Source organism: Bacillus sp. FSL M8-0049 (assembly GCF_038593355.1).
GTDB lineage: Bacteria > Bacillota > Bacilli > Bacillales > Bacillaceae > Bacillus > Bacillus safensis.
On sequence record NZ_CP151986.1, the window covers coordinates 2,182,887 to 2,413,572 of the forward strand.

Here is a 230,686-nt window from a genome sequence, read left to right on the forward strand (position 1 = left end):
ATTTGCTTTTCACTATTTACTGTAAACGGCCTGATCACTTGCTGAGCGGCATGGAGTGCTGACACCACCTCTTTGGTCACGCCGGCACCCTTTATATTCGGATGGTAGCCTCTTGCTGGTACAGTTTTTATATACATCTCCGGCTGATGGATCACATCCATTGTAAGAACAGCTAGTTCAACATGCGGCATCAGTTTGTGAAAAAGAGCTAAACTGCCGTGATGAAACGATGAAACAAGTACACGATCTTCTATTTGAAAATGCTCGATTTGCTTTTTTACTTTCTCTTCGATACCCGGATATCGATAAATGGAGTTTTTCAGTTCAATATTGATGATGAGTGATGATTGCTGCGTCACTAGCTCTAATACTTCCTCTAAAAGAGGAATGGATACAGCACCGGTTTCTTCGTAGAAAGAATGACTCGCATCTCCTGCTTTTAATTCTTCATATGTATGGTCTTTTACTAAACCTTTCATGTTCGTTGTTCTGTTCAGTTTCTCATCGTGAATGACAGCAAGTCTTCCGTCTTTCGTCAGCTGAACATCCAGCTCAATTCCGTCAGCTCCCGAAAGAAGTGCATGCTCGAAAGCTATCATGGTGTTTTCAGGATAAATGCCTTTAAAGCCTCTGTGTGCAAAAATTTTCGTCATAGGTCACCTCTAAATATGATGCTTCCTTTCATTATGACGTGTCTTTTTTCGTTTTTCCAGTTTTGAGCGCATAAAAAAACCTCTTCTGATTCATACGAAGAGGTTGACAGATAAATTCGATCACGTAATCGCTCTGATGGCTTGCTCTGTCGTCTCTGCGTCAAGAGCAAAAAGGGAAGAAACAACTGCGACTGCTGTAACAACGGTTACACCTAACAACAACTTTTTCATAAGATAACCTCCACTTTCTTTTGAAGTATTTGTGCATCGAATTTCTTTTCAAGAAAACGAATGGCATTTTGATAATCATTTCGTTCCTTGAAGTATTTCGATATTTGTTCAGACAAATCCTCAAGCTCCACATATAATCTATTTTTTTCTATGTAGTCTAATTTTTCTGAGAATACGTCTGCTGCCCCACTATTCTCGCACATCAAATCCAAAATTTCAAATTTTACTATATATTCATTATTTTGGATATCACAACTATACAAAATACCCTCTTTAATATATCCCCTCGCCTCTTGATCTCCTAAATGAACCAAGGCATTGGCCAGAACATATAAAGATTGGATGTAATAATGGCTATTGTCACGGTGAATTTGAATGCCCATCCCTTTTTTGGCATAATGTGCGCTTTTTTCATAATCATGCTTTGCATAATAAAGAACCGCTAAATTGTGATAGCATTTCCCAATGAGCACTTCATTGTTAATGCGCTTACTTTTCTCAAGTGCTTCTTTATACTTTTTCTCTGCTTCATCGAATTGGAACAAATCAATACAATTACTTGCATGTAAAATTAAGCTGTCAATCGCCTGCGCTGTGTACTCTTCATGCGCTTTGAATGTATCGATGGCTTTTTTAATATGATTAATGGATATGAAATTTTGTTTCAGTTCGTAATAGATCGAAGCAACCTTATGGTGAAAAGTTCCTACTTCCAGGTCTTCATTCACACGTTTTAGCCGCTGTTCTGCAATTTTGTAAAAGCTAATGGCTTCATCATACTTTTTCACATATGCAGCATATTGGCCTTTGTAAAAGTAAAAATAAAAATTAATAATGTCATCTGCCTTCTCATCGAGCGTTCCGACACTTTTCATAATTTGATTGGCTTTTTCAATATTTCCAAGTAACATTTCATGTCTGCCGTCAACAAGCTGATAATAAAGGAGAACTTCACGGTCTTCATCTGTATTTTTTAGCAAATTCTGAATTTTCTCTTTATAGACAGCAGATTTTTCTAAGTCATTCTGAGAAATGACCCTCGTCCACTTGCTAATTTCGTTCGCTACCTCAGCAGAGTGGATTTTCAGCTTTCCCATAACCTCACCCTCTTCTTTTCATTATTATAGCATAGTAAAAGAATGTGAAAATTATTAAATTCGACAATGGGAATATTCAGTTCAAATGGCACAATCTCTAAGGAGCCAGTGACTTTAAAACGCCAACCAATCAGGTCAATAGAAATAGAACTTTCGATCTCGTTTGCTTTAATTACCAAATCCATGAGACCTTTTCCTCTCATCCTTTTTCTTACGAATGAGCGTTTTCTTCTTCTATTTTGAAGACTTCATGATCAATTGGCGTAGCTGATTACCACTACTTTATGTCTTTTTTATTTTTTTCATGCTTTATTTTTCATTTTATTCTGAAAATAAAGCAGCCCGTTTGTCCAATTTAAACATTAAGATGATTTTATCAACCTAACCAATTTTTGACAACATCTTTCAAAATAAAAAAACGTCTCAATGAAGAAACGTTTTTTCATGAAAAAGATACTAGCTTGCTCTATGCTCTAATCGCAAACGATCAGCTACCATGGCAATAAATTCTGAATTGGTTGGTTTCGCTTTTGACATGCTGACAGTATAACCAAAGAGTGAGGAAATGGAATCGATGTTTCCTCTGCTCCAAGCGACCTCAATGGCATGACGAATCGCTCGTTCTACCCTGCTGGCAGTCGTGTTAAATTTCTTTGCAATGTCTGGGTACAACACTTTAGTAATGCTTCCGAGAAGCTCAATGTCATTGTACACCATAGAAATTGCTTCTCTTAAGTATAAATAGCCTTTAATATGAGCGGGCACGCCAATTTCATGAATAATGGTCGTAATGCTCGCATCTAAGTTTTTACGTTTCGGTTCAGGTTTGTTACGAAGAACACTGTTTTGGATTGATGAAGAGCGATGGGTAACTTGTGTGCCGTTTCCACTGACTTGACGAATATGACCTACTAGGTTTTCCATATCAAATGGCTTTAAAATGAAATAGGATGCGCCCAAATCAACTGCTTTTTTCGTGACATCTTCTTGTCCAAATGCCGTTAGCATAATCACACTTGGCTGTTTTGTCATTTCATTGTTTTCACGGAGGCGTTCTAGTACAGCAAGACCGTCTAAATGAGGCATAATAATGTCTAAGAGGAGAACGTCGGGCTCTTTATCTTTAAATAATGTCAGGCATTCCTGACCATTATACGCCACGCCAAGTACTTCCATATCTTCCTGTCCCTCAATGTACTCTGTCAAAAGGCCAACAAGCTCTCGATTGTCATCAGCTACACACACTTTAATTTTCTCCACGTTCTTTCCTCCCCAATGTCGATTCCTTTAGTCTTTTGCATTTCTCTTCTGAGTGTTCAATTCGACAAAACCATGCTATCACCTTTAAAAAACTTTAATTTTCCGAATAATAGAGGATTATCTAGCTTTTTCTACGTTTTTCTTAACGAATCGACGATTATTGCAATTTGACAACAAGCTTTTTTCCATTTTGTCGAAAAATCTCTTTTTCCTTATTTTATAACATGATGGAAGAGAAAGAAAGGGTAGAAAAAAACTGCCGGAAGATTCGCGGCAGTTTGATGATCAGCTTGCTTTTTTGTTTTTTTGATAAAGGTCGATTCCTGCTTCTGACAGCATCCATTCAATGTGTACGCCGTACCCGCTAGTCGGATCATTGACGAATACGTGTGTGACAGCTCCAATGACTTTGCCATTTTGGATGATGGGGCTTCCGCTCATTCCTTGGACGATTCCGCCCGTTTTGCTTAAGAGCCGCTCATCTGTTACCTTTAATACCATTCCTTTAGTTGCTGGGAATTTCTGAGGTGTTGTGCTGACAATTTTAATATTAAACTTCTCCACTTTATCATGATCCACAACGGTTAAAATTTCTGCTGGGCCTTCTTTTACTTCATTAGATAAAGCGACTGGAAGTGGTTTATCTGCTACATGATTTTCAAGCTTTTCGGTTAACGTACCAAAGATACCAAAAGGGCTGTTGCGGGAGATATCTCCTATTGTTTTTCTTTCGGAAGAGAATCTCGCCAATTTTTCTCCAGGATTTCCTCCTGTGCCTTTTTCAATCGATGTCACGGTTGATCTAACAATTTCACCATTGTCGACAACAATTGGTTTTTTTGTATCCATGTCAGAAATCACATGCCCAAGGGCACCATATTTTTTAGATGAAGGTTCAAAAAAGGTCATCGTGCCGATTCCTGCTGCAGAATCACGAATGTAAAGACCAATTCGATAGATGCCTTCACTTGCATCTTTTGCGGGTGTTAATGTTGTTTGAAAGGTTTTATGATCTCTCTTTATGAGCAAACGAAGCGTTTCACCCGTTTTCCCTGCTTTCTGAATAAATGGGGTGAGGTCATTCATTTTCTCCATTTTTTGACCATTGATTTCAATGATCATATCCCCTGATTGAATGCCTGCGGCTTCACCTGGTGATTTTTTGCCGTCTGCTGTTGTGATTTGATGAAAACCTACAACGAGAACTCCTACAGAGTGGAGCTTGACGCCAATGGATTGTCCCCCAGGAATGACTTTTAATTCAGGGAGAACGTCAACTTTTGTTTTCTTAATAGGAAATCCTTTAAAATCATAAACAATTTCGGCTTTTCCCGCCTTTTGTCCTGTAATATCCAGCTGATTCTTTTTCTCTGAAAGGCTAAAGGCTGGTGAAGAAGCATTGGCTGACGCTTCAATCGATGTGTCAATTGAGTGCTTTTGTTTTTCAAATACAGCAACATTTGTTGGAATGCTGATGTACTCCTTCACTATGCTCATAAACCCTGTACTTATTAAAGAAACAAGGAGAATCACACCAATGGCTTTTCTCATCTTTTCGGGCATTCATTTTTCACTCTCCTCGCTCCTTACCCACACCAGAACACTCATGTTTTGGCTACATCTTTACTTTTGCCTTCTTCGAGAGGATTTATAACCGGCAGCTTTAGAAAATGATTGGATAAATTGATAAAAGAAAAAGACGATTTTATGGGTATATACGCCGGCTTTTACACAACATAAAAAAAGGCAGCTGATGATTCAGCTACCCTGTTGTTTTGACATCATTTGCTTGGTGCAATAGTTCTTTTGCGTGCTGTTTTGTCAGCTCAGTCACTTCCACACCAGCAATCATCCGGCCAATTTCACTCACTTTTTCTTCATGACTTAATGGTTTGACACTCGTCAGTGTTCTGCCCGCTTTCAAGCGTTTAGAAATGAAGAGATGCGTGTCAGCCATTGCGGCTACTTGAGGCAGGTGTGTAATACAGAGCACTTGTGATCCAGACGCAACTTTGTAAATTTTCTCAGCAATGGCTTGTGCCACTCTGCCGCTGACACCTGTATCAACTTCATCGAAAATAATGGATGTGACGTCTTGTTTAGCTGAGAAAATACTCTTCACAGCGAGCATGACACGTGAAATTTCTCCACCTGAGGCTACTTTCGATAAAGATTTCATCGGTTCGCCTGTATTTGTAGAAATGACAAATTGTGCTTGGTCGATTCCATTTTTCCCGAGCTGGACAGGTTTTCCGTCTAATAGCGGACAATCAGTGCTGCCAAATGGCGCATATCGAACAGAAAAAGCTGTGTCAAATGATGACTTCTCCATATACAAATCCTTGAGCTCTGTTTGAATTTGCTTTGCTAGCTTTTTGGCCCATTTTTTACGCAGCTCCGAAACGTTAAGTGCTTCCAGCAGAGCATCACGGCTCATCGCATCTAATTTATTTTTGAGCGTCTGCAAATGGCTGTCTCGATTTTGGATTTGATCTATTTCTTCTTCAATCTTCGCCGCATACTCCAAAATTTCCTCAACGGTTGTGCCGTATTTTCGTTTTAACTGCTTCATTTCATTCAGCCTGGACTCAATAAAATCAAGACGAGCCGGATCAAATTCTAATTGATCCAGCATGCTTCGCATTTGGAAAGTTGAATCCTCTAATAAGTAGTAGGAGTTCGACACTTGTTCAGATAACTTTTTCAAATCATCGTTGATTTCAGACACCTGCTCAAGCTCGCTTGAGGACATACCAACCCAATCTAGTCCTCCTTGCTCATTACGCAAAGCGTTGTACGCGTTTTGGAGTGAAGAATAGATTTTTTCATAGTTGCTGATTTGATGTCGCTCTTCCTGAAGCCTCTCATCTTCCCCCGGCTCTAATTGTGCCGCCTCAATCTCCTCTAGCTGAAATTGCAGTAAATCTAAGCGGTGCACCATTTCCTGCTCATTCTCAGACAGCTGCCTGAGCTTTTGAGCCGTCTTCATATATTGATCATATGCTTCTTGATACTGCAAGAGAGCCGGTGCAATTTCTTCTGCTCCAAATTGATCGAGCAAATGCAGATGATTTTCATCTTCCATGAGCAGCTGGTTATCGTGCTGTCCATGTATATCAAGCAAAAGCCGTCCTACTTCCCGTAAAAGTGAGATGGTGACAAGCTTTCCATTAATCCGGCAAATGCTTTTCCCGCTGTTGTTAATATCACGGCGGAGGATCATCATTTCATCTGATGCGTCAATTCCCTGCTCTTCGCATAGAGCAAATACAGGATGATCGGCTGGTACAAGAAAAAGCCCTTCCAGCTCTGCTTTTTTTTCACCGTAGCGGACAAATTCAGAGGAACCTCTTCCTCCCACGAGAAGTGAGACAGCGTCAATCATGATGGATTTTCCGGCACCTGTTTCCCCCGTTAGAACCGTTAGTCCTTTTTCAAATGAAACCGTTAACTCTTCAATGATTGCAAAGTTTTTAATGGTTAGTTCTGCTAACACTCATTTGACACCTCTTTTAGTAAACCTGATTCTTTATAGAAGCTCTAAAATTTTGCTCGAAACTGTCTCTGTATCATCTGGGGTGCGGCAAATGATTAAAATGGTATCATCCCCGCAAATCGTTCCCATAATTTCTTCCCAATCTAAATTATCCATTAAAGCACCAATCGCCTGAGCATTACCCGGCATTGTTTTAAGAACAATTAAATGACTGGCAGCATCCATTTTAATAAATGCATCCATTAGGGACCGCTTCAGCTTTGACAGCGGATTAAACCGCTGATCCGCAGGAAGACTGTATTTATATGTTCCATTGTTTGTCGGAACTTTCACTAAATGTAATTCTTTAATATCTCTAGAAACGGTCGCTTGTGTGATGTTATATCCATCGGCTTTCAAAATATCGACCAATTCATCTTGTGTTTCGATTTCTTGGCTTGCAATGATTTCTCTAATTTTAATATGCCTTTGACCTTTATTCATATTTGACCCCCCTAGGCGTTTCATTCTCAGTTTGTCTTTACGTTCTATGTTATATGATGCACAGTTCAAAAAACAAGCATTACGTGAGATACGGCCAATTCTTGTCTTTTGACCATGTAAAAAGGAATAATAGCGAGCTATTATTCCTTTTGTTTCAATGATTTCATGTGTCAGCCGGCTCAGGGCTGTTTTTCTTTTCTTTCAAAACAGAATGGGCTTCCTTCACGACCTTCTCAAGTTGTGAAGCAGGAAGTGCCGCATTTTCTTCTTGATCAGGATGAAGCACTAAATGAAGCAGAAATTCAATATTTCCTTCTCCACCAGTGATAGGCGAAAATGATACATCCTTTACATCATAACCTTCTTTTGCAGCAAATTGATTCATCTCTTCTAGTACACCAAGGTGGACAGAGGGCTCACGCACGATGCCTTTTTTCCCAACAAGCTCTCTGCCTGCTTCAAATTGAGGCTTGACGAGCGCAATACAGTCACCACCCGGCACAAGAATATGCTTTAAAGCCGGCAGAATGAGTTTGAGTGAGATAAAAGATACATCAATCGATGCCACTTCTGGCAACCCTTCAGTAAAATCAGCTGGGACGGAATGGCGGAAATTGGTGCGCTCCATGACGATGACCCTGTCATCCTGCCTTAATTTCCACGCAAGCTGATTGTAGCCAACGTCTACAGCATATGATTTGACTGCTCCATTTTGAAGAGCACAATCTGTAAATCCGCCTGTTGATGAGCCAATATCAATCAGCAATTTCCCTTCAACTGTCAGATCAAATTCTTTTAGCGCTTTTTCAAGTTTTAACCCGCCGCGGCTTACGTATTTGAGAGGGTTCCCCTTCACTGTAAGCGGCGTATCACGAGCAATTTTCTCTCCTGGTTTATCCAAACGGTTTTCATTTGAGTAAACGATCCCTGCCATGATGGCACGCTTTGCTTTCTCTCTTGTTTCCATTAGTCCTTGTTCGACTAATAAAACGTCAAGTCGTTCTTTCTTTGATGTCATGATCCAATTCCTTTTCTTGGTGCTGCTGGAAGCAGGTCACGTAAAGTCTCAGCAACATGTGCTTTCGTCAGTCCAATTTCTTCAAGCAGGGCATCAACACTTCCATGCTCAATAAATTGATCTGGGATACCCATGCGTTCTACTTTGATATGTGATGCTTTCTTGTCGTGTAGATATTCTAATACGCTGCTGCCAAACCCGCCTTGGAGCACAGCTTCTTCAATCGTTAAAATCGGAATCCCTTCAGAAAGAATGTCGTTTAGCATCGCTTCATCAAGCGGTTTAATAAACCGAGCGTTGACGACACGAATTGATTTCCCTTCTTTTTGAAGTTCCTCAGCTGCTTGCAGCGCCATTTTAATCGTCGTACCGAATGTTAAGATGACGGCATCCTTCCCTGGGCGAAGAACCTCCCAAGATCCAATCGGAATGGTTTTGAGCTGTTCATCCATTTTCACACCAAGCCCATTTCCGCGCGGGAAACGCATGGCAATTGGACCGTCATCATACTGAATGGCTGTATTGACCATGTGCTGGCCTTCATTTTCATCCTTCGGCATCATGAGCACCATATTCGGCATATGACGCATGAAGGCAATATCAAACACACCTTGATGCGTTTCTCCATCAGCACCGACAAGACCCGCACGGTCAATTCCGATAAAAACATTGAGGTTTTGGCGGCAAATATCATGCAGCACTTGATCATAAGCTCTTTGCAGGAACGTTGAATAAATCGCTAAAAATGGCTTCATATCCTGCGTCGCAAGCCCAGCTGCCATTGTGGCTGCATGCTGCTCAGCGATCCCTACATCAAACATTCGCTCAGGAAATTCCTTTGCAAAGCCTTCAAGTTTTGAGCCAACAGGCATCGCAGGCGTGATGGCCACAATTCGCTCATCTTTCCGCGCCAGCTTTCTGACTGTTTCACTGACAAGACCACTCCATGACGGTGCAGCAGCTGCTGGTTTTACAAAATCACCTGTATCAATTTTGTATGGACCTGTGCCGTGCCATGTCCCAATTTTATCGGATTCTGCCGGCTGATAGCCTTTTCCTTTTTTCGTGATGACATGCAGCAGAACAGGACCTTTTGTTTTCTTTGCATATTCAAGGTTTTCAAAAAGATCTTCATAAGAATGTCCATCAACAGGACCTAAGTATGTGAATCCCATTTCCTCAAAAAACATGCCAGATACTAGTAAATACTTGAGGCTGTCTTTAATACGCTCTGCTGTAGCAGCAAGCTTTCCGCCAACAGCTGGGATCCGCTTGAATAAATATTCGAGCTCGTCCTTTACCCATTGGTACTTGCCTGCTGTTCGCAGTCTGCCAAGCATGGTGTGAATTGCACCGACGTTTGGTGCAATACTCATTTCATTATCGTTTAAGATGACGATCATATCTTTCTTTTCATCACCGATATGATTCAGAGCTTCAAGAGCCATACCTCCGGTTAATGCACCGTCTCCGATAATCGGCAGGATATATTCATCTGTCCCTTTAATATCCCGCGCGGCCGCCATTCCCATCGCGCCAGATAATGAGGTTGAGCTGTGGCCTGTTTCCCAAACATCATGCTCACTTTCATTTCGTTTAGGAAAACCGCAAAGTCCTTTATATTGACGAAGTGTATCAAACTCCGCCCCTCTTCCAGTTAACAGCTTGTGAACATAAGACTGATGTCCAACATCCCAAAGGAATTTGTCTTTCGGGCTGTCAAATACTTTATGAAGGGCAACCGTGAGTTCAACGACACCCAGGTTCGGACCGATATGCCCGCCAGAGTTAGCCAAGGACTCAATTAAAAACATGCGAATGTCAGCACTAAGCTCCTCTAATTCTGCATTTGACATTCCTTTTAGAAACGTTGGATTTTTTATTGATAAAAGATCCAATCAGGATCAACTCGCTTTCAACAAAATTTCTATCTACATATATAATGCCTTATTCCTATGAAAACCAAGCGGGAATAAGAGTTGTCTCATCATGATAAACTGTTTACAGTTTACCACAATTGCTCGAAGACCCTCAAATCTAGGCTGTTTTTAATGATCTCTTGAGGCGATCAGATCACATAACTCATGCAGCAATTGCTGCTCTAATTCAAGATTTGAGACAATTTCTTTTGCACGTGTGATGTGCTCGTGCAGCTTTTCTTTTGCTCCTGAAAGCGTTAATAAAGAAGGATATGTCGACTTTTCATTCGCTGTATCAGAGCCGACCCGTTTTCCTATTTTTTCTTCGCTACCTTCGAGGTCTAAAATGTCATCACGGATTTGAAAAGCAATGCCAATATGATAGCTGAACTCTCTTAGTTTTTCGATATCGTCATCTGATGCTCCTGCCAGCATTGCACCTGCTGTGACGCTGAATGTGAGAAGCTTTCCTGTTTTCCGGGCATGAATGGATTCTAGTTCAGCAAGCGGGACTTGTTTTTGCTCTGCTTCCATGTCATCAAATTGACCGCCTACCATTCCTAGTGCACCTGCTGACCGCACAAGCTCATCTACGATTCTGAGCTTTTGGTCAGGAGAGACGCTGCTAGATAGCTGCGATGTAATCAGGCGGAAGCTTTCCGTTAAAAGTGCATCACCAGCGAGAACCGCGGTTGCTTCCCCGTATACTTTATGGTTGGTCGGCTTTCCTCTGCGAAGGTCATCATCGTCCATGCAAGGCAGGTCGTCATGTATCAATGAATACGTATGAATCATTTCTACAGCACAGCCAACCGGTATGCCATCTTCTTCGTTTTTTCCGTAAGCATGTAATAAAGCAAGAACGAGAACAGGGCGAAGTCTTTTCCCTCCAGCTTCAAGAGAGTAAAGCATCGAAGATTTTAGTTCTTCTGGAATCTTCAATTCCTGAACATATGTAAATAAATACTCTTCAATGGCCTGTTTTCGTGTTGTTAAAAAATCCTGCAAATTACTTGTCACCAGCATCTGCCTCCTTCACCGAGAAAGGAGCCAGTTCACCGTCCTCTTTTAAAATGAAATCCATCTGCTTTTCAACGTGCTGTAATTTTTCATGACAAAGCTTTGAAAGTGTCATGCCTTCTTGGAAATAATGAATGGCTTGCTCAAGTGGTACATCTCCTTCTTCGAGCTTCCCAACGATCTCCTCAAGACCTTTCATCGCTTCTTCAAATGTCATTTGTTCTTCTTTTTGTTTATTTGATTCTGTCATGATGATTGCCCCTCCTTCTCAATAACCTCACAAATCAGACGTCCATCCTTCATGGTGATAGCCAATTGATCCTTCGTATCGACTTGGTTCACACTTTTAATCAGTTCATCGTCTTTATAAGCTAAACTGTAGCCTCTTTCCATCACTTGAAGTGGATTTAATGCATTTAGTTTACCAAGAACAGATTGGAACTGCGAATGAATTGTTTTCATTTGCACATTCATGCTGCGGATGAGCTGTTCTGTTTCATTGGCATGGCGTTTTTTCGCCTGAAGCAGCTGCTCTTTTGGATGAAGCGGCTTCAGCCTGTATGTCTGGCGGTCTAGTTGACTGCGTTTTTGTTCAATTTGTCTCGTCAGCTGTTTTTGAAAACGGTCAAATACCAAATCGAATTGTTGCTCTTTTTGCTCCTGCAATCGTTTTGGAAAACGGAAGGCATATGAGGATTGCAGCGCCACAAGACGGTCTTTCGCTTGTGATGTTCGATTCTTCACGGCCCTTGTAAGCCGAATGTCGATGGATTTGATTCGTTCTATTAAATCGGCTGTGCTTGGAACAGCGAGCTCAGCTGCTCCTGTTGGTGTGGGTGCTCTCATGTCTGCAGTGAAATCACTGATCGTAAAGTCCGTTTCATGCCCAACTGCAGAAATGATTGGAATGTCTGATGCGAAGATCGCTCTTGCGACAGCTTCTTCATTAAAGGCCCAAAGTTCTTCGATCGAACCGCCTCCTCTTCCGACAATCAAGACATCACAGATCTGTTTTTCATTTGCTTCTTTGATCCGCTCTACAATTGAACGGATGGCATTTTCACCTTGGACAAGCGCCGGAAGCACAATGATTTTCGCCTGCTGATAACGCCGGTTAATCGTTGTGATGACATCTCGAACAGCCGCTCCAGTTGGGGATGTAATGACACCAACAACCTCTGGATATTCAGGAATTGTTTTTTTATAGCGCGCATCAAATAAGCCTTCACTTGCCAGCTTTTTCTTCAGCTCTTCATAAGCGAGATGAAGAGCACCAACACCATCAGGCTGCATTTCTTTTGCATATAATTGATAGTTGCCGCTTGGTTCATATACTTGAATCCCGCCGCGTACAAACACTTTCATTCCGCTTTTTGGTGAAAAAGGCAGCTTTGCTGCGGAACGCTGGAACATGACGGCTTGCATGCGTGCGTTTTCGTCTTTTAAGGTGAAGTACACATGACCTCTTGAATGAATCTTCACATTGGATAACTCACCTTTGATCCAAATATCTTCTAAATGCGGATCAACATCAAATTTTCTTTTTATGTATTTTGTAAGGGCTGTGACCGTCACAAAGGCTTTTTCACTCATGACGTATTCCTCCTCTTCAAAAACGCACATTCATCCACCGGCAGCATGCAGGTGGATGAATGGATAAAGCTTATGCTAATGTACGTTTTGCTGATTTAACCGTATTGTGTGCAAGCATCGTAATCGTCATTGGACCGACTCCGCCAGGGACTGGCGTGATATAAGAAGCTTTTTCTTTGGCTTCTTCAAAATCAACATCCCCAACAAGCTTCCCAGTATCCAAACGATTGACTCCTACATCGATGACAATTGCGCCTTCTTTGATTTGGTCAGCTTTAATAAAGTTTGCTCGACCGACGGCAACAACTAAAATGTCCGCTTTTAACGTATGTTCTGAAATATTTGCCGTTCTTGAATGGCAGTAAGTAACCGTTGCATTTTCGTTTAACAGCAATTGTCCCACTGGTTTCCCGACAATATTGCTGCGCCCTACAACAACCACTTCTTTTCCAGAAAGACTGACACCCGTTTTGTTCAGTAATTCAACAATGCCTGCTGGTGTACAAGGTAAGAATGTATCTTCTCCAAGCAGCATTTTCCCGATATTTAATGGATGGAAACCATCTACATCTTTCTCAGGTGAAATACGTTCAATGACGGCTTTTTCAGAAATATGTTTTGGCAGTGGAAGTTGAACAAGAATCCCGTGGAATTGATCGTTCGCATTGTACTGATCAATCAGCTGAAGCAATTCTTCTTCTGTTAAAGAAGCATCTAAATGATCAAGCTGAAAGTGCATGCCCATTGCTTCTGCTGCTTTTTTCTTCCCGCGTACGTAAGAAAGTGAGGCCGGATCATCACCGATTAGAATAACGGCAAGACCAGGTGTGACTCCTTTTTGTTTTAGCTCTTCTACTTCTTTTGCTAATTGTTCACGTTTTTCTTTTGCTGTTTCTTTCCCATCGATGATTGTTGCTGTCATGTCGAATCCTCCTATTGCTGCTTTAGGTCGTTTTTAATGTTCGAAAGTACACCATTTACAAATTTCGGTGCTTTATCATCGCCGAATAATTTGGCGAGTTCAATCGCTTCATTCATTGAGACACTAACTGGGATGTCTTCTTGATACACCATCTCGTACACAGACAGCCTTAAAATGGCTCTGTCTACGTTTGCAATACGGTCGAGTTTCCAATTCACTAGATGCTGTGAGATCATGTCATCAAGCTTGTCCTTTTGTTCAAGCACACCGAAAACCAGTTCCTCGAAAAAAGGATCTGATTCTTGTTCATCCAGCGCATGTGTAATGGCCTCTTTCGGATCAATATTGCTCACATCAATTTGAAATAATGTTTGTAGCGCCTTTTCTCTTGCAGTTCTTCTTTTCATTATTTACTCCTTTAACCACTTTATCCGCTTGTCGTTAAGCCATACAGAGATCATAACATATTTTGACCGTGGTCGCACCAAGATCCATGCGAGCTGTGACGAAAAACGAATCAATCAACGTGTGACGTTATCAATATTCGGAAATTACTCAAAAATGGGCTTTAAAAAACCAAAGAGGCAATGCCTCCTTGGTTTCACTTGAACTCTTTTTTACATTTCTTGATCTACTTCAGCCTCAGGTGCTTTTGTATCAAATTGAATGCCAACGACATGAATGTTAATTTCATTAATTGTTAAGGCAGTCATGTTCAAAAGGGTTTGACGGATATTTTCTTGTACAGCAGTGGATACCTTTGGAATGGATAGGCCAAATTCAACCACACAATACACATCGATTGTGATGCCTTCATCAGAGACATCTACTTTTACACCTTTACGGTGATTTTTCTTACCAAAGCGTTCTGCTACATCAGCAGCGAAATTGCCGCGCATTTCGGCAATGCCTTCGACTTCTGAAGCGGCGATCCCAGCAATGACTTCAATCACTTCTGGTGCAATTTGCACTTTTCCCAATTGATCTTCATCAAGGTTCATTTCAAGCAAATTGTTTTCTGACACGATCATTCACCTCCGAAAGCTGTGATTATTTCATGATTTGGTATGTTTCTAAAAACTTCGTATTAAAGTTACCGCTCACAAATGTTTCATGCTCGAGCAATCTAAGGTGGAATGGAATCGTTGTGTAGACTCCTTCAATGACGAATTCTTGAAGCGCACGTTTCATTTTTGCAATCGCTTCTTCTCTTGTCTTACCATATGTGATCACTTTTGCAATCATGCTGTCATAATATGGCGGAATCACATAGCCCGGATAAGCGGCAGAATCAACTCGTACACCTAAACCGCCTGGCGGAAGATACATTTTAATTTCACCAGCTGAAGGCATGAAGTTTTTCTCTGGGTTCTCTGCATTGATGCGGCATTCGATCGCCCAGCCTTCATATACGACATCTTCTTGTGTAAGTGAAAGCTTCTCACCTGATGCAACCTTGATCTGTTCTTTGATCAAGTCTACACCTGTGACCATTTCTGTCACAGGATGCTCTACTTGAATACGAGTATTCATTTCCATGAAGTAGAACTTCTCTTCATTATAATCATAAATGAATTCGACTGTTCCAGCACCTGTATATTCAACAGCTTCTGCTGCTTTTACGGCTGCTTCACCCATTTGCTCACGGATGTCTGCATTTAGTGCTGGTGATGGCGTTTCTTCAAGAAGCTTTTGCATTCTTCTTTGGATCGAGCAATCACGCTCTCCTAAATGAATCGTATTGCCATGCTGATCTGCAAGCACTTGAATTTCCACATGTCTAAAGTCTTCAATGAACTTTTCTAAATAGACACCAGGGTTCCCAAAGTTTTGCGCCGCTTCCTGCTGCGTGATGGTGACTCCGTTAATAAGCTCTTCTTCTGTACGAGCCACGCGGATTCCTTTACCGCCTCCGCCTGCAGTTGCTTTAATAATCACAGGATACCCAATACTAGCTGCTGTTGAAACAGCATCATCAAGATCTTTTACAATTCCTTGAGAACCAGGGACGATCGGAACGCCTGCATTCTTCATTGTTTCTCGCGCGACATCTTTCGTTCCCATTTTGGAAATCGCTGACGCAGTTGGTCCAACAAAGATCACATTACATTCCTCGCAAAGCTCTGCAAAGTCTGCATTTTCTGCTAAAAAGCCGTATCCTGGATGGATGGCATCTGTTCCTGTTAATTTTGCTACGCTGACAATATTTGTGACATTTAAATAACTATCTTTAGAAGCAGTCGGTCCGATGCAATATGCTTCATCAGCCATTTGTACATGCAGCGCATCACGATCCGCTTCAGAAAATACCGCAACAGTTTCAATTCCAAGCTCTTTACAAGCGCGGATAATTCTAACTGCGATTTCTCCTCTGTTTGCAATTAATAGCTTTTTAATCATGATCGTACTCCTTACTCTGCTTTCACTAGAAAGAGGGGTTGTCCGAATTCTACAAGCTGACCGTTTTCAGCTAATACTTCGACGATTTCACCTTTTACTTCTGCTTCGATTTCATTAAACAGTTTCATCGCTTCCACGATACATACAACAGTGTTTTCCTTCACCTTGGAACCTGTTGTCACGTATGGATCTGCTTCTGGTGAAGAGGAAGCATAAAATGTGCCAACCATTGGGGATGTGATTTTATGCAGATTTTCAGACGCAGCTGCCTCTTGTGCAGGGGCTTCGGTCTGAGCTGGAGCTTGTGCTGTAGGAGCTTGTTGAGCTGGAGCTGCTTGGACAGGAGCCACTGGTGCTTGTGCCGCAACTTGCTGAACGACTTCTTTATTTTTCTTCAGTTTGATTTTTGCACCTTCGTTTTCGTACGTAAACTCATCGATAGTAGAGTCGTCAATTAATTTAATCAGTTCATGAATTTCTTCGATTTTTAACATGGATTTGCACCCCTATGTATGGATTTATCTTTTTATTATAGGCTAGTACTAAAAGTACATACTATAACCATCTTACAGGAGGATTTCAATGAATTCAACTACTATTGTGGCGAAGCGCCTCGCGAAAGCACCTTGGAGGGGGCGTCAAGCCGCATCAAAAAACGCCCTTTTCCGCAAAGGGCGCCAGTTCTTTTTTATTGATTAGTGGGCTCGAAAGTGACAGCTACGTTATCAAGACCTCTCATTTCTTTTGTGACCATATCAATAATATCGGCCGCTTGAGATTTTGATTTTTTATCAGAACGAACCGTGATACTCACTTTATCTCCTTCAGCACTTACGAGCGCATCTTTATAGCCTTTTGTTTTGATCAAGGTCTCAAGCTGACGCTCAGTTCCTTCTGCTTCACTGAGCGCTGTCATTTGATCGTATGCTTCACTTTTTTCTTGGGCTGTTGCATCGTCACTGGAGACAATTTCGTTGTATTCTTCGCGCTGCTTGCTTCGTTTATCTTCAAGCTCTAGTCTGTATGTTGTAAAAAGCTCATCGTCTGTTTGCTCTGACACAGCCTTTCCTTCTTCACCGCTTGTTTCGATATCCTCTTGTTTGCCGTTTGTTTCTTTGTCAGTGGATTTCTTATCAGCACCTTTTTCCGTTCCTTTATCCGTCCCTTTTTCTGTTTCAACCTTTTTCTCTTCAGTGCCTTTTGATTTCGTATCTTCTACTGTCACTGCATTTTCACCCTGTGGAGACATGATATAGTACACACTTAATACGACAACTAAACTTAGCATCGTTAATAGCCAAACCGTTTGTTTTTTTAACATCATTCCGAATCCTCCTTGATTTTTTTAGGGGCAACAGCCACTCTATGGCTCGGTACATCAAGCACTCGTGTAACCGCTTCAATGATGGTTTTCTTTATTTGAACGTTGTCTACTCCTTGAGCAACAACGAGGACACCTCGGATTTCTGGTTTTTTTGTTTGAACAACGACTGGTGTTTCTTCATTGCCATTTTTAATGATGACGACTTCTTCTTCCTTTGTTTGATCGGTGACACTTCGCACGCCGCCTTCTTTATCTGTTTCCTCGGTCGTTGTACTTTTATTGGATTTGTTTTTTTCAAACACTTTTAAAGAAGTTGCATCTACATTGACCACGATTGATACATCCTCAACGCCGATAATGGTCTCTAAAATTTCTTTCAGCTGATTTTCGTATTCTCGCTCCACGTCCTCAATTGAATTCTTTGGCTTACCTGAGGACGCCGGTTTGAATACCTCCTGCTCTTCTGAGGATGTTTTTTTAGAAGCAGGAACCGCAGCTTGTTGTTTGCTTGATGGCGGTGACAAGATCTGACTGACTAACATGAAAGATACGCCGATAATGAATACAAGCAGCAAGTAATGGTGCTTCGTTAATTTGGGTTTCCCTTCACCTTTTTCAGGCGGCTGGAAGAATGATTTCAGCTTTTGTTTCCAGTCCTTGTTATTCATGATCTGCTGCGTCACCTCCCTCAATGTTCAGCGCGATGTGCTCAGGACTCGTATTCCAAACATCAGCAAGTGTCTCTTTCACCCTCGTGATCTCTTTGCTAGAAGATCCAGCGCTTTCCTCCTTTTGCTTGGAGAGATCAATGTCCACCTTTGCCACCGTTTCTACAGCATCACCTGTGAGCGGGGAAAGAACTGCTTTGATGCGAAATTGATCCGCCTCCATATTCTGATCCAGATGCTCCTCATCAGCCAGCACTTCTACGTGTTTCATTTCATAGCTCTCCTTCTCCAGTGGCTCCTTTGCGCTTTTTTCTAGTTGGACAGCCATTTGCTTTAAAATATATGCACGCTGAGAGGCTTGTATTTCTTTTTTTTCTAAATTCATCTGATTTTTTATTTCTTCTGACTGCGCTTCTTCCTTCCCTTTCATCAATTCTGAAAAAATTTGATCAGGATCTGCTCGAAATAAAGCAAAAATCGGATTGAGCATGACCACGATGAGCAGCAGGCTGACGACCATTTTTGCATACTTTTGCATGCTCGAATTGGGAAGCAGAAGATCAATAACAATCGCAAATAAGATAAAGAGAATAATACTTGTGATCCATTCCGTGAGAAAACTCAAAAGGTGTCCCCTCCTTACTTCATCATCATGGTCAGGTTACCCGCAGTAATGATGACGGTAATGCTTAAAAAGAACATGAGCGACACAACAGCAAGTGCGGCAAATATATACAGCACACTTTTTGAAATGACATCAAGACAGCTGATGATGGGTCCGCCTCCTAACGGCTGAAGGATGGCAGCAGCAAGCTTATAGATAAGGGCTAACGAAAGCACTTTAATCGCCGGGAAAGCGGCAATTGAAATCAAAATGGCAACCCCAACTAGTCCGACTGTATTTTTGAGTAAAACAGAGGCGCTGATCACGGTATCGGTCGCATCTGTAAACATTCTGCCTAGGACAGGGATGAAGTTTCCGGTAATGAATTTGGCTGTACGAAGAGCGATTCCATCCGTAACGGCCGCAGATGCACCCTGAACGGAAATGACGCCGAGAAAAACGGTTAAAAAAACGGCAAGCCCGCCAATTGCCACATTTCTTAACAGCTGGGCAAGCTGGGTGACCTTGTATTGTTCGGTCAGCGTACTGATAATGCTCAATATTGCAGATAAAAAGATGAGCGGGAGAACGACATACTGAATGAAAACACCGCTCGTGTTCATTAAAAATAAAATAACGGGATGAAAGAATCCGGCTGAGACAAGCCCGCCTGATGAAGCAATAAGCGCTAGTAAAAGAGGAATAAGAGCAAGAATAAAACTGGTCATCGTTTGAATGGCTTCTGTGGCATAAGAAATCGCCACATGAAAGCTGTTAAGTGCAATAATAATCAGCACCATATAAACAAGAGCATATGCGACTTTGCTGACGGTGCTTTGTTCAAATGCATTTTGCAAAAGCTGCAAAAGCGAACAAAAGATGGTGAGTAAAATCAGAGTACCTAGGAGCTTTCCGTTTGCAATAACCTCGTGAAATAAGTAATGTACAAAAGCTTTCAGCCATGTTTGGGGAGACAGCTCTTTATCGCCGTCAATCATTTCCTTCACTGTGCCCTTTTGGCTTTCTGGCAAAAAGCCGCCATACTCGTCCAAAATGGTTTCCCAAAAGTCACTGATGGAATGAAGCTCAAGTGCATCAGCCTGTCCATTCGCCACTTCCTGTGCTGCTGGCTGTTCATTAGATAAAGGTTCTTTTTCTTCTGCTCCTGCATGCGGAGCAATCAGCCAAAAGAAAAACATCAATCCCATTACAGCGGTCACCTGCTTCATTGTCATCACCTCTTTTCATTTACGTCATGGACGGGATCATTCCTAAGATCGTCTCAATGATGACTGTTAAAATCGGGACTGCCATCACCAAGATGAGGATCTTGCCGCCTAGCTCTATTTTGGATGCAATGGCGCCTTGTCCAGCATCCTTTGTCAGCTGAGCGCCAAATTCCGCAATATAGGCAATGCCAATAATCTTCAATATGGTTTCAACATACTTCATATTGACGCCGGCACTTGCTGCAATTTTTTCAATCATCGAGATAATGGCATAGATTTGATCAATTAAATAAAGAAAAATGACACATCCGGTAAACACAACAAGCATAAAGGCGAAGGTTGGCTTTTGTTCTTTGACGATTAATGCTAAAAAAGTAGCGATTAAACCAAGTCCAACAATTTGTATGATTTCGATTTGTAAGCCCTCCCCTATCCTTGAAATAGAAATACGGCTTTAATCTTTTTAAACAAATCGTCTACAATGGTTGCCACCATAAACAAAATGTAGATAAACCCAAGCAGCGTCACCCACTGAGCGTACTCTTTCTTCCCCATTTGGTCTAAAATCGTATGGAGAAAGGCCACGACGATGCCTACTCCGGCAATTTGAAAAATGACGTTTACATCAACGCCCATGCTCTCGACTCCCTTCCTCTCACATCAATAAAAGAATCAGTAGTAATCCGCTTAAAAATCCAAGGCTTCTGACCATTTTTTCATTTTTCGCTTGGGCGATTTCAGCTTCTTTCTCCTCTGATTCCAAATGACCTAAAGCAAGCTTGATATACTTTTGCTGAGAAGTGACATCATGCTGGCCAAGTGTTTCTCCAAAGTGCTTCAACGCCTCATATTCGCCTTTTTTCAATACGGTTTTTTTCCAAACATCCTCAAGACTTTCGTTCCATGCATGACGTGCAGAAAAAGTCCCCACTTTCAGTTTTTCTGCAAATTGTTCAAACAGCTGATTGACAGGAGGACCTACCTGCGCTGCAATTTGCTCTGCCGCCCGTGCTAAAGGGGTTTGACCATACATAATTTCAGCTTCAAGAGACTGAAGAGCAAACCGCAGCTGCCGAATTTGTTTAGGTCTGTCGCTATATCGTTTGGCAAACTCGAATCCTCCCCAAGTCGTGGCCGCGACAATGAAAATAGCGCCAATGAGCTTTAACATACGTCCACTCCCCGCCTCCATTTCATCTCTTGGCCGTCCCCGCCGTACATCCGCCCGATCGTGCCAGGCCCATTGTTTCGATTTAATTCAACATATCGTTCAAACACACGAAGCTCCCATAACGGTTTAAATGAAGGTCGTTTATATATATCTTCAAGTGAATAGCCATGAGCTGAGACGATGATGCTGACTCCCGCATGAATCGCTTCTAAAAGTGCCTCTACATCCTCACTTTTTCCGATTTCATCGACAATCATGACCTCTGGGCTCATAGACCGAATCATCATCATCAACCCTTCAGCCTTTGGACATGCATCGAGTACATCAATCCGGTGGCCAAAATGGTGCTGCGGCACCCCTCTGATACATCCGGCGATTTCAGAACGCTCATCAATAATGCCTGTTTTTCTAGGAGGAATGGTTTTTGTGCCTGTACTAGCAAGACGTGCTATATCCCGGAGCAATGTGGTTTTTCCCGTTTGCGGGGGACCAATGATGAGTGTATTGTGCCAATGCTCTTCATATAAATAAGGAAGAAAAGGAAGCGCAATTCCGATTTTTTCTTTGGCAATGCGGATATTAAATGAAGAGATATCTCTTAACCCTTTGACAAATCCGTTTTCAACGATCACCTTTCCTGCAAGTCCCACCCGGTGTCCGCCAGATATGGTGATATAGCCCTGTTTTAGCTCTTCCTCAAGTGTGTACATGCTGTAATTGCTCAGCCTGCCTAATAGCTGAGACGCATCTTCCCAGGTGGTGTGATAAGAAAGGAAACGTGGTTTTCCTCCCTGCATTAATTCAATAGGACGATCCGTGCGAATGCGGATTTCTTCTATTTGCGCCCATTCTGCCTCTTTCAGCAGCCTGAGTTCTTGTCCAATCGAGTGCGGGAGAATATCCAACAAACTCCGCAACGAATTCCCCTCCTTTTTTTCTTCTCTAAAATGTATGATGTGAGCCGTTAATTATGCCAAGCTGTTTCACTTATAGATCCCAACAAGAATAAACACGACACCAATGAAAATGAACACGAGCTTTGCATAGGATAGCTGCCCGGCAATTTGATAGATTCCAATCGTCATCGTGATAATAAAAATGAGCGGCCCGATGATTGCCAATATACTATTGATGACTACCGCTTTCCGTACATCATTTGTGATTAAAATAAGGATGGCTGCCGTCAGTTCAATGGCGGCGGATAAGAATCTCATGCCTGCCATTGCAGCGACTGACGGGTGTAGACCTGGGAGAAATTGTTTCATATAGAACCTCCAGCTTTTTTTACACTATATGCTTGACCAGCTGGAAGTAGTCTTGTTTTTCAGGAAGGAAGAGAGATGAATGAGAGAATTGAGAGAAGGCCTGTCTTGAGGAGTCATTTTTCCAATAAAAAAAGACTGTAAACACGAGGTTTACAGTCTTTTTTCGTTCATTACGCTCTTGAAACGTATGAGCCGTCAGATGTATTAATCACTAGTTTATCTCCTTGGTTCACAAAGAAAGGAACGTTGACGATTAAACCAGTTTCAGTTTTTGCAGGTTTTGAGCCGCCTGATGTTGTGTCACCTTTAATACCAGGCTCTGTTTCTACTACTTCTAGTTCTACTGTGTTTGGAAGTTCTACTCCAAGTGTTTCAGCACCGTACATCACGATTTGAACAGACATATTTTCAAGCAAATATTTCAGCTCATCTTTAATTTGTGCTTCACTTAGTTCAAGCTGCTCATAGGAGCTTGTATCCATGAAAACATGCTGATCGCCATTTGCATACAAGTATTGCATTGTTTTTGTTTCGATTTGAGCTTTCGCTACTTTTTCGCCTGCGCGGAATGTTTTTTCTTGAATGGCACCTGTACGCAGGTTACGCAGTTTCGAACGAACAAACGCTGCGCCTTTCCCTGGTTTTACGTGCTGAAAATCCACTACTCTCCAAATACCGCCGTCCACTTCAATTGTCAGGCCAGTACGAAAATCGTTTACTGAAATCATTTTGTCATCCTCCTACATTTCACCATCATAATATGATAAGTTCTTTCGGTGAGTGGGTCAATCGTTTATTGCCGTCAGCTGTCAGGACAATATCATCCTCAATTCTCACGCCGCCGACATCTGGCAAGTAAATCCCCGGCTCAACTGTGACGACCATTCCCTCTTCTAAGACGACCTCTGATCGTGAGGAAAGGCCTGGCGCTTCATGTACTTCCATACCTAGCCCGTGCCCGGTTGAATGCCCGAAGTATTGACCATAGCCATACTTTTCAATGATGTCTCGTGTGATGCGATCAGCTTCTTTTCCTGTTAAGCCTGGCTTGATTCTATCCACACCAGCGTTTTCTGCTTCTAATACGATATGATAAATTTCCTTTAGCTTGTCGCTTGGTGTTCCGACAGCAATCGTTCTTGTCATATCAGAACAATAGCCTTTATAGTAAGCACCGAAATCGAGTGTCACTAAATCACCAGATTCAATCACCTTTTCACTCGCTCTTCCGTGAGGCAGGCTTGAACGAACACCTGAGGCCACTATCATATCGAATGAAGATCCTTCAGCACCTTCTTTTCTCATGAAAAATTCAAGCTCGTTCATGACAGCAATTTCCGTCAGGCCCGGCTTGATGTAAGTGAGAATATGATCAAAGGCGTGATCTGCAATCTTCGCAGCTTCCTCTAATATCTTAATCTCTTCACTAGACTTAATCAAGCGCAACTTTTCAACTGATTCAGAGACTGGAACAAGCTCTATACCGCCTGCTTTGGCTGCGTACTGCTGGTACGTGGCAAATGTCATATGGTTTTGTTCGAACCCAAGGCGTTTCACTCCAAATCCCTTTGCCGTTTGAGCAGCCGTTTCCACAATGTTTCCTTTATGTTCAATGATGTCATAGCCTTTGACTTGATCCTTCGCTTGCTCTGTATAGCGGAAGTCCGTGATAAAAGCTGCCCGGTCCTTTGAAACGACAGCAAGACCGGCTGATCCGGTAAAACTGGTCATATACTGTAAATTAAAACTGCTTGTAATGACAAGGCCATCGATCTCTAATTCACTTAAAAGTGTTCTTAGTTTTTCAAGTTTCATGATACTGCTCCCCCTTCACTGACTAAATAACGAATCGCCAATTTATACCCTTCTAAGCCAAGCCCAACGATTTGCCCTTGGCATACTGGAGCAAGTACAGAATGATGGCGGAATTCCTCTCTCTTATGAACATTTGAGATATGTACTTCAATGACTGATAAAGAAATACTTGCAATGGCATCTCTCAGCGCATAGCTGTAGTGAGTAAATGCACCCGGGTTAAACACGACACCATCGTACTGATCTTCTGCTTCATGGAGCGCATCAATCAAATCCCCTTCGTGATTTGATTGAAAGAACGTTAATTGGATGTTTGCTCGTTCTGCGAACTGGAACAAATCCGTCTCTAAATCTGTCAGCGTCTTACTTCCATAAACAGCAGGCTCTCTTTTGCCAAGCCTATTTAAATTGGGTCCATTTAGTACAAGAAAATGAGGCATATGACCACTCCTTCACCCTAATTCAATCTATATAGAGATCTGTTTCTTTTTCCTTAGAAACCTTTCGTTTCCAAAAATATTTTATCATATGAATAGGTGATTTACACTTTATTCTGTCTTTTTCCCGAGGGCCCTCGCAAGCTTCTGACTCGTCAATTCATTATATTCAAACGAAATGCTGTACCCGACAAACATGCCGTATAAAATATATAGGCAAAATGTCGTGACAATGGTGCTTTGCTGCAACTCTTGTACTTGCTTTACATCTGGGAAAATGGGATTAAATACGTAAAAAACGAGCAGCCATAAAAGCCCGCCATATACTAAACCCATCCAAAAGCCTTTGATCCTTTTTAAAAGCCCAAAATAAATAAAGGCGGCTCCAATCGATAAAATTCCTAACAGCACAATACTGATAAAAGTACCAAGTCCTCCCTTTTTCCATTCTCCAAGCACAAATGGCTGAAGCAGCATATTGGGACTCACCTCTGAAAAATGAAACACATGGGTCAGAAACCCGATAAAGCCCCAAAAAACACCGCCGACAAAGCCTGTAGCAGCCGCTCTTGCCACAAGTGATGTCGTTTGCACGGACTGATTTTTTTCTTCTTGGTTTTTCTTTTCATCACGTTTCATTTGTGAACACCTCCAGCAAGTAGTATGTCCAAAATGTCATGAAAAAAAAGGATTTCCATGCGTGAGTGTAAAATTTTTAAAACAGGGTATACTGGCTAAAAAGAGGTAGATAGAATTCTAGTAGATAATCGACCTGTGAGCTAGTGATTTCCCCTCATTTCCTGTACAATAAAGGTATAAGGAAATGCATGTAAATTACAGGAAACAGGCAGGTTGATGAAATATGTCCAATCAAACAAAACCTCCAGCTTATGGAGGGCAGGCAGTTGTCGAAGGTGTCATGTTCGGTGGTAAGAAGAACTATGTGACAGCGATTCGGCGAAAGGAACAGTCCATTGAGTTTTTGAAGCTTCCCCGGACCTCCAATAAACGAACCGCCTTTCTCAAGAAAATTCCCTTTGTCAGGGGTGTTGCTGCACTTGTTGAAGCAAGCGCAAACGGCAGTAAGCACTTAAACTTCTCCAGTGAGCGATATGACTTAGATCCTTCTGAAGATCATACTCTTGAAAAAGAACAAAAAGGCTCGAAATTATCCATGATCTTCGGCATTGCTGTGATCGGAGTTCTCTCTCTACTCTTTAGTAAATTTGTCTTTACCCTGGTACCTGTCTTTTTAGCAGAGCTTGTGCGCCCCATCTTTTCAGGGAATTTCGCACAAATCGCAGTGGAAACATTCTTCAAATTGGTCCTTTTATTAGGCTATATTTACTTTATTTCCATGACCCCTTTAATTAAAAGAGTATTTCAATATCATGGGGCAGAACATAAAGTCATAAACTGCTATGAACAGAACCTTGACATCACAGTGGAAAATGTCCAAAAGCAGTCCCGCCTGCATTATCGATGCGGCAGCAGCTTTATTTTATTCACTGTCATTGTCGGGATGTTCGTCTATTTACTCGTACCGACAGATCCTTTATGGGTGAGAGTTCTGAACCGCTTGGCACTTATTCCGGTTGTTCTGGGCATTTCATTTGAAGTGCTTCAGCTCACGAACAAACTCCGAGAAGTGCCTGTGCTTAAAGTGCTTGGCTATCCTGGCCTTTGGCTGCAATTGCTCACAACAAAAGAACCTTCTGACGATCAAGTCGAGGTAGCCATTGCAAGTTTTAATGAACTTCTTCGTTTAGAGGAAGCGTCACTGAAACAAGCGTCAGATTCTGCTCATCAAGTGATCTAACTTATAAATCCGGTAAATTCCTTCGGAGGTGGACAGTTATGAATCGCCGAGTACATCCTGCTTTTACCATTATTTTCGCTTTAGGTGTTTTGGGGTTTGTGTACTTACTCACAACGAACCCAGGCAGACTTTTTACCTTGCTGCTGTCTGTTGTGATCGTTGGAGCGGCTCTATTTTTCCTATTTAGATGGCTGATGAATCGAAGAACTGGAACAGAGGGTAATCTTTATCGTAAAGCAGTCAAACAATCAAAACGTCGCTACCAGCAGCCTAAGCCAAAAACGAAAAGCCAGATGAAAAATCGGGTCACTCATCTGCGAAGCGTGCCGACTGACCACAAGTCTAAGCCCGTCCTTCTCAAAAAGAAAAGCCAAACACATTTGACTGTGATTGAAGGCAAGAAAAACAAAAAGAAGAATCGCGCCTTATTTTAAAATGTCCAGCTTTTTAAAAATTGCTCGGCCTTCTGTCTGCCTAGATCGACGAGCGCCTTTTTCTTTTCTGTCATGAGTTGAAAATCAGTGGCAATGACGTGTTCTACAGGAATAAAAATAATATGACGTTCGTGTTTTGTGGCGATATGTCTTTCGTCATGAGCACCACGCATCGTTTCAAAAAGAGCGCCAAACAGTTCAAACGCATTGCGGATGGAGTGTTGAGGGCGTTCTTTTTCGTTTGGCGTTAATGTGACACCGACGAACGGTCTTTTTTTCTCTTCAGCAAACAGCCAAATTGGAAAATTGCTCAGCACTCCTCCATCTACAATGGTACAAATGCCTTTTGAAGACTTCAGTTTGACAGGTTCGAAAAAATACGGCAGGCTGCAGCTCATTCGAATAGCCCTCGCCACGGAAAACCGCTCTGGATTTAAGCCATATGAAGGAAGGTCGTCTGGCAGCACAAGGATTTTTCCATTCGTTAAATCGGACGCAACAATTTTCAACGAATCTTTTTTGAGATCTCCAAACACGGTGACCCCTTTTCGTTTTAGCACATCGGTCAGCCATTTTTCCAGCCGGTCTCCTTTATAAAGACCGAGACGCCAGTAAATGGATACCCACCTGAGCATTTTAAACGGGATGAATTGACATCTCCTATCAAGCAATTGATGCTCATCCATTTCATCTAAAAGCGTTCGAATTTCCTGGCTTGTAAAACCTGCTGCGATGAGTGAAGCAATGATTGCTCCAGCACTTGTACCAGCAAGACGGACAAATTGAAATCCTCTCGCTTCAAGCGCTTCATAGGCACCTGCAAGCGCTGCCCCCTTAATGCCTCCACCTGAGAACACACCATCTATCTTCATCAAGGAGCCCCCTTTGATTTCACGCTAATAATAGTGTAGGAGCTTTTGCTTTCAATTAGAACTTTAATCAAAAAGGACACCCATGCTGAGGGTGTCCTTTTTGATTAAGATTCTTGATTTGTTTGTTCGTTTTTCTTTTGAATCGCTTTCAGCTGAACAGATCGCTCATCGTTTTCTTCAAAAAATTGAACGAGATCGCCGATGCGGTCAATGCTGTTCCAGCTGAGATGATGTTCAATGCCTTCTACATCATCATAAATTTTCTCTTCATCTACACCAATGATTCTTAAAAATTGCTCTAGCAGTTCATGTCTGTATACGAGACGTTTTCCAATTTTTTTGCCTTTCGGGGTTAAAATTAGACCACGATACTTCTCATAAATGAGGTATTCATCTTTATCTAGCTTCTGAACCATTTTTGTTACAGAGGAGGGATGGACAGCGAGTGCTTCTGCAATATCAGAGACTCTGGCATATCCTTTATCTTCTATCAGCATATAAATTTGTTCAATGTAATCTTCCATACTAGGTGTAGTCATAAAACCCCTCCATAATGCACCTTTACTTAATAATCAACCCAATTCTACACCATCGTTCATTAAAAAACAAGGAGTGTCCATCGGCTTAACGCTTGTAATTCCAATCATCTGAGGCATATTTCGTTTTGGCGAGATGATGGACAAACGCTAATTCTTCATCTGTCAGCTCATAAGGTTCAAGCTCAATATTTAATCCTTTTTCAAACCCTCTTTTAAACGCAGCACGCGCATCGTCTATTGTACATGTTCGGTCTGAGATTTCATTGATGGCAACCGCTTTGTTTTTAAAGCTTCGCTGCATCCGCTCTCTCACCCGGTCGTTTGGATAAAGGAACAAATCGAACAATTTGTCCTCATCAAGGTCAATTAAAATAGATCCATGCTGGAGAATGACACCTTTTTGTCTCGTCTGAGCACTGCCCGCTACCTTTCTGCCTTCTACAACAAGCTCGTACCAAGAAGGGGCATCAAAGCATACAGATGATCTTGGGTTCTTTAAGCTTTCCTTTTCTTTATCTGTACGAGGAATGGCAAAATACGCATCGAGTCCCAGCTCTTTAAAGCCCTCTAAAATGCCTTCTGAAATAACGCGGTACGCCTCTGTCACCGTCGCTGGCATTTCTGGATGTTCCTCTGACACAATCACGCTGTAGGTCAGCTCCTGGTCATGAAGTACTCCCCGTCCTCCGGTTGGTCTGCGGACAAATCCAAGACCATATCGCTTGACGGCTTCTAGGTTGATTTCTTTTTCAACGTTCTGAAAATACCCAACAGATAATGTCGCCGGATCCCATCCATAAAAGCGGATAACAGGCGGGATGAGCTTCTCGCTATGCCAATAAAGCAAGGCTTCGTCCATTGCCATGTTAAAGGCAGGGTCTTGGTTTCCTGAATCAATGAAACACCATTTCTCTTTTTGCATATAAAATCCCTTCTCTTTTACGTAGTCAATGTTAGATGATGGTGGTGACCACCGGTTTTCTCTCTTCATCAGTCTATCAAATAGGGACGGAATTGAAAATAATTCTTACCATTTATGATGACAAGTTTCTTATGCTTTACTATAATAGTATTTGTCTAAAACGTACCATCAGACAGGCTACTGTGCTGATGCTCAAGAAGGAGTCGAGTTGTATTGTCAATATTCAACTATATCGTCCTCTCACTTTGTGGACTTTTCGTTCTTTATTCCATCGGCAGCTACATTTATCAGCAGCGCATTATGAAAACGCTGACGGAAGAAGAATTTATTAAAGGTTACCGCAAAGCCCAGCTCATTGATGTGAGAGAGCCAAATGAGTTTGAAGGCGGACATATTTTAGGGGCAAGAAATATCCCCCTTTCCCAGCTAAAGCAGCGCAAAAATGAAATACGTCCTGACAAGCCTGTTTATCTCTATTGTCAAAATAATTTTAGAAGCGGAAAAGCAGCTCAAACTTTACGTAAAAACGGCTGCCGTGAGATTTATAATTTAAAAGGCGGTTTTAAAAAATGGGGCGGCCGCATTAAAACGAAGAACTAACTAAAAAGACTCTGGGAGCATGATTCCCCCTGAGTCTTTTTTCTTTATTTTCTTTCAAAAACGAGAACTGGATTCCGTGCGGCCTTTGTTTCATCCATACGTTTGACAACCGTTGTATGAGGCGCTTCCTGCACCACTTCAGGATTCTCTTCTGCTTCTTTCGCTATCTGAATCATTGCTTCGATGAATGCATCAAGTGTTTCTTTTGATTCTGTTTCAGTCGGTTCAATCATGATACATTCCTCTACATTGAGCGGGAAGTAGATCGTTGGCGGATGGTAGCCGAAATCAAGTAATCGTTTGGCAATATCCAGTGTCCGCACACCTAATTTTTTCTGACGTTTACCTGAAAGGACAAATTCATGCTTACAGTGACGATCAAACGGCAAATCATAATGAGCACTTAAGCGGCGCATCATATAGTTCGCATTTAACACGGCATTATCGGTTACAGCCTTTAAACCGTCTGGCCCCATAGAGCGGATGTACGCATAAGCTCTGACGTTAATGCCAAAGTTGCCATAGAATGGCTTCACGCGCCCAATTGATTCTGGACGGTCATGATCAAAGTAAAAACGGCCTTCCTTCTTCACAAGCACTGGCTTTGGCAAATAAGGAATTAATTCCTTTTTAACGCCAACAGGACCTGAGCCAGGACCTCCGCCTCCGTGCGGGCCTGTAAAGGTTTTATGAAGATTTAAGTGGACAACATCAAATCCCATATCTCCTGGTCTTGCTCTGCTTAAAACAGCGTTCAAGTTGGCTCCGTCATAATAAAGCTTACCGCCAGCTCCGTGAACGATTTCAGCCATTTCTAAAATATTTTCTTCAAAGAGGCCTAGTGTATTCGGGTTTGTAAGCATTAAAGCAGCTGTTTCTTCATTAACAACGCGGCGTAAATCTTCTAAATCAACAAGCCCGTTTTCGTCAGATGCGACGGTAATGGTTTCAAATCCAGCGACTGTCGCAGATGCCGGGTTCGTTCCATGAGCAGAATCAGGCACAATGACTTTTGTACGCTGATGATCTCCCCTTGCTTCATGATACGCACGGATCATCATGAGTCCCGTCCACTCGCCATGTGCTCCTGCCGCAGGCTGTAATGTCACAGCGTCCATTCCCGTAATTTCTTCAAGATGTTCACCTAAATCGTATAGTAATTCTAATGCACCTTGCACAGTGTCTGCCTCTTGTAGCGGATGAACCTGTGAGAACCCTGCAAGCCGTGCAACCTTTTCATTAATCTTTGGATTATATTTCATCGTGCATGAGCCAAGAGGATAAAATCCGGAATCAACCCCATGATTGCGTCTTGATAATGCTGTATAATGACGCATAATATCAAGCTCAGATACTTCAGGAAGCTCAGCATCCTCATCACGGATGTACGTCTCATCAAATAAAGACGGGATCTCCTGTTCAGGTACATCTAAATCAGGCAGGCTGTACCCAATTCTTCCTTCTTTAGATAATTCAAAAATAAGCGGCTGATCTTGTTTATTCATGGCGATCCCCCAATTCCTTGATAAACGTATCAATTTCTTCTTTTGTTCTTAGCTCTGTCACGGCTACAAGCATGTGCTGCTGAAGCTCTGGGTAGTCTAGCCCCAAGTCGTAGCCGCCGATGATTCCTTTTTCAAGCAATCGTTTATTGGCTTCTTTCACAGGCTCCTGTAACTTGATCACAAATTCATTGAAATGAGCTCCTTCTACATCCGCCTGCAGTCCATATTTTTCTGCCTGCGTCTTGGCATAATGGGCTTTTTGCACGTTTTGATAGGCGATATCTTTTATGCCTGTTTTCCCTAGTGCCGTCATGGCAACAGAAGCAGCTAATGCATTTAATGCTTGGTTTGAGCAAATATTTGACGTCGCTTTATCTCTTCGAATGTGCTGCTCACGCGCTTGAAGGGTCAGGACAAATCCACGAACACCATTTTCATCTTCTGTCTGCCCGACTAAACGACCTGGCACTTTTCTCATCAACTTTTTCGTCACGGCGAAATATCCGCAGTGAGGTCCGCCAAATGCAGCCGGGATGCCGAACGGCTGCGCATCACCAACGACAATATCTGCCCCGAGTTTTCCAGGAGGCGTCAATAGTCCGAGTGCGAGGGGATTGCTAGAGACAATGAACAGGCTTTTTCCTTTATGCGCAATGGGTTCAATGTCTTTTAACGGCTCGACTACACCAAAAAAGTTTGGATATTGCACGAGAACTGCTGCTGTATCATCGCAGACCGTCTTTTCCAATGCAGCTAGATCTGTTTGCCCTTTTTTCGCAGGCACTTCAACAACTTCAATGTTTTGTCCTTTGGCGTATGTTTTCAGCACCGCTCTTGATTCAGGGTGAACCGTTTCAGAAACAACCACTTTTTTCTTCTTTGTATGTCCCGCAGCGAGCATTGCCGCTTCAGCAAGTGCCGTCCCGCCATCATACATCGAGGAGTTGGCAAGATCCATACCCGTCAGCTCAGCAATCATTGTTTGAAATTCAAAGATCGCTTGCAATTCACCTTGCGAAATCTCCGGCTGATACGGTGTATACGCTGTATAAAATTCAGAGCGTGAGATCACATGATCGACAATGACAGGCTGGTAATGATCATATACACCTGCACCAAGAAACGATGCATAGGAAACTGTATCCTTATTCTTTGCAGCTAGTCGGGATAATTCCCTGACAAGCGCTGTTTCAGATGCGGCTTCTTTGATGTTGTATGCTCCTTTGAATCTAACTTTCTCTGGGATATCTGAAAAAAGCTCATCAATCGACTGAACGCCGATGACATCCAGCATTTCTTTTTGATCTTGCTCTGTTTGCGGCAAATACCTGTGCTTCATCCTCTATTCCCCCTCGTTATTTGGCTCTTTTATAAAATGGTGTTGCGACGATTTTGGCTTTTAGACGTTTTTTGCGAACTTGTACTTCCACCTCTGCCCCAAGCTCTGCCACTGAGGTTTCGATTAAAGCAAGCCCGACATTTTTCTTTAATGTTGGGGATTGAGTGCCCGTTGTCACAATCCCAACCTGCTTTTCTCCTGAAAAGACTGGATAATCTGTACGCGGTATCCCTTTATCGATCATTTCAATGCCGACAAGCTTTCGTTTCAGTCCCTCTTCTTTTTGTTTTTTAAGTGCAGCTTTTCCGATAAAATCAGCTTCTTTATCCGTTTTGACAGCAAAACCAATGCCGCCTTCTAATGGAGAGATATCCTTAGTCAGCTCCTGGCCGTAAAGCGGAAGTCTTGCTTCAAATCTCAAGGTGTCACGTGCACCGAGTCCGCATGGAATGAGTCCTTTTGGCTGCCCCGCTTCTAATAAAGCTGACCAAAGGTGGACCGCATCTTCTGACTGGCAGTAGATTTCAAAGCCGTCTTCACCTGTGTAGCCTGTTCTGGAAACGAGCACTTCTTTATTTGCGACCTCAGCTTTTGATAAAAACGTAAATGGCTTAAGCGATGTCACTTCTTCACCCGCCACCTCTTTGATGATGTCAGCTGCAAGAGGTCCTTGAAGCGCTAGCAAGGCGGTTTGATCAGAAATATTTTTGATCAATACATCATCCTTCTCTTGGTGCTTCAATAGCCAATCCACGTCTTTATCGATATTTGATGCATTGATGACAAGTAAATAGTGATTCTTTTCTTTTTGGTAGACGAGCAGGTCATCTACCGTTCCGCCATCTTCATAACACATGGCTGTATATAGTGCCTTACCGTCTGTCAGCTTAGACACATCATTGGTTAATAACCTTTGTAAAAATCGAAGGGCATCTTGACCTTTGACGTCCACCTCACCCATGTGAGACACATCAAAAAGCCCTGCTTTTGTTCGAACAGCTTCATGTTCTTCTTTAATGGAAGAAAATTGGACAGGTAATTCCCAGCCCCCGAAGTCAATGGTTTTTGCGCCAAACGTTTCATACGCATGAAAAAGCGGTGTTCGTTTCAACATCAATCGTTTCCCCCTTTTTTCTTACAGTGCAAATGCAAGCTGAATTTTCAGAAAAAAAATCACAGCAAAAAAGGACAGAGCGCTCCCTTTTATCAAAAAGAAGTCTCTGTCCTTGCACCTGAAAGTTTACAGCACAATATCCTTGTGCGTTTTCCCCTTTGGTGGTTTGCTAAAACCCTTAAGCAAACACTCTCCAGAGTTGCGTCCGGTAAGAGTACTTTTGCCTGAGAGATTCACTGAATCATTCAGCTTGCTCCTTCGGCGCCTGCCAGTGCAAAATAACCGCCAAGTCTCTCCCCATACCATCATCCGCTCATATTTTTCACATTTATTGGACATACTATCAAAATGGGTGACTTATTTTCTAGATCACTTATCAACATCCTACCATTAGAAATGGATGAAGAGCAACAGAAAAATCATTAACATTTTTAAAACAACCTTTCGATATCGTTCGCTTTTATTCATATATCTAGTCTTTTAGAGACCTCTTAAAAAATGAAGCGTTTAAAAACAGAACAATTTTATCAGACCCTACTAGAAAGAAAGGCAGGCGACCACATTGAATATTCAAACGATTTTTGATCAGGAATGGGCAAATGAATTTCAGCAGCGGCTTTCAGCAGACGGCCCCTGGGCGAACTGGGATATGTATCGTTTAGCGACGCAGGTTCAAAAAGTCACAGCCATTGATTCATTCGAGGGGCTGCAAGCTCCCGCGCACCTGCCTGCATTCACACCTTTAAAGCACCAGCTCGAAGTAGCCAGAAGAGTCGTAGAAGAAATGAATGGGAAAGCCATTCTAGCAGATGAGGTGGGACTTGGAAAAACCGTAGAAGCAGGACTCATTATCAAAGAATACATGATTCGTGGACTTGCCAAAAAGATCCTCATTCTCGTCCCCGCCTCCCTTGTATCTCAGTGGGTACAGGAGCTGCGGACGAAATTTTATATTGATGCTGTTGAACAAAAAAAGAGCTATGTGTGGGAGCAGTGTGACGTTGTCGTTTCCTCCATTGACACCGCCAAAAGACAGCCGCATCGAGACACAATTTTATCGATTGCCTACGATATGGTCATTATCGATGAAGCACACAAACTGAAAAACAATAAAACGAAAAACTATGAATTTGTGAGAAACCTGAATAAGAAGTTCTGCCTGCTGCTGACAGCGACACCTATTCAAAACCGGATCGGAGAAATATTTAATCTCGTTTCCCTTCTGAAGCCAGGCCACCTAGGAAATGAACATCAATTTAAAGATCTCTTTGCCAAAAAGGACTTGCAGCTTGAAGACCATGACCGATTAAAACAGCTCGTCAATAAAGTGATGATTCGAAACCGAAGACAAGACACAGGCATCGAGTGGACAAAACGGCATGTCAAAACGATTTCCATTGATTTCTCTCCGACAGAACAAGCATTGTATGATGAAATCTGCAAGCTGAAAGAGAATCCGTCTTATACAAAGCATATGTTTTCCATTATGACCTTGGAACGAGAATGCTGTTCAAGCCGTGAAGCAGTTTATATGACGATTAAAAAAATGCAGGAAGAAGAAAAGCATATTCTCGGATCTTCTGCTATAACGCAAATCATGGAGAAAATCAATCAAGTGGAGCAAAACTCAAAGGCGCTTGAAGTGGTCAAACTCATTCAGCAGTTAAATGAGAAGGTCATTATTTTCACCGAATACCGCGCCACACAAATTTATTTACAATGGTTTCTACAGCAAAATGGCATCAGCTCTGTGCCATTTCGGGGCGGCTTTAAGCGGGGCAAAAAAGATTGGATGAAAGATTTATTCAGAGAACGGGCGCAAGTGTTAATTGCGACAGAAGCTGGCGGCGAAGGGATCAACCTTCAGTTTTGTAACCAAATCATCAACTACGACCTCCCGTGGAACCCGATGCGTTTAGAACAGAGAATTGGACGTATCCACCGCCTTGGCCAAGAGCGGGATGTGCACATTTACAATATGTCAACAAACGGAACAGTTGAAGAGCATATTTTAAAGCTTTTATATGAGAAAATTCAGCTGTTTGAAAACGTCATAGGCGATTTAGATGATATTTTAACGAGAATTGATATTGAAGATGTCGAAACAAAGTTGCATCAAATCCTCTTCCAGCATGAATCAGGCGGAGACATGAAAAAGAAATTAACCCAGTTTGCTTCTTATTTAACTGAAGCACAAACACCACTTTTAGAAAAAAGACAGCAGGGCTCATAAAGGAGAGTTGATCAATGGAGCAGCATGACATTCACACCTTTCTTCTCCGTTTTTTCAAGGCGAATCAATGCAGCATATTAGAAGAAAGTGCAGGACATATGACCGTACAGCTGACAATCGAAATGGATAAATTAATTATGAACCGTCCTTTTTATTGGCACTGGCTTGAAAAAACTGGCGGTGTACCTGAACCGCGGCAGTTGACATTCATCACAGATCAAAAAAAAGCGGGTGATACGACCAGTGGTGAATTTATCCATTTCGGCTCCCCACGGTTATTTCAAATATTTGAGGCGGTCAAAGAGCAGGGCCGTTTTATCCGGCTGTATGAACGAGTCAGCCCGCTCACGAACAACCAGATCGCCCTTGAGCCATGGCTTGGTCTCAATGTAAAAATCTCTTATCTGGCAGACCGGAAGAAGGATAAGCTTTTATCATTAGGCCTTCATCTCATTCGCGGAGAAGTCATTGAACAATTTCAAGAGAAGCTGGAAGCTCGTGAGCTGTCATCTCAAATTCCCGATTATTGCTTTACGATGAGTACAATGATTAAGCCAGAAAGCGGAATCAAACGGCTCTACAGCCTCATGGAGCGTTATGCCCATGAAGAGCCAGATGACTGGGCAGTGCGAGCCGTTCAAAAATGGAAGGAAGACTCCGAACTTTTAAACCAATTTTATGAAGGGACTTCAGACACATCTGTAGAATATGAAATAGAAAGACAAGCACTTAAAACTTTATATGAACCAAAAATCAGTCTTACGATTGAAAATGGCGGACTTTTTTACTTACAGCAAAAAAGAGGAGGTTGACTCATGGTCCCCCTCCCCTTTTATGTGACATACAATTTTCGATCAGTCTAAAGCAAAGTTTGTCTGTTTGTATTGGGCGGAAACATGACGCAAGCAAACTATGAGGTCTTACCACCTATGTCTTTCCATTTCATGCGTTAAGTGCCTGAAATACATGATTCAGTATTTTAGGAGGGTATTTGTATGGAAAAGAAAACGAACAAATTAGACAGTGAATGGATTCAATTATTACGCGAAGCTCGCAAGGCAGGACTAACAGTTGAAGAAGTCCGTCATTTCCTCAAATCAAATGAAAAGTCCTCTGAGTCTCCCCCTCTGGTAAGAAGTCATTCTATCAAACCTTTCTGAATGTGCTATAATATCGAAAGGAAGGTGATGACATTGATTGGCCAGCGTATTAAACAATACCGCAATGAAAAAGGCTACTCACTATCAGAACTGGCCGAAAAGGCTGGGGTAGCGAAGTCTTATTTAAGCTCAATAGAAAGAAACTTGCAAACAAACCCCTCCATTCAATTTCTTGAAAAAGTCTCCGCTGTTCTGGACGTCTCGGTTCATACACTTTTAAACGAAAAAGATGAAACCGAATACGATGGTCAATTAGATAGTGAATGGGAAAAACTAGTTCGAGATGCAATGACATCAGGGGTTTCGAAAAAGCAATTTCGTGAATTTTTAGATTATCAAATCTGGAGAAAAAAGCAAGAAGAGGAGTAAAGCGCACGTTTTAGCGCATACTCCTCCAATTGCTATGCAGACCTTGATATCAGCCTAAAGACTGGCTTTATTTTTTATCTTCGCTGTGTGCTTTTTCGTTTTCTTTCACGTAGCCTTTTTCATCCGTATGCTTTTTTGGATTGATCGTTAAACCATTCCACTGAGTCGCTTCGAAGGAAAGATCAATTTGAATCGCATCGCCTTGGTATTTATTTTGGATATAGTGACCAGCTTTATCCTTCGTCTGGTCATTGATAAATTCAATGATCATTTCCACTTTATCGTAATCAAACGGATTCTTTGGAATGCCGTCATACTCTGGAGCCACTGTTCCATCAACAGTTGCTACATTAATTTTCCCACTTTCATGTAAAAACTTCTCATCGACGGCATGACGAAGCTTTTCAAATGCGGTCTGATCCTGTTTTGACGTTAATTGATGCAAGTCAAGCAGGTTTGCATGGTCTAAAATAATATTTTTCGGATAACCATTTCCACCTTCGGCTCCAACCGTAAGAACACTCACCTGAAACTGGCTGAGAAATTCTTCAGCTGTATTTTTACCGCCATTCTTCGCGGAAGATCCATCTGTAAACTGGCTATAATCAAGACTCATCAGCACTTGGTTTATCGCTAATGATCCCTTATTATCAAAATGAAATTCTTTCTTGATCCGATCACCAGGTTTTAAGTTCGCAAGGTTGATGGCGCCGGAGTTCTCTTTAGCAGATAAATCCAGCTCTCCTGTTGAGTAGACCGCGTTTGCCTTTTCAATATCATTAAACGCCGCCCATGTTCCCCCGCCAATTAATGCAAGACCTAAAGCCCCTGATAATACACCTAAACGAATTGATTTCTTCATTGCCATGAATAATAAACCCCCTAATTTATTGTTTTATTGAAACCTGATTAGGTTACAAACGATTTAAGCTTGTTCCTCTTTCATATGTACATCAGCCGTGTGTCTACGATGTTTCGCTGCGCCCACAAAATGAATGGTTGAATAAACGAGCAGCATGACACCTGGTATGATAAGGAGTAAAGCAGTTCCAGCAGATGTCCCTGCATACGAAAGAAGCTTACCCGCATAAGGAATGTTCACTCCCATATACTGCGCAGTTACCTGATCCGCTTTTACCAGCGTGCCGTCCTGATACATATTGTTGTCACCCTTCGTCTCAAACGCTTTATATGCACCCTTTCCCTTCACCCCAACAATTCGGTGGGTCACAAAGGACTGATCCTGCTTTGTTTGAAACGTAATAATATCTCCTTTTTTGAGCGTCTCAGGTGAGGCGACCTGTTTTACGACAATCAGTGACCCAGCTGAAAATTCTGGTTCCATCGAACCTGATAATACTTGCTTCAATTGATAACCGAAGATCTGAGGTTCTCCTCCTGTTGTTCTTGATGACAACACGACAATAATAGAGGCTATCATCACCGTGAACACCATCACATAAAGAATACTCCCAGACATCTTCATCCATTTTTTCATAACCCCTTCTCCCCTTCGCCTATCATTTTTTCACTTTAAAAGACAGCTCCATTCAGGACGCCTTTTCTTGACACTTTGAGAGCACCATCGGTTTAGACCAAAAGTACGCCTGATCAGATGCGCCAAACCCTTTAGGATAATAGATTTTAAATGCATAGCTTCCATTTGTTTTTGCTTTTTCTGTCGTGACAGTCGCTGTTTCTTGCGACAACAGGGACTTTATGGACCCCTTTTCAAGAATATGACCATCTTGTAATGGCTTCTGATCATTTCCTATTTTATGTAATTCCCACTTCCATTCAGAGTGCGCAATAGGCTGTCCACTATTTTTTAGTGTCATGCTCAGTTTTTGAGGTGCGCAGACTGTTCCTTCGATCATCGTTTGATCGATAAGCTCCAATTGACTTTCATCCCATTTTTTAGGCTGACAATGCTGATCTGTCTGTTCAAAATTTTCACATGTTTTCATGACAAAGTTTTTGTGCTCGACATCGTTAAAAGAAGCATTCGTTGGTGTCATGATGGAAGACGTCAAAATCAAACAAATGGCACAAAAGAGTACAAAGAGCGACTGTTTCATTCATTCCTTCAACTCCTTGAACTTTTGTTCTTTAAAAAGAACGATTATATACAGTATAAGGAAATACCTATAAAACCCAAAACGTCAAATTAGTCCATTTTGTTCTTAAACAAGAACCATTACGAGAAAATTCTCCCATTTTCTCATTTTTTCACCATATTCAATATTTTTTTGTGTGACATTTGTACTTCTTAAAACTTACATAAAAATGTAGGATTTGGTCAGGATATGAAGAGGTGAGGTGATGTTAAGTGCAATATGGAAAAATCATAATCATGCTCAGTTTACTGCTGAGTCCTATGATGCTAGAGTTCAAACCCGTTGATGCGAGAGGTTTGACTGCCGCCGCAGATCAATGGGAAACGCGGGCAGTCAAAGAAGCAAAAAAAAGATACCCGCTAACGCAAGTATTATTTAAACAAAAAGTATGGGACCGCCACCGCGATAAGGAATCTGTGAAGCAGTATCATATTACCTTAAAAGACCATACAAAGGAATTTGGGGTGTTTGTCACCATTTCCTATAATCCTTACTCAAACAAGGTGAATAAAGTGATTGTTGTGGAGGAATACAGCTAAAGTGGCATAGAAAAACCGCCTGCTGGGCGGCTTTTTACTTTCGTTGATGGCGCTGGCGTTTTTTAAGCATCATGGATAAGCCAAACGGCAGAACCCCAAATAAACGCTGTGAAAACGGCGGTTTCGTTTCCATTTTTTCTTGTTTGTGTTCCTTCCGTTCGTCACGTGGTGTATTCATATATTTAATGATTTCCTGCGTCATATATTTTACATAGTCATTTGTTTTCAAGCACATTCACCTCTTCTTCCTTCAAGTCTTTCCAGGAAGAGGATGATTTTATACACTGGCTAATCAGGATTTGCCCATCTCATGATTTCACCGGTCTTCCAATCCAGCATCAGTTCACGCTCATCGGATAAACCATCTTTTGTTTTCACCTTCACCAAAACAAGGACAAGTTTTTTCTTAAGATCGCATTTCATCCGCTTCAATGTCACACGGCCTTCTTCAGTATCAATATGGGTTTTCTGTTTCGCACAAATACGTTCTACTGTGCTGGCAGCTTCACTCACACCCACCCTAAAAAGCTGCTGTTTTTTATAAAAAGAAATCGTCAGCTCTGCACTTTTCAGTTCTTTTTGAAACCCCATCGTTATCGACCCTAGGATCAAGAGAAAAAATAAAATCGCCGAAAGTACATGCGGATAGATAAACCCTTCCTCTCTTTTCACGATTTACGAACCACTCCTTTATATGTGAAAAAAACGGCTTCATACACTTTACCAGATCCATCTGTGACTTTAAGAATCGCTCTATGCTGACTCGTTCTCACGTGAAATTGTTTCACCTTGTGCAATAAAGGAAGATGTCCAGCCTGATCCGTTCGTTTTCGAAGCATTTCTTGGTATGGCTCAATTGTTACCACTCGCCCTTGATCGGAAATATACTCTAACACTTTTCCTCCTTTCACTGATTTCACAGCATCGGCACGACTTAATTCCTCTTCTAATTGCAGGACAGTCTGTTTCCACTCCATTTGGGAAAATCCGTTGATGTCTTCAAATGGACGAGCTTTCTCAGCTGCTGAAAAGATCAGCCCACAGCCAAAAGAAAGAAATAGAAATAGCTGCAGCTGCCACAAAGCTTGTAAAAGGGTAAAAGCTTTGTCATCGCTCCACATGCCGAAAGCATATGGTCTCTTTTTTTTGTACTTTGTATGAAACACATCCCTTCTGTTTACGCCAATTGAAAACATATATGATCTCGCCTCTCTTCTTTTTGATGGAAGATGTTGTCCCATTTATGAACGCTTCATTCATCTGTTCATGTAAAACCTGATATGCATCAAGCTTGGCTCTCACTTCCTTTTTCCCCATCATGAGTTTTTCATAGGCTGGCATGAGCACTAGGGCAGCAAATAGAAAGAGATGACAGGCAAACAGCGTCTCAAACGTACTAAATCCTCTATTGTTTTTGAACATGAATTCGCCCGCTTCCTAAATAAATCGTCAGTTTATACGATTGACTGCCAAATTCGACAATGAGAGATCCACCGCTCCTTGGATGTCCCTTTGCATTAAAATAGATACCTTGCGAGAATGTAGAAGTTTTGATGCTGCCCTTTTTATGCTGATAAGAAGCAATGACTTCGTTACTCTTTTGATCTATTACCTGATAAGATACATGCGGCGGATGGATCTCAACATGCACACGTGTTTTTTTGATAAATGCAGTATATGATGCCAATTGAAGATCTTGTTTCATGATGTTTACTTGTCTTTTGGCTTCAGCGTTTTCTATTATATTAGGGATTTTCCCTCCCATAATCGACAATACAATCGATAAAACAAGTAAGATCATCAGCTGTTCAATCAGGGTAAAACCCTTCTCATGTAAAAATAATTTATTCATGCTTCACGTTGCCGTTTTGAATGACAATCGCTTTTCCATTAGGACAAGTTAATCCTTTTTTGACATAACCTTCTTTTTCTAATTCAGCTAAAGATGGCGTCTTCCCATCATGCTCCAATTCATATGCCATCACTTGTGTGCTGACCATTGATTTAAGCCCTTCACAGCCCTTTGCCTGAATAGCTTGGTGATGACGTGTAATATTCGGTATGGTAATGAGTAAAAGAATGGATATTACAAGCATGACTATTAACATTTCTAACAGGGTAAATCCTTTATCATTCATGACTCTGTCCTCCTTCTTACACTTGCTCCATTAGTTGATACATTGGTAAAAGAATAGATAAATACACGATGAGTATAAGAAGTGCTGTCATCCCATAAATAACCGGCTGCAGCCAAGAAATCCATTTTTCAATTTTTAGCTCTGCATTCTCTAATAGATATTGGCTGTACGTGTACATTTCTCTCGCAAGCATTCCACTGGCTTCACCATGCTTGATGATGGCTGCAAAATGTTTTTCGAAAAAAGGAGACACGCTTACTTGATGGGCCATGCTTTCTCCTTTTCTTAACTCTTCCATCATTTGTTCACCTATTTCTTGAAGAAAAGGCAGGTAGCTTTGCTGTTTAAAAGCTTGCAAACCTTCGTACATCGATAACCCAGCCTGAAGCAGTCCGCTAAGCTGAAGAGAAAAAAGGTACGTATGCATCAGCTGCATCCCTTTATATAAAAAAGGCAGCTTACTCATCACCCTCAATTTCTCAAGGGTCGACTTTTTCCTAAAAAAAACAGCATAATATCCAATAAGACAGATACACAGACAACTAGTGATGAGCAGAAAAGCATGAAGGAATTGAAATAGTCCGAACATCCCTTGAATCAGCCAAGACATGCGGGTATCCATCGATGAGTACAAAACAGAAAATTGAGGAATGATCATTTGCTGAACGAGTACCAGCACGACCAAAACCGTGAAGATGAGGAAAAGCGGGTAACGTAACATACGTTTAAACGTGTCTAACTGTTTGATTTTTTTCTCTAAAAAACGGGCGCTTTGTTCTAAAGCACGGGCTAGACTGCCATGCTTCTCAGAAAAACATAGTATAGCGATGACTTCCCTCTGAAAATGGAGTCTCTCCAGCACTACATAAAAAGGCTCGCCTTCGTGCAGCCACTGAATACCTAGTTTTAATTGCTGCCGCTGTTGTTTTGATAACTGGATATTCACCATCACTAATGCCTCAATCAATGTATATCCAGCCTGAATTAATTGAGCCAGTTTTGATAGGCATTCAGCTTGATCCTTTTTAGACCATACTTTAGAGGCTCGCTTCTTCATAAACCCAGCGATGGTAAGTGTTTTTTGATAAATAGCCGAGTGCCACTCCTTTACGAATTAATCTTTGCAGTGTTTCATATGACGAGTGAGCATATTCTCCTTTAGCCTCCTTGATACACTCACCAAGCTCTTTTCCGAACAGCAGCTCAAATACATTTGTTCGTCTGATCGGTCGATTTAATTTACAGTAAAGCTGACATCTTTCTCCGCAAAAAGGACAGGTAAGCTCGATTAATCGCTGGGCAGCAATCGCAACCATTGTTTGTTCAAGTTCATTCATCGTCACACCAAATTCAAGCATGCGGTAAAGGGCTCCTTTTGCATTTTTTGCATGGAGCGTACTCAATACTAAATGGCCTGTCAGTGCTGCTCTAATCGCCGTTCTCGCCGTTTCAGCATCTCTTATTTCTCCTAGCACAATCACATCTGGATCATGTCTTAAAATAGCGCGTAATCCAGCGGCATACGTGATGCCGGCTTTTTCATTCACTTGAACCTGCAGCACTTCTTCATTCCTTGTTTCGACAGGATCTTCAAGGGTAATAATATTTCGGTTAAAATTCTTTTTTGCAAACTGAATCAATGAATATAGTGTTGTTGTTTTCCCTGAATTTGTTGGCCCAGTAAATAAAATGAGTCCATGCGAGTGGTTTAAAAAGGATAATAATCTGGCTGAGGCTTTCGGAAATAATGATAGATGTTTTATTTTCGGAACATGATCCTGCGGTAAAATTCTAATCACTAAGCTCTCATCATTCACTGTCGGCAAGGTAGACATCCGAATAAACACTTGACCGTTTCTTAGCATCACAGCTAGTGAGCCATTTTGCGGCCTCCTTTTTTCCCCGATATCCATAGAAGATAAAAACTTAAAATGTGCAATAAGCCTCTCTCCGCTTTTTTTATCAATGGTTCGCTGCTGGATTAAATCTGAATCAACACGAAATGACACCGAGGCTTCCTTTTCTTTTGGCACAATATGCACATCAGAAGCCCTCATGCGGCATGCTTCTTCTAGCAGCTCTTGCCTTAAATATTCAATCCCATACAAGTGGATCACTCCTTTCTCTGATCACATTGTAGAATGGCGGAACGTGAATGACAAAAGAGCAATTTATGATTTTCATGACTAAACAAAGATGAAAACCCTCAACTCACGATGCATTACATCATTTTTTAGAAAAGAGCATATAAAAAAACCTGACTTTTACAAGTACAGGTTTTTTGGTCATGATGTGGCTTCTTGCGGCTGCTCTTCAAAGATACGAAATCCTCTTTTTTCTAACGCTTTTGCAAGGCTATGCTCAGTATTTACTTTTGAGAAATCAATGCCCAATTTCACTACAGTTTGAGCGATCTCTGGGCGGATGCCTGAAATAATCGTCTCAATTCCTAGCAGCTTCGCACTATCGACCACTTTAAACAGCTGATAAGCCACCATCGTATCAACAACGGGAACACCAGAAATATCAATAAATAAGTGTGTTAGACGCAGTCTTGAAGCCTGTTCGAGTACGGACTCCAGAATGATTTTGGCCCGGTACGTATCGATTTCCCCAATCAGCGGCAAAATCCCAATTTCCTTTGATACTGGAATAACTGGGGCACTTAGCTCTTGAATCATTTCTCTTTGTGCATTCAGCTGACTAAGTGTCACGCGGTCATATTCTTCTGATAAACGCTCAATCATGTCATCAAATGTGGCGTGAAAGTGCTGATTCCACTGACACACATCTTGCAGCGTCACTTCAAGCTCTGTTTCTTGGGTGAATGTCTCAATTCTCGAACAGAAAATGTGGCGGAAAATCTTAAACTGTCCAATGATTTCATATAACGGCACCTCGTGCACTGCTCGATCACGTGCAATATCAACAGACCACTTTTTCAAATGGTTTTCTACTTTGTCAGACAGTGTCACAAGCGTGGCTGCAATGGTTTGAATAAACGCTGTGTTCTGTTCCTTCAGCTTCTTTTCCGTTTCCTCTGAAGCATGTTTAGAATATAATGAGCCTTCTTCTGTTCTTGTTTTTAGCCATTCTTCGGTCATGACAGGGGCTTCTTTTAGGATAAATTCGTATAATTGCTTTGATTTTTCATTTTTCATTTATTTCTTTCGCTCCTTTTTCACTAAAACTCGTGACATACAACTTTTATGTATAAATGACCGCAGATGGTGAACAATAACATTACACGTTTGATATTGGGCTATAGCCAAGTGGTAAGGCAATGGACTTTGACTCCGTGATCGTTGGTTCGAACCCAGCTAGCCCAGTTCAGCACAAAAACGAAGACGGCTGAAGCTTGTTTCAGCTGATCTTCGTTTTTTATTAGGATACCGATTGATGAATCGCTTTCTTCTTTGATATTTTCATAAGTTCTCCGGGATTATAGCCGACCACTAATTTATTCCCATCAATGATGATTGGTCTCCGGAGCAGCTTTGGTTTTTCAATGAGAAGCTGTAAGACCTCGTTTACTTTTAAGTCATTAATATTTAAATTTAAGCTTTTAAAAGCCTGACTTCGTGTGGCTAAAATTTCATCCATTCCCTCTGTTGTTAAAGAAAGAATCTTTTTTAATTCATCTAGTGTTGGCGTTTCTCTGAAAAGGTGACGCTCTTTAAAATCAATTTGATTCGCCTTTAACCAATGTTTTGTTTTGCGGCAAGACGTGCAGCTCGGGTATGAATAAAAAGTAATGTCACTCATTAGTCTTCCTCCTTAGGTCGTTAACCTTTTCTCTTATGGAGTAAGTACCCTCATGTTTTTCGGCATAAACACTTTTTCATCATTTTTTCAAAAAAATTTTTTCTGCATTCAAAATAAATTGTTCACATGATGTCAAAAATGTAAATGTTTACATAACAAGTGATGATCAGCTATAATATGAATCAAAGGGGTTTTTAAGGGGAGGGAAAGAAATGAATCGCATGTTCCGCGTGCTTGGCTTTTGGACGGGTATTTTTGCTGTCATGTTCTATTTAGGACATATGAAAGATGCATCGCTGCTATTCTTCGGTCAAACCGTTCTTTTTGTATTTTTATCCTACTTGAATTTATCCGAAAGAATGTATATTTACATTTTCGGAGCGTACTTGACGATTTTCTTTGCCGGATTTACATATTATTCGATTTTCATCATGGTTCCCGGTACCGGACATTAATTGAAAAAAAGCATCTCTATAAAAAGAGATGCTTTTTTTCATACGTTTAAAGAGAAAATCCATTAATAAACGGATTTTGCTCCTGCTCCGTCAGCACAGTGGTTTCTCCGCCATGTCCACTTAAAACAAGAGTTGATTCTGGCAATGACAATAATTTATGATGGATTGATTGAAGCAGCACTTCCTGACTGCCGCCTACTAAATCTGTTCTTCCGATACCGCCTTCAAATAGCGTGTCACCAGAAATAACAAATCCTTCTTCCGCCGAATAGTAAGACACACTGCCAGGTGAATGCCCTGGTGTATGGAACATTTCTAATGTAAACGACCCAATTTGAAGCGTTCCTTCTGACGTAATCAATTTTTCAGCTTCTTTGACCGTAATTCCATTCCCAATCAAACGAGCTGAACCATTTAATTCAGCGTTCGTGAGCCATTCTTTTTCATTTTCATGTACATACAGCGGCACTCCCCACTCTTCGCGCACCTCATCTGCCGCTCCAATATGATCAAAATGAGCATGTGTCAATAAGACAGCAAGCGGTGTGAGCTGTTTTTCTTTTACATAGGAAATCAGTTTTTGCGCTTCACCGCCTGGATCAAAAATTAAGCATTCTCCCTGTTCATTTTTCCAAATATATGCGTTCGCTTGTACATAGCCTAGTGGCATTCTTCTCCAATTCATTTTCATCACCTACTTTATTCATTCTTTTTTATTATGAAGGCTATTCAATAAAAATTCAAACAATCGTCAACTGGAATCTACTCGACAAGCTTTATGAAAACGGTTAAAATGAAAAGAAAGGAAATCAAGGGGATTGATGACAAAGGGGGACTTTCACATGATGCTCGTCATTATTTTTGGTCTAGTCACGATTTTAGCTGCGCTCGGCATCTATCGCTCACTAAAAAAAGTGAACGTACTTGCCATCGCTTTTGCAGGCGCTACATTTTTGGTTTTTGGATGGTTCACTGTCATGACCATCATCTATAGCGGTTATCCAACTGCACATTAAAAGCCTGCTTATAGCAGGCTTTTTTATTGATTTAAATGCTTATTCACGCTTTCTAATTTGCTTGTAAGTGTTGTGGTTTGATCCCGTCTGTCATCGATGCGAATATTGGTCGCTACTCGGTGCAATCCCTTTTCAAAAGGGGCTTCATGAATGCGCTGAATGACCTCAAATAAAACGGATAATTCGCCTTCAATTAACGTATTCATCGGTGTTAATTGATATTTGATTTTCCCTTCTTGTTGAAAGCCTTCTAAAATTCTTTGTACATCTGCTACATAAGCACTGACACTTGGTGTTTCAGTGCCTATCGGAATGATGGTGACGTCTGCTATAGCCATAATTTTTCCCCTTTCAATTAAATTCTCATGTTTTCTCGTCCTCATTGTAACCTATCCTCATTCAATCATGCCATGCTTACGTTGCGTTTACGGCAGGTTTGTCTCGTTCTATCGTCAAATCCGCTCTCTCTACCTTCCCGATCTTTGTAAACAGAAGCAGGCATATACCTGAAGCAGCTTCAATGATGCCGCCGGCCGCAATGACATACCCAGATCCAAATATTGTTGCCATATAGCCGCCAAGGAGGGCGCCTAACGGAATCATTAAGTAGGAAATCATGTTGATGATCGCATACACTTGCGGCTGATCCTCTGCCTTTACTGACAATTGAATCATCGTATGTTCGGGTACGTTAACTGCACTAATTGCTGCTCCTAAAGCAAAAGCTGATATAAACACAAGAGGCAACAATGCGTTCATACCTGTGATGAAGAAGGCGATTCCATCAACGATCCCAGCGCCTATAAACAGCAATCCATACCGATTCACTTTTATCTTTGTCAAAACAAACCCCATCAAAAATGCGCCTAGTGCAGTTGTGACTTTGATGAATGAATAGACGACCGGTCCACTATGTAAGTCTTCTGTTAAATAAATAACAGACAATGCTTCCCATGGTGCCGCAGCAAAGTTTGAGCAGACACAAAAAATCGCTAATGGAAACAAAATATGGTGGCTTCTAACAAGTGAAAAACCTCGAATTAATCTTTTGCCGTAAGATAATCCTTTTTTGGCTTTATCGATGATGACGTCTGTTTGATATGAAATCATGAACACCAATAAAGCGGACAAAAGGTAAAGAGGAATGATCACAAGCATTGTATAACCTACGCCTGCAAATGCAATCATGACACCACAAATCGTGACCGTCACAAGTCTTACTACATGACTTGCTGATTGGATGGTTGCATTCGCTTTTTGTATGAGGTCCTCATGGACAAGCTTTGGAATAATCGATACAGATGCCGGTTCATAGGAGCCTCCTGTCGCCGAATGCAACAGCATACAGCCAATGATGAGTGCTAATGGGGTGAAACCATAAAAGTAACTAACCACGATCACAAGGATAATCGCTCCTCGTGTTAAATCAGCAAAACACATCCAAAACTTCAATTGATGCGGCTTCATCATAGGCGTAATAAATGGCCCAACAATCGCTTGAGGAACAAAGCTGACTGCAATAAAAAAAGCTGTCCCTATGGCCCCTTTCCCTCCTAGTACTAAAAGCCACAAGATGGTGTTGAAAGATAAACTATCAGCCGTAATTTTGCACATTTTAGAAACAAATAAATAAGTAAAATTTCTTTTCCACAGGCTTTGAGCACTCAATAGTCGACATCTCCCTAAATCATATCCTTTTTTTTACATCCATATCTTTCACCATAGCTTACAAGGAGGCCTTCGTCAATTACTTCAACATTGTTTTTATTGACCATAAGCAATTGATTTTCTCAAAATATGAAAAAGCACCAGACAGGTGCTTTTAACACTTACACGCTTCCCACAAAAGCCGCTTTGTTTTTTCATAGATCGAATCAAATTGAACCATGGAAAGAGGATTTTTCCCTAGACCAAGCTCGACTGTATAGCCCTCATTATGAAATTGATAAATAAACCAATCGCGATAGCCTGCATAGCTGTCGAGATATTGGATCGGTTTGTAACCGCTCACTAGTTCGAATCGTTTGACCGTTTCTTTTGAGCTGGCTGGCTCATGGCCAAGAAACCCCCAATAGATCTCTTCTCCTTGTGTATGAAGGGCGATCAGCCGGTCAAATCGTTTTCGCAACGCAAGATTTGCCATCGCTTTCGCTTCTGGTTCTGTTAATGGCTCACGCCCAGGATAATCCCGGTAGGACGGTGCCTTCGACTGATGACGATAGTACTCGATCTCCCAATAAGCTGGGAATTGATTGTTTAAATCCACCCCTCGAATATTTGCTTTCCATTCCCGGTAATCGGAATATCCCTCGTTTAGCAGTGTGAATTCTTCACGATGAAGACCTAGTGACTCCGGTCCATTACGAACCAAATCGACTCCATCTGGATTGACCATTGGCACGATGGATAAAGCGGTGGTCTGCAGGATATGAACCGCTTCATAATGTCTTGCCTGAACCGGGTCAGACGCTGCTAAGCAAAGCGATTTCAACCATTTTAATAAAACAGACGTCGTAATCCATTCATTTGCATGAAATGAGGCATTGAGATGAATAGAATGTAAATGCTGAACAGGCTCTGTTCGGATCTCATAAATAGGTGTATCAAGCACTGAATGGCCAATAACGCTGATATGAAGAAAAGGAAATACGGCTTTCAAGCGGCTCAGCTCTTCTTCTAATCGAACGCTATCATATTCAAATGTTCCATTAATCCAATCATCGGATTGCTGCAGTCTGTAAGGTGCAATAAATCTCTGCACATCACCTATCGAATCAAATACATGGACTCCTTCTGGAAGTCTATATCCCGGTAAAAGAAGGTTATCAGTGCTTGATTGATTAGATAAATGAAAAGCAGCTTTGCCAATACCAAGCTGCTTTGCCACAGCATCCCTCCCTGCTTCATGCAGCTGCCATTCAATTTTTCCAAACGACGTTGTCTTCATTTACATCCCTCCTCTCATACTATATGAGCCGGAAGGCAAAAAAAGAAAACCCCTGCTTCTAAAATAGCAGAGGTTTTTTCATCTATTAGGACGCCTTTTTCAGCTCCGTTTCATCTTCTTTTTTGGATGGTGAATGGTCCGGGCTGTTTCGATCATAAAATCTAAGGAGATCCCCGTAGATGATTTGATCAGAGAACTGAAGCTCCTGCTTCGCCTTCTCTTCATAAGATTGACACACGTTTTTATCATCTGCTGGATCGCCTGTTTCTTTATTGTAGCAAACACCATCTGTAAAAATGCTGTCCTTCGTAATAAAGCTTCCATCACGGAGTACTGTAAAGTCATTCTTATCTTTCGATAAAAGGTCATGACCAAATTGAATTTGTTTACTTGTATCAATCCCTAGAAGATTGAGTACAGTTGGACGGATATCGACCTGACCGCCTACCGTATCAATTTCTTTTGGATGTTGATCCGTTACCCCTGGAATGTGTACAACAAACGGGACTTTTTGAAGCTGTACTTCTTCAAATGGCGTAATCTCTTTATTTAAGAATTGTCCCATGGCTTCGTTATGGTTTTCAGAAATTCCGTAGTGATCCCCATACAAAACAAAAATGGAGTTATCGTATAACCCAGCTTCCTTCATCTTTTTAAAGAAAAGCTTAAGGGCTTCATCTTGATAACGCACTGTAGGGAAGTACTTGTTCAGCGTTTTGCTCTTTGAATCATATTCATCAATGAGCTTATCTTCTTCATCTAAATCAAAAGGGAAATGGTTCGTTAATGTAATCAATCTCGTATAGAAAGGCTGCGGGATCGATTTCATTAATTCAGCGGACTGCTCAAAGAACGGACCATCTTTCAGTCCCCAGCCAACTGAGTTTTCTTCATTCACATCAAATGATTTAATATCAAAAAACTTATCGTAGCCAAAGCTATCGTAGATAAGGTCACGGTTCCAGAAGCTTTTGTTATTCGCATGAATAACAGAAGAGTGGTAGCCCTCATCCTTTAACAGCTCAGGTGTCGCTGTAAACTCATTGCTTGGATTTGTGAAGAACACAGCCCCTCTTCCAAGTGGATAAAGAGAATTATCTACAATAAACTCTGAATCAGATGTTTTCCCTTGACCTGTTTGGTGATAGAAATTAGTAAAGTTATAGCTCTTCTTGATCAATTTGTTTAAAAACGGAGTAATTTCTTTCCCGTTTAATTTTTCATTGATCACGAAACTCTGTGTAGATTCAAGTGATACAAGAATGACATTTCGTCCTTTTGCTTGACCAAATGTCTTTTCATTACGGTCCGTTTGATTTGCGCTTACATAGTTTTCAATTTCAGTTAAGCTATTACTGTCAGCAAGAGCTCGTTGGGCGGACTGCTTCGATTGCAATACCCCATCATAAATATGGAAGTTATATAAGCTGATATTTTTCACCAGCATCTCACGGTCAAATGAGCGAGTAAGAAGTTCTGGTCGTTCTGTTTCAGCTAAACCAAGGTTAAAGAAGAATGTAGCTGCCACAAATAAGTAATAGGCCGCTCGTTCTTTTCGTGAAATTGTGACATCTGTTCTAAAGGAAGGCTGTTTTTTATAGAGCCAAATTAAAATGATGATATCAACAAACATCAGTAAATCGACTGGTTCAATTAAAGAGGTAATACTTGACCCGAGGTCACCCATATTGTTTGTTTGAAATAGGACGGGGATGGTTAGAAAATCACTATAGAATCGATAAAACACAATGTTGGCTAACAAAACGAATGTTAGGATAAAGCTTGTCACGATGATATATCGATTGCGGTTTTTTTCTTTGAAAAATAAACCGATACCGAAGATAAACAAGAGAAAGCTAAGCGGATTAATAAACAGGATAAACTCCTGCATGAAATTTTCAATTTTAATATTGAAGCTAGATTTATAGATAACATAGGTTTTGACCCACATCAGCAATGTCGCAATCAGTAAAAATGAAATCGCCTTTAATCTATTCTTTCGCATTGTAACCTCCTTATGCTAAGCGCGCACCCAGGCTCTGGATATACCCTAATTATTGGTGCTTCTAGAAAAATAACTAAAGTATATCTTATCCTGTATATGATGGAAAATCAATGTCTTTTTCCTCATGACAAACTTATGAATATGCTAAACATCCAATTTCATGCCTATCTATCGCTTTTTTTAATAAAAATGACATCATTATGACTTTTTTGTTCAAGACAGCCATTTGGTTTTTGCCATCCATGCCCCGCCGATAACACCCGCATCGTTTCCGAGGGATGCAATTACCACTTCAACATCGTCAGCGCAAGGCGGGAAAGCATGTTGTTTCACAATGCGCTCTACTTTACTGCGAAGAAGCTCACCTGCTTTTGAAACACCGCCGCCAATCACAATTTTTGTTGGGTTTAAAGCACTAGCAAGATTCGCTAGGACAAGTCCAAGATGTGTCGTCACTTCTTCTACGACACGCATTGCAAGATCATCTCCGTTTTCTGCCGCCTCAAATACATTCTTTGCCGATAGCGAAGCGAGCTTGCCAAGTGAAGATGTATGCTGCTCGGTTTCTAATTTATCCTTTGCAATCCGGACGATGCCAGTTGCAGATGCGATCGTTTCAATACAGCCTGTTCTTCCACAGTTACACGGTGCACCTTGAAATGGAACAGCACAAATATGGCCAATTTCTCCGCCAGCTCCTGTTTCCCCTTGAACAACTTCACCGTTGACGATGATGCCGCCGCCAACCCCTGTTCCAAGTGTGACCATCAGGATATTTTTTGCGCCATCGCCTGCCCCCTTCCACATTTCACCGAGTGCAGCAATATTCGCATCATTTTCAATGACAGATGGAAGTCCCGTCTCTGCCTCTAGGTGATCTTTCAAGGGGTAGTTTGTCCAGCCCAGATTCGTTGTTTTATAGACGATGCCAGATACTTTATCTACAGGTCCAGGTGCACCCATTCCGATCCCAATAAGTGCTGATTTCGGCATACTGATCTCAACCAGTTTATGGTCAATTGATTTGGCAATATCGACTGTGATCGTCTGCCCGGATTTATCCGTAGGAATCTCCCACTTATGCTGAATTTCACCATATAGATTAATGAACGCAAGCTTAATTGTCGTACCGCCAAGATCAATACCTACAAACCAATCCCCTGTCATATGCCCTCCACCTTCACATTGTTTTTCGATTTAATTTGGCTAGCTCCATTTGAAGAATCGTCATTGCGTTTGACCATTCGGTCCGGTCAATGATGCCTGATGTATACATTTCCTTCAATTCGTCTGCCATAAATTCTAATTCTACTTCACGATCTCCGAAATACACATAATTTCCAAATCTCATGAGCAGCTGCTGTACATCATATAACGTTTTCATTGTTTCCACCATTTCTTTTCATCAACAGTTAGGATAAGCGTATTCATAAATGCGCTTTCAGTCAAGTCATTCAACGTGTTTGACTATTTTCGATATATTGTTTCAGCTTTAAAAATTGATCATTTTGAGGATCTTGTTTTAACGCTTTCGCTAATAGATCCTCTGCTTTCGCTGTCTCTCCTTTTTCTACGTATAAAAGCGATAAATGATACAGTTTATTTGGATCATCTGGATCTTTTTCAAGCGACTTTTGTAAAAATTGAATAGCCTTATCAAGTCGGCCCTGCTGCGCTTCCGATAGTGCATAGATATGAAGTGCCTCAGCTGATGCATCTTTATCGTGCACATATTCCTCTAGTCGTTCACTTGCTTCGCTGTACTTTTTCTCATCAAATAAACTCGCTGCCTCACTTGCTGCCGCTGCTTTCTTTTGATTGTCAGAATGAAACCCTGTATACAATCCAAAACCGCCAATAAAGAGCAAAGCAGCACTCGCAAGAAGCATTTTGACAGGCTGCACCTGTTTAGGCAGACGGACTGCTAATGCGGTGAAAAAACCGCCAACCAGGCCGCCAAGATGCCCTGCGTTATCAATACCTGATACAGTGAAGCCTATTCCTAGGTTAATGAGGATAATGACAATAATATTTGTCCCCATCGTCCGAAAGAAAAGCTTTCGATTTGAGATGGCTAAATATAACAGTGCGCCTAAGCAGCCAAAGATCGCGCCAGATGCGCCGGCTGCAATTGCCGTATTAAACACAAAGCTCGCTATGGAGCCAAAAATGCCGGAAATGAAATAGATGAGCAAAAATCTTCCCGACCCATAAATTCTCTCAACAGCCGCTCCAACGGACCAAAGAGCAAAAGTATTAAAGAGTAAGTGCGTCAAGCCAATATGCAAAAACATTGGTGTCATCAGGCGCCACCATTCACCCTCTAAGATCAGCACATTATTTTTAGCACCAAATGCTGTTAAAGTTGCGGTATTGGTACTTCCGCCTGACAGCTCAAGTAAAAGAAACATCACCACTTGGACAGCGATCAGCAAGTAGGTAAAAATGGGTCTGCCATTTTGAAACACGGCCCGTTCTCGTTCTCGCTGCTTTTCCTGATCATCAAATGCCTGAAGCACGTTCCTTTTCAGCTGCATGGCATCCTCAGCTGTGTCTTCCTTCGCTTCTTCTACATTTACTGCAAGCGATGTATTCAGCCATTTTTGCAGTTCGTTTACATCGTTTTGAAGCGTGTCTGCATTGAGTAATACAGGAGTAACTGTCACCTTATTCTCTTTTTGCGGCTGACCGTTTAGGTCTTCCCAATCATCTACTGGAACATCAGTTGTAAATTGCAGCTGCAGGAGATGAAGAGATCGTTTACGCATAGCTTCTCTCAGCTGATTGATCCGATATGTTTGCTCCTCGATATCTCGAACGATCTCCTGCTTGAAATTCACATCTTTTCTATATAGACGGATGAGATCATAACCTGAGTTTCGTGGTGCTTCAAAAAATATTTCATCTTCTGGGTACGGACTTTGAATCATCTCGTATCCTTTTTGTCTTAGTTCATCAACAACTCGCCAAAATAAACTATCTATGACATTCATACATTCGCGCTCCATTTTTTACATTATTATAGCAAGAATCGTTCTTATCCGCATTTCTAAACAAAAAAATCCCGGCTTTTGCGGGATTAGAATGCTTGGCGAATAAATTTCGTCCGAAAATATGGGATTTTCATCAGCCATTTAATCAAAAAGTGCCGGACTTGATTTTGCCCTAAAACCAAATTCATGAGCCGATAACGATTTTGCACGAGAACGAATGCAAATAGTGTGAACACAATGCTCCAAATCATTTTATTCATCCATATTCCCTCCTATGTTCGTATCGTGGCTTAAATAGTATTTGTTTATGCATGAACCATCGTTTTTATCGCTTAAAAGGTTCATTTCATAAGCAGGCCTTCACAATCTAATCCCTTGCTCTTTTGATTGAATATAATAGACCTCTCCGCACTCTGATTGATCATAAGAAACGTCAAATTGATGAAGGTCGATTAGTCCCCATGAAAGTATGAGGCAACTTACAATTCTGCTCTAACTCCTCCACCTTGTGCGGAAAGTAACTGTCGTATGGATTTGGTGTATAAACATATACAGCGTCTAAACAGGGTCATGTTCGTGAATACAAATCCAAGTTTGGTATGGCTTTTCAAAGCCTTCTAGCTGTTTTAGCAGCCTATAATATAAAGCGATATGAGCTTTGATATGCTCTCTTCTTATTTTTAAGCTATTTCCCCCGACTCCAAAAAAATCAAGGTGCGTATGCCAAAAATAAAACCATGAATCACGATCAAGTTTTAAGTCACAAGTATTTACTTCCTCCCACATATGACGGAAGTATCTTTTCTTTCCGCGAAATTTTTTCAAAACATATCCCCCGTCAGCTAAAATGCCTTTTAATGAAGTATGTTGATCACTATCGTTTTTGTGACTTTTGATCACAAACAAGACCTTCGCTCAACACAAAAAGCCCGTTCTTACGTATAAGCAGCGGACTTTTATTTTGGATATATGGTACCTTTCTCACTGACCATGATTGAGACCGGGATGTCGTGCGTTTCAGCCGGAATATGCTCAGTTTGCTGTACTGTCAAGCAAAGGGCAAGCGTTTCGCCGTGATAGTCAGCTAAGTAGCGGTCATAATAGCCGCCCCCATATCCGATACGGTAGCCTTGTCGATCGAAGCACACACCAGGCACAATGATCAAATCGATTGATTCTTTAGATGCAGCAGCCGACGCCAGAGGGTCTGGCTCTATTAGCCCAAAGTAGCGGGATATCATTTTCGTTTCCGGTGTATATTCATAAAACGTCATCTCTTTTGTTTCCGGAAAACAGGTGGGTACACATACTGTTTTCCCCTCCTGCCATGCTTTTTCAATTAGAGGCATTGTTGGTACCTCTTTTCCTCTAGACATGGTGAGTGCAATCGTATCCGCTTGTTTCCATGCTGACAGTTGAAACAAGTGCTCATGAAGTAAAGCGGTGCTTCGCTTGAATTCCTCGGCACTCATCTGGTCCAGCTTGGCTAATGTTTGAAGACGAAGCTCTTTTTTCATACAGATCATCTCCCATCATAAAAAAACAGCAGGAAAATTCCCTGCTGCTTACTTTGTTTCACGATGTAAAGTTTGTTTTTTATCACGTGAGCAATACTTTTTGAATTCAACGCGATCTGGATTGTTTCGCTTATTCTTTTTAGTAATATAGTTACGCTCACCGCATTCAGTGCAAGCTAGAGTAATATTTACGCGCATGTTTTTCCCTCCAAACTAAAATCAATTCACATTCAGACCTAACTATAATACCACTTCTAGCTTAGGAATGCTAGAATGTTTTTTCACCAATTTGAATTTCAGTCAATCCCGTCCGCGTTCTGATCCATATCGCACGGTCATTTCATGAAAAATGGCCTGCTCCCCTATAAAACCTTAATCTTTGTCGTACTGTATACATGAGGAACCCTCTTTTATTTTGACAGCGAGCAAGATTTTCATACTCGTTTTTCATATAAAAAGAAAAAAGATGAAAAAAAGGTGATTTTTTCAGCAATTCCTTTTGAAACTAGCTTTTTTATGGTATAAAAAAGAAGGGTCGAAAACTGTCTGAAACAATCATGAAAGCCTTTTATGGCTTTCAGCATTAAAATATGAATAAAAGGTGATGAAACATGGAAATTGCAATTATCGGATTGCTTGTTGTCAGTATCGTACTGATCGCATTCTCATATTTTCAAAGAGAGCCGATTAAAGAAGTCGAGCAGGAACTTGAAACACTTCAACTATCTGCAATGCAAGAAATCTATAAACTGAAAAAGAAAATGAAGGTTCTTGAAGAAGAATTGCTTGAAACAAACATTGTCGTCCGCAAACATTCAGAAATTGATCCATCTATCGCAAGACAAATCATTTCAAAGCATCAAAATGGCATGTCTCCTGAGGCCATTGCGCGCGCTGAGCATGTATCTGTAGATGAGGTCAACATGATCATTAAAGACAACGAGAAGGTGCTTGTATGACGAAAAAAAGCATCCAAACGTTTGCGGCAGGTATGATTCTTGCAACTGGTGTTCTGGCGATCGTTTTTTTCCTCACTGGAAAAGATGAAGCGGCGGCTGATACAACCACAAAAGAAACGCTCGCAGCGAAAGTAACAGACACTGATGTGAAAAACTATTTAGACTCTAAAAAAGAAGTCTCCGTCAGCCGTGAAACATATCAGCAGCTTCTTGATTATAAAGAAAAAGCACTGAAGGCAAATGAAGACGGCGATTCTAAAAATGATAAAGAAACATCAGACAAGCCTAAAGGCAAACCGGTCAAATTTGTTATTAAAAACGGGATGAGCACAAGTGATGTTTCAGACATGCTTGAAAAGGACGGAATCATCAATTCGTCTAAAGATTTTAATGATTACGTGATTGACGCCGGCTACCATAAAGAAATTCGTGCAGGCAAGTTCAATTTAAAAACAGGGATGACGTTTAAACAAATCGTCAAAGCCTTAACAAAATAACAGCAAAAACCCCCTGGCGGCGCTGACCTCCAGGGGGTTTTTGTTATCCAAATCGACCAGATATATAATCATTTGTTCTTTGATCATTTGGCTCAGAGAACATCACATTCGTATCATTGACCTCAACAAGCTCTCCCATTAAAAAGAAGGCTGTTCTATCTGATACCCTCGCCGCTTGCTGCATGTTATGCGTCACAATGGCAATCGTGTATTTCTCTTTTAATTTCATAATCAATTCTTCAATCTTTAATGTTGAGACAGGATCAAGCGCTGATGTTGGTTCATCCATTAGTAAAATGTCTGGGCTTGTGGCAATAGCTCTTGCGATACAAAGACGCTGCTGCTGACCGCCGGAAAGACCTAATGCAGGCGCACTTAAACGATCTTTCACTTCATCCCAAAGGGCAACATCACGAAGCGCTTTTTCAGCGATTTCTTTCAATTGCTGCTTGCTCTTCACGCCATGAATTCTTGGTCCGTAGACGACATTATCAAAGATTGACTGAGGGAATGGGTTCCCTTTTTGAAAGACCATCCCGACGTTTTTACGCAGTTCCACTAGATCAACGCGGCCTTTTAAAATATTGTCGCCGTTATACATCATATCTCCAGTGATTTTCACACCTGGCACTGTTTTGACCATAAGATTTAAGGTCTTGATAAACGTTGACTTCCCGCAGCCGGACGGACCGATAATTGCTGTGACTTCATGCTCTCTAATGTCTAAATCAATATGCTTCAGTGCGTGATGCTGTCCGTACCAAAGGTTCATATCATTCACACGAAACACTTCTTTTTTGGCTGTTTCAGTAGCTATTGCATTCATCAAAATCCACCCGCCTTATCCAAATCGACCATTGATATAGTCTTCTGTTTTTTGCTGCGCAGGACGTGTAAAGATACGTTCAGTGGCATCATATTCTACTAGATCACCGTTCAGGAAAAAGGCTGTATGATCAGATACACGTAACGCTTGCTGCATGTTGTGTGTCACAATGACGATCGAATAATCATTTTTCAACTCTGATAATAACTCTTCAATTTTTGCATTTGAAATCGGGTCTAGGGCAGATGCGGGTTCATCTAATAAAAGAACGCTGGGCTTCATCGCAAGTGTACGCGCAATACAAAGGCGCTGCTGCTGACCACCGGATAATGACAAAGCCGAGCGGTGCAGACGATCTTTGACCTCATCCCAAAGCGCTGCTTTTGTTAAGCTTTCCTCTACCGCATCATCAAGCACTGATTTTCTTTTTTCCCCCGCATACTTTAACGCATGGGTAATGTTATTGTAGATCGATTTAGGAAATGGGTTTGGTTTTTGGAAAACCATGCCGATTTCTCTTCGTAAATTCACCACATTAATGCGGTCATCCAAAATATTGAGCCCTTCGTACATGATCGCCCCTTCACTTCTCGCACCTGGGATCAAGTCGTTCATGCGGTTAATGCTGCGTAAAAAGGTTGATTTCCCGCAGCCAGATGGGCCGATTAATGCGGTAATTGCGTTCTTCTCAATTTCAAATGAAATGTGATTGACTGCTCTTTTTTCACCATAATAAATGCTTAAATCCTGCACCTGTAAAATCTGTTCCGCTTGAAGTGGAGCCTTTTTTGCTGCAATCTCTTTTTTTTCTGCTAGCATTTGAACCATATCCCCTTCACACCTCTCTCACATTATTTTGACGTAAGCTTTTTATGAATAAATGAACCAAGCCATCTAGCTGCTAAGTTGAATACTAAAACTGAAAGCACAAGTACGGCTGATGCACCATTTGCAATGGCCTCTGCATCTGGAATGATTCCTTGTGTATTGACGTTCCATATATGAACGGCTAATGTTTCTGCCGGTCTAAAAACATTCAGCGGTGACGTATCAGAAAATGGACTCCAGTTTGTAAAATCAAGACGCGGTGTGGTGAGGCCTGCTGTGAAAAGAAGCGCTGCTGCCTCCCCGAAGACTCTTCCTGATGCTAAAATCGCACCGGTAATAATAGAAGGAATCGCTCCTGGAATCAGGACCGTCTTCACTGTATGCCATTTCGTCACACCAAGCGCTAGTGATGCTTCCTTTTGATCCTTCGGTACAGAGCGAAGCGCGTCTTCTGTCACCCTCACCATCACTGGCAGGTTAAACACCGTGAGCGCAAGAGCTCCTCCGATGATCGTATAGCCCCAGCCTGTTAAATTGACAAACATGAGTAAACCAAACATACCAATGACAATAGAAGGAAGTGAAGACAGCACTTCAATACATGTGCGAATAAAATCAGTGACTTTGTTTTGAGGCGCATATTCAGCCATGTACACTCCGCCGCCGACACCAAGTGGTACTGTGATCAGCATTGTAATAAACAAAATGTAAAACGAGTTATACAGCTGATCCCTAATACCGCCGCCAGAGCCAATTGCACTTGAGCGGGTTGTCAAAAAGTCGAAATTTAATTCTTTTGCACCGTTGAAGATGATATAAGAAAACAAACCAACTAGGATCGCCGTAATAATGGCAGCACATAATCCAAAAACAAACGTGGCAAAACGATCGGTCATTTTGCTATTCATTAAATCTTCCTCCTAGACGACAAGTATCTGATAATGAGTATGAACATAAACGATACAACTAGAAGGACAAGCCCCATTGACCAAAGTGTATTGTTTTCAACACTTCCATACGTTGTGTGACCCATGTTTAACGTAATAATGGTTGTTAAAGTACCAGCTGTATCCATAATGCTCTCTGGTAAATTACGCGTGTTTCCAATGACCATCTGAACGGCAAGGGCTTCTCCAAATGCTCTTGCCATTCCAAGAACGACTGCTGTCATTAATGTTGGAAGAGCTGCTGGTACAAGCACACGTCTAATCGTTTGCCATCTTGTAGCGCCAAGTGCATACGATCCCTCACGTAAGCTTTTTGGAAGGGAAGCCATAGCATCAGTTGCAATGGATGTAACGGTTGGCAGAATCATAATAGACAGGACAATCGTTCCTGCTAACACGCTATGCCCTGAGCCGCTTGACTTGAAATGTCCGATAAACGGCACCAATACTGTAAGACCTATGAATCCGTAAACAACGGATGGAATCCCTACAAGCAATTCAATGACTGGCTGAAGAATTTTCCGGCCCCATGCAGGTGCAATTTCTGTCATAAAGATCGCTCCTGCGATGCCTAGCGGCGCTGCAATAAGTGCCGATAGAAGCGTGACGGCGATCGATCCAAAGATAAAAGGAAATGCGCCGTACTCCGGGTTTTCTGCTGTTGGGTTCCAATTGATACTGGTTAAGAACTCAATTGGGCTTACACCATTTACGATGAAAGATTGTAAACCCTTAATGCCAAGGAAGATGGTGATGGCGATGGATACTGCAATCATTAAGAATGCGCAGAATTTCACCAAAATACTTCCTCTTACTTCATCCATTTGCCTATTTTTCTTCGAGCTGATCAGCCGATCGCTCGCTTCTGTATGTTCTATCTGCTTCATCTTTTTCTACACTCCTATGAATGTCATAAAAGGAAAAGTGAAATGCTCCACTTTTCCTTCATCAGCAATTCAAGACCTCTTACTTATCTGATTGTTTGCCTGTTGCGTCTCTTTCTACTTTCATATTAGAGACTGAGATGTAGCCTTGGTCTTTGACGATTTCTTTTTGTACTTCGTCACTCATAAGGTAATCTAAGAATTGTTTTGCTAGACCTTCCGGCTCACCTTTTGTATAAGAGTGCTCGTATGCCCAAATTGTATATTTACCGCTTTCTACATTGCTTTCTTCTGGTTTCACACCATCAATGCTAAGCGGTGTAATTTTGTCATCTGTTAAATAAGAGAATGCTAGGTATCCAATCGCACCTGGTGTTTCTGCAATCAGCTTTTTCACTGTGTTTGAAGAATCTTCTGTGATTCCTTCTGCAGGTGTTGCACCATCAAGTGCATATTTCACAAATGTTGCACGAGTTCCTGAAGAATCAGGTCTGTTGACAAGCGTGATTTTTTGGTCTTTCCCGCCAAGCTCTTTCCAGTTTTTGATTTTACCAGTGAAGATTTTTTTCAATTCGTCCTTTGTGATGTCTTTGACACCCACTTCAGGGTTTACAGCTGCGGCCATTCCAACAACTGCTACTTTGTGGTCTTTTAAAGCTTTTGCGTCGATTCCGTCTTTCTCTTCAGCGAATACATCTGAGTTCCCAATTTGTACAGATCCTTCTGAAACTTGAGAAAGTCCTGTTCCTGAACCGCCGGCTTGTACTTGAATATCGGCTTTTGGATGTTTATCCATGAATTTTTCTGCTGCCGCAAGAACTAAAGGCTGCATCGCAGATGATCCTGAGATGGTAATGGAACCTGATGCCTCATCTTTGTTTGAAGCATTTCCTTTACTGTCTTTTGAATCTCCGCTTGAGCTGCTGTTTCCGCATGCTGTGACGAATGCTAACAATGCGATAGTAAGGAAAGTAAGCAGCCATAATTTGTTCTTTTTCATTTCAAGAATACCCCCTGAATAATTTGTCCTACGAGTAATACATTAAAGGTTCTTTATTAATTTCGTTTAAATGGAATGTTAAGGTTTTGTAAATGTCGAAGTTTTGTAGAGAAATTGCGGCGTTTTTTATGAATTTTGTCAATTTATATCAAAATTTTTGAAGAAAACGTAAAAAAACGCCCACAAAAAGTGAGCGTTTTTACCTATGAAATGTCTAGTTATTTGTTTCTGCTTCATTTTCAATTTTGTTTTTGTTTTTCGCCTGTGTATCATTGCTTTCCTGTTTTGATTTCAGTTCAAAGTACTTATCTAATACTTGTTCACCAATATCATTTGTAATTGGATAGCGCTGGTTGTAGTCTTGATACACCCATGGCACGACAACGGAAATGGCCACTTCTGGATTATCAGCAGGCGCATACGCTACAAGAGTTGTGTTATAGGTCGGTGTACCGCGCTTGCTTTTAATTGGGCCGTCATAGAATGATTGAGCGGTTCCTGTTTTGCCTGCTGGATTATACTTTTTGTTGCCAAAGTTTGAATAGGCTGTCCCTCTTGGGTTCTGCATCACAAGCTTGAAGCCTTGCTGGACACGCTTGATTTCATCACTTGTCATGTCTAGCTTATTCAATACATCTGGTTTGACGGATTCTGTCACAGCTCCAATGCCTCGCTGCGGATCTGGCTCTCTCACTTCTTTGACAAGCTGCGGACGTAATCGATACCCGCCATTTGCAATGGTTGAAACGTATTGCGCCATTTGCAGCGGTGTAAACGTATCATACTGTCCAATCGCATAGTCAAGTAAGAGCCCCGATTGTGTAGACGTTCCTCTGTAGCCCGTTGCTTCGTTTGGCAGGTCAATACCTGTTTTGACGCCAAGGCCAAATTTACTAAAATTGTAGCGGAACGTATCAAATGCTTTCGGATCAATTGGGAGCGGCTGATTCTTACGATATTCGCTTTTCCCAATGGCGATCGCTGTTTTGAACATATACACGTTTGATGAACGCTCTAGTGCTGTTAAATCATTAATGAGTCCCATATTTTGATAGGATTTCTTTGGCGGTGACTGGGCGATATAGAGAGGTTCATCGTATTGGGTACTTCCAATATGAATAGCGCCTGTTTTATATCCAGTCAGTACAGTGGCCCCTTTTACGGCTGATCCCATCGCATATGAGGATGTCATCGTTCCTAATGAGTAGTCATCGAATTTGTATTTTCCGTTTTTGTTAGAAATCTGCTTACCCGCAACAGAGAGAACCTCTCCATTTCTTGGGTCCATCATAACAACAAATGCGCGATCAAGAAGCTCAGTTCCCCCTCTTTGTTTCGCACTTCTCAAGTTCTTTTCAATAATTTTTTCAACTGCTTTTTGCAGCTGAATATCAATTGTAAGCACAAGGTCTTTCCCGCTCTTACCTTCTGTTAACACTTTAGAGCTTGTGACATTGCCCTGTTTATCAGTTGTACTCTGTTCTTTTTCCTTTTGGCCCTGCAGGACATCTTCATATTGATATTCGAGATAGCTTTTTCCTACACGGTCATTTCGGCTGTAGCCGAGTGATAGATAATGCTCAAGAAGTGACTGCGGAAGACCTTCATCACTCGAAGACACACTGCCGAGCATACTGCGGAGCAGTCCTTTATACGGGTAGCTGCGTGACCAGTCTGTCGTCACATCAACACCTGGCAGCTCGTCCAAATGCTCAGAGACGTAAGCAATTTCGCTTGGCTTTACATCTTCATTTTTAATAAATTGAGGTGTAAGTGCATAGCCTCCATCCATCTGCCTTTTAATGGCAAGCACTTGTAAATCTTTTTTCGTCAGTTGATTTAATTCCTTGTCTGTGATGCGTTTTAGCTGAAGCTCATATAGTTTATCATCAGAGACCTTATCGTCACCCTTTAATTCTGATTCTTTTTGAACAAGCTTTTTCGCTTCATTCGGATGCGTTAAGATCCAGAAATCTTTTTTGTCACGATCTGTGATTTTTTTCGTACTCACATGAATCATATCCGCTAATTTTGATGCCACTTTGAGCCGCTCTTCTTGTGAAGTCGTCGAGGTTCTCGTATATGTAATGGCATTCAGCGCTTTATTGCTGACAATCGTATTGTAGTTTCGATCATAAATTTTTCCGCGCGGAGCAGATGAGCTGACATTCACATCCTCTTGTTTTTCTGCCTGCTTTTTATAATCTTCTCCATTGACAATTTGCACAAACCCGAGTCTAACGACAACGCCGGTAAAAATAATAAAGGCAGCTAAAAATAATAAATTCAGCCGGATCGGAAGTGTTTTGCGCCCTTCCTTCGCGTCTTTTTTGTTTTTCTTGTTTCTCATCACATCACCTTTTCTATCAAGAAAGAAATGGCACCCCTTTTTGTGTATAAAAGGTGCCATCATCATTTTAGCGGTTTTTCTATCATTTATCTAGAAATTTGATGTTCCATTGGTAAGAAATTTTACCTTTCTCCCTTAATAAGGTTCGTTTGAGAAACTGGCTTTTGACCGTCAGCCTCTTTCATATCAGCTGTTTTTTCTTTCAAATGAATATCTTTTACAAAGTAATAAATGAGGGTGTGCCCCGCTCCGAGTACAACAAGTGATGCAGGGATTCCGAGCTCATCACCTAGTAAGGTGACAGACAGCAGGAACAAAACAATCGAACAAATACGGCCGGCATTTAAAAATAGCTCTCTGACCACAATATATTCAATTCGGGCCTTTCTGGCGTACCTTGCATGGCCGATGACATCATATGTTAAGGATACATAAGGAACAAGCAGGAGCGGATATCCTATTGCAATGGCTACCGCATACATCAGAAGTGATACATAGGACAAGTGGAAAACGATTAAAAACAAGGCGCCGTATAAAATCAGCCCGCCAAGCATGATGGCCTTCTTCCGCCACTTTTTCTTAATCAAACGTGTAGCGAAGAAATAAGTAAAAAAGGCAACACCTGAATTCACTAAACCAAACGTCCCGAGAGCAAGCTCACTGTTTGTTGCAATAAACACGAAGACACTGATTAAGAAGACAAAGACCCCTTCACGAAGCCCTTGAAAAAAGTGAGCTGTTGTAATCCTACGCCAATTCTCATCTGCATGACGTTCTTTCCAAATTTGTTTGATCATAAATTTGCCTTTTGACTGCCTTCTTTTGAGGAAAAAGCTCATCACAACCGCTAGTGAAAACAAAAAGAGCGATAATGTGAAAATGACGGTGTAGCCTGTATCATCCGTTAACTGAGAAATGACAATTCCCGCAATGAGCGGACCGATCATGCCGGCAGTTGAGGAAAGCACCCCAAGAAATCCATTGAAGAAATCTCTTGTTTCAGGCTCAGTGATCTCAAAGGTGAGTACGTTAAAAGCAAGCCAGTAAAAACCATAGCCGATCCCAAGGACACTTCCCAATAAAACTAGCCGTGCGGCCGCTTGTTCTCCTGCCATTAAGACAATTAAATAAAAAGCGGCTAAAAAGATGACACCGAAACGAAGGACAAACGCCCGGTCTATTTTTTTTGCGAGCCGGCCAGCGAATAAAAATGTAATGGGCTGAAGCACAACAATGGCCAAATTATAAATCGCAAGATCTGTGAATTTCCCGGACTGTTTCCATAAGTACACATTTACAAACGTATTCGAAAGCGCAATGGCAAGTGCGTATAACCCGCCAATCGTGAGGAGGAGCAATAAATCTTTTGTAACATCCATGTCCCCGAACATTTTCTTTAATCTGCTCATACCATTCATTCTCCTTTTCTACACAATAGTCTGTCTCATCAAAAGGCAGATATGTAAAAAAAGGAGGGAAAATATAAAAAGACCTGCTTCTCTAAAGAGCAGGTCTTTTCAAATCAAATGATTTATTTAGCTTCGCTGTAAAGGCGAGCTACTTCATCCCAGTTCACAACATTCCAGAATGCTGAAATGTAATCAGGACGACGGTTTTGGTAGTTTAGGTAGTAAGCATGCTCCCAAACGTCTAGTCCTAGAATTGGCGTTTTTCCTTCAGTTAAAGGAGAATCTTGGTTTGGCGTGCTTGTGATTTCAAGTTTTCCGTTGTTCACAACAAGCCATGCCCAACCAGAACCAAAGCGTCCTGCAGCTGCTGCAGCGAAATCAGATTTGAATTTTTCAAATCCGCCTAATTCTTTTTCGATTGCATCTGCAAGTTCACCAGTTGGTGCGCCGCCACCGTTTGGTGAAAGAAGCGTCCAGAATAATGAGTGGTTCGCATGTCCTCCGCCATTGTTACGTACAGCTGTACGAATGTTTTCAGGCACTGAGTTTAAGTTAGCCACTAGCTCTTCAATTGATTGATCTTCAAGAGCTGATACACCTTCGATTGCTTTGTTTAAGTTTGTTACGTATGTGTTGTGGTGTTTTGTGTGGTGAATCGTCATTGTTTCCTTGTCGATATGTGGTTCTAATGCATCGTAAGCATATGGTAATTCTGGAAGTTTAAAAGCCATGGTTAAATTCCTCCTTAAAATGTATGTACTGAAATGCTTCCTTTGTAAGTCAGCAATTCACCCTACTCAAAGAGTATCAAAAGAAACAGCTTGTTTCAACGTTATTGCTCATGTTCTGAAACATTTCAGTGTTTATTTTGTATTTAGCCCTTTTGAAAAAGTTTTAAACACCCTTTTTCAACTTAGCGAAGGACATAAAATAAAAAGATGCCAAGCATCAGCGCTTGAATCAATCCTTTTGCAAAAACACCTGATACAAATCCAATTAATGAGCCTAATCCGACTTTCACACTCGTCTTCAGATCTTTTTGATGAACAAGGAGCTCTGCAATGACACTCCCAAGAAATGGACCAATAATAATTCCTGCAATGGGTATCACAAAAGGACCAGCTAATAACCCAATGGTGCTTCCCCAAATAGCTGCTTTGCTGCCGCCAAAGCGCTTTACCCCAATCAGGTTTGAGACATAATCTGCCGCAAATAAGACGGCAGTAAACATGGCTTGAATAAGCCAGAACGTCAGGGTAAGCGGCTCGAAGCTAAAGAAGAAACCATATAGAATAAATCCGAGAACCATAAAGACCACACTCGGAATAATTGGATAAACCAGTCCTACAAACGCAATGATAAATGCACAGCCAATCAGTATCCAATACAAAATGTCCAAGACCCTGCCGCCTCCTTTTATATGCTGTATACATTATGCCTCATTCCTTCTATCTTAACCAGTGATGAAGGCCATACTTGTACTTGATGGATAGACATTGATACAATATGAGAAATAGAAAAGAATGTAGGAAGTGAATGGGTATTGAACGTATTTAATCTATTGTTAAAAGGAATTTATTCACCAAAAGATATTGCTAAAGCACGCTTTACAGGGATCGGTAAAGCAATTTTATTCATTTTTATCCTTTCAATCATCGCAGCAGTTCCTCAGGGGTATCATATGAGCCAAGAGATCTCGAATGCGATGTCAGGATTTCAGCATGTGATCAAAAAAGATTTACCCGACTTCTCTATCGAAAAAGGTAAACTTCAAGCGGATCAAAGTGCACCAATAGAAAAAGAAGAAAACGGCATCACGATCATCTTTGATCCTGCTGAAAAAATAAAAGCAAGTGAGCTTGAATCAAAGCAAACGGCCATCGCTTTATTAAAGGAAAAAGCAGTGATTGCCATTGATGGACAAATGACAGATATTCCATATCAGCTCCTTGGTGGAACGCTGACAAAAGATGAACTCGCCCGCGTCACAAATCAGAACCAAGCGATTATCATCCCTGTCATCTGTGTACTGCTATATTTATCAACTGCGGCTCTCATGTTTATCAGCGCAACATTCCTTGCGATGCTTGGTACATTTATTAAACGAATGCAGCAAAAAGAGCTGTCCTTTCAAATGCTTTGGAAGCTCTCCGCTTATTCACTCACATTAACAACGGTCTTTTTCGCCATTATGAGTGCATTAAACACGCCTGTTGCAAACTCATTTTTATTAAATTGGGTCATTAACTTTATCTTTTTATATCTTGTTGTGAAAGAAATTCCTGCCAAAAAAAGCAAATGATCCATCCAACAAGGATTTATCTACACAATGAAAGCTCCCCCGTCTTGGAGGAGCTTTTTATGTATGTTCATGCTAGGACTCATCTGGATGGATGATCGCAAATAAAAAGTGATCCTCCCACACTCCATTAATCTTTACTTTTTTACGATTTAGTCCCTCATGTTCAAAACCTGTCTTTTCAAGTACACGAATGGAACCCTTATTACTCGGCTTTACTCCAGCCTCAATACGATGGAGATTCAACTCAAAAAAGGCATAGTCAATGATTAAACGAATGGCTTCTGTCATATATCCATTTCCGCCCTGCCTTTGATCGAGTACATACCCGAGCCAAGCTCCTTCTATCGGACCTCTTACGACAGAACTTAATGAGATCGTCCCAATTAAAGCATCGGTTTCATTTAAGAAAATACCGTGCATGTAAGATTCATCTTGTGCACTTCTTTGCCTACTCCGCTGAATTCGCTCAATTTGGCGAGTTAACGTGAAGAAATCATCTTTGACCAAAGGTGTGAATTCCTGAAAATATGAGCGGTTCTCAAGCTCTAATGTTAACAGTGATTCTGCATCATTTTCTGTTAGTGTTCTCACATATATATGCTGACTAACCTTCTTCATAAAATCCCCCCATTATTATTTTATCATACTGGCCATATGAGGTTGCTCTCCTATTTACTACACCAACGACCCAAGAAGTTTTTATTACAAGACATACTAGGACTAACTAGAACCATCCTTTCCAGCTTTTCTCCTCTTTTTGGTTCTATCATTTCAGGACATGCATAGACTGAAGTAAACTCTTAAAAGCGGTGAGTAAAATGCGGCGAATTCTTTTTTTACTAATCAGTTTGTTTGTCCTCTTTATTATCTTTTTTGATTTAAAAAATGGAACCATTCCTGTTGAGGAAAACCCAGCCGTTCCAGCAAGTGCCCTTCAAACAACTGAGAAAAAGACATATAAGAACGTCACTGTAAAACAAGGTGAAACGGTCCTCTCCATCGTACATACAAGCAAGCCGCTTGATGACGTCATTAAAGATTTCGAGGAGCTGAATCAAGGTGTTAAAGCGAACGAAATCAGGGCAGGCAGCACATATAAGTTTCCTGTCTATAAGAGATAAAACGTTAATTCCTTGTCATTCATACAAAGAGACTGTTACAATATGAACTGTAAAACACGACGTACACGGCAAAGGATTGCTTGTACACTAAGGAGCGATTGACAAGTGAGTGAAGTCACACATCGTACTAAAACGCGTCCCGTCAAAGTGGGACCTTTAACTATAGGTGGAAATAATGAGGTTGTCATTCAAAGTATGGCAACAACCAAAACACATGATGTCGAAGCGACAGTCGCTGAAATTAAACGTTTAGAAGAGGCAGGCTGTCAAATCGTGCGTGTCGCATGTCCAGATGAGCGTGCAGCAAATGCAATTGCGGACATTAAAAAGCAAATTAACATCCCGCTTGTTGTGGATATTCATTTTGACTATAAGCTTGCCCTGAAAGCGATTGAAGCAGGCGCAGACAAAATCCGAATCAATCCAGGAAACATCGGAAGAAGAGAAAAAGTCGAAGCAGTTGTCAAAGCAGCAAAAGAAAAAGGCATTCCAATCCGTATTGGCGTAAACGCTGGTTCATTAGAGAAAAAAATTCTTGATAAATACGGCTACCCAACAGCAGATGGTATGGTCGAAAGTGCACTGCATCACATTAAAATTTTAGAAGACCTAGACTTTCATGACATCATCGTCAGTATGAAAGCATCTGATGTAAACCTTGCAATTGAAGCATACGAAAAAGCGGCTAAAGCCTTTGATTATCCTCTTCACCTTGGGATTACAGAATCAGGTACGTTATTTGCAGGTACAGTCAAAAGTGCAGCTGGACTTGGCGCTATTTTGAATATGGGAATTGGGAACACACTCCGCATTTCATTAAGTGCTGACCCAGTTGAAGAAGTAAAAGTAGCACGTGAATTGTTGAAATCATTTGGTCTTGCATCAAATGCAGCAACACTGATCTCCTGCCCAACTTGTGGACGAATTGAAATTGATCTCATCAGCATTGCAAATGAAGTCGAGGAATATATTTCTAAAATCAAAGCACCGATTAAAGTAGCAGTTCTCGGCTGCGCTGTTAACGGTCCAGGTGAAGCGCGTGAAGCGGACATCGGAATCGCAGGCGCTAGAGGCGAAGGCTTATTGTTCCGTAAAGGTGAAATTGTTCGTAAAGTACCGGAAGAAACAATGGTCGAAGAACTGAAAAAAGAAATTGATAAAATCGCTGAAGAACATTATGCGAAAATGGAAGCTGAAAAAGAAAAACAAGCGAATGCCTAACAAAAAACGCCTGACGTCATAGTCAGGCGTTTTTCTGTTCTTGTTAAAAGAACGGGGTGATAAATATGCCTAGGATGACGGAAACAATTCCGATCCCAATTGACCACGCGCCAAGCGCATGTGCTCCTTTTCTTCGTGCAATATAACCAACGACGATTGCCGCTACCCCTAATAGCACCGGCAAGACAAATAATGAGATAATCGCAATCGCGAGTGCTGTATAGCCTATCCCTTTACTGCCTGAATCGTCACCTGCTTGGTCACGTCCTCGTCTATCTTCTCGATCTCTTGAAGCTTGATATGGCTCTGCAATTTCAGCAGCTGTTTCCTCTAAATAGCCATCATCATTACTAAAGTGTGTGTCGATTTCACGATCATTTCTTCTGAAATCCTCGTCTCTTTCCATGATCAATTCCCCCTTTTGGTTAATAGAAAGGAGCTTTTTTAGTATGAGCAAAAATGTCCGTTTCATGATTGCTAAAACTTGCTGGAATTGTGAATTGATTATGTTACACTTTAAGAGTATAAAAATGAGGAGTGTGGGCATGTTACGTTTAGGAATTGATATTGATGGTACAGTGACGGCGCAGGACACCTTTGTCCCCTACTTAAATGAGTCGTTCCAATGTGCCATGACACTAGATGATATGACAGAGTATGATTTGACGAAGCTTTTAAAGATTTCTCAAGAAGAATTTTGGGGCTGGATGGATCAGCACGAGCCTCTTATTTATAAACAGGCAGAGCCTGCTGAGGGTGCAAAAGAGATCCTCGACGAAATGAAGCTGCAGCACAGACTGATTTATATTACCGCAAGAAGGCAGCAGCATTCAGATATCACCTACAAGTGGTTTCAAGAACATGACGTGCACTATGATGCTATTGAGCTGGTTGGCGGTCATCATAAGCTGGAAGCCGTTCAAAAGCACAAAATTGATGTATTTTTTGAAGACCATCATGGCAATGCCACAATGATTGCAAAAGAGGCTGACATCCCGGTTATCCTTTTTAACTCCCCTTATAACCAGATGCCAATCGACGACAGAATTATACGCGTAAACAACTGGCAGGAAGCATCTAAGTGGATCAAACAATACGAGCAGCGTCTGCAAACTGCTTATTAATGTAACTGAGCGAGCACCGAAGCGGAACAAACACGAGGATTTGTCTACACGCTGAAGCCGATACATTTAATGTATCGGCTTTTTTAATGGAGCAAGCTGCCCTTCTTTCATGAGGAAATGGTAAAGTGCCCCCTTCATGCCTGCCTGATTCAAGTAGCAGCAAGTTTCCAGCTTCACCTGAATGTTCTTCCATGCATGCAGTGTATGTAAATGTTTTTCAATGTTTTGTAATAAATCTGGTCTTGCACTTACGCCTCCGCCAATGAGGATTTTCTCCGGGTTAAGAACAGTCGCTACATTGTAAACGCCTATGGCTATTCGCTTGTACCATTGATCCACCAGCTTCTCAATGGCCGGATCATGCTTCGCCTTTTCAAAAATTTCTTGACCGTCTATTTGAGTACTTTGCGGTATTCCTTGCTTTTCTTTATAGCTCCGAATTAATCCAGCCGTTGAAGCGCTGCTGTTAAGAGTTGTAAACTGGCCATTTTCCGTCTCTGTCAGCATCATGCCGAATTCACCACCGCGGAAGGATGCACCGCGCACAAGCTGACCATTAGCAAAAATACCCCCGCCGACACCAGTGCCAATTGTCATACAAATAAAGCTGTCACAATCTTTCGCATGACCGCTGTATTTTTCTGCGAGAGCTGCACAGTTCGCATCATTTTCCACTTCTACACGAAGAGACGTTTTCTCTTCTAAAAGTGCTTTTACATTTTGACCATTTAAGGCGATGATGGCGCCTGCAAATTCTGTATAACCTGATTCACTGTCCACAAAGCCTGGTAGACTGATGGCGATACCACTGATATTCGTCATCCTTTGATATTCCTTGACCACATCTGCCATGGCTTCTAAAAACGGTTCAAGCTGCCGGCAGTTCGTCTGATAGTCACCGCTAGAGACCAGCTTTCCATCCTGATCCATTAATCCATGTTTCGTTCTCGTCCCGCCTACATCAAACACGACATAATAGGCCACCTTTACCCCTCCCTTTACTTCAAAATGTAGTACCTTGATCTCATTTTAATGAAACAGCCTCCCTTTGTAAAACGTTTTCAAAAGAGAAAACAAAAAAGCCAGCTCCAGGGCTGGCTTTCTCATGAGTGAACTTCCTTCGGTTCGCAGGAAGGACACGTTCCATATATTTCAAATTTATGTCCGCTAATATGATAATCCTCTAAATCGGCGTCGAGCTTGTCCATAGGGCAGGCATCGATCTCTTTTGTTTTCCCGCATGTAAGACAAATGAAGTGATGGTGATGATGGGAAAATGAACATTTAAAACGGAATAGTTTCTCCCCTGACAATTCTGTTGTTTCTAATATTCCAAGGTCTTCATATAGTGACAAGTTTCGATAAATCGTATCAAAGCTGAGACCAGGGTAGTCTTCACTTAGTGCCGTCAGCACATTTTTAGCCGTCAAGTATTTATCAGAATCAGAAAACAATTGAAGCATGTCTTCACGTTTGCTTGTATATTTGTAGCCTTTTTCCTTTAATAAATCAAGCGCTTCTTGTACGTTCATGTTGATTCCCCCTTCTGAATTTCCCAATACTAATACACCCGATTAAAATCAAGATAGACAGCATCACAATGGTTCCGCCTGGCGCTAAATCAAGATAATAGCTTAAAATCAATCCGGCCAATACAGACAATTCACCAAATAAGATCGAAAGGAAAATCGCCTGTTTGAATCCTTTGGCAATGCGGATACTTGCCGCAACAGGAAGCGTCATGAGCGCCGACACAAGCAGTGTACCGACGATACGCATCGATGCCGCAATGACAAGTGCAACGACTAAGATAAAAATAAAATGAATCCATTTTGCTGAAATACCAGAAGCCTTTGCATGCTCTTCATCAAAAGAAAGCAGAAACAATTCTTTATATAAAAGCACAACAACTAACACAACAACGAGTGAGATCCCTACAATAATCCAAAGATCAAGTCTTGAAACCGCACTGACACTTCCGAATAAATAACTAAACAAATCTGTATTAAAGCCATTCGCTAGTGAAATGAAGATGACGGAGATCCCAATACCCCCTGATAAAATAATAGGAATGGCAAGCTCCTGATAATGCTTATACACTGAGCGCAGGCGTTCAATAAACAATGAACCCGCAACAGAAAAAGCCATCCCTAAGTAGAGCGGGCTTACCCCTGTCAAAAGGCCAAACTTTTTATCAAGAAATAGACTTGCGGCAATACCGGCAAGTGATACGTGACTGAGGGCATCTGCAATAAGCGAGAGCCTTCTTACGACAATAAATACACCAAGTAAGGGCGCAATAAAACCAATCAGTATACCTGCGATAAACGCATTTTGTAAAAATTCATAATGAAAAAATGGAAATAGCATTATTCATGTCCCCCATGATGGTGATGGTCGTGATGAATCACTTGAATGTCATGCCCGTAAAATTGGGATAGCGCCTGATCATCCATTGAATCAAACGCTTCTGCATCCCCGTGGAAATGCAGTGTCTGATTTAAACAAGCCACATGGGTGACTTTATCAGAAACGGTGCCAACGTCGTGTGTGACGAGAATTAAAGACATTCCTTTTTCTTTGTTCAATGTTTCGAGCAGCTGATAAAAGCCTTCTACTGTCCGCTGGTCTACTCCAACCGTGGGCTCATCCAAAATGAGCAACTTTGGCTGGCTGACAAGCGCACGGGCAATAAATGCACGCTGCTGCTGTCCGCCAGAAAGCTCACCGATGTTTTGATGCTTTAAATCCTGTATGCCAACTGAGCGAATGGCATCTTCTACTTGCCATTTATCCTGCTTGCTCATTCGTTTAAACAAACCAATTTTCGCGGTCAGTCCGCTTGCGACGACCTCATATACAGAAGCAGGGAAACCCGTATTAAAGCTATTCGCCTTTTGAGAAACAAATCCAATTTGATCCCAGTCTCTAAATTTTGAAACAGGCGTGCCAAATAGCTTTAATTCACCTTGCTGCGGTTTAATGAGCCCAAGCAGGCATTTTAATAAGGTTGTTTTACCAGAACCATTCGGTCCAACAAGTGCTAGAAAGTTTCCTTCCTCTACTGTTAAATGAATGTGATCAATGACATTTCGCTGTCCATACGAGTACGAAATGTCATTCATTTCAATAATTGGCTTTGCCATGAATCTTTCCACCTTTAATCAATATAAAAAGAATGATTACGATTTATACAACAAAAAGAAAATGGCTTTTGCCATTTTCTCTGTCCATACATACATTTCATTATATAAAAGAAAGATAAAAAAGTAAAATAAAAGCTAATGAATGGCTGTTTTGAACTTACCGCCTTTTGTTTCATGCGTATCCATAATCGTGATAAATGCTTGGTCATCAATTTCAAATACAATGGATTTCAGCTTTGTAATTTCAAGCCTTGTGACAACGGCGTAGATGACATCTTTTTCTTCATCTGTATAGCCGCCTTTTCCTCTCAGCTTTGTCGTTCCCCTGCCGAGTCGATGCAGAATCGCATCTGAAATTTCATCATAATAGTCTGATACGATAATCACAGCTTTTGTTTCATCAAGCCCTTGAATAACAGCATCAATTGTTTTCATTGCCAAATAATATGTCATGACAGAATACATAGCCTGCTCTGGTCCGAAAACAAAGCCTGCCCAAATAAAAATGAACACATTGACGATCATGACAAACTCACCGACGGAGAAAGGAATTTTTTTCGTCAGAAGAATTCCCAAGATCTCTGTTCCATCCATTGAACCTCCATTACGGATGACAAGTCCAACACCAAATCCAAGTAATAGCCCTCCAAATACAGTGGCTAAGATCGGCTGTGTTGTAAATGCCTCCACATGATGAAGTGAAGATTCAATCACGGCTAAGCTGACAATCCCAATCACAGTGGAAATCAGAAAGGTTTTCCCAATATGCTTGTATCCTGATATCATAAATGGAATATTTAAAATGACAACAATCGTCGCAAAATTTATAAACGGGTTATCTGTAAAGAGATAATCCAAAATAAGCGAAATGCCGATGATGCCTCCATCAATAATATTGTTTGGCACTAAAAATAATTCAATGCTGACTGCTGCACATGCAGCTCCTACTAGAATCAGAAAAATTCTCAAAATAAAATGAGGCACTGATTCCTTTCTATGCTGTTTACTATTTGCCATACGTTCTCCCTTCTACACATGTTAAATTTTCAATGAACATTTTATTCACTTTACTATTTTATCATTTCACAGAATAAAATAAAATTTTTTGCACATTTTCCGTTTTCGCCCATACATTGTTACAGAGGGGAGGAATGGAATTGATTTTAATTCAAAAAATTGTCCTGCAGCGGCTCAATCAGATCACAGCAAACGATCTGTTAAGGTATGCGAAACAGTACGGCGTCAGTTTAACGTCTCATCAAGCTGCTGAGGTTGCCAAACTCATGAACGGGAAAAACATCAATATTTTTAATGACTCAGAGCGTAACCGGCTTCTTAAGCAAGTGGAAGCGATTACTTCTAAACAGACAGCACAGACTGTGAATGATTTGTTTAACCAGTTTACAAGTTAAGCAAAAAAGGGCCGCATTTAGCGGCACCTCAACATGTTGCATCCTTTTTACTGACCCGTAATTTTATCTAGTAAGCCTTCATCAAATTGCTTTTCTTTCAGCATCGCAATTTCGAATTTGTAAGGTGGTTTTTTGTTCTTTTTATCTTCACCTACATAAGGCGTTTCTAGAATTTTCGGCACATCTTGAAGCTGCGGATGATGCACAATATAGCTCAGTGCATCGAAACCAATTTCACCAAAACCGATATTTTCATGTCGGTCTTTTCTTGCGCCTTGTACGTTTTTACTGTCATTAATATGAAGAACTTTGATTCGGTCAATACCGACGATTCGGTCAAATTCTTCTAATACACCATCAAAGTCACTCACAATCGGGTAACCAGCATCATGCGTGTGACACGTATCAAAGCAGACAGAAAGAGCTTCGTTATGTGTCACTCCGTCGATAATTTGGGCAAGCTCTTCAAAGCTTCTTCCGCACTCTGATCCTTTTCCTGCCATTGTTTCAAGTGCAATTTGAACCTCTTGACCTTTTACAATGACTTCGTTTAAACCTTCAATGATTTTTTGAATCCCTGCTTCTGCCCCTGCTCCGACATGCGCACCCGGGTGTAGAACAATTTGTCTTGCTCCCAGCGCTTTTGTACGCTCAATCTCAGATCGAAGAAAGTCTACACCAAGCTCAAATGTCGCTGGATTCACTGTATTTCCAATATTGATAATATACGGAGCATGCACGACGATATCCGTCATGCCATGCTCTTTCATATGCGCTTGTCCAGCTTCAATATTCAGGTCTTCAATTTTTTTGCGGCGCGTATTTTGCGGTGCACCTGTATAAATCATAAACGTATTCGAACCATAAGAGGCAGCTTCCTCACTCGCTGCAAGAAGCATATGTTTTCCGCTCATGGATACATGTGAACCAATCTTTAACAATGTTTCCCCCTACTTTCCATTACGCTTTGACTTTCTACGTTCCTGTCTTTTGATTTTATCCATCTCACGTGTCATTTTCTTTTTGTATCCAGGTTTGACGGCCTTCGGTTTTCTCACAAGACGTTTTGCTTTTTCTTCAATTTCATTCGGGGCTTTTTTACGTCTTTGACGCTTCAGACGGTCATCTGCATCTCGCCATTCGCCATGAACAATGGTTTTGTTTTCAAATACAACGCCCATTTTCTCAATTTGAATGAGTGCATCCTCATCAGCCAGCTCATAAATGGTCATGGCAATTCCAGAAGAACCAGCACGAGCTGTTCTTCCAACTCGGTGCACATAAAAATCAAGATCAGATGGAAGTTCATAGTTAATCACGTGGCTGACGCCTTTGATGTCAATCCCGCGTGCTGCAAGATCAGATGCCACAATATAAGTGAACTCCAAATCTTCAATTTGTTTCATGACTTTTTTACGTTCGCGCGGCGTTAATCCGCCATGAAGCACACCGATTTTCATTCCTTTTTCTTGTAGGAATGCGGCGATTTCATCAACAGTTGTTTTTGTATTGGCAAAAATGATTCCTAAATAAGGCTGTACATTCGTCACCATTTCATGGAGCAATTTTAATTTATCACGCTGTTTAGACGGAACTAAAATATGCTGAATGTTTTCTGCTGTAATCCGTCTTGGTTCAACATGCGCATACTTTGGATTGTCCATATATTTTTTCAGGAAAGGCTTTAGTTTTTCTGGAATGGTTGCAGAGAACACAAGCATTTGCAGCTGTTCTGGCATTTGTGCACCAATACGGTCCACATCTTCTAAAAATCCCATATCCAGCATTAAATCCGCTTCATCAATAACAAGTGAGGTCGCTTTGTAAACATTCAGCGCCTGCTCATGAATGAGGTCAGCAATACGTCCAGGCGTGCCGACAACCAAATGCGGCTGGTTTTTTAGCTTTTGAATTGATTTCTGCTTGTCCGTTCCGCCAATGTAAAGCTTTGCTTTGATCTCTTCTTCTGGAGAAGCATTCTTTAAAATCGTTTGAGCTTCTTTGAAAATTTGATTGGCTAATTCTCTTGTAGGTGCAGTAATCACTACTTGTACCTGTTCTTTGCTTGGATCAATTGAATGAATCAGCGGCAGTAAGTAGGCATGAGTTTTTCCTGTTCCGGTTTGTGACTGGCCAATCACGCTTTCTCCTTTTAAAACAGCAGGGATAATTCTTTTTTGAATATCAGTCGGCTCATAAAAGCCTAGTTCATGAATAGCATCTATAATAAAAGGCTTTAATTCATATGTCGTAAATTTCGTTTCTTTCATGTTTTCACTCCTTAAGGCAATGCCTTTTTGCTCATCTCCTCATTATAGCTGATTTTCAGTAAAAAAACCATGTCCGCTTTTCCTACAGGAAACCAATTGGTGCTTCCTTGCATAACCTATGAAGAGAAAGAGAATGCAGTAAGGGAGGTACAAGTATGTTAGGGCAAAGGCCTATGGGCGATTTTCAGCCGCGCCGTCCCTCACGCCGGCACCTTGGAAATGGCGGACAGCCCGGAATGTTTCAAAGAGGGCAGCAGCCTCCTATCCAGCAGCCTTTTCAAGGGCAGGGCAATCCATTTCAGCAAATGATGCCTCGCTCCCCGTCTGTACAGGGAGGCGGTTTACCCGGGATGGGCGGAATTCCAGGAGGTGAGAGCCGTGCACTAGGCGGCGGCGCAGGAATTAAAGGCATGCTCTCTAAATTTCTTCCTGGCGCAGGAGGAGCTGGAGTCTCTGGAGGTGGTGCGGGAGTACAAGGAATCCAGAGCTTCACAAATCCTGCAACCCTCTCAAGCATGTTAGGAAATGTTCAAAAAGTGCTCGGGATGGCGCAGCAATTTACGCCAATGATTCAGCAATACGGTCCTTTAGTGAGAAATTTGCCGGCGATGATTAAACTGTACAGCCAGCTTGGCAGTGCGGATGATGATGAAGAAAGTGCAAATGATGCTGATGCAGAATCAGCGGAAACCAGCGCAGAAACAGAAGTGCCCGAGGAAGAAGCACAAACTGACGAAATAGAAAAAAATAAAGAACCAGAAGACATCCTCGTCAAAAAAACAGCACCTCACACATCACCTGCTCCTCAAGCAAAACCGAAAAAAAGATCTGGCAGCTCTGTTCCAAAACTATATGTCTAGTGATCTTTTAACGGCGAAGTGTTCACTGCGTATAACAATCTTTGATATATACGCTTACTTTGGCTATAATGGAAGCAAGAGAATGATAAAAAGCCGTTTTTTACGGCTTTTTATATTGTTCTTCTCTAGCAGCACTTCCCTACAGGAGGACGAATAAATGAATGTAATTAAAATATCGCCGCGTGGCTATTGCTATGGCGTTGTGGATGCAATGGTCATTGCTAAAAATGCCGCACTTGATAAGAACTTGCCACGCCCAATTTATATATTAGGTATGATTGTGCACAACAAACATGTCACTGATGCCTTCGAAGAAGATGGTATTTACACACTGGACGGACCAAACCGCTTAGACATTTTAAAGCAGGTTGAAAGCGGAACAGTCATTTTCACGGCTCACGGCGTTTCTCCTGAGGTTCGTCAAATCGCAGAAGAAAAAGGCCTTGTCACCATTGATGCGACCTGTCCAGATGTAACGAAAACTCACGAACTCATTTCAGAGAAAACAGCCGATGGCTATGACATTATTTATATTGGGAAAAAGGGTCATCCTGAGCCAGAAGGAGCTGTCGGAGTAGCCCCTGACAAGGTACATCTTGTCGAAACAGAAGCTGACATTGAGGCACTCGATTTAACATCAGAAAAACTGCTCATCACGAATCAAACGACCATGTCTCAATGGGATGTCCACGACCTGATGGAGCTGATTAAAGAGAAATACCCTCACGTCGAGTATCATCAAGAAATTTGTCTTGCGACACAGGTGCGTCAGGAAGCAGTATCGCAGCAAGCTGGCCAAGCCGATTTAACCATTGTTGTCGGCGATCCAAAAAGTAATAACTCTAACCGTCTCGCACAAGTGTCAATGGAGATTGCCGGAACGCAGGCTTACCGTATTGGCGACTTAAGTGAACTCAAGCTGGAATGGCTGCAGGGCGTCAAAACCGTTGCCGTTACTGCTGGTGCTTCAACACCAACACCTATTACAAAGGAAGTCATTCGTTTCTTAGAAAACTATGAACCAGATGATGAAACGACTTGGAAGATTGAACGGACTGTTCCCCTTTCTAAAATTTTACCTCGCGTCAAAACAAAGAAATAAGAAAACGTCAGAGCATATCCGCTCTGACGTTTTTTGTTTACATAAATTGAAATGGGTTTGTGTTTGATTCAGAAACAAAGAGCTGTACGTCATATTTTTTATCCGCACACAGCGATTGAAGCTTCGCCTTTACGCCCTCTTTCATAATTTTTTCAGCATAATGCCCCGGGTCCACAACGTTCAGCCCTAGCATCATGGCATCGTGCGCAACATGGAAATAAAGGTCTCCTGTCACATACACATCTGCACCCATTCTTTTCGCTTGATGGATGTATTTATTTCCGTCTCCCCCAAGCACCGCCACTTTTTTCACAACAGCGTCTTGATCTCCTACAAAACGAGCACCATTCACATCTAGCTTCGTTTTCACAAATTGTGTGAAATCTCTCAGTGTCATTGGCTCATTTAGCTCTCCAATACGGCCAAGACCTTTTTGAATAGGAGGAAGGTCTGTCGTGTGTACACTATAGGCGACTTCTTCATAAGGATGTGCTTTGATCATTTCGCGAATCACTTGTTTTTCTATACTTGCTGGGAAAATGGTTTCAATCCGCACTTCTTTCACAAATTCTAATTGACCCGACTCACCAATAAACGGCTCAGCTTCTTCTGATGGCAGAAAGCTGCCTGTCCCTTCATTTGAAAACGCACAATGGCTGTAGTTGCCGATATGGCCGGCGCCCGCCTTTCCTAAAGCTGTCCGGATGGCCTCTTCAAATTCCACTGGGACATACAGAGCAATCTGTTTGATTGGATCTTCGTATGTCGGCACTAACACTCTTGTTTCTTCAAGCTCTAAGGCCTCAGCAAGCAGGTCATTGACTCCGCCATCAGCTACGTCTAAATTCGTATGTGCCACATATACCGCAATATCATGTTTGATGCATTTTTCAATGATACGTCCAGCCGGCTGATCCGTCGCTACATGTTTTAATGGACGGAAAATCGGCGGATGGTGGGCAATAATAAGATCCACTTTTCGCTCGATCGCCTCATCTACTACATTCTCTAATACATCCAAGGTAATCATCACATTGGTTACTTTTTTATTTAAAGTCCCAATCTGAAGACCAATTTTATCCCCTTCCATGGCGTATGCCTTTGGTGAAAATTGTTCAAACAATTGGATGATTTCATGCCCGTTTACTGTTTTAGCCAACAGTCAAAACCTCCTTTAGCATCTTTATTTTCGCATTCAGCTCTTCAAGGCGTTCTTTATTTTCTTCTGTCCGCGCCGCCTGCTGAATTTGACTTTCTATCTTCTCCATATGCTGAAGCTCTTGCATCCACTTGCGCCGGAAGACGTCATTTTGCTCTTTCGCAAGGAACGGACCAACCAGCATGCCTGCTTCAAGTGACATTCCTTCATAAGCTTTATCTTTATCGCCTTTTTCTGCGATGATGATTTCGTATATTTTGCCGTCCTCTTCTAAGATGACTTCATCTAACAAATCATACCCCTCTTGATAAAGCCATAAACGAATATGATGGGCATGGATATTCGGCTGAAGAATGAGCCTCTCATGGCCTGCGAGCTTATGCCTACCTTCATTTAGAATGCTTGCGATGAGCGCCCCGCCCATACCTGCAATCGTCACTGCATTCACTTCGCCTTTTTCAATGACTTCAAGGCCATTTCCTTTTCTGACCGAAATTTCTTCATCTAATTCAAGTCTATGTACTTGCTGCTGCGCCGATTGAAGCGGTCCATCGGTAATTTCACCAGCAATGGCTTTCACTGCTTTTTGATGCAGAATCGCATAGCATGGCAAATAGGCATGATCTGAGCCGATATCAGCGAAGACTGCCTCATCTGGTAAAAAGTCTGCGACTTTTTTTAATCGTTTCGATAAATTCATTTCATTCATACGTATCACTACTTTTCTTTAATGTTCATACTTGTCTATCTTATATAAATTATGGACTTTTTAAAAGTCGTTTTCAAATGAAAAAAGCTCTTCTTTTGAAAAAGAGCTTTTTGTGTAAGATTATTTAATTTTAGACACCCATTCCGCCATTTCATCGAGCTTTTCATTCGGAATCAGCCCGCCTGGCATCCCGTTGCCGCCTTCTTGGATTTTCTTCTTGATGTCAGCTACTTCAAGCTTGTCTCCAACACCTTTTAATGCAGGACCTGCGCCGCCTTCATAGTTTTCCCCGTGACAGCTTAGACAGTTCTGCTTATACAATTCTTCCGGCGTTGCATTTGCTGTCTCTTCTTGCTTTTGCTCTTTGCCCCCAGAGGCAATTTTTTCTTCATCTTTCAGCCCCTTCATTGATAAGAAAAAAGTGAGTCCAATACCTAAAATGGCAATCAATAAAAATGGTATAAGTGGATTCCGTTTCATTTCTTTCATCCTCCCCTTTGTGAAAACCCCTTTGAGACTATGCAAACAATTCTAATTCTACTTTAATTTTACAAAAAGTAAACGAATTATGATACAAAACTTTGGTCAAGTTCACAGATTAGACAAAAATGATTCAAGATGAGAAATGAAGCCTTCAGCACATTTAGATGTATTTTTTATACATCTTTTCTCTAAGAACGTTGCAAATTCATTTGTTATTCAGTAAAATATAATCAGATTGAAAAAAGCGTTTTCATTTTTGATAAGAAAGAACGGATCTCTTTCAAGATCCGTCCGGTTTCTACTCTAAGAAGTCTTTTAATCGTTTACTTCTGCTTGGGTGTCTTAATTTACGAAGAGCTTTCGCTTCAATTTGTCTGATACGCTCTCTTGTTACGCCGAACACCTTTCCAACCTCTTCTAACGTGCGAGTTCTTCCGTCGTCTAGTCCGAAACGTAGTCTTAGCACATTTTCTTCACGGTCCGTCAGCGTGTCTAATACATCTTCAAGCTGCTCTTTTAAGAGTTCATACGCAGCGTGGTCAGATGGAGATGTCGCCTCTTGGTCTTCGATAAAATCACCAAGATGCGAGTCATCTTCTTCACCAATAGGTGTTTCTAAAGATACAGGCTCTTGCGCAATTTTAAGAATCTCTCTTACCTTTTCTGGAGTTAAATCCATGTCTTCAGCAATTTCCTCAGGCGTTGGTTCTCTGCCTAGGTCTTGCAGAAGCTGTCTTTGAACACGGATCAATTTATTAATCGTTTCCACCATATGAACTGGAATCCGGATTGTTCTCGCCTGATCGGCAATCGCACGTGTGATCGCCTGTCTAATCCACCAAGTCGCATATGTTGAGAATTTATATCCTTTGCGGTAATCAAACTTCTCAACCGCCTTCATCAGACCCATGTTTCCTTCTTGAATCAAGTCAAGGAACAGCATACCACGACCGACATAGCGTTTCGCAATGCTGACAACGAGACGAAGGTTCGCTTCCGCTAATCTTCTTTTTGATTCCTCATCGCCCTCTTCGATCTTTTGAGCATACGTAATTTCTTCTTTAGCAGATAACAAATTGACGCGTCCGATTTCTTTTAAGTACATACGAACAGGATCATTGATTTTGACACCTGGTGGTACGCTTAAATCATTTAGGTCAAATTCTTCTTCTGCTTTAGCCAGCTGCTGAACATTTGGGTCTTCTGTCTCTTCGTTTTCACTAATGAGCTCTACACCCTGTTCGCCTAAGTATTCATAGTATTCATCCATTTGGTCTGATTCAATTTCAAAGCTAGACATACGCTCTGCAATTTCTTCGTATGTTAAAACGCCCCGTTTTTTACCCGTTTCAGTGAGCTTATCTCTCACCTGTTCAAAGGTTAATTCAGTTTCGGTTTCGTGGGCTTGTTTATCAGCCATTATGGATCCCTCCTTCCAAAGCTTGCAACGAATTCTAAAGTAACTTGCGATTTACTTCCGCCCTGCTTTTCTCTCTCTATCAAACAGATGACGAAGCAAATAGGAAATAAAATAAATAATGATGAAGGCAAGATGCTTGCGGTCTTATGCTCCTCCCGTAAAGGATTCATTGCCAGCCGTAAGTCCTGTCATTAATAATAGACGTATTACTTCAGCGAACGGTTCAACTGAATAATTTCTTTTGCAAGTGTTGCCGCTTTGAAGAAATCTTTTTGCCTCTCCGCTTCTGCACGTTCTAGTTCTTTTTCCTTTATCATTGACAAATTCCGATGATTCAACACTTTTTTTACATAATCACTTAATTCAGCTTCACTTAGTTCGTCTCCGACTTGAATCATCAATATATCCGTCAACAGCTGATTCATGACATCATCTTCTATCCGGTTCATCAGGTGCTGCGGCGTTGGTTCTTTGCCTTCTTCATACAAGGCATAAATGTACGTTGCCAGCGCCCTGTGCGAATCTATATTAAATTCAATCCCGATTCTGTCAAGTACTTTGCGGATCACGTCATCGCTTTTTAACATATGAGCAAGCAGCATTCGCTCTGCATTTTCATATGCCGGCCGCAGACGCTTTCTTCTCACTTGTGTTGACAGATGTGCACGCCGTTTTTCAAGCCCGTTTTCTTCCTGCGTGCTTTTGGTTTCTTGCCGCTGCTGTTTTTCAAACAGCTCCAGTTGTTCTTTTAATGAATCAAGTGAGATCGAAAACTCCCCAGCAAGCTGTTTCATGTAAATCTCTTGCTCCAAAGAGCCGTTTAACCGGCTGATTTCTCGGAGAACCTGCTTCATATAAGTAAGACGGTCTCCTTCGTCTGATAAGTTTTTTCCTCTTCGGAAAAAATTCATCTTAAACGTCATTAATGTCACACTTGCATCTATGATGTCATTCCTAAATTTCTCGCCGCCATATTTACGAATGTAATCATCTGGATCAAGTCCATCTGGTATCATGGCAACGCGAACTTTACATCCTCTTTTTCCAAGCAAATCTGATGCTTTCATGGTCGCTTCGTATCCGGCCGTATCAGAGTCATAGCAAAGGATGATCTCTTCTACGTTCCGCCTGAGAAGCTTTACGTGCTCTTCTGTAAGAGACGTACCCATTGTTGCAACACTTTCACCGACACCTGATGTAACAGCTGAGATGACGTCTGCAAATCCTTCAAAAAGAACCGCCCGTTCGCGTTTGCGAATATGCATACGTGCGTCATGAAAGTGATAAAGCAGCTTACTTTTATGAAAAAGCGGCGTTTCAGGACTATTCATATATTTAGGCTGCTGATCACCAAGCGATCTTCCGGAAAAAGCGATGACCGTTCCATGATGATCATGAATGGGAAACATGACACGATCTCTAAAGCGGTCAAAAAAGCCTGTGCCGTTTTCACGTTGAATCAAAAGACCAGCCTTCTCCATCATCACAGGATCAAATCCTCGTTTTTCTAAAAACTTGGTCACGAAATCCCAAGAATCAAGAGCATACCCGATCTCAAACTTGGCAATTGTTTCATCCGTAAAGCCTCTGGACCGTAAATAATCGAGTGCGTTTTGACCTTCCTTTGTATTTACCAGCAAATGGTGGTAAAATTTCTTAAGAAGCTCATGGGCCTCAATCATTTTATGATCTGCAGTGTCCTCTTGCTGAGAGGAACTCATCTGAGCATTCGCTACCTGATCAGGCAGATCAATATGGTACTTATCAGCCACATGTGAAACGGCTTCAATAAATGAGTAGCCTTCCATTTGTCTGAGGAAAGAAAACACATTGCCTCCTGCACCACAGCCGAAACAATGGAAGATTTGCTTATCTGCTGAAACAGAGAATGAAGGAGTATTTTCACCATGGAATGGACAAAGACCGAAGTAATTTCGACCTTGCTTTCTAAGCTGTACGTATTCTCCAATCACTTCGACAATGTCTGCGTTTTTTTGGATCTGCTCCAAAAGTTCATCTGGTATACGTTTGCTCATCCTAATAACACTCCGTCGTACATTATTCGCCTTTTAATTTAAAAATCCTTCATGATTCGACAGGATTTTTTGTAGTTGCGCCATAAATCGCTTCTTATCCTCTTCTAAAAGCTTTTTGGGACCTTTTCCGTATACACCTTTTCTTCGCTGTTTGCTAGAAACATGCCTGCGTTCCAAATCAAAATCAATTGTTTCGTTTGTGTACATTCGTCCTCTTTCAGACAGAACAATGACCTGTCTCGGAAGCAGTAAGGAGGCAAGACCAATATCTTGGGTGACGACAATATCATGTGCGGCAGCTGAGTTTGCAATGACTAAATCCGCTGCTTCCTTATGTGTATCTACAAACCGCCAATCTTCAAGTGGAGATCTTTTGGTTTGAAAATGCTCATATGAAGCAATGAATGTCACTGGTACTTGAAATTGAGATGCGATAGAAAGGATTTCGTCTTTTACAGGACAAGCATCTGCATCGACATAAATCGTCCTCTCTTTTTTACGTTCATTCAGGTGACTAATTCTCCATCCCTCCACCTTATTCCTGCTTTAGAGAAGCAAAAAGACCATACTTTTCCCCCATAAAGCAATCAACAGTAAAACTCATTTTGTCGAAAAGTTATGTTCAGAATCACTTGACTTCTGCCAATATTAGTTTATTCGTTCTTGACTTAACTTAAACCTAAAATCAATCATTTTATCACAATTTTTTATTATAATACAAATGCAGCAAATATGCCATTGTTTTTGTTTACCCGTTTCCCACCATAGGAAAAACCCAGGAGGAGCATCCTGAGTTTATTCGGAACCTCTTTTGGTCAGCATTTGATGAATGACATTTGCCGTTTCCTCAACTGCTTTATTCGATACATCAACGACTTGACAGTTAATGCGGTCAACCACTTTTTCAAAATACTCTAGTTCCTCTTTAATCCGCTCAATGTTCGCATAAATAGCGCGATCATTTAAACCAAGAGATTTTAAACGCTCTTTGCGAATATGATTTAGTTTGTCTGGACTAATTTTTAAACCGATACATTTCTTCGGATCAACTGAAAATAACTCTTCTGGCGGATCAACTTCAGGTACAATTGGAACGTTCGCTACCTTCAGCCGCTTATGTGCCAAATATTGAGATAATGGTGTCTTGGACGTGCGTGATACACCAATGAGCACAATATCAGCCTTTAGAATACCTCTTGGGTCTCTGCCGTCATCGTATTTCACAGCGAACTCGATGGCTTCTACCTTTTTAAAATAGTCCTCATCTAATTGACGTACACGACCCGGCTCATGTTTCGCTTCATTTCCATATGCCGTTTCCATTTTATCAATGAGCGGACCGATGATGTCATAATAAACGACACCGTTGGCTTCTGCTTCCTCGATTAAGAATTGGCGCATTTCTGGCACAACAAGAGTAAAGCAGACGATCCCATTATCTGCTTTCGCCAGTGAAATGACTTCTTTAATCGTACCAACATCCTCTACATACGGGATTCTTCTAATATTTGAATGGTCTGATGAGCCGCCATCAAATTGGCTAAGTGCCGCTTTGACCACGAGCTCTGCCGTTTCTCCAACTGAATCTGATACCACAAAAATTACGCGATTACTCATAACATCCCCTCGCAGTCTTCTGTCATTAGATTATTTCGTTCTCCGATAAGCTGACAAGTATTTTCGTCATGTTTGTTTTCGTAATTCTTCCGACCACTTCAAAGCCTTTATCCGTATCTTTTATCACAGGAAGTGCATCTATTTGCTTTTCAATCAAGTGCTTCGCCACATCCATAATGAAATCTTCCTTGCGGCAAACGGTGATGTTCGGCATTCTTGTCATAATAATATGGACAGGGATAGATGGAAGCTCCTGTTTCCCTATACTTGCGCGAAGGAGGTCTTTTCTGGATAACACGCCTGTTAAAATAGAGTGATCGTCCACAACGAATAATGTGCCCACATCCTCTAAAAACATCGTACAAATCGCATCATAAACCGAAACATTCTCATGTATTACCACTGGAATGGATTGAAAGTCTTTCACTTGAAGTTTTTTCAGCTTATCTGCGAGAAGCTGCGTGCCTGTTTTTCCTGTGAAAAAGTAGCCGACCCTTGGTCTTGCTTCTAAAAAGCCTGACATTGTTAAAATGGCTAAATCCGGTCTGAGGGTCGCCCTTGTTAAGTTCAGCCGATCGGCGATATGCTCTCCAGTGATCGGACCATTCTCTTTGACAATCTGTAAAATCTGCTCTTGCCGTTTATTTAACTCGATTGTACTCACCACCTTTAAATAGAGAGAGCGAAATCTTTATTTTATGTATATCATTTTCATAACTCATCATATTATAGCGCATCTTTGTCCGAATGAAACAAAAATCCACTCAAAAACCTTGAATTAAATGAGTAAAAAACGATTGCCCTTCGGAAAAGGCAACCGTTCTTAGGTATTTATTTTACAATTAAATTGTTCATATTCGCAAATGATTGAATGACTTTGGCTAGTTTGACCATTTGTGCTAAACGATTTCGCTTCAGTTTTTCATCATCCGCATGAACCATTGTATGATCGAAATAATGAACAATCGGTGTTTTTAACGTATCCAGCGCCTCAAGTGCCAAGCTGTATTGTCCTGCTGCTACATGTTCCTTTACAGCTTTCTCTACTTGCTGATACGCCTCAAACAGCTTTTGCTCATGTTCATTTTCAAACAGTTCAGGCTGAATCTCTGCATCTTCCCCTTTTTTACTGATTGAAATGACGCGTCCCAATGCTTCAGCCGTTTCTTTGAAGCTTTCTTGTTTTACACTCTCTTCAAGAACAGCTGCTTTTTTGACGACTGCATATGGCTCAATATTTTCAACATCCAGCACTGCATCAACAACATCATGGCGGATATGCTCTGCTTGAAGAACATATTTTAAACGATGCGTTAAAAATTCAATCAGAGCAGCTTCATGTTCTGCCTTTACTTGAGCAAGGGCTAACAGCTCTTTAAATGAAATATTCCAATGACGGTCGAGCAGGATTTGAACGATACCGCTCGCTTGTCTTCTAAGTCCATAAGGGTCTTGAGAACCCGTTGGGATCACATCAATTGAGAAGAATGAACAAATAGAATCAAGCTTATCTGCTACTGCCACAATCGCACCAATCAAAGTGGACGGCGCCTCGTCACCAGCAAAGCGCGGCATATAGTGCTCGTTGATGCTTCTTGCTACTTCTTCATGTTCACCAAGAGCTCTTGCATATTTCTCACCCATGATTCCTTGTAATTCTGGGAATTCATAGACCATTTGAGTCACAAGGTCAAACTTCGAAATACTTGCTGCTCTCGCCACACGTTTAGTGGTTTCGTCATCTGCTCCGACATGCGCCGCTAGACGAGTTGCAATGTCTGTCACTCTCTTCAGCTTGTCGCCGATTGTTCCAAGTTTCTCATGGAATACCACTTTATCAAGCTTTTTAATATTGTCTTCAATCACTAGTTTTTCGTCTTCTTTATAGAAGAATGCAGCATCTGATAAACGCGCACGAAGTACTTTTTCATTCCCTCTTGCGACATTTTCGAGCGCCTCACTGTTTCCATTTCTGACTGTAATAAAGTGCGGCAATAATTCCCCTTGCTCATTTTTCACAGGGAAGTAGCGCTGATGCTCTTTCATTGTCGTCACCAATACTTCTTCCGGCAATGCAAGAAACTCTTCTTCAAAGGAACCAGACAGCACAGTTGGATATTCTACAAGATCGTTCACTTCTTCTAGAAGTTCAGGATCAACAGGAATGACCCAGCCTTTTTCTAAAGATAGCGCATCTAGCTGTTCAGTAATGAATTGTTTTCTTTTCTCTGAGTCTGCAATCACAAATTGATCGCGCAATGTTTGTTCATAGGAAGCAGGTGTGTCAATGCTGGCTGTCGTTCCAAGGAAACGGTGTCCTCTAGTCTCCCGGCCGCTTTTCACCCCAGCAATTTCAACAGGTACAATCTCTTCTCCAAATAAACAAACAATCCATTTAATCGGACGGATATAGCGTAAATCCTCGCTTCCCCATCTCATGTTCTTTGGAAAACTTAATGAAGCGGCGATTTCACCTAACGCTGGCAGAAGGTCTTTGACTTGCTTTCCTTCTTGAAACTTTTGGACATGGACATAATCCACTCCTTTGATCTCTTTGAAATAGAGATCATCTGTTGAAGCACCTTGTCCTCTTGCAAAGCCTTCAGCTGCTTTTGTCCAATTGCCTTCAGCATCTTGGGCAATCTTTTTAGCCGGGCCTTTTGCTTCTTCTTTGATGTCTTCTTGTTTTTCTGCGACACCTTTCACAAGTACAGCAAGACGTCTAGGTGAGTTAAATAAAGCAGTCTCTTCGAATGAAATATTTTGCGTTTCAAACCATGCTTTTACTTTCTCACCCAGCTGCTTTGTGCTTTCTGGCATGAAACGAGCCGGCATCTCTTCTAAGCCGATTTCAAGTAATACATCTTGTTTATTCATGAGAAGCCGCCTCCTCTTTTAGCATAGGGAATCCCAGTTTTTCGCGTTCTTCATAATAGGTTTTGGCTACTTTTCTTGCTAACTGACGCACTCTTCCGATATAACCAGTTCGCTCAGTCACAGAAATAGCACCCTTTGCATCGAGCAGGTTAAACGTATGAGAGCATTTGAGGACATAATCGTATGCCGGGTGAACAAGCCCTTTGTCCATTTGGCTATGTGCTTCTTTCTCATAGGTTGTAAATAGCTCGAACAGCATGTCAGTATTAGATGTTTCAAATGTATAAACAGAGTGCTCGTATTCAGCCATTAAGAATAAATCTCTGACCGTAAATCCGTCTGTCCATTCAAGATCGAAGACATTTTCTTTGTCCTGGATGTAAGAAGCAAGACGTTCAATACCGTATGTGATTTCAACAGAAACGGGCTTACATTCTAAGCCGCCGACTTGTTGGAAATACGTGAACTGCGTAATTTCCATCCCATCAAGCCATACTTCCCAGCCAAGTCCTGCACAGCCAAGAGATGGATTTTCCCAGTTATCTTCCACAAAACGAATATCATGTTTCAGCGGGTCAATGCCAAGTGCCTTCAATGATTCAAGATATAGCTCTTGAATATTGTCAGGTGATGGCTTAATGATCACTTGAAATTGGTGATGCTGATACAATCTATTTGGGTTTTCTCCATATCTGCCATCAGCCGGGCGTCTTGAAGGCTCTACATAAGCTACCTTCCACGGCTCTGGGCCGATGCTTCTGAGGAACGTGTATGGACTCATCGTTCCGGCACCTTTTTCTGTGTCATACGCCTGCATTAATACGCAGCCTTCATTTGACCAATGCTTTTGCAGCGTCAAAATCATGTCTTGAATATTCAATGATCGCACCTCCATCTTTTCTAGACCAACCGCTATGTATGGCGGGTGGGATGAGAACCTTGTAAGAGAACACAAAAACTCCCGTCTCTATGCTCGCAAGGTTCTTGCAAACATAGGGACGAGAGTTTTTCCCGCGGTTCCACCCTATTTGCTGGTGTAGTAGCACCCAGCCGCTTTGTTTTACGTTGCTCAAGAATGCCTTTCGTTACGCCTCCATCCTTAGCTCACACCGCCCTAAGGTCGCTTTTATGGATTTTACGTAAGTACTTCTTTCTGTCAATGCAACATATTTTATCTTAGATGATCTTACAAAAAGTCATGGGAGATGTCAACTTTTGTTTTCCCCGCCCATTAGCTTTTTCATGGATTCCATCTGATTCATGAATTTTTTTGATTTTAAATAGAGGCCGGAATATTCGTCATAGTAGTGATCAAGCACTTGACGAATTTCTTGTTTCGTCTGCTGTTTCACATCAACCTGACCAAGCCTTGATAAATCAAAATAATGAAACAAACGGAGCAGCCTTGCAGCTGCGGGGGATAAGGGCAGTTTATATGGATCTTTCGAAAAACAATTTTGGCAAATGAAGCCGTTATCTCTTATTGAGAAATGGAACTGCCCTTCTTTTTGACCACAGTGCACACATTGATCAAGTTCAGGCTTCATCCCCATCACTGATAACATTTTGACCTCTACGATAAATAAAATAATATCAGCATCTGTACCTTCGTTGAGATGACGCAGAGATTGAAGCAGAAGCTCAAACAAATAAGGGTTTGGCTTTTTTTCTTCTGTCCCTTTATCCATCAATTCCGTCATATATGCGGCATATGCGGTCAGAAATAAGTCTTCCCGAATGGCCCGCATACTTTCAATCATTTCGCCTTGCTGGAGCGTTCCAAGTCCTGTTGATGATTGGATGAGAAAGGTGCCGTATAAAAACGGCTGGCTTATAGCTGACAGGCGGCTGTTTGATTTTTTAGCGCCTCTTGCCATCACGCCAATTTTTCCATGTTCTCTAGTGAGCAGCGTGACAATTTTGTTTGTTTCGCCATAATCTGTTGTTCTAAGGACGATTCCTTCACTTTTAATGAGCATTTGTCTACACTCCGAGCATTGGAGGGGGTCAAGAATTATAAGATTGGAAAATCAAATCGTGCTATCTCTTCTTCAAGTACATCGGGTCTTTCCAGGTTCTCCTTTTCTAACTCTTTGAAAAGCAGATACGTGTCAACGCTTCCTGTTTGTGAAAATACGTTCCATGTAAAATTCAACATAAAAACCCCACCTTTCTTTATTAGAAGCAGCAACGCTACATCCAACATATTAATTTTATCTTGACCAGGCTACCTCCATTTCATGATAAACAATTTTTACTAATCGAACCGCACCATTGTCAGATTTGCTGACAAATGCAGCGATTTTTTAATATTCGTCTTCTCTAAATCCAAAATCACGCAGGTGAGTGGATTTATTACGCCAGTCCTTCTGAACTTTGACCCAAAGCTCTAAATACACTTTTGAGCCTAGAAGTGCTTCAATATCTCTGCGCGCTTTTTGTCCCACTTCTTTTAACAAGCTGCCACGTTTACCAATGACGATCCCTTTTTGCGAATCACGTTCTACGACAATGGTCGCCGCGACATGGATCTTGCCATTTTCATCTGGCTTAATCGATTCAATCGCAACCGCAATACTGTGCGGAATCTCTTCTCTCGTTAAATGCAGCACTTTTTCACGAATTAATTCAGAAATAATAAACCGTTCTGGATGATCTGTTACTTGATCTGCCGGATAAAATTGAGGGCCCTCTGGAAGATAACCTTCAATCTGCTGAAGAAGCGTGTCGATATTGTTTCCTTCAAGAGCTGAAATTGGCACAATTTCCTTGAATGGGTAACGTGTGCGGTATTCATCAATTAAAAGGAACAGTTCATCTGGATGAATTTGGTCAATTTTATTAACGACTAGGAACACCGGTGTAGATGTTTGCTTTAGTCGTTCAATGATGAATTCATCACCTTTGCCATAGCCTTCCTGTGCGTTAATCATAAACAAGATCAGGTCGACTTCCTTCAGTGTATTTTGAGCCACCCTCATCATAAAATCACCAAGCTTATGCTTAGGTTTATGAATCCCCGGTGTATCGATAAAGATCGTTTGTGATGTGTTTGTTGTCAGAACACCTTGCACTTTGTTTCGCGTCGTTTGGGGCTTATCGCTCATGATGGCGATCTTTTGTCCAATGACACGATTAAGAAAAGTTGATTTCCCTACATTTGGTCTTCCAATAATTGATACAAATCCTGATTTGAAGCTTTCGTTAGTCATTTAAATCCTCCGGTGAAAATGCGCCTGGCAATAGTTCGTTTACTGTTGTTTCGTATATATGTCCTTTTAAGTTCGTTAGAATCACTGGCATATCAGGTGCACATAGCTCTGAAATGACCTGTCTGCATGCGCCGCACGGCGAAACAGGACGGTCTGTATCAGCCACCACTGCTAACATTTGAAAAGATGTAATGCCTTCTGAATAGGCTTTAAAAAGTGCTGTTCTTTCCGCACAATTACACATACCATATGCTGCATTTTCAATGTTGCAGCCGCCATACACTTTTCCATCATTCGACAGTAATGCTGCACCGACTTTGAATTTAGAATAGGGTACATATGCAAAATCTCTTGCTTTGATTGCTTCTGAAATCAACTCTTGTTTGTTCATTCCTAGTTCCCACTTTCAGAAGAAATGGTACCACTGTCACATTTATATTTTACATAATTCACGTGACATTTTCACGCCCATTTCTAAAAATGTTAATAAATAGTAATATTGTTCTATTGCATGATCTTCGGTAAGAAGATGATCAACCCAATCATAACCGAAATCGCGGCGTAAACGCAAACAGCGCCTGCCGCAGCGTCCTTCGCTCTCTCTGCAAGCGGGTGTCTTTCTTCTGTCATCAGATCCACTGTATGTTCAATGGCTGTATTGACAAGTTCAAGCGCAAACATCCCCCCGCAAAGAAGAAGAACGATCAGCCATTCAAATGGGTCAATGCGGAACCAAAAGCCGCAGATCACCACGATGATGGCTGCGACTGTGTGAAATCGAAAATTCCGTTCATTCAAGAAAGTTCGCCATATTCCTCTAAATGCATAGTAAAAACTCCGAAAAAAACGGGCGAGCGGCCTTCTTTTCTTACGATGATCTCGAAAGGCCATAATCATCCAAAATTTTTGTCTGTTTGGCGAACATTTCTTTTTCATCTTCCTCTGTCATATGATCGTACCCGAGCAAATGGAGGAAGCCATGAATCGTTAAGAATCCAAGCTCTCTCATAAAGGAATGTCCATATTCCTCTGCCTGCTCTTTCGTTCGATCCACACTAATGATAATGTCACCAAGTACAGGCGGGATATCATCCGCTCCTATGATTTCAATCTCCCCTTCTCCTTCTTCCTCAAGTGCAAAGGAGATCACATCCGTTGGTGCGTCTTTTCCGCGGTATTCTTTATTGATTTGATGAATCTCTTCATTCGAAACGATCGTCACTGATACTTCCGCTTGATCCTTGACCTCAAGTTCGTCTGCAGCGAACTGAAGAAGCTTTTCCACTTCTTCAAGCTGCTCTTTTGATACTTGTCCTGTTTCATCTATTAAATCGATTAACAATGTCATTTACTTCACCTTCTGCTTCGGGGCATCTGGATATTCAATCCGAGAATGGAAAATCCCCTTTAATGTTGTACAAATCGTTTGGCTGATAATATTTAATTCTTTAAATGTGAGGTCACATTCACTAAATTGCCCGTCCTGCATTTTATCTGAAATAATGCCTTTGACAAGCTTTTCAATCCGCTCTGGATTTGGATTATGCATCGAACGAACCGCCGCTTCAACGCTGTCAGCCACAGAAATAATCGCTGCTTCTTTTGATTGCGGCTTTGGACCAGGGTAACGGAATTCTTCTTCTGTCACCTGATCATCACGCTCTTTCGCCTTATAGTAAAAGAACTTTAAAAGAGACTTCCCGTGATGCTGTTCGGCAATGTCGACAAGTTCTTCAGGAAACTTCTTTTCTCTCAGCATATCAGCGCCATCTGTCGTATGGGCAATAATAATATTTTTACTCAGCTGAGGAGAAAGCTTGTCATGCGGATTATCAATGTTCATTTGGTTTTCGATAAAGTACTGCGGTCTTTTCGTTTTCCCAATGTCATGATAATAAGCACCGACCCTTGCTAAAAGACCATTTGCGCCGACTGCTTCACATGCAGCATCCGCTAAATTCGCCACCATGACACTATGATGATATGTACCTGGTGTCTCGGTTAAAATCTTTTTGAGCAGCGGATGATTTGGATTGGATAATTCAATCAGTTTCATTGTGGAAAGAATACCAAACATGCTCTCAAAAACAGGCATTAACCCAATGACCAAGATAGATGATGCAAACCCTGACACAATCGCCATCATGAGGTTCACACCGATTTCAAGCCCTGATGGTGAAGAATTTTGGATGAGTGTAATGGATAAAACCACAAGTACATTCACCAAAGCAACCAAAAGCCCAGCCTGCAATATTTTTGATCTTGCATTATGTTTTCTTAAAAATAAAATACCCGCCATCCCGCTCATCAGATAATAAGCGCAGATCACATAGTTAAAGACGCCGGTTACTCCTTGATTAAACATCATACTGCCGCAAAGAGCAAATACAAGACCGGAGAAGATCGCCAGCCGCTCATTAATAAGCAGCTTGATCAGCATCGTGCCAAGTGCCACTGGCACGACATAGCCTATCGTCGTATACTTCGTTTCCTGGAAGAGGCTGAACACTTCCATGATAATTAATATAATCGTGAAAATAAGCGAGTAAAGCAGTAACGACTTATTCTTATGGACAAGCGATTTTTTCCTCGATTCAAGGGAATGAACAATCGCTGCTAAGAAAAGTCCAATTAATATGAGAAGACCACTTACAGGCTTAAATAAATTTGAGCTGTTTAACAGACCCGTGAGTTCTAATTTGCGATAAACTTCCCGGTCAATGAGCTCTCCTTCTTCAACTAAGATTTGCCCCTGCTTAATTTGCACAGGCTGAATATTGTCAGCCGCTTCCTGTCTTTTCTTCTCTGTTGCCACTGGGTCAAATACATAGTTTGGAATGATCGCAAATTCACCGATTTCTTTCGCCGCATTTAAGTATTTTGATGGAATCGAATTGTTTTTAAGCTCTGTTTTGACTTGTTTTTTCTCATCTTGTAATTTCGCTGCTGTGATTTCTTTACTCATCAGTGAATTCACCACTGTGATGATGGAATCCTTAGTAAATGAGAGATTTTCATCACTTGCTTGGAGCAGTGCTTTGATGGATTGATCCGAAACAGCTTCCTGCATATCTGTTGTGAGCTTTTCTTTGACACGCTTGACCATTTCTTGATCTGATGGCGCGTTCTCTTTATCATCAGCTGCTTTCTTCTCTTCTTTAATGGCTTCAAAGAGGGATGAGATGAGGTCTACGCGATTATCAGAATACGCTTTTTTGAGCGTATATTGATCTTCTACCTGATCTGTTGCTTCTTGTTTCTTTTCTTCTGTCGCTTCTTGATCATCAACGGTTGACGGAGAATAGATGGTCTGTTCGCTCACTGAAAATAAATCTAAGTCGAGCGATTCAGGCTTTACATGGAAGAAGAGCACCACGAATAAAATGGCTGCTAAACCAGCGTACAGCAAAACATTTAAATAACGTGAGCGCTCCATTTTCTGAGGTTCTTTTTTAGACAGCAGTCTTTTGCGCTTACTGCCTTTTTGATTCTTTCTCAAGGAAAGTACCTCCTTTTTTACTTTAAACCACGATCGAAACAAAATGACCCGATGAAGACGATCGGGTCACTCAGTTCATTTTTGCTTTTCGTATGCGCCAATGATCTTCGCCACAAGCGGGTGTCTGACCACATCTGTCTGGTCTAATTCAATAAATGAGATGCCCCTGATCTCTGCAAGCATGTCCTTTGCAGCTGCAAGACCTGACTGCATGCCCTTTGGCAGATCAATCTGTGTAATATCTCCTGTAATGACCATTTTAGAGCCAAACCCAAGTCTCGTCAAAAACATTTTCATTTGGGCAGGTGTTGTATTCTGCGCTTCATCTAAAATCACAAATGCATCATCAAGCGTCCGGCCTCTCATATAGGCAAGGGGCGCTATTTCAATCACGCCGCGCTCGATCAGTCGTTCCGTATGATCACTGCCAAGCACATCATGCAGGGCATCATATAGTGGTCTTAAATAAGGATCTACTTTTTCCTTTAGATCGCCTGGTAAAAAGCCAAGACTCTCTCCTGCTTCAACAGCTGGTCTTGTCAGGATTATCCGTTTCACATGTCCATTTTTCAGCGAATGTACCGCATTGACGACTGCCAAATACGTCTTCCCTGTACCAGCAGGTCCAATTCCAAAGACCAGGTCATCTTTTTTCATCGCCGCAGCATATTCACGCTGGCCGATTGTTTTCACCCTGATCGACTTTCCTTTGGCATTTTTCGTAATTTCATCTTCATACATATTTTCAAAATAATTCAGCTTGTTTTTTTGCGCCATTTTAATGGCATAGACGACATCCCGTTCAGATATCTCAATTCCTTTACGGATGAGATGTAAAAGAGATGTGATCAAACGGCTTACTGTATCTCTCGATGCTTCCTCACCAGAAACATACACTTTTTCTCCACGCGTAATAATGGAGACGTTCAGCTCGTTTTCCATTAGTTTCAGATAAGCATCTTGATTGCCAAATAAAGCAATCGCTTCGTTTGGGCTATCCAATTTTTGTTGAATCTCAAGTAAATGTTCTGTCATTCTCTAGTCTCCCTGAACAATAGGTGTTGGTTGAACAATATCTTCTATTACTTGGTAAAGGATGATTAACTTAACTTTACCATTCCCTGTTGTCTCGTGCAAAACTTTTTCACTTTTCACCTCTCCTGTTTGACCTAGCTTCTCTTCTAATTCTTTTTTACCCATTTTAATCCCTGCTTGAACCGCTTCTTTATTTGTGTATTCGCGATTTATTTTCTCACTTTCGCGTGTAATTTCCTTTTCATAAGAGAATGGGAGCTGCATGTTTAAGAAATGAAGCGGATGAACTTCTGTTTCTGTTTTTGGCTGCTTAAAATCATCCTTTTTAAAAGAAAAGCCCCAAAATGGCAGTGAGCCTCCAAATGCGGAGAGCTTGTGCTTTGTCTTCATTTTACCCGTAAAAACGTCAAAAGATGTTCGAAGAGGGACAGAAACTTCTGAACGATACCACGTTTCACCATAGATTTTCGCTTTGGCTCCTACCGTTTTTTGCTGATCTTCGCTGCCAATGAGTCCAGAGACAAGCATCTGTCCTTTCTTTACATGTTCATCAACCGCGGCAAGCGGCTCCCCTTTTTCTACATACATTCTCGTGATGACAGCCTTTTTCTTGGCGACGATATGCTGAGGACTCGTGTATTTTTCTTTTTCAGGTTCATTTTTTTCCACAACTTTCATTTGAAAGGTTGTTCCGTTTAGTTCTACGCCGACCCATGTGATGCTTTGAATATTGGTTGTCAGGGATTTTTGAATTTTTTCAGGTGTTCCCATTAGAAACTGAAAACGTCCTTTTTGCACCCCAATGTCGTCTAAATGCTTTCTCATTTGATGTTCAGTTTCTGGATTGGCTCCTTTAATATCGATTTTCCATACCATGTTTGAAAGCGCCAATATCGTCACTAGAAAGCATACAATCCCAAGGGTAAATCCGATATTCTTCCTTGACCATAGGAGTAGAAATGGAAAGCCCTTTTTTTGATGAAATGAACATGTCACGTCATGATGTCTGCGTACCTTTCTGAAGGCATGTACATCTGATAAGCGAATAAATAAGCGCACGCTGTCTTGACGGCGGCTCACTTGAAACATTGTGATCTCCTGCCTCGTGCACTCATTGATAAGCCGCTCAATGCCATTTCCTTTGATCTCCACTTCCACTCTGCCAATAAAATAGGCGAACCATTTATTCTTCACGCTTCTCCCCTCCGTCAGTTAAGAATCAATATAACGGACCTCATCGATTTTCCCTTCCAATAAAATCTCTTCTGGCAAAATCGTTTTAATCACAAAATCTTTCCCTGAAATAATGCATTGTCCCTGTTTGAGCATCAGCCTTACCTCTTGATCACTGAAAAGCAAAAGCCCTTTATGGTTCTCTATGTAAATGTGGAGTCTGCCAACCATCGTAATACGGGGAAGATCCATCATCACGTCTGGAGGGATTTCAAGTGTTCTTGTCAGCCATGCTTTAAGTCGATTTTTTCTTTTTCCCATTCAATAAGAACCCCTTCCCACCTCATGTGTATGAGATCAAACTGAAAGATGGTGAGACTGATGAGAAAGCCTCTGTATCATCCTATTCCTCAGGGGTTCATATCATGCTAATGAATCCCGTAAAACAGCTGTTTCAGCATTTTCTTTAAGAAAAAATGCCATCAGGCAAAAAAAGCCCCCTTTTTCATAAAGGGGGCTTTCTTCTTTATCTTTTATATGGCCGTTTCATCGTTCTGTGCGGCTTTTTCGCGCGCGGCTCTCCAAATACTTCTCCAAGGATCATTCCTTGAACAATTGTATCTTGGTTCAGCTTCTCAATGAATTTTGGCCTCATTTCAGCAGATGCAGCCTTTGGCCTTGTCAGCTCTCTTTCAAGCGATTGGAACTCTTTGTTCAGCTCGTTTTTTCTTTCTTCCATTTCGTCAAGTGTAGCCGTATAGCGATCTTGTAAGGACTGAGAAGTTTTTTTCTTCATCCCGCCATGATCATGCACATCGCCGAAATCGTCCAGCTGATCGGTCACGACTGAATCTGGACTTGTTTGCTTTGTTTGCTTTTGGGGCACCTGCTTACGCTGAGGAGCGGGCTTCTTTTGCTGATTCTGCTCTTCGTTCTCCTCTTGTTTGCCGATCTTCCCAAAGACGGCAGAGATGATACCGATGATAATCGCAATTAGTAGCGGATTTTCAAATAGAATGTCCAATGGGCTCCCTCCTTAAAGCGTGAGAGGATGCTTATTTGTTTTCATTATCAGATGGACCTTTTGTCATTTTGCCAAATGAATCTCTCATATCCGTATCAGCATCGATATTCTTAATGTTCATGTAGTCCATGACACCAATATTGCCTTCACGTAATGCTTCAGCCATTGCAAGTGGTACTTCAGCCTCTGCTTCAACGACTTTCGCGCGCATTTCTTCAACTTTCGCACGCATCTCTTGTTCTTGTGCAACAGCCATTGCGCGGCGTTCTTCTGCTTTCGCCTGTGCAATGTTTTTGTCTGCTTCTGCTTGGTCTGTTTGCAGAATTGCCCCGATGTTCTTACCGATATCAACATCTGCGATATCAATCGAGAGAATTTCAAATGCAGTACCTGAATCTAATCCTTTACCAAGAACCGTTTGAGAAATCATATCAGGATTCTCAAGAACCTTTTTATGATTATCTGATGAACCGATTGTAGAGACAATCCCTTCACCTACACGGGCAATAATTGTTTCTTCCCCTGCACCACCGACAAGTCGGTCGATGTTTGCACGAACTGTAATACGTGCTTTTGCTTTGACTTCAATCCCGTCCATCGCAACACCAGAGATAAATGGTGTTTCAATGACTTTAGGATTTACACTCATTTGAACTGCTTCCAGTACGTCACGGCCTGCTAGGTCGATGGCTGCACAGCGGGCAAAGTTCAATTCGATATTCGCGCGTTGAGCTGCAATTAATGCGTTCACAACTCGGTCCACGTTACCACCTGCAAGATAGTGGCTCTCCAGCTGGTTAATCGTCACATCAAGACCTGCTTTATGTGCTTTGATGAGCGGGTTGACCACTCGGTTTGGAATCACTCGGCGCAGTCTCATTCCTACAAGTGTAAAAATGCTCACTTTTACGCCAGCCGCTAGGGCAGAAATCCACAGCATCACCGGTACAAAAGTGAAAAAGATCGATAGAACAATCAAACCTGCTGCGATAATCACAAATAATAGTAAAGTAGATGGATCCATTTTATTCCTCCTCTAAAATCAGTATATCTATACTTTCCTCACGACAATGCGTGAGCCTTCCGCTTTCACAATTTTTACTTGTTCATCTTTATCGATAAATGCACCTTCTGACACAACATCAATGCGCTCATCTCCAAGTACGATCGTACCAGATGGACGAAGTGCAGTGGCTGTCACTGCGATTTGTCCAACAAGATCCTCTCTTGTTTCATTTGAGACATAACCGCTTTCCTTATTGGTTGAATCGGTTAAAATGAACTTTTTAAAGAATTTCATACGTTTCCCCAACACCTTTGTCAATAAAATAACTGCTATGGTTGAAACAGCAGTGGCAATCAAGATGGAAATCGCCATTTCTGTAAAGCTTCCAGCTGCTAAAAATAAGCTGACAACGACACAGATCAGTCCAATGACACCTACGATTCCCCCTGGCAAAAACAATTCCAGAATGATGAGTGCAATCCCTGCTAAAAACAGGAACAACGTCTCATATCCTGCAAAACCTGCCACGAGATGACCATAAAAGAATAGAAGAAGCGCTGTCACTCCCATGGTGCCCGGGACCCCAAAGCCAGGAGAATAGAGCTCAACAACTAACCCTAAGCTTGCAATGGATAAAAGGATTGGAATGACAATTGGGTGCGTAAGAAAACGCGCAACCTTTTCAGCAAAGCTCACTTCATCGTATTGAACAGAAGCGTCTTGTAATTTCAGCTTCTGAAGCAAGTCATCCATATTTTTTGCTTCCCCTTCTGCATACCCGAATTGAAGCGCACGGTCTGTATTGAAGGTGAGCAATTCTCCTTTTGGTGCACCGGCTTCTTTTGCGTCTATATCTACATCTGCCATGGCAAGAGCATACTTTGGATCACGCCCCTGCTTTTCGGCAGCATCACTCATTTCAGCAAGCCATAGAGATTCAGATTTTTGATCGGCAGCATTGCCTTCTCCATCAATGATCGCAGCAGCCCCCATTTTTCCATTCGGGGTCATATAAATTTGATCGGCATTTAATGCAAGGAATGCCCCCGCTGAAAGCGCTCTATGATTGACAAACGCTGTCACTGGGATATCGGAAGCACGAATCGTATCTGCGATTTTAAGCGCTGCATCAACTGCACCACCCGGTGTATTGATGTCGAGAATAATATGCTTCGCCCGTTCCGACTTTGCCTGCTCAAACGATCGTTCAATGAATTTAGAAAGTCCTTTTTCTACTGTATCTTCAATTGGGATAACATGAACTTTCTGATCTGCTGATTTCGCGGTCAATTGAACCCCTAATAACAAGCATATTATAAAACAACTGAAGAGAGCAATAGAAATTTTTATTTTTTTCATCTATTTGGTGATCCCTCCTCTCTTTCTTCCATTTTACTGTTCCTTTACATACGTTACAAATGTATCATAGGTTTCATTTTTATATGACAGAATCACAAGGACATAAAAAAAGTATCCTTCTAACAATAGAAGGATACTTTTTATTGAGACAGCTGCTCGCTGACAAGTCTGTTAATGACAGCTCCATCAGCTTTACCTTTTACTTTTGGCATAATAGCGCTCATGACTTTACCCATGTCAGCCTTCGAGGAAGCACCTGTTTCAGCGACCGTTTCTTTCACGATCGTTTGCAGTTCTTCTTCAGAAAGCTGTTCAGGTAAATAAACGTCTAATATGTCAATCTCTTTTTGAACTTTATCTACTAAATCTAAGCGATTAGCTTTCGAAAATTCACGGAGGGAGTCTTTACGTTGCTTAATCTCGCGGGAAAGGACGGTTAGTTCCTCATCGCCGGTCAAACTGTCTTTCTTAAGCTTAATTGCTTCATTTTGCAGCGAAGCCTTTACCATACGAATGACAACAAGCTTGTCTTTCTCACGGTTTTTCATCATAAGCTTCATATCAGAATTTAATTGCTCAAGAAGACTCATAAAATCCACCCTCTTTAGAATTTACGTTTTCTAGCAGCTTCAGACTTTTTCTTACGCTTTACGCTAGGCTTTTCATAAAATTCACGCTTTCTTGCTTCTTGCAATGTTCCAGTTTTGGATACACTGCGTTTAAAGCGACGAAGAGCATCTTCAAGCGATTCGTTTTTTCTAACGACCGTTTTTGACATTCTCTTTCCCTCCCTCCGAATACACCAATCGACTGCATTAAAAAAAGATATACATGCAAAACATGTACCTAGACATTATAATATAAGCCTAGTGTGAGGTCAACTAAGTGATTTGGAAATATATTTTCGTCATGAGCAGGTAGACAAGTCCATATATTCATTGGTAAGAGGAGGACTTTTCTATGATGGCGATCATTTATTTTTGTGCACTTATTTTCATTTTTTTATGGTCAATGGGTTTGCTGAGAAAAGGATTAATGGCGCTTGCGTCGTCTCGTATTGAGAAATCACTTCTTCTCTTTACAGATCACCCGTTAAAAGCATTCTTGGTCAGCATTGTGTTTACAGGGGTTCTACAAAGCAGTTCTGCTTTTATGGTCATCGTCATCGGCTTTGTCAGTACTGGCATTCTCTCTTTTAAAAAATCGATCCCAATGATTCTTGGAACCAATATCGGCTCAACGTTTACGACAGAATTTATCGCCATTAAAATGGACGTATTCATGTGGGTTTTGATCATAGCCGGTCTTGTATGCATTCTTTTTGGCAGGACATCTTTTAGACATGCAGGAAAAAGTTTATTTGGGCTGGGGATGATCTTTTTTTGCATACAAGGCTTTTCAAAAATTGCAGGGATGATGACAAGCCAGCCTGAGACATTGCGTTTTCTTGAAATGATGCAGCATTCAGACTGGACAGCGCTGCTTTCGGGTACCATTTTCACAGCAATTGTTCATTCGAGCTCAGTCTGTATCGGTATTTTAATGGGATTTATGAATGAAGGAACTGTGGCACTTCAGGAAGGCATCAGCTTTGTGTTGGGGTCCAATATTGGGACATGTATTACGGCTGTGATGGCTGCGATATCCGGCGGCTACGCAGCACGTCAAACGGCTTATGCACACGTCGTGTTTAATGTGCTCGGGGTTCTTTTATGCCTGCCGTTTCTCGCCCTGATCACAGAGGTTGTCGCCCTTCTCGCAAGCTCTCCTGCCCAGCAGATTGCGCATTTCAGCCTGCTGTTTAATGTGGCAAGCTCTCTCCTCTTCTTTCCGTTCATTCGCCCTTTTCACGCATTGATCTTGTGTCTCATGCCGAATCAGTCAAAATAAAAAAACCGGCTTGCCCTTTTGGCTGCCGGTTTTTTTATCTATTATGAGGTCATTCTCACTTTGTCTGGCTGCACATCATCGCTGATGCGAACGAATTGTCCTTCGTTATAAGGATAGCCCGCTTTCGTAATTTTCACTTTGACCAGACGGCCGATCATGTCCTCTGTCCCTTCAAAAACAACTTTCATGTAGTTATCGGTATAACCAACATAAAGATTGTGGTTTCCTTCTTGTTCTTTGAAGGATTCTTCCGGAATAATCTCTAGCACATCACCTTCGTATGCTGATGCATACTCTTTCGCAAGCTGGTCAGAAAGAGCGATCAAACGGTGGACACGTTCGTTTTTCACATTCTCATCCACTTGATCTTCCATTCTTGCAGCCGGGGTACCTGTACGTTTGCTGTAAGGGAATACATGCAGCTCAGAGAATTGATGATCTTTGACAAAATTGTACGTTTCCAAGAACTCTTCTTCTGTTTCCCCAGGGAATCCAACGATTACATCAGAGGTGACAGCAAGTCCCGGCAATGCTTTTTTCAGCTTTGTTAAACGCTCTGCAAAGAATTCCATCGTATATTTACGGCGCATTCTTTTCAGCACAGTATTTGAGCCAGATTGAAGCGGGATGTGTAAGTGTCTGACAATTTTATCTGACTGATCAAGCACTTCAATCACTTCATCTGTAATTTGACTTGCTTCAATAGATGAAATACGGATTCGTTTTAAGCCAATAACACGTTCATCTAATTCTCTCAGAAGCTTTGCAAAGTTATAATCCTTTAAGTCTTCTCCGTATCCGCCTGTGTGAATACCTGTCAGCACAATTTCTTTATAGCCCGCATCAACAAGCTGCTGCGCTTGGTTGATGACCTCTTCTGGATCACGAGAACGAAGAAGGCCGCGCGCCCAAGGAATAATGCAGAATGTACAGAAATTGTTACAGCCTTCTTGGATTTTTAATGAAGCGCGCGTTCTGTCTGTGAAGGCAGGAACATCAAGTTCTTCAAACACACGTGCTTTCATGATATTGCCAACCCCGTTGATCGGCTGTCTTTCTCTGCGGTATTCTTCAATATAGCCTAGTAATTTATGTCTGTCCTGTGTTCCAACCACAATATCAACACCAGGAATCGCCATGATTTCTGCTGGTGATGTTTGCGCATAGCAGCCTGTTACACAAATGACACCATCCGGGTTATGGCGAATGGCTCTTCTAATGACTTGGCGGCTTTTCTTATCGCCTGTATTCGTGACCGTACATGTATTAATGACATATACGTCTGCTTTTGATTCATACTCTTTTCTTTCATAGCCAGCTTCTTTAAACAGCTGCCAGATCGCCTCTGTCTCATAGTGGTTGACCTTACAGCCAAGTGTATGGAACGCTACTGTTCCCATCATAATTCACCTCTTAATAACTCTGTTTGATAAGATATAGCGGAAAGCGCATATAAAGGAGCAGTTTCTGTTCTTAAAATGCGTGGTCCAAGCCCGCAAATGACTGCACCAAGCGTTTCAAGCTCTTCAATCTCCTTTTCTGCCAAACCGCCTTCAGGGCCAAAAACCACTAGCAAGGTTTGTCCGCCTTTCATCTGTTGAAGCACAGTTTGAAAGCGGCTTTGCTCTCCTTCTTTCGATGATTCTTCGTATGCAACGACACATTTATCGAATTCACCAGCTATTTGCGTCAGCTCTTTAAACGTTGATACTGAATAAACACGCGGAATGATATTCCGGTAGGACTGCTCGGCTGCTTCTTTCGCGATTTTCTCCCAGCGCTCTCGTTTTTTATGGGATTTTTTTTGGTCAAGCTTTGTAATAGAACGAGCCGCTTGAAACGGGATAAAAGCACTTGCGCCAAGCTCTGTGCCTTTTTGGATAATGAGCTCAAGCTTATCTCCTTTTGGAAGACCGCTTGCAATCGTCACCCTAATCGGAAGTTCTCTGTCCTGATTTGTCCAGCTTTCAAGGTGACAAATTACTTCTTCCTTTGTTATTGTATCAATTTTACTGAGCGCTTCAAAGCCGTCTGTCGTTAAACAAAGGATTTCCTGTCCTGCTTTCATCCGCATGACATTGGAAAGATGATGTACATCTTCACCTTTTATAACGATGGCTCCCTTTAACGTCACTTCTTCTTTCGTGAGGTCGATAAAATATCGTTGCATACGTGTCCTGACACCTACTCGCTTTATTTTTTCGCTATAATGCTGACCCAATCTTCCATTGACAGCACTTCAACAATGTCAAAACCCGCCTCTTCTAATGCTGTTTTGACCTGTAATTTCTTTTGTCCAATGATGCCTGATGTAATGAAATAGCCATCTTTCTTCAATAGGTCATAGGCTTGATCTGTAAAGCGCAAAATCACTTCTGCCAGAATGTTGGCGACAATCACATCACGCTCACCTGAAATTCCATCAAGCAAATTGTTTTGTTTGACCGTCACTTGGTTACTTACACCATTTAATTCGATGTTTTGCTTCGCACTTTCTACCGCAACGGTGTCGAGATCAAAGGCTTGAATGTCCTTTGCACCAAGCATCGCTGCTGCCACACTTAGAATTCCAGAGCCTGTTCCAACATCAATCACCGTATCGTTTTCCTTCACGTAGCGCTCAAGCGCCTGAATGCAAAGGACGGTTGTTGGATGCGTACCTGTTCCAAATGCCATTCCAGGGTCCATTTCAATAATCAGTTCATCAGAATGAACTGGTGTATATTCTTCCCACGTTGGAACGATGGTGAATTTTTCAGAGATTTTCACAGGATGATAGTATTTCTTCCATGCGGTTGCCCATTCTTCTTCATTTACTTCACAAATTGACAGTGTATTGCGCCCAAGGTCAATATCGTATAGAAGAAGGTTGTTGATGGCTTCTTTGATCTCATCTACCGTTTCCATCAAAAAGCTGTTCATTGGAAGATAGGCTTTCACAATGACACCTTCATCTGGATAGTCATTCGGATCGAGCTGGTAGATCTCACCGTATACATTTTCACGTTCCTTGACTAAATCAAGCGGGTCCTCAATCACGACACCACTTGCACCTGCTTCATGCAAAATATTGGTGATCGGTTCCACCGCTTCATTTGTTGTATGGACGCTAATTTCTGACCACTTCAATACTACCAACTCCTTATCCGTCTTACTCGCCTTTAAATGCGCGTTTTACCTTATCGAAAAAGCTCATTTCTTGTTCGTCTGGTTTATTTCCGCTCACTTCAGCAAATTTTCTAATGATATCTTTTTGATTGTCTGTTAAATTTGTCGGTGTGACGACACGTACAACGATATGCTGATCGCCTTGGCCGTAGCCGCGTACATTTTTCACACCTTTTCCTTTGAGTCTAAACTTCGTGCCAGTTTGAGTGCCAGCAGGAACTTTTAATTTTACTTTTCCGTGTAATGTCGGCACTTCAATTTCGTCACCTAATGCAGCCTGCGCAAAGGTAAGCGGCATCTCGCAGTAAATGTCATCTCCATCACGTTCGAAGAATTCATGCGCACGCACATGGAATACAACAAATAGATCGCCTGGAGGTCCTCCATTTACGCCTGGTTCACCTTGCCCAGACACTCTGAGCTGCTGGCCATCATCAACACCTGCAGGGATCGTCACGTTAATTTTCTTACGCTTACGCACTTTGCCAGATCCGCCGCATGTTGAACATTTATGATCAATTTGTTTCCCTGTTCCGCTGCAGTAGTTACATACTCTGCGGTTGACCACTTTACCAAACGGAGTAGATTGCTCAACATTTAACTGACCAGAACCGCCGCAATGTGAACAAGTTTTTGCCTGCGTACCAGGCTTTGCACCTGATCCATGACATGTCTCGCAAGATTCTTCACGAGGGATTTCAATGGTTGCTTCTTTTCCAAATGCCGCTTCTTCAAACGAAAGCGTCATTGTATATTGCAGGTCCGCTCCTTGGCGCGGTGCATTTGGATCTCTTCTTCTGGCTCCGCCGCCAAAAATACTAGAGAAGATGTCATCAAAGCCGCCGAAGCCGCCAAAGTCTCCTCCTCCGCCAAAACCGCCGCCGCCAAAGCCTTGGTTTGGATCGGCATGACCGAACTGGTCATAATGCGAACGTTTTTGATCATCAGAAAGGGTTTCATAGGCTTCTTTTACTTCTTTGAATTTCTCATCTGAGCCAGCTTCTTTATTAATATCAGGGTGATACTTTTTTGAAAGCTTGCGGTATGCCTTTTTGATTTCGTCCTTTGAGGCGCTCTTACTTACGCCAAGCACTTCATAGTAATCACGCTTACTCATCTCTTCACACTCCCGATTTTCTCACATAAATACGATTGTATCATTTTGATTTAACCTTTTTCAATTCCTTTCAGCGTTGAAAAGAAAAAAAGTCAAAGCCAAGAGATCCTGACTTTGACTTTCTGACGAGTACGTTTCAGCAGTCTTTTTCAAAAGTAAAGGTGATTATTTTTTCTCTTGATCGTCGTTTACTTCTTCGTATTCTGCATCCACTACATTGTCATCTGCTTTTTGAGCACCTTCAGCGCCTTCTTGCTGAGCTTGTGCTTGTTTTGCAGCTTCTTCATAGAGCTTTGTCGTTAATTCTTGAACGATTGTTTGCAGCTCATCTTTTTTCGCTTTGATGTCTTCAAACTCGCCTTTTTCGATCGCAGCTTTTAGCGCATCTTTCGCGTCATTTGCTTTTTTCACTTGCTCTTCATCGATTTTGCCTTCTAGATCTTTTAATGTTTTTTCAGTTGTAAACACTAATTGATCTGCTTCGTTGCGCACTTCGATTTCTTCTTTTTTCTTCGCATCTGCTTCAGCATTTTCTTCTGCTTCTTTGACCATTTTTTCGATCTCATCATCAGAAAGACCTGAAGAAGATTTGATTGTGATGTTTTGCTCTTTGCCTGTACCCATATCTTTCGCACGTACGTTGACAATACCGTTTTTATCGATATCAAAAGATACTTCGATTTGCGGTACGCCGCGTGGTGCCGGCGGGATATCAGTCAATTGGAAGCGGCCTAATGTTTTGTTATCTGCAGCCATTGGGCGCTCACCTTGCAGGACATGGATATCTACAGCTGTTTGATTGTCAGCAGCTGTTGAGAATACTTGAGATTTACTTGTTGGAATTGTTGTATTGCGTTCAATCAGCTTCGTGAATACGCCGCCCATTGTTTCAATTCCTAAAGAAAGTGGTGTTACGTCAAGAAGAACAACGTCTTTGACATCTCCTGTGATCACTCCACCTTGGATGGCTGCACCAAGTGCAACTACTTCATCAGGGTTTACACCTTTATGAGGCTCTTTGCCTGTTTCTTTTTTGATTGCTTCTTGTACTGCAGGAATACGAGTTGATCCACCAACAAGGATGACTTTATCAATCTCGCTAGCAGATAAACCAGCATCTTTCAGTGATTGACGTACAGGTGTCATTGTACGCTCTACAAGATCTGCAGAAAGCTCTTCGAATTTAGCACGCGTTAACGTTAATTCAAGGTGAAGAGGTCCTGCTTCTCCAGCTGTGATAAATGGCAGTGAGATTTGTGTAGAAGATACACCAGAAAGATCTTTTTTCGCTTTTTCAGCAGCATCTTTTAAACGCTGAAGCGCCATTTTATCTTTAGAAAGATCAATGCCATTTTCTTTTTTGAATTCAGCCACTAGGTGATCAATGATGACTTGGTCAAAATCGTCTCCACCTAGACGGTTGTCCCCAGCAGTTGAGCGCACTTCAAAGACGCCGTCTCCAAGCTCAAGGATCGATACGTCAAATGTACCGCCGCCAAGGTCGTATACAAGAATCGTTTGATCTTCTTCTGTTTTATCTAAACCATATGCAAGTGCAGCTGCTGTTGGTTCGTTGATGATACGTTCTACTTCAAGACCAGCAATTTTACCAGCATCTTTCGTTGCTTGACGTTCTGCATCGTTGAAGTAAGCAGGAACTGTGATAACAGCTTTTGTTACTTCTTCGCCAAGATAGCCTTCAGCGTATGATTTAAGATGCTGAAGAATAATCGCAGAGATTTCCTGCGGCGTGTAGTTCTTGCCTTCAACTTCTACTTTATAATCAGTACCCATATGTCTTTTAACAGACATGATCGTGTTCGGGTTTGTAATTGATTGACGTTTTGCTACTTCACCCACTTGGCGCTCTCCGTTTTTAAAAGCGACAACAGATGGTGTTGTACGTGCTCCTTCAGCGTTAGCAATGACTTTTGGCTCGCCGCCTTCAAGTACTGCAACACATGAGTTTGTTGTTCCTAAGTCAATCCCAATGATTTTACTCATATTCGATGACCTCCCATTATGTAGTTATTGATTTACTTTTACCATTGATGGACGAATAACTCGGTCTTTGAGTTTATAGCCCTTTTGCAATTCTTCTACAACGATATTTGAATCGTAGTTTTCATCTTCAACTTGCATGACGGCTTGATGAAGGTTTGGATCGAACTCTTTGCCGACAGCTTCAATTGGTTCTACGCCTTCATTTTTCAACGCTTCTACCAGCTGGCGATAAACCATTTGCATTCCTTCTAACAAACTTTTTGTCTGCTCATTGTCTGGATCAATTCCAAGCGCTCTTTCAAAGTTATCAAGAGCTGGGAGAAGATCACTGACAACATGTTGAGAACGATATTTTTGCACGGTCTCCACTTCAGTTCGAGCACGGCGTTTATAGTTTTCAAAATCTGCTTGAACACGCAGAATTTTGTTTTCTTTTTCATCTAGAAGCTGCTGCAATTCATCGATTTTTTCTTGGAAGGCAGACTGTTCATCATTTGTTACTTCCTCAGTATCTGCTTGAACTGCTTCTTCTTGTGCTTCAACCTCTGCTTCTTGCTCAGGTGTCTGTTTTTCTTCTGACATTGTGTTCACCTCCCTCAAAAGATTCAAAAATACGAAGGGGCTGTGCCCCTATCTTTTATCACCCTACTCATCATACAAATTGGAAAGTGCGTTTGACAAGTCTTTTGATACATGATGCAAGAGACTGACAACCCGCCCATAATCCATACGGGTTGGACCAATGACGGCAATGGAGCCGAGTGATTTTTGATCAATCGAATAAGTAGCTGTGATTAGGCTACAGTTCTCCATCGCTTCCAAATTGTTTTCTGAACCGATTTTAATGGTGATTCCTTGCTGATTTGGATGAAACAGCTGCATGACATCATTCTTTTGCTCAATAAGCATCATGAGTGAGCGGATGCGGTCAATGTCATGAAACTCCGGCTGATTCAACATATTAATCTTCCCGCCAAAGAAAAGTTTTGATTCATTTTGAGTCGATGTAAATGTATTGCCGAGCGCATCTAAAATATGATCATAATCTTTTAAATGCGTACGAAGAAGCATCACAACTTCTTTATACATTCTGTCCTTCAGCTGATCCATCGGGACTCCGGCTAGGCGGCTGTTTAAAATATTCATCAGCTTCTCAATATCGGAGACATCGAGATGCTCAGAGAAGGTAATGGTTTTGTTTTCAACATGTCCGCTGTCTGTAATCATGATCGCCACTGCTTTGTTTGGCTGAACAGGGACAAGCTGAATTTGCTTTAATCGATTTTCACTTAGCTTTGGACCAAGCACAATCGATGTATAGTTTGTGAGATCTGATAAAATTTCCGCCGATTTTTGAACTGTCTTTTCCAGCTCAAAAATTTTCTCCTGAAAGGCCGACTGGATGAGCACAAGCTCTTTAGACGACAGTTTTCGCGGAGAGAGCAAATGATCTACATAATAACGATATCCTTTTTCGGAAGGAATTCTTCCTGATGAAGAATGGGTCTTTTCAATAAAACCAAGTTCCTCCAAATCAGCCATTTCGTTTCTAATCGTCGCAGAGCTGAATGTAATGTCTTCTTTTTTAGAAAGAGTCCTTGATCCAACTGGCTGCGCCGAACGAATAAAGTCATTAATGATGACTTGCAGAATCAAAAGCTGACGATTTGTTAACATCATCATCACCCCTGTTAGCACTCTCTTTCAACGAGTGCTAATTGTATAAACAAAATTACCAAACTCAAATTAAAATGTCAATTATAACTCACCGAGAAACGCTTGAAATACTTCATTGCCTAACAATTTTCCTTTTCTTGTTAAACGTATCCCCATGTCATCTTTTACAATGAGGCCTTTTTCTTCTAAATCTTCAAGAACAGTGGAAAAAAGTGCTTCTGGTGCAGCACCATATTTTGCTTGGAAATCAGCGCTTTTCACCCCTTCGATTTTTCGAAGACCTAAAAACATTTCTTCTTCTATTTGCTCTGCTTTTGTGACCTGATGTGTTTCCTTATACGGGAACCCTGTTTGGTCAATCAGCTCCAAATAATGTTTCACCGGCCCTGCGTTCACATTTCGGATGCCATCTACATACCCGTGTGCGCCTGCACCAAAACCAAAGTAATCTTCATTGCTCCAATAGGTCAGGTTATGCTGGCTTTCAAAGCCAGGTTTGGCGTAATTGCTAATTTCGTACTGCTTTAATCCATGGCGCTCCATTTCATCCATCACAAGCTCATACATTTCAGCCTCACGTTCTTGCGGCGGTAAATGAAGTTTTCCTTTTTGCATTAAGTTGTAAAAAACGGTTTTCGGCTCGACGATGAGTGAGTAAACCGAATAATGCTCTGCCCCCAGCGAGAAAGCCGTCTCAAGTGAATTCATCACATGATGCTTTTCTTGATGCGGCAAGCCAAACATGAGATCAAGGCTAATATTGTCAAATCCAACCGCTCTAGCTCGCTCAAAGGATGTAAGGACATCCTTCTTTTGATGAACTCGTCCAATTTTCTTGAGCAAATCGTCTTCAAAAGTTTGAACGCCAAAGCTCAGCCGATTCACGCCGGCTGCTTTAAGCACATGCAGTTTCTCAAGCGATAATTCATCTGGGTTTGCTTCTACTGCAAATTCAATCAGGTTTTTTGTCGGCTTTAATACGCTGTGAATGCTGTTCATGAGCTGGTCTAGCTGGCTGACAGTCAGTGATGTCGGGGTTCCCCCGCCAATAAAAATTGTCTTTAGTTCCTGCTCGCCTTTTTGCTCGATCGTGTGCTGCATCTCTTTCTCAAGAGCCGCTAAGTATTCGTCGACTGGCTGCGTTTTGATGAAAAATTTATTGAAATCACAATAGTGGCAAATATGCTCACAAAATGGAATGTGAATGTATGCTGCTTTCATTTGTTGACACCTTCTTTACAGGTAAAGAGCCGCAGTTTATCGCTGCGGCGTCTTTGTTTGTTATCGACTATAAACGTCAAGGCAGACATTGTAAAGCAGGCAGCCTTGAGGATGTTATTTTTTTGGTGTGCTGTCGTCCATCTTCAGCACGGCCATAAATGCTTCTTGCGGGACTTCAACAGAGCCCACTTGCTTCATGCGCTTTTTCCCTTCTTTTTGCTTCTCAAGAAGCTTTCTTTTCCGGGAAATGTCTCCACCATAACATTTAGCAAGTACGTTTTTACGCATCGCTTTAATGGTGGAACGAGCAACGATTTTTTGACCGATTGCTGCTTGAACCGGTACTTCAAAGTGCTGGCGTGGAATCAATTCTTTTAGCTTTTCTACGATGATCTTGCCTCGTTCATATGCATAATCGCGGTGAACAATAAAGGAAAGGGCATCGATTTTTTCGCCATTCAGCATGATATCCATCTTCACCAGCGTCGAAGGACGATAGCCAATCAGCTCATAATCAAAGGACGCATAGCCTTTTGTGTTGGACTTTAGCTGATCAAAGAATTCGTATACGATCTCTGCCAAAGGAATTTCGTACACAATGCTCACGCGGTTCGCATCAAGATACTGCATATCAATGAAATTCCCGCGCTTTCCTTGGCAAAGCTCCATCACAGAGCCTACATAGTCATTCGGCACCATCATTGTGGCTTTTACATACGGTTCTTCAATTCGCTCAATCTTTTGCGGATCAGGCAGATTGGATGGGTTATCTACGACGATTTTTTCTCCATCTGTCATATATACATCATAAATAACACTTGGCGCTGTCGTAATCAGATCAATTTTAAATTCACGTTCAATCCGTTCTTGGATGATTTCCATATGAAGCATTCCAAGGAAGCCGCAGCGGAAACCGAAGCCAAGTGCTTGGGATGTCTCTGCCTCATATTGAAGTGAAGAATCATTTAATTCAAGCTTTTCTAACGCTTCTCGTAAATCGTTGTATTTCGCTGTATCAATCGGATAAAGTCCGCAGTATACCATTGGGTTTAGCTTTCTGTATCCTGGAAGTGCTTCTTTCGCAGGGTTCTCCGCGCTTGTGATCGTATCCCCTACACGTGTATCACCGACATTTTTAATTGCAGCGGTTAAGTAGCCAACATCTCCAACGGTGAGTTCGTCTGTTGGCATGGCTTTTGGTGTGAAAACGCCGACTTCAAGTACTTCAAATTCTTTCCCCGTCGCCATCATTTTAATTTTCTGACCAGGTCTGACGGTTCCTTCGACAATTCGTATGTACGCAATAACGCCGCGATACGCATCGTAAAGAGAATCAAAAATAAGGGCTTGAAGTGGTGCTTCTGGATCTCCAGCGGGAGCCGGCACCTTTTCAACGATTTGTTCTAAAATATCCTCGATTCCAATACCCGCCTTAGCAGAGGTGAGAACAGCTTCAGACGCATCCAACCCGATGACATCTTCAATTTCTTCTCTTACACGCTCAGGCTCTGCACTTGGCAGATCGATTTTGTTGATAATCGGAAGAATTTCTAAGTTGTTATCAAGAGCTAAATAAACGTTCGCAAGTGTCTGTGCTTCAATTCCTTGTGCTGCATCTACTACGAGAATCGCACCCTCACAGGCAGCTAGGCTTCGAGATACCTCATAGGTGAAGTCGACATGCCCTGGTGTATCAATCAGGTGCATGATATATTCTTCTCCATCCTTCGCCTTATACTTCAGCTGGACAGAGTTTAATTTAATCGTTATGCCGCGTTCACGCTCTAAATCCATGGAATCAAGCAATTGTTCTTTCATTTCTCGCTGCGTAATCGCCGCTGTTTTTTCCAAAATACGGTCCGCCAATGTGGATTTCCCATGGTCAATATGGGCGATAATGGAGAAATTTCGAATTCTTGATTGCCGCTCTAATCGTTTTTCTTTATCTGTCACAATCTATCACTCCTACTATAAAACGCGGGTTGCGCTAGGTTAGATTATATCAATAGGGCTGTAAAGATTCAATCGAAATCAAGAAAAGCCGCTTATTGGTCAGCGGCTTTGATCAAAAGGGTGATATCTCATGAAATTCGTTTATTTCCCATTCACCCAATCATAAAGAGAACGGGCTGCATGTGTCATGCCATCAGACAGGGCTTTTCCTGCCTTGGAAAAGGCATTAAAGCCCTCTATTTCCTCCAGCTGTTTTTGTTTTTCGGCAAGATCCTTTTCTGTAACAGCCGTTCCTAAGATAGAAGCTTCCTTCTCTTCATTGTCGTTCATTTGAATGGAGAAAGCTCCTTTTAATTGCGGATCATGGTAGCCCTTCATTTGCAGCATGCCATTATTCGCTTGCTGCATTCCTAAAAAGACACCAAACAGCAAGACCAATCCTAAAATAATGGTTTTTCCAATAAATGAGCCCATATCCGTCACCACCTTAAGAGCGTTTTTTCTCATCCTTTGCTTTGCCGTCAACCTTTTCCGCGTCCCAGAAAATGTCGCTGAATACATCAGCTGCCGCATTGGATGCATTTCTCAATTCTTCCATATTATTATCCACTCCACCAAATTCTAAAAGAAGGGCTTTGTCGGATAAATCTTGATTATAGATTCCATTATCGCCAATTTCTCCTTTGGCAAACACACCGACACTAAGACCTTTATATTTTTTCTCCATCAAATGGTGGAACTCTGTCGCAAGCTTTAAGTTTTTCTCATAGCTTTGATTCTTCTTCCCAACAACAAACGCAATTCTCGCATATTTTTTCCCTTTGATTTCGACAGTCGTATCTTTCTTTCTTCTTGAGTCCCGGTGAATATCAATTAAATAATCGAGGTCATCATTTTTCGCTAAGGCTTCTTTCACGACCAATCTTGATTCATTATAAGACTGCGGATACTTCAATCCTTTTTTTAACAGTCTTTTTTCAATTTCCGTTTTGTCGACTGTATTGCCGATTCCTTGCTGATCAAGCGCCTTTCCAAACATGTCGCCGACAAGGGTGACATTCACTTTTGAGTGCCGTGCATTATTTGGATTCGTTTCTCCTTTTAAAAATGGTAAATATGATTCCGTATTATGTGTGTGATAAATGTACACAGCTTTTCGTTTTCCTGTTGACCGGTCAGGTTCTTTGGCAGGCTTTTTCGGCGTATCATCATCGAGCTTGTCCAGCTCAGCCAAATTTGCTTCTTTTTCATCTTGGATTACTTCACTAGGCGGCGGTGATTCCATTGGCATGTTGGTATAATCTGTTCCTTCACCCGCTAAGATGATTTTTGTATCAAAATGTTCAAAGCCTGGGAGTTCTCTTCCTAGGAAACTGCGTGGGTCTTCTAAATTAATACTGGTTGCAAGCTTCAATGACAGCCCAGAGAAATGAAATCCTTTTTGAGCTTCTGGAACTGCTGAGGCGAAATATTGGTTTTCCATGCCCATTAATGTGGCAAAAAATGCGCCAGAGAGCTCATCTGCTACACCATATAACGAGGCTTGCGGCCTCAGCTCGGGTTTTAAAGAGGTCAAAGCCCCTGTCATCACAAACACCACAACAAGAGAGGCAATAAATAAGAAGATGCTTTTTACTACTTTCGTTCCATTAATCGCAACGACCAACTGTCGAGGACGGCGGGGTCTTTTTTTCATGATTTACTCCCTCCAGCACGCTTTCTAGTAATTACACTATGAGCGAGCTAGAGAAAGTAGAACCGATTAATGATTATATGAACCCATATTATCTTGAGTGATTTTTTGATGAAGCGCTGTGTTTAATCCGTTGGCAAGTACGTTTGCCATATCATCAATGAATGTATCGACTTCCTTAGGCGTGACCATTAAATTTTGCCCCAGGGGCGCAAGCACTTCGTGAATCAGCTGCCTTTTCTCTTCTTCAGGAAGGGTTCCTACGATGCCTAAGAATGATTGACGCGTTTCTTCATCTGGCAAGTCCTCTTCTTTAAGCACTTTTTTCTTCCCGAATGTCAAACCAGCTGGCACAAGAGAGCGGGATGGTCTATCATCTTTTAGTTCTCTACCAAAATGCTTTAAGACATAATCAATTGTGTCACTTGCAATGGTTACTGCATCCACCACTGTCGGAACGCCAATCGCAATCACTGGAATTCCCAATGTTTCTTTGCTTAATTCTTTTCGCTTATTCCCTACACCAGAACCGGGATGGATACCTGTATCAGAAATTTGAATGGTTGTATTCACTCGTTCCACCGCACGAGCAGCAAGGGCATCGACCGCGATGACAAAATCAGGCTTAGACCGCTCAATCACACCTTGGATAATGTCACTTGTTTCAATACCGGTCAGTCCCATCACACCAGGTGACAAAGAAGAAACCGGGCGATAGCCTTCCTGAACATTTTCCGGCTGTAATTCAAAGAGATGGCGGGTTACAAGCAGGTTTTCAACTGTGAGAGGACCTAGTGCATCTGGCGTGACATTCCAGTTTCCCAGCCCTACTACAAGGCAGCTCGCATCAGCCTGAATGCCTCGGTCTTTTAAAAACTGAGCAAAATGACGTGCAAAGACTTCGACGACTTTTTCTTGCATCTCAGAGTCTTTCTCCCGAATGCCTTGTGCCTCAAACGTCAAGTATGTCCCTGCCTTTTTGCCGGTCAGCTCCTCCCCTTCTTTCGTGATTTCCACAGTACGTATGCGGATGCCCTGCTCTTCTTTTTCCTTTTCGACAATCCCTTGGATCCCGTCCTTTTTGACGACATTCGGATTGTTCTCTTGTTCTAGTATCTCTTTTGTTTCAACAGCGAGGTCTGTCCGGATTTGATAAACGCTTAAATCGAGTTTCTGTTTCTCCATAAAAAGACTCCTTCCACCAAGTAATTAACAGTAGTCTTTCCATCTCTTGAAAGAAACATTCGAGTACGTCATCAATGAAAAATACTTTACATTTATATTGCATTCTAAAGGTGTGTTTGATAGAATACAATTTGTTCTATTGTGAAGATTTAACCTTAAGACAATTGTGTTTAGGTTGTATCTTAGGAGGTGAAACACATGCCAAATATTAAATCAGCGATCAAACGTACAAAAACGAATAACGAACGCCGTGCACATAACGTAACAATCAAGTCTGCGATGCGTACTGCGATTAAACAAGTTGAAGTTTCTGTAGCTAACAACGATGCTGAGCAAGCAAAAGCTGCTCTTGCTTCTGCTGCAAAACGCATTGACAAAGCCGTTAAAACTGGTCTTGTACACAAAAACGCAGCTGCGCGTTACAAATCAAGACTTGCTAAACAAGTAAACGGACTTTCTGCATAATGCTTGCAACGCCTCAGTGATGAGGCACCTGTTTAACTGTACGTCCGTCCTGACCGGCCGAGCCTTAAGGACAGACTGGCAATTATACATCTAAACAAAAACGACCCTCTTTTTAGAAGGTCGTTTTTTTATGTTCAAGCGCCTAACAAACGAAGCAGGAACAATTCTAACAGCAGCTGCTTGTCCTTTTTACCGGTTTTCATTTCATAATCAATCGTTGAAAGCTCTTTGACGATCTGCTTGAGCTCTTCTTCTGAAAACAGTCTTGCCTGATCCATCGCAAGTTTGACCCGAAACGGATGGACTTTTAGATTTGAAGCAATTTGTTTTTGTCCATAGCCTTGCTGAGCGAAGTACTTCGTCTGCAAAATCAATCGAAATTGAGTTGAAATGAGTGCTAATATTTTAATGGGTTCCTCATTTTGCTTCAGCAGGTCATAAAACATCTGCATGGCCTCAGACCGGCGTCTGTTTACGATTTGATTAATCAGCTCGAAAATATTTTGCTCTAAGCTTCTTGCAACGAGCTGATTGACATCTGCTAACTCAATTTCCTCCCGCTCTCCAATATATGTACTTAGCTTCCGAACCTCTTGGAATAGAGAGGAGAGACTTCCGCCGCATAGCATCACAAGCTGCTCAGCCGCTTCGGATGTAATCGTCTTTCCTTCTGTCTTCACCAGTGTGATGGTGAAATCAGTTGTTTCTTTTGGGTTTAACTCTTTCGCCTCAACGACAGCAGCTTTCTTTTTTAGCAATTTGGTGATTTTCTTACGCTCATCCAGCTTTTCATATGGTGCCAATAACACGAGAATGGTATAGGGCGCTGGCTTTTCTAAATAAGCTTCTAATACAGAAAGCTCATGCTCAATCTTTTCCTTTTTCTTTTCAGCAGTAAGAAAATAAGGATTCTTGATCACGACGAGACGTCTTTCTCCCATAAACGGAAATGTTTCTGCATCCGTCACAGCCTGTTCAAGCGGCACTTCTTCCATATCGAAGACGGAGTAATTAAAATCCTTCGTTTCTTCCTCTACTACAGCTTGTCTCAATTTAGCAGCGGTTTCTTGCAGTAAATATGTTTCTTTCCCATATAAGCAATAAACGGGATGGATATCCCCTCGTTTTAAATTGTTCCATACATCAAAGACCATCAATTGAATCCCTCTCTTTCACTTCCTCCTCTATCCTAAAGTGTGTGAAGACATTAGTAAAGAGGAAGCTGAAAGTGCCGCCTCCTCATTTATAGTAAACGTCCGGCGCAAGCTCCCGGGTCAGCCTGCTGTCAGACGATATTCATAAAATGATCATAAAATGGAAAACGGTTACTTTACCTTCTAGCAATTCCAAATGAGTTCAAGTATACTAAAATTAGCCAGGAGGGATGAAAATGAATGAATTTGAAAAAAATGTTCAAAGCAAGCGGAATGATGTGACCGACTCAGCTGTTGGTTTTATCGTCACATTCGGATTTTTCGCCTCAATGTTTATTTTGGCAACCATTATACACCTCGTTGGATCTTAACTTCATGAAGGTTACATGACTGCCGTTTTGGCAGTTTTTTTATTGAGTTTGTAAGATATCATATGGAGGGTGTGTGTAAAACGTTCCTTCCTCATCGAGAAATTCATACGTCACGCTCCCGTCGGTATCTGTACGATACACCTTCATTTGCTGGTCCTTTAATTTTTTCAAAACTTCCTGATGTGGATGCTGATAACGATTGCGTTCACCTGCTGAAATGAGTGCATGTGAGGGCTTGAGATGCTGAAGCCATTCTTCGCTTGTTGACCCTTTACTCCCGTGATGTCCAACCTTTAAGATATCTGCCCGCAGATGAGGAAAGGCTTCTATCATGTCTCGTTCCCCTTCTTGTTCAAGATCTCCAGTGAGCAGAAACCGCTTCCCGCCTAGAGTAAATGTCAAAACGAGTGAATCATTATTCTTAGTTGTAACCCGATCACGCGATGGATGAAGGACCTGAAATATTTGCTCTCCAATCTGAAGCTGATCTCCTCTCTCTAATTCATCAATCATGATCCCTTGATCAGCTGCTTCTTTTAACAGCTCCGCATCCTCTGGACTCCGTGCAAAGCCTTTTGGAATAGCCAGCCGCTTTACTTTATTTCGCTTGATTAAACGAGCTGCTTCTCCCATATGGTCTTGATCCGCATGTGTGAGAATAAGAACATCAAGTTTTGCTATCCCTTTAGAATGCAGAAACGGGATCAGTGTTTGATCACCGATCGTAGACACCTTACGTCTTTTTTTCCACGGTTCTTCTTCAAAAGAAAGTCTGCCTCCTGTATCCACAAGCAGGTGCCCCTTTCGATAGGGCAGCTGAATAAACAAACTATCCCCCTGTCCTACATCCAGCATTGTCACTTCCCCTTTTTCGAGAAAATTCGGGGTGAAATAGTGTGCACTCAAGACACCAATAAGAAAAAGGATCGGCAGTGCATAGGATTTCACAGAAGTTTTGCTCTCCATCACAAATAACAGAACAATTAAGGCGCTCACCTCAAGCAGAATATGCCACCAAGCAGACTTCATAAAAATCAAGTTGAATTCATCAAAAACAGCCATATTGGCTGACAATTGATGACTAAGCTGAATCACCGAATCAAGCAGCTGAAACAATGTTTGTCCAAGCGGAAGATAAATCATAGTGAGAATAAAAAAGAGTAAGGACAGCGGCATAACGACCGTCGTATAAAAAGGAACAAATATCATGTTCAAAGGTACACTCAGTAAAGAGAATTGATGAAAATGATATAAAAGAACAGGAAGTGAAGCAAGCTGTGCAATAAAGGAAATCAGGAATAATTGCATGACTGAACTTTTTGCTTTTGATAAAATCCTAGTCGATAACAAAATAAAAAACGTGACCGCGAATGAAAGCTGAAATCCGATATCAAATAAATAAAGAGGATGAATCGCTAATAAGAGTAAAAATGTTGCACTTAATACCACAGCAGAAGGCTGTTTCATTTCTTTTGGCAGACTAGTCATCACTAAATAGATTCCTGCCATGAGGCAAGCTCTTAAAACAGATGGTGCAGCACCTGTCAAACAAGCATAAATAGGAAGAAAACATAAGAGAAGAATACGTGCTGTCTCTCTTGTCACGCCCGCACGAAGGAGACACCAAAATAAACATGCAAGAAGCGTTTGCACATGCAGTCCTGAGATTGCTAGTAAATGAATAATGCCGAGCATTTGATAATCTCTTAATGTGTCAGGTTCTATCAACTCACGATCGCCAAAAATAAGTGCCTGTACAATGCCAACAGAGTGTTTAGGCACATGATCTTCTAAAAATTTCAAACCTTTTTGCCTTATCACTTGAAGAAAATAGGAAGACCCGTCTTTTTTTGTACAGTTTTTGATCGACTGTGGCAGAAAAATGGCGTCAATGCCTTTTGATTTTAAAAATTGATCGTATTGAAACCCGTTAGGAATGGTTGCGTGCTCTGCTGGACGAACATCACCTGTCATGCGACAGCTCATACCAGGTTCTACCTCTTTTAATGCCTCTTTTTCACGCTCTGTTTGAATTGTATAAAAAGTGGCTAGTTGTTCATGGTCTGTTGAAACAGTCGCTGAAAAACGATTGCCATCTGTTTTCGGAATACTTCCAATCACAACGGAACCAGATAGGAATTTTTCTAGTACGGGTTGATCCGTTTCAAGAGACTCATGAATCATAAAAATGAGTATATAGACAGCACCGCATAGGCTGACCATTAAAAAGAGCTGAGGCATTTTTTTCAGTAGGCTGAGAAGTAATATGATGAGAAGAAAGAGAAGGAAATACATATGAAGATGATATGCAGCCAGAGCAATTCCAACAGCTGCTGAAATTGCCCCAAACGGCAAATATTTAAACATAGGAAGTAAATAATTGATTCGCCTTCTTATGCATATCGCGAATTTCTGTTTCGCTAAGTCCTGATTCACTCAGCTTCCCAATTAAATCTGCAACAAAGGCCAATTTTTCTTGATTTTTTAAGTCGATGATCATTTCATCTAATTCAACTTGCTCTGTTTGAACACCCGCCTGCTCGAATAAATCAATCGCATATGGATGATTTTTATAATCCTTTGCATAGTACACTGTTCGTATGCCCGCTTGAATGATGGCTTTACAGCACTGTAAACAAGGAAAATGTGTGACATATATTTCAGCATCAGCTGTAGGTGCACCAAATTTGGCACATTGTAAAATAGCATTCATTTCCGCATGGATGGTGCGAACACAGTGATGATCAATGACATAGCACCCTACATCCGCACAATGAACATCACCGGCAATGGAGCCATTATACCCCCCTGCAATGATGCGCTTGTCCCTTACGATGGTCGCCCCAACAGCTAACCGCTCACAGGTGCTTCGTAAAGCAAGCAAATGGCTTTGTGCCATAAAATATTGATTCCATGAAATTCTTTCCACGAGCTGATCCCTCCAGAATGATGGTTGATATTAAGTGTACATGCCTTTCTTCTCTACCGTCAATTCTACTTCACGGTCAATTGACTTTTCAGCCGTTCAATCGTCTTTTCCCCAAAACCTGAAATGTTCCGCAAGTCTTCAATTTGTTGAAATTCTCCGTGTTCCTCTCTATACATAATGATAGCTTCGGCTTTAGCTGGTCCTATGCCGTTAATGGTTTGCAATTCGGCTGCATCGGCCTGATTGACATTCACACCTTCACTCTTTTCAACGCCCGTTGATGCGTCAGCTGATGCTGTTTGCGCCTCTCTTTCCGCTTCCCCCTGCTTCCGAACATAAATCATCATACTATCCTCTAATTTAGCTGCTTGGTTGATTTCAATCGAGTCTGCTTTGCTGGTAAAGCCTCCTGCCCTTTGAATCGCTTCCTCTACCCGAGCATCAGATTGAAACGTATAAACACCTGGCTTCCTTACAGCTCCTTTGACCTCTACAAAAATCGTCGATGGCTCTTTTTCTGTCTTTTCTTGTTTGTCTTCTAATGTGACTTGTATGTCTTTATTTTCCTTCAATACACTTGGCTCTCTGTTGCCCTCTCCTTTTCCAGTGAAAAAGAAGAAACTGAAGATGATCACGACTATGAGTCCAGCGGCGATATAAAGACTGTATTTTTTTAATGAAATGAGTCGTTTCACTTACTCACGCTTCTTTCAATCATATTTTTCTACTGCTCAACATACTGTTTAGAAGATAACAGATCCAATGCGTCTAAGGAGGGAGAACGTTTGAATATAGGGTTAATCGGTACAGGAAACATGGGTACCATACTTACTGAGGCATTTATTGAATCAAAGGCAGTCAATCCCTCATCGATTACTATTACAAACCGAACCATTGAAAAAGCGTTCAATATAAAAAAGAACCATCCAGAGCTTGAAGTAACGAAACAGCTTTCAGGGGCTGTCACGAATAAAGATTTCATTTTTGTTTGTGTCAAACCACTTGATATTTATCCACTGTTAAAAGAGCTGAGCCCTCTTTTAACGGAGCAGCAAACCATTGTCATCATTACAAGTCCGGTTCATCCTGAACAGCTTCAGGATATCGTTCCTTGTCAAACAGCCAGGCTGATTCCAAGCATTACAAACCGCGCTTTATCAGGCGCATCACTTTTAACTTTTGGTTCATCATGCAATGCCGCGACGAAAACTGCGTTAAGACAGTTAGCTTCGTGCATTTCAACACCTATCGAGATCCATCATTCGATTACAAGAGCGGCTTCCGATATTGTCAGCTGCGGACCTGCTTTTATCAGTTTTCTCGTTCAGAAAATGATTGAAGCGGCCGTAGAAGAAACGGATATTTCCAAAGAAGAAGCCACCACCTTATCAGAGGATATGCTTGTTGGACTTGGCCGATTGATTGAAAAAAGAGTCTATACCCTTCCGACACTGCAAGACAAAGTATGTGTGAAAGGCGGCGTCACTGGTGAAGGCATTAAAGCACTTGAAGCAGGGGTGCAAGATATGTTTCACCGTCTCTTTCAAAACACCCATGAAAAATTCGATGAAGATCTAGAGGCGGTTGCGCATCAATATCCGCCAAGCGTGTTCACTGATGATCGCAGAAATTAATCATCTTTGCAACAAGCGAAAAAAGGGTTTTAAAAAACCATCGTTCTATTAAACGATGGTTTTTGGTTTCTTAGCTGAGATGAAATACCTTTCGGCGAATTCACCGGGGGCTTCATTTGTAAAATCAGCAGTCACTTCTATTTGTTCAAAGCCAGCTGACTCAAGGAACGCTGCATATGTTTCAAATGGAAATGTGCGCTGTTCATGTGTCTCATCATAACGCTGATACATGTCTCCGTCTTTTACAAAAAAGCTTAAATCATGAATGACCGAATACATGTCATCCCCTTTATCACTCTGCCAAATATAGCTGATCTCTTCATCTTGATCTGCATAAGTCGAACCCGGGAATACCTCTTCCATTTTATAAGGCGTATGAACATCAAAAAGTAAAACCCCATCTGCCTCTAAAAGCTGAAACATGTTTTTAAAGGTTTTTTTGACGTCATTTTCGTTTTTTAAGTAATTTAAGGAATCACAGCAAATAACAGCTGCCTGGAAGGCTTGCTCAAAGCCCGTAACCTCTCTCATATCTTGATGTAAAAATTGAATCGACTGCTTTTTCGCCTGCGCTTTTTGCTGCGCGAAGGCCAGCATTTCTTCACTGAGGTCAATTCCTGTGACCTTGTGGCCCTTTTCAGCTAACCGAAGAGAAATCTCTCCAGTTCCACAGCCTACATCGATGATGGCAGCATTCGGCTTCATATACTGCTGGATCCACTGAACCCATTCATCATAAGGTGCATGTGTCATGAGCTCGTCATACACACCTGCAAACCCTTGATAAATCATGAGTTAATGCCAAGTGAAAGCGTTTCTCTCGGCGCATCTCCCCATAGCTTTTCTAGATTGTAGTATCCTCTTTCTTCTTTGTGGAACACATGGGCAATGACATCACCTAGGTCAATCAATACCCATCTTGCTTCATCAAAGCCTTCCATCTTCTTCACTTCGATTCCGCTTTCCTCTGCAAGATGTTTTACTTCTCTTGCAATGGCTTGCACTTGTTTATCAGAATTCCCGTGACAAATGAGAAAATAATCTGCAACAAGTGAGATTCCTTGCATATTAAGGGCAATAATATCCTCAGCCCGTTTATCATCGCATGCTCCTGCTGCGACGTTTAAAATTGATGATGAATCCATCCAAATTCCTCCTTAGTTGTTCTTATGCACAAGCGAGTTGTAAGTAGCAAGCGTATCTGGAAAGACTGGCTGATTCTTTTTCATTAGAAAACTGATGGTGTTTTTTAATGATTGGATCAGTGCACGATCTAGATCATGTTCTGCTAATTCCCTTACTTCTTCGACACCAGGGAAATGACGTCCTGGTTCAATATAATCTGCGACATAAATGACTTTTTCAAGTAAGGTCATGTCTGGTCTGCCGGAAGTATGAAATTCAATAGCTGTTAACACATCTTGATCATCAATTCCAGCTTCTTTTTTGACCAAATAGGCACCAACCGGGGCGTGCCAAAGCTCGGGCGAATATTCAAGCAATAAAGGGTTCATCTGTTCTTTTTGGATAATCCCCTTCATTTCTTCTTTTGGTCTAAATTTCGCATAATCATGAAAAATAGCGGCGATCTCTGCTTTTTTCACATCTGCACCGAACCGTTCCGCTAATGAAATGGCTGTCTCCATGACTCCGAGTGTATGTGTATATCTATGCTCTGTTAACTGCTCTTTGACACAGTTCAATGCTTCTTCACGATTCATATAAATGATGCTCCTTTATATAACGCTCAACAGCTTTCGGAATCAAATAATCGACAGGGTTCCCCTGCTCTATTCGCTGCCTAATCAATGTCGATGATACATCAAAAGCTGGAACATCTGCAAATAAAACAGGATATCCCGTACTTCCAACGTAACCCGGCCTTTTCATCCCAATAAAGGTGATCATTTGAAGCAAATCATCGATCCGATGCCATTTTGGCAAATACTCGACCATGTCCGCTCCTATCATAAAAAAAAACTGATCTTCTGGATGACGCTTCTTTAACAGATCGACTGTATCTACCGTATAAGACGGACCCTCCCGCTCCATTTCAATGAGCTCGATCCGAAAATATGGATTTGACTGAATCGCCGCCTCCACCATTTTTATCCGGTGATGACTATCTGCTCGTTTCCGTCCAGTTTTATGAGGAGGCATATGGTTTGGGATAAACCAAATTTCATCAAGCCCCACTTGAATCCGCACCTCACTTGCCATCAGCAAATGCCCGTTATGGGGAGGATCAAACGTACCGCCGAACAACCCTATTTTTTTCATATCGCATCCACCTTTACGGCAGCTTAATTTGTTTATTTTCCTTAGATTCTTTGTAAAGGACAATCACATTTCCGATCGTTTGAACGAGCTCAGCCTTTGCACCTTTTACAAGTGCTTTCGCAACTTCCGTTTTGTCCTCGTCGCAATTTTGCAATACGCTGACCTTTAACAGTTCTCTTGCTTCAAGCGCCTCGGAAATTTGCTTGACCATATTGTCATTTACCCCGCCTTTTCCAACTTGAAAAATAGGTGATAAATGATGTGCTTGTGCACGTAAAAAACGTTTTTGCTTACCTTTTAACATGGTGTTCCTCCTAATTTCTCTATGACAATTGACTTCATTTTTCCGGCGTCAGGCGTAATGCCTGTCCACAGTTCAAAGGCTCTTACTGCTTGTCCAACAAACATGCCAACCCCATCCACTGTTTTCAAGCCTAAACCTGCTGCTTCACTGAGCAGTTTTGTTTCTATTGGATTATACACAATATCACAAACGACCGCTGTTTTTTTTGCGTTCGCTAAAGAAATCGGGGTTTCTTCAACATTCGGATACATGCCGATCGAGGTCGTATGGATGATGACATCATATTCCCCAAGCCGCTCTTCCGCTGCATTTAATGTGATTGCTTGAGATGTGATTTTCCCCTCTGCACTTTCAATTAAAGCTTCAGCTTTTTCAATGGTGCGGTTCGTAATATCAAAGCTCTTCGGTGCATACTGAGCAATTGTCGTATAAATCGCTCTTGCCGCTCCGCCAGCACCAATCAAGAGAAATGACAGCTCTGATAGCGGCTGATCCAAGGCTTCAAGCAATGAATGAAGAAAGCCTTCTCCATCTGTATTGTACCCAACGAGCTGACCCCCTTCGAGCCTCACCGTATTGACGGCACCGAGGCGTTCAGCTGTCACATCAATTTTGTCGAGGTACTGCATGATTTCTACCTTGTGAGGAACAGTGACGTTAATGCCGCTGATTCCTAACGCTTTCATGCCGCTAATCGCATCTTTCAGGTCATCACTTTCTACTTGAAAGCCATGATAATGTCCATCAATTCCAGCATCCTTTAATGCTGCATTATGAATATCCGGAGACATTGAGTGGCCAACAGGGTTACCGATTACTCCGTATAAAGGTTTCAAGGTCTCTCCCCCTTTGAACATTTAAATTAACGAACGTCTCATAAACACATGAACGCCTTTTGGCGCATAAACTTTGATTTGCTTGCCCGCATCATTTGCAGTGACCCAGCCTAAACCTGAAAAGACGATGTCCATTTTTGGCTGATCAATGGTAAAGGTATGCGGAACGAGCGGCGGGAAATCTTCCATTCCCTCTTTTGATGGCGGTGACAAGAGTTCCCCTGCATGTTTTTCATATAAATCATCTGCATTCTCCAGCTTTGTACGGTGAATGTTCAGCTCATTTGGCATATAGCAGACAAATGATGTTCTGCCGCCTTTTACGTAATCAAATCGAGCCAGTCCGCCAAAATAAAGCGTTTGTGCTTCATTTAATTGGAACGTTCTCGGTTTCAATTCTTTTTTCGGCGTTAAAATCTTCAAGTCATTTTTGCTGACATAGTGCGCCATTTGATGGCGGTTGATGATGCCCGGCGTATCAAATAAAGCAGACCCGTCATCAAGCGGAATTTCAATCGCATCAAGTGTAGTACCTGGATATTGGGATGTAGTAATAACGTTCTCTTCGCCAGATACTTCTTTGATGATTCGATTGATAAATGTTGATTTTCCAACATTCGTACAGCCGACAACATAGACATTTCTTCCCTCGCGGTAATGATCGATCGCTTCCATCACCTCAGGTACGCCCTGGCCTCTGCTTGCACTGATCAAGAAAACATCGATAGGGTTTAATCCGTTTTCCTTTGCTTCCCGTTTCATCCAATGAATCAGACGATCTTTTTTCACGGATTTCGGTAAAATATCCACTTTGTTGCCGACAAGTAAAATCGGATTACCGCCGACAATACGGTTCAGCCCATTGATCCAGCTTCCGTTAAAGTCAAAAATATCAACGACCTTCACAATGAGAGAATCTGTCTCTCCAATGCTGTGCAATATATTTAAAAAGTCGTCCTCTGTTAAAGAAACATCTTGAATCTCATTGTAGTTCTTTAACCTAAAACAGCGCTGACAGATCACATCTTCTTTCAATAGAGATGCTGCCGGCGCATATCCTAATTGATCTTTATCTTCCGTCTGAATGGCTACACCGCAGCCAATACAAACAACCTTTTCCATTATTACTCTTCCTCCCACTGAATGTGGCCCTTACGCTTTAAGGCTCCTAAAATTCTGCGTTCAATCTGCCTGTTAAACTTTGTGAAAAATCCGTCCGAGGCAGCAACAGGAACGACCAAAATCGTATGGAAGCCATGACGATTCCCGCCAAGAACATCTGTCATGAGCTGATCTCCAATGACAACCACATCTTCTTTTTTCAACTGCATATCAGCGACTGCCTTATTAAAGGCTCTTCCCATAGGCTTTCTCGCTTTATAAATAAACGGAATATGAACCGGTTCAGAAAAAAGCTTGACCCTTTTTTCATTATTGTTCGATACAATCGTCACTTGTATCCCGTGATCTTTCATTTCTTGAAACCATTCAATTAAGCGCGGTGTCGCACTTGGACGGTCCCATTCTACTAGTGTGTTATCTAGATCGGTAATAATTCCTTTTACATTTCGTTCTTTTAATTTTTGTGGTGAAATGTGGAAAATACTTTTCACAAATTCATCCGGTAAGAAATACTTCTTTAGCACAATTTGCACCCTTTCTTCCATTGGTTTTCAGCGATTGTGTCGAATCAAATCACAATTTGTCTGTCTATCGAATACAATGAAAAAGTTTTCGACATATGATGAGGACCTTCAACAGGTGTGGATAATTTTACACACATTATCCACCTATATTCCATCACGCTTTCATTCAATTATAAACACTCTACCCACAAGTTATCCACTTAACCATGTGGATAACAGAACGATTGTTCTTGTTTCCCATTCATGGTAGATTAAAGGTACTTCAAAGACAGTCGATCAACCTATGATGATATGTCTTTTCCTCAAATTTTATGCCAACTTTTTCAGGGGAGGTGTTTTTCCCATCATATGGGTTTCTAGTATGAAAAAGCTGTCAGATGATTTACTTATAGAATCGTATTATAAAGCAAATGAAATGAACTTAAATCGCGACTTCATTGAATTAATTGAGACAGAAATGAAAAGACGTTCGCTCGGGCATATGCTCTCTGTTTCCTCTTAATTCCATATCACAGGAACCATGCCTCCCGAGCACTCTCCTTTTTTAAACTCAGGTGACTGATATTATATCACTTGCGCTATAGGCTTACTACTATTTTCCGTAAAAAACACCCCTTCTGATGAAAGAAGAGGTGTCTTAATTACAAGGCTGTTCATTCCAAAACCATAACCCTCCGCCTACGACTAAAATGACCACAAGGAACACAACAAGAAAAGCGTAACCGATTCCTGCTCCTTGTGCTGGATAAGGCGAACACGCAGGGTAAGGATAAGGACATCCCCACATATCAGTTACCTCCTTCTAGGAAGATATACTGTTAGACTATGCTGGATGGATGGTCTTGTTTAGGCAGATGGCCATCATTTAAAAATGTTTGATGACATCACGCTCTTTGATTTCGTTATAAATAATTCTCGCCCCTTTTGGTGTCATATGATTGCCAGAAGGGTCGATTAAACCTGACTGAATCAGGGCATGATCACTATCTTCTCCAGCTTCTCGGATGAAAGCTTTCCAGTTGTCGACAAGCGGCACCTGCTCATCCTTCGCTACTTCTCTGGTGATATCATTATAAGAGTTTTGCCAAGCTCTTGCCCCGCCTCTCCCGGCAAAATAAGATGACTTATATCTAGAGTAATAATACAAGCCCTTTTTCCCGCCTTCTACAACAGGCACACAGGTCATGAGAATCGGGGTTATGCCTTCTTTTCTACTTTCAGAAACAAAGTAGATTAAATTTTCTTTAAACCGTTTTTTCGTCACTCGGGGATGTTTCCCGTCTAAAATCGCCGCATCATTCGTGCCGAACATGATGAGGACGTAAGTTGGTTTCTGTTTTAAAATATCCTGCTCAAAGCGAAGTTTCGCGTCTTCAGTCGTCTGCCCGCCAATGCCTGCATTCTTCACTTGAATTTGGCCGCGCTCGACGTTTTTCATGAGATTCACCCATTTTTCAGATGTTGGATAATCTCGAAAGTCCCAGTTTGATCCTCTTGTATTGCTGTCACCAAATGCGATGACGCTTTCTTGTACTGGTTTTGAGCACCCAGCAGCAACACATAGTAGGATAAAAAGGAAAACATATTTCTTCACAACATTCACCTCCAAAAGCCCTCTTCATATAGTAAACGACAAGACTTTTGGTTTCAATGAATGAATGTTTTTGACGAATGCTGCCTATTGCAGCTGAACAGGCATATATGCTTTGTCATGGTGCAGCAGTTCACTTACTTTTACAAATTCATAGCCCCTCTTCTTCAACTCAGGAATCACTTGTTTCAATGCTTCTACCGTTTGCTTGCGATTTCCTCCGCCATCATGTAAAAGGATGATATCGCCGCCTTGAATATGATCAATGATTCGGCTTGCAATTTTACGTGCGCCTGGTCTTGACCAGTCCTTCGGATCTTGCGTAAAGGACCACATGACCACATCGTACCCTTGCTTTGATAGAATGCGGAATGATTTCATTGTTAAGCGTCCACCAGGAGGGCGAAATAATAAGGGACCGCCAGGCTGGAGTGAAGCGATATGAGCCGCTGATTCTTTTAATTCCCGCTTGATCTCCTTTGACGACAAAAGGTCAAAATACGTATGATTCATCGTATGATTGCCGAGTTCATTCCCCTCGTCCACAATCCGTTCTGCGATCATTGGATATGTATGAATTCGGCTCCCTATCACAAAAAAGCTTGCATTCACTTGATGGTCCTTCAGCACATCCAATATTTGATTTGTATACACTGGATGAGGTCCATCATCAAAGGTGATCGCAATCTTTTTCCGTTCCGCTCTCACATCCCAAAAGGCACGTCCCGTTTTTTCAAGATCGACTCGTTTTAATGTACGTGCCTCTATTTTATTAGGAATAAAAGCACATAGCAGCCATATACACATCAAGATATGCAGCCCTCTCATTCGACCGCCTCCTCCACCGACATCATTACCGATAAATTGCCCGCTTTCTCATCAATTCATGCTCATATCCGCTTTTTTTTCAAATAAAAAAAGCCGGCCATATTGGCCCGCTCTTTGTTTCACGTTTGGTTTCTCTCTTCAACTGTCGAACGTTGCTTAGAATTCATACAGACACTCTCCTTCTTGGATTTGATTTTGAGCCCATAATAATTTCTGATAATACTGGTTGGACTTCTTGTATTGTTGAGAGGCTTCTAAGGCTGTCGCAATTTCTAGTGAGATATCCTCTATATAAGAGTATAGGCTAAGTTTTTCCAAATAATCAATGGTTTTTTGCAGTTGGTCTTCATTGATTTCCTGAACATATAAAGCATCCAGGTACTCAAACATATGACAGAACAGCTGGTCTTCATGCTTCTTTGCAGCCAATTTCCCATCTTCTAATATGCGCAGGGCATCCGCTTGTTCATTCTGTCTAAAAAGCAGCTTCGCCAGCGTATAGAGCGTATGCGGAAGCGTTGGAAGCAGCTCTTTGCGGGCAAGATCAGCAGATTCCGTTAAATATCGTTCCGCTTCCTCTCTATAGCCAAGCTCACCATAACATTTTCCTAAATTATAGAGCGCTGAACTGTATATGCGCGGGTGATCAATTTGAGATGCGAGCTGTTTTGCCTTTTTTAAATGAGGCAGTGCCCGGTCTTTTCGTTTTAAATCTTGATAATTTCCTGAGATGACAAAGAGACATTGAATGATGCGAATGGTATACGCATCATGCTGATCGTATATTTCCAGCGCCTTTAAAATATGGTGCATGGAGACATGTGTTTGTTTCATGATATAGTAGGCTTCTGCCACTTTAAAATGAAACTCTGCCTGCTCAATATCATCAAATACCATGGACAGCTGCTTTTCTGCGACTCGATAATATTTGACGGCTTCTAAATATTCTTTTTGACTAAATTCATGCATGCCACGAAAAAATGCATGGTAATAATGCAGCATATCAGATAACTCATGATTGGAGTTTTCGATTTTATCGACTAGATTAGATACTGAGAAAGGTTGATATTTTGAAGGGTGTATATAGTCAAGCATGATTTGGTGCCGAAAACACATGAGCTGATAATAAATCAGTAAATGCTGGTCCTCTTCCATTTGTTCAATTTCCGCTTCAACTTCCGCTTTCAAGATTTCCGCATCTGGAACACTGAACTGCCGTATCATTCGATACCATTCATTAATTTTCATACCTACATGTGAAGATAGAACCTTCCCCATGTTCCGAAAAAACCCCTTCCTTTTCGGTCTAATATTACATATTTTAGCACGCTTCTTGACCGCCAAGCACCGCAAAGAAACCGCAAACATATGAGGGGAGCTGTAAAAACAGACGAACATTTTTCGAAAAACATGATTTTTTCATCGTACAGACACAGACAATCCCCCCTTCACATACATTTGAGGATATAGGCAGCGGCCTAAACATGGTGGAGGTGAAAATCGTGGCAGGAGTATTTACAGCGATGGGATTGATGGTCAAAGAATTGGTGTTTTTAGTGTCCTATGTCAAAAACAATGCCTTTCCACAGCCCCTTTCGGGAGATGATGAAAAAAAATACTTAGCCCTCATGGCACAGGGCGATGAACACGCAAGAAACATGCTGATTGAACATAACCTTCGGCTCGTCGCCCATATTGTAAAGAAATTTGAAAATACCGGGGAAGACGCTGAAGACCTCATCTCCATCGGGACGATCGGACTCATTAAAGCCATCGAAAGCTATTCTTCTGGAAAAGGAACAAAGCTGGCAACGTATGCGGCGCGGTGTATTGAAAATGAAATTCTCATGCATTTACGCGCGCTCAAAAAAACGAAAAAAGATGTCTCCTTGCATGATCCCATCGGTCAGGATAAAGAAGGCAACGAAATTTCATTAATCGATGTCTTAAAATCCGAAAATGAAGATGTGATCGATACCATTCAGCTCAACATGGAGCTTGAAAAAGTAAAGGAGTATATCGACATTCTCGACGGCCGAGAAAAAGAAGTCATCGTCGGCAGGTTCGGCCTTGATTTAAAGAAAGAAAAAACGCAGCGGGAAATAGCCAAGGAGCTTGGGATATCGCGGAGCTATGTGTCACGTATTGAGAAGCGCGCGCTGATGAAGATGTTTCATGAGTTTTACCGGGCGGAGAAGGAAAAACGGAAGCGGGAGAAGGGGAAGTGAAAATAAATTTTCCTAACTTCTAACAAAAACAGACCTCATGAGGTCTGTTTTTGATTTCGGCACTAAGCTACTGTCACTCTGCATTTCTTTTGATAATAGCTGCCGCCTTAGCCCTCAAGAACAATGGCAAGATTTTGGTCATGAACTAAGGCATGAAGGAAATCAATTCATTATGCTCCACTATTTAGAGTACTGCAGGAAATGATGGCAAAGCGATTTGCATATAAGTATTGTATTCTGCATTAATGCTTAAAAAATTTAAATACGAAAAAATAAAATATGATGCTTCGTGTATTCTTGCTAATCAATTTTTTTGAAGAGAAAAAGGCTCTGTTAAAAGTAAATGTTGATATTTGATACCTGTCAGAAAGCTTAGTATAATCAATACAGGAACAAACATTCGGGATATTAGAAGTATGAGGAAGGCGTTTAGTAATTTGTTAAAACACATTGATAAACTACCGCTTACCCAAAAGAACAACTTGATGCAAGAGACCCTATAAACGTAACAGTTTCCAAGGGTCATGTTATGAAAACAAGGTTGATAGTATGATTGGTTCTAAACTGACACCAGATCATGTAGATTGTGTCGTTTAATTCAACAAGAATATTTTTCAGAGATAGCAGTACTTAAACAAACAATTTAACTTTGGAGTGATCATAATGATTAAGTTTTTTGAGTACAACTGGCAGGTTAGAGACGAATGGGTTAACTGGTGTCATCAACTAACAACAGAAGAGTTGTTACAAGACCGCATAGGTGGAGTGGGGAGTATTTTATACACTCTTTTTCACATTATCGATGTTGAATATAGTTGGCTCCGTGGTATTCAGGGTAAAGAAGACGTGGTATTGAATTTTGATGATTACAAGTCTCTGACGAAGGTAAAAACTCTCTCATCTACTTTACGACATGAAATCGTTGAAATTTTAAAGTTTCATTTAGATGAAAAACAAGATCGAATGGTAACAGTTCCTTGGGATGAAGATGAATACACTAAAAATGAAATATTACATCATATAATTGCCCACGAAATTCACCATATCGGTCAACTTTCTGTTTGGGCAAGAGAAAAAGAATTAACACCTGTATCTGCTAATTTTATCGGTAGAAAGTTAAAATCAGTACATTCTTATGAAAAGTAAGGTCAGTTAAAGATCCATTCATTTATTCCACTATGCCATTTTCTTTTAAAAAGCACTCAAATAATTGCTGACCTTTCTCTTCGATTTGAGCATCTTCAATTGAATATTCCACAATGAATAAGCCTAAATGATTGTATTCCTCATAACTCTTTAAGAGATTCAACCCGTAACTTTTTTGATCAAAAAACAATAACCATCTTCCTGTTTCTAAACTCTTAAAAAACACGCCTTCATAATCACAACCTTGTTCATCATATCCTACATGTAAATGCATACTCTCATCTAAACTATGTATTCTTTCATTTGTACACACTTTCACCTTACTCCCCTAACTTTTCACTTCATGCTGAAACTCAATATTCCTCAACTCGACCCATTCAACAGAGTCAGGTACCTTTTTTGTCATCAAAAAATGTTGAATGATTTGATATGCCTGATTGCGGTCGACATAGCTGCACGATGGCACATACAATGGTGATCCTGCTATGAAATGCTCGATCGTTTCGATCTTTTCTACCTTTTGAAAAGGGACTAAAAAATCTGGATACCTGATGATAAAGAATCCATACGGTTCAGTATAAAAGAAAACTAGACTTTCACTTTCCCAACCATCCTCTACCTCAATGGAAGATTCCCCGTTACCTTGTTTCCAATACTCTTCACCCTCCTGAAAGAAGATTCTTTTCATGAATTCTTGTCCGGGATTTTCTATCGGAGCTTCTGTAGGCCCATAGTATAAAAACATCAATATCGCTCCTTCATGCCTCTATCAATTTGGATTCAACCAATTGTTCTATTTCCCTCAAAATCATAAAAAGCTTGTGTTTGTTGGTTTAACTTTAGCATGTGATATAACTTTAGGTTTAGCTTTTGAAAGGTTTGAGTGCTGACCCATTTTACTTCTTCAATATCATGATCCGGATCTAGAATGTTCATCTCTCCCCCGATGATTTCCGCAAAGAACGTAATGATAAGTGCGTGATGTTTTTTATCTTGAAAGAATGCTTCTCGAACCGAATGAAGTTCATTTACTTTGACAACATACCCTGTCTCTTCTTTCACTTCGCGGATGACAGCCTGCTGCAGGTGTTCACCTTTCTCTACAGCACCGCCCGGAAGTTCCCAATATCCCTTTACATTCTTGACCGTTAATAGATTTTCTTCCTCGTCATAAATAATAGCTGAAACCACGTCTACTCGTTTCAAATGAATCCCCCTCAACATTCTCCATTCACATCAATTGTCGAATATATGACACGAACTGTTCATTTTATACATTCTTATTATACTGTATCCTTGATATAAATTAATGGAAGTCATAGCGTGTTATCATCATTTTACTTATTGTGCTCATAGGATTCACAGGAAATATCGTTTCTCTTTTGAGACAACTCAAAGCGTCAAACGAGAAAATCATCCAACTGTTAGAACATCAAAAACCGAAAAAATAAAAACCTCACGCATCTAGCAGGAGGTTTTTGCACTAGGAGAAATCTTATCGTTTTTCATCAAACAACATATATCTAATTCGCCGAATATAATGGAGCGCAATATGTGCGAGACATAAAATGAGCCCAATCATCGCAAGTATATAGACGGGCAGCATCAAACCAGGTACATAGTTTACGACAAATCCCAAACTAAACGCTGTCAGCATATATATGCTGATCAACCTCATCAACATCATTCGAAGCCCTCCCTTTCTACAACCACTTTAACATATTTTTCCTCCATGTTCATAATTGGCTTTAAAAAAGATGCGAATCCTCTAAGACTCGCATCTTTTTTACGTATTCAATTCACCTTTTTCGCCCGTATTTCCTTCCACTGCTCAAGCTCCGATACGGTTAGTAATTGATATCCTTGTTTGGTCAATTCCTTGATGATCGTGACAGCTGCGTTTGCAGAGGTGTCATAGATGTCGTGCATTAAGACGGTTTCTCCGCTAGACGCATGTGTGAGAATGTAGTTGGCGACGTATTGGCTGTTGCGATATTTCCAGTCTTCAGGATCTACGTCCCAAAGCGTGACTTTCATGTTGACAGCCTCGTTGATCTGCCTGTTTGTTCCACCATATGGCGGTCTAAAGTGAGTCGGTGTGAACCCGCCTGCTTTTTCAATGATTTGCTGTGTATCTTCTACTTGCTTGATGGCTTGTTTTAATGGCAGTCTTGTGAGTAAAGGATGACTATAGGAATGATTTCCGATTTCATTTCCACCTTTTCTGATTTCACCCAGCATATCAGGATAATATTGAACCCTGCTTCCTAATACAAAAAATGTCGCATGTCCTTTGTTTTCTTTTAAAGCTGTTAAGATTTTTGAGGTCGTTGATGGATTTGGTCCATCATCAAATGTAAGGGCAATGGCTTTTTGATTTGGGTTGAATACTCCCTGTTTTGGCAGTTTTACGATCTTTCTTTTTGCGATCGGTTCTTTTTTCTCGTTTTTGTTCTTTTCTTTATTGATGTATTCTGGCTTTAACATGCCTTTAAGCAGTGTTTTCTTAATCGCCAGCACTTGAGGGCCTTGTTTGTCTGGTGCAATTTGCCCTGCTGGGAAGTAGAATTCAATAAAACGATCTTTGATGGCAAAATACTGATAATGCTCTGCTTTAGGAGACGTTCCTTGTTTGAGCAAATGCTCGTTTTCAGCAAGAGAGCGATCTTTTTTCAACTCCTCAAATGTCATTTGAGACAGTTTTTGCAGACTTTTTTTCTTTGATAAAAATAGATCATCAATTGATAAAAACTGCTGTTTCTTGAAATCAAAATTGAATATCTTCGTTTCATGTGCGCCTTTTACTCCGCCTTTCAATTCATATGTATTGAATTTGATCGCAGCAGTTTGTTTGGCATAATGAGTAATCTCGTAATCTATGTTTAATTCGTATCGATGATCTTCATCGACATCAATTGCTTCACTAAACGATGTTTTGAATTTGTCCAGCGCTGTTTCTGCAAATCTTTTCATCTCTTGATCTAGCTTTTTTTGATGAAACACAGGATAGTTCACAGCATATCTCAAGTATCTCCCGTCATTCACGAGGGTCACAATTTCAACTTCTTTATAGCTCGCATCTGGTTCTACCTTCTTCTTCTCTGTCCCGCTTGCCTGCTGATTATGATAAAACGCAGCGATTCCGATGATCATCGCAAGTCCGCATAGGACGAGACTGACTTTCCATTTCATTGACACAATGATTCTCCTCTCGTGATGCCGTCATGCCTGAATGACGTGTGTTTGTAGGATAGACTTTGCATGCACCCTTTTTAGTTTGCAAATCACATAACTGTCACATTTTCGACACATTTTTAGAGAGGAATAAAAAAAGGACTTGATTTCTCAGTCCTTTGATTACTTTTGCATATATAGTTGAAATAATTTCGTTTCTTCATCAATGGAACGCGCTCGATCAAATGCCGCTCTGACCGTCTTTGTATTGTTCATGAGCTCGTACAGCATGGTCAGCACAAAAATAAATGCTGCATTCCCATCGATGTAATCGTCCGGTGCCGTATAAGATGTAGCTCCTGACTCTAAGAAAGCATCTGCTAAATTTTTCTCTCCTAGTGTGCAGCCTGTAGAGATGACATGAATTCCTTTTAAGGAGGCATACCGCTTGATTTCATCCACTCCAAAGGCAGTATCTCTAGGCTCCTCATCTTCGTAAACATCTTCCCCTAATTCAGGCAGGATAAATGCTCCTTCTTCACCGTGAAACGATAAAAGAAGGTAATCTATTTCACCTCTATTTCTGCCGGATAACACATGAATCAGATCATTCGGTCTTCCGATCCAATGCATATCGACTTTCACGCCGAAGTTTTCAAGTGCTGCACGCAGGGCAAAAGATTCCAGCTCACTATTGGGTCCTGCTGCTAATATGATACGCATGGCCTGTTGATCCACTTCTATCTCCTCCAGACTATGATAAAAATAAAACCATTTTTTCCTCATCTGCATATGTATCAGCCCATTTTAGCGCTTTTTCTTCGACAGCGTACGACTCAAATCCAACGGAGCGATAGAGGCGCTTGGCTGAGTGATTAGTTGTCACCACTGATAAATACATTTGCTCGATATCCTGCCGTTCTCGCGCAAAGGAAAGAGCTTTTGTCATCAAGGCCTGGCCTGCTCCTTCTCCGCGGGCACTAGGTGTTACATACATCGCTGTCAGATTCGCTCGATGCTTTAACTTCTGCAAGGTTTCTTGGATGAGCGTGACTGCCCCCACAAGCTGCCCTTGATGAAAAGCGCCAAAAGTCCACATAGATTGGGCCGAAGCAAAACGCGCTTTATATTTGTCCTTTGTATTGATTTGCTCTTCCTCATAGCTCATCGCAAAACCCTCTGGATTTAATCGCAGTGCTTCTAGTCTGAGTGCTGCATATTCTTCAGCATCATCTGGTGTTAACAATCGAATATTCAGAAAACCGCCTCCAAAAGAATGATGGATACTTCCAATTTTATCTTGAAAGAAGATTTTGATCAAAGGATATTGGTCCCTCTGCACATATCTCTTTACCTATATGCAAATTAGACTCGCTTTCCCACCTGTGAAAACAAGGTATTTCAGATCATGTTTACGTGTTTTATTCTAGCAAAAACGATTCTTTTCTCACTTATCTTTTCACCTTTTTTATATTAATCTATAACTAATTCATGAAAAAAATGAAAAAAAAGGATTGCGATGAACTAAAAGATATCTTAAGATAAAATAGTAATAAAAATACAAAAAAGGGAGGAATTTGATATGACAGAAACAAGAAATGAAATCAAACTACATGTTCTTTTTGGTGCTTTAGCAGTAGGATTCCTTATGCTAGCTCTTTTTTCCTTCTCGCTACAAATGCTGCCCGTTGCTGATCTAGCAAAAGAATTTGGTATTCCAGGCAGTGTTGCAGCTGTTGTTCTGAACGTGGTTGAAGCGGGCGGGGCTGTTACAACAATTGTCTCCATTTTAACTGCTGTAGGATCAGGTGGTCTTTCTCTCATTGCAGCGGCTGGTAAAGAGACAATTCGTCAGTACCTTAAAAACGAAATTAAGAAAAAAGGCCGTAAAGCTGTTATTGCTTGGTAATTCAATTTTATGACTCAATAGAAGGAGACTTTGTTCTCCTTCTATTTAAATTTTTATGCAGGTGAGAAGATGTTATATCCATTATTATCACTACTTCTATCAATTAGAATGAAACAACAATATTCAAATCTAGCTCAGTTTATAATACGCAGGGTTTCATTTTTCAAATCGTTTTCTTCTAAACAATACATATTATTTTCTTGCATTCTTGATACTTTATTCGGATGCCTGATTGTATTCGTTATTTATTCATATCTTTACTCTTCGGTCTATCAAATAGAATGGGAAAGTGCTTTTGTGATATTTTTGTTCCTTTTCTCTATTGTCAAAGGAATTGAATCTTATAGAAGAACGCATATTCTTCCTTTTGAAGAGTTAATACAGCTTGCACCTGTTTCCGCGAGACGCCTTTTTCAAACGCTTTTATTTTCAGAGTTGGTATGGCTTCTATTTACGAGCTTGAGTACTTATTTGATTTATTTTCTCTTTCAATATTTCATTGCTCAAACACATGACTGGATATTTTGGTTGAAGCATCTCAATGTTTTATTGACAGGCTTCTTACTTTTTATCGTCAGCAATAAGATATTTGGTGCTTACATCTATAACATTGTCGTAAAAAAAATTGGGATCATTCGTGTTCTTTTTTTCGCAAGCATCTCTTTACTTTTCTTCTTATTCGGAAGGGTTCTAATATCGAACGTTATTTTCCCTTTTTATCACACCTTCCGACAACTTTTTCAATCAATTTCTTCGCTTGCAGAAGATGCGTTTTGGATTACACTTTCAAACAACTTGGTGTCTTTATATCAGAATAATCTTCAGCAAATCCATCATGCTTTATTTTCACAGGATTCGGTATTTCTACAATTTCTAGCGCTTTTTACTTCACCTGTCACATTTTTCGTGGTGATATTAGCTGCAACACTCGTCATGAAGACTCCTGTTCGCTGGATTCCGACTGGGAAAGAGCATGATCAAAGCTCAAAACATTTTAGAGATTTATATTATTGGTACTTTCAAGCACTTGATAAAATTCAGGGCTCGCTGTTTCAAAAGAATATGTTGATTCAAAAAGACCTTAAGGTGTTAAAAGAAAAAAGGTGGCTGCTGTCTAAAGAGTTTTTTAATTATATGTTCATGTCATATGAAGCCTTCTTCTATGTCGGGGTTATGACAGGTTTGATCTCGCTTATTGATCATCAAGCTTTGCAAATTCAGATATTATTCACATTAAATGTGATGATTTTAGCTAATCAAACATATGAAATGAGAATGCTGACCCCTTCTATATTTTCTTTGAGTGCTGAAAAAAAGAATATTTGGCTCTATGAGCTTTCTCAAACATCTCTTATGCAGTTTTTCTTATCAAAAATCCAGTTATTTTATTGTTTATTTTCTATACCATCACTCTTTCTACTTTTCATTAATCTATCAATCATGAGTGTATATCACCTTTTTGATGTTCAGATGCTCATTCAATTGGTGGCATTGGGGATTGGCTTTTACATTTTTCCATTGATTCAGCTGTATTTGTTTCCATTCACAACAAAATTCAATTTTATTCACGAGCATGAAATAGGGACAACCAATGAAGAAATAGAAGTTATCGATAAAGGACAGGCCTTTGCAAGGAATTTTCTCGTGTTGCCTTTCATGTACTATATGATCTTGACCTCTTTTCTACCTATTTTGCAGCATTCTACAAGTCTCATAAGCGTTCTGTTTGCTTTATATTTTGTGATCGTTTCAGTGATTTGCTGGGTGTTATGCCGCAAGACCATCTATAAAGGGATTGAATATGTTGAAAAAAATAAGATGTTTTATATCGGAGAATAGACTGATTCTACGCCTCGGTTACCTCTACGCTGCTATCTTTATTGCAGCTGTGCTAATCGGAAGCCTTCTTCCTTATGATCAGATTCCTTATCTTAAAAAGGATGAAGAGATGTTTTTTCTATCTATTTTCTTAAACAATTTACAAGTTGGAATGGCGATATTAGGAATTGGAGCTTTTACAGGCGGCATCATGTCTGCAGGCATTCTTTTTTACAACGGCTACATTATCGGCAAACTCGTTCAGTATTTGATTGTCATTCACAAAGCGCAGCAGCTATTCACAGGACTCCTGCCTCATGCTTTCGTAGAAGTCCTTGGATTAATTCTGTTTTCAATCGTCAGCTCTTATCCTTTTATTTATCTCTATCGATTTATAAAAGGAGAAACAATTGAATTAAAAAAACTGACTCTAACTGTGCTTCAATTGATTTTTTCAGCAGCCATTCTTTTATTCATGGCATCTCTTTTAGAGCAATACGTTAGCCATGTACATCTACCATAGAAGAAAGGAGAATGCGGTTCCATGGAGCTACTTCTACGTCCTAAGCAATTTTTCAATCAGAATCAATCAATTAAAACCATTGTAGGCCTTGTCTTACTATCATTATTTGTGTCGACTGTCTTTTTAACATTTTTTATTATTGATTTGTTAGTAGATGAACCTTTATCCACTGGGAAACAACTTGCCAGCATTGTTTTTATCTTTTTGCTGACAATCCCGCTTTATTTCATTTTAAATTTTCTCAGTACTGTCCTAACTTCTATTTATATGTATTTTTTTCATAAAGCTTTTATTCTACGCAAAATGTATCTTGTTATTTTGGTTTATAATGCATTTCTTTTATTAGTGAATAGTGCAGCGATCTATTGTGTGATGGTGTTACAATTAGATCACTATTTTCTCTTGATTCAAATAGTTTCCTTCTTATTCAACTTATATCTTTTACGGATCCTTTATGATGGAATTATTTACTATGCTGAAGGATCAAAAAAAGCTGCCTTAGCAACTGTGATCTTGTATATGCTTGTGACGACTGCGTTTGTTATTGGAGGATTCATCAATGGCTAAACTTCAAGTGTCTCAGCTATCTTTTCGCTATGAAACAACAGAAGAGAATTCTCCCCTTCTCGATCATGTGTCATTTGATCTGAAAGAAAGTGATCGAGCTTGTATTATTGGAAAGAACGGCAGCGGTAAATCGACACTTTTAAAGATCATCGCAGGTCTGCTTCCTTCAGCATCAGAAACGATTTTACTTAACGAGCAGCATCACCCTGGAACCGCTCAATATAAAAGTCTGGTAGCATACATCCCAGATAAACCTTTAGTCTATGATGCGCTCACTGGTTTCGAGCATATGGAGCTTATCCAGTCTTTATGGAAAATGAAAAAGTCGGAAAAGGTTTTATACAAAGACACCTTTCTATCGCTTTGTGATACATTTGATTTAACTCATGCCCTAAAAATGCCTGTCAAACAATATTCATTGGGCATGAGATATAAACTTTTCTTTAATTGTATGGTGGCAAGATCTCCAGAGCTGATCATTCTTGACGAGCCTTTTACCTCTCTTGATGAAGCCTCTCAAATACAATCGATTTCTTTATTAAAAAAAGAGTTCTCTCATCGATGTGTTTTATTTACAAGCCATCAGCGCTACCTTTATTCAGAGTTAGGAAATCGTTTCTTCCAGCTGGATCAGGGACAATTAAATGAAATGGAGCATTAGACATACAAAAGGCATCCCATAAAAGGATGCCCCCTTCATTACCACTTACAGCGCTTCACCGGACGGCAGCAAGGGTTTTTGATATCACTGCCGCAATCGTATTCTTCTACAATATACTCGTTGTGAGTCGATTCAGTGACAGGATAGTAGTTTTCGATTCTTTTGATGTTTTTATTGACGTTTGTGATATGCGTTGGATGAATTTTTCTGATCGTTTGTTCATTCGTTCTTGTGTTGACAATTTGACGTGTGGGAAAAACAACCGTTTCGTCTCCTCCTTGGTTTCCTCTGCGAGGTCCAAAGAAGAAATCATCTAATCGATTTCGGCTCATCTCAACACCCCTTCAAGTTGTCTTTCACTTACACTCTATCGTATGTCAGAGGCACCTTTCGTGATTAGATGCTTGTCTATTTTTAAAAAAATCCACTATCGACCTCGTTTTCTCTTTCTTTACAAAAGGACAATTTTAACATATTATACAAATGATATCTTACGAAGACAGGTCATCCATGAAAACAAAACATCAGCTCTTTTTATTCAATGCATTTTTTCCACTCATTATCAAATAAGAGGTGAACGATATGATCAACACGACACAGCCATTCGAACGAAACAAGCTAGACATTGCACTTGAACTAACTCAATTACATCTGAATCAATATCAAACAAACCATCCTGATCAGCTGAGTGAAATTTACGCGAAATATTACGCACTGCTTGAAGTGCTGGATTTGTCTTCCTATGATCAATTGATTGATTTACTGCCAAATGAGCTCAAACAGACGCTTGAGTAAAAAACCATCTACCCACATGGGATAGATGGTTTTCTTAAATTTATACACGTGCAGCCATATCGGTTTCGATTTGCTCTAAACTTCTTCCCTTTGTCTCGACTAGCACAAATCGGGTGAATAACAGCCCGATTAAGCAGATGACTCCGAATGAGGAGAAAATGACCCCAAAGCTGAATTGATCAGCCAGAATAGGGAAAACAAGTCCAACTGCTAATGATCCGGTCCAGTTAAAGGCAGAAGAGATACCTGCTCCGATGCCTCTGACAGAAAGCGGGAAGATTTCGCCGATGATGATCCAAGTGATCGGTGCCCACGAGAAGGCATAGCACAAAATAAAGCAGCAAAGTGAAATCAATGTCACCCAGTTTAAAATTCCTTCACTAACGCCAAGTGCCCCTAATGCGGCTGGAGCAAAGAAAGAAAGGGCCATGCCCGATCCCCCTACGGTGAGAATCGTTCGGCGGTCGAAGCGGTCAACAAATTGTAAAAAGATCACGGTCGTGACGACGAAAATGACACCGACAATGACTGTAAAACCTGCGGCGACCTGCGGCGCAAGACCTACATTCCGAGCGATACTCGTTGCATAATAGACAATGGAGTTCGCGCCTTGAATTTGCTGAAGGGTTGCCATTCCAACCCCAATGAAAAGAGCCATTCGGAATTTCTTTTGAAACAATTCACGAATTCCCGAGCGTTCTTCTTTGGCGACTTCTAAAATTTCCTGCATTTCTGATTCGATTTCTTCACGGGAAGAACGCAGTGATCCTAATACTTCCCGTGCTTTATGAGCCATTCCGTGTTTAATCAAATATCTCGGAGATTCAGGAAGCTTCAGCATGCCAATATAAAGCACGATCGCAAATAAAGCGGCACTTCCCAGCATCCAGCGCCAGCTGTCCGGGATGGGCTCAAACACAAACGCAACAATATAGCTGAGCAATAGACCCGTTACAATCATGAGCTGATTGAGCCCAGATAATTTCCCGCGGATTTTAGCAGGAGCGATTTCAGACATGTAAGCAGGAACCAAAGATGAAGCTGTTCCTACTGCTGTCCCTAAAAAGATTCGAGCGATGGTGAGTGAAATCTCTTCTGGTGCGACAGCTGATCCGATCGCCCCGACAAAAAAGATCACGGATGAGACCAAAATGAGTTTTCTGCGGCCAAATTTATCCCCTAAGAGACCGCTTAAGATGGAGCCAATGATGGCCCCGCCCATTAATGAAGAGACAACGATTCCAAGCCATAATGGGCTGAGCTGAAATTCTTCCTGAATATGTCCTTCCGCCCCTGCAATAATACCAATATCATATCCAAATAAGATGCCTGCAAAGGACCCGAAAAAGAAGATAAATTTGCTTGACACTTTTTTCTCCAAGTGGATGACCCCCTCACTTAATTAACCGCTTTCATTTCACCCGGTGCTTCTACTGTAACCAGTAGAAGACCTTTCCCCCTTCTATAAAACCACATATTCTGCATTGACTAGCTTTGCAAAGTGAACAATTTGATCAACCTTTAAATTGAGAGACACGACTGTATGATGGCCCCCGCCTTCTTTAATCCATGCTTTGACGCCATCCTGAAAATTCGGTTTGATTTTCCACAATACACGCGCAACTGGTAAATGAGGTGCTGCTTCCTCCGGCTCAAAGGCTTCGACTTCTTGTATCAGCCATTTGAAATGTGTTCCAAAATCCGCTATAGAGACAACGACACCCTCGCCTGCTTTTCCATCAAACACAAGACGTGCTGGATCCTCCCGGTTTCCAATTCCAAGTGGAGACACGACAATGACAGGTTTTGTATGGGCGAGCGCTGGATCTACTTCCAGCATATGAGATTGCAGCACTGCTTCCTCTCCAGACGTCATTTCATATGTGTAGTCCTCCATAAAACCAGTGGATTGATGATGGCTCATCACCTTTAATAAGCGGTCCAGTGCGGCCGTTTTCCAATCACCTTCCCCAGCAAAGCCGTAGCCCTTTGCCATCAGTCGCTGTACCGCAAGTCCAGGCAGCTGCTTCATCCCATGTAAATCTTCAAAGTTTGTTGTAAAGGCATTATAGCCGCCTTCATCTAAGAAACGTTTGATGGCGATCTCATATCGCGCCTGCACCTTGACACTTTTTTCCCACTCTTCAACTGAATACGTTCCATAATTCACATCATATTGCGTTAAATACTCAGCAAATAATGCATCTACCTCTTCGTCATCTACTGCATTTACATATTCGACGAGATCGCCTATTCCAAAGTAGTCAACGGTCCATCCTAATTGAATCTGTGCTTCGATTTTATCGCCTTCTGTCACAGCCACATGCCGCATGTTGTCACCAAACCGGGCTACTTTGATGTGAAAGCTCTCATGATAGGCAGCCGCAACATCCATCCAATCCGCAATTTGCTGCTGCACTTTCGGCTTTGACCAATGACCGGTCACAATTTGGTTTTGTTTATTTAAACGTGCATTAATATAGCCATATTCTCTGTCTCCATGTGCGGATTGGTGGAGATTCATATAGTCCATGTCGATCGTGTCCCACGGAATCTTTTCATAATATTGTGTAGCAAGATGCAAAAGAGGCTTTTGCAAAAGACTGGTGCCGCGTATCCACATTTTTGCTGGAGAAAATGTATGCATCCACGTCATCACACCGACAACTTCATCGCGATAATTGACCTCTTTCATAAGCTTTGTGATTTGATCGGCACTGACAGCCAGGTCCTGCAAGATCACTGGATAAGGAAGTAAACCGCTCTCATTTAAAGCATCCGTCATCTTTTGTGCATCTGCTTTTACTTTTTTCAGTGCTTCATCACCATATAAATGCTGTGACCCAACGATAAACCAAAACTCTTTTTTCAGGCTTGTTAACATAAATATCCCTCGTTTCTTTATCTTGAAGGTTTTTGTCCGTAATACGCATGCTTTCCATGTTTTCTTAAGTAATGTTTATCTAAAATTCGCTGCGGCAATGGCTCAGCAAATTCGTTCAATTGCTTGGCAAAAAGATTCATCTTGGCGACTTCATCTAAAATCACACTGTTTGTGACCGCACTTTTAGCATCCTTCCCCCATGTAAATGGACCATGCCCTTGAAGCAATACACCCGGCACCGCCATCACATCTAGGTTTCTTTTCTCAAACGTTTCGATGATCAGCTTGCCCGTTTCTACCTCATAACCCCGATTGACTTCTTCTTCTGTTAGAAAACGAGCGCACGGAACGGCGCCGTAAAATGTATCGGCATGTGTTGTGCCCATTGCTGGTAAATCAAGTCCTGCCTGCGCCCAAACGGTTGCCCACATGGAATGGCTATGTGAAATGCCGCCAATTTCCTCAAAGTGTTTGTAAAGAACTGCATGTGTAGCTGTATCTGACGAAGGACTCAATTCTCCTTCCACCACTTCACCATCAAAGTTCACCACGACCATATCTTTTGCTGATAGTTGGTCATACGCTATGCCGCTCGGCTTAATCACAAACAAACCACTGTCACGATCACATGCACTGACATTACCCCATGTAAATTTCACAAGTCCGTATTTTGGCAAATCTAAATTTGCTTGATACACTTCTTCTTTTAAGCGATCTAGCATACCGTCGTCACTCCTTTCTTTGGCATGAGATGCGCTACCGCCGCTTCTTCAATCGCAAGCCCATTTTGATAGCGCTTTAAAAATTCGTTAAAGCCTTTGACATCGAGTGGATCGGGCTCCATGAGCTCTTCTGATGTATGGGCAAATACGCGATGGGTGAGAAATTCAGCCAATGTTTGCTGCTGCTGATGGACCATATATGAAGCAAGGACAGCCATCCCAAATGCACCGCCTTCTCCCGCTGTTGAAACGACTGATACAGGTGTATCCAGCGCTGCGGCAACCATTTTTTGTCCAACAAGCGGTGTTTTAAATAATCCCCCATGCCCTAGTAAGCGGTCGATCACTACATGTTCCTGTTCCTTTAATCGGTCCATGCCTATTTTCATAGCACCAAAAGCAGAGAACAAATGGGTTCGCATGAAATTAGCGAGGTTAAAGCGGCTTTCAGGAGACCTGACAAAAAGAGGTCTTCCTTCTGGCAGTCTCGTAATATTTTCACCAGAGTAATAGCCATAGCTTAAGAGTCCGCCGCCATCTCTATCTGCTTCTAAAGCTTGCTGCAATAAGGATTCGTATAACCTTTCTGACTCCACTTGCAGGCCAAGTGCTTCAAATGCCTCTCTGAATATATTCATCCAAGCGTTTAGGTCACTTGTACAGTTATTCGCATGAACCATGGCAACTGGCAGTCCATCCGGCGTCGTGACAAGATCCACTTCTGGATACACACCTTTTAGATCCTGCTCCAGCACAATCATGGCAAAAACCGACGTCCCAACAGAAATATTCCCGGTCCGTCTTTCTACACTGTTTGTCGCCACCATTCCCGTTCCAGCGTCACCTTCCGGCGGGCAAAATGGAATGCCTGGCTGCAAATGTTTTCCTTGATCTAAAATGGCTGCTCCTGCTGCCGTTAACACGCCAGCCTCCTCACCTGCTAAATAAACACGCGGCAGAAGATGACGAAGCTTCCATGGATAGCCTTTTTCTGCGATCAAGTCTTCAAATTGATGGAGCATTTCTTCATTGTAATCTTTCGTTTGTTCGTCAATTGGGAACATACCTGACGCATCCCCAATGCCAATGGCCTGCTTTCCGGTTAACAGCCAGTGAATATATCCTGACAAAGTGGTCATATATTCTAATCGGGATAGATGTTTTTCATCTTCTAATACCGCTTGATACAAATGGGCAATGCTCCATCTTTCTGGAATATGAAATTGAAATACGTCTGTCAGCTTTTGACTCGCCTCGATGGTCGTTCCGTTCCGCCATGTTCGGAACGGAACGAGAACCTCTCCTGTATGATCACATGCCACATAGCCATGCATCATCGCTGATACCCCGATTGAGCCAATGGTTTGAATGGTCACACCATACTTTTGCTCGGCCTGTTCTTTCATCTCTCGATACGCCACTTGCAGACCTGTAATGATATCAATTAAGTTGTACGTCCATATTCCATCTTGGAGAAAACTTTCCCATTCATATGCACCTTGTGCAATTGGCTGAAATTCCTCATCTATTAAAATCGCTTTAATTCGTGTTGAACCAAATTCAATGCCTAAAGATGTCCGTCCTTCTTTCAAGGCTTTGGCCGTCTCTTTGTGATCCACTCTACGTTCACCCCCATTTTTGATAGCGGTTTCAATTTTCTTTTTCTAGATTCATTGATTCTCTGGTACAATCACAATATAATATTTGTACGTACATATGTCAATAATAAATATAGTTGTACATACATAATGCGACAAAAACTTTCATTTTTTCTGAAGGGGTCATAACAGAAAAGGGAAGCGCCTGTTTTTGATCCGACAACCATGTTAAAATATGTCCATACAATTTCTTCTCAATCCGAGTAGATGATCAACTGAGAAAGAAGTGAAACGATGAAAAAGAAGTACCAGATCATTATTGATGATATAAAAAGCAAAATACTCACAGGGGATTATCGGATCGGGGAGCGTATTCCAACCGAATCAAGCCTGCAAGACATGTATCAAGTGAGCAGACATACAGTTCGAAAAGCCATTTTGGAATTGTCCAGCGAAGGATTTTTGCGCAGCGAAAAAGGTTCAGGCACATTTGTGACCAATCAATATCAAACAAAACCTGCGGGACATGCACATATGAAAACGATTGGTGTCATTACAACATACATATCCGATTACATTTTTCCTTCTATCATTCGAGGCATTGAAAGCCGTTTAAACGAAGAGAACTATTCCTTGTTACTGGCAAGTACAAATAACGATGTTGAGCAGGAGAAAAAAGCGCTTGAAATGATGCTGTCGTTTGGTGTGGACGGACTTATCGTCGAGCCGACGAAAAGCAATTTATATAACCCAAACATCTCGTACTATTTATCCTTTAAAGAACAGGATGTACCGCTCATTATGATCAATGCCTATTATGAGCAGTTAGAGGTTCCTTTTCTCTGTTTGGATGATGTAAAATCCAGCTATTTAGCCACAAAAGAGCTGATCACCTCTGGACATCAGCAAATTGGGCTTATTTCAAAAACAGATGATTTACAGGGAAAATATCGGATGAAGGGCTATATTCAGGCGCTAGGTGAAGCGAAGCTTAATTTCCTGCCTGAGCATGTGCTTTTTTTCGATACAGAATCGAAGCAGCATTTAGGGGAGCAAATTTCCACATTCCTGATGGCGCACAGGCATGAGCTGACTGCCCTTGTTTGCTATAACGATGAGGTGGGTTTAGAAGTAGCCAATGTATGCAGCGAAATCGGGCTGTCCATTCCAGATGATCTCTCGATTATTGGACAGGATAATTCGTATATTGCCCAGAAAAATGCCCATGTGAAGCTGACAACACTGACCCATCCTCAGGAGCAAATGGGCCGGGATGCAGCTGACTGGATGATTAAAAAAGTACAAGGAAAAAAGAATCTCCCTGATCAAACGTTTTACGAGCCTGAATTGGTTCCAGGTGAAACGATCAAACGAATAAAATGAGCCCCTACTCCAAGTGGCTCATTTTATTTTAGATTCCAGCATATCCAGCAGATCATACGCTATACGATCGGGAGAGTCTTGCGTGATTCGATTACGGTAGTTGGATAAAACGACCACGCCTGTTTTTGAATGCGGGCGGAAGCCCATGAAACTGGAGAATCCAGACGTCGCCCCATTATGGCAAATGAGTCCTGTGTCATCGATGACCCAGCCGAGTCCCATTGACATGTTCCTGCCCATATCCCGTCTTGGTTCATGCGTGATTTTCCAAAAAGAATCCGCATCTGCGTGTAGATGGCTAGAGAGAAATGACAATAAATCTGTGATGGTCGAGCGAATAGCGCCAGCTCCTTGATAGTCAAGCATATGAAGCGGCGGAACCTCTTTTCCATTTTCCCGATGCCCTAAGATCATCTTTGCTTCTACATTATCCTTTATCGTAATAAAGGTACTTGATAGATGAAGCTCATCCACGATATATTCCATCAATAGCTGTTCATATGTTTTGTGACGAGACCAGCCCATGATTAAACCAAGCAGACCCATACCCACATTGGAATAACGAGATGGAAAGCTTTTTGGCTGATTCCACTTTTTCGAATTTAACAGTTTCATTAATTCATCGAGTGAATACTGACAGAACATATCTCTTCTCACTTTAGGAAGGAAGCATAGCTGCAAATCTCTAAGAAGACGATGCGAAGGAAGACCAGACGTATGGGTTGCCAGCTGCTCTATTTGAATGGGGTGATTCTTTCGAATGTGAGGACAATACAGAGAAATCGAATTATCGAGTTTCATCTGCCCTTTTTGCATCATGCTTGCCAATATACTTGTCGTAAAGACTTTTGAAATCGAGCCAATCTCAAAAATGACATCCTCTGGCTGCACTCGCTTTTGTATAGGGTGATCCCCGAAATGAAAGACATGCGTTTCCCCTTGATGAATCAGTCCGATCACAAGCAGCGCCTCCTTCTTTTTCTCTGTATAAGAGGAAGCGATTCTCTGTACTTCTTGTTTGAGCGTCATTCATTCTCATCCTTTCTCTTCGTTTTGATGTGGGATCAATTGATCAAGCTTTTCATAAATCGATGTCAATGTGGAGATCTCATCGAAGGATAATGCTGAATAATATTTTTCAATAATCGCAAGCTCTACCTTTCGCATATTCTCAAGGTACGTTTTTGCCTTCTCAGAAAGTTCAACATGCAATTCCCTCCGGTTATTCGGGTTAATGCTGCGGCGAATCCATTCTTTTTTTTCAAGCGTGTTTAACAATTGACTCACTGCACTTTGAGTGATCCCTAATTGCTGGGCAATTTGAATAGGAGAACTTCCCCCTTTCTGCTCAATAAAATTTAGTACAATATGCTGCTTATCGGTTAACTCATCTACAAATAATTCTTCAAACTCTAATCGGAGCTTTTGATGGATGCGGGCTTCGATATTGTTTAGCTCTTGAATCATAGCTGTTTTGGACGTCACTTTTATCACCTTCATAATTAAGATAACTTAAGTATAAAGCAACCTTTATATTAAAACAAGAAAAAATCCCCATCTTTTAGAAAGATAGGGAACTTGCCTATTACGCTTCTTCTTTAGGGGTAGGCACCGCACATACGCCATCTGCACATGCTGCTTCAAATGAATTGGCAGACGCTTTCTCTGCTTGAGCTGCTTCCTCTGTCCAAGCTGTTTCAAGTGCGCGCAGGAACGTATCGGCCGGCTGCGCACCTGCAACTGAATACTTGTCATTGATCAAGAAAAACGGAACAGCATTGATACCAAGCTGTCTCGCTTCTTGTTCATCTTTTCGGACATGATCGGCAAATGCTTCGCTGCCCAAAACTTGCTGTACTTTCTTCTCATCAAGACCAGCTTTTTCTGCAATGTCTAAAAGAGTTTGACGGTCACCAACATGCTTTCCATCTGTAAAATATGCTTGAAACAGTTCTCCCATGACAAAATCGCCTTTCTCCATTTGACCAGCATATTGCGCCAATCGATGAGCATCAAAGGTGTTTGTCAACACGAGCGGATCAAATTGAAAATCGATTCCTTTCTCTTTGCCGGCCTGCTTCACCTGCTCATTCATCGCCATGGCCTGGCTGCGGCTCATGCCATATTTTTTGACGAGCATATCATGAACGTCATAATCGACTTGAGCAGGTGCATGTGGATCAAGCTCAAAGCTTTTAAACTCTATCTCTACCTGGTCCTTCTCTGGGAATTGTTCTAGCGCTGTTTCCAGCTGTTTTTTTCCTATATAACAAAAAGGACAGGCGATATCTGACCAAATTTGTACTTTCATTTTCATCTTCCTTCCGTGCTTGCACTTTTTCTTTAACGATGTAACTATTATAGTTACATCAAATCGGTTATGTCAAGATTCTGGGCTTGATTGAAATGAAAAAGCCTCTCCTTTTAAGAAAGGAAAGGCGTTGAAAATGACTATTCTAAATTTGCATGGTGACCGTACATTGTATGTGTATCGAGCTCTTTCATTTCCATTAACCGCAAAATGACCCCATCGTAAGTCAAAAGAAGCAGCTGCTCAAATAGTGAACCCATTGGCTGAATGGTATGATGGCTTCCTTCCTGTTGATCCTTCGGTGCACCTGACAATAAGATGACTTCATCCGATAGATCAGCTAAAGGTGACTCAGCAGAAAGCGTGAACGCTGCCACTTTTCCGCCAATTGCTTTTGCCTTTTTTGCAAGGACAAGCAAAGACTCTGTGCGGCCAGAGCCGCTCCCCACAATCAAGAGATCCTTTTTGGTAAAAGAAGGCGTATTCGTTTCTCCAATGACATAAGCCTTGACGCCAATATGCGTAAGTCTCATCGCAAACGATTTTCCCATCAAACCAGACCTGCCTGCACCTGCCACAAAGACTTTTTGTGCAGATAAAATACTTGTGACCAGGCGCTCTGCTTGTTCGTCTTGAATGGCTGGCGAATGCTCAGAAAGCTCATTTAAAATGGCCTTCACATAGTCGCTGGTCTTCATGATTGTGCGATCAGCTGCTTCATTTGTGCCGCTACTTCTGCTTTATTGTCCTGGCTTGCGATACCGCCGCCGACAATGATTAAATCAGGGTTTAATTTCACGACTTCAGGTAACGTATCAAGCTTAATTCCGCCTGCAATCGCTGTTTTTGCCTGCTTGACGACTTGTTTAATTGTCATAAGGTCAGCAAATGAGTTTTGACCAACCGCTTGCAGGTCATAGCCTGTATGCACACAAATATAATCGACTCCAAGCGCATCCAGCTCTTTTGCACGGCCTGCGATATCTTTGATGCCAATCATATCAACTAAAATTTGTTTTCCTCTTGCTTTTGCTTCTTTCACCGCTCCTTGAATGGACATATCTTCTGCCGCTGCAAGAATGGTGACGATATCTGCTCCTGCTTCGGAGGCCTGCTGCACTTCATAGCCGGCAGCATCCATAATTTTCAGATCAGCGAGTACACGTAAATTCGGAAAAGCCTGCTTGACTTCTTTTACAGCACGAAGCCCTTCGTTAATCACAACAGGTGTCCCAATTTCGACCACATCAATGGATGCTTCTACTTCTTTGATCAGCTCAATCGCTTCTGGTATATTCACTAAATCTAATGCTAATTGTAATTTCATCAACTTTCACTCCCGTTTTTCATCTCATCTTCAAGAGCTCCGCGGATGATGCATCTTGAACGATGAAATGAGTATAACAACAGGATGGACGCAATCCAAGTACGCACTTTTTTTTTACATACTATACTTTTCCGCATATGGTTACAAAAAAGATACTGTCTTTTGGCCAGTATCTCAGCGTAAAGACAAAGGGCTAAAATAAAGTTATTTTAGCCCTTTGCCTACAATCGGTAGTCTTTCTATTTATCATCTTTTAAAAAATTACTGTCGAGATACTGTTTTCCCCAATCATACATCGCCTCTAAAATCGGCATTAAGCTTTCTCCTAGTTCTGTGAGAGAATACTCAACCTTTGGCGGGACGACAGGATAAACCTCCCGGTGCACAATGTGATCTTCCTCTAATTCTCTTAGCTGATTGACAAGCATTCTTTGCGTAATCCCAGGCATTAACGACTTTAACTCACCAAAACGTTTTGTCCCTTCTCTGCCAAGGTGCCATAAAATCAGCATTTTCCACTTACCGCCGATAATATTTAGCGTCAGCTCTTTTTCGCAATTGAATACTTTATTTTCCATTCGTGATGACAACAACATACACTCCTTTAATTTCAAACCATTTACGCTTTATCATATACTGCGGCAAAATGAATTGCCCAAGCATACGGTCTTCGTTATTGATTTTGTTTTTTGACAAAAGCCATCACAGCCTCTGTCATTTTTTGTGCTTCTTTTGGCGCTCTGTCTGATCCAAACCATTTGTTCAGATCACTATGGCTTAACGTATGAACCCGAAAAACAAACCGAGAGCCTTTATCATGGTTCAGTTTTTCTGCAAATCGGTACACCTCAGGATTTTCCCAGCCCGTGACCAAATAGACAGGAGGTACATTCGCTTGATTCATATAAGTGACAGGTGATGCCTTTGTCCAATTTTTCTCTTGTTTGCCAAAGACTTTTTTGTACGATGGGATGGCTTGTATAAATTGATTGAGGTTTAACGGCCCATCTAAAATCACGATGGAATTAATCGCTTTTGGCGACAGCCCCACACGTTTTAAGTAGGTCGAATCTGTGGCAACCAGCGCCGTCAAATGACCGCCCGCTGAGTGACCCATGACATTGATTTTTGATGAATCAATTTGATATTCATCCGCATGATCCTTTACCCATTTAATGGCGTTTGCTGTATCATCTGCCATCTGCTCATAGTTGGCATCAGGGTGAAGCCTGTAATTCATTGAAACAAACACATACCCTTGACCTGTAAAATAATCAGCCTTTGAAGCGACTCTATTCTTATCGCCGCCTGTCCAGCCGCCGCCATGGAGATAGATTATCACAGGATGCTTCTTCTTTTTGTCTTCATCTTTGCCCTTTGGCATATACATATCGAGTGTTTGCTGTTTGTTTTGTGTGTCTGCATAATGGATATTGGTTGTCGGCTTAGGCTGGTTGAAACGGAACACAAAGAATGCGCATACCAATAAACCAGCGATGACAACTACAAATAAGAGCCATTTCAAGATTCGATTCAAAGTCATTGCACCTTTCTGTGTTGGGATGGGGAAGTATATTTAGGCATATGTTGGTAGACTATCACGATTCATTTGATACGACTTGTATGACTTGAACCGTTTGACAATAAAAAGAAAAATACTGTTCTTCAAAGTCTTCGACAAAGTAATTCAAATTTTCCCAGCCCCTATCCAAAAGCTGAATGTCCAATAAAATATAGTCATCGTTTGTTAACTCCAAATCTTTGATTTGAACAGAAGAGACATTGGTGAATTTCAGATAAATGTCTGCTTTATGGATCGCAGATTCGTATGGGATGTGTAGATTAATACAGTTGATCAAGTCGTAATGTTCATTATACTCTTTAAAATAGTGAAATTCATTGATTTGCTTTAGATGGTTGATATTGAAATCAGGGATTTGCTTTTGGATTTTTTCATCTAAAAACCATGTTATCGTTTGTCCCCCATAGGTTATTGTATAAGTGCAATGATTCGTTTTCTTGTTTCTTCATGGTATTGAACGTAGGAATGTAATAAAGGATACGATTCAAGGATGTGTTGAAACGCTTTGATTTGAGGGTATTGCTCTTCAAATGATTGACGCAGCACGTTCAATTGTTTTTTCGGTATTCGTTTGTTATCGATCACATAACTTAAGCTTCCTGTTACAAGTGTGAAAAATTCATAAAAATCATCGGACCAAATGCCAGTTTCCTCCTCAAAAGATACGATATCTTCTGGATAAGCGGAATGAAAACAATATTGATAGCGCTGCTTCAAATCATTGATTAATGCTGTTTTATCTTGGCTGATGTTCATGGCCTTATGCTCCTTTTATATATAGACATTACTGATAATCATTTCTTTGTCTATCATTAGTAATTGATACTTCCTAATTTAAACCACAAGTACCATTACGGATAATTTGATAGCAATTGACTGAAATATTCATTGAATGTTTTTTGATCCTTCAATAACAGTTCTAACCAACTTGCTAAATCAGGATGATTCAGTGGTTTCCATCCTTCTTCTAATAAAATATTTTGGGGACACTCTTTTTTTGATACCATACCTATTATACAAATTTCCATATCTCTATCTGCCCAAATCGCCCACTGCAAAGAACGGGATAACCAAACCACTATGTTTGAGTTCGTAATTATATTATCAGCTATAGAACCTTTTGGGTGCATCCATAGTGCATTTACATAATCCTCACCTGAAATGTTCACACTCGCTTTCAGCCAATGATAATAACCAAACTCCTTCAAATAGTAATCAACTGGATCTGGCTTAAGGATTGCGGTCAAAAATTCTCTATCACGTGTTGAATTTGATAACTCCTTGATTGTTGGTAAAATATCATCACTTAATGCCCAATCAAACTCTTGAAACAAAAAACAATCAAAATTCTTACGGAAGACTTGCTGTGGCAGCCCTTTATTTTGATCAAATACATGATCCACTAAATTCTGATAGAACCTGAATTCTTTTTCTGAACGAACAAATAAGGGCTCAGGCTGGTTCAAGCAAAAAGCCTCCTTCTCATGTGATATCACTATCATTTTCCTAAAACTAACCCATATATCATCATCTTATCAAAATATCCCCTTTTATATATAAAAAAGCACCCTAAACGGATGCTTCAATCAAATGATATTTTTTCAAAATACGATAGGTAATTTCTTTTGCTTCTAGCCCGGTGCCTTCGATATTTGTGACGAAAATGTAGGTTTTGTTTTCATGTTTGATGAAGCCTGCGTACCAGCCGATGCCTGAACCGGAGCCTGTTTTTCCGTATAGGGTGGCATGTTTCTCTTCTTCTTGTATCATCATTCGTTTGACGGTTCTCATGACAGACAGGTCAAATGGAAGACTTTCTTCATATAGCTGTTTGAGAAAATGGACTTGTTCTACTGGAGAAATTTTCAACGAACTGCTTAACCAAAATTGATCGATTCCGCCTGATATGTCTTCGTTCCCATAATGAATGGCTTTCACCCAATGACTCATGCGTTCTTCTCCGATGTCACGCGCCATGGCTTGATAGTACCAGACGACTGAATCTCTCATACCAGAGCCCAGTGTATGATCCTTATTCCAGTTATCAATCTCTCTTTTCACTCCGTCCCAATATTTAATGTCGTATTCATCTCTCACTGCGCCTGTTTGGAGTCCGATGAGGGCATTTGCCACTTTAAATGTCGATTGTGGGGCAAAGCGCTTGTTCGCTCTTTTTTTGTTATACACCCATGGCGATTTTTCTTTTACTTCTTGAATCACAAATGTGCCTTCCCGGTCTTTCATGAATTCATCTACTGACCACGCTGGAGATGTTCCCTCACTTGATGAAGGCTGGCCGATACAAAATGCCATCAGCATGATGGTGCAAAACAGCCATTTCATATGCTTTTTCTTCAAAAAAATCGCTCCTTTTCCTATGATTTGTATCGATTGTAGCATGCCTGAGTGATGAGACATAAGGTACGCTTGTCCTCTTTTCTGCCAAATAAAAAAAGCCGGTTTCATCCGGCTTTTTGATCATATTAGCTTTCTTTTTTTCTCTTCAATGGCCTGCTTCGCGATTTTTGAAATCGTCATATCATCCATTGGCGGGTTATGGAGCCCAGCCCGGATATCTCGATAGTAACGCTGAAGCGGACAGCCAAGGCTCAAGCTTTTCGCACCGACTAAACGCATGGATTTATCGACCACTTGCAGACTATGATTAACGACTGTATGCTTCACAGCACCGAATTCATTGATTAACAGCTCTCTTTTCTCAGGCTTTTCATACAATGTTGTCGTTGAATAGATGACGTGGCGTGCTTGCTTTAGTAGTAAATCAATTTCGCCAATCAGTGTTTGGACATTCGGCAGGTCACTAATCGTTCCGCTGATACTGTTCGGTGAATGTGTGATGGCATACTGTACAGCATAGTCTCTTGCCGCTTGTGCAATTCCTAAATAGCAGGAAGGAATATGGGCGATCCAAGGGTTTAACGTACCGCCCCGAGGTCCTTTTTGCACTTCAACAAGCATATCATCTGATACCACAACTTGATCTAAGATTAAATCATGGCTTTCTGTTCCTCTCATGCCGACAACATCCCATGTTTCTTCTATAGAAACACCTTCTGTGTCACGGTGAATTAAGAAGAATCCCATCGCCTCTTTTTCTTCGATCCATACACCGACTAAAAAGTATGTGAGAGCTGGTGACATTGTTGTGAAAATTTTACGTCCATTGATCACCCAGCGATCACCTGATTTCATCGCTGTTGTCCCAGGCTTGCCGCCTCTTGTTGGGCTGCCTGTCTGCGCCTCACTTACAGCGCGGTTGACAAGGGCGCCCTTCTTCACTTCTTCCGCAAAGAATTGCAGCTGCTTCTCATTCCATAGTTTCTTTTCATAAATTTCACCAACAACTCCTTGGTGCCAGCCAATCGATAAGGCAGTCGCTCCGTCCATGCTGCCAAGCGTTTCTTGAAATAGAACCATATCTGTTACAGATTGACCCCCGCCTCCATATTCAGCGGGAAGAGACAGGGCTGTATATCCCATGTTTACTAATGATTCGATATTCTGTTTAGGAAAATAAGCGCCTTCATCATGTTTTTTTGCGTTTTGTTCAATCGTTTCACGAAGAGATTCCAGCTGATTAAGCCATGTTTTTTGAAAATCGGTATCGACAAATAATGCTTTAGACAAAACGTATCCAACTCCTCTGTTTCTCACAATCTATGATATCTCATTTTTCCAATCGGAATGAATAAAACACACTTTACTTATAGGATTTAATGTGTTAAATTTTATCAATATTAAGTACATCTGTCAAAGGAACGTGATGCTTTTATGATCTCAGCTACTAATCTACATAAATCTTATGGGCAGACCCATGTGTTAAAAGGCATTGATTTCACCGTACAAGAAGGTGAAGTGGTCGCAATTATTGGACCGAGCGGATCAGGAAAAACAACACTTCTCCGCAGTTTAAACAGCCTCGACATTCCAGACAAAGGAGAGCTGACTGTTGGAGAAGCCACGATTCAATTTGAACGATATCATAAAAAAGATCTTTTAAAACTAAGGCAGCAATCTTCCATGGTATTTCAGCATTATCACTTGTTTCAAAATAAACGAGCACTTGAAAATATTACAGAGGGATTGATTGTGTCCCAAAACATGTCTAAAAAAGAAGCTGAAAAGGTTGGAGAGCAATTTTTAGCGCGGATTGGACTGCTTCATAAAAAGGATGCATTTCCGAGTGAATTATCTGGCGGTCAGCAGCAGCGGATTGGAATTGCCCGCGCTCTTGCGATGAATCCTGCGGTGCTTTTGTTTGATGAACCAACGTCCGCACTTGACCCAGAGATGGTCGGAGAAATCCTTGAAATGATCAAAGATATTGCGAGCCAAGGGATGACGATGGTCATTGTGACGCATGAAATTTCGTTTGCAAAGGACGTAGCGGATACCGTGATCTTTATGGCAGATGGGGAAATCGTTGAAAAAGGCTCCCCAGAAGACGTCCTCATGAAGCCTCAGCATGAACGAACGAAACAATTTTTATCTAGGATTCATCGCGGAATGTGGCAAGGATCGGAGGAAGACATATGAAGCAAAAGACAGCATTCATGACAGCTGGTGTCCTTCTGATTCTCCTCTCCCTGATTGGCTGCAGCAGTGTGAAAACAACAACAGATGATGGAAAACAAATTGTGAAAGTCGCACTGAGTGCAGAGGTCAATCCACCCTTTTTAGCCACAAATGACCGAAACGAACCGATTGGCTATAACATTGATTATTTAAATGAAGTGGAAAAAAGACTTCCACACATACATTTTGATTACATCTTTGGCGAGGAAGAATCCAATTTAATTGGTGTTGGCGCAGGGAAGTTTGAAATGGCAGCTAATTGGTTTTTCAGTAACCCTGAACGCGAAAAACGGTTTCTTTACCCTCAAGTTCCATACGGCTATTCGATGACAGGATTAATTGTGAATGAATCAAACCGGGATATTCAATCGCTTGATGATATGACATCAAAAAAGCTCGCTCCTGTCAGTCCCAGCGGCGGATTGCGTTCCATATTAAATCAATATAATGAAGTATATGATCCAGATATTCCGCTGACAACCATTGAAAGCCCTTCAAATGAACTCAACTTAAAGCGCGTTGAAAGCGGACGGTCTGATGCGGCTTTTATGAATATTTCGACCTTCGATACCATACAAAAGCATCTCAACCTAAAGGTCAAAGTTGGCGGCATTGTGTCAAAGGAGCCGATTTATCTTGTCTTACAGCCGAGTGAGAAGCAGCTTGCAGCAGATTTGGACCGGGTCACACAAGAGATGATTGATGATGGAACACTACCTAAGCTTGCGAAAAAGTGGTTTGGGGTTGATTTCTTTCAAGATATTGACTACATCTCAGAGCAAGGCTATCAATATGAAGAAAGGAAGGAAGCGTCATGACGTTTACAGCTGGAGATTGGCTGCGAATTTTTTTACAGGTGCTTGAACGCCTGCCACTCACTTTTCTCATTATTGCGGTGTCATTGTTTTTCGCCATCATAATAGGGCTCTTATTTGCATGCATTCGTATAAAACAAATCCCAGTGCTGAAGCAATTGGCTGTTATCTATTTATCTTTTACACGAAGTACGCCATTAATTGTTCAGTTATTCTTGATTTATTTTGGGCTTCCTCAGCTTTTACTTGTAGCAGGAATTCAAATCAATCATTGGGATCGTGTGTTATTTGTGATGATGACGTTCTCTTTACATACGGGGGCTTATTTATCTGAAGTTTTTCGCAGTGCGTATTCGTCTGTTGGGAAGGATCAGCTGGAAGCCGCCTACATTGTGGGGATGACAGATACACAGGCCTTGATCAGGATCATTATCCCGCAGGCCTTTCTCATTGCCCTGCCAAACCTCGGAAATTACACCATTGATCTTGTGAAAGACACGGCGATTGCCTTTACGATCGGACTCATCGATATTATGGGACAGGTGAAGATCATCTTAGGAAATAACTATGGAATAGGCATGTTTGAAGTGTATGTGATCATAGCGATTGTGTACTGGCTCATTTGTATGAGCATTGAACTAGTCACCATGCTGCTTGAAAAGAAATTTGTAAAAGGCCGTACCAGTCTGTCACGTTAAGGAGGCGATTTGATGCAAACCATTGATATTCCATTTGCGATTGACCAAGTACCACATATTCTAAAAGGTGTTCCTTTCACATTATTAATTGCTCTTGTTTCCATGGCTGTGAGTCTTGTGATCGGATCTGTTTTTGCTTTCATTCGCCTCTTTCGCATCCCTGTACTCAGACAGCTCGTTACGCTATACGTCTCCTTTTTTAGAGGAACGCCGCTTATTGTTCAACTGTTCGCTTTCTTTTATGGGCTCCCTTTTCTTCTAACCAGTATGAGCGGCACATTCGGACTGACCTTTCATCCAGATATGGTCTCCCCTTTAGCTGTGGCTCTTATTACCTTCAGCCTGCATTCAGCCGCTCATTTAACAGAGGTGGTCCGAAGTGCACTTCTGGCAGTAGACAAAGGGCAGCTTGAAGCGGCAAAAATTGTAGGCATGACCACACGTCAGGCGATGATACGCATTATTTTGCCGCAGGCATTTGTTGTGGCCTTACCAAACCTAGGCAATCAGCTCGTTCAGTTATTAAAAGCGACATCTCTTGCGTTTACAATTGGGGTACTCGAAATCATGGGTATTTCCCGGATCATTGCAAATGACGGCTATCAGTTTTTAGAAACTTATCTCGTCTCTGCTTTGATCTATTGGCTGCTGAGCATTGTCTTTGAATTAGCCTTTGCATTATTAGAGAAACGTGTCAGTGTATACGGAAGAACTCTCGGACGTTAAAAAGTCGATCAGGCCCAAAAACCTGATCGACTTTTTTATTCACCCTTTTTTGGTGTGTTAAATAGTTCTTTTGGTGCGGGTTTGAGCTTTGGTGCAGAGCCGAATACGACAGGTGCGGAAATATATCTGAACTCTCCTTTTCCATCCATGCTGCGGCCATGTGCCCATCTGCCTTGCTTACTTTCTTCCCCTCTTGAGAAGTTAAACAAGTCATAGGATACTTGCTGTTTTTCTAATGAACGAGGGAAGGTGGTTGGTACGACGACATCCCCTTCTCGCTCTTCTAATTCTTTAATTGCGGCAAGCCACATATTTTGATGATATGTATCACGAGCAATGAGGAAGGAGAGCATATCTTTGACGCCGCGGTCATCTGTCATTTCGTAAAGTCTTGTGACCTGAAGGCGGCCCTGGGCCTCTGCATTTAAATTGGCTCTGAAATCCGCCATTAAATTTCCGCTTGAAATGATGTATTTGGCATTCCACGGGTATCCTTGACTATCCGCTGCCATTGCCCCTAAACCTGCAACAATCGCATGCTGCGGGTTCATTCCGCCCATGACAGCTGCAAGTGCAGGATCACTTTGGTACGCCTCTTCTTGTTCTTTAACTGGTGCATTATCAAGTAAACGCGCAATCATCGTTGCCAGCATTTCGACATGACCAATTTCCTCTGTTCCTACGTCAAATAATAAATCCCTATATTTTTGATCTGCCCGGCAATTAAAGCCTTGAAATAAATATTGCATCATCACGCTGATTTCACCATATTGACCGCCTAATACTTCTTGTAATTTCTTTGCATACACCGGATCAGGCTTTGAGGGCTTTGCTTCATATTGCAATTCTTTGATGTGATAAAACACGATGTCATCTCCCTTATCATGAAACATCTTTTCAATTATCACTATTCAACCGCAGCTCTCTTTATGAAAATGATATGAATACATAAAAAAAGAGAATGGCTTATGCCATCCTCTTTGTTATCTTACTTATTCAGCACTGACTAAAATTTTCACTTGATCTTTTTCATTGATTAATGCATGGAAGCCATCCTCGATCACATCGTCCAGCTTGATTTTTTTCGTGACGAGTGTGTCTGCAGAGAAATAGCCTTTTCTCATTAAGTTTAATACAGATGGGAATACGTCTCTGTAGCCGATAATTCCTTTTACTGTACGTTCTTTAATGACAATGTCATTCGGCATAATTTCAGCGCCTTTTTCCCAAATGCTTACAATGACTGTTTCGCCTGAAATTCTAGTTGATTGGATTGCTTGCTTCAATACAACAGGTACACCTGTCACTTCAAAAGAAACATCGACGCCACCGTTTGTACGGCGAGCGATTTCTTGAACAACATCTTCATACTGAGATGGATCTACAATGATCGCTCCAAGCTCTTTTGCTTTCACTTGGCGCTCTTTTGATAATTCAACTGCATAAATATCAGTAGCACCAGCTGCTTTTAATGCTTCAATGACAAGTAAACCAATTGGTCCGCAGCCAAACACAGCCGCTGTATCCCCAGCTTGTACTTTACTAGAGCGAACCGCATATAAAGCAACTGCAGAAGGCTCGACAAGCGCGCCTTGCTCATATGAGATTTCGTCTGGTAATAAATGAAGTAATTCTTCATCGACTGATACATATTCAGAGAATCCACCGCCGCCTCCGGCAAGTCCTAAAAAGCCCATGTTTTCATCTAAGTTATAAGCACCTTGATGCCCGTGAGTTGCAAAAATAGGTTCAACCACCACTCGGTCGCCTACTTTGTAATTGCTCACGCCTTCTCCTACTTCAACAACTTCACCAGAGAACTCGTGTCCCAGTGTAACGGGTGCTTTTTCTTTTGTAAGTGGATGAGGTTCATTCACAGGAATGAAGATCGGTCCGCCTAAATATTCATGTAAATCACTACCGCAAATGCCGCACCATTTTACTTTAAGTTTCACTTTTCCTGGAGCAACTGTTGGTTCATCAATTTCCTCTAGTCGAATGTCCTTTTGATCGTGCCAGCGTAGTGCTTTCATTTGTAAGACTCCTTTTCTTATCAATTTAATTAACTTACTTAAATAATGATAACATAATTTTTTTAATTTTCTAAGTAGGATGCACTATTTTTTTGGCAGTCAATGGACGAAAGATGACAAAACATAGCAATAGACAGATAAGAAGCATACATAGACACCCGATGATGACGGAAATTCTGATCGATAGAATATGAGCGAGTCCGCCGAATATTCCTGTCATGGTCATCGTCAGAATGGCTTCAACCAAAGCATAAAAGCTGGCTACCCTCCCCATCACCTCTACGGGGATATTTGTTTGATAGAACGTCATAAAACCTGTATTCGCAAATGCTAAAAAGAAGGCTAATATAAAAAATCCACCGGCGGCTGCAACTAGACTGCTGGAAAATGCATAAATAAGATAGCCAAACGCCACAAACAAACTGCCGATTCCAAGCATCAGCGAAACTGACAGCCTTTCGACAATGACCGAATTAAGACTTGCCCCTGCGATAATACCCGCTCCAGCTATACTGACAAGAAGGCCATATTGTGTATCAGTCAGCATCAATACTTCTTTTGCAAAGGCTGTTTCAAGTGAGTCTATGGCCGTAGGAAGGACCGATATTGCGGCACTAAATAATAAATATACCGTCATGATCTGGCGTGACGTCAGACTAAAACGCAGAACAAGCTTTGCATCCTCTTTTAACATTGAAAGGGAAAACCGCTTTTGGGCAGCATCTGTTTTGACCAAATTCGGTAAACACATCGTTAACAAAGCAGATATCAAGAGGCAGATCGCATTTACATAAATTGAAAGCACAGGAGTCCCGATGAGAAAGAGCAGACCTGCTGCCGCGGGCCCAAGTAAAAATCCCCCGGATTGTAATAAAGAGCGAATGGCATTAAACCGTTTTCGGTTATCCGCCGGGATTAGTCCTGTCATATACACCATCGACGCTAGATGAAACATCGCTTGTGCCATCTGTATGAAAAACACCATGACATATAGGATGATCAGATGTCCTGAGAATAAGGCAAAAGGGATGCATGCAATGAGCAGAGCACGGGTAATATCTAAACTGATCATCACATTCCGCTGATTCAGCCTGTCAATCAAACTGCCGGACCAGCTATTGGTCAAAAGAGCAGCAGCCGGTCTTAGTAAATAAACTGCTGTTACAGCAAGTACAGAGCCCGTTTCTTGAAAAATAAGCAGATGGAGGGCAATCATATAAATCCATTCTCCTATGTTCGCAATCCCGATGGCTCCAAGTAAAATACTCATATCCCGCCAATGTTTTTTCATCATGGTCCCCCCCTATTTGTCATAAAAAAATCCCGCCCCCAAGACATGTCTGTCTTGAGGACGGGATTTACTCCGCGTTGCCACCTCAGTTCATTCATCTGTTGCCAGATGAACCTTAGCGGGTGATCATTCACCCTTCTCTGTAACGGGAGAAGTTCGCTGCACCACCATCCGAGGGAATCCGGTGCAGAGCTAAGAGGCTTGGTTCCATCATGCTTCCCAGCTCCTTCTCAGCTTCACGGAGTTCTCTGTGTGGGGCAGCTATGATGTACTCTTCTCTATTTGCGCTGTGTCTTTTTTTCATCACGATCTTCAGCTGAATTGTTACATATTGTACTGCGCCTCGATCAAAGCGTCAATGTTTTTTTCATGTTAATCCGCATAAATCATTTTTCTAGTCATGCCGCCATCAACAACCAAATCTGTGCCGGTCACAAATTGATTGTCTTCATCTGTTAAATAAAAACAGGCTTTCACAATATCCTTTGGCGTACCCACTCGATTGGAAAGATGCTGCTGATGGTCAATTTCTCGAAGACTTTTCTCATCCTTCGTTTCAATCCATCCAGGGGAAATGCTATTCACCGTAATGTGATCCTGACTAAAAGAAACCGCCAAGGCATGAGTAAGCGCGGAAATCCCGCCTTTTGATGCAGCATATGCTTCCGTATGAGGCTCTGACATGGCCGCACGGGTAGAGGAAATGTTCACAATGGAACCACCGTTTGGATTCTCTTTGATATAACGTGCTGCTTCTCTAGCACATAAAAAAGTTCCTCTTACATTTGTATGCAGCACATGATCCCATTCATCAACCGTTAATTCATAAGGCGATGCTGTGCACATCACGCCGGCATTGTTGATGAGAATATCAATCGTTTTGCAGTGCTCGGCCGCAAACGACATTAAGCGCTGAATATCCTTCTCCCGTTTCACATCTGTTTTAATGAAATAAACTTCACAGGACTCTTTTCTCAGCTGCTCCTCCAAACGCTTCCCCTTCTCTTCATCTATATCCGCAAGCACCACACGCGCCCCTTCTTTTGCATAACCGCAGGCGATCGCTTCACCAATACCATTGGCTGCGCCTGTGATGATGACGGTTTTATGTTGAAAATTCATCATTCATCCAATCCTTTCTCCATGAGATGTTGTCGTCTATCATATCATTTTGAGGAGTACGCATGAATAAAAAACCCTCTATCGCAATTGAGAGCCATAGAGGGTTTTTAAAAACTAAAATGAAACGAAGAAAAGTGATTAATAGGATCTGATATTTTTCAAACCAATCACCATAAAAACAATCGTAAAAGCAGCTAAAACTGTTATGTCTAATAATAAGATTGATTGATTGACAGTACCGCTCATGATCTCACCAAAACCAGACATCATCCACGTTTGCGGTATAGCCAAAGAGACCTTCTTCATAATGTCTGGAACGATATCTAAAGGCCAATAAATACCACCCAGCATGCACGATCCTACAATGACAATTGCACTAAATACTTCAGCCTGCTTTTTTGTATGAGATAAGGCGGCAATCATAAAACCTAAACTCACGACTAGCCCTATAACAAATGATCCGAACACTAAAATAAGAAACAGATTGCCTAAATACACATGAAAGAACACAGATAAGACGGTCAAAAGAACACCCAGTTGTATCCATCCAAGAAGGAAATAAGCCATTAAATAGCCCAGCAGCACATATATTTTATGAATTGGGCTCGAAAGCAATCTTTGCCATGTATAATCTTTATACTCCAAATGAATAGATGACACAGAGCTTGAAATCGCAAACATCATAAACATAATGGTAAAGCCAAGCGGTATTAAATTTGGTTGCTGGCTTGCTTGATCATCTTGATTTTTTTCAATCAATGAAATGGTGCCAGATTCATTTAACTTGTTCAATGCATTAGTGAGAGAAACACTTTTCTGCTTTTTCACACCCTGATTGATTTGATAAATGATGGTAGCTGTCTCTTTTAAATAAGGAGATAAGACTGCATATTCTTCAGTTTTCTTATAAACTGTCACATCAAAAATTTCTTTATTTTCTTTTAGATGGGACTTTAATTGGTTTGCGACTTTCACAGACGCCACTACCTTTTCTTCAGATACTAAATCTTTTGCGTCCCTTTCAGTCGCCTTTACCCAGAGAAATTTGGTGTTTTTTTCGAGAATTTGAAAAATTTCTTGATCCAGTTTCCCTTGACTAGGCTCTAGAATAAAAGCAACTGTAGGTTTCTTTGAATCAGATGCGGTACTTCCAAAGATAAAACTAAATACAATTGGCATTACAAATAAAAAAATGAGGGTCAATGGGGACTTTAATGTTTCTTTTAACTTTAACGTTAAAATGGCTAATATTTTATGCATAACGATGCTTCCTTTCAAAAGACATTCTTAATAAAGCAATGATGAAGAAAGCTAGTCCCATCCCACAGCTAAGTAATAATCCGCTTTGAATTTCACTAAAATCAGCACCTGCCATACTTTTCAAAAACATTTGAAGTGCAAGAGAATTAGGTAAAAAATAGCTGATATCAATCACCCATTGTGGGAATAAGTATAAGGGCACCATACTCCCACCTAAAGCAGCTAACACTTGAGTTCCTAAAATCCCTACACTGTTAAACGTTTTTTCTCTATTGATAAAAGAACCAATCAGCACCCCGAAACCCGCAGCATTTAATATAAAACTACATCCGATCATAACAACAGTAAAAGGCTCTCCCCAGTTCACCTTAAAGACAAAACTAGTAAATAAAATAATGACCGCAAGTTGAATCATACTCATCAAAACAATACCCAATAACTTCCCAACGATGTAACTAGTATTGCTTAATTTTGATACAATCAGCCTTTTATAAACATCTTCTTCTTTTTCCTCTATCATACTTCCAACTAGAAAAACAACAGTCATTAATAAAAAAAGCACACCCATCCCGCCTGCGTAGTATTGGAAGGATGTAATCGGCTGGCTGTTGATATGAATATTCCTCTCGTTCACCAGTTCTTTTTTCAGTTGATCAGACGCGATTTCCACTTCTTTACCTTGATTCAACGGCACCAGAATACGATTCATATGATAATTTTGAAAGAATTGCAAAACCACATTTTCCAGAACCATTTCCTGTAAGTTTGAATTAGGCCCTTTCAGAATATTCAATTGCACATGATCATAATTCAATAGGCTTTTTTCAAAATTCGGCTTGATGATTATACCCATTGTAATGTCTCTACTATTTAAATCTTTCTCTAGCTGATTTTTCGAGGTGACCTTCACATCAAATATGTCACTTAGTTCACTCTTAGACACTGTTGAAAGAAACATTCTACTTGTAGCGGACTTATCTTGATCTGTTATTCCTACTCGAAATGAATTGATCCTGATTTCACTATTTTTCTTCATGTTATCTCCAAATGCTGCACCTAAAATAGCAATTAATATGATAGGCATAAAAAAAAATGTAAAAAAGCTTTTCTTATCCCTAAAAAACAATAATAGATCTTTCAGTACAACCCAAATGCTCATATGCTCACCTCCAAACAGCCTAATCTCTCAATTTTTTACTAGTTAAATATAAAAAAACATTTTCTAAGTTTGGTTCTACGATTTCTGCTGAAATAATTTGAACATTTAATGCAGTCACACCTTGGATGAGACGACTTAATAGCTGTTGAGGATGTTGATCAAATATTTTAATTTGATTTCCATGAATCACGATTTCCTTTAACGGATCTTCATCATTTATGTATTGGCACACACGATCTATTTCGCTCTGTCCATGTTCACGTTTAATAGTAAAAATAATTTCCCTTTGATTGCCGACAAGCTCACTTAATTCATGTTGATCCCCCATTGCAATGATCGATCCGTGGTCCAAAATAGCCATTCTTTCACATAAATATTCGACTTCTTCCATGTAATGACTAGTATATATAATTGTCATCCCTTCACTATTTAACATTTTTACTGTTTCTAGTATGTGATTTCTTGATTGTGGATCTATACCTACAGTCGGTTCATCCATGATTAATAGTTTCGGCTGATGCAAAATCGAGCATCCGATATTCACTCTTCTTTTCATTCCTCCAGAGAATACTTTCACTTTGTCATTTGCTCTATCTTCAAGACCAATTAACTGAAGTGTTTCTTGTACTCTGCTTTTTAACTCCTTTCCTTTGAGTCCGTACATTCTCCCCCAAAATATTAAATTTTCTTTTGCTGTCAAATGTAAATATAACGCGATCTCTTGCGGGACAATACCAATCATTTGCTGTGCTCTATTTGTTTCTTTGTTTAAATCTAAACCTTCAATCGTTACAGAGCCGCTAGTTGCTCGGATAAGCCCTGTCAAGATACCAATTAATGTGGATTTCCCAGCACCATTCGGTCCCAATAGACCAAATGATTCTCCTTTTTTTAAGTGAAAGGTTACCCCTTTTAATACCTGTTGATCCTCATAATTTTTTTTAATGTCATGTACTTTTAGCAACCTATCTCTCTCCTCTATTCTGTCTATCGTTCTCTCACATAAAATCCCTTTATAAATACCATCCAATCAAATCATAATATATAGTAAAAAATTCTACTAAAGATGAATATTTCCAATCTGTTCATTTTAACATGTTACGGAATTCAGGAGAATAGTACAGTCTTTTTTTAATTTTGAAAATACAAAAAACTTACAAGGGGTTCTTGTAAGTTTTTTAATCAATTTATGCGGATCAAATACAAATTTCAGTCATATTACAGCACAGGGGGTTGTCACCCTTCACAAATGTTTGAGTCTGTTTTGTCCAGCAATGTTTAATCAACATTTTTATTCTTTCCTGAAAAGAGCAATCCAGTCATCCACCTCTATTGATTCTATCTGATCCTCTGTCATGTTCAATCTATAATATTGCTTTATTTTCTCGTTAGCATCTAACATGTATTTTGTAACGATCTCTTCTTCCTTTAAAGTTTTCGTTGTTCGCTTGACCCATTCTTGAAAAGGGTAACGTTTTTTTCGTTCCATTGATCTTACTTCTTTTATTCCCTCTTTATAAAACAATTCCCGCCATTGTTCTGTAGATAGACAGGACACATGACTTGGGTCTCTCAATCTTTCCAGCTCATTGATAAATAGTGCAAGCTCTTCATCATTTGGCGAAACATTATCAATAAAGAAAAACAGACCATTAGACTTTAATACACGAGATGCCTCTTTGGCAAACTGTTCAGGGTGCGGGAAATGGTGTGCTGCAATTCGGCATGTGACCATATCAAATGTGCCTTCTAAAAAAGGAAGGCTTTCTGCATCCGCTACTACATAAAAAATTTGGGGATACGCTTTTAAATGAAGTGATGTATGAGAAAGCATCTCTTTCGTTAAATCCGTCGCAAACACTTGATTCACATATGGAGCCAGTGCTTTTGCGGTATGCCCGCCACCAGTTGCTATATCGAGTACGACCCAGCTCTCTTCTGGGGCTGCCCATTCAACAATTAGATCAAGGTCTGCTCCCTTTGCGTGAGTTTGACTCGTCACATACTTTTCTGCATTTCTTCCAAATTGTTCTACTACTCTTCTTTTGGCCTGATCTGAATTCATCTAATTCCTCCCCTTTGAAATGGATTTGTATAGTCTATGTGATTTTCCACAATAAAGAGCCGTCCCATTTTATTGAGCGGCTCCTTTCATGTTAAAAATTATCGAGAAAGCATCCCGTGCGGGTCAATGACAAATTTCTTCGCCACACCCGAATCAAAGTCACTATATCCTTTAGGGGCTTGATCAAGGTCAATGACGGTCGCATTGACGGCTTTGGCGATCTGTGCTCTGCCGCTTAAAATGGATTTCATTAGACTGCGATGATATTGCATAACAGGGGTTTGACCTGTCACAAAGGTATGAGCTTTCGCCCAGCCAAGTCCAATTCGCACTTTCAGAGAACCGACTTTTGCATCGGCATCCACTGCTCCTGGATCTTCTGTGACATAAAGCCCTGGAATTCCAAGCTTGCCGCCAACTTTAGTAATATCCATAATCGTATTTAAAACAGTTGCTGGTGCTTCTCCCTGGTCTCCATGACCCGAAGCTTCAAAGCCGACACAATCGACGGCACAATCAACTTCTGGCTCCCCTAAAATATTCGTAATTTGTTCGCCGATTCGATCATGTTTTCGTAGATTGATCGTCTCACAGCCGAAGCTTCTTGCCTGTTCCAGTCTTTGCTCATTCAGATCTCCAACAATCACAGCAGATGCGCCAAGAAGCTGAGCCGAATGTGCTGCTGCAAGACCTACCGGCCCAGCACCTGCAATATATACGGTCGAACCAGGCTTTACTCCAGCCGTATAAGCACCATGAAAACCTGTCGGGAAAATATCGGAAAGCATCGTGAGATCAAGTATTTTTTCCATCGCTTGATCTTTGTCTGGAAATTTGAGCAGCTGAAAATCTGCATATGGAACCATGACATACTCGGATTGGCCGCCAACCCATCCGCCCATATCTACATATCCATAGGCAGAGCCTGGGCGGTCCGGGTTTACATTTAAGCACACATGGGTTTTTTGTTCCTTACACATGACGCAGCGTCCGCAGGCAATATTAAACGGAACGGACACGAGGTCCCCTTTTTGAATAAACTCCACATCTCGCCCAACTTCCACGACTTCACCCGTAATTTCATGACCAAGGACAAGCCCTTCAGGTGCAGTCGTACGCCCTCTCACCATGTGCTGATCACTTCCGCAAATATTCGTCGTCACTACTTTTAAAATGACGCCATGCTCACATTTGCGCCCCACATTGGCTTTAGGTACACCCGGGCCGTCTTTTAAGACCAAATCAGGGTATCCAATATCCTCAACTGCTACTTTTCCTGCTCCTTTATAAACGACACCTTTGTTTCCCGACATGATTTCATTCCTCCCTTTTGTTTAAAAATGAAGTCTCTACAATTTTCTCTATTTCTTAAGCAATTTCCTTCTTCAAACAGCACATTATGTGAAAAAGAGGGAGACACATGTCTATGTGAGAAAGAAAAATGTGTCTTTCAGCGAAATAAAAAAGAAAATATTGAAAAAAAAGCTAAACTTTTGCAGAACGGTGTCGATATAAGAAATAAGCCAGACAGGTATCCTTAATCGACAAACAAATTCCTTATATATACTATCATTCCTTACACACCTGGCTGGCGCCTATATCACATACAAAAGGCTCTTCTGATGAAGAGCCTTTTTTTTGAGTGCTTGTTCATTACCTGGGAAATATTTTCATCATTTTAAGGCTTTGATACAGATGTATGTATCATAGTGATAAACCGAGACTTCTCTAAAGTGATATGCTGAAAACAGACGGCTGATCTCTTCTTCACTGTACGATGAAAAAGATGTTGACCGTTTTTGTTCGTTGATCAGCTCCTGCTTTTGGAAGGATAAAAATACTTCTCCATCCACTTGAAGGACGCGGTACACTTCCTTCATGACTTGCTCAATATCCTTCAAGTAATAGATCGTCTGCACCGTAAATAATTTATTGAATGATCTGTCTTCAAAAGGTAATTGCTCAGCCTTACCAAGCGTAATAACGGCTTTGTCCTGTTCCGCAAGCTTCTTATGTTTTCTTTTTGCATATTTAATCATATGACGAGAGGCATCCACTCCATATACTTTTCCGCGGTCAAGTTTTTCAGCTACCTTTGATAAGGTGATGCCTCTTCCAGTCCCAATTTCTAAAATTCGGTCATTTTCTTGTATATTTAAGAGTTGAAGCGTCCATTCATTGATATTATGATGATTTTTTTCCATATAGCGGGCAACCCATTTTGAGAACAAGCCTTTTGGTTCCCTCATTTGTTTTCCAATCCAGCTTTGAATCAATGTTAACACCTGCTTTTCACCAGTAAATAAACTATTTACAAATTTTCTTACTTTTCATATCGGCTCTCACCTAACAAAAATTAAGACCTAGTCCTAATTTATTTGTCTTTTATAAGACGCTCCTTTTCAGAAAATGTTTCGCAGAAAGTGAAAATTATTTTTTAACTTGAATAGGCGTTTTCATTATTTGTGCTCAGATTGATTTCGTTTTCTGCATGAGCTGCATAATTTATAAATGTATCTTGATTAGATAAAGGTGGTGCTAGATTATGGGCTTTGGCGGTTATTCTGGAGGCTACTGCGGTGGCTACGGTGGCGGTTTTGCAGGCGGATTCGCATTGCTTGTTGTACTGTTCATTTTGTTGATCATCATTGGTGCAAGCTGGATTTGCTAACGTAAAAGGAGCAGGAAACGTCATGGTTTCCTGCTCCTTTTCTTTAATACCAATAAGTCCGGTACTGATACATATAACGTCTGAGCATTTCCTCTTGCTCTCTTTGCATGCGGTATGGATTGCCGTATCCGTGCTTTAAGGAATGCGGAATAGATGCATACCCGTGCCCCACAGACGGAAATCTCATATATGGTGACATCGACATTCATTGATCACCTCACAATCACCTTTTACGGTATCATATGTGCAGGTGATCAATGTGGAGCGTGTCTAAACCTGGTCCTTCTCCATCGTATAACAATCAAGCATGGCTAGCATCATAAACATGTCAATCTCCTCCTTTTCACATTTTTCATTTCCTGTTTTAGTTCATATACTTTAGTTGTTTCTGTTTCATTTCTTCATAAATTGTTTCGACTTCTTGTTCGTAAAGAACTGTCTCAATGTCCTTGTATTTCCGCTTAATTGTCAAAGTAATAAAAAATAAATGGATTGTCATATACGCTCACCTCCCTTCAGTTCGCAGCACGCGAAATAGCCCGCAGATCTTCTTTATCAGTTGACCTGCGGGCACACAAAAATGCAGATCAAAAGACAGTGTCTTCCAACCTGCAATGGATGATACGTGTGAAATCCTCGTTTACTTAAACAGTTTTGAAGCGTGCACCGTATAAGGCAAAGGAAGGACACGAACTCTTCCACAGGCTGATGACATGATGAAATTGTTGGTTGAATTGATCACAAGTAGATACGAATAACATATTCTTCAGCCTCCTTTACGTTTTTTTTTAATTACTTTGTAAGTATATCCAGCAAGCACCATTTTGTAAACCTGTTTTTAGTCATATAGGTGATTTTTGTGTTTTTGACTAAATTTCTACAGTTATTCTTGTCCGATTATCCAATACAATAAAAAAAGCCTCCTCAGGCAAATGAGGAGGCTTTCGAATTAATCTTCATCTAATTCTTGCAGTTTCTTTTGAAAGAAAATCGCGCGTTTAACACAAACAAAAGCTGCTAATAAGAAAACACAATCTATTCCCATCATCAGCATTTTTGGAGATGCTTCGATGTGCTGGTTCGGTAAGATCGTACCAATATATAAAAAGGTGCTGACAGCAAGCAAAATAAAAGCGTACTGCTTGTAATCTGTCACTAAATCACTCCACTTTTTCTTCACTTGTTTCACCTTCCAGTTATCAATGTCTATTCATAGCTTAACATAGTGAGAGAAAGCGAGGAGCATGTAAATCTATCCATTCGCCAGTGCGCTTAGTCCTTGCTTGATATCATGTAGTAAATCATCCACATCTTCAATTCCGACGGAAATACGAATTAAACCATCTGTGATGCCAAGCTCCTCCCGGCGGTCTTTTGGAATGGACGCATGGGTCATCCGGGCAGGGACAGAAATTAAGCTTTCAACCGCTCCAAGGCTTTCTGCGATTGTAAACAGCTTAAGCTGGCTTAAAAATACATCGACATGTTCTTCTTTTCCAATATCAAAAGAGATCATGCCGCCGAAGCCGGATGCTTGTGTTTTCGCAAGTTCATGTCCAGGGTGAGTATCGAGACCTGGATAATAAACACGTGTGACGGCTGCATGTTGTTCTAAAAACTCAGCGATTTTCTGTGCATTTTGTTGATGTGCTTCCATTCTTAGTCCAAGCGTTTTCATCCCTCTCATGAGAAGCCATGAATCCTGCGGTCCAAGAATTCCGCCTGTCGAGTTTTGAACAAAGTGCAGTTCTTCTCCAAGTTCTTTTGTCGCTGTGACGACAAGCCCGCCTACAACATCACTATGGCCGCCTAAATACTTAGTCGCACTGTGCAAGACAATGTCTGCGCCATATTCAATCGGCTTTTGGAAATACGGTGTGAAAAATGTATTGTCGACAATCATCAAGATGTTGGCTTCTTTTGTCAATTCGCCGATGGCTTTTAGATCCGTCATTTTGAGCAAAGGATTGGTTGGTGATTCAATGTAAACGGCTTTTGTTTCAGGTAAAATGGCTTTTTTCACTGCTTCAGGATCACTTGTGTCAACAAAGGTTGCAGTAATGCCAATGCGGTTTAGCACCTTTGTGATGACGCGGTAGGTTCCGCCGTACACGTCATCTGTCAGGACAATATGATCTCCGCTGTTAAACAGCATCATCACAGCCGTAATGGCTGCCATCCCTGAACCAAATGCGTAGCCGCTTGCTCCTCCTTCAAGATCACGAATGACTGTTTCCAGTGCAGTTCTTGTTGGATTTGCTGTTCTGGAGTATTCATACCCCGTATGTTCGCCTGCTTTCGGCTGCTTATAAGTACTCACTTGATAAATCGGCACAGACACGGCGCCTGTTCTTTCATCACCCGTTGTTCCGCTGTGAATCATCATTGTTTTTGGTTTCATGCTATTTTCCTCCCTCATAAATTCCTTTACTTAAATATCGCTCACTGCTGTCAGGAAAAATGGTGACAATGACTGTCCCAGGTGCTGCTTTCTTTGCTTCCTCTAAAGCGGCAAATAAAGCGGCACCAGAAGAGCTGCCGATGAGAACACCTTCTTTTTCAGCTGCTTCTTTCACCATTCGAAACGCATCATCATCACTGACAGTGTAAATCTCATCGAATAAAGCCTGCTCCATATAATCTGGGATAAATTCAAGGCCAATTCCTTCCGTTCTATGCGGGCCCGGGTCCCCTCCATTTAAAATTGATCCTTCAGGCTCCACAACCACTGTTTTTAACGCCTGATGCTGCTCTTTTAAATAGGCGGCACACCCTTGAAAAGTCCCGCCAGATCCTGCTCCCGCCACGAATACATCGATATTCCCTTTTAAGTCGGACCACAATTCGGGACCGAGTGTTCTGTAGTAAGTCAATGGATTTACTTGGTTTTTAAATTGTAAAACACAATAGGCATTGTCAAGGCTTGCCTCTAGTTCAAGGGCTCGATCAATCGCACCCTTCATGCCTTCTTTTCTCGGCGTATGAATAATTTCTGCACCGAGCGCCTTCATCAGCTGTTGTTTTTCTTGACTAAAATGTTCTGGTACACAAAAAATGGTCTGCAATTGCTGCTTTCTTGCACTTAGGGCAAGCCCAATTCCTGTGTTTCCAGCAGTCGCTTCAATAATAGTTCCGCCTGGACGCAGTTTGCCAGATGCCAATGCTTCTCTGATGAGCATATCACCTAATCGATCCTTAATACTTCCACCTGGATTCATCATCTCAAGCTTTGCATACACCTCAACGCCTTCTGGGACGCCAATCCCTGACAGCTTTAAAAGCGGTGTGCGGCCAATTAATTCAGTAATATCCTTTATGACAGCCATATGATTCCCTTCCTTTGCATGGAAAAGAAGGGGGAAACCCCTTCTTTTATTGTGTTTGCTTTATCATACGCAAGACAAGGTCGGTTGAGTGAATCGCTGCTTGCTCAAGGAATTGATCAAAGGAGATATTGGATTCTTTCCCTGCAATATCCGATAGCGCACGAACGACAACAAATGGCGTACCAAAGAGCTGGCAGACCTGTGCAACGGCTGCGGCTTCCATTTCCACCGCATATAGCTCTGGAAACTTCTCTCTCACAAACGCTACACGATCCGAATCATTCATAAACGAATCTCCTGTTGCAATCGTTCCTTTTGCCACTTGAATATGATCAATTTCTAAAGCAGATTCTTCTGCCAGCTTCACAAGCTTTTCATCTGCAATGAAAGCAGCTGGAAGTCCCGGCACTTGTCCATATTCGTAATCAAAGATGGTCACATCTACATCATGATGTCTCACATCAGTAGAGATGACAATATCACCTACATTTAATGAGTGGTGGAAACCGCCAGCAGACCCTGTATTGATCACATAATCTGGCTGAAAGCGGTCAAGCAGTAATGTTGTGCTGACCGCTGCATTTACTTTTCCAATCCCTGATTTTAATAAAATCACTTCTTTATCTTCATAAACACCTGTTGTAAATTCACACCCAGCGATGTTTTCTTGTGTAGCATCTTTTAGTTGATCTCTTAAAATCGTCACTTCTTCTTCCATTGCACCTATAACTGCGATTTTCAAATCAAAAACATCCTTTCATTCCCTTTTCTTCGCTTCTACGATCCAAACAAAATCATTCATTTGATGAAAGGACGTGCTAAAACCTTCTTCTTCAAAGATTTGCTTTAGCACATCAATGGATGGATAATATTCCGTTTCTAAATCCTCTGCAAGCTGATCGAACCCTGCGGCTCTCGCTTTGTCGATCTGAGCTTGATGTGCTGCTTGATTTTGAAACATTGTATCAGCAAAAACTATTTTACCATCTGAGTGAAGGATGTTGCTATAGGTGTGAATGGCTTGTTTTTTTTCTTCATCCGTTAAATGGTGGAATGCATATGAGCTGACGATCGTATCTGGCTCAAAAGGCGGCGCTGGAAATGATAAAAAATCCCCATCATGAAATAGATCTGGCAGTCCTTTTTGAAGAGCCGCTTTCTTCATGGCATCTGATGGTTCAACACCAAACACGTTTTTATCAGCTGCAAGGAGCAGCGCTGTTAGATTCCCCGTACCGCTTCCAAACTCAAGAACATCTTGGCCTGAACGGCGGGCAATTTCTTTTAAAATAGCCGGATACCGGCGAAACACTTCTCTATACTGCTCGTCATGACCACTTACCGTGTCGTCATAAGAGTCGGCCCAATGATCAAATAAAGAAAGAAATTCGCGTCCCATTTTCTTTCCCTCCACTTTATCTATTTATTCCTATGCGTATAGTATGTTTTATTCCATCGAACAGTTCCTATCCTACCACAACTTCTGTTTCTTTCCTACTAAAAAATACTGGGAGAGACAGAAAAACATTTGCCCTTCTGAGGGAGAGAGATTAAGATGAATGAAGAGTATAGAGAGGTGAATCAAATGGATTTTCAGCTGGATTTTTTAAAGGATAAAATAGAATTTTTTGAAGCTACATCTTTAAAAGAACTTGAACAAAAGATCCAAAAACAAATTGAACATAATCAGGCGATTCTGCTGACCGTTCATTCTGTCAGTCATCAAACGACTGTGATCGATGAGCGGATTTTGTATACAGCAGTTGTTCATTTTAAAGCAAATGTTTAAACAAAAAAGATAGCATATCTGCTATCTTTTTTTCATGTTCATCTTAATTTTTCAACCTTCACAGGTTTCCAGCCTTTTTCATCTACCCACGTAATTTCCACGCGGTAGCGTTCACCTGTTGATTTATCACGGATGGTTCCTTTTGCATCTTGAGGACCTCCGTTATTTCCTAACCAAAGAACGGTCATTTGATCTTCTGAAATTCCTGTCGCATAGGACATGGCTTTGATCATTTCTTTCCAGTCTTTTGAGCTGGAATCATAGGTTGCTGTATGTGAACCGGATTGCTCTGTTCCTACAGGCTCCCAGTCATCATTTTCGTATGTTTTGTCTACATCACTTGTTTTGCCGCCATCTGTTTCTTTGGCGTCTTTTAACGCATCTTTATTAGGCTTTTCTTCATCATCTGTCTTCTTCGTTTCGTCGTCTTGATCAGATGAATCATCTTTTTTTGCATCTGAATCATTGGATGTGTCTTTCTTTGGATCTTTCACATCTTCTTGTGAGTTTTGTTTATTTTCACTTGTTGCAGGTGCCGTTTTTGATGGCTCTTTCGCTACATCTGAATCTTTCGGCTTATTAAAAATTAACAAACTCGATGCGACAACCAAAATAAGCACCACAACGATACCAATTAATATGTTAAGCACCATATTCGCCTTTCTGCGCTTATCACGATGTTCAAATCGAGAATTTCTACTCAAAATCTCTGCACTCCTTTGCCTCTGTTCCCTAAGTCGTTACTATTCTAACATGTCATGAAGGGATGTTCTATGTCTGTTTCTTTTCAATTTCATTGACCTTTTTTACAATATCATAAAACGCATCATTTGTCTTAGCCCGGCCACTTGTCTCATCAAGGTGAACAACGACAAGGGCGTATTTTGGTTTTTCTACCGGAAAGTATCCAGCAAACCACTTATGATAAAGCGGATTCCCCTTTTTGTCTTGACTGCCGGTTTGGGCAGTACCTGATTTTCCCGCTACATCGTATGGCAAATCTTGAAACCTTCTTCCGGTTCCCTTGTCAGAGGTCACCACCTGCCTTAAGAATTTTTGCAGCTTTTGAGCTGTATAGCGGTCGATGCTGCCCGCTTCAGGCCGTTTGTTTTGAAAGGACAGCATGGTTGTTCCGTTTTGATACAGCACTTTTTCTGCGATTTTCACTTCTTTTCGTTCTCCTCCTCTTGCGATCGTAGCCATCATATTCGCGATTTGCAGAGGAGTTGTTTTGACATTTTTTTGTCCTATTGCGGTTTGTGCAATGGCTTTTTTGACATGCTTGTCTCTTTTATCTCCCCACACACTGCCTGTTTCTTCACGATCAAACTGTTTGAAGTGCTGCTTATGATAGACATCCCCTTCCCAGCCAGCTCGATCTATTAGTCCAAGCTTTGCAGCCGTCTTTTCAATGATTTGATCATCTGTTTGAATGAGCTTTTCAGCAAGTGCCGCAAAGGTATAATTGCAGCTCTGCGAGAAACTGTCCGTCAGATTCAGCACTTCCTGTTTTCCTTCAGGCTCTCCATATAAATTCTTTCGACAGTCATACATGGTTTGTGGCTGGTCAAGGTTTTTTTCGATTGCTGCGGCAAGTACAGCTGTTTTAAAGACAGAGCCTGGAGCAATCGCTGTCAGCATGTAATTTCTTGCCTCATGCCGGTTTTTGCTTGTGACATTTGGGGTACTTGCCATTGCCAGTACACTGCTGCTTTCAATGTCGAGCAGAACGGCACCGCCTTTTTCAACGCCTTGGTCTTTGAGCACCTTCTCCATTTCAGCCTGCATGTCTTCATCTATCGTTGTCTGTACCTGAAGTGGATAAAAGGAATGAGCTTCTGCTGTATATTTGACGTCCATACCGAACAAAGGGTTTCCCCTTCCGTCCACATGATATAACAATTTTGTGTCTTGTTCGGGTAATAGAAATTCGTCAAAGGTGCTTTCCAGCCCAAATGTGCCGATTTCAGTACGTATGGAAAGCTCTTTTTTGTCAGGATAACGCTTTCTGAGTAGTTCTGGATTTTCGCTTGTGAAACCTAATGTGTGGAGGGCAAGTCTTTTTTTGTCCTTCTCTTTCATATATACGCCGTACACACCTGAATATTTCATATCATTGATGTCTTTCAGTTTTTTTTTCGTGATGTCATCTTTTAAAATGAGAGGTTTTTTCGTTTCTGTTAACTGTTTTTTGAGTTCATCCTCTTCCATCTCAAGAATAGAGGCGGTTTGCTGTAAGCGTGGAAGATCATATTGCAGGAAAGGAAATAAGATAACCGCAGGCTGTTCTTTTGTAAGAAGTGCTTGGCCGTTTCGATCTAAAAACTCACCGCGACCGTCTGAAATAACGACTTCTTCTGTTCGCTGTTTAACACTTTCTTGTATTAAATTGATATCAAGCTTTGAAAACGATTCTGTGAAGAACAGCTGAATTTCTGCCAGTCTCATCAGAAGACCGAGCAATAGTATAAAAATAATCGCACCTGTCCATTGAATTCTTCTTTTTTTGCGCATAAAAACACCTCGTCCCTATTGTGGACGAGGTGTTTACCTGATAAACGTGATTATGAAATTTTTACAATTTGGACGAACATTTCTCCGCCAGGTGTTTGAACGGTTACTTTGTCATCTACTTGTTTACCTAAAAGGCTTTTTGCAATAGGTGAATCGTTTGAAATCTTGCCTTCGAACGGATCAGCTTCTGCACTTCCAACAATTGTGTAAGACTCTTCTTCCCCGTCTGGTAATTCAACGAATGTCACCGTTTTACCAAGTGAAACCACATTTGAGTTTCCTTCATCTTCGATAATTTTAGCATTACGAATCATATTATCAAGCGTTGTAATACGGCCTTCTACAAACGCCTGCTCTTCTTTAGCAGAATCATATTCCGAGTTTTCAGAGAGGTCTCCAAAACTTCTAGCGATTTTAATACGCTCTACAACCTCTTTACGTTTAACCGTTTTCAAATATTCAAGCTCTTCTTCTAATTTACGTTTTCCTTCTTCTGTCATTGGAAATACTTTCTCTTGTGCCATGAATCATTCACTCCTTCTATTAATCCTCATCATACAAACTTTCTGCACGTGAGTGACGACTGAAATATACAAGAATGAGGACATGTTCAGGCCCTCATTCCTTCTGTACCATATTCGTAAAAGTCCATCTTACATGGCGTCCCTTTTAGATGCAACTATTATGCCTTTTATTAGACAGGACCACTCGCAGCGGTCTAAAATCGCACAAACTGTGGAAAGGCACAGGAAGCTCCTGTACCTCGTTCGGCCATTTCGATCATATGTAGAAGAATAGCTTATCCATTCTCCATCTTCCAATACATAATATGGTCAGTGTACGATATGTCTATGCTATATTATTACAAAATTGCATTTTGATCAAGAATTGTTTGAAAATTTGTGATGATTTGTTTGTCGTTTTTTTAATATACTTTTTCAACTTCATTCTTTCGCTATGTGGTAGTGATTTCTCCATCTCTTCTTTTCTTCATTGTTTTCTTATCATATCAAACCCTTAAGATTTTTTCCGAGAATGCTGCTTTAATAAATGTTCACACACAATTAACAAATATTAACAAGGAAATATTTGGTTTTTGTTGAATTTTATCAATGCAAGACCAAATACATGCTAGGGAGTGTTTTAAATGAACATGAAGAAAACAATTGTTTCAGTTCTATCCATCTCTACCTTATCTTTTTCACTAATGGGCATGGCTTCCGCCAAAGAAACAGCGGATTTCACAGTCAATTATAGTTCTTCTGGATTTCAAACTTTAGATGTGATTTCGATTCAAGATTACAGTGTATCTTTAAGAGTTGGTGAGCAATACTCGGTCTATAATTCTGCAGCTACACGTTATTGGACAGATAAACAGAGTGTAGCTTCTGTTAGCTCTAATGGAATAGTGACCGCTCATTCACCTGGCAAAGCCACTATCACTCTTTATAAAGGGACGTCTGTCTTAGGACAAGTTTTCGTGACTGTTTATTAATATGATGCTGAAAAGACCTTTACAATGTAAAGGTCTTTTTCTTCTCCACCATTTACTCTGCTCGGTTTTGAAGAATCGTTTGAATTTTTGTCACCATTAAGTCGATCGCCACATGGTTTTGGCCGCCTTCTGGGATGATGATATCGGCGTATCGTTTCGTTGGTTCAATGAATTGATTATGCATCGGTCTGACAACAGATACATATTGTTCAATCACAGAATCGATCGACCGGCCTCTTTCCTTCGTATCGCGTAAAATACGGCGGATGATGCGAAGGTCTGCATCTGTATCAACATACAGTTTAATATCCATTAAATCTCTCAAACGTTCGTCTTCGAGCGCAAAGATACCTTCAACGATAATGACATCCTTCGGCTCAACATGAACCGTCTCTTCTGAACGTGTGTTTAGTTTAAAATCATATATTGGTTTTTCAATGGATTCATACCTTAAGAGCTGTTCCAAATGCTCAAACATCAGGTCATTGTCGAATGCAAGCGGATGATCATAGTTCGTGAGCAGGCGCTCTTCAAATGGCATATGACTTTGATTTTTGTAATATAAATCTTGCTGAAGCATGAGGATGGAATGTCCTTTAAATTTTTCATAGATCGAATTGGTGACGCTCGTTTTACCTGAACCCGAGCCGCCAGCAATACCAATGACAACTGGTTTACTCCTCATGTGGCTGTTATTTCCCCTTTCTCATCATGTTGCTAGGGTATACTTTTTGATCAAGCTTGAATTTGACGATTTGCAGCGGATGACGAGCAGCATCTAGTTCATTTCCTTTTTCATCCCAAATCGTTTCAATTTTGCATGTGAAATTCTCAATTTCTGGTCCGAAGAATTCGACTTCGTCGCCTTGCTTAAAGAAGTTACGCTGCTGCAATGTCACGATTTGTTCTTTTTCATCATAATGAAGAACAAGACCTGCGAAATCAAATGTCGTTTTCTTTCCATGAATGCCAAACATTTGTTCATCTGTTCCTGGTACGCCTTCGAAAAAGGCTGGTGCTGTGTCACGGTTTGCGCATTTATCTAATTCATCTAACCATTCCTGCTGAATGACAAAATTGTCTGGATCAGCACAATACGCATCAATGACTTTGCGATATACACTTACAACAGTGGCAACATAATGAATGGATTTCATCCGTCCTTCGATTTTTAAGCTGTCAATCCCCATTTCGATCATTTGAGGAATGGATTCAACAAGCTTCAAATCTTTTGGACTCATTGCAAATGGCGCATCTTCCTCACCAAATAAAGGCGCTTCCTCAGAACCTTCTAGTTTATAAAGATCATAATCCCAGCGGCAGGACTGGCAGCAGCCTCCGCGGTTAGAATCTCTTGCCGTCATATGGTTACTGAGCACGCAGCGGCCAGAGTATGCGATACACATCGCACCGTGAATGAATGTTTCGATTTCAATATCGACCTTTTCTTTCATTTCTCTAATTTCTAGCGCACTAGTTTCACGTGCGAGCACCACACGCTCAAGCCCTTCTTCCTTCCAAAACTGAACAGCTTTCCAATTTGAAAGAGATTGCTGTGTGCTTAAATGGACTTCAAGCTTCGGTGCAACACGTTTACATGTTTCAATGATCAGTGGATCAGCTACAATAATGCCTGCTACTCCAGCGCCTTCGATCCCTTGAAGGTATTCCTCCAGCCCGTCCATATTTTCATTGTGAGCGAAGATATTTGTTGTCACATAAATGCGTGCACCATATTTGTTTGCAAATGCGACACCTTCTGCCATTTCTTCAATTGAAAAGTTATCTGCATTTGAGCGAAGTCCAAATTCTTTCCCGCCAATAAAAACAGCGTCAGCTCCGTAATGTACAGCAATTTTCAGCTTTTCCAAGTTTCCTGCGGGTGCAAGCAGTTCTGGTTTTTTTGTAATGACACGTTTCCCATCAATCATTTCAGAAATACCATCTTTCAATAATGCCATTTCCTCTGCCTCCTCTTATCTTAATAAACCGTTTCTTTAAAGAAGAACCCTGTATCAATCGAACGATTCACTGGCTGAATCTCTTCAATCCGCTTCACCCAGTCTTCTTTCTGATCTTCATACGCGTCTTTGTCAGTCGTTAGTAAATCAATTGCTTTTCTATAAAGTGATGTCACCTCTGTCATATAAGAAAGTGACTTTAAAATTCCGTCAATTTTAAATGAGTCAATGCCTGCGTCAACAAACTCTTCTAATTCGTCAATCATACACACATCATTTGGACTCATAATATGTGTCCCGTTTGCATCCTCGAAAATAGGGTATTTGTTTTGACGCTCTTGGTCATGCAGGAATAGCCCTTCCTCCATATTTCTGCCTACGACGTCCATTTGTTTGCCCTGGTATTCAAAGTAGTTGCCGATGAGCGTACGTTTTGATTGAAACATACATGTCATGCCATGAACTTGAATTTCAATCTCCACCTCAGCATTTTCTTTGATGTCGATCACACTGTCCATGTTCAGCTCTTTAGCAAGAACAGCACGCGATGCGCCTTTTCTGCCCCAATAGTTACAAGTGTAATAGTTGGTTCCAGTCGTTTCTGTACTCCAGTGAAGATTCAGGTTCACTCCTGTTTCCTTTGCGGCCATGATCACGGCTGGGTCTCCAAAAACGACGCCGTCCACGCTTAATGAATCGAGAAAGGTTAAATAATCTCCAAGCAGCTGCACGCGGTCATTATGAAAAATCGCATTCATCGCCACATACACTTTTTTGTGATGGGCATGTGCAAGCTCTACCGTTTGTTTCACATCTTCTCTTGAAAACTCACCTGCAAGACGAATACCGTATGTTTGTTCGCCTATTAAGAATGCATCAGCTCCTGCCTCAATTAATGGCAGTACGTCTGACACGCTGCTTGGCGTCACAAGCAATTCTGGTTTCTTCATGATTGGTCACCTCTTTTTGTACTAATGGCGATCCCGTCTCCAACTGGAATAATGCACGTTTGGAAATCAGGGTTTGACATGAGCCATTGATTGTATCGATCAATTTTTCCAATTAATTGTTTTTTTCGTTTATCTTCAATTTCTTCTTCATAATTCGTTGCCACTAAGCCTTTAAATAAGACATTGTCTGTAATAATCATTCCGTCATGAGCGAGCATCGGTTCAAACAATTCAAAAAAACGCTTGTACTGCCCTTTTGCGGCATCAATAAAGATCACATCATAGGGCGCCATCGTTTGAACCGTTTTAGCCGATTCCATCGCATCACCAAAAAACACGTGTATTCTTTCTTTTAACTTTAATTCCTCAATATTCCGTGTTGCTTCTTCATAGCGCTTTGCATTGCGCTCAATCGTATAAATCTCAGCATCTGGCAGAGCTGTTGCCATTCGAATGGCGGAATAGCCAATCGCTGTCCCAACCTCAAGAATTTTTTTCGGCTTTTTCATCGAAAGCAGCTGCAGTAAAAGCTCAATGCTCACCTTTTCCATAATTGGCACATGATGCTCTTTGGCATAGATCTCTAATTGAGCGATTGCATCAGGACTTGGGTGAATTAAATGTTCAATATAATCATTTATTCGATCATCTTCGATAGTCATTATCTGTCTAGCTCCTTCATGACCTGAAAAAGAAGAGTCCTGCCTATTGCAGCTCTCTTTCTCGTCAATCTTTCGTTCATCTAAGTAAAAACAACCCGATATATTTTACCACAAAGAAGTGGCAATTGCGAACCTATAAAATGGAGATTCCAACGAAAAAAACTGCAGGCAATCTCGTATTGTCTACAGTCTTTTTCGATTCACTTGTACATTAATTGCTGCCTGTGATGTATTTCGCTTTTGCTTTATTATGCTCATTTAACGTTTTCGTAAATACGACCTCTCCATTTTTCTTCGCAAGGAAGTAAACGTAATCCGTTTTCTCTGGATGCAAAGCGGCTTTCCAAGAGGATTCACCAGCATTTGCAATAGGTCCAGGCGGCAGCCCTTTGTTGTTATACGTGTTATAAGGAGATTTCACTTTTAGGTCTTTGTAATACACGCGGGATTTATGCTCACCAAGTGCATAAAGAACGGTTGGATCAGTTTGAAGCGGCATGTCCTTTTTTAACCGGTTATAGAATACACTTGAGATTTTTGCCCGATCTGTCTTTTCTGTTGCTTCCATTTCAATCAGTGATGCCATCGTTAACACATCATGTATGGACATGTTTCTCTTTTTCATGTCTTTTTCATACGTTTTCACGTATTGATCTGTTTGTTTAATCATCGTTTCAATGATCGTTTCGAGCGATTCATCCTCACGATAAAATGGATACGTAGCAGGGAATAAATAACCCTCCAACGGATGTTTCACCTGTTTTCCATTCACCTGTGATGTCACGGTTTTCGGATATTTTTTCATTAGTGTTTGAATAAAATCAGGATCATCCAGCTTCGCTTCAACTTCCTTCGCTGAAAAATTCGTCTGATTTGCAATAATGGCTGCAATATCAGACAGCTGTCTTCCCTCTGGAATCACAAGCTGAAAGGCGTAATCTGTCCCGCCAGATGTCAGCTTTTTGATCAGCGTGTCTGCGTCCATTGTTTGTTTTAAATGAAAATATCCCGCTTTAAAGCCGGACGCCTTTTTGTATTTTGCATAATAAGTAAAAATCGCGTCATTCGAAATGAGCCCATTATCTTTTAAAATGCCTGCAATTTCGCGGACAGATGTCCCATTTGGAATATGAATATTAATGGTTTGTTTACTTTTTTGATCGACCGGTCCGAGTGCTGATTTAACATATAAAAAGCCTGATAATGCTGCAATGATGATGACAGCAAGGACAGATAACAGGACGATCCCCATTTTTCTTTTGAAGAATGGTCGTTTCTTTTGTTCTGAAAACATGCATGGCCCTCCTCACATCTAGCTTTTATAGTACATGATTCGACGGAGTTCGGCAATTCCTTGCTTATGCATGTCATGACAGAACTTGACATAACACGGCTAAACCAATGCCGCCACCACTTCCAATAGCAGCCATGACATAGCTTCCATTCGGTAAGGCGCGCCCTTCATAAAATAATCTCACCATCATAGCAGCTCCTGACGCGCTGTAAGGATGCCCAAGGCAAAGTGCACCGCCTCTTCTATTGATCCGGTCATATGGTATCCCCAGCGTCCGGGCAATAAGTGCAGCTTTCAGCGCAAACGCTTCATTGATTTCAAATAACGCCACTTCCTCTGCCTTGATGTTCTCTTGATGTAAAAGCTTCTTGATCGCATCAATTGGTGAAGCAGCTGGAAAATGAGGATGTATCGCTGTCACAGCACTTCCGGCATACCGTAGCATCACCTTATATCCACTTGCTTCCGCTAGCGATCTTTCCATCACAGCGACGGCGGCTGCTCCGTCTGCTTCCTTACAGCTATTGGCGGCGGTCACAGTTCCTTTTCCCGGTAAAAATACAGGCTTTGCCCGCTTGATCAGCTTTGCCATTGGTCTTATTTTAGCAGCCGCTTCATCTATGTTCATCCCGTCAATCGAAACGATTTCTTCTGAATATGTACCATGTGTGAATGCTGCTAAACTTCTTTCCCAGCTTAAAAGGGCATAGTCATCTTGTTCTTTTCTCGTGACAGAAAATGCCGACGCGGTCAGCTCTGCTGCTTCTCCCATATGCGGATCTCCTATCCGCTCCGGTGAAAAGCGTGCTCTCTCTTTCATTGGTGAGCTGGAAATGCTCTCAGTCCCGCCAGCGATATACATCGTGCCCTCCCCCGATTGAACCATGACGCAAGCTGTTCGGATCGCTTCAAGACCCGAGGCACACTGCCTGTCAATTGTCATACCGGGAACGTGTAAAGGAAGACCTGCTTCTAATGAGGACAGACGGGCCATATTTCCACCGCCTCCGACGACATTGCCTAATATGACGTCATCCGGCGTCCTCATCTGAGACAAATGCCGAATAAGGGGAGCGGCTAATTGCTCTGGGCGATAATTTTTCAGCATCCCATTTTTATCACCGAAGGGTGTTCGTTTTGCTTCTACGATCACTGCTTGCATGACAATTGCTCCTCCGCCCACTTTTTTATGCTCGCGCGGGCTATTTTTCCGCCGGATGTTTCAATCATTTGATCAATCACAAGCCATTTTTTTGGTACCTTGTAGGCCGCCAGTTTTTCTTTAACAGCTTGTCGAACCGCCTTTATTTGCGGCACTTGCTCCAGTATGGCAACAGGGATTTCACCCCAATATGGGTCAGGAACGCCAACCACAATCGACCGTTTGACCTCTGGCTGTTCATTTAGCACACGCTCAATTTCCTCTGGGAAAATATTCAGTCCTCCATAGACAATCATGCCATTCTCACGACCGCTCATATACAGATAACCGTCTTCATCCAGCCCTCCCATATCGTAAACTGTCAGCCACTCCTCCGGCGGTTTCTGCTCATGCAAGTATCCTGAAAACGTCATTGGGCTCTTTACATAAATTCTCCCTGTTTCATTTGGCTGACAGACAGATTGATCGGGCCGCCTTACTTCTACTTGAATGGAGGAGAAAGGCCGTCCAACAGAAGTAGGTTTTTGCATAAAGTCATTTGAAGACAAATAAGAGACAAAACTTAACTCTGATGTGCCATAAAAATCAAAAAAAGTGACATGTGGATAGTTGATCACGAGCTGTTCTTTTGAAGAGATGCTCCAATCTGCTCCCGATGACATGACAAGAAGTGGATTGTCTTCTCTAAAAGCTTCGATTTGTAGTAACGTTTCTGTCATTGTTGGGACAGTATACATCACGGTGATATCACCTGTCTCTAAGGCTTTCTTCGCTTTTACTGGCACAAATTTTTCTAAAAGCGTCACTGTGCCGCCAAAGTATAATGTACTAATAGCACCATATAAAAAGTGAGAGGATAAGAGTGTACCTAATATAAGAGCATGATCTTGATGAGTGATTCCAAATGAAGCAGTGGTCATTCGAAAGCTCTCGATCCAAGACTGCTGACGCCTAATAAAGGCTTTCGGTGAGCCCGTTGATCCTGACGTAAACCCCATATAAAAGACAGGATTCTTCTCGGTATCGCAGCTGTTATATGGACTGTCTGTGAGAAGGCTCATTCTTTCCTTCCATTCTGATAAAGAAAGAAGCGGCATGTCCACGCTTCCCTGTTCAAATCTCTTTATCAATCGATCCTCTATAATGGCGAGATCCGCCTCACTTAACAGGAGCTTTTCGACACATTCTTCATGACTCCATCTCGGATCAAGCGGAACGGCTGTCCATCCTGCATAAGCAGCGCCCGCAAATATTTGCAAAAAAGAAGCACCATTTGATAATAAAAAAGCGATTCTTTTTTGCTGATGAACCGTTCCTTGTAACCACTGTGCTGATCTCTGCACACGTTCATACCAATCTTGATATGTAATGCTTTCTTGCTCATCTATGATGGCAATCTGATCTGGTTTCATTTCTGCATGTACTGCATAGCTTTCCGTTATTCTGTTCAAACTGCACGCCTCCCTTTATGCAGATCCCTTTTTCGATATGACAGGGCCTGTATGATTTTGACCGTAAAGACAGCACACATTCCCGCTTTGATGAGATCGCCTGGAAGATAAATCAAACTAAGGAAAGTCGCCTGCGAGACCTTCATATGCATCATCATGGCTTGAAAGGGGATACCGCACATATACAAAATCACAATACTGCAAACCGCATAGATCACAAAAAGACGCAGTGCGGTTACTTTTTTCAGCCGGTTCACCCATAAGCTGATCATGAAGGCAGCAGCAGGATAAGCAAGAAGAAAACCACCGCTTGGACCAAAAAAGACCCCTATCCCGCCTCTCCCGCCTGACAAAAGAGGTGCGCCTGCTGCCACAACCAAAAGAAAAAGACATAAACTGATTAGTGCTTGTTTAGGCTTTAACAGCCCGCCAGCAAGCAAAAGACCTGCGGTTTGCAATGTAATCGGTACAGGTGTAAATGTAAGTAAAATCGGCGGGATTAAGCCTAACATCCCGATGACCGCTGTCATTAACGCTATTTGCATCATATCTTGTATTTTCAATCTCCATGCCCCTCACTCAATTTATTGTTAAAAACAGAGTAAAAGGTACAATTCATTATGTCAACATAAAATAAAATAAAGTTAACATATTAATCGTAAAAAAAGACCTGTGAAGAAAGATCAAGAAGATCTGTTCACAGGCCTTTTATTTGTTCTATTCTTCGTCTTCTTGATCTAAGAACGTATTTAACGTTTCTTCAATCATGTCCCATTCTTCATCCGTTTCAATCGGCTCTAGCTCGCCATCTTCACCGTCTTCGTTCGGTGTAAAGCTTGATGCATGAATTTCAATTTCCTCATTGTCTTGCTCAGAAATTGGGTAGTAAAGGACATAAGATTTGTTAAAATGGTCGCTTTCAAAAGTAAATAGTACTTCGCAAAGCTGTTCATTTCCATTATCATCAACGATTGTAATTTGCTTTTCTCCGTGTTCCATTTGATTCACCTCATTTTAATTTAAGCTGTCTAAATATCCTTGCAGGATCATAACAGCCGCCATTTTATCAATGACTTTTTTACGCTTTTGTCTGCTCACATCTGCAGAGATGAGCATTTTTTCCGCTGCCATTGTTGACAGACGCTCGTCCCAAAGCACAACAGGAACATTGTACGTGTTTTCTAGCACTTTCGCAAATGATTGGCTGGCTTCGCCTCTAGGACCGACCGTGCCGTTCATATTTTTTGGAAAGCCAAGTACAATTTTATCCGCTCCAAATTCTGCAACGATCTCAGACAGGCGGCTGAGACCAAAGTCTCCGCCTGCTTCATCAATTTTAATGGTTTCAATCCCTTGCGCTGTCCAGCCCATTTCATCACTGATCGCAACACCAAGGGTTTTCGTGCCTAAATCTAAGCCCAGAATTCTCATGTTTTACGCCTCTTTATGTGTCTCTAAGTACGATTTAACCAATTCCTCAATTAATTCGTCTCGTTCTAGTTTACGAATTAGGTTGCGTGCATCCTGATGTCTTGGAATATAAGCAGGGTCGCCTGACAGCAAGTATCCGACAATTTGATTGATCGGGTTGTATCCTTTTTCTTGGAGTGCGTCATGAACTGTAATGAGCACTTCATTCACATTGGTTTCAGCTGAATCATCAGAGAAGTTAAACTTCATTGTCTTATCAAATGAACTCACTGCTTCTTGCACCTCTCTTCCAACATTCTACTAGCAAGCTTTTTTCTAACCGCTCATCTAATACCATTATTCTACACTACATCGCCTGATTATAAAACGGATTTGACAGATTCTTCGACAGTTGCCAGTGCTTCTTCAAGCTTTTCTGGTTGTTTTCCGCCTGCTTGTGCCATGTCTGGACGTCCGCCTCCGCCTCCGCCGCAGATTTCAGCTGCCTGCTTCACAAGCTTTCCTGCATGAAGACCTTTTTCGATCACGTCTTTTGTCACTCCTGCTGAAATGTTTACTTTTCCGTTTTGAACGGCTCCCAGGACGATGACAGCTGATCCTAATTTAGCTTTTAAGTCATCAACCATTGTTCTTAAATGGTTCATGTCTTTAGCATTTACTTTTTCAGTTAATACTTTCACTCCGCCAACTTCTGTCACTTTCTCTAAAATAGAGCCTGCTTCTGCTTGGCTTAATTTCGCAAGGAGAGATTCGTTTTCTCTTTGAGCCTCTTTTAAATCTGCCTGTAATGAAGCAATCCGTTTTGGTACATCCTTCGTATTTGACTTCAGCTCACTTGCTGCCTGTTCTAAAATCGCCAGCTGGTCATTTAATTCTTCATAAGCGCCTTTACCAGTCACAGCTTCAATACGGCGTGTTCCAGCACCAATACCCGACTCAGACGCGATTTTAAACAAACCGATTTCCGCAGTGTTCTGCACGTGACAGCCGCCGCATAGCTCGATGCTGTAATCACCCACTTGGACAACACGGACAATATCGCCATACTTCTCGCCAAAGAGCGCCATTGCACCCATTTCTTTTGCTTCAGCAATTGGTTTCAGATCAATAGCAACTGAGATGCCTTCCCAAATCTTTTCGTTCACGATTTTTTCAATCTGAGACAATTCTTCTTTCGTCACTTGTCCAAAGTGAGAGAAATCAAAGCGAAGTCTGTTTTCATTCACCAATGACCCTGCTTGGTTCACGTGGCTGCCTAATACATCTTTCAGCGCCTGATGCAGAAGGTGTGTCGCTGTATGGTTTTTCACAATGCCTTTTCGAAGAGCTGATTCCACTTCAGCAGTGACCTCGAGACCTTTTTGAGCCGTACCGCTTACGACGACTCCTTCATGGACATGCTGACCGTTTGGTGCTTTTTTCACGTCTTTGATCTCAATGATGGCTTCTGCACTTTTTAGTGTTCCTTTATCCGCTACTTGTCCGCCGCTTTCCGCATAGAAAGGTGTTTCATCTAACAAGATTTGCACCGTGTCTCCTTCATGTGCTTCAGAGACAAGTTCACCATTTTGAAGCAGTTCGATAATGCGAGTTTCCGCAGTTAAATTTTCGTAGCCAACAAAGGTACTTTCCACTTTAATATCGCCTAAAGCGCCGCCTTGAACCTGCATACTGCCGACATCTTGTCTCGCATTTCTTGCCCGTTCACGCTGCTTCTCCATTTCCGCTTGGAAGCCTTCTCGATCAACTGTCATGTTTTCATCTTCTGCGTATTCTTCTGTCAGCTCGACAGGGAATCCATACGTGTCATACAGCTTAAATACATCTTCACCTGAAATTTGTGAACTGCCTTTGTCTCTTTCTTTTTTGATCACTTCTGACAAAATCGCTAACCCTTCGTTCAGTGTTTCGTGGAAACGTTCTTCTTCGTTTTTGATGACTTTCGCAATAAATTCTTCTTTTGCTTGTACATCTGGGTAGAAATCCTTCATGATCTCAGCAACAACTGGCACTAGATCATACATAAACGGACGGTGGATATGAATCGTTTTTGCATAACGCACAGCGCGGCGCAGCAAACGTCTTAATACATATCCGCGGCCTTCATTGGAAGGAAGCGCACCGTCACTTACAGCAAAGGCAACTGTCCGGATATGGTCAGCAATGACTTTAAATGCTGTATCTTTTTCCTTCGCCAAACCATAGCTTTCTCCAGAAATGGTTTCGACTGCACGAATAATCGGCATGAAAAGGTCTGTATCGAAGTTCGTTGGCACATTTTGAATGACAGATACCATTCGTTCAAGGCCCATCCCTGTATCAATGTTTTTCTTCGGAAGCGGTGTGTATGACCCATCTGGATTATGGTTGAATTCAGAGAACACGAGATTCCATACTTCTAGATAACGCTCGTTTTCCCCGCCTGGATATAATTCTGGATCGTTCATGTCGTCACCGTATGATTCACCGCGGTCATAGAAAATTTCTGTATTCGGTCCGCTTGGGCCCTCGCCAATATCCCAGAAGTTTCCTTCAAGGCGAATAATACGTTCTTCAGGCACACCAATTTTATCTCTCCAAAGAATATATGCTTCTTCGTCCTCTGGGTGGACTGTCACAGATAACAAATTCGGATCAAAACCAATCCACTCTTCACTTGTGAGGAATTCCCACGCCCATTCAATGGCCTCTTCTTTAAAATAGTCACCAATAGAGAAGTTGCCAAGCATTTCAAAGAACGTGTGATGGCGTGCTGTCTTCCCTACATTTTCAATATCATTCGTACGAATCGATTTTTGCGCGTTGCAAATACGCGGATTGTCAGGTACGACGCGGCCATCAAAATATTTTTTTAATGTTGCCACCCCACTGTTGATCCATAAAAGTGTCGGATCGTCATGCGGTACAAGTGACGCACTCGGTTCTACAGCATGTCCTTTTTCTTTAAAAAAGTCTAAAAACATTTGACGTACTTGAGCTGAAGTTAAAGTTTTCATTCAAAAATCCTCCCTTTTCATTCATCAATCTCCACACAAACGAAAAAACACCCCGCCCTATGCAAGCACAAAACGACTTACACAGGGACGAGATGTTCTCGCGGTACCACCCTGATTATAGACAAATTCGTCTATCACCTTCACATCCGATAACGCCGGAAGAGAGCGGCAGTGTTTATCTGCACTCGGGACTAGCTTCCGTTAAAGGTCTGATAAGGCTTTTCACAGCAAATAAAGCCTCTCTCTGCAACAGCTTTTTAACGTACTCGGGTCCGTCATTGAATTTCAATATGTATGAATCGAAATTATTATAGACAACTCGGCTCGTCTTGTCAATGAACGCTTCGTCTCATCAGGATATATTGCACAATGATCACCCTGATAATCGCAGCTGCTGGTACGGCTAAAATCATCCCAATTAAGCCAAACAGCTCCCCTCCTGCAAGCAAGACAAGCATAATGACGACAGGATGCATATGAAGACTTCGCCCTACAATGATCGGACTGAGGACATTGCTCTCTAAAAATTGCAGCACCGCTACTGTGATCAATACAATGATGACCGATTTCACTGAGATGGTAAACGCAATAAAGATGGCAGGAACTGCGCCAATTATCGGTCCAAAATACGGAATCACGTTCGTTGCTCCTATCAGCATGCCAAGAACGAGCGGATACGGGATATGGAAAAGCCAGAGCACAATGGCTGCTGCACCCCCGATTAAAGAACAGACAAGCAGCTGCCCTCGAATATAATCACCAAGCGATTCATCCACTGCTTTGACAAAGGCATGCCCCCTCTTCCTAAATGATGGCGGCGTTAAATACCATGCCGCCCGCTTCATCGTGTTCATGTCTTTTACCATATAAAAAACAAGAAAAGGGATGAGTGCTGCAACTAAAACGTAATCAAATAAAACTTTACAGCTAAGAATCATCCGCTCAGCGCTATTGGCTGCATATGTCTCCGATTGAACAATGAAGCGGTCCAAGCGGTCGTGAAGTCCGTCAGGCCAGTGGCTCGTATGATGATGAATATGTGATAAAGCGCCATTATACGTTTCCGCGATGACAGGAATTTGTTCTGACAGCTCATTTAACTGTGCGATCATAACAGGCGCTCCTTTATAAACCGCAAAACCAATCCCGCCAAAAAACAGGACATAGATGAGTAAGAGACTGATTGTTCTCGGCAGCCCTCGTGCATGCAGTCTTTCGACAATAGGATAAAGCAGGTAAGAAATAAAAATGGCGATGAGAAGCGGAATGAGAACCGCCTTCAGCAATACAAAAACAGGCATCCATAACTCGTCGAGCTGCAGTAAAATGAGCAAGGATGCAAGGACAAGCAGGACCCCTGCAGCATATATCAGAAATTGGATCGGACGTTTCTTCACCTTTTTCACCTCTTTTCTTATTGTTTAACCATTTTCTGCAATTATCCACGTAAATAAAATTTGTCCTAACTTTGTTAAAAATGAATACACATGAAACATACAGCTCCATCCAAAGTCACTGTTTGCAGTAAAATCTCGTCAGAAAATATTCCATTATTTACTTCTTTTTACACAAGTTGTGCTAGAATCCACTTTAGCTTTAGCCAATGAAACACAAGAGGAGGTTCTTCATGATCACATTCGAAGAAGTCAACAAGCATTATGGCCAGTTCCATGTACTTAAGGACATTAACCTACATATTCAAAAAGGGGAGGTTGTTGTGATCATCGGTCCTTCAGGGTCTGGTAAAAGCACGATGCTCAGGTGTATCAATCGTCTTGAAAGCATTGATGCGGGAAAAGTTCTCGTCAACCAAGTGTCTGTTCAGCATCCGAAGACCAACATTAATCTTGTCAGGCAAAATATCGGCATGGTCTTTCAGCATTTTCACCTCTATCCGCATAAGACGGTGCTTGAAAACATTATGCTTGCGCCGATGAAGGTCAAAAAAGTGAGCAAGGAAGAAGCAAAGGAAACAGCTGAATTTTATTTAAATAAAGTCGGCATTCCTGAAAAGGCAGACACCTACCCTTCACGACTCTCTGGCGGACAGCAGCAGCGCGTTGCCATTGCAAGAGGGCTTGCGATGAAGCCGGAGGTGATGCTTTTCGACGAACCGACATCTGCACTTGATCCAGAGATGATCGGCGAGGTATTAGATGTGATGAAGCAGCTGGCCCGTGAAGGCATGACCATGGTTGTCGTCACACATGAGATGGGCTTTGCCCGCGAAGTGGCCGACCGCATTGTCTTTATTGATGAAGGCAGAATTCTTGAAGAATCAACACCGGCTGCATTTTATGAAAAACCGCAAGAGAAACGTGCTCAATTATTTTTAAGCCGTATATTAAATCACTAGGGGGAATGGTTTGATGAAAAAAATGAAACGCTTTGGCCTGATGCTCTTTATGACTTGCTGCATTGCCGCTTTGGCTGCTTGTGGATCGACTGAAAAAGGGTCAACTGAGGCAAAACAAGGAAGTTCTTTAGAAACCATTAAGAAAGACAAAAAAATCATTTTCGGTGTAAAAAATGACACACGTTTATTCGGTCTAAAAAATCCGAGCAGCGGTGATATTGAAGGATTTGATATTGACATTGCAAAAGCCATCACAAAGGAAATACTCGGCGATGAAGGAAAAGCAGAATTTAAGGAAGTGACATCTAAAACAAGAATTCCTTTGCTTCAAAAAGGGGATATTCATGCGATTGTTGCGACCATGACAATTACAGAAGAGCGTAAAAAAGAAGTCAATTTCTCAGATGTTTACTTTGAAGCAGGACAATCACTGCTTGTGAAAAAAGGAAGCGACATTCAATCCATTGATGATCTTAAAAAAGGAACGAAGGTGCTGGCCGTGAAAGGCTCTACTTCTTCTCAAAATATCCGCGAGAAAGCACCTGAAGCATCCGTATTAGAATTCGAGAACTATCAGGAGGCTTTTACAGCATTAAAATCAAACCAAGGGCAAGTGCTGACAACTGATAATGCGATCTTATTTGGTATGGCAGATGAGGATTCAAATTATGAAGTGGTCGGCGGCACCTTTACAGATGAGCCTTATGGCATTGCTGTGAAAAAAGGAGATCAAGAATTAACAGATGCGATCAATAAAGCCTTAAAAACGTTAAAAGACAATGGAGAGTATGACAAGATTCTTAAAAAATGGATCAAAGAATAGCATTTGATTCGTCAAGATTAATGCCTCAGGTGAGCCGCTCCTTGGCTCCCCTGTTGATCAGGAAGGAAGTGAACTGATTGCTGCGGTTTTCCATTCTCACTGAAAACGTTCATCTTTATTTAGAAGGCTTTAAATATACCATTGGTGCAAGTGTCATAGCTCTGATTGGAAGCTTTTTGATCGGTACACTCATTGCCATTATGAGAATTGCGCCACTCAGGCCGCTCAACTGGTTAGGGACGGCTTACGTGGAATTTATTCGGAATATTCCGTTATTATTGATCACCTTTGTTTTCTTCTTTGGTTTACCAGTCCTGGGTATAGTAGCAGATGGTTTTACTGCTGGAACGATCGCTCTTGCCATTTATACCTCTGCCTTTATTGCTGAAGCCATTCGTGCAGGGATACAAGCTGTGCCGCTTGGACAAATGGAAGCAGCCCGTGCTTCAGGTCTGTCATATGGCGGGACGATGCGGTATATCATTTTGCCGCAGGCGATTAAAATCGTCATTCCCCCTCTTGGGAATCAATTTATTAACCTTGTCAAAAACTCCTCTATTTTAGGTGTCATTGCAGGGTTTGATCTTATGTATCAGGGAGACCTCATTGCGTCTAGAACATTTGTGACGTTTGATGTCTACATCTTTGTCGCCATGTTCTATCTGCTATTAACCATTCCGCTCAGTCTAGGTGTTGGTTATTTAGAAAGAAGATTAGCAAGAAGCCACTAGAAAGGAGGAAACATCATGGATTTTATAGGTGCCTACCAGCCTGATCATCTCGCCTTTTTACTTGAAGGATTTGCTGTCACCTTAAAAGTGGCTTTTATTTCCATCATTTTGAGCTTTATCATTGGATTAGTCGTTGGCACATTGCGGTTCGCTCAAATTCCGGTTTTATCAAAAGTGCTTGCGGTTGTTGTAGAAACCATTCGGAACCTGCCGCTTTTACTGATCATCTTTTTCACATATTTTGCATTGCCTGAAATCGGCATCAAGCTGAGCATCACAGCCTCTGCTATTGCAGCTTTAACCGTGTTTGAATCTGCGATGCTGTCAGAAATTATTCGGAGCGGCCTTAAATCAATTGATAAGGGCCAGATCGAAGCAGCCAGGTCTTCTGGTTTAACCTATATTCAAACATTGAAAATGATTATTATGCCGCAGGCCCTGCGCCGAATGGTGCCGCCAATTGTCAGTCAATTCATATCCCTTTTAAAAGATACGTCGCTTGCTGTTGTCATTGCGCTTCCAGAATTATTACATCACGCACAAATATTAAATGGGCAAAGCCAATCCTATTTACTGCCGATATTCCTATTGGCAGCTATGATGTATTTTGTCGTCAATTTCAGCTTATCTATTCTTGCAAGACGATTAGAATACAGGCAGGCATAAAATGAACATCCGCTCTTGACGTATGCCTCAGCGTATAGACCGGTTTTTCGATCACGCTGAAAAAAACAAAGGGCTAAAATGAAGATCATTTTAGCCCTTTTTGTTTACATCATTCTCATAACACGTTTTCTTAGCTTTTTCATATCCCGCTTTGATGGCATATCATATCGGCTTGCAAAGTGATATGCGAGTGCACCTGCACCAAGCGTTAATAGTGAAGAAGTCATTTTGCCCATTCGAAATTCCCCCTTAACACTTATAATTGAATTGAACGTTCATCGTCACTAAACAGATCATCTAAGCTGCTTAGTGTCCCGTCTTCCTCCACTTGGTGTGTAGATATTTTGCCTTTCGACAGTGTCAATTCAATAAAACAGCCCCAGCAATAATATTGATTGACCCCAATTTTTCCGATGTCTTTACATTTGCAATTTGGGCAAATGAGCATAATCAGCACCTCTTTACGTTCGGTTTAGAACCAGTGCTTCCTTTTGAACGTTCATCAAGGTTCCGGCAGCCTGCAACTGTTTCCGAATCCCTGATAGCTCTGTAAAGAAGCCGTCCGAGAGTTCATATGCTACGATTGTGCCCGAATTTGAGCAAAAGTATACATCTTCCAAAATGCCTAAATTTTCACCATCAGGCGACTGCATCATTTTCTTTTTTAATTTTGAAAATAACAAGAATGGAGCAGTGGAATCCATGCCCACTCCCTCCTGACAGCTCACATACAAACCTTTATCTGTCAGCTGATCAAAAGCAGAGAATGGAACGAGTGCACAGTCTTTCTTTTTCCCCTCTAACACATATCCTCCGCAGCTGCCTCCGGCTAAAAAGCAAATATCTTTTATGGAACCAAGTGATTGGGACAGCTCATCTGTATAGATCGTCATTCCTTCAAGTTCTCGGCATGTTCTCAAAATGTGCTCAACCACCTTTTGCGGAACAGTCTTATCGTGTGCGTTTGCTTCATGACTCATACGAAGAAATGGCTTCCATGAACAGAATGGGAGAAGTTCTTTTCATACTAAAAGGCTCCCATATGGAAGCCTTCTACTCATGCATAAAATCAAATGGAGTGATTCCCTCCATGCCAATATTTGCGTCATGTACGCTAAACGGAAGCTCTTTTTGGAGCGCTTCAAGTTCTGCATCCATGATTTGTTCGGTTTGCACTAGCCGCATCGTTAAGGACGTTTGTCTAAGGGAATCCTCATTGTTTTTCACACCCCATTCCAGCGCTGATTCCTCGCCGCACAGTATTAAAAACTTTTTACTGCGTGTAATGGCTGTGTACAGCAGATTCCGCCGAAGCATTCGGTAATAGCTCCTGACGACTGGCAGCACAACAATCGGGAATTCACTTCCTTGTGATTTGTGAATGGAGCAGCAATAAGCATGTGTAAATTGATGAAAATCCTTTTTTGTAAAGGTGATTTCATTCCCATCAAAGGAGATCACGGCCATGTCTTCTTTTTCTGTATTTTCTTTTGCATAAAAAATCGAGACAATTTCGCCGATATCGCCGTTAAAAATGTTGTTCTCCGGCTGATTCACAAGCTGAAGCACCTTATCACCTGTCCGGTACACCACATCACCAAACGGGATTTCTCTGCCTTTTGGTTTTTTAGGATTCAAAATGTGCTGCAGCATTTTGTTGAGCTCATTGATGCCTGCTTTTCCTTTATACATTGGTGCGAGCACTTGAATGTCCTTTGCCGAAAATCCTTTTTGAGCAGCATTGCTGACAACTTTCTCAATGACTTCTTTCATTTGATCAGCTGAACACCGAATGAAGGACCGATCCTTTGAGCGTGCAGTAATATCCTTTGGCAGCACACCATTTTTCATATCATGTGCCAGTTCAACAATGGTTGAGCCGTCTGCCTGCCGGTAAATATCTGTCAGGGTAACAGCCGGCACGGCTTTTGAGGCAAGCAAATCCCGTAAAACTTGGCCTGGTCCGACAGATGGCAGCTGATGTTCATCTCCTACCATAATCACTTGGATATGATCAGGAATCGCTTTAAACAAATGATTCGCCAGCCAAATATCCAGCATACTTGATTCATCAATGATGACAAGCTTTCCTTCAATCGGCTGTTCCTCATCATGCGAGAAGCCCTCCGAACCGTTCCAGCCTAGCAGCCGGTGAATGGTGACAGCTGGAAGCCCTGTTGATTCTGTCATCCGCTTAGCCGCCCGTCCAGTTGGTGCCGCAAGCACAAATGGGAAGGATTCATCTTTTTTATAATCACTCGGATCAAGAGAAACACCGTGAAGATCACTGTAAAGCTCGACAATTCCTTTAATGACCGTCGTCTTCCCTGTTCCAGGCCCGCCTGTTAAAAGCAGCATCGGTGACATGAGTGCCTTTTGAATCGCTTCCTTTTGTGTCGGTGCATACTGGACGCCTAACCGCTCCTCCAGCTCGCCAAGTGCTAGCAGGAATTCTGATTCAGGAAATTGATCTGCATATTCTGTTTGGGAGACGATTTTTTGAATGCGTTTGGCGACACTTTGCTCTGCATAAAATAAGGATGGATGATAGCAGCGGTCGTCTTCAATGATCATTTCTTTTCCTTCGCCAAGTGCAATGATCTGATTGGCAACATCCATTTCAGTCACTTTGTAATCATTGCCTGTTTGGTTGAGCAGTTTGCGGGTTTCGACGATCAAATCTTTCGTTTGTATGTACGTATGACCGTCCTGAAGACTAGCTGTCTCCACTGTAAATAGCAAGGCGGCGCGAATCCGCTCTGGGTCATTACCTGAGATGCCTGTTCTAGCACCAAGCTCATCCGCCTTAATAAATCCGATTCCCTCGACATCCTTGACAAGCTGATAGGGATTTTCCTCGATTTTCTGCAGCGTTTCACTCTCGTATACTTGGTAAATCTTCATGCTGAGCTGTGGACCAAAGCCATACTGATTCAGGCTGATCATGATTTGTTCCAGCCCTTGATGCTCCTGAAGCGCTGCGGCCAGCTTATCCGCCTTCTTTTTTGATAAGCGCGGTACATCATACAAAACAGCTGGGTCACGCATAATCTTATGAAGCGTCTGATTGCCAAGCTTCCCGACGATTTCTTCAGCCGTCTTTTTCCCTATCCCTTCAAATAAATCACTTGAGAGATAATGTATGATTCCTTGCTTCGTTGTTGGTACTTCCTTTTGAAAATGAGTGGCCTGAAACTGTTCACCAAATTTCGGATGGCTTGTCACTTTGCCATAAAAGGTGTAGGTTTCCTCCTCATGAAGTGCTGGGAAGTAGCCTGTGACAGATGCTGTTTTTTCCTCTAAGTTTTCCGATGTTTCAATGACTTTTACCTTTAACACCGAGTATAAATTACTTTCATTATGGAAAATAACGGCTTGAATGGTCCCCTTTAAAAACGGTTCGTCCTCAAGCTTCATTTGATCTGGATGTTCCTGCACAGGTCTTCCCTCCTTCCATCTATTCTGCCTCTTGAATCAGCTTTTGCGCATGTAGTGCCAGCATATGGTCAGGCTGCACGTCAATGGCTTTACCCAGCATCTCAAGTGCTTCGTCTTTTTTCTCTAAGTACGCATACGCAACACCTAAATTATAAAAGGCATCTGCATGCTGCGGATCACGCGTGATGACTTCACTAAAAGTTGTCACCGCTTCTTCCAGCATGTGTTCATTGGCTAAGCACATGCCAAATTGGAATCTTGCTTCATTATCTTCTTCATTTAGTTCAACAGCACGCTGAAGATACGGCATCGCAAGCTTTGGCTGCTCTAATTTGATGAGCGTCTGCCCAAGCATATAAAACAAATCACTATTTTCCATGCCCGCTTTTAGTGCTTGTTCAAAGTAGTCTTTCGCTTTCATAAAGTCTTCTTTTAATGTATATACATTTCCTGCTCCATAATAGGCTGCAGCTGCGGTATGATCAAGTTCAATTGCTTTCTGAAAAAAGTTTAAAGCGCGTTCAAATTCATTGATACTTGAAAGTAAGTTCGCAAAGTTAATATATGGAACCGGGTCCTTCGGGCTTTCTTCGATCGCTTTTGTAAAAGCTTCAGCTGCTTTTTCGATATTCCCTTGATTCAAGGCTTCTATGCCGATTTCGTTATAATTCATTCGCTCTCTCATCCTTTCATTAAAAAACCTCAACAGCGACGTTGAGGTTTTGAAACATGCTACACATACGACAGCTTTTGACCATCTTTGAAGACATCGTCAATTGTACCGCCGCCAAGACATTCGTCGCCATCATAAAAAACAACCGCTTGTCCCGGGGTAACAGCACGAACAGGTTCATCAAAGATAACCATCGCTTCTTGCTCACCTGTCATTTTGACCTTCACATGGTGATCTTCTTGACGGTATCTGAATTTTGCTGTGCAAGTTAATTCACCGTTTTCTCCGACAATATGAGGACGAGTCCAGCTGATATTAACAGCTGAAATGCTTTCAGAGTATAAAAGTGGATTGTGGAAGCCTTGTTCAACAAACAAGATGTTTTTCTCCAAGTCTTTTCCAACGACAAACCAAGGATCACCGCTGCCGCCAATGCCAAGTCCTTGGCGCTGACCGATCGTGTAATACATCAGTCCATCGTGCTCCCCTTTTACTTCTCCGTCCATTGTCTGCATCACACCAGGCTGTGCAGGCAAATATTGACTGAGGAACGTTTTAAAGTTTCTTTCTCCAATAAAGCAGATACCTGTTGAATCTTTTTTCGCTGCTGTTGCGAGCTCTGCTTCTTTTGCCAATTCACGAACCCTTTTTTTCTCTAAATCACCGATTGGGAACATGACTTTATCAAGTTGTTCCTGTGTCAGCTGATTTAAGAAATACGTTTGGTCTTTGTTTGCATCAAGACCTCGCAGCATTTTGACTTCATCACCAGTTCGATCAACACGAGCATAGTGTCCTGTTGCCAAATAATCCGCACCAAGTGAAAGTGCATGCTCAAGGAATGCCTTGAACTTAATTTCTTTGTTACACATGACATCTGGGTTTGGCGTTCTGCCCGCTTTATATTCATCAAGAAAATATTGAAACACTTTGTCCCAATATTGCTTCTCGAAATTCACTGCATAATAAGGGATTCCAATTTGGTTACATACGCGGATGACATCCTCATAGTCTTCCGTTGCTGTGCAAACACCATTTTCATCGGTGTCATCCCAGTTTTTCATAAATATGCCGATGACATCATAGCCTTGCTCCTTTAACATAAGAGCGGCAACTGATGAATCGACTCCTCCGGACATACCGACCACAACTCTTGTATCTTCTGGTCTTTTTGTCATCTTCATCAACTCCAATTTCAATGAAACAACATGCGCGTTTCGTTCTTCAGGTGCTTCGCTGTTTCATTTTTCACACACGAACAAAAGGAAGCATTTATTTGGCTAGGCGTTTGACAACAGCCGCTATCTTATGTGCCGCCTGCTTCACATGATCCTCTTCATTCCCAAGACCGAAGCTTATTCTGACTGAGGATGTCAGCTCTTTTGCTTCTTCGCCATACATGGCGCTTAACACGTGCGAAGGAAGGACAGATCCAGCCGTACATGCCGATCCGCTTGAAACAGCAATTCCTTCCATATCTAAATTCACAAGCAGCGATTCAATGGAGACGCCCGGGAAATGAACATTTAAAATGTGCGGCAATGTCTCTTTCGGATGTCCATTGATAGAGAAATTGAGAGATTCCTCTTCGAATACTTGCAGCATGGTTTCTTTGAGCTTACCATAATGCATCGCTTTTTCTCTTCTATTTTGCTTCGTTAATTGAACAGCTTCTGCAAGCCCAACAATTCCTGCCACATTTTCAGTGCCGGCACGGCGCTTTCTTTCTTGTTCGCCTCCGAATATTTGCGGAGAAAGTTTCACGCCTTCGTTTACATATAAAAAACCTGTTCCCATCGGACCATTCAGCTTATGGCCAGAAGCAGATAAAAGATCAATATGGAGATCTGCTGCATCAATGGGCACTGTGCCAAACGCCTGCACTGCGTCTGTATGAAAATGAGCAGTGTGATCACGCAGAAGTTCGCCAATGGCTTTGATTGGCTGAATCACACCTGTTTCATTATTGCCGTACATGACGGTCACAAGAATCGTATCATCTCTCAATGCTTGATTTAATTGATCAAGATGAATCAATCCTGTTTCGTCCACATCTAAATATGTCACTTCAAATCCTAGTTTTTCTAGGCGTTCACATGTATGCAGCACCGCATGATGCTCTGTTTTCACTGTGATGATATGTTTTCCTTCATGCTGTCTTGCCATGGCAACACCTGTAATTGCCAGGTTGTCCGCCTCGGTTCCACCGCTTGTGAGGATGATCTCCTGCGGTTTACAGTGTAATTCTCCTGCAATGACTTCTCTTGCTTCATCGAGCCACTTTCTTGCCTCGCGCCCATATGAATGAATACTAGAGGGATTGCCAAATATCTCTGTAAAGTACGGCATCATCTTGTCCACAATACGCTGATCCATCGGCGTTGTGGCCGCATGATCTAAATAGATTCGTTCCATTTCCGGTACACCTCTGATCTAAATATAGAACATATACGAGTCTTGATCCCCGTCATCTGTGTAGCTTGCCAAGTCTTCAAGAGTTGTATTGTCTAGTACGTCTTTTACTGCATCACGAATACGAATCCATAGTTCACGCTTTGCTGGTTCTTCGTTTTCGATGACTTCAACAGGACTAATGGGTCCTTCTAATACACGAATAATATCACCTGCTGTGATCTCGTTTGGTTCATGTGCAAGAACATAGCCGCCATACGCTCCGCGGATACTTTTTACAAGACGGGCATTGCGGAGTGGTGATACAAGCTGCTCTAAATAATGCTCAGACAAATCATTGTTTTGAGCGATTGATTTTAATGATGTAGGGCCTTCGCCATGTTTTTTGGCTAATTCGATCATGATCGTCAGACCATATCTGCCTTTAGTTGATATTTTCAAGTTAAACACCTCTGCGTTTTCTATTCTATGTCATCAATTATTTTTCTGATTTCATATACGCCGATATATAGACCAGAAGCAATTATATCATACTTTCAGCCAACTTTCATTTACGGGTTCTGAGCATGATAGAAGGACGAATCCCTTTTCTATTTGAAGAAATTTCGGTACTCTATACAAACAAGACATTGCTATAGGAGAGATAATTATGAAACCTTTAGCGTACCGGATGCGCCCAAGTCATATTGAAGACATTATTGGGCAGGAGCATCTTGTTGGAGAAGGTCAAATTATTAGGCGAATGGTCGAGGCAAAACATTTATCCTCGATGATTTTATATGGACCGCCGGGCATCGGCAAAACATCGATTGCAACCGCGATTGCTGGCAGTACAAGCATTGCTTTTCGAACGTTGAATGCGGTCATTCATAACAAAAAGGATATGGAAGCTGTTGCCGCTGAAGCGAAAATGAGCGGCCAGGTGATCCTTATTTTAGACGAAGTCCACCGGCTTGATAAAGGAAAGCAGGATTTTCTTCTTCCTTATTTAGAAAATGGCATGATCATTTTAATTGGGGCAACGACGGCTAATCCCTACCATGCGATCAATCCTGCCATTCGAAGCCGGACACAAATATTCGAGCTGAAGCCGCTTGAAACAGAGCAAATCAAAGCTGCGTTAACAAGAGCCTTACAGGATGAGCATCGAGGGCTTGGCGGCTATGAGGTGACAGTGGACGATGAAGCGATGAATCATTTTGCCAATGGATGCGGAGGAGACGTGCGTTCTGCTTTAAATGCACTCGAGCTCGCTGTCCTATCGACAAAAGCTGATGAGACAGGGCATATCACAATCACTCTTGCCGCAGCAGAAGAATGTTTACAAAAAAAGAGCTTCTCACATGACAAGAATGGTGATGCTCATTATGATGTCCTCTCGGCTTTTCAAAAATCCATTAGGGGATCTGATACAGATGCGGCGCTGCATTACCTTGCCAGACTGATCGAAGCAGGAGACCTTGAGAGCATTTCCAGAAGATTACTCGTGATGGCTTACGAGGACATTGGCTTAGCCAGTCCGCAGGCTGGCCCCCGCGTGTTAAGCGCAGTACAAACAGCAGAAAGAATCGGTTTCCCAGAAGCACGGATTCCACTGGCGAACGCAGTGATTGAGCTGTGTCTTTCTCCTAAGTCTAATTCGGCATATAAGGCGATTGATGCGGCACTTGGTGACATTCGTACAGGGAAAATTGGAGAAGTTCCAGTTCATTTAAAGGATGCTCACTACAAAGGCGCCACAGCACTCGGAAGAGGCGTCGATTACTTATACCCGCATGATTACGAAAACGGCTGGGTGAAGCAGCAATATTTACCTGATCCGCTGAAAAACAAGCAATACTATGTACCGAAACAAACCGGAAAATTTGAAGGTGCATTGAAACAGGTCTATGAAAATTTAAAACGCCAGAAATAAAAAAAGCCCCCTGCATTTCAGCAGGCAGGCTGTTTATTTATCCTTCACACGTGTAATTGGAATATCTTTTAAAAGCTTCATAATGACATGACCACCCATGATCAGCCCAGCAACAGACGGAACGAATGCATTGGATGATGGCGGCATTTGCGCCTTGCGAATCTTCGCTTCATCATTTCCAACTTCTTTTCTGACATCTTCACGAATAACAATCGGACTTTCATCAGAGAAAATGACTTCAATTCCTTTACGAATCCCTTCCTTACGCAGACGTGTTCTCACAACTTTTGCAATAGGGTCGGTATGTGTTTTTGAAATATCATCAATTTTGAAGCGTGTCGGATCTGTTTTGTTCGCAGCTCCCATACTTGAAATGATGTTCACACCTCGTTTCAGACACTCTTTCATTAAATGAATTTTATAGTGAATGGTATCTGAGGCATCAATGACATAATCAAGCGGATACTCAAAAAATTGCTCGTATGTTTCCTCTGTATAAAACATCTTCAGCGCAACAACTTCACAATCTGGATTAATATCAGCGATTCTCGCCTGCATTAAGTCAACCTTTGGCTGGCCAACTGTTGATAGCAATGCTGGAAGCTGACGATTTACATTTGTAATATCAATATCATCTTTATCAACAAGAACAATACGGCCAACGCCTGAACGAGCGAGTGCCTCTACTGCGAATGAACCAACGCCGCCCACACCAAGCACTGCAACTGTACTGTTTTTTAGTATATTTAAGCCTTCCTTGCCAATGGCAAGCTCGTTTCTTGAAAACTGATGTAACAAGTGCCTCACTCCACCTTTATTTAAAATGAATCGAAAGAATCATATCATATTCAGACTTCTCCGTCATCCTTCTCTAAAAGAAAAAAACACAAAAAAGTCCCGATGACGCCGCCAGCATTTCCTTCGTTTTGAACCCCGCACCATGCAGGTGGGTGCTTTCTTCCTGACTTTATAAGTCCTCTAAAGAGGCATTTATGCAGAAAGGAAAGGCAAGCTCCCGTATAAAAAAATGTTCGGTCAAAACTAGGTAACCACCGTACGTATCAGGACTTTATTTATTATTGATGAAAGCATATCATAGGCATATTTCTTTTTCAAGCGTTTACATACCTATAAACATGCGCCTATTTTACTGTTTTACTTTTGGTTTAATCGCTAAACTCAGCTCATCAAGCTGCGCCTCGCTTACATGGCCAGGGGCATCTGTAAGAACGCAGCTCGCACTTGCCGTTTTTGGGAATGCAATCGTATCTCTTAAGTTAGAGCGGCCTGCAAGCAGCATCACTAAACGGTCAAGACCCAGCGCGATTCCGCCATGCGGAGGAACACCATGCTCAAACGCATCCAGCAGGAAGCCAAATTGTTCGTAAGCTTCTTCTTTTGAAAAACCAAGTAAGCCAAACATCTTTTCTTGAATGTCCTTTTCGAAAATACGAATAGAACCTCCGCCAAGCTCGTAGCCATTCAGCACAAGATCGTAAGCCTGCGCCTTCATGTCTTCCGGGCTTGTTTCAATTAATTCAAGATCCTCGCGAACTGGCATTGTGAATGGATGATGGGCAGCATAGAAGCGGCCTTCTTCTTCATCTTTTTCAAGCAGCGGCCAATCGACAACCCATAAGAAATTGAATACAGACTCATCGATCAGTCCAAGCTCTTTACCAAGTTTTAAGCGAAGTGCACCAAGCGCATCATGGACAACAGACGTCTTATCTGCAACAAAAAGTAAAAGGTCGCCTTCTTCAACTTGCAGCTGTTCTTTTAATTCAGCTTGCTTTGCTTCATCAAAGAATTTAGCGATCGGCCCTTTTAATTCAGTCCCTTCTGCTTTTAGCCAAGCTAGACCTTTTGCACCGTAGTTCGCTGCAAATGCACCAAGTGCATCAATGTCTTTTCTTGAGTAGTTCGCTGCAGCCCCTTTTACATTGATGGCTTTCACAGACCCACCATTTTTCACAGCTCCGCTAAACACTTTGAAATCGGAGTCTTTTACCGTGTCTGAAATGTTCACCAGCTTCATCTCAAAGCGTGTATCCGGCTTATCAGATCCATAAGAATTCATCGCTTCATCGTATGTCATACGAGGTAATGGCAATGTAAGGTCTACTCCTTTGACATCTTTCATCACCTTCGCCATCATCTCTTCAGCAAGCGTCATGATATCCTCTTGACTCATAAAGGACATTTCAATATCGACTTGTGTAAATTCCGGCTGACGGTCAGCACGCAAGTCTTCATCTCTAAAACAGCGGGCAATTTGATAATAACGGTCCATTCCAGAAACCATCAGCAATTGTTTAAATAATTGCGGAGACTGAGGCAATGCATAAAATTCTCCCTCGTGTACACGGCTTGGAACAAGATAGTCACGCGCACCTTCTGGGGTACTTTTCGTTAAAATTGGTGTTTCAATGTCTAGAAAGCCGTTGTCGTCTAAGAAATGGCGGAATGCTTTTGTGACTTCATGTCGCATTTTCATTGTTTCAAACATTGCAGGGCGGCGAAGATCCAGGTAACGATATTTTAAACGAACATCTTCTGATACCTCATCTGCTTGATCTGAAATCACAAATGGAGGAGTCTTCGCTTCATTTAAAACGGTGACCGTTTCGACTTGAATTTCAATTTTGCCCGTTTTTAAATTTGGGTTGATCGTTGCTTCTTCTCTTGCAACAACCGTTCCTTTAATATCAAGGACATATTCATTACGAATTGATTCTGCTGTCTCAAGCGCCTCTTTTGATAAGTCTGGATTGAAGACAACTTGTACAATCCCTGTACGGTCGCGCAAATCAATAAAGATTAATCCGCCTAGGTCACGCCTTTTTTGAACCCATCCTTTTAATACAACTGACTGACCGATTTGGTCTTCTGTTACTTCTCCACAATAAAAAGTTCTACCAAACACAAACATTCCACTCCTTCTTTACGCTTTCTGGTGGGCCTTCAACATTTGAATCAGCTCATCAAGCTTCACTTCAATTTGTTCACCCGTTGTCGTATCTTTCACATTCACAATTTGCTGCGCAAGCTCATCTTCACCAAGAACTGCAATAAATTTGGCTTTTAATCGATCAGCCGCTTTAAATTGTCCTTTTAGTTTCTTCCCTGTATAGTCCATTTCACTTGAGATACCTTCTTTTCTCAGACGGTTTAATAATGAAACAGAATAATCCTTCGCTTCATCTCCGAGAGCAGCAATGTATAGATCAATACCATCTTGCAGAGGAAGCTCAATTCCTTCAGCATCGATCGCAGATAAGAAACGCTCAATACTCATCGCAAATCCGATCCCTGGTGATTCAGGACCGCCAATTCCTTCAACGAGCCCATCATAACGGCCGCCGCCGGCTAATGTTGTAATCGCACCAAAGCCTTCTGCATTACTCATGATCTCAAATGCTGTGTGATTGTAGTAATCAAGACCGCGTACTAAATTTGGATCAACGACATACTCAATGCCTATATCCGATAAGTATTGTTTAACCTTTTCAAAATACGTCCGCGATTCTTCATTTAAGAAATCTTGAATGGATGGAGCTGTTGCCATCAATTCATGATCACGATCCTTTTTACAATCAAGAATACGCAGCGGATTTTGATGTAAACGCGTTTGACAGTCGTGACAGAATTCCTCAATTCTTGGTTCAAAGTGCTTGACCAGTGCTGTGCGGTAGTCTGCACGGCTCTCTTTGTCACCAAGGCTGTTAATGACAAGTTTTAAGTTGGAAAGACCTGCTTTCTCATACACACTCATCGCAAGCGAAATGACCTCAGCATCAATGGCAGGATCTTTGGAACCAATCGCTTCTATCCCAAATTGATAAAATTGACGATATCTTCCTGTTTGCGGACGTTCATAGCGGAACATTGGTCCGATGTAATACAGCTTTGTTGGCTGAGCAGGCTGTGCAAACAATTTATTTTCAACATAAGAACGGACGGTTGAAGCTGTTCCCTCTGGACGAAGTGTGATGCTGCGTCCTTTTTTATCTTCAAATGTGTACATCTCTTTTTGAACGATATCAGTTGATTCGCCTACTCCCCGTGCAAACAGCTCAGTATGCTCAAAAATCGGTGTGCGGATTTCTTTGTATTGAAAGGCTGCACATGTATCTCTCGCAATTTGTTCAACATACTGCCAGCGTTCTGACTCTCCAGGTAAAATATCCTGTGTGCCTCTTGGAATATTAAAACTCATTTTTCGTCCTCCTACGACCATCATTCATTTTTTATGTGGACATATAAAAAACCCCCGCCTCTACTATGTGTATAGTAGGGACGAGAGTTATACCCGTGGTGCCACCCTAGTTGGAACATGATCCAGCCATGTTCCCGCTCAAATCCTTAACGCAGATTCACGTTCTCCGCCTATTGACTCATTTTTAGAGCGTTCAGCAGGAAACCTACAGAGTGTTCTTTCGTGATAAATGCCATGCGGATTCGCTTTCAGCCTAAGGCGATTCCTCTCTGCTCACGCAATTTACCCTACTATTCTCTATCATCAGTTCCACATTTTAAATTTTCAAGTGTGTTGATTTATATTATAATAAGGTCGGTGCTGCCACTCTGTCAACCCTTGCCGTGCCTCTTTTTCTTTTCCAGCTCTTCTTTTGACGTACATCCGTATTCAGATGCGGTCTCTTCAAGGAAGCCTGGCTGATCCATTTCGTCGTGCTGCCAGCGGTCGATATCACGATGTCCATTATATTGCACTCGTCCTAATTTTCTGCTTAATCTCATGTTTGTACATCCTTTTATCACATTTTTATTTAGTATAAACAGATTGATTCATTTTTATTAGGGAAACTGCAAGGAATTCATCCACTACATAACGAATTAACATTCATCGGTTTTACAAGGGAGGGGAAAACACCGTTTTGAATCTGAAAAAACACAATCAAATGATGATGCTGCTTACTTGTTTTGTTCTCATCGCGAGTTCTTTGCCTATGACACATGCTACAGCACAAACAGATCAAGCTGTTGTCGCAACAGATGAAATCAATGTGAGAACGGGCCCTGGTTTAAGCTATGGAATTGCAGCTGTTGTAAAACGCGGCGAAAGTTATCCCATTCTCACTGAACAAGGAGAATGGGTGCAGATCCAATTATCAAACGGACAAAAAGGCTGGGTCGTCTCATGGCTGATTACCACATCATCCGGCGCTCAAAAATCCGCGAAGCCAAAGGCGCAAGGTCAAAGCACGGCTGGAGGCAGTACAATTACATCGACAGCTTCCGATCTTCGCATCCGGACAGGCCCTGGGACTTCCTATCAAGTGATTGGTACTTTCCCGCAAAGTGCTACCGCTAAAAAGCTCGAGACAAGCGGCGAATGGACGAAAATTTCGTATAAACAAGCAGAAGGCTGGGTTCACTCTGATTATGTTTCAGGGGGGCAGAAAACTTCTCAATCAAGCTCCGGCGAGTCCTCTCGCTCTAACCAGACAGGCACAGTTGGCGTATCGAGCTTGAATGTAAGGCAATCGGCCGCACCAAATGCACAAGTCGTCGCTTCACTTGCCCGCAACACACAGATCACCATTTTGCGAGAGCAGAACGGCTGGTATGAAATTGAGGGGAAAGGCGTAAAAGGCTGGGTTGCAAGCTATTACATTGTCACAGGCAAAGGAGCAGGCTCTGCACCTGAAAAGAGTTCATCCTCTTCGGCTTTTGAACAAAAAGCGTACATTGTCTATGATGGCACCAATATTCGAAAAAGCGCTTCTACCTCTGCTGGGATTGCAGAAAGAGCAACAAAAGGAGCTGCCTATCAAATTGTTCGGACGCAAGGTGACTGGTACGAGGTGACACTATCAAACGGCGGAACCGGCTATGTGGCGAGCTGGGTCGTTCAAACGAAGAAAAATAGCAGCGACGCGCCAAGACCTCAGCAGGATTCATCGTCTGGAACTGGTTCTTTAAAAGGGAAAACGATTGTTCTTGATCCTGGTCATGGCGGAAAAGACAGCGGCACAATTGGCGCAGACGGTGCTTTTGAAAAGAACATCACCATCAAAACCGCCAATTTACTTGCAGGCAAATTAAGGGCTTCTGGTGCAAATGTATATTTAACAAGAAGTGATGATACCTTTATCAGCCTTCAATCAAGGGTGGCAACATCTCATTACCGAAATGCAGATGCATTTATTAGTCTTCATTACGATAGTTTTATGGATCAAAGTGTTAGAGGAAGTACAGCGTATTATTATCAAGCAGCAAAAGATCAGCAATTAGCGTCAAGCGTTCATTCAGAAGTTGCAAAACGCTCTCAAATCCCTGATAAGGGTGTCAAATTCGGAGATTACTTTGTTTTAAGAGAAAACAAACGCCCTTCCCTTTTATATGAACTCGGGTATTTAAGCAATCCTCAGGAGGAAGCGATCATTTATAGCGCCTCTTACCAAGAACGAGTCACAGAAGGAATGACTGAAGGATTAAAACAATATTTTCGTTAAAAAGAAAGAGGCCGCTGCGCCTCTTTTTTGTTTATCCGCAAAAGAAAAAGACTCTAAACAAACTCCCGCATGAGTTCATCTACAGTCTAAAGAGAATCTATTCTTTGCTGTCCATCAAGATCGTGACTGGTCCTGAATTGGTCAATGTCACGTCCATCATCGCACCAAAACGGCCAGTTTCCACATGGATGCCTTTTTCTCTAAGGGTTTTATTGAAACATTCATAAAGCGAGTTGGCTGCATCCGGCTTGGCGGCTTTCATAAAATTCGGCCGTCTGCCCTTTCTCGTATCACCATATAGGGTAAATTGTGATACAGACAGAACGCTTCCTTTTATGTCCAATAATGAACGATTCATTTTCCCATTTTCATCTTCAAAAATACGTAAATGTGCAAGCTTTTCAGCTAAGTAAAGCACATCTTCTTCTGTATCTTCGTGTGTGACACCAACAAGCACCATATATCCTTCGTTGATGGCACCTGTGATCTCTTCTTCTACCTTCACAGATGCATTTGTCACACGCTGCACAACAAGCCTCATAGACGATATACTTCCTTTCTAATTCATGAATCGGCGAACAGAGTAAATGTCTTTGATTTGTTTAATGCGTTCGACCACTTTGTGCAAGTGATTAATATTTTGGATAAAGATCGCCATATGGATCGTCGCCACTTTGTTACGATCAGACTTCCCAGAAACAGAGGAGATGTTCGTTTTGGTTTCGTTGACTGCTTGTAGCACCTCATTGAGTAAGCCGCGTCTATCATATCCTAATATTTCAATTTCTACATTGTATTCTTTACGGTTTTGAGCAGGCTGCTCATGCTCCCACTCAACAGGAATTAACCGCTCCTGCGCTTCTCCTGTCTTCACGTTCGGACAGTCGTCGCGGTGAACAGATACACCTCGGCCCTTCGTAATAAAACCGACAATGCTATCGCCAGGAACAGGATTACAGCACTTAGATAAGCGGACAAGCAGGTTATCAATTCCTTTGACCCTTACGCCAGCTTCCCGTTTTTTCCCGTGATACGTCTTTGGCTCCACCGTCACTTCTTGAACGGTTTTCTCTTGCTCTTCTTGATCTCTTTGTTTTCTTTCTTTTTCCGTTAAACGATTGGCGACCTGCAGTGCAGTAATGCCGTTATATCCAACTGCTGCATACATGTCCTCTTCGTTTGAAAAATTAAATTTGTCAGCCACTTTTTGCAGGTTTTCAGCGGTCAAAATGTCTTTGACATCAAACTCAAGGTTTTTGATCTCTTTCTCCACGAGCTCTCGGCCTTTTTCGACATTTTCTTCACGGCGCTGTTTTTTGAAAAACTGTCTGATCTTGTGCTTCGCTTGGGAAGTTTGGGCAAGCTTGACCCAATCCTGACTTGGCCCGTAGCTGTGCTTTGATGTCAGAATTTCAATAATGTCACCTGTTTTTAGTTTGTGATCGAGTGTGACCATCTTGCCATTGACCTTGGCACCGATCGTTTTATTCCCAATTTCCGAGTGAATCCGGTAAGAGAAATCAATCGGAACTGAGCCCGACGGCAGTTCAATGACGTCTCCTTTTGGAGTAAACACAAACACCATATCAGAGAAAAGATCAATCTTTAACGACTCCATAAATTCTTCTGCATCTGTGGATTCGTTTTGAAATTCAAGAATTTCTCTAAACCAAGAGAGCTTCTTCTGGAAGACCGCTTCTTCCGTTGATTCTGCTGACTCTTTACCTTCTTTGTATGCCCAGTGTGCCGCAATCCCGTATTCTGCGATTTCATGCATTTCCACTGTACGGATCTGAACTTCAAGCGGATCGCCTTTTGGTCCAATCACCGTTGTATGAAGAGACTGGTACATGTTCGGCTTTGGCATCGCGATATAATCCTTAAACCTGCCTGGCATCGGCTTCCAGCATGTATGGATAATCCCGAGCACAGCATAACAGTCTTTAATGCTGTCAACCAAAATACGAACGGCAAGCAGATCATAAATTTCATTAAACTGCTTATTTTGCAAGACCATTTTGCGATAAATGCTATAAATATGTTTTGGTCTGCCGGAAAATTCAGCCTTGATGTTTACCTCAGACACGCGGTCTTTCACTTCATTGACAACCTCGTCCAAGTATTCCTCACGTTCCGCTCGTTTGCGCTTCATCAGATTCACAATCCGGTAATATTGCTGCGGATTTAAATAGCGGAGTGCTGTATCTTCAAGCTCCCACTTAATCTTTGAAATCCCTAATCTGTGCGCAAGCGGTGCAAAGATTTCAAGTGTTTCATTTGAAATTCTCCGCTGCTTTTCCTGCGGAAGATGCTTGAGCGTTCTCATATTATGAAGACGGTCTGCCAGCTTAATCAAGATTACGCGGATATCCTGCGCCATTGCAACAAACATTTTTCGATGGTTTTCGGCCTGCTGTTCTTCTTGTGATTTATATTTAATCTTCCCGAGCTTTGTGACACCATCAACAAGCATTGCTACTTCCTCGTTAAAATGCTCTTTTAAATCCTGTAATGTCACATCTGTATCCTCAACTACATCGTGCAGGAAACCGCCTGCAATGGTTGATGGGTCCATTTCAAGATCAACAAGAATACCCGCCACTTGAATTGGATGGATAATATAGGGCTCACCAGATTTCCGGTATTGCTCCTTGTGTGCATTTTCAGCATATTCATATGCTCGCTCTATAAATTGAATATGTTCAGCGGACAGGTATTCTCTTGCCTTGTCAATGACCTGCTGCGCCGTTAAAACTTGTTCGTTCGCCATGGAATCACCTTTTTAAATGAAAACTGTATTGTAGTTTATTATCAAGAAAAATTCGATAGATGTAAAGAGAAGAAGTCCGCTAAAAGATTTTTGATAGGAAAAAAGCACCCTTCTTACTGAGTGCTTTTTACGAAAACTCCATTAGTATTGCATTAACGTCATGATGTCGTAGCCGTCAAGCTTCTTTCTGCCGTCCAGATACGTCAGTTCAATCAAAAATGCAATCCCTGCCACAACGCCGCCTAATTCCTCTACAAGCTTAATGGACGCTTCAATTGTTCCACCAGTCGCAAGTAAGTCATCTGTAATCAGGACACGCTGACCAGGACGAATCGCATCTTTATGAATCGTTAATACATCTTTACCATATTCCAAGCCGTAATCGACTTTAACGACTTCACGAGGAAGCTTTCCTTCTTTACGAACCGGTGCAAAACCTACACCAAGTGCGTATGCTACAGGGCAGCCAATAATGAATCCACGCGCTTCAGGTCCAACAATGAGATCAATGTCTCTTTCCTTCGCGTAATCAACGATTTGATCCGTTGCATAACGGTACACTTCGCCTTTATCCATTAACGTTGTAATATCTTTAAATTGTACACCTTCCTTTGGGTAGTCAGGTACAACTGTCACATATTGTTTTAAATCCATCTTTTCCTTTTCCTCCTCGTACGTCAAAGCACAGGTGAGACTTCGCTCATCATGCTATTCAGCCATTCCTTCAGCTCTTTAGCTGAGGAATATGTTAGTGTTTGATCGAGTTCCATCAATCGTTGTTTTGCTGTATAGGATGCTGATGCCGTTAAATCTTTTTTAGGGGCATCAAGTACTATTGACAGCACACCATTCTCTATTTTAACAAAACCGAGTTCAAAAAACACCTTTGTCATAAAAATGATTGTATCTTTTGTCCAGCCTCTATGTTTGGCAAGGTCCATTCCTTGTTCTTTGATAGGAAAACTTCCCCGTTTAAACAAGAACCCATAAAACCATTTGAATTGGTCACGGCTTGGGAAAGAGGACATAAAATGATCTTCTTTTCTTTGAAAAACCGTATAAATTCTGGCAGGCTTTTGATTTTCTAAAAGCTGCTTCAGCAATTGCTCATCTGCGGGAACATCCGCAAAGACCACATATTTGCCCTGTACATCAAACGTTGATACATTTTCTGCATGAACATGATGAATGGGGATATCGACGTCCTGTTTTGTTGCTTCATCAAAACAGACAACCAAAGATTTTTCTGAATCAAGCGTCGAAACTTTCTTCTCCCAATCCTTTTTCCCGCGCAGATCAAACAGCTGCCATTCATCAACTCGTGCATCTTTTAGCATCAGCTGGGGCTTCTTCCGGTTATTCCATTCATTGACGGACATTTCTCCAATCACGGAAATGCGGCTTCCTGGAACAATTTCTTCTTTTAATTTCCCTTGGTGAAAACCGACACAGTCAAGCAGCTTGTCTTCGTCTTTCAGAGACATTTTAATATGGTTGTGATTTGCCCCAATCGTTCGGATATCTTCAAGCTTCGCATCTTCAATCATAATGAACGGTTTTGGGTTTGACATACCAAATGGTGACAGCATCCCCGCTTCCTCAATCGCTTCAACCGTCAATTCGTCTACCTTGCATACTGCATCGACCCGCTGTATTGGAATAAAATCTTCTTCCGTCAATGTTTCATTTGCATATTGATTTAATCTTTCCCTTAGTAAAGCGACATCATCCGATCGAAGTGTCATCCCTGCTGCCATCGGGTGCCCGCCGAAATGCGGCAGGATGTCGCGGCATTTGCTTAGATGGAAAAACAGATCGAAGCCAGGAATACTCCGGGCTGATCCTTTTGCCATTTGCGTCTCTTCATCTATTCCAAGCACAATCGCCGGACGAGAAAAAGTATCCGTCAATTTAGAGGCAACAATTCCGACAACGCCCGGATTCCAGCCAGCTTTCGCTACAACGATCGCAGACTGGTCATCACCTGCCTCTTCCACCATTTGAATGGCTTCTTCTGTGATCGTACTGACAATCTTTTGTCGTTCTTTATTCAGTTCCTGTACAAAACGAGCGAGCTCTTCTGCTTCATCCTTATCCTCAGTCATCAGAAGATGAACGGCAGGATCTGCCTGTTCAATTCGTCCTACAGCATTCAGCCTTGGCGCAATTTGAAAGCCGACCGTTTCCTCATTGGCTTCTTCTAGAGTGGCTCCCGCTTCTTTCAATAACGCTTTCAGCCCCGGTCTATTCGACTGCCGAAGCTGCACAAGGCCTTTTTTGGCGAGCCATCTATTCTCATCATGAAGCGGTACAAGATCCGCGATTGTCCCGATTGCTGCAAGATCTAACAGCTGAACTGGCAGCTTCCCAAGCAGTGCATGCGCCACTTTAAACGCTACGCCTACACCAGCAAGTTCTTTAAAGGGATACTCACAGCCAGGCTGCTTAGGATGGACAATAGCAAGTGCCTCAGGCAGCTCCTCACTTGGTTCATGGTGATCTGTAATGATTAGGTCTAACCCTATTTCTTTTGCAATATGTGCTTCATTTACAGCAGCAATGCCTGTATCGACCGTGATGACAAGCGATGCTCCTTGCTCCTTGATATATCGAAATGCCTGTTCATTAGGCCCATAGCCTTCTTTAAATCGATCTGGAATATAAAAGTCTACTATCGCAGACCGCTCTTTTAATGTATGTAAAAGTACAGACGTACTTGTCACACCATCTGCATCATAGTCTCCGAAGATCACAATCGATTCCTGCTCTTCGATCGCTTTGTTGATGCGCTCTACTGCTTCTTTCATTCCTTTTAATAGAAATGGATCATGAAATTCGGCTTTTTGATCAAATAAAAAAGACCTCGCCTCTTCTACTTCTTCAAGTCCTCTTTTTACGAGAAGCGATGCAGTCAGCGCTGAAATATTCAGATTTTCAGAGAGTGATTTCACTTTTTCTTCGCTTGGATGTTCATATTCCCAGCGCATTTTGGATAATAACATAAATTCACCCCTCAACCACACTATTATACTAGAGTGGAATGAGGGGTTTCAATTTTTATTTTATGAAATTGTGCTGGAAGATTATTTTTCCTTCCGGTCAAATGATGCTGGCTGTTCTTTTAAAGGCGTGACATGAGATTTTTTTTGAAGATCTTTGTCTGCCTTTTTCGTCGAAGCAGCAGGTGCAGCGGCTGCACGCTCAGCTTTTAATGCTTTTAGTTCACGTTTCAGTTTCACAATTTGGAAGATTCCTGCAAATGCCACAATCAGCCCGCCCATTAAAACTGAACCGATAATGACAAGGATCAGGGGCCATTCAGCCGTTCCAAATAAGTAGTGTACCTCGACAGGCCGTACATTAATCACGGCAAATACTGAGACAATTAATACGAAAATAAATGCGAGTATGATGGTCCATTGTTGTTTGTTCATCTACATATCCCCCAAGCTTTTTCTTTTATTCTTCCCTTTTCGCTGCCTTTTTTAAACACCGAAAGAAAGCAGTGGAAGAAAACCTATCAGCATGGGCATCATCAGCTGCTGAGTTTTTCTTTAATCAGATTCTTTAATTCTTTTCTTTCTCCAGAAATGACAAGGGTATCCCCTTCTTCGATAATGGTATCTGGTCCTGGATTTAAAATCTTCTCATGTGATTTTCTCACAATGGCGATGACTGTTACTTGATAGTTTTGGCGAACATTGAGGTCACCGATGCTTCTTTGAACAGCTGGTGCATTCTTTTCAATTTTAAACCATTCAATCACCAGTTCATCAATTGCTACCTCTACGGTTTCAAGCGCTTTCGGCTTATAGACCATGCCGCCTAAAATAGCCGCAATTTGTCTTGCTTCTTCATCGTTTAGCAGGATGCCAGAAATCGTTTCTTCATGGTCGTCCTCCTGAAAATGATACATTTCTCTTCTGCCGTCATCATGTGTAATGATGGCAAGCTTCTCATTATTTCTTGTGATCATTTCGGCTTTATGACCGATACCTGGCAGTTCAGTTTCCCGAACCTTCATAACAGCCCCTCCAATGAATAAAGCCAAATGCCTAAACAGACACTTGCTTTCTATACTGGTCTAAACGTAAGTCATTATAGCAAAAGACCATTTTAAGATCAATGAAACCCGAAATGTTTTTTCAAATCATCTTATTTTCAGAAAAACCGATAGAAAAAGACTGCCGAAAAAGGCAGTCTTTCTAGATTAAATATCTTGATCTGTATCAATCTTAGCTGGTTTTTTCAGCTCTCGGCCTTTCCACATCAGCCAAATTTGTGCCGCGATATAAAGGGATGAGTACACCCCTGTTAATAAGCCGACAAGTAAGGCGATGGAGAAGTTTGTAATCGACGCTGATCCGAAGATAAGCAGTGCGACAACAACGACAAGTACAGTCAGCACCGTGTTGACAGATCGCGTAAAGGTTTGCTGTAAGCTTAAGTTCACAATGTACGATAGATCTTCAATGGTTTTCGGTTTACGTTTCTTCATTTGCTCACGAACCCTGTCGAAGGTAACGATCGTGTCGTTGATCGAGTACCCAATGACCGTGAGGATCGCGGCAATGAAGGTGACATCCACCTCTAAGCGCGTGATACTAAAGAAGGCGACAATAAAGAATGCATCGTACAGCAGTGAGATAATCGCCGCAATCGCCATCTTATACTCAAAACGGACGGATACATATAAAATGATCCCAATGGAAGCAATGATGACGGCATACAGCGCATTACGGGCAAGTTCTTTTCCGACAGTCGGTGATACTGTACTTACGTTCGGCTCAGTGCCGTATTTATCTTTGAAGTAATCCTTCACTTCAGCGATTTTTTCTTTGTTCGGCACCCCGACAAATCGAGCAGCTGCCTGATTTTCTTTTTGCCCCGACAGCACAACACTGTCTGCTTCAAGACCAAGCTTTTTAAAGTCTTGCTCTACTTGTGCAGTTGTCAGCTTGTGATCGCTTTGAACATCAATTCTCGTTCCACTAGCAAAGTCAATACCAGCATTGAGCTTGAAGATCGAAAGGACGATGATTCCCGCAATAGTAACAGCTATGGAGAAAATCATAAAGCCTTTACGTTTGCTGACGAAATCCCATTTATCAAATGGCGTTTTCGGTTCGGTATTTTCTGTTGTTTCGTGGATACTCATGATGTCTTTTTTGCGGACACCAAACCAGCCTTTTTTGCGGTCGAGCGCACGGCTTTCTACAAGCAGTCCAAGAAGGAATCTTGATAGGAATACAGCCGTGATAAAGCTTGTTAAAATCGAGAGGATGAGCATTGTTGCAAATCCTTTTACAGAGCTTGTCCCGAAGAAGAACAGCACTCCGCCGGCAATAATACTTGTTAAGTTTGCATCAAAGATGGTCGCAAATGATCTGCGGTTCCCTGATCTGAAAGCAGAACGGACAGATTTGCCGAGCTTCAGCTCTTCTTTGATCCGTTCATAAGTAATAATGTTGGCATCAACAGCCATCCCTACCCCTAGAATAAGTGCGGCAATTCCAGGCAGTGTCATGACCGCGCCCATCCAGTCAAACACTTGCAGCGTAATGTAGATATAGGCTGATAGTGTGATGACAGCTATAAGACCAGGTAATCGGTAATAAAGCAGCATGAATAAGAAGATAAATGCGATTCCTACTATTCCTGCGAACACTGTTTCGTTCAGTGCTTGTTCACCAAACTGTGCACTCACAGATGTGGAATATTTTTCTGTTAATTTTACTGGCAATGCCCCGGCATTTAAAATACTTGCGAGGTCTTTTGCCTCTTGGACAGTAAATTTCCCTTCAATTTGTACGTCACTGCTGTTAATCTCTTGATTCACATTTGGTGCAGATACATACTTGTGGTTTGATTTTGAGACTTCTTTTTTGAAGGAATCTCCTTTGTGATAATCAAGCCAAATGACAAGCTGGTTATTCGGCGCCATCGCTGCTACTTTTCTTGTGACGTCACCAAATTTTTTCGCATCCTTTAGTTTAACCGTCACAATTGGCTCATTCGTTTGACTGAATGTTTGTTTTGCACTGTTTTCGACTAGGTCAGCCCCGTTAAGAAGTTCTTTATCATTCGTATCTCTGAAGGATAGCTGTGCTTCAGTGGAAAGAATCTCCCTAGCTCTGTTTTGATCTTTTACCCCTGCTAGTTGCACACGGATACGATTATTGCCTTCAATCGAGATGTTCGGCTCACTTACACCTAGCACATTGGCTCTTCGGTTTAAAGCCTCCACTGTACTAACGAGAACACTATTTGTGATCTTGTCCTCTTTTTTCACTGGATGTACATCATACAGGACTTCAAATCCACCCTGTAAATCCAGCCCTAGCGTCATATCTTTCGCAACAGGCTTTGTCAGTAAGCCCACGCCAGTTCCGATTAACAGAACCACTAAGAAAAACGCAAGAATGCGCCCTTTTTTCATTATGTATTTCCTCCTTAAACACCTGAATCCATTAAGATGGCTTATTTCAACAGTTCATCAAGCATATTCTTGCCATCTTCACTGTCCAAAAAAGCAGACGTTTTAAACGACTGAACGGTTGCATAGTTCATAAATTCGCCTATTTTCACAGATAAAATATCTGCAACCATTTCATGAATCGGATACTCTTGTTTTTTCTTCCACTTCTTATTCTCTAAGTATGACCATAATTCCTCTAAATCTACATCTTTATAGCCCAAAACGATGAATTCTTCAAGCTTACTGAACAGAAAAGGCTTTAAATGGTCTTTGTATATAGCAGCTGGGTGTTGTGTCATTGCGTAGCTCCCCCTTTTCAGTTTTTTATCGAGAGACTTGTCATGCTTGGACGATATACACGCATATCTTATTGTATATGATTCTATGTCGTTTGAGAAGGCAGGTGATCTGTGATTTGACGAAGCAAACGTTTTTAAAGGGGACCATTATTTTAATTTTAGCAGGTTTTATCACGAGAATATTGGGTTTTGTCAATCGAATTGTCATTGCGAGGTTCATTGGCGAAGAAGGGGTCGGGCTTTATATGATGGCTGCACCTACCTTTTTTCTCGCCGTGACGCTCACACAATTCGGACTGCCTGTCGCCATTAGTAAGCTTGTCGCAGAAGCAGAAGCCCGGGGTGACAAACAGAAAACAAAACGTATTCTGGTCATGTCCCTTGCGATAACAGGAACACTCAGCCTGATATTCACGCCGCTCTTTTTATGGTTTGCGCCCATCATGGCAGAAAATATGCTGACTGATCCTAGAACGGTCTATCCACTGCTTGCCATTACACCCGTCGTACCAGTCATCGCCATTTCCAGTGTGTTAAGAGGCTATTTCCAGGGCAGACAGCAGATGAGCCCGCTTGCGATGTCTCAAGTTCTAGAGCAGGTCGCAAGAATTTCACTAGTGGCAGTATGTACAACGGCTTTCCTTCCTTACGGGATTGAATATGCGGCAGCAGGTGCGATGATTTCATCTGTGATTGGAGAGATGATTTCACTTGCTTACTTACTGATCGCCTTCCGCTATAAAAAGACGATTCGTATTCGAAAACGATTTTTTAAGGCGATTCATGACGGGAAGGACACGTTTAAACAGCTGATGAGCATTGCCCTGCCAACAACAGGCAGCCGTTTTATCGGGAATATTTCGTGGTTTTTAGAGCCGATTGTTGTCGCGCAAAGTCTTGCCATTGCTGGTTATGCAGCTGTAGAGGCGACAAGGCAGTACGGGGAGTTGACTGGTCTTGCCCTGACCCTTTTGACACTGCCTAGTTTTATTACGTATTCACTCTCCACTGCATTAGTTCCGGCGATCAGTGAAGGAATGGAGCAGAACAAACGTAAAACGGTCGAATACCGGCTGAAGCAGGCGATGCGCCTTTGTTTACTCAGCGGAGGCATTTCATGTATTATTCTTTTCGTTTACGCAGAAGATTTAACACTCTTTATGTATGGTTCATCGCACGCGGCCATTTATGTGAAATTCATGGCGCCATTTTTCCTTCTTTATTATTTTCAAGGGCCCCTTCAAGCCGTGCTTCAAGCACTCAATTTAGCTGGTGCGGCGATGACCAACAGCCTGATAGGTGCAATTGTGAAAACAGGGATGATTTTTGTCCTTGCTTCCCAGCCTGGCTTTGGCATTATGGGCGCAGCACTTGCGATCTTAATCGGCATCATCCTTGTCACGCTGCTCCATGCGGCAACTGTCGGAAAGGTGCTGCCTATTCATTTACCATTAAAGGAATATGGACTATGCGTCCTTGTGATTATCGGTACAGGGGCTGTCAGCCTTTGGCTGAAATCTCAAGTAGACGGACTCTTTTCTGCTCCTATTGAACTTGTGACACTCATTTTTGTTACGTGCACGCTCTATGTCATTCTATTAATCTGCCTAGGGCTAGTGAAACGAGAAGAGCTGCGCCGCATCCCGTTCATTGGGAAGCTGTTTTAGCTCATCTCTTTTTGATCACTTCATCTTTCAAATCAATATAAAATGTTTTTTGATTAAAGCTGCAGTAAGAGATTTGATCGATATCATGATAGCCTCTTTTAGCAAGCTCATCTTTCAGCCACTGTTCATTTTGATTGATTTGCTTAAGGTGGTCATGCTGCACGACACCGTCCGCAACAAGTGGAAGCTCAAGCGCTGCATGTTTGCGCTTGTTTTCTTTTTCGACAACGGCGAGCTTTCCAGACGGCTCTAAAATGGCGTAAGAGACATCCTGAATGCTGTCGATGTTATTTTCTCTTAATTGAATGAGAAGGTCATCAAAATTGTATCGCTGTTTTCTCATTGCACCCTCGTCTATTTTCCCATTGATGATGAGCAGGGCCGGTTTGCCGTCAAGAAAGCGCCGGACGCCTTGGAATTTCAGTGAGAGGTAAGCAAGTGTGATTTGAATGAAGGTTAACAGCAGGATTGGCCATACCGTATGTAACATGTGATCCTCTACTTCTTCTATGGCGAGAACCGCAATTTCTGCGATCATCATAAAAATGACTAAATCTAAAATGCTCAGCTCGCCAATTTCCCTTTTGCCCATTAAGCGAAATATAAACCAAATAAGAAAATATAAAATGATGGTTCTCATGGAAATGATCAAGATATCCTGCATGTGATGGAAACCCTCCTTCTCCAACATAGCTTGTGTCAAAACACTTTATTTATGTAGAAAAGAAACGTCTGAAACATGTCTAATTTTTCTTCACTGTGAATACATTTTAGTAAAAGACAAGCTTCGTTCAATTGGAGAGGAGACGAATCTACATGCAGGAAACGAAACATATTGGAAAAGGCATTTTATCCGGCTTAATTGCCATTTTTGTCGTGATGGTTGTCACAAGTTTACTTGTGTCGCTCATGCTTACATTCACAAGTATGCAGGAAACATCATTTAAATGGATGATTATGATTTTGTCCTTTGCTGCCCTTTTATTAGGAGGCATCATTTCTGGAGGGAAAGCAAAGGAGCGTGGCTGGCTGATTGGTGCGGTCACGTCTATCATTTTTTCCCTCACTGTATTTCTATTTCAATATTTGGGATTTGGAAAAACGTTTTCACCAGAGCAGTTTATCTATCATGGAGCATTTTTAGGCATTTGTATGCTGGGGGGAATGATTGGTGTCAATCTTCGAGGCAAATAAAAAAAGAGCGGTTATATCGCTCTTTTTTTTATGGCTATGTATCAGAGGATTAGCCTTTGTCAGCTAATTCTCTAATAGCACGACGATCGAAAGTTAAACGGTTGTTTTCGCTTGTTTTGATGACCACTTTTGATTCATCAATTGAGTCGATTTCACCGTGTAAACCACCGATTGTGACGATTTTATCGCCTTTTGATAAAGATTGCTGCATCTGACGCACAGCTTTCTGTTGCTTTTGCTGTGGACGGATTAACAAGAAGTAAAGCACAGCAAACATGACAACAATCATAATGATTGAACCCATACCACCATCCATTCTATTTCACCCCTTTCTAAAGCATTGTAAAGCCTTTCGTTTATGCGTTAAAAGTTTTTCGCATTCGGTTTGTTAAAGCCGTAACGCTCAAAAAACTCTTCTTTAAAATCACCTAAACGATCCTCACGGATAGCTTCTCTCACTTGCTCCATTAATTTTAACAGAAAATGAAGATTATGATAAGTTGTTAATCGAATTCCGAACGTTTCATTTGTTCTGATGAGATGTCTAATATAGGCGCGTGTATAGTTTTTACATGTATAGCAGTCACAGTTTTCATCGATTGGTCTAAAGTCACGCTCATATTTTGCATTTTTCACAACAAGACGGCCTTCACTTGTCATCAAGGTGCCGTTTCTTGCAATTCGCGTCGGCAGTACGCAGTCAAACATATCTACACCGCGAATGGCGCCGTCAATTAAGGAGTCTGGTGAGCCGACACCCATTAGGTACCTCGGCTTGTCTGCCGGTAAAAATGGTGTTGTGAACTCTAGTACACGATTCATCACATCTTTTGGTTCCCCTACAGATAAGCCTCCGATGGCGTAACCTGGGAAA

The 230,686-nt window shown here is 41.5% G+C and carries 258 protein-coding genes, 1 tRNA gene, 1 other RNA gene, 1 pseudogene, 1 riboswitch and 2 other annotated features (2 of these 264 only partly in view); of the genes and pseudogenes, 49 read left to right on the forward strand and 212 right to left on the reverse strand.

From position 1 onward, the window contains the following. From NSU13_RS11160 to NSU13_RS11300, 29 genes are all read right to left on the reverse strand, one after another. Positions 1-653, reverse strand: partial view of a glycerophosphodiester phosphodiesterase gene (locus NSU13_RS11160; RefSeq protein ID WP_041117937.1) — the 5' portion only. 85 nt of this gene lie to the left of the window's left edge; 653 of the gene's 738 nt are visible here — the first part of the coding sequence; the start codon lies at positions 651-653; its stop codon lies off the left edge, out of view. A 227-nt stretch (positions 654-880) separates the two neighbouring features. Further along, the gene (locus NSU13_RS11165) at positions 881-1,981 is read right to left on the reverse strand and encodes a Rap family tetratricopeptide repeat protein (RefSeq protein WP_056767297.1); all 1,101 of its coding nucleotides are present in this window, start codon (positions 1,979-1,981) and stop codon (positions 881-883) included. 456 nt (positions 1,982-2,437) lie between these two features. Continuing rightward, on the reverse strand, positions 2,438-3,241 hold the full coding sequence (gene spo0A / locus NSU13_RS11170; RefSeq protein ID WP_024422935.1) for a sporulation transcription factor Spo0A: 804 nt from the start codon (positions 3,239-3,241) through the stop codon (positions 2,438-2,440). Positions 3,242-3,526: 285 nt separating this feature from the next. Continuing rightward, entirely contained in the window at positions 3,527-4,804 is a 1,278-nt protein-coding gene (spoIVB, locus tag NSU13_RS11175) for a SpoIVB peptidase (protein ID WP_034280268.1), read from the reverse strand. A gap of 199 nt (positions 4,805-5,003) precedes the next feature. Next, positions 5,004-6,737 carry a DNA repair protein RecN gene (gene recN / locus NSU13_RS11180; protein ID WP_101676880.1) on the reverse strand — a complete coding sequence of 578 codons (1,734 nt, stop codon included), beginning with the start codon at positions 6,735-6,737 and terminating at the stop codon, positions 5,004-5,006. 33 nt (positions 6,738-6,770) lie between these two features. After that, a complete protein-coding gene (gene argR, locus NSU13_RS11185) occupies positions 6,771-7,220 on the reverse strand; it encodes a transcriptional regulator ArgR (RefSeq protein WP_024422938.1) in 450 nt (149 codons plus the stop codon). A 163-nt stretch (positions 7,221-7,383) separates the two neighbouring features. Continuing rightward, on the reverse strand, positions 7,384-8,238 hold the full coding sequence (locus NSU13_RS11190) for a TlyA family RNA methyltransferase (protein WP_101676879.1): 855 nt from the start codon (positions 8,236-8,238) through the stop codon (positions 7,384-7,386). Continuing rightward, complete coding sequence (gene dxs, locus NSU13_RS11195; RefSeq protein WP_034280265.1) at positions 8,235-10,136, reverse strand: 1-deoxy-D-xylulose-5-phosphate synthase; 1,902 nt, start codon at positions 10,134-10,136, stop codon at positions 8,235-8,237. The genes NSU13_RS11190 and dxs overlap by 4 nt, the downstream gene beginning before the upstream one ends. A 150-nt stretch (positions 10,137-10,286) precedes the next feature. Beyond that, positions 10,287-11,177: a polyprenyl synthetase family protein gene (locus NSU13_RS11200; protein ID WP_061109341.1), complete on the reverse strand. Its 891-nt coding sequence runs from the start codon at positions 11,175-11,177 to the stop codon at positions 10,287-10,289. Continuing rightward, positions 11,167-11,427 (reverse strand): exodeoxyribonuclease VII small subunit, encoded by a 261-nt coding sequence (locus NSU13_RS11205; protein WP_003215880.1) that lies wholly within the window; start codon positions 11,425-11,427, stop codon positions 11,167-11,169. The genes NSU13_RS11200 and NSU13_RS11205 overlap by 11 nt, the downstream gene beginning before the upstream one ends. Continuing rightward, complete coding sequence (gene xseA / locus NSU13_RS11210) at positions 11,424-12,770, reverse strand: exodeoxyribonuclease VII large subunit (RefSeq protein WP_061109342.1); 1,347 nt, start codon at positions 12,768-12,770, stop codon at positions 11,424-11,426. The genes NSU13_RS11205 and xseA overlap by 4 nt, the downstream gene beginning before the upstream one ends. A 70-nt stretch (positions 12,771-12,840) precedes the next feature. Continuing rightward, a complete protein-coding gene (gene folD, locus NSU13_RS11215) occupies positions 12,841-13,692 on the reverse strand; it encodes a bifunctional methylenetetrahydrofolate dehydrogenase/methenyltetrahydrofolate cyclohydrolase FolD (protein WP_024422943.1) in 852 nt (283 codons plus the stop codon). 11 nt (positions 13,693-13,703) lie between these two features. Further along, complete coding sequence (gene nusB, locus NSU13_RS11220; protein ID WP_012010530.1) at positions 13,704-14,099, reverse strand: transcription antitermination factor NusB; 396 nt, start codon at positions 14,097-14,099, stop codon at positions 13,704-13,706. A 210-nt stretch (positions 14,100-14,309) separates the two neighbouring features. Continuing rightward, complete coding sequence (locus NSU13_RS11225; protein WP_034280262.1) at positions 14,310-14,717, reverse strand: Asp23/Gls24 family envelope stress response protein; 408 nt, start codon at positions 14,715-14,717, stop codon at positions 14,310-14,312. A gap of 25 nt (positions 14,718-14,742) precedes the next feature. Continuing rightward, entirely contained in the window at positions 14,743-16,092 is a 1,350-nt protein-coding gene (accC, locus tag NSU13_RS11230) for an acetyl-CoA carboxylase biotin carboxylase subunit (RefSeq protein WP_024422945.1), read from the reverse strand. Positions 16,093-16,103: 11 nt separating this feature from the next. Continuing rightward, entirely contained in the window at positions 16,104-16,586 is a 483-nt protein-coding gene (accB, locus tag NSU13_RS11235; protein WP_034280261.1) for an acetyl-CoA carboxylase biotin carboxyl carrier protein, read from the reverse strand. Between the two features lie 194 nt (positions 16,587-16,780). Further along, positions 16,781-17,413: a SpoIIIAH-like family protein gene (locus NSU13_RS11240; protein ID WP_034280770.1), complete on the reverse strand. Its 633-nt coding sequence runs from the start codon at positions 17,411-17,413 to the stop codon at positions 16,781-16,783. Beyond that, positions 17,413-18,084 (reverse strand): stage III sporulation protein AG, encoded by a 672-nt coding sequence (gene spoIIIAG / locus NSU13_RS11245; protein WP_034280258.1) that lies wholly within the window; start codon positions 18,082-18,084, stop codon positions 17,413-17,415. The genes NSU13_RS11240 and spoIIIAG overlap by 1 nt, the downstream gene beginning before the upstream one ends. Further along, positions 18,077-18,709: a stage III sporulation protein AF gene (spoIIIAF, locus tag NSU13_RS11250; protein WP_034280256.1), complete on the reverse strand. Its 633-nt coding sequence runs from the start codon at positions 18,707-18,709 to the stop codon at positions 18,077-18,079. Before spoIIIAF ends, spoIIIAG begins: the two co-directional genes overlap by 8 nt. 14 nt (positions 18,710-18,723) lie before the next feature. Then, positions 18,724-19,917, reverse strand: coding sequence for a stage III sporulation protein AE (spoIIIAE, locus tag NSU13_RS11255; protein WP_075623481.1), 1,194 nt, complete (start codon positions 19,915-19,917; stop codon positions 18,724-18,726). A gap of 19 nt (positions 19,918-19,936) precedes the next feature. After that, the gene (spoIIIAD, locus tag NSU13_RS11260) at positions 19,937-20,350 is read right to left on the reverse strand and encodes a stage III sporulation protein AD (protein WP_087978339.1); all 414 of its coding nucleotides are present in this window, start codon (positions 20,348-20,350) and stop codon (positions 19,937-19,939) included. Beyond that, positions 20,347-20,553: a stage III sporulation protein AC gene (spoIIIAC, locus tag NSU13_RS11265; protein WP_003153142.1), complete on the reverse strand. Its 207-nt coding sequence runs from the start codon at positions 20,551-20,553 to the stop codon at positions 20,347-20,349. Before spoIIIAC ends, spoIIIAD begins: the two co-directional genes overlap by 4 nt. Positions 20,554-20,572: 19 nt before the next feature. After that, positions 20,573-21,088, reverse strand: coding sequence for a stage III sporulation protein SpoIIIAB (spoIIIAB, locus tag NSU13_RS11270; RefSeq protein ID WP_024428003.1), 516 nt, complete (start codon positions 21,086-21,088; stop codon positions 20,573-20,575). Next, positions 21,082-22,005, reverse strand: coding sequence for a stage III sporulation protein AA (gene spoIIIAA, locus NSU13_RS11275; RefSeq protein ID WP_342489520.1), 924 nt, complete (start codon positions 22,003-22,005; stop codon positions 21,082-21,084). Before spoIIIAA ends, spoIIIAB begins: the two co-directional genes overlap by 7 nt. Before the next feature lie 66 nt (positions 22,006-22,071). Next, positions 22,072-22,353, reverse strand: coding sequence for a YqhV family protein (locus tag NSU13_RS11280; protein WP_024422953.1), 282 nt, complete (start codon positions 22,351-22,353; stop codon positions 22,072-22,074). Between the two features lie 170 nt (positions 22,354-22,523). Continuing rightward, positions 22,524-23,081 (reverse strand): elongation factor P, encoded by a 558-nt coding sequence (gene efp, locus NSU13_RS11285; protein ID WP_024422954.1) that lies wholly within the window; start codon positions 23,079-23,081, stop codon positions 22,524-22,526. Between the two features lie 25 nt (positions 23,082-23,106). Then, entirely contained in the window at positions 23,107-24,168 is a 1,062-nt protein-coding gene (locus tag NSU13_RS11290) for a Xaa-Pro peptidase family protein (protein ID WP_342489521.1), read from the reverse strand. Further along, the gene (gene aroQ / locus NSU13_RS11295) at positions 24,165-24,608 is read right to left on the reverse strand and encodes a type II 3-dehydroquinate dehydratase (RefSeq protein ID WP_034280247.1); all 444 of its coding nucleotides are present in this window, start codon (positions 24,606-24,608) and stop codon (positions 24,165-24,167) included. Before aroQ ends, NSU13_RS11290 begins: the two co-directional genes overlap by 4 nt. A gap of 108 nt (positions 24,609-24,716) precedes the next feature. Beyond that, on the reverse strand, positions 24,717-25,244 hold the full coding sequence (locus NSU13_RS11300; protein ID WP_034280245.1) for a YqhR family membrane protein: 528 nt from the start codon (positions 25,242-25,244) through the stop codon (positions 24,717-24,719). 223 nt (positions 25,245-25,467) lie between these two features. On the opposite strand from NSU13_RS11300, the gene NSU13_RS11305 reads away from it, so the two are divergent. Further along, a complete protein-coding gene (locus tag NSU13_RS11305; RefSeq protein ID WP_342489522.1) occupies positions 25,468-26,424 on the forward strand; it encodes a DUF1385 domain-containing protein in 957 nt (318 codons plus the stop codon). Between the two features lie 38 nt (positions 26,425-26,462). Continuing rightward, positions 26,463-26,858: an SA1362 family protein gene (locus tag NSU13_RS11310; RefSeq protein WP_342489523.1), complete on the forward strand. Its 396-nt coding sequence runs from the start codon at positions 26,463-26,465 to the stop codon at positions 26,856-26,858. Here the strand turns inward: NSU13_RS11310 and NSU13_RS11315 are convergent. The 3 genes from NSU13_RS11315 to NSU13_RS11325 all read right to left on the reverse strand — a co-directional run bounded on the left by NSU13_RS11315 (position 26,855) and on the right by NSU13_RS11325 (position 29,191). After that, a complete protein-coding gene (locus NSU13_RS11315) occupies positions 26,855-27,730 on the reverse strand; it encodes a patatin-like phospholipase family protein (RefSeq protein ID WP_024422960.1) in 876 nt (291 codons plus the stop codon). The two genes, NSU13_RS11310 and NSU13_RS11315, sit on opposite strands and share 4 nt — an antisense overlap. Before the next feature lie 104 nt (positions 27,731-27,834). Further along, entirely contained in the window at positions 27,835-28,269 is a 435-nt protein-coding gene (gene mntR, locus NSU13_RS11320) for a transcriptional regulator MntR (protein ID WP_024422961.1), read from the reverse strand. 85 nt (positions 28,270-28,354) lie between these two features. After that, the gene (locus NSU13_RS11325) at positions 28,355-29,191 is read right to left on the reverse strand and encodes a biotin/lipoate A/B protein ligase family protein (protein WP_034280239.1); all 837 of its coding nucleotides are present in this window, start codon (positions 29,189-29,191) and stop codon (positions 28,355-28,357) included. 219 nt (positions 29,192-29,410) lie between these two features. Between NSU13_RS11325 and NSU13_RS11330 the strand changes: the two genes are divergently transcribed. Continuing rightward, positions 29,411-29,791, forward strand: a complete 381-nt coding sequence (locus NSU13_RS11330) for a rhodanese-like domain-containing protein (RefSeq protein WP_024422963.1) — start codon at positions 29,411-29,413, stop codon at positions 29,789-29,791. A gap of 44 nt (positions 29,792-29,835) precedes the next feature. Here NSU13_RS11330 and gcvPB read toward each other — a convergent pair whose 3' ends face one another. The 3 genes from gcvPB to gcvT are packed head-to-tail and all read right to left on the reverse strand — an operon-like array spanning position 29,836 to position 33,749. Further along, entirely contained in the window at positions 29,836-31,296 is a 1,461-nt protein-coding gene (gene gcvPB, locus NSU13_RS11335) for an aminomethyl-transferring glycine dehydrogenase subunit GcvPB (protein WP_041106844.1), read from the reverse strand. Beyond that, entirely contained in the window at positions 31,289-32,635 is a 1,347-nt protein-coding gene (gene gcvPA / locus NSU13_RS11340; RefSeq protein WP_046311742.1) for an aminomethyl-transferring glycine dehydrogenase subunit GcvPA, read from the reverse strand. The genes gcvPB and gcvPA overlap by 8 nt, the downstream gene beginning before the upstream one ends. A 16-nt stretch (positions 32,636-32,651) precedes the next feature. Further along, positions 32,652-33,749: a glycine cleavage system aminomethyltransferase GcvT gene (gcvT, locus tag NSU13_RS11345; protein ID WP_342489524.1), complete on the reverse strand. Its 1,098-nt coding sequence runs from the start codon at positions 33,747-33,749 to the stop codon at positions 32,652-32,654. A 202-nt stretch (positions 33,750-33,951) separates the two neighbouring features. Next, positions 33,952-34,058: riboswitch (glycine riboswitch) on the reverse strand. 253 nt (positions 34,059-34,311) lie between these two features. Between gcvT and NSU13_RS11350 the strand changes: the two genes are divergently transcribed. From NSU13_RS11350 to sinR, 4 genes are all read left to right on the forward strand, one after another. Further along, positions 34,312-35,982 (forward strand): SNF2-related protein, encoded by a 1,671-nt coding sequence (locus NSU13_RS11350; RefSeq protein WP_034280230.1) that lies wholly within the window; start codon positions 34,312-34,314, stop codon positions 35,980-35,982. A gap of 14 nt (positions 35,983-35,996) precedes the next feature. Continuing rightward, positions 35,997-36,794 carry a YqhG family protein gene (locus tag NSU13_RS11355; protein WP_034280228.1) on the forward strand — a complete coding sequence of 266 codons (798 nt, stop codon included), beginning with the start codon at positions 35,997-35,999 and terminating at the stop codon, positions 36,792-36,794. 183 nt (positions 36,795-36,977) lie between these two features. Next, positions 36,978-37,142, forward strand: coding sequence for an anti-repressor SinI family protein (locus NSU13_RS11360; RefSeq protein ID WP_075623492.1), 165 nt, complete (start codon positions 36,978-36,980; stop codon positions 37,140-37,142). A gap of 33 nt (positions 37,143-37,175) precedes the next feature. Beyond that, positions 37,176-37,511, forward strand: a complete 336-nt coding sequence (sinR, locus tag NSU13_RS11365; RefSeq protein WP_024422969.1) for a transcriptional regulator SinR — start codon at positions 37,176-37,178, stop codon at positions 37,509-37,511. Positions 37,512-37,578: 67 nt separating this feature from the next. On the opposite strand, the gene NSU13_RS11370 is transcribed toward sinR, so the two are convergent. The 3 genes from NSU13_RS11370 to tapA are packed head-to-tail and all read right to left on the reverse strand — an operon-like array spanning position 37,579 to position 39,589. Then, entirely contained in the window at positions 37,579-38,379 is an 801-nt protein-coding gene (locus tag NSU13_RS11370) for a TasA family protein (RefSeq protein WP_034280222.1), read from the reverse strand. Between the two features lie 57 nt (positions 38,380-38,436). Continuing rightward, positions 38,437-39,009, reverse strand: coding sequence for a signal peptidase I (locus NSU13_RS11375; RefSeq protein WP_034280218.1), 573 nt, complete (start codon positions 39,007-39,009; stop codon positions 38,437-38,439). Positions 39,010-39,061: 52 nt separating this feature from the next. Further along, positions 39,062-39,589, reverse strand: coding sequence for an amyloid fiber anchoring/assembly protein TapA (tapA, locus tag NSU13_RS11380; RefSeq protein ID WP_120208209.1), 528 nt, complete (start codon positions 39,587-39,589; stop codon positions 39,062-39,064). Positions 39,590-39,888: 299 nt separating this feature from the next. Between tapA and NSU13_RS11385 the strand changes: the two genes are divergently transcribed. Continuing rightward, positions 39,889-40,167, forward strand: coding sequence for a DUF3889 domain-containing protein (locus tag NSU13_RS11385; RefSeq protein WP_061109527.1), 279 nt, complete (start codon positions 39,889-39,891; stop codon positions 40,165-40,167). A gap of 34 nt (positions 40,168-40,201) precedes the next feature. Here the strand turns inward: NSU13_RS11385 and NSU13_RS11390 are convergent, their stop codons facing one another. The 9 genes from NSU13_RS11390 to NSU13_RS11430 form a co-directional block, all read right to left on the reverse strand. Further along, positions 40,202-40,396: a YqzE family protein gene (locus tag NSU13_RS11390; protein WP_120208337.1), complete on the reverse strand. Its 195-nt coding sequence runs from the start codon at positions 40,394-40,396 to the stop codon at positions 40,202-40,204. A gap of 59 nt (positions 40,397-40,455) precedes the next feature. Next, positions 40,456-40,839, reverse strand: coding sequence for a competence type IV pilus minor pilin ComGG (gene comGG / locus NSU13_RS11395; RefSeq protein ID WP_211043251.1), 384 nt, complete (start codon positions 40,837-40,839; stop codon positions 40,456-40,458). Then, positions 40,836-41,363, reverse strand: a complete 528-nt coding sequence (gene comGF, locus NSU13_RS11400) for a competence type IV pilus minor pilin ComGF (protein WP_342489525.1) — start codon at positions 41,361-41,363, stop codon at positions 40,836-40,838. Before comGF ends, comGG begins: the two co-directional genes overlap by 4 nt. Then, the gene (gene comGE, locus NSU13_RS11405; RefSeq protein ID WP_264315972.1) at positions 41,275-41,589 is read right to left on the reverse strand and encodes a competence type IV pilus minor pilin ComGE; all 315 of its coding nucleotides are present in this window, start codon (positions 41,587-41,589) and stop codon (positions 41,275-41,277) included. Before comGE ends, comGF begins: the two co-directional genes overlap by 89 nt. Continuing rightward, positions 41,573-42,019 carry a competence type IV pilus minor pilin ComGD gene (comGD, locus tag NSU13_RS11410; RefSeq protein ID WP_342489526.1) on the reverse strand — a complete coding sequence of 149 codons (447 nt, stop codon included), beginning with the start codon at positions 42,017-42,019 and terminating at the stop codon, positions 41,573-41,575. The genes comGE and comGD overlap by 17 nt, the downstream gene beginning before the upstream one ends. Further along, on the reverse strand, positions 42,012-42,305 hold the full coding sequence (gene comGC / locus NSU13_RS11415; protein ID WP_024422977.1) for a competence type IV pilus major pilin ComGC: 294 nt from the start codon (positions 42,303-42,305) through the stop codon (positions 42,012-42,014). Before comGC ends, comGD begins: the two co-directional genes overlap by 8 nt. A 16-nt stretch (positions 42,306-42,321) precedes the next feature. Continuing rightward, positions 42,322-43,362 (reverse strand): competence type IV pilus assembly protein ComGB, encoded by a 1,041-nt coding sequence (gene comGB / locus NSU13_RS11420; RefSeq protein ID WP_342489527.1) that lies wholly within the window; start codon positions 43,360-43,362, stop codon positions 42,322-42,324. Further along, complete coding sequence (gene comGA / locus NSU13_RS11425; protein ID WP_041117979.1) at positions 43,343-44,413, reverse strand: competence type IV pilus ATPase ComGA; 1,071 nt, start codon at positions 44,411-44,413, stop codon at positions 43,343-43,345. The genes comGB and comGA overlap by 20 nt, the downstream gene beginning before the upstream one ends. Positions 44,414-44,590: 177 nt before the next feature. Continuing rightward, positions 44,591-45,466 carry an STAS domain-containing protein gene (locus tag NSU13_RS11430; RefSeq protein ID WP_024422979.1) on the reverse strand — a complete coding sequence of 292 codons (876 nt, stop codon included), beginning with the start codon at positions 45,464-45,466 and terminating at the stop codon, positions 44,591-44,593. A gap of 97 nt (positions 45,467-45,563) precedes the next feature. Here NSU13_RS11430 and NSU13_RS11435 point away from each other — a divergent pair. Next, positions 45,564-45,634, forward strand: a tRNA-Gln gene (locus NSU13_RS11435). Between the two features lie 55 nt (positions 45,635-45,689). Here NSU13_RS11435 and NSU13_RS11440 read toward each other — a convergent pair. Beyond that, on the reverse strand, positions 45,690-46,070 hold the full coding sequence (locus NSU13_RS11440) for a Spx/MgsR family RNA polymerase-binding regulatory protein (RefSeq protein ID WP_007501232.1): 381 nt from the start codon (positions 46,068-46,070) through the stop codon (positions 45,690-45,692). A 212-nt stretch (positions 46,071-46,282) separates the two neighbouring features. On the opposite strand from NSU13_RS11440, the gene NSU13_RS11445 reads away from it, so the two are divergent. Then, positions 46,283-46,525, forward strand: coding sequence for a DUF2626 domain-containing protein (locus tag NSU13_RS11445; RefSeq protein WP_003217440.1), 243 nt, complete (start codon positions 46,283-46,285; stop codon positions 46,523-46,525). A gap of 46 nt (positions 46,526-46,571) precedes the next feature. Here the strand turns inward: NSU13_RS11445 and NSU13_RS11450 are convergent, their stop codons facing one another. Continuing rightward, the gene (locus NSU13_RS11450) at positions 46,572-47,210 is read right to left on the reverse strand and encodes an MBL fold metallo-hydrolase (RefSeq protein ID WP_034280195.1); all 639 of its coding nucleotides are present in this window, start codon (positions 47,208-47,210) and stop codon (positions 46,572-46,574) included. 157 nt (positions 47,211-47,367) lie between these two features. Between NSU13_RS11450 and NSU13_RS11455 the strand changes: the two genes are divergently transcribed. Further along, positions 47,368-47,541, forward strand: a complete 174-nt coding sequence (locus NSU13_RS11455) for a DUF2759 domain-containing protein (protein ID WP_003217333.1) — start codon at positions 47,368-47,370, stop codon at positions 47,539-47,541. Positions 47,542-47,564: 23 nt separating this feature from the next. On the opposite strand, the gene NSU13_RS11460 is transcribed toward NSU13_RS11455, so the two are convergent. The 11 genes from NSU13_RS11460 to rpmG form a co-directional block, all read right to left on the reverse strand. Beyond that, positions 47,565-47,879 carry an MTH1187 family thiamine-binding protein gene (locus tag NSU13_RS11460; RefSeq protein ID WP_024427984.1) on the reverse strand — a complete coding sequence of 105 codons (315 nt, stop codon included), beginning with the start codon at positions 47,877-47,879 and terminating at the stop codon, positions 47,565-47,567. 76 nt (positions 47,880-47,955) lie between these two features. Further along, entirely contained in the window at positions 47,956-49,209 is a 1,254-nt protein-coding gene (locus NSU13_RS11465; RefSeq protein ID WP_046311764.1) for an MFS transporter, read from the reverse strand. A gap of 154 nt (positions 49,210-49,363) precedes the next feature. Further along, a complete protein-coding gene (locus NSU13_RS11470; protein WP_342474511.1) occupies positions 49,364-50,488 on the reverse strand; it encodes a M14 family metallocarboxypeptidase in 1,125 nt (374 codons plus the stop codon). 85 nt (positions 50,489-50,573) lie between these two features. Beyond that, a complete protein-coding gene (locus NSU13_RS11475; RefSeq protein ID WP_342474512.1) occupies positions 50,574-52,493 on the reverse strand; it encodes an LTA synthase family protein in 1,920 nt (639 codons plus the stop codon). 213 nt (positions 52,494-52,706) lie between these two features. Next, positions 52,707-53,660 carry an ROK family glucokinase gene (locus NSU13_RS11480; protein ID WP_025092968.1) on the reverse strand — a complete coding sequence of 318 codons (954 nt, stop codon included), beginning with the start codon at positions 53,658-53,660 and terminating at the stop codon, positions 52,707-52,709. Positions 53,661-53,673: 13 nt separating this feature from the next. After that, positions 53,674-53,877: a YqgQ family protein gene (locus NSU13_RS11485; RefSeq protein ID WP_008342322.1), complete on the reverse strand. Its 204-nt coding sequence runs from the start codon at positions 53,875-53,877 to the stop codon at positions 53,674-53,676. Between the two features lie 70 nt (positions 53,878-53,947). Further along, entirely contained in the window at positions 53,948-55,486 is a 1,539-nt protein-coding gene (locus NSU13_RS11490) for a rhomboid family intramembrane serine protease (protein WP_081124577.1), read from the reverse strand. Between the two features lie 86 nt (positions 55,487-55,572). After that, the gene (locus tag NSU13_RS11495; RefSeq protein WP_162176177.1) at positions 55,573-55,746 is read right to left on the reverse strand and encodes a hypothetical protein; all 174 of its coding nucleotides are present in this window, start codon (positions 55,744-55,746) and stop codon (positions 55,573-55,575) included. 298 nt (positions 55,747-56,044) lie between these two features. After that, positions 56,045-56,311, reverse strand: coding sequence for a hypothetical protein (locus NSU13_RS11500; RefSeq protein WP_342489528.1), 267 nt, complete (start codon positions 56,309-56,311; stop codon positions 56,045-56,047). Positions 56,312-56,442: 131 nt separating this feature from the next. Then, the gene (locus NSU13_RS11505) at positions 56,443-57,003 is read right to left on the reverse strand and encodes a 5-formyltetrahydrofolate cyclo-ligase (RefSeq protein WP_034280180.1); all 561 of its coding nucleotides are present in this window, start codon (positions 57,001-57,003) and stop codon (positions 56,443-56,445) included. Between the two features lie 48 nt (positions 57,004-57,051). Further along, entirely contained in the window at positions 57,052-57,201 is a 150-nt protein-coding gene (gene rpmG / locus NSU13_RS11510) for a 50S ribosomal protein L33 (RefSeq protein ID WP_008360061.1), read from the reverse strand. Between the two features lie 413 nt (positions 57,202-57,614). Here rpmG and NSU13_RS11515 point away from each other — a divergent pair, with 413 nt between their 5' ends. Together NSU13_RS11515 and NSU13_RS11520 are read left to right on the forward strand one after the other, a co-directional pair. Then, positions 57,615-57,962: a hypothetical protein gene (locus NSU13_RS11515; RefSeq protein WP_024422989.1), complete on the forward strand. Its 348-nt coding sequence runs from the start codon at positions 57,615-57,617 to the stop codon at positions 57,960-57,962. Further along, positions 57,959-58,459, forward strand: coding sequence for an endolytic transglycosylase MltG (locus NSU13_RS11520; protein ID WP_217008798.1), 501 nt, complete (start codon positions 57,959-57,961; stop codon positions 58,457-58,459). The genes NSU13_RS11515 and NSU13_RS11520 overlap by 4 nt, the downstream gene beginning before the upstream one ends. A 43-nt stretch (positions 58,460-58,502) precedes the next feature. Here NSU13_RS11520 and pstB (NSU13_RS11525) read toward each other — a convergent pair whose 3' ends face one another. The 9 genes from pstB (NSU13_RS11525) to NSU13_RS11565 all read right to left on the reverse strand — a co-directional run bounded on the left by pstB (NSU13_RS11525) (position 58,503) and on the right by NSU13_RS11565 (position 68,102). Next, positions 58,503-59,285: a phosphate ABC transporter ATP-binding protein PstB gene (gene pstB, locus NSU13_RS11525; protein ID WP_034280173.1), complete on the reverse strand. Its 783-nt coding sequence runs from the start codon at positions 59,283-59,285 to the stop codon at positions 58,503-58,505. A gap of 15 nt (positions 59,286-59,300) precedes the next feature. Next, entirely contained in the window at positions 59,301-60,104 is an 804-nt protein-coding gene (gene pstB, locus NSU13_RS11530; protein WP_170825867.1) for a phosphate ABC transporter ATP-binding protein PstB, read from the reverse strand. 32 nt (positions 60,105-60,136) lie between these two features. Further along, positions 60,137-61,021 (reverse strand): phosphate ABC transporter permease PstA, encoded by an 885-nt coding sequence (gene pstA / locus NSU13_RS11535; RefSeq protein ID WP_342489529.1) that lies wholly within the window; start codon positions 61,019-61,021, stop codon positions 60,137-60,139. Further along, complete coding sequence (gene pstC / locus NSU13_RS11540; RefSeq protein WP_024422994.1) at positions 61,021-61,947, reverse strand: phosphate ABC transporter permease subunit PstC; 927 nt, start codon at positions 61,945-61,947, stop codon at positions 61,021-61,023. The genes pstA and pstC overlap by 1 nt, the downstream gene beginning before the upstream one ends. Before the next feature lie 79 nt (positions 61,948-62,026). Continuing rightward, positions 62,027-62,944 carry a phosphate ABC transporter substrate-binding protein gene (locus NSU13_RS11545; RefSeq protein ID WP_075623509.1) on the reverse strand — a complete coding sequence of 306 codons (918 nt, stop codon included), beginning with the start codon at positions 62,942-62,944 and terminating at the stop codon, positions 62,027-62,029. Between the two features lie 214 nt (positions 62,945-63,158). Next, a complete protein-coding gene (locus NSU13_RS11550) occupies positions 63,159-65,294 on the reverse strand; it encodes a penicillin-binding protein 2 (protein WP_081124582.1) in 2,136 nt (711 codons plus the stop codon). A gap of 122 nt (positions 65,295-65,416) precedes the next feature. Then, a complete protein-coding gene (locus NSU13_RS11555) occupies positions 65,417-66,703 on the reverse strand; it encodes an MFS transporter (RefSeq protein ID WP_034280166.1) in 1,287 nt (428 codons plus the stop codon). A 122-nt stretch (positions 66,704-66,825) separates the two neighbouring features. Further along, positions 66,826-67,434, reverse strand: a complete 609-nt coding sequence (gene sodA, locus NSU13_RS11560; RefSeq protein ID WP_007501264.1) for a superoxide dismutase SodA — start codon at positions 67,432-67,434, stop codon at positions 66,826-66,828. Positions 67,435-67,616: 182 nt separating this feature from the next. After that, on the reverse strand, positions 67,617-68,102 hold the full coding sequence (locus NSU13_RS11565) for a DUF456 domain-containing protein (RefSeq protein ID WP_024427974.1): 486 nt from the start codon (positions 68,100-68,102) through the stop codon (positions 67,617-67,619). A gap of 144 nt (positions 68,103-68,246) precedes the next feature. Between NSU13_RS11565 and NSU13_RS11570 the strand changes: the two genes are divergently transcribed. After that, positions 68,247-69,005 carry a DUF1189 domain-containing protein gene (locus tag NSU13_RS11570; protein WP_041117993.1) on the forward strand — a complete coding sequence of 253 codons (759 nt, stop codon included), beginning with the start codon at positions 68,247-68,249 and terminating at the stop codon, positions 69,003-69,005. Between the two features lie 72 nt (positions 69,006-69,077). On the opposite strand, the gene NSU13_RS11575 is transcribed toward NSU13_RS11570, so the two are convergent. Then, positions 69,078-69,623 (reverse strand): GNAT family protein, encoded by a 546-nt coding sequence (locus NSU13_RS11575; protein WP_101676869.1) that lies wholly within the window; start codon positions 69,621-69,623, stop codon positions 69,078-69,080. 200 nt (positions 69,624-69,823) lie between these two features. Between NSU13_RS11575 and NSU13_RS11580 the strand changes: the two genes are divergently transcribed. Beyond that, entirely contained in the window at positions 69,824-70,126 is a 303-nt protein-coding gene (locus NSU13_RS11580; RefSeq protein WP_034280157.1) for a hypothetical protein, read from the forward strand. 105 nt (positions 70,127-70,231) lie between these two features. After that, the gene (gene ispG, locus NSU13_RS11585; protein WP_024423001.1) at positions 70,232-71,347 is read left to right on the forward strand and encodes a flavodoxin-dependent (E)-4-hydroxy-3-methylbut-2-enyl-diphosphate synthase; all 1,116 of its coding nucleotides are present in this window, start codon (positions 70,232-70,234) and stop codon (positions 71,345-71,347) included. 43 nt (positions 71,348-71,390) lie between these two features. Here the strand turns inward: ispG and NSU13_RS11590 are convergent, their stop codons facing one another. Beyond that, complete coding sequence (locus NSU13_RS11590) at positions 71,391-71,753, reverse strand: DUF308 domain-containing protein (protein WP_024423002.1); 363 nt, start codon at positions 71,751-71,753, stop codon at positions 71,391-71,393. 139 nt (positions 71,754-71,892) lie between these two features. On the opposite strand from NSU13_RS11590, the gene NSU13_RS11595 reads away from it, so the two are divergent. Next, positions 71,893-72,471 (forward strand): hypothetical protein, encoded by a 579-nt coding sequence (locus tag NSU13_RS11595; protein WP_081124586.1) that lies wholly within the window; start codon positions 71,893-71,895, stop codon positions 72,469-72,471. A 66-nt stretch (positions 72,472-72,537) separates the two neighbouring features. Here the strand turns inward: NSU13_RS11595 and NSU13_RS11600 are convergent, their stop codons facing one another. The 5 genes from NSU13_RS11600 to NSU13_RS11620 all read right to left on the reverse strand — a co-directional run bounded on the left by NSU13_RS11600 (position 72,538) and on the right by NSU13_RS11620 (position 76,634). Next, positions 72,538-73,455, reverse strand: coding sequence for an ROK family protein (locus NSU13_RS11600; protein ID WP_081124587.1), 918 nt, complete (start codon positions 73,453-73,455; stop codon positions 72,538-72,540). 119 nt (positions 73,456-73,574) lie between these two features. Beyond that, a complete protein-coding gene (locus NSU13_RS11605; protein ID WP_003217433.1) occupies positions 73,575-74,003 on the reverse strand; it encodes a Fur family transcriptional regulator in 429 nt (142 codons plus the stop codon). Further along, a complete protein-coding gene (locus tag NSU13_RS11610) occupies positions 73,981-74,841 on the reverse strand; it encodes a metal ABC transporter permease (protein ID WP_034280150.1) in 861 nt (286 codons plus the stop codon). Before NSU13_RS11610 ends, NSU13_RS11605 begins: the two co-directional genes overlap by 23 nt. Further along, positions 74,841-75,617, reverse strand: coding sequence for a metal ABC transporter ATP-binding protein (locus NSU13_RS11615; RefSeq protein WP_144491404.1), 777 nt, complete (start codon positions 75,615-75,617; stop codon positions 74,841-74,843). The genes NSU13_RS11610 and NSU13_RS11615 overlap by 1 nt, the downstream gene beginning before the upstream one ends. 135 nt (positions 75,618-75,752) lie before the next feature. Then, positions 75,753-76,634 (reverse strand): YitT family protein, encoded by an 882-nt coding sequence (locus NSU13_RS11620; protein ID WP_024427967.1) that lies wholly within the window; start codon positions 76,632-76,634, stop codon positions 75,753-75,755. Positions 76,635-76,774: 140 nt separating this feature from the next. On the opposite strand from NSU13_RS11620, the gene NSU13_RS11625 reads away from it, so the two are divergent. Continuing rightward, positions 76,775-77,029: a DUF2624 domain-containing protein gene (locus tag NSU13_RS11625; RefSeq protein WP_024423008.1), complete on the forward strand. Its 255-nt coding sequence runs from the start codon at positions 76,775-76,777 to the stop codon at positions 77,027-77,029. A 47-nt stretch (positions 77,030-77,076) separates the two neighbouring features. Here NSU13_RS11625 and NSU13_RS11630 read toward each other — a convergent pair whose 3' ends face one another. Further along, positions 77,077-77,970 (reverse strand): deoxyribonuclease IV, encoded by an 894-nt coding sequence (locus tag NSU13_RS11630; RefSeq protein WP_041117997.1) that lies wholly within the window; start codon positions 77,968-77,970, stop codon positions 77,077-77,079. A 9-nt stretch (positions 77,971-77,979) separates the two neighbouring features. Further along, the gene (locus tag NSU13_RS11635; protein ID WP_081124588.1) at positions 77,980-79,299 is read right to left on the reverse strand and encodes a DEAD/DEAH box helicase; all 1,320 of its coding nucleotides are present in this window, start codon (positions 79,297-79,299) and stop codon (positions 77,980-77,982) included. A gap of 155 nt (positions 79,300-79,454) precedes the next feature. Here NSU13_RS11635 and vrrA point away from each other — a divergent pair, with 155 nt between their 5' ends. Both vrrA and NSU13_RS11645 read left to right on the forward strand, forming a co-directional pair. Next, positions 79,455-80,159 (forward strand): VrrA/YqfQ family protein, encoded by a 705-nt coding sequence (gene vrrA, locus NSU13_RS11640; protein WP_342489530.1) that lies wholly within the window; start codon positions 79,455-79,457, stop codon positions 80,157-80,159. Positions 80,160-80,316: 157 nt separating this feature from the next. Further along, the gene (locus tag NSU13_RS11645; protein ID WP_034280141.1) at positions 80,317-81,261 is read left to right on the forward strand and encodes a 4-hydroxy-3-methylbut-2-enyl diphosphate reductase; all 945 of its coding nucleotides are present in this window, start codon (positions 80,317-80,319) and stop codon (positions 81,259-81,261) included. 37 nt (positions 81,262-81,298) lie between these two features. On the opposite strand, the gene NSU13_RS11650 is transcribed toward NSU13_RS11645, so the two are convergent. The 25 genes from NSU13_RS11650 to rpsU form a co-directional block, all read right to left on the reverse strand. Continuing rightward, complete coding sequence (locus NSU13_RS11650) at positions 81,299-82,420, reverse strand: Nif3-like dinuclear metal center hexameric protein (protein WP_342489531.1); 1,122 nt, start codon at positions 82,418-82,420, stop codon at positions 81,299-81,301. After that, a complete protein-coding gene (locus NSU13_RS11655; RefSeq protein ID WP_176966983.1) occupies positions 82,413-83,129 on the reverse strand; it encodes a tRNA (adenine(22)-N(1))-methyltransferase TrmK in 717 nt (238 codons plus the stop codon). Before NSU13_RS11655 ends, NSU13_RS11650 begins: the two co-directional genes overlap by 8 nt. 120 nt (positions 83,130-83,249) lie before the next feature. Continuing rightward, the gene (gene cccA / locus NSU13_RS11660; RefSeq protein WP_034280134.1) at positions 83,250-83,609 is read right to left on the reverse strand and encodes a cytochrome c550; all 360 of its coding nucleotides are present in this window, start codon (positions 83,607-83,609) and stop codon (positions 83,250-83,252) included. Positions 83,610-83,910: 301 nt separating this feature from the next. Continuing rightward, on the reverse strand, positions 83,911-85,032 hold the full coding sequence (rpoD, locus tag NSU13_RS11665; protein WP_008342392.1) for an RNA polymerase sigma factor RpoD: 1,122 nt from the start codon (positions 85,030-85,032) through the stop codon (positions 83,911-83,913). Between the two features lie 206 nt (positions 85,033-85,238). After that, the gene (gene dnaG, locus NSU13_RS11670) at positions 85,239-87,068 is read right to left on the reverse strand and encodes a DNA primase (RefSeq protein ID WP_024423015.1); all 1,830 of its coding nucleotides are present in this window, start codon (positions 87,066-87,068) and stop codon (positions 85,239-85,241) included. A 33-nt stretch (positions 87,069-87,101) separates the two neighbouring features. Further along, positions 87,102-87,602, reverse strand: a complete 501-nt coding sequence (locus tag NSU13_RS11675) for a YaiI/YqxD family protein (RefSeq protein ID WP_061109364.1) — start codon at positions 87,600-87,602, stop codon at positions 87,102-87,104. 261 nt (positions 87,603-87,863) lie between these two features. Then, positions 87,864-88,685, reverse strand: a complete 822-nt coding sequence (locus NSU13_RS11680) for a pyruvate, water dikinase regulatory protein (protein ID WP_008342399.1) — start codon at positions 88,683-88,685, stop codon at positions 87,864-87,866. Between the two features lie 25 nt (positions 88,686-88,710). Continuing rightward, positions 88,711-89,349 (reverse strand): helix-turn-helix transcriptional regulator, encoded by a 639-nt coding sequence (locus tag NSU13_RS11685; protein ID WP_024423017.1) that lies wholly within the window; start codon positions 89,347-89,349, stop codon positions 88,711-88,713. A 167-nt stretch (positions 89,350-89,516) separates the two neighbouring features. Beyond that, positions 89,517-91,562: a glycine--tRNA ligase subunit beta gene (gene glyS, locus NSU13_RS11690; protein WP_065214625.1), complete on the reverse strand. Its 2,046-nt coding sequence runs from the start codon at positions 91,560-91,562 to the stop codon at positions 89,517-89,519. Then, positions 91,555-92,442 (reverse strand): glycine--tRNA ligase subunit alpha, encoded by an 888-nt coding sequence (gene glyQ / locus NSU13_RS11695; RefSeq protein ID WP_012010611.1) that lies wholly within the window; start codon positions 92,440-92,442, stop codon positions 91,555-91,557. The genes glyS and glyQ overlap by 8 nt, the downstream gene beginning before the upstream one ends. Before the next feature lie 328 nt (positions 92,443-92,770). After that, positions 92,771-93,541, reverse strand: a complete 771-nt coding sequence (gene recO, locus NSU13_RS11700) for a DNA repair protein RecO (protein ID WP_034280128.1) — start codon at positions 93,539-93,541, stop codon at positions 92,771-92,773. A gap of 35 nt (positions 93,542-93,576) precedes the next feature. Continuing rightward, positions 93,577-93,720 carry a YqzL family protein gene (locus NSU13_RS11705; RefSeq protein ID WP_003217288.1) on the reverse strand — a complete coding sequence of 48 codons (144 nt, stop codon included), beginning with the start codon at positions 93,718-93,720 and terminating at the stop codon, positions 93,577-93,579. A gap of 148 nt (positions 93,721-93,868) precedes the next feature. Then, on the reverse strand, positions 93,869-94,774 hold the full coding sequence (era, locus tag NSU13_RS11710) for a GTPase Era (protein WP_007501305.1): 906 nt from the start codon (positions 94,772-94,774) through the stop codon (positions 93,869-93,871). After that, a complete protein-coding gene (locus tag NSU13_RS11715; RefSeq protein ID WP_008356263.1) occupies positions 94,767-95,165 on the reverse strand; it encodes a cytidine deaminase in 399 nt (132 codons plus the stop codon). Before NSU13_RS11715 ends, era begins: the two co-directional genes overlap by 8 nt. A gap of 113 nt (positions 95,166-95,278) precedes the next feature. After that, positions 95,279-95,665 (reverse strand): diacylglycerol kinase family protein, encoded by a 387-nt coding sequence (locus NSU13_RS11720; protein ID WP_024423020.1) that lies wholly within the window; start codon positions 95,663-95,665, stop codon positions 95,279-95,281. After that, the gene (ybeY, locus tag NSU13_RS11725; protein ID WP_024423021.1) at positions 95,643-96,122 is read right to left on the reverse strand and encodes an rRNA maturation RNase YbeY; all 480 of its coding nucleotides are present in this window, start codon (positions 96,120-96,122) and stop codon (positions 95,643-95,645) included. The genes NSU13_RS11720 and ybeY overlap by 23 nt, the downstream gene beginning before the upstream one ends. Beyond that, positions 96,123-98,210, reverse strand: a complete 2,088-nt coding sequence (locus NSU13_RS11730) for an HD family phosphohydrolase (RefSeq protein ID WP_170825875.1) — start codon at positions 98,208-98,210, stop codon at positions 96,123-96,125. Positions 98,211-98,348: 138 nt separating this feature from the next. Then, positions 98,349-99,308: a PhoH family protein gene (locus NSU13_RS11735; protein WP_046311804.1), complete on the reverse strand. Its 960-nt coding sequence runs from the start codon at positions 99,306-99,308 to the stop codon at positions 98,349-98,351. Between the two features lie 3 nt (positions 99,309-99,311). Beyond that, positions 99,312-100,502 (reverse strand): sporulation protein YqfD, encoded by a 1,191-nt coding sequence (yqfD, locus tag NSU13_RS11740; protein WP_328699447.1) that lies wholly within the window; start codon positions 100,500-100,502, stop codon positions 99,312-99,314. Positions 100,503-100,520: 18 nt separating this feature from the next. Then, positions 100,521-100,802, reverse strand: a complete 282-nt coding sequence (yqfC, locus tag NSU13_RS11745) for a sporulation protein YqfC (protein WP_012010618.1) — start codon at positions 100,800-100,802, stop codon at positions 100,521-100,523. Positions 100,803-101,007: 205 nt separating this feature from the next. Next, a complete protein-coding gene (locus tag NSU13_RS11750; protein WP_328699448.1) occupies positions 101,008-101,505 on the reverse strand; it encodes a hypothetical protein in 498 nt (165 codons plus the stop codon). Between the two features lie 31 nt (positions 101,506-101,536). Next, positions 101,537-102,529 (reverse strand): flotillin-like protein FloA, encoded by a 993-nt coding sequence (floA, locus tag NSU13_RS11755; protein ID WP_024423026.1) that lies wholly within the window; start codon positions 102,527-102,529, stop codon positions 101,537-101,539. A 27-nt stretch (positions 102,530-102,556) separates the two neighbouring features. After that, on the reverse strand, positions 102,557-103,870 hold the full coding sequence (locus NSU13_RS11760; protein WP_070326492.1) for a nodulation protein NfeD: 1,314 nt from the start codon (positions 103,868-103,870) through the stop codon (positions 102,557-102,559). A gap of 140 nt (positions 103,871-104,010) precedes the next feature. Further along, the gene (locus tag NSU13_RS11765) at positions 104,011-104,460 is read right to left on the reverse strand and encodes a GatB/YqeY domain-containing protein (protein ID WP_034280115.1); all 450 of its coding nucleotides are present in this window, start codon (positions 104,458-104,460) and stop codon (positions 104,011-104,013) included. Positions 104,461-104,474: 14 nt separating this feature from the next. After that, complete coding sequence (gene rpsU / locus NSU13_RS11770) at positions 104,475-104,648, reverse strand: 30S ribosomal protein S21 (RefSeq protein ID WP_003152957.1); 174 nt, start codon at positions 104,646-104,648, stop codon at positions 104,475-104,477. Positions 104,649-104,830: 182 nt separating this feature from the next. Here rpsU and NSU13_RS11775 point away from each other — a divergent pair, with 182 nt between their 5' ends. Further along, positions 104,831-105,760 (forward strand): Na/Pi symporter, encoded by a 930-nt coding sequence (locus tag NSU13_RS11775; protein ID WP_214755524.1) that lies wholly within the window; start codon positions 104,831-104,833, stop codon positions 105,758-105,760. A 41-nt stretch (positions 105,761-105,801) separates the two neighbouring features. Here the strand turns inward: NSU13_RS11775 and mtaB are convergent, their stop codons facing one another. The 12 genes from mtaB to gpr form a co-directional block, all read right to left on the reverse strand. Next, positions 105,802-107,160, reverse strand: coding sequence for a tRNA (N(6)-L-threonylcarbamoyladenosine(37)-C(2))-methylthiotransferase MtaB (gene mtaB / locus NSU13_RS11780; RefSeq protein WP_024423030.1), 1,359 nt, complete (start codon positions 107,158-107,160; stop codon positions 105,802-105,804). Further along, positions 107,160-107,930, reverse strand: a complete 771-nt coding sequence (locus NSU13_RS11785; RefSeq protein ID WP_335370829.1) for a 16S rRNA (uracil(1498)-N(3))-methyltransferase — start codon at positions 107,928-107,930, stop codon at positions 107,160-107,162. Before NSU13_RS11785 ends, mtaB begins: the two co-directional genes overlap by 1 nt. 23 nt (positions 107,931-107,953) lie before the next feature. After that, positions 107,954-108,889 (reverse strand): 50S ribosomal protein L11 methyltransferase, encoded by a 936-nt coding sequence (gene prmA, locus NSU13_RS11790; protein ID WP_046311816.1) that lies wholly within the window; start codon positions 108,887-108,889, stop codon positions 107,954-107,956. A gap of 22 nt (positions 108,890-108,911) precedes the next feature. Further along, positions 108,912-110,045: a molecular chaperone DnaJ gene (gene dnaJ / locus NSU13_RS11795; RefSeq protein WP_144496228.1), complete on the reverse strand. Its 1,134-nt coding sequence runs from the start codon at positions 110,043-110,045 to the stop codon at positions 108,912-108,914. A 165-nt stretch (positions 110,046-110,210) separates the two neighbouring features. Further along, positions 110,211-112,049 (reverse strand): molecular chaperone DnaK, encoded by a 1,839-nt coding sequence (gene dnaK, locus NSU13_RS11800; RefSeq protein WP_041086261.1) that lies wholly within the window; start codon positions 112,047-112,049, stop codon positions 110,211-110,213. A gap of 24 nt (positions 112,050-112,073) precedes the next feature. After that, complete coding sequence (gene grpE, locus NSU13_RS11805) at positions 112,074-112,631, reverse strand: nucleotide exchange factor GrpE (protein ID WP_024423035.1); 558 nt, start codon at positions 112,629-112,631, stop codon at positions 112,074-112,076. A gap of 63 nt (positions 112,632-112,694) precedes the next feature. Beyond that, on the reverse strand, positions 112,695-113,726 hold the full coding sequence (gene hrcA / locus NSU13_RS11810; RefSeq protein ID WP_003217350.1) for a heat-inducible transcriptional repressor HrcA: 1,032 nt from the start codon (positions 113,724-113,726) through the stop codon (positions 112,695-112,697). A gap of 81 nt (positions 113,727-113,807) precedes the next feature. Beyond that, positions 113,808-114,947: a radical SAM family heme chaperone HemW gene (hemW, locus tag NSU13_RS11815; protein ID WP_264315973.1), complete on the reverse strand. Its 1,140-nt coding sequence runs from the start codon at positions 114,945-114,947 to the stop codon at positions 113,808-113,810. Between the two features lie 114 nt (positions 114,948-115,061). Beyond that, positions 115,062-116,900 (reverse strand): translation elongation factor 4, encoded by a 1,839-nt coding sequence (gene lepA, locus NSU13_RS11820; protein ID WP_024423038.1) that lies wholly within the window; start codon positions 116,898-116,900, stop codon positions 115,062-115,064. A gap of 141 nt (positions 116,901-117,041) precedes the next feature. Beyond that, positions 117,042-117,374 carry a YqxA family protein gene (locus NSU13_RS11825; protein WP_024423039.1) on the reverse strand — a complete coding sequence of 111 codons (333 nt, stop codon included), beginning with the start codon at positions 117,372-117,374 and terminating at the stop codon, positions 117,042-117,044. A 13-nt stretch (positions 117,375-117,387) separates the two neighbouring features. Then, positions 117,388-118,596, reverse strand: coding sequence for a stage II sporulation protein P (locus NSU13_RS11830; protein WP_120208229.1), 1,209 nt, complete (start codon positions 118,594-118,596; stop codon positions 117,388-117,390). Positions 118,597-118,662: 66 nt separating this feature from the next. Further along, positions 118,663-119,778 carry a GPR endopeptidase gene (gene gpr, locus NSU13_RS11835; RefSeq protein WP_327826103.1) on the reverse strand — a complete coding sequence of 372 codons (1,116 nt, stop codon included), beginning with the start codon at positions 119,776-119,778 and terminating at the stop codon, positions 118,663-118,665. Positions 119,779-119,976: 198 nt separating this feature from the next. Between gpr and rpsT the strand changes: the two genes are divergently transcribed. After that, positions 119,977-120,243, forward strand: a complete 267-nt coding sequence (gene rpsT / locus NSU13_RS11840) for a 30S ribosomal protein S20 (protein WP_024423042.1) — start codon at positions 119,977-119,979, stop codon at positions 120,241-120,243. Positions 120,244-120,377: 134 nt separating this feature from the next. On the opposite strand, the gene holA is transcribed toward rpsT, so the two are convergent. Beyond that, positions 120,378-121,397: a DNA polymerase III subunit delta gene (gene holA, locus NSU13_RS11845; protein ID WP_034280095.1), complete on the reverse strand. Its 1,020-nt coding sequence runs from the start codon at positions 121,395-121,397 to the stop codon at positions 120,378-120,380. Positions 121,398-121,633: 236 nt separating this feature from the next. On the opposite strand from holA, the gene NSU13_RS11850 reads away from it, so the two are divergent. Then, a complete protein-coding gene (locus NSU13_RS11850) occupies positions 121,634-121,768 on the forward strand; it encodes a YqzM family protein (protein ID WP_012010638.1) in 135 nt (44 codons plus the stop codon). Positions 121,769-121,807: 39 nt separating this feature from the next. On the opposite strand, the gene NSU13_RS11855 is transcribed toward NSU13_RS11850, so the two are convergent. The 3 genes from NSU13_RS11855 to NSU13_RS11865 all read right to left on the reverse strand — a co-directional run bounded on the left by NSU13_RS11855 (position 121,808) and on the right by NSU13_RS11865 (position 125,392). Then, positions 121,808-124,135, reverse strand: coding sequence for a DNA internalization-related competence protein ComEC/Rec2 (locus tag NSU13_RS11855; protein ID WP_335370830.1), 2,328 nt, complete (start codon positions 124,133-124,135; stop codon positions 121,808-121,810). After that, on the reverse strand, positions 124,128-124,697 hold the full coding sequence (locus NSU13_RS11860; protein WP_335370828.1) for a ComE operon protein 2: 570 nt from the start codon (positions 124,695-124,697) through the stop codon (positions 124,128-124,130). Before NSU13_RS11860 ends, NSU13_RS11855 begins: the two co-directional genes overlap by 8 nt. Before the next feature lie 65 nt (positions 124,698-124,762). Further along, the gene (locus NSU13_RS11865; RefSeq protein WP_046311827.1) at positions 124,763-125,392 is read right to left on the reverse strand and encodes a helix-hairpin-helix domain-containing protein; all 630 of its coding nucleotides are present in this window, start codon (positions 125,390-125,392) and stop codon (positions 124,763-124,765) included. A gap of 90 nt (positions 125,393-125,482) precedes the next feature. Between NSU13_RS11865 and comER the strand changes: the two genes are divergently transcribed. Beyond that, a complete protein-coding gene (comER, locus tag NSU13_RS11870) occupies positions 125,483-126,331 on the forward strand; it encodes a late competence protein ComER (protein WP_024423047.1) in 849 nt (282 codons plus the stop codon). A 48-nt stretch (positions 126,332-126,379) separates the two neighbouring features. Here the strand turns inward: comER and NSU13_RS11875 are convergent, their stop codons facing one another. Genes NSU13_RS11875 through NSU13_RS11910 form a run of 8 tightly spaced genes read right to left on the reverse strand, consistent with a single transcriptional unit; the run spans position 126,380 to position 131,397 of the window. After that, positions 126,380-127,123: a class I SAM-dependent methyltransferase gene (locus NSU13_RS11875; protein WP_041106941.1), complete on the reverse strand. Its 744-nt coding sequence runs from the start codon at positions 127,121-127,123 to the stop codon at positions 126,380-126,382. Continuing rightward, positions 127,120-127,476, reverse strand: a complete 357-nt coding sequence (rsfS, locus tag NSU13_RS11880; protein ID WP_003217467.1) for a ribosome silencing factor — start codon at positions 127,474-127,476, stop codon at positions 127,120-127,122. Before rsfS ends, NSU13_RS11875 begins: the two co-directional genes overlap by 4 nt. 12 nt (positions 127,477-127,488) lie before the next feature. Then, complete coding sequence (yqeK, locus tag NSU13_RS11885) at positions 127,489-128,052, reverse strand: bis(5'-nucleosyl)-tetraphosphatase (symmetrical) YqeK (RefSeq protein WP_034280084.1); 564 nt, start codon at positions 128,050-128,052, stop codon at positions 127,489-127,491. Beyond that, positions 128,042-128,611, reverse strand: a complete 570-nt coding sequence (locus NSU13_RS11890) for a nicotinate-nucleotide adenylyltransferase (protein WP_335370827.1) — start codon at positions 128,609-128,611, stop codon at positions 128,042-128,044. Before NSU13_RS11890 ends, yqeK begins: the two co-directional genes overlap by 11 nt. 13 nt (positions 128,612-128,624) lie before the next feature. Next, positions 128,625-128,915: a ribosome assembly RNA-binding protein YhbY gene (gene yhbY, locus NSU13_RS11895; protein WP_008342507.1), complete on the reverse strand. Its 291-nt coding sequence runs from the start codon at positions 128,913-128,915 to the stop codon at positions 128,625-128,627. Continuing rightward, entirely contained in the window at positions 128,909-129,751 is an 843-nt protein-coding gene (gene aroE / locus NSU13_RS11900) for a shikimate dehydrogenase (RefSeq protein ID WP_046311834.1), read from the reverse strand. The genes yhbY and aroE overlap by 7 nt, the downstream gene beginning before the upstream one ends. 21 nt (positions 129,752-129,772) lie before the next feature. Next, positions 129,773-130,873 carry a ribosome biogenesis GTPase YqeH gene (yqeH, locus tag NSU13_RS11905; protein ID WP_025092936.1) on the reverse strand — a complete coding sequence of 367 codons (1,101 nt, stop codon included), beginning with the start codon at positions 130,871-130,873 and terminating at the stop codon, positions 129,773-129,775. A 2-nt stretch (positions 130,874-130,875) separates the two neighbouring features. Further along, a complete protein-coding gene (locus tag NSU13_RS11910) occupies positions 130,876-131,397 on the reverse strand; it encodes a YqeG family HAD IIIA-type phosphatase (protein ID WP_008356191.1) in 522 nt (173 codons plus the stop codon). A 361-nt stretch (positions 131,398-131,758) separates the two neighbouring features. Between NSU13_RS11910 and NSU13_RS11915 the strand changes: the two genes are divergently transcribed. Continuing rightward, a complete protein-coding gene (locus NSU13_RS11915) occupies positions 131,759-131,899 on the forward strand; it encodes a sporulation histidine kinase inhibitor Sda (RefSeq protein WP_003217327.1) in 141 nt (46 codons plus the stop codon). Positions 131,900-132,034: 135 nt separating this feature from the next. Here NSU13_RS11915 and NSU13_RS11920 read toward each other — a convergent pair whose 3' ends face one another. The 4 genes from NSU13_RS11920 to NSU13_RS11935 all read right to left on the reverse strand — a co-directional run bounded on the left by NSU13_RS11920 (position 132,035) and on the right by NSU13_RS11935 (position 135,094). After that, positions 132,035-132,184, reverse strand: a complete 150-nt coding sequence (locus NSU13_RS11920; RefSeq protein ID WP_162842499.1) for a hypothetical protein — start codon at positions 132,182-132,184, stop codon at positions 132,035-132,037. Positions 132,185-132,262: 78 nt separating this feature from the next. Further along, a complete protein-coding gene (locus NSU13_RS11925; RefSeq protein ID WP_240491071.1) occupies positions 132,263-132,991 on the reverse strand; it encodes a GDSL-type esterase/lipase family protein in 729 nt (242 codons plus the stop codon). Between the two features lie 84 nt (positions 132,992-133,075). Next, positions 133,076-133,816: a polysaccharide deacetylase family protein gene (locus NSU13_RS11930; protein ID WP_046311839.1), complete on the reverse strand. Its 741-nt coding sequence runs from the start codon at positions 133,814-133,816 to the stop codon at positions 133,076-133,078. Between the two features lie 156 nt (positions 133,817-133,972). Continuing rightward, positions 133,973-135,094, reverse strand: coding sequence for a tetratricopeptide repeat protein (locus tag NSU13_RS11935; RefSeq protein WP_024427938.1), 1,122 nt, complete (start codon positions 135,092-135,094; stop codon positions 133,973-133,975). A 221-nt stretch (positions 135,095-135,315) separates the two neighbouring features. On the opposite strand from NSU13_RS11935, the gene sigK reads away from it, so the two are divergent. Then, entirely contained in the window at positions 135,316-136,044 is a 729-nt protein-coding gene (gene sigK, locus NSU13_RS11940) for an RNA polymerase sporulation sigma factor SigK (RefSeq protein WP_034738387.1), read from the forward strand. Positions 136,045-136,707: 663 nt separating this feature from the next. Continuing rightward, the gene (locus NSU13_RS11945) at positions 136,708-137,190 is read left to right on the forward strand and encodes a DinB family protein (protein ID WP_211043223.1); all 483 of its coding nucleotides are present in this window, start codon (positions 136,708-136,710) and stop codon (positions 137,188-137,190) included. Between the two features lie 22 nt (positions 137,191-137,212). Here NSU13_RS11945 and NSU13_RS11950 read toward each other — a convergent pair whose 3' ends face one another. The 7 genes from NSU13_RS11950 to NSU13_RS11980 form a co-directional block, all read right to left on the reverse strand. Then, on the reverse strand, positions 137,213-137,509 hold the full coding sequence (locus NSU13_RS11950; protein WP_254001376.1) for a DUF3986 family protein: 297 nt from the start codon (positions 137,507-137,509) through the stop codon (positions 137,213-137,215). 9 nt (positions 137,510-137,518) lie between these two features. Beyond that, positions 137,519-137,935, reverse strand: a complete 417-nt coding sequence (locus NSU13_RS11955; RefSeq protein WP_254001377.1) for a hypothetical protein — start codon at positions 137,933-137,935, stop codon at positions 137,519-137,521. Between the two features lie 35 nt (positions 137,936-137,970). Next, complete coding sequence (locus NSU13_RS11960) at positions 137,971-138,396, reverse strand: NUDIX hydrolase (protein ID WP_098676960.1); 426 nt, start codon at positions 138,394-138,396, stop codon at positions 137,971-137,973. Positions 138,397-138,685: 289 nt separating this feature from the next. After that, complete coding sequence (locus NSU13_RS11965; protein WP_098676961.1) at positions 138,686-138,877, reverse strand: hypothetical protein; 192 nt, start codon at positions 138,875-138,877, stop codon at positions 138,686-138,688. A gap of 107 nt (positions 138,878-138,984) precedes the next feature. After that, positions 138,985-140,388 (reverse strand): polysaccharide deacetylase family protein, encoded by a 1,404-nt coding sequence (locus NSU13_RS11970; RefSeq protein WP_342489532.1) that lies wholly within the window; start codon positions 140,386-140,388, stop codon positions 138,985-138,987. Positions 140,389-140,547: 159 nt separating this feature from the next. Continuing rightward, entirely contained in the window at positions 140,548-141,102 is a 555-nt protein-coding gene (locus NSU13_RS11975) for a delta-aminolevulinic acid dehydratase (RefSeq protein ID WP_211043215.1), read from the reverse strand. Positions 141,103-141,118: 16 nt separating this feature from the next. Next, the gene (locus tag NSU13_RS11980) at positions 141,119-141,685 is read right to left on the reverse strand and encodes a GNAT family N-acetyltransferase (RefSeq protein ID WP_313960052.1); all 567 of its coding nucleotides are present in this window, start codon (positions 141,683-141,685) and stop codon (positions 141,119-141,121) included. Positions 141,686-141,946: 261 nt separating this feature from the next. On the opposite strand from NSU13_RS11980, the gene NSU13_RS11985 reads away from it, so the two are divergent. The 5 genes from NSU13_RS11985 to NSU13_RS12005 all read left to right on the forward strand — a co-directional run bounded on the left by NSU13_RS11985 (position 141,947) and on the right by NSU13_RS12005 (position 145,842). Continuing rightward, on the forward strand, positions 141,947-142,273 hold the full coding sequence (locus tag NSU13_RS11985; protein WP_034280046.1) for an uberolysin/carnocyclin family circular bacteriocin: 327 nt from the start codon (positions 141,947-141,949) through the stop codon (positions 142,271-142,273). Positions 142,274-143,206: 933 nt separating this feature from the next. Beyond that, on the forward strand, positions 143,207-144,112 hold the full coding sequence (locus NSU13_RS11990) for a hypothetical protein (protein ID WP_231122779.1): 906 nt from the start codon (positions 143,207-143,209) through the stop codon (positions 144,110-144,112). Beyond that, the gene (locus NSU13_RS11995; RefSeq protein WP_244858541.1) at positions 144,075-144,614 is read left to right on the forward strand and encodes a stage II sporulation protein M; all 540 of its coding nucleotides are present in this window, start codon (positions 144,075-144,077) and stop codon (positions 144,612-144,614) included. Before NSU13_RS11990 ends, NSU13_RS11995 begins: the two co-directional genes overlap by 38 nt. Before the next feature lie 21 nt (positions 144,615-144,635). Beyond that, a complete protein-coding gene (locus NSU13_RS12000; protein WP_034280043.1) occupies positions 144,636-145,181 on the forward strand; it encodes a hypothetical protein in 546 nt (181 codons plus the stop codon). Beyond that, a complete protein-coding gene (locus NSU13_RS12005; protein ID WP_041118047.1) occupies positions 145,174-145,842 on the forward strand; it encodes an ABC transporter ATP-binding protein in 669 nt (222 codons plus the stop codon). Before NSU13_RS12000 ends, NSU13_RS12005 begins: the two co-directional genes overlap by 8 nt. A gap of 38 nt (positions 145,843-145,880) precedes the next feature. On the opposite strand, the gene NSU13_RS12010 is transcribed toward NSU13_RS12005, so the two are convergent. Next, complete coding sequence (locus NSU13_RS12010) at positions 145,881-146,174, reverse strand: spore coat protein (protein ID WP_024423071.1); 294 nt, start codon at positions 146,172-146,174, stop codon at positions 145,881-145,883. A gap of 250 nt (positions 146,175-146,424) precedes the next feature. On the opposite strand from NSU13_RS12010, the gene NSU13_RS12015 reads away from it, so the two are divergent. Further along, the gene (locus NSU13_RS12015) at positions 146,425-146,637 is read left to right on the forward strand and encodes a hypothetical protein (protein ID WP_024427922.1); all 213 of its coding nucleotides are present in this window, start codon (positions 146,425-146,427) and stop codon (positions 146,635-146,637) included. A 40-nt stretch (positions 146,638-146,677) separates the two neighbouring features. Here the strand turns inward: NSU13_RS12015 and NSU13_RS12020 are convergent, their stop codons facing one another. The 4 genes from NSU13_RS12020 to NSU13_RS12035 all read right to left on the reverse strand — a co-directional run bounded on the left by NSU13_RS12020 (position 146,678) and on the right by NSU13_RS12035 (position 151,862). Next, entirely contained in the window at positions 146,678-148,018 is a 1,341-nt protein-coding gene (locus tag NSU13_RS12020) for a sugar porter family MFS transporter (RefSeq protein WP_034280034.1), read from the reverse strand. A gap of 81 nt (positions 148,019-148,099) precedes the next feature. After that, positions 148,100-149,521: an L-arabinose isomerase gene (gene araA / locus NSU13_RS12025; RefSeq protein WP_335370826.1), complete on the reverse strand. Its 1,422-nt coding sequence runs from the start codon at positions 149,519-149,521 to the stop codon at positions 148,100-148,102. Positions 149,522-149,538: 17 nt separating this feature from the next. After that, positions 149,539-150,243, reverse strand: a complete 705-nt coding sequence (locus NSU13_RS12030) for an L-ribulose-5-phosphate 4-epimerase (protein ID WP_034280028.1) — start codon at positions 150,241-150,243, stop codon at positions 149,539-149,541. Next, complete coding sequence (locus tag NSU13_RS12035) at positions 150,237-151,862, reverse strand: FGGY-family carbohydrate kinase (RefSeq protein WP_335370825.1); 1,626 nt, start codon at positions 151,860-151,862, stop codon at positions 150,237-150,239. The genes NSU13_RS12030 and NSU13_RS12035 overlap by 7 nt, the downstream gene beginning before the upstream one ends. A 273-nt stretch (positions 151,863-152,135) precedes the next feature. Here NSU13_RS12035 and NSU13_RS12040 point away from each other — a divergent pair, with 273 nt between their 5' ends. Next, entirely contained in the window at positions 152,136-153,224 is a 1,089-nt protein-coding gene (locus NSU13_RS12040) for a GntR family transcriptional regulator (protein ID WP_025092855.1), read from the forward strand. Positions 153,225-153,242: 18 nt separating this feature from the next. Here the strand turns inward: NSU13_RS12040 and NSU13_RS12045 are convergent, their stop codons facing one another. The 12 genes from NSU13_RS12045 to NSU13_RS12100 form a co-directional block, all read right to left on the reverse strand. Then, entirely contained in the window at positions 153,243-154,253 is a 1,011-nt protein-coding gene (locus tag NSU13_RS12045) for a serine hydrolase (RefSeq protein ID WP_335370824.1), read from the reverse strand. A gap of 6 nt (positions 154,254-154,259) precedes the next feature. Then, positions 154,260-154,709, reverse strand: coding sequence for a MarR family transcriptional regulator (locus tag NSU13_RS12050; protein WP_052470354.1), 450 nt, complete (start codon positions 154,707-154,709; stop codon positions 154,260-154,262). A gap of 100 nt (positions 154,710-154,809) precedes the next feature. Further along, entirely contained in the window at positions 154,810-155,535 is a 726-nt protein-coding gene (locus NSU13_RS12055) for a DsbA family oxidoreductase (protein WP_342489533.1), read from the reverse strand. A 140-nt stretch (positions 155,536-155,675) separates the two neighbouring features. Continuing rightward, on the reverse strand, positions 155,676-156,233 hold the full coding sequence (gene hxlB, locus NSU13_RS12060; RefSeq protein ID WP_034280016.1) for a 6-phospho-3-hexuloisomerase: 558 nt from the start codon (positions 156,231-156,233) through the stop codon (positions 155,676-155,678). Further along, positions 156,230-156,862, reverse strand: a complete 633-nt coding sequence (hxlA, locus tag NSU13_RS12065) for a 3-hexulose-6-phosphate synthase (protein ID WP_024423080.1) — start codon at positions 156,860-156,862, stop codon at positions 156,230-156,232. Before hxlA ends, hxlB begins: the two co-directional genes overlap by 4 nt. A gap of 239 nt (positions 156,863-157,101) precedes the next feature. Then, positions 157,102-157,458: a winged helix-turn-helix transcriptional regulator gene (locus NSU13_RS12070; RefSeq protein WP_029708013.1), complete on the reverse strand. Its 357-nt coding sequence runs from the start codon at positions 157,456-157,458 to the stop codon at positions 157,102-157,104. A gap of 77 nt (positions 157,459-157,535) precedes the next feature. Beyond that, a complete protein-coding gene (locus tag NSU13_RS12075) occupies positions 157,536-158,405 on the reverse strand; it encodes an alpha/beta hydrolase (protein WP_335370822.1) in 870 nt (289 codons plus the stop codon). Between the two features lie 55 nt (positions 158,406-158,460). After that, the gene (locus NSU13_RS12080; protein ID WP_335370821.1) at positions 158,461-158,721 is read right to left on the reverse strand and encodes a hypothetical protein; all 261 of its coding nucleotides are present in this window, start codon (positions 158,719-158,721) and stop codon (positions 158,461-158,463) included. A gap of 131 nt (positions 158,722-158,852) precedes the next feature. Further along, positions 158,853-159,200 (reverse strand): YxiJ-like family protein, encoded by a 348-nt coding sequence (locus tag NSU13_RS12085; RefSeq protein ID WP_335370820.1) that lies wholly within the window; start codon positions 159,198-159,200, stop codon positions 158,853-158,855. A 95-nt stretch (positions 159,201-159,295) separates the two neighbouring features. After that, a complete protein-coding gene (locus NSU13_RS12090; RefSeq protein WP_335370819.1) occupies positions 159,296-159,910 on the reverse strand; it encodes a hypothetical protein in 615 nt (204 codons plus the stop codon). A gap of 103 nt (positions 159,911-160,013) precedes the next feature. Next, positions 160,014-160,802 carry a BPU family class D beta-lactamase gene (blaBPU, locus tag NSU13_RS12095; RefSeq protein WP_098677047.1) on the reverse strand — a complete coding sequence of 263 codons (789 nt, stop codon included), beginning with the start codon at positions 160,800-160,802 and terminating at the stop codon, positions 160,014-160,016. Between the two features lie 120 nt (positions 160,803-160,922). Continuing rightward, positions 160,923-162,092 carry an acyl-CoA dehydrogenase family protein gene (locus NSU13_RS12100; protein ID WP_111926421.1) on the reverse strand — a complete coding sequence of 390 codons (1,170 nt, stop codon included), beginning with the start codon at positions 162,090-162,092 and terminating at the stop codon, positions 160,923-160,925. Between the two features lie 144 nt (positions 162,093-162,236). Between NSU13_RS12100 and NSU13_RS12105 the strand changes: the two genes are divergently transcribed. The 4 genes from NSU13_RS12105 to NSU13_RS12120 are packed head-to-tail and all read left to right on the forward strand — an operon-like array spanning position 162,237 to position 165,279. Further along, complete coding sequence (locus NSU13_RS12105; RefSeq protein ID WP_024427908.1) at positions 162,237-163,001, forward strand: amino acid ABC transporter ATP-binding protein; 765 nt, start codon at positions 162,237-162,239, stop codon at positions 162,999-163,001. Continuing rightward, entirely contained in the window at positions 162,998-163,858 is an 861-nt protein-coding gene (locus tag NSU13_RS12110) for an amino acid ABC transporter substrate-binding protein (protein WP_111926419.1), read from the forward strand. The genes NSU13_RS12105 and NSU13_RS12110 overlap by 4 nt, the downstream gene beginning before the upstream one ends. Beyond that, complete coding sequence (locus tag NSU13_RS12115; RefSeq protein WP_025092844.1) at positions 163,855-164,553, forward strand: amino acid ABC transporter permease; 699 nt, start codon at positions 163,855-163,857, stop codon at positions 164,551-164,553. Before NSU13_RS12110 ends, NSU13_RS12115 begins: the two co-directional genes overlap by 4 nt. A 12-nt stretch (positions 164,554-164,565) precedes the next feature. After that, on the forward strand, positions 164,566-165,279 hold the full coding sequence (locus tag NSU13_RS12120) for an amino acid ABC transporter permease (RefSeq protein ID WP_034279995.1): 714 nt from the start codon (positions 164,566-164,568) through the stop codon (positions 165,277-165,279). Between the two features lie 35 nt (positions 165,280-165,314). Here the strand turns inward: NSU13_RS12120 and NSU13_RS12125 are convergent, their stop codons facing one another. The 10 genes from NSU13_RS12125 to NSU13_RS12170 all read right to left on the reverse strand — a co-directional run bounded on the left by NSU13_RS12125 (position 165,315) and on the right by NSU13_RS12170 (position 176,485). Further along, positions 165,315-166,145, reverse strand: a complete 831-nt coding sequence (locus NSU13_RS12125) for a manganese catalase family protein (protein WP_024427904.1) — start codon at positions 166,143-166,145, stop codon at positions 165,315-165,317. Positions 166,146-166,271: 126 nt separating this feature from the next. Next, positions 166,272-167,312 carry a 2,3-butanediol dehydrogenase gene (locus tag NSU13_RS12130; RefSeq protein WP_024427903.1) on the reverse strand — a complete coding sequence of 347 codons (1,041 nt, stop codon included), beginning with the start codon at positions 167,310-167,312 and terminating at the stop codon, positions 166,272-166,274. A 70-nt stretch (positions 167,313-167,382) separates the two neighbouring features. Further along, positions 167,383-168,603 (reverse strand): MFS transporter, encoded by a 1,221-nt coding sequence (locus NSU13_RS12135; RefSeq protein WP_342489534.1) that lies wholly within the window; start codon positions 168,601-168,603, stop codon positions 167,383-167,385. A gap of 372 nt (positions 168,604-168,975) precedes the next feature. Beyond that, positions 168,976-169,725, reverse strand: coding sequence for an SDR family oxidoreductase (locus tag NSU13_RS12140; protein WP_342489535.1), 750 nt, complete (start codon positions 169,723-169,725; stop codon positions 168,976-168,978). 138 nt (positions 169,726-169,863) lie between these two features. Beyond that, positions 169,864-170,985 (reverse strand): ABC transporter permease, encoded by a 1,122-nt coding sequence (locus NSU13_RS12145; RefSeq protein WP_101676844.1) that lies wholly within the window; start codon positions 170,983-170,985, stop codon positions 169,864-169,866. Then, on the reverse strand, positions 170,978-172,144 hold the full coding sequence (locus tag NSU13_RS12150; protein WP_101676843.1) for an ABC transporter permease: 1,167 nt from the start codon (positions 172,142-172,144) through the stop codon (positions 170,978-170,980). The genes NSU13_RS12145 and NSU13_RS12150 overlap by 8 nt, the downstream gene beginning before the upstream one ends. A gap of 19 nt (positions 172,145-172,163) precedes the next feature. Continuing rightward, on the reverse strand, positions 172,164-173,108 hold the full coding sequence (locus tag NSU13_RS12155; protein ID WP_101676842.1) for an ABC transporter ATP-binding protein: 945 nt from the start codon (positions 173,106-173,108) through the stop codon (positions 172,164-172,166). Between the two features lie 327 nt (positions 173,109-173,435). Continuing rightward, positions 173,436-174,209 carry a methyltransferase domain-containing protein gene (locus NSU13_RS12160; protein WP_342489536.1) on the reverse strand — a complete coding sequence of 258 codons (774 nt, stop codon included), beginning with the start codon at positions 174,207-174,209 and terminating at the stop codon, positions 173,436-173,438. Positions 174,210-174,307: 98 nt separating this feature from the next. Beyond that, complete coding sequence (gene fdhA, locus NSU13_RS12165) at positions 174,308-175,522, reverse strand: formaldehyde dehydrogenase, glutathione-independent (protein WP_024423097.1); 1,215 nt, start codon at positions 175,520-175,522, stop codon at positions 174,308-174,310. 360 nt (positions 175,523-175,882) lie between these two features. Next, positions 175,883-176,485, reverse strand: a complete 603-nt coding sequence (locus NSU13_RS12170; RefSeq protein ID WP_034279979.1) for a class I SAM-dependent methyltransferase — start codon at positions 176,483-176,485, stop codon at positions 175,883-175,885. Positions 176,486-176,805: 320 nt separating this feature from the next. On the opposite strand from NSU13_RS12170, the pseudogene NSU13_RS12175 reads away from it, so the two are divergent. After that, positions 176,806-176,880, forward strand: a pseudogene (locus tag NSU13_RS12175) (YjcZ family sporulation protein); the annotation flags it as partial. A 43-nt stretch (positions 176,881-176,923) separates the two neighbouring features. Here NSU13_RS12175 and NSU13_RS12180 read toward each other — a convergent pair. From NSU13_RS12180 to NSU13_RS12210, 7 genes are all read right to left on the reverse strand, one after another. Next, positions 176,924-177,079 carry a hypothetical protein gene (locus tag NSU13_RS12180; RefSeq protein ID WP_223251019.1) on the reverse strand — a complete coding sequence of 52 codons (156 nt, stop codon included), beginning with the start codon at positions 177,077-177,079 and terminating at the stop codon, positions 176,924-176,926. 165 nt (positions 177,080-177,244) lie between these two features. Next, complete coding sequence (locus tag NSU13_RS12185) at positions 177,245-177,379, reverse strand: YrzI family small protein (RefSeq protein ID WP_065214597.1); 135 nt, start codon at positions 177,377-177,379, stop codon at positions 177,245-177,247. Between the two features lie 450 nt (positions 177,380-177,829). After that, complete coding sequence (locus tag NSU13_RS12190; RefSeq protein WP_034279976.1) at positions 177,830-178,060, reverse strand: YrhC family protein; 231 nt, start codon at positions 178,058-178,060, stop codon at positions 177,830-177,832. Between the two features lie 72 nt (positions 178,061-178,132). Further along, a complete protein-coding gene (locus tag NSU13_RS12195) occupies positions 178,133-179,281 on the reverse strand; it encodes a bifunctional cystathionine gamma-lyase/homocysteine desulfhydrase (protein WP_081124614.1) in 1,149 nt (382 codons plus the stop codon). A 1-nt stretch (position 179,282) separates the two neighbouring features. Next, the gene (locus NSU13_RS12200; RefSeq protein ID WP_144496243.1) at positions 179,283-180,206 is read right to left on the reverse strand and encodes a cysteine synthase family protein; all 924 of its coding nucleotides are present in this window, start codon (positions 180,204-180,206) and stop codon (positions 179,283-179,285) included. Between the two features lie 46 nt (positions 180,207-180,252). After that, positions 180,253-180,948: a 5'-methylthioadenosine/S-adenosylhomocysteine nucleosidase gene (mtnN, locus tag NSU13_RS12205; RefSeq protein WP_034279968.1), complete on the reverse strand. Its 696-nt coding sequence runs from the start codon at positions 180,946-180,948 to the stop codon at positions 180,253-180,255. Positions 180,949-180,963: 15 nt separating this feature from the next. Then, complete coding sequence (locus tag NSU13_RS12210; protein WP_046311888.1) at positions 180,964-181,605, reverse strand: class I SAM-dependent methyltransferase; 642 nt, start codon at positions 181,603-181,605, stop codon at positions 180,964-180,966. 186 nt (positions 181,606-181,791) lie between these two features. On the opposite strand from NSU13_RS12210, the gene NSU13_RS12215 reads away from it, so the two are divergent. After that, entirely contained in the window at positions 181,792-181,995 is a 204-nt protein-coding gene (locus tag NSU13_RS12215; protein WP_024423103.1) for a YrzA family protein, read from the forward strand. Between the two features lie 38 nt (positions 181,996-182,033). Here NSU13_RS12215 and NSU13_RS12220 read toward each other — a convergent pair whose 3' ends face one another. The 3 genes from NSU13_RS12220 to greA form a co-directional block, all read right to left on the reverse strand. Then, positions 182,034-182,699: a YrrS family protein gene (locus tag NSU13_RS12220; protein ID WP_061109399.1), complete on the reverse strand. Its 666-nt coding sequence runs from the start codon at positions 182,697-182,699 to the stop codon at positions 182,034-182,036. Between the two features lie 67 nt (positions 182,700-182,766). After that, complete coding sequence (locus NSU13_RS12225) at positions 182,767-184,509, reverse strand: penicillin-binding protein 2 (protein WP_342489537.1); 1,743 nt, start codon at positions 184,507-184,509, stop codon at positions 182,767-182,769. A gap of 50 nt (positions 184,510-184,559) precedes the next feature. After that, positions 184,560-185,033: a transcription elongation factor GreA gene (gene greA / locus NSU13_RS12230; protein ID WP_008358505.1), complete on the reverse strand. Its 474-nt coding sequence runs from the start codon at positions 185,031-185,033 to the stop codon at positions 184,560-184,562. Between the two features lie 623 nt (positions 185,034-185,656). Between greA and NSU13_RS12235 the strand changes: the two genes are divergently transcribed. Further along, on the forward strand, positions 185,657-186,004 hold the full coding sequence (locus NSU13_RS12235) for an Ig-like domain-containing protein (protein ID WP_041118089.1): 348 nt from the start codon (positions 185,657-185,659) through the stop codon (positions 186,002-186,004). Positions 186,005-186,056: 52 nt separating this feature from the next. Here NSU13_RS12235 and udk read toward each other — a convergent pair whose 3' ends face one another. From udk to NSU13_RS12300, 13 genes are all read right to left on the reverse strand, one after another. Continuing rightward, a complete protein-coding gene (gene udk, locus NSU13_RS12240; protein ID WP_024423106.1) occupies positions 186,057-186,689 on the reverse strand; it encodes a uridine kinase in 633 nt (210 codons plus the stop codon). A 7-nt stretch (positions 186,690-186,696) separates the two neighbouring features. After that, the gene (locus tag NSU13_RS12245; RefSeq protein WP_024423107.1) at positions 186,697-187,965 is read right to left on the reverse strand and encodes a U32 family peptidase; all 1,269 of its coding nucleotides are present in this window, start codon (positions 187,963-187,965) and stop codon (positions 186,697-186,699) included. A gap of 20 nt (positions 187,966-187,985) precedes the next feature. Then, positions 187,986-188,915 carry a peptidase U32 family protein gene (locus tag NSU13_RS12250; RefSeq protein WP_041118091.1) on the reverse strand — a complete coding sequence of 310 codons (930 nt, stop codon included), beginning with the start codon at positions 188,913-188,915 and terminating at the stop codon, positions 187,986-187,988. Beyond that, positions 188,912-189,577, reverse strand: coding sequence for an O-methyltransferase (locus NSU13_RS12255; RefSeq protein ID WP_039180249.1), 666 nt, complete (start codon positions 189,575-189,577; stop codon positions 188,912-188,914). Before NSU13_RS12255 ends, NSU13_RS12250 begins: the two co-directional genes overlap by 4 nt. A gap of 211 nt (positions 189,578-189,788) precedes the next feature. Beyond that, complete coding sequence (mltG, locus tag NSU13_RS12260) at positions 189,789-190,871, reverse strand: endolytic transglycosylase MltG (RefSeq protein ID WP_041118095.1); 1,083 nt, start codon at positions 190,869-190,871, stop codon at positions 189,789-189,791. Positions 190,872-190,944: 73 nt separating this feature from the next. Then, positions 190,945-192,033, reverse strand: coding sequence for an acetyl-CoA C-acyltransferase (locus tag NSU13_RS12265; RefSeq protein WP_041118097.1), 1,089 nt, complete (start codon positions 192,031-192,033; stop codon positions 190,945-190,947). Beyond that, positions 192,021-193,445 carry an acyl-CoA synthetase gene (locus tag NSU13_RS12270; RefSeq protein WP_046312306.1) on the reverse strand — a complete coding sequence of 475 codons (1,425 nt, stop codon included), beginning with the start codon at positions 193,443-193,445 and terminating at the stop codon, positions 192,021-192,023. Before NSU13_RS12270 ends, NSU13_RS12265 begins: the two co-directional genes overlap by 13 nt. Before the next feature lie 35 nt (positions 193,446-193,480). Continuing rightward, positions 193,481-194,047, reverse strand: coding sequence for a biotin transporter BioY (locus NSU13_RS12275; RefSeq protein WP_041118101.1), 567 nt, complete (start codon positions 194,045-194,047; stop codon positions 193,481-193,483). 154 nt (positions 194,048-194,201) lie between these two features. Next, positions 194,202-194,483: a DUF1292 domain-containing protein gene (locus NSU13_RS12280; protein WP_024423112.1), complete on the reverse strand. Its 282-nt coding sequence runs from the start codon at positions 194,481-194,483 to the stop codon at positions 194,202-194,204. Positions 194,484-194,498: 15 nt separating this feature from the next. Next, complete coding sequence (ruvX, locus tag NSU13_RS12285; RefSeq protein ID WP_024427871.1) at positions 194,499-194,915, reverse strand: Holliday junction resolvase RuvX; 417 nt, start codon at positions 194,913-194,915, stop codon at positions 194,499-194,501. A 3-nt stretch (positions 194,916-194,918) separates the two neighbouring features. Next, complete coding sequence (locus tag NSU13_RS12290; RefSeq protein WP_008358522.1) at positions 194,919-195,185, reverse strand: IreB family regulatory phosphoprotein; 267 nt, start codon at positions 195,183-195,185, stop codon at positions 194,919-194,921. A gap of 89 nt (positions 195,186-195,274) precedes the next feature. Next, positions 195,275-197,911 carry an alanine--tRNA ligase gene (gene alaS / locus NSU13_RS12295; protein ID WP_041118103.1) on the reverse strand — a complete coding sequence of 879 codons (2,637 nt, stop codon included), beginning with the start codon at positions 197,909-197,911 and terminating at the stop codon, positions 195,275-195,277. 80 nt (positions 197,912-197,991) lie between these two features. Beyond that, positions 197,992-198,199 (reverse strand) — a binding site (T-box leader). Between the two features lie 44 nt (positions 198,200-198,243). Beyond that, positions 198,244-199,308, reverse strand: coding sequence for an AI-2E family transporter (locus NSU13_RS12300; protein WP_041118105.1), 1,065 nt, complete (start codon positions 199,306-199,308; stop codon positions 198,244-198,246). 230 nt (positions 199,309-199,538) lie between these two features. On the opposite strand from NSU13_RS12300, the gene NSU13_RS12305 reads away from it, so the two are divergent. The 4 genes from NSU13_RS12305 to NSU13_RS12320 all read left to right on the forward strand — a co-directional run bounded on the left by NSU13_RS12305 (position 199,539) and on the right by NSU13_RS12320 (position 202,487). After that, a complete protein-coding gene (locus NSU13_RS12305) occupies positions 199,539-200,267 on the forward strand; it encodes an amino acid ABC transporter ATP-binding protein (protein WP_024423116.1) in 729 nt (242 codons plus the stop codon). A 13-nt stretch (positions 200,268-200,280) separates the two neighbouring features. Further along, positions 200,281-201,090 (forward strand): transporter substrate-binding domain-containing protein, encoded by an 810-nt coding sequence (locus NSU13_RS12310; RefSeq protein WP_041118106.1) that lies wholly within the window; start codon positions 200,281-200,283, stop codon positions 201,088-201,090. 77 nt (positions 201,091-201,167) lie between these two features. Further along, positions 201,168-201,821, forward strand: a complete 654-nt coding sequence (locus tag NSU13_RS12315; protein ID WP_024427868.1) for an amino acid ABC transporter permease — start codon at positions 201,168-201,170, stop codon at positions 201,819-201,821. Between the two features lie 15 nt (positions 201,822-201,836). Then, on the forward strand, positions 201,837-202,487 hold the full coding sequence (locus NSU13_RS12320) for an amino acid ABC transporter permease (protein WP_024427867.1): 651 nt from the start codon (positions 201,837-201,839) through the stop codon (positions 202,485-202,487). A gap of 104 nt (positions 202,488-202,591) precedes the next feature. On the opposite strand, the gene NSU13_RS12325 is transcribed toward NSU13_RS12320, so the two are convergent. From NSU13_RS12325 to NSU13_RS12360, 8 genes are all read right to left on the reverse strand, one after another. Next, positions 202,592-202,723, reverse strand: coding sequence for a YrzQ family protein (locus NSU13_RS12325; RefSeq protein ID WP_003216198.1), 132 nt, complete (start codon positions 202,721-202,723; stop codon positions 202,592-202,594). A 20-nt stretch (positions 202,724-202,743) separates the two neighbouring features. After that, the gene (locus NSU13_RS12330) at positions 202,744-202,935 is read right to left on the reverse strand and encodes a hypothetical protein (protein WP_003216308.1); all 192 of its coding nucleotides are present in this window, start codon (positions 202,933-202,935) and stop codon (positions 202,744-202,746) included. A 13-nt stretch (positions 202,936-202,948) separates the two neighbouring features. Continuing rightward, positions 202,949-203,467 (reverse strand): PRC-barrel domain-containing protein, encoded by a 519-nt coding sequence (locus tag NSU13_RS12335; RefSeq protein ID WP_052470355.1) that lies wholly within the window; start codon positions 203,465-203,467, stop codon positions 202,949-202,951. A gap of 73 nt (positions 203,468-203,540) precedes the next feature. Continuing rightward, positions 203,541-205,925: an ATP-dependent RecD-like DNA helicase gene (locus NSU13_RS12340; RefSeq protein ID WP_335370816.1), complete on the reverse strand. Its 2,385-nt coding sequence runs from the start codon at positions 205,923-205,925 to the stop codon at positions 203,541-203,543. Between the two features lie 19 nt (positions 205,926-205,944). Continuing rightward, positions 205,945-206,598 (reverse strand): tetratricopeptide repeat protein, encoded by a 654-nt coding sequence (locus NSU13_RS12345; RefSeq protein WP_034279920.1) that lies wholly within the window; start codon positions 206,596-206,598, stop codon positions 205,945-205,947. 59 nt (positions 206,599-206,657) lie between these two features. Beyond that, positions 206,658-207,776 (reverse strand): tRNA 2-thiouridine(34) synthase MnmA, encoded by a 1,119-nt coding sequence (gene mnmA, locus NSU13_RS12350; protein ID WP_024423123.1) that lies wholly within the window; start codon positions 207,774-207,776, stop codon positions 206,658-206,660. Positions 207,777-207,870: 94 nt separating this feature from the next. Further along, the gene (locus NSU13_RS12355; protein ID WP_034279917.1) at positions 207,871-209,013 is read right to left on the reverse strand and encodes a cysteine desulfurase family protein; all 1,143 of its coding nucleotides are present in this window, start codon (positions 209,011-209,013) and stop codon (positions 207,871-207,873) included. An 18-nt stretch (positions 209,014-209,031) separates the two neighbouring features. Next, positions 209,032-209,451, reverse strand: coding sequence for an Rrf2 family transcriptional regulator (locus tag NSU13_RS12360; protein WP_024423125.1), 420 nt, complete (start codon positions 209,449-209,451; stop codon positions 209,032-209,034). 208 nt (positions 209,452-209,659) lie between these two features. On the opposite strand from NSU13_RS12360, the gene NSU13_RS12365 reads away from it, so the two are divergent. Beyond that, complete coding sequence (locus NSU13_RS12365) at positions 209,660-210,925, forward strand: replication-associated recombination protein A (RefSeq protein ID WP_044331684.1); 1,266 nt, start codon at positions 209,660-209,662, stop codon at positions 210,923-210,925. A 33-nt stretch (positions 210,926-210,958) separates the two neighbouring features. On the opposite strand, the gene NSU13_RS12370 is transcribed toward NSU13_RS12365, so the two are convergent. From NSU13_RS12370 to NSU13_RS12390, 5 genes are all read right to left on the reverse strand, one after another. Further along, positions 210,959-211,723, reverse strand: a complete 765-nt coding sequence (locus NSU13_RS12370) for a tRNA threonylcarbamoyladenosine dehydratase (protein ID WP_335370815.1) — start codon at positions 211,721-211,723, stop codon at positions 210,959-210,961. A gap of 92 nt (positions 211,724-211,815) precedes the next feature. Next, positions 211,816-211,996, reverse strand: a non-coding RNA gene (gene ssrS, locus NSU13_RS12375) — 6S RNA. A 76-nt stretch (positions 211,997-212,072) separates the two neighbouring features. After that, positions 212,073-213,851: an aspartate--tRNA ligase gene (aspS, locus tag NSU13_RS12380; RefSeq protein WP_327826036.1), complete on the reverse strand. Its 1,779-nt coding sequence runs from the start codon at positions 213,849-213,851 to the stop codon at positions 212,073-212,075. 18 nt (positions 213,852-213,869) lie between these two features. Next, a complete protein-coding gene (hisS, locus tag NSU13_RS12385; RefSeq protein WP_041115117.1) occupies positions 213,870-215,144 on the reverse strand; it encodes a histidine--tRNA ligase in 1,275 nt (424 codons plus the stop codon). A 73-nt stretch (positions 215,145-215,217) separates the two neighbouring features. Beyond that, positions 215,218-215,457 (reverse strand) — a binding site (T-box leader). 58 nt (positions 215,458-215,515) lie between these two features. After that, entirely contained in the window at positions 215,516-215,686 is a 171-nt protein-coding gene (locus NSU13_RS12390) for a YrzK family protein (protein WP_003216250.1), read from the reverse strand. A gap of 137 nt (positions 215,687-215,823) precedes the next feature. On the opposite strand from NSU13_RS12390, the gene NSU13_RS12395 reads away from it, so the two are divergent. Beyond that, complete coding sequence (locus tag NSU13_RS12395) at positions 215,824-217,404, forward strand: SH3 domain-containing protein (RefSeq protein WP_101676824.1); 1,581 nt, start codon at positions 215,824-215,826, stop codon at positions 217,402-217,404. 97 nt (positions 217,405-217,501) lie between these two features. Here NSU13_RS12395 and dtd read toward each other — a convergent pair whose 3' ends face one another. The 8 genes from dtd to NSU13_RS12435 form a co-directional block, all read right to left on the reverse strand. Next, the gene (gene dtd / locus NSU13_RS12400; RefSeq protein WP_034279904.1) at positions 217,502-217,945 is read right to left on the reverse strand and encodes a D-aminoacyl-tRNA deacylase; all 444 of its coding nucleotides are present in this window, start codon (positions 217,943-217,945) and stop codon (positions 217,502-217,504) included. 18 nt (positions 217,946-217,963) lie between these two features. Continuing rightward, positions 217,964-220,174, reverse strand: coding sequence for a bifunctional (p)ppGpp synthetase/guanosine-3',5'-bis(diphosphate) 3'-pyrophosphohydrolase (locus tag NSU13_RS12405; RefSeq protein ID WP_034279902.1), 2,211 nt, complete (start codon positions 220,172-220,174; stop codon positions 217,964-217,966). Positions 220,175-220,315: 141 nt separating this feature from the next. After that, positions 220,316-220,828 carry an adenine phosphoribosyltransferase gene (locus NSU13_RS12410; protein ID WP_034279900.1) on the reverse strand — a complete coding sequence of 171 codons (513 nt, stop codon included), beginning with the start codon at positions 220,826-220,828 and terminating at the stop codon, positions 220,316-220,318. 23 nt (positions 220,829-220,851) lie between these two features. After that, positions 220,852-223,176 carry a single-stranded-DNA-specific exonuclease RecJ gene (recJ, locus tag NSU13_RS12415; RefSeq protein WP_342489538.1) on the reverse strand — a complete coding sequence of 775 codons (2,325 nt, stop codon included), beginning with the start codon at positions 223,174-223,176 and terminating at the stop codon, positions 220,852-220,854. A gap of 81 nt (positions 223,177-223,257) precedes the next feature. Continuing rightward, on the reverse strand, positions 223,258-223,608 hold the full coding sequence (locus NSU13_RS12420; protein WP_024423135.1) for a lipopolysaccharide assembly protein LapA domain-containing protein: 351 nt from the start codon (positions 223,606-223,608) through the stop codon (positions 223,258-223,260). A 101-nt stretch (positions 223,609-223,709) separates the two neighbouring features. Further along, a complete protein-coding gene (locus tag NSU13_RS12425) occupies positions 223,710-224,198 on the reverse strand; it encodes a cation:proton antiporter regulatory subunit (protein WP_041115109.1) in 489 nt (162 codons plus the stop codon). 186 nt (positions 224,199-224,384) lie between these two features. Continuing rightward, positions 224,385-226,613 (reverse strand): protein translocase subunit SecDF, encoded by a 2,229-nt coding sequence (gene secDF / locus NSU13_RS12430; RefSeq protein ID WP_034279892.1) that lies wholly within the window; start codon positions 226,611-226,613, stop codon positions 224,385-224,387. A gap of 41 nt (positions 226,614-226,654) precedes the next feature. Beyond that, positions 226,655-226,951, reverse strand: coding sequence for a post-transcriptional regulator (locus NSU13_RS12435; RefSeq protein WP_003216788.1), 297 nt, complete (start codon positions 226,949-226,951; stop codon positions 226,655-226,657). A gap of 116 nt (positions 226,952-227,067) precedes the next feature. Between NSU13_RS12435 and spoVB the strand changes: the two genes are divergently transcribed. Next, a complete protein-coding gene (spoVB, locus tag NSU13_RS12440; RefSeq protein ID WP_046311918.1) occupies positions 227,068-228,618 on the forward strand; it encodes a stage V sporulation protein B in 1,551 nt (516 codons plus the stop codon). 1 nt (position 228,619) lies between these two features. Here the strand turns inward: spoVB and NSU13_RS12445 are convergent, their stop codons facing one another. Beyond that, on the reverse strand, positions 228,620-229,282 hold the full coding sequence (locus NSU13_RS12445) for a DUF421 domain-containing protein (protein WP_034279889.1): 663 nt from the start codon (positions 229,280-229,282) through the stop codon (positions 228,620-228,622). Between the two features lie 152 nt (positions 229,283-229,434). Between NSU13_RS12445 and NSU13_RS12450 the strand changes: the two genes are divergently transcribed. Then, on the forward strand, positions 229,435-229,812 hold the full coding sequence (locus NSU13_RS12450; protein ID WP_034279887.1) for a TIGR04086 family membrane protein: 378 nt from the start codon (positions 229,435-229,437) through the stop codon (positions 229,810-229,812). Between the two features lie 49 nt (positions 229,813-229,861). Here the strand turns inward: NSU13_RS12450 and yajC are convergent, their stop codons facing one another. Then, positions 229,862-230,128 (reverse strand): preprotein translocase subunit YajC, encoded by a 267-nt coding sequence (gene yajC / locus NSU13_RS12455; RefSeq protein WP_008360993.1) that lies wholly within the window; start codon positions 230,126-230,128, stop codon positions 229,862-229,864. Positions 230,129-230,175: 47 nt separating this feature from the next. Then, positions 230,176-230,686, reverse strand: the 3' end of a protein-coding gene (gene tgt / locus NSU13_RS12460; RefSeq protein ID WP_024423141.1) for a tRNA guanosine(34) transglycosylase Tgt. It continues 635 nt past the right edge of the window; 511 of the gene's 1,146 nt are visible here — the last part of the coding sequence; the start codon falls outside the window, past its right edge; its stop codon occupies positions 230,176-230,178.

Bases quoted from the DNA above. Each gene is read 5' to 3' on its own strand.
- NSU13_RS11165 (WP_056767297.1), bottom strand. From the start codon at position 1,981: ATGGGAAAGCTGAAAATCCACTCTGCTGAGGTAGCGAACGAAATTAGC.
- spoIVB (WP_034280268.1), bottom strand. From the start codon at position 4,804: ATGCCCGAAAAGATGAGAAAAGCCATTGGTGTGATTCTCCTTGTTTCT.
- argR (WP_024422938.1), bottom strand. From the start codon at position 7,220: ATGAATAAAGGTCAAAGGCATATTAAAATTAGAGAAATCATTGCAAGC.
- NSU13_RS11190 (WP_101676879.1), bottom strand. From the start codon at position 8,238: ATGACATCAAAGAAAGAACGACTTGACGTTTTATTAGTCGAACAAGGA.
- NSU13_RS11205 (WP_003215880.1), bottom strand. From the start codon at position 11,427: ATGACAGAATCAAATAAACAAAAAGAAGAACAAATGACATTTGAAGAA.
- xseA (WP_061109342.1), bottom strand. From the start codon at position 12,770: ATGAGTGAAAAAGCCTTTGTGACGGTCACAGCCCTTACAAAATACATA.
- folD (WP_024422943.1), bottom strand. From the start codon at position 13,692: ATGACAGCAACAATCATCGATGGGAAAGAAACAGCAAAAGAAAAACGT.
- nusB (WP_012010530.1), bottom strand. From the start codon at position 14,099: ATGAAAAGAAGAACTGCAAGAGAAAAGGCGCTACAAACATTATTTCAA.
- accC (WP_024422945.1), bottom strand. From the start codon at position 16,092: ATGATTAAAAAGCTATTAATTGCAAACAGAGGAGAAATCGCAGTTAGA.
- accB (WP_034280261.1), bottom strand. From the start codon at position 16,586: ATGTTAAAAATCGAAGAAATTCATGAACTGATTAAATTAATTGACGAC.
- NSU13_RS11240 (WP_034280770.1), bottom strand. From the start codon at position 17,413: ATGTTAAAAAAACAAACGGTTTGGCTATTAACGATGCTAAGTTTAGTT.
- spoIIIAG (WP_034280258.1), bottom strand. From the start codon at position 18,084: ATGAATAACAAGGACTGGAAACAAAAGCTGAAATCATTCTTCCAGCCG.
- spoIIIAE (WP_075623481.1), bottom strand. From the start codon at position 19,917: ATGAAGCAGGTGACCGCTGTAATGGGATTGATGTTTTTCTTTTGGCTG.
- spoIIIAC (WP_003153142.1), bottom strand. From the start codon at position 20,553: ATGGGCGTTGATGTAAACGTCATTTTTCAAATTGCCGGAGTAGGCATC.
- spoIIIAB (WP_024428003.1), bottom strand. From the start codon at position 21,088: ATGTTAAAGCTCATTGGCGCTATTTTCATTGTCGCGGCCACGACTTGG.
- NSU13_RS11280 (WP_024422953.1), bottom strand. From the start codon at position 22,353: ATGAAACAATTTCTCCCAGGTCTACACCCGTCAGTCGCTGCAATGGCA.
- efp (WP_024422954.1), bottom strand. From the start codon at position 23,081: ATGATTTCAGTAAACGATTTTCGTACTGGCCTGACAATTGAAGTGGAC.
- NSU13_RS11290 (WP_342489521.1), bottom strand. From the start codon at position 24,168: ATGAAACTTGAAAAACTAAGAACACTTTTAAGTGAATTAGAGATCGAT.
- aroQ (WP_034280247.1), bottom strand. From the start codon at position 24,608: ATGCCTCATTTTCTTGTACTAAATGGACCCAATTTAAATAGGCTTGGC.
- NSU13_RS11300 (WP_034280245.1), bottom strand. From the start codon at position 25,244: ATGAAACGTGATGAAAAGAAAAACCAAGAAGAAAAAAATCAGTCCGTG.
- NSU13_RS11305 (WP_342489522.1), top strand. From the start codon at position 25,468: ATGTCCAATCAAACAAAACCTCCAGCTTATGGAGGGCAGGCAGTTGTC.
- NSU13_RS11310 (WP_342489523.1), top strand. From the start codon at position 26,463: ATGAATCGCCGAGTACATCCTGCTTTTACCATTATTTTCGCTTTAGGT.
- NSU13_RS11315 (WP_024422960.1), bottom strand. From the start codon at position 27,730: ATGAAGATAGATGGTGTGTTCTCAGGTGGAGGCATTAAGGGGGCAGCG.
- mntR (WP_024422961.1), bottom strand. From the start codon at position 28,269: ATGACTACACCTAGTATGGAAGATTACATTGAACAAATTTATATGCTG.
- NSU13_RS11325 (WP_034280239.1), bottom strand. From the start codon at position 29,191: ATGCAAAAAGAGAAATGGTGTTTCATTGATTCAGGAAACCAAGACCCT.
- gcvPB (WP_041106844.1), bottom strand. From the start codon at position 31,296: ATGAATAAACAAGATCAGCCGCTTATTTTTGAATTATCTAAAGAAGGA.
- gcvPA (WP_046311742.1), bottom strand. From the start codon at position 32,635: ATGAAGCACAGGTATTTGCCGCAAACAGAGCAAGATCAAAAAGAAATG.
- gcvT (WP_342489524.1), bottom strand. From the start codon at position 33,749: ATGTTGAAACGAACACCGCTTTTTCATGCGTATGAAACGTTTGGCGCA.
- NSU13_RS11355 (WP_034280228.1), top strand. From the start codon at position 35,997: ATGGAGCAGCATGACATTCACACCTTTCTTCTCCGTTTTTTCAAGGCG.
- NSU13_RS11360 (WP_075623492.1), top strand. From the start codon at position 36,978: ATGGAAAAGAAAACGAACAAATTAGACAGTGAATGGATTCAATTATTA.
- NSU13_RS11370 (WP_034280222.1), bottom strand. From the start codon at position 38,379: ATGGCAATGAAGAAATCAATTCGTTTAGGTGTATTATCAGGGGCTTTA.
- NSU13_RS11375 (WP_034280218.1), bottom strand. From the start codon at position 39,009: ATGAAAAAATGGATGAAGATGTCTGGGAGTATTCTTTATGTGATGGTG.
- tapA (WP_120208209.1), bottom strand. From the start codon at position 39,589: ATGAAACAGTCGCTCTTTGTACTCTTTTGTGCCATTTGTTTGATTTTG.
- NSU13_RS11385 (WP_061109527.1), top strand. From the start codon at position 39,889: ATGATGCTAGAGTTCAAACCCGTTGATGCGAGAGGTTTGACTGCCGCC.
- comGF (WP_342489525.1), bottom strand. From the start codon at position 41,363: ATGTTTTCAATTGGCGTAAACAGAAGGGATGTGTTTCATACAAAGTAC.
- comGE (WP_264315972.1), bottom strand. From the start codon at position 41,589: ATGTTCAAAAACAATAGAGGATTTAGTACGTTTGAGACGCTGTTTGCC.
- comGD (WP_342489526.1), bottom strand. From the start codon at position 42,019: ATGAATAAATTATTTTTACATGAGAAGGGTTTTACCCTGATTGAACAG.
- comGC (WP_024422977.1), bottom strand. From the start codon at position 42,305: ATGAATGATAAAGGATTTACCCTGTTAGAAATGTTAATAGTCATGCTT.
- comGB (WP_342489527.1), bottom strand. From the start codon at position 43,362: ATGAAGAAGCGAGCCTCTAAAGTATGGTCTAAAAAGGATCAAGCTGAA.
- NSU13_RS11430 (WP_024422979.1), bottom strand. From the start codon at position 45,466: ATGAAAAATGAAAAATCAAAGCAATTATACGAATTTATCCTAAAAGAA.
- NSU13_RS11440 (WP_007501232.1), bottom strand. From the start codon at position 46,070: ATGAGTGACATTACTTTTTATTCATACCCGAGCTGCACGTCTTGCCGC.
- NSU13_RS11445 (WP_003217440.1), top strand. From the start codon at position 46,283: ATGAATCGCATGTTCCGCGTGCTTGGCTTTTGGACGGGTATTTTTGCT.
- NSU13_RS11450 (WP_034280195.1), bottom strand. From the start codon at position 47,210: ATGAATTGGAGAAGAATGCCACTAGGCTATGTACAAGCGAACGCATAT.
- NSU13_RS11455 (WP_003217333.1), top strand. From the start codon at position 47,368: ATGATGCTCGTCATTATTTTTGGTCTAGTCACGATTTTAGCTGCGCTC.
- NSU13_RS11460 (WP_024427984.1), bottom strand. From the start codon at position 47,879: ATGGCTATAGCAGACGTCACCATCATTCCGATAGGCACTGAAACACCA.
- NSU13_RS11470 (WP_342474511.1), bottom strand. From the start codon at position 50,488: ATGAAGACAACGTCGTTTGGAAAAATTGAATGGCAGCTGCATGAAGCA.
- NSU13_RS11475 (WP_342474512.1), bottom strand. From the start codon at position 52,493: ATGCGAAAGAATAGATTAAAGGCGATTTCATTTTTACTGATTGCGACA.
- NSU13_RS11480 (WP_025092968.1), bottom strand. From the start codon at position 53,660: ATGACAGGGGATTGGTTTGTAGGTATTGATCTTGGCGGTACGACAATT.
- NSU13_RS11485 (WP_008342322.1), bottom strand. From the start codon at position 53,877: ATGAAAACGTTATATGATGTACAGCAGCTGCTCATGAGATTTGGAAAT.
- NSU13_RS11490 (WP_081124577.1), bottom strand. From the start codon at position 55,486: ATGAATGTCATAGATAGTTTATTTTGGCGAGTTGTTGATGAACTAAGA.
- NSU13_RS11495 (WP_162176177.1), bottom strand. From the start codon at position 55,746: ATGAATAAAATGATTTGGAGCATTGTGTTCACACTATTTGCATTCGTT.
- NSU13_RS11505 (WP_034280180.1), bottom strand. From the start codon at position 57,003: ATGAAAAAAGAGCTTCGTCTTCAAACATTAGCCAAGCTGGACCAGATG.
- rpmG (WP_008360061.1), bottom strand. From the start codon at position 57,201: ATGCGCGTAAATATTACTCTAGCTTGCACTGAATGCGGTGAGCGTAAC.
- NSU13_RS11515 (WP_024422989.1), top strand. From the start codon at position 57,615: ATGGAAATTGCAATTATCGGATTGCTTGTTGTCAGTATCGTACTGATC.
- NSU13_RS11520 (WP_217008798.1), top strand. From the start codon at position 57,959: ATGACGAAAAAAAGCATCCAAACGTTTGCGGCAGGTATGATTCTTGCA.
- pstB (WP_034280173.1), bottom strand. From the start codon at position 59,285: ATGAATGCAATAGCTACTGAAACAGCCAAAAAAGAAGTGTTTCGTGTG.
- pstB (WP_170825867.1), bottom strand. From the start codon at position 60,104: ATGCTAGCAGAAAAAAAAGAGATTGCAGCAAAAAAGGCTCCACTTCAA.
- pstA (WP_342489529.1), bottom strand. From the start codon at position 61,021: ATGAATAGCAAAATGACCGATCGTTTTGCCACGTTTGTTTTTGGATTA.
- pstC (WP_024422994.1), bottom strand. From the start codon at position 61,947: ATGAAGCAGATAGAACATACAGAAGCGAGCGATCGGCTGATCAGCTCG.
- NSU13_RS11545 (WP_075623509.1), bottom strand. From the start codon at position 62,944: ATGAAAAAGAACAAATTATGGCTGCTTACTTTCCTTACTATCGCATTG.
- NSU13_RS11550 (WP_081124582.1), bottom strand. From the start codon at position 65,294: ATGAGAAACAAGAAAAACAAAAAAGACGCGAAGGAAGGGCGCAAAACA.
- NSU13_RS11555 (WP_034280166.1), bottom strand. From the start codon at position 66,703: ATGAGCAGATTAAAGAAAATGTTCGGGGACATGGATGTTACAAAAGAT.
- sodA (WP_007501264.1), bottom strand. From the start codon at position 67,434: ATGGCTTTTAAACTTCCAGAATTACCATATGCTTACGATGCATTAGAA.
- NSU13_RS11575 (WP_101676869.1), bottom strand. From the start codon at position 69,623: ATGAAGAAGGTTAGTCAGCATATATATGTGAGAACACTAACAGAAAAT.
- NSU13_RS11580 (WP_034280157.1), top strand. From the start codon at position 69,824: ATGCGGCGAATTCTTTTTTTACTAATCAGTTTGTTTGTCCTCTTTATT.
- NSU13_RS11590 (WP_024423002.1), bottom strand. From the start codon at position 71,753: ATGGAAAGAGACGAGGATTTCAGAAGAAATGATCGTGAAATCGACACA.
- NSU13_RS11595 (WP_081124586.1), top strand. From the start codon at position 71,893: ATGTTACGTTTAGGAATTGATATTGATGGTACAGTGACGGCGCAGGAC.
- NSU13_RS11605 (WP_003217433.1), bottom strand. From the start codon at position 74,003: ATGAACGTACAAGAAGCGCTTGATTTATTAAAGGAAAAAGGCTACAAA.
- NSU13_RS11610 (WP_034280150.1), bottom strand. From the start codon at position 74,841: ATGCTATTTCCATTTTTTCATTATGAATTTTTACAAAATGCGTTTATC.
- NSU13_RS11615 (WP_144491404.1), bottom strand. From the start codon at position 75,617: ATGGCAAAGCCAATTATTGAAATGAATGACATTTCGTACTCGTATGGA.
- NSU13_RS11620 (WP_024427967.1), bottom strand. From the start codon at position 76,634: ATGGCAAATAGTAAACAGCATAGAAAGGAATCAGTGCCTCATTTTATT.
- NSU13_RS11635 (WP_081124588.1), bottom strand. From the start codon at position 79,299: ATGAAAGAAACGAAATTTACGACATATGAATTAAAGCCTTTTATTATA.
- vrrA (WP_342489530.1), top strand. From the start codon at position 79,455: ATGTTAGGGCAAAGGCCTATGGGCGATTTTCAGCCGCGCCGTCCCTCA.
- NSU13_RS11645 (WP_034280141.1), top strand. From the start codon at position 80,317: ATGAATGTAATTAAAATATCGCCGCGTGGCTATTGCTATGGCGTTGTG.
- NSU13_RS11655 (WP_176966983.1), bottom strand. From the start codon at position 83,129: ATGAATGAAATGAATTTATCGAAACGATTAAAAAAAGTCGCAGACTTT.
- cccA (WP_034280134.1), bottom strand. From the start codon at position 83,609: ATGAAACGGAATCCACTTATACCATTTTTATTGATTGCCATTTTAGGT.
- rpoD (WP_008342392.1), bottom strand. From the start codon at position 85,032: ATGGCTGATAAACAAGCCCACGAAACCGAAACTGAATTAACCTTTGAA.
- dnaG (WP_024423015.1), bottom strand. From the start codon at position 87,068: ATGAGCAAACGTATACCAGATGAACTTTTGGAGCAGATCCAAAAAAAC.
- NSU13_RS11680 (WP_008342399.1), bottom strand. From the start codon at position 88,685: ATGAGTAATCGCGTAATTTTTGTGGTATCAGATTCAGTTGGAGAAACG.
- glyS (WP_065214625.1), bottom strand. From the start codon at position 91,562: ATGAATAAACAAGATGTATTACTTGAAATCGGCTTAGAAGAGATGCCG.
- recO (WP_034280128.1), bottom strand. From the start codon at position 93,541: ATGCTCATTAAAAGTGAAGGAATCGTCCTTAGAACAACAGATTATGGC.
- NSU13_RS11705 (WP_003217288.1), bottom strand. From the start codon at position 93,720: ATGTTGAATTTTACATGGAACGTATTTTCACAAACAGGAAGCGTTGAC.
- era (WP_007501305.1), bottom strand. From the start codon at position 94,774: ATGACTAACGAAAGCTTCAAATCAGGATTTGTATCAATTATTGGAAGA.
- NSU13_RS11715 (WP_008356263.1), bottom strand. From the start codon at position 95,165: ATGAACAAACAAGAGTTGATTTCAGAAGCAATCAAAGCAAGAGATTTT.
- NSU13_RS11720 (WP_024423020.1), bottom strand. From the start codon at position 95,665: ATGGCCTTTCGAGATCATCGTAAGAAAAGAAGGCCGCTCGCCCGTTTT.
- ybeY (WP_024423021.1), bottom strand. From the start codon at position 96,122: ATGACATTGTTAATCGATTTAATAGATGAAACAGGACAAGTATCAAAA.
- NSU13_RS11730 (WP_170825875.1), bottom strand. From the start codon at position 98,210: ATGGAGCGCTCACGTTATTTAAATGTTTTGCTGTACGCTGGTTTAGCA.
- NSU13_RS11735 (WP_046311804.1), bottom strand. From the start codon at position 99,308: ATGACAGAACATTTACTTGAGATTCAACAAAAATTGGATAGCCCAAAC.
- yqfC (WP_012010618.1), bottom strand. From the start codon at position 100,802: ATGGGAAAAAGAAAAAATCGACTTAAAGCATGGCTGACAAGAACACTT.
- floA (WP_024423026.1), bottom strand. From the start codon at position 102,529: ATGGATCCATCTACTTTACTATTATTTGTGATTATCGCAGCAGGTTTG.
- NSU13_RS11760 (WP_070326492.1), bottom strand. From the start codon at position 103,870: ATGAAAAAAATAAAAATTTCTATTGCTCTCTTCAGTTGTTTTATAATA.
- NSU13_RS11765 (WP_034280115.1), bottom strand. From the start codon at position 104,460: ATGAGTCTTCTTGAGCAATTAAATTCTGATATGAAGCTTATGATGAAA.
- rpsU (WP_003152957.1), bottom strand. From the start codon at position 104,648: ATGTCAAAAACGGTCGTTAGAAAAAACGAATCGCTTGAAGATGCTCTT.
- NSU13_RS11775 (WP_214755524.1), top strand. From the start codon at position 104,831: ATGATGGCGATCATTTATTTTTGTGCACTTATTTTCATTTTTTTATGG.
- mtaB (WP_024423030.1), bottom strand. From the start codon at position 107,160: ATGGGAACAGTAGCGTTCCATACACTTGGCTGTAAGGTCAACCACTAT.
- NSU13_RS11785 (WP_335370829.1), bottom strand. From the start codon at position 107,930: ATGCAACGATATTTTATCGACCTCACGAAAGAAGAAGTGACGTTAAAG.
- dnaJ (WP_144496228.1), bottom strand. From the start codon at position 110,045: ATGAGTAAGCGTGATTACTATGAAGTGCTTGGCGTAAGTAAGAGCGCC.
- dnaK (WP_041086261.1), bottom strand. From the start codon at position 112,049: ATGAGTAAAATCATTGGGATTGACTTAGGAACAACAAACTCATGTGTT.
- grpE (WP_024423035.1), bottom strand. From the start codon at position 112,631: ATGTCAGAAGAAAAACAGACACCTGAGCAAGAAGCAGAGGTTGAAGCA.
- hrcA (WP_003217350.1), bottom strand. From the start codon at position 113,726: ATGTTAACAAATCGTCAGCTTTTGATTCTGCAAGTCATCATTAATGAC.
- hemW (WP_264315973.1), bottom strand. From the start codon at position 114,947: ATGAAAGCAGCATACATTCACATTCCATTTTGTGAGCATATTTGCCAC.
- NSU13_RS11825 (WP_024423039.1), bottom strand. From the start codon at position 117,374: ATGGGCTCATTTATTGGAAAAACCATTATTTTAGGATTGGTCTTGCTG.
- NSU13_RS11830 (WP_120208229.1), bottom strand. From the start codon at position 118,596: ATGAAAAAAAGACCCCGCCGTCCTCGACAGTTGGTCGTTGCGATTAAT.
- gpr (WP_327826103.1), bottom strand. From the start codon at position 119,778: ATGGAGAAACAGAAACTCGATTTAAGCGTTTATCAAATCCGGACAGAC.
- rpsT (WP_024423042.1), top strand. From the start codon at position 119,977: ATGCCAAATATTAAATCAGCGATCAAACGTACAAAAACGAATAACGAA.
- holA (WP_034280095.1), bottom strand. From the start codon at position 121,397: ATGGTCTTTGATGTATGGAACAATTTAAAACGAGGGGATATCCATCCC.
- NSU13_RS11850 (WP_012010638.1), top strand. From the start codon at position 121,634: ATGAATGAATTTGAAAAAAATGTTCAAAGCAAGCGGAATGATGTGACC.
- NSU13_RS11855 (WP_335370830.1), bottom strand. From the start codon at position 124,135: ATGTTTAAATATTTGCCGTTTGGGGCAATTTCAGCAGCTGTTGGAATT.
- NSU13_RS11875 (WP_041106941.1), bottom strand. From the start codon at position 127,123: ATGATTTATCAAGGGTTTGCAGGTGTGTATGACGAGCTCATGACACAT.
- rsfS (WP_003217467.1), bottom strand. From the start codon at position 127,476: ATGGATTCATCATCAATTTTAAACGTCGCAGCAGGAGCATGCGATGAT.
- yqeK (WP_034280084.1), bottom strand. From the start codon at position 128,052: ATGAATCGTGAAGAAGCATTGAACTGTGTCAAAGAGCAGTTAACAGAG.
- NSU13_RS11890 (WP_335370827.1), bottom strand. From the start codon at position 128,611: ATGAAAAAAATAGGGTTGTTCGGCGGTACGTTTGATCCTCCCCATAAC.
- yhbY (WP_008342507.1), bottom strand. From the start codon at position 128,915: ATGTTAAAAGGTAAGCAAAAACGTTTTTTACGTGCACAAGCACATCAT.
- yqeH (WP_025092936.1), bottom strand. From the start codon at position 130,873: ATGGAAAAGGTTGTTTGTATTGGCTGCGGTGTAGCCATTCAGACGGAA.
- NSU13_RS11915 (WP_003217327.1), top strand. From the start codon at position 131,759: ATGAAAAAGCTGTCAGATGATTTACTTATAGAATCGTATTATAAAGCA.
- NSU13_RS11920 (WP_162842499.1), bottom strand. From the start codon at position 132,184: ATGTGGGGATGTCCTTATCCTTACCCTGCGTGTTCGCCTTATCCAGCA.
- NSU13_RS11930 (WP_046311839.1), bottom strand. From the start codon at position 133,816: ATGAGAGGGCTGCATATCTTGATGTGTATATGGCTGCTATGTGCTTTT.
- NSU13_RS11935 (WP_024427938.1), bottom strand. From the start codon at position 135,094: ATGGGGAAGGTTCTATCTTCACATGTAGGTATGAAAATTAATGAATGG.
- NSU13_RS11945 (WP_211043223.1), top strand. From the start codon at position 136,708: ATGATTAAGTTTTTTGAGTACAACTGGCAGGTTAGAGACGAATGGGTT.
- NSU13_RS11955 (WP_254001377.1), bottom strand. From the start codon at position 137,935: ATGTTTTTATACTATGGGCCTACAGAAGCTCCGATAGAAAATCCCGGA.
- NSU13_RS11965 (WP_098676961.1), bottom strand. From the start codon at position 138,877: ATGATGTTGATGAGGTTGATCAGCATATATATGCTGACAGCGTTTAGT.
- NSU13_RS11985 (WP_034280046.1), top strand. From the start codon at position 141,947: ATGACAGAAACAAGAAATGAAATCAAACTACATGTTCTTTTTGGTGCT.
- NSU13_RS11990 (WP_231122779.1), top strand. From the start codon at position 143,207: ATGAAGACTCCTGTTCGCTGGATTCCGACTGGGAAAGAGCATGATCAA.
- NSU13_RS11995 (WP_244858541.1), top strand. From the start codon at position 144,075: ATGTTGAAAAAAATAAGATGTTTTATATCGGAGAATAGACTGATTCTA.
- NSU13_RS12000 (WP_034280043.1), top strand. From the start codon at position 144,636: ATGGAGCTACTTCTACGTCCTAAGCAATTTTTCAATCAGAATCAATCA.
- NSU13_RS12005 (WP_041118047.1), top strand. From the start codon at position 145,174: ATGGCTAAACTTCAAGTGTCTCAGCTATCTTTTCGCTATGAAACAACA.
- NSU13_RS12010 (WP_024423071.1), bottom strand. From the start codon at position 146,174: ATGAGCCGAAATCGATTAGATGATTTCTTCTTTGGACCTCGCAGAGGA.
- NSU13_RS12015 (WP_024427922.1), top strand. From the start codon at position 146,425: ATGATCAACACGACACAGCCATTCGAACGAAACAAGCTAGACATTGCA.
- araA (WP_335370826.1), bottom strand. From the start codon at position 149,521: ATGTTAACAAGCCTGAAAAAAGAGTTTTGGTTTATCGTTGGGTCACAG.
- NSU13_RS12030 (WP_034280028.1), bottom strand. From the start codon at position 150,243: ATGCTAGATCGCTTAAAAGAAGAAGTGTATCAAGCAAATTTAGATTTG.
- NSU13_RS12040 (WP_025092855.1), top strand. From the start codon at position 152,136: ATGAAAAAGAAGTACCAGATCATTATTGATGATATAAAAAGCAAAATA.
- NSU13_RS12045 (WP_335370824.1), bottom strand. From the start codon at position 154,253: ATGACGCTCAAACAAGAAGTACAGAGAATCGCTTCCTCTTATACAGAG.
- NSU13_RS12055 (WP_342489533.1), bottom strand. From the start codon at position 155,535: ATGAAAGTACAAATTTGGTCAGATATCGCCTGTCCTTTTTGTTATATA.
- hxlB (WP_034280016.1), bottom strand. From the start codon at position 156,233: ATGAAGACCAGCGACTATGTGAAGGCCATTTTAAATGAGCTTTCTGAG.
- hxlA (WP_024423080.1), bottom strand. From the start codon at position 156,862: ATGAAATTACAATTAGCATTAGATTTAGTGAATATACCAGAAGCGATT.
- NSU13_RS12070 (WP_029708013.1), bottom strand. From the start codon at position 157,458: ATGTTGTTGTCATCACGAATGGAAAATAAAGTATTCAATTGCGAAAAA.
- NSU13_RS12075 (WP_335370822.1), bottom strand. From the start codon at position 158,405: ATGACTTTGAATCGAATCTTGAAATGGCTCTTATTTGTAGTTGTCATC.
- NSU13_RS12085 (WP_335370820.1), bottom strand. From the start codon at position 159,200: ATGAACATCAGCCAAGATAAAACAGCATTAATCAATGATTTGAAGCAG.
- NSU13_RS12105 (WP_024427908.1), top strand. From the start codon at position 162,237: ATGATCTCAGCTACTAATCTACATAAATCTTATGGGCAGACCCATGTG.
- NSU13_RS12110 (WP_111926419.1), top strand. From the start codon at position 162,998: ATGAAGCAAAAGACAGCATTCATGACAGCTGGTGTCCTTCTGATTCTC.
- NSU13_RS12115 (WP_025092844.1), top strand. From the start codon at position 163,855: ATGACGTTTACAGCTGGAGATTGGCTGCGAATTTTTTTACAGGTGCTT.
- NSU13_RS12120 (WP_034279995.1), top strand. From the start codon at position 164,566: ATGCAAACCATTGATATTCCATTTGCGATTGACCAAGTACCACATATT.
- NSU13_RS12130 (WP_024427903.1), bottom strand. From the start codon at position 167,312: ATGAAAGCACTACGCTGGCACGATCAAAAGGACATTCGACTAGAGGAA.
- NSU13_RS12135 (WP_342489534.1), bottom strand. From the start codon at position 168,603: ATGAAAAAACATTGGCGGGATATGAGTATTTTACTTGGAGCCATCGGG.
- NSU13_RS12140 (WP_342489535.1), bottom strand. From the start codon at position 169,725: ATGAATTTTCAACATAAAACCGTCATCATCACAGGCGCAGCCAATGGT.
- NSU13_RS12145 (WP_101676844.1), bottom strand. From the start codon at position 170,985: ATGCATAAAATATTAGCCATTTTAACGTTAAAGTTAAAAGAAACATTA.
- NSU13_RS12150 (WP_101676843.1), bottom strand. From the start codon at position 172,144: ATGAGCATTTGGGTTGTACTGAAAGATCTATTATTGTTTTTTAGGGAT.
- NSU13_RS12160 (WP_342489536.1), bottom strand. From the start codon at position 174,209: ATGAATTCAGATCAGGCCAAAAGAAGAGTAGTAGAACAATTTGGAAGA.
- fdhA (WP_024423097.1), bottom strand. From the start codon at position 175,522: ATGTCGGGAAACAAAGGTGTCGTTTATAAAGGAGCAGGAAAAGTAGCA.
- NSU13_RS12180 (WP_223251019.1), bottom strand. From the start codon at position 177,079: ATGTCACCATATATGAGATTTCCGTCTGTGGGGCACGGGTATGCATCT.
- NSU13_RS12185 (WP_065214597.1), bottom strand. From the start codon at position 177,379: ATGACAATCCATTTATTTTTTATTACTTTGACAATTAAGCGGAAATAC.
- NSU13_RS12195 (WP_081124614.1), bottom strand. From the start codon at position 179,281: ATGAAACCAAAAACAATGATGATTCACAGCGGAACAACGGGTGATGAA.
- NSU13_RS12200 (WP_144496243.1), bottom strand. From the start codon at position 180,206: ATGGCTGTCATAAAGGATATTACTGAATTAATTGGCCGCACACCGCTT.
- NSU13_RS12210 (WP_046311888.1), bottom strand. From the start codon at position 181,605: ATGGGACGCGAATTTCTTTCTTTATTTGATCATTGGGCCGACTCTTAT.
- NSU13_RS12215 (WP_024423103.1), top strand. From the start codon at position 181,792: ATGGATTTTCAGCTGGATTTTTTAAAGGATAAAATAGAATTTTTTGAA.
- NSU13_RS12225 (WP_342489537.1), bottom strand. From the start codon at position 184,509: ATGCGCAAAAAAAGAAGAATTCAATGGACAGGTGCGATTATTTTTATA.
- greA (WP_008358505.1), bottom strand. From the start codon at position 185,033: ATGGCACAAGAGAAAGTATTTCCAATGACAGAAGAAGGAAAACGTAAA.
- NSU13_RS12235 (WP_041118089.1), top strand. From the start codon at position 185,657: ATGAACATGAAGAAAACAATTGTTTCAGTTCTATCCATCTCTACCTTA.
- udk (WP_024423106.1), bottom strand. From the start codon at position 186,689: ATGAGGAGTAAACCAGTTGTCATTGGTATTGCTGGCGGCTCGGGTTCA.
- NSU13_RS12245 (WP_024423107.1), bottom strand. From the start codon at position 187,965: ATGGCATTATTGAAAGATGGTATTTCTGAAATGATTGATGGGAAACGT.
- NSU13_RS12250 (WP_041118091.1), bottom strand. From the start codon at position 188,915: ATGAAGAAACCAGAATTGCTTGTGACGCCAAGCAGCGTGTCAGACGTA.
- NSU13_RS12255 (WP_039180249.1), bottom strand. From the start codon at position 189,577: ATGACTATCGAAGATGATCGAATAAATGATTATATTGAACATTTAATT.
- mltG (WP_041118095.1), bottom strand. From the start codon at position 190,871: ATGTTTTCAGAACAAAAGAAACGACCATTCTTCAAAAGAAAAATGGGG.
- NSU13_RS12265 (WP_041118097.1), bottom strand. From the start codon at position 192,033: ATGCAAGCAGTGATCGTAGAAGCAAAACGAACACCCTTCGGTGATAAA.
- NSU13_RS12270 (WP_046312306.1), bottom strand. From the start codon at position 193,445: ATGAAACCAGATCAGATTGCCATCATAGATGAGCAAGAAAGCATTACA.
- NSU13_RS12280 (WP_024423112.1), bottom strand. From the start codon at position 194,483: ATGGAACACGGAGAAAAGCAAATTACAATCGTTGATGATAATGGAAAT.
- ruvX (WP_024427871.1), bottom strand. From the start codon at position 194,915: ATGAGAATTCTGGGCTTAGATTTAGGCACGAAAACCCTTGGTGTTGCG.
- alaS (WP_041118103.1), bottom strand. From the start codon at position 197,911: ATGAAAACTTTAACTTCAGCTCAAGTACGTCAAATGTTTTTAGACTTT.
- NSU13_RS12305 (WP_024423116.1), top strand. From the start codon at position 199,539: ATGATCACATTCGAAGAAGTCAACAAGCATTATGGCCAGTTCCATGTA.
- NSU13_RS12310 (WP_041118106.1), top strand. From the start codon at position 200,281: ATGAAAAAAATGAAACGCTTTGGCCTGATGCTCTTTATGACTTGCTGC.
- NSU13_RS12320 (WP_024427867.1), top strand. From the start codon at position 201,837: ATGGATTTTATAGGTGCCTACCAGCCTGATCATCTCGCCTTTTTACTT.
- NSU13_RS12325 (WP_003216198.1), bottom strand. From the start codon at position 202,723: ATGGGCAAAATGACTTCTTCACTATTAACGCTTGGTGCAGGTGCACTC.
- NSU13_RS12330 (WP_003216308.1), bottom strand. From the start codon at position 202,935: ATGCTCATTTGCCCAAATTGCAAATGTAAAGACATCGGAAAAATTGGG.
- NSU13_RS12335 (WP_052470355.1), bottom strand. From the start codon at position 203,467: ATGAGTCATGAAGCAAACGCACACGATAAGACTGTTCCGCAAAAGGTG.
- NSU13_RS12345 (WP_034279920.1), bottom strand. From the start codon at position 206,598: ATGAATTATAACGAAATCGGCATAGAAGCCTTGAATCAAGGGAATATC.
- mnmA (WP_024423123.1), bottom strand. From the start codon at position 207,776: ATGACAAAAAGACCAGAAGATACAAGAGTTGTGGTCGGTATGTCCGGA.
- NSU13_RS12355 (WP_034279917.1), bottom strand. From the start codon at position 209,013: ATGGAACGAATCTATTTAGATCATGCGGCCACAACGCCGATGGATCAG.
- NSU13_RS12365 (WP_044331684.1), top strand. From the start codon at position 209,660: ATGAAACCTTTAGCGTACCGGATGCGCCCAAGTCATATTGAAGACATT.
- hisS (WP_041115117.1), bottom strand. From the start codon at position 215,144: ATGAGTTTTAATATTCCAAGAGGCACACAGGATATTTTACCTGGAGAG.
- NSU13_RS12390 (WP_003216250.1), bottom strand. From the start codon at position 215,686: ATGAGATTAAGCAGAAAATTAGGACGAGTGCAATATAATGGACATCGT.
- dtd (WP_034279904.1), bottom strand. From the start codon at position 217,945: ATGAGGCTTGTTGTGCAGCGTGTGACAAATGCATCTGTGAAGGTAGAA.
- NSU13_RS12405 (WP_034279902.1), bottom strand. From the start codon at position 220,174: ATGGCGAACGAACAAGTTTTAACGGCGCAGCAGGTCATTGACAAGGCA.
- NSU13_RS12410 (WP_034279900.1), bottom strand. From the start codon at position 220,828: ATGGATTTAAAACAATATGTGACAGTTGTACCTGACTACCCAAAGGAA.
- recJ (WP_342489538.1), bottom strand. From the start codon at position 223,176: ATGTTATTATCCAAAATGCGCTGGGAATATGAACATCCAAGCGAAGAA.
- NSU13_RS12420 (WP_024423135.1), bottom strand. From the start codon at position 223,608: ATGAACAAACAACAATGGACCATCATACTCGCATTTATTTTCGTATTA.
- NSU13_RS12425 (WP_041115109.1), bottom strand. From the start codon at position 224,198: ATGAAGGTTCGGGAAACTGAACTGCCAGGTATCGGTCATAAAGCCGAA.
- secDF (WP_034279892.1), bottom strand. From the start codon at position 226,613: ATGAAAAAAGGGCGCATTCTTGCGTTTTTCTTAGTGGTTCTGTTAATC.
- NSU13_RS12435 (WP_003216788.1), bottom strand. From the start codon at position 226,951: ATGACACAACACCCAGCTGCTATATACAAAGACCATTTAAAGCCTTTT.
- NSU13_RS12445 (WP_034279889.1), bottom strand. From the start codon at position 229,282: ATGCAGGATATCTTGATCATTTCCATGAGAACCATCATTTTATATTTT.
- NSU13_RS12450 (WP_034279887.1), top strand. From the start codon at position 229,435: ATGCAGGAAACGAAACATATTGGAAAAGGCATTTTATCCGGCTTAATT.
- yajC (WP_008360993.1), bottom strand. From the start codon at position 230,128: ATGGATGGTGGTATGGGTTCAATCATTATGATTGTTGTCATGTTTGCT.